The 230,686-nt window shown below is 43.3% G+C and carries 212 protein-coding genes, 4 tRNA genes and 2 pseudogenes (2 of these 218 cut by a window edge); 73 read left to right on the plus strand and 145 right to left on the minus strand.

Going from position 1 to position 230,686, the window contains the following annotated elements; genetic code table 11:
- Positions 1-22: the final stretch of a xylose isomerase gene (gene xylA, locus ACO05V_RS15620; protein WP_421853448.1), read on the plus strand. It extends 1,298 nt beyond the left edge of the window; 22 of the gene's 1,320 nt are visible here — the last part of the coding sequence; its start codon lies beyond the left edge, outside the window; it ends in the stop codon at positions 20-22.
- A gap of 106 nt (positions 23-128) precedes the next feature.
- Here xylA and ACO05V_RS15625 read toward each other — a convergent pair whose 3' ends face one another.
- From ACO05V_RS15625 to ACO05V_RS15640, 4 genes are all read right to left on the minus strand, one after another.
- Positions 129-569, minus strand: coding sequence for an RbsD/FucU family protein (locus tag ACO05V_RS15625; protein WP_219701830.1), 441 nt, complete (start codon positions 567-569; stop codon positions 129-131).
- A gap of 30 nt (positions 570-599) precedes the next feature.
- The gene (locus ACO05V_RS15630) at positions 600-1,256 is read right to left on the minus strand and encodes a substrate-binding domain-containing protein (RefSeq protein WP_421853451.1); all 657 of its coding nucleotides are present in this window, start codon (positions 1,254-1,256) and stop codon (positions 600-602) included.
- A gap of 12 nt (positions 1,257-1,268) precedes the next feature.
- Entirely contained in the window at positions 1,269-1,787 is a 519-nt protein-coding gene (locus ACO05V_RS15635; RefSeq protein ID WP_421853454.1) for a hypothetical protein, read from the minus strand.
- Positions 1,788-2,048: 261 nt separating this feature from the next.
- Complete coding sequence (locus ACO05V_RS15640; protein ID WP_421853457.1) at positions 2,049-3,155, minus strand: GGDEF domain-containing protein; 1,107 nt, start codon at positions 3,153-3,155, stop codon at positions 2,049-2,051.
- A 363-nt stretch (positions 3,156-3,518) separates the two neighbouring features.
- Here ACO05V_RS15640 and ACO05V_RS15645 point away from each other — a divergent pair, with 363 nt between their 5' ends.
- On the plus strand, positions 3,519-4,781 hold the full coding sequence (locus ACO05V_RS15645; protein ID WP_421853460.1) for a hypothetical protein: 1,263 nt from the start codon (positions 3,519-3,521) through the stop codon (positions 4,779-4,781).
- 152 nt (positions 4,782-4,933) lie between these two features.
- A complete protein-coding gene (locus tag ACO05V_RS15650) occupies positions 4,934-5,155 on the plus strand; it encodes a hypothetical protein (RefSeq protein ID WP_421853462.1) in 222 nt (73 codons plus the stop codon).
- Positions 5,156-5,177: 22 nt separating this feature from the next.
- On the opposite strand, the gene soxR is transcribed toward ACO05V_RS15650, so the two are convergent.
- Positions 5,178-5,627 carry a redox-sensitive transcriptional activator SoxR gene (soxR, locus tag ACO05V_RS15655; RefSeq protein ID WP_421853465.1) on the minus strand — a complete coding sequence of 150 codons (450 nt, stop codon included), beginning with the start codon at positions 5,625-5,627 and terminating at the stop codon, positions 5,178-5,180.
- Positions 5,628-5,759: 132 nt separating this feature from the next.
- Between soxR and ACO05V_RS15660 the strand changes: the two genes are divergently transcribed.
- Positions 5,760-6,953 carry an MFS transporter gene (locus tag ACO05V_RS15660; RefSeq protein ID WP_421853468.1) on the plus strand — a complete coding sequence of 398 codons (1,194 nt, stop codon included), beginning with the start codon at positions 5,760-5,762 and terminating at the stop codon, positions 6,951-6,953.
- 1 nt (position 6,954) lies between these two features.
- Positions 6,955-7,476, plus strand: a complete 522-nt coding sequence (locus ACO05V_RS15665; protein WP_421853471.1) for an NADPH-dependent FMN reductase — start codon at positions 6,955-6,957, stop codon at positions 7,474-7,476.
- Positions 7,477-7,687: 211 nt separating this feature from the next.
- Here ACO05V_RS15665 and ACO05V_RS15670 read toward each other — a convergent pair whose 3' ends face one another.
- The 3 genes from ACO05V_RS15670 to gcvA all read right to left on the minus strand — a co-directional run bounded on the left by ACO05V_RS15670 (position 7,688) and on the right by gcvA (position 11,203).
- Complete coding sequence (locus ACO05V_RS15670) at positions 7,688-9,031, minus strand: MmgE/PrpD family protein (RefSeq protein WP_421853474.1); 1,344 nt, start codon at positions 9,029-9,031, stop codon at positions 7,688-7,690.
- A gap of 152 nt (positions 9,032-9,183) precedes the next feature.
- Positions 9,184-10,170 (minus strand): tripartite tricarboxylate transporter substrate binding protein, encoded by a 987-nt coding sequence (locus tag ACO05V_RS15675; RefSeq protein ID WP_421853477.1) that lies wholly within the window; start codon positions 10,168-10,170, stop codon positions 9,184-9,186.
- 151 nt (positions 10,171-10,321) lie between these two features.
- A complete protein-coding gene (gene gcvA, locus ACO05V_RS15680; protein WP_421853480.1) occupies positions 10,322-11,203 on the minus strand; it encodes a transcriptional regulator GcvA in 882 nt (293 codons plus the stop codon).
- A 177-nt stretch (positions 11,204-11,380) separates the two neighbouring features.
- Between gcvA and ACO05V_RS15685 the strand changes: the two genes are divergently transcribed.
- A complete protein-coding gene (locus ACO05V_RS15685) occupies positions 11,381-11,764 on the plus strand; it encodes an acyl-CoA thioesterase (protein ID WP_421853483.1) in 384 nt (127 codons plus the stop codon).
- 106 nt (positions 11,765-11,870) lie between these two features.
- Here the strand turns inward: ACO05V_RS15685 and pcaF are convergent, their stop codons facing one another.
- From pcaF to ACO05V_RS15705, 4 genes are read right to left on the minus strand one after another with little or no spacing between them, the layout of a single operon-like run.
- Positions 11,871-13,076, minus strand: coding sequence for a 3-oxoadipyl-CoA thiolase (gene pcaF / locus ACO05V_RS15690; RefSeq protein ID WP_421853486.1), 1,206 nt, complete (start codon positions 13,074-13,076; stop codon positions 11,871-11,873).
- A gap of 23 nt (positions 13,077-13,099) precedes the next feature.
- On the minus strand, positions 13,100-15,145 hold the full coding sequence (locus ACO05V_RS15695; RefSeq protein ID WP_421853489.1) for a 3-hydroxyacyl-CoA dehydrogenase NAD-binding domain-containing protein: 2,046 nt from the start codon (positions 15,143-15,145) through the stop codon (positions 13,100-13,102).
- Positions 15,146-15,154: 9 nt separating this feature from the next.
- On the minus strand, positions 15,155-17,248 hold the full coding sequence (locus ACO05V_RS15700) for an acetate--CoA ligase family protein (RefSeq protein WP_421853492.1): 2,094 nt from the start codon (positions 17,246-17,248) through the stop codon (positions 15,155-15,157).
- Positions 17,248-18,042: an enoyl-CoA hydratase/isomerase family protein gene (locus tag ACO05V_RS15705; protein ID WP_421853495.1), complete on the minus strand. Its 795-nt coding sequence runs from the start codon at positions 18,040-18,042 to the stop codon at positions 17,248-17,250. The genes ACO05V_RS15700 and ACO05V_RS15705 overlap by 1 nt, the downstream gene beginning before the upstream one ends.
- A gap of 688 nt (positions 18,043-18,730) precedes the next feature.
- On the opposite strand from ACO05V_RS15705, the gene ACO05V_RS15710 reads away from it, so the two are divergent.
- Positions 18,731-19,219 carry a tripartite tricarboxylate transporter TctB family protein gene (locus ACO05V_RS15710; RefSeq protein ID WP_421853498.1) on the plus strand — a complete coding sequence of 163 codons (489 nt, stop codon included), beginning with the start codon at positions 18,731-18,733 and terminating at the stop codon, positions 19,217-19,219.
- A 9-nt stretch (positions 19,220-19,228) separates the two neighbouring features.
- Positions 19,229-20,704 (plus strand): tripartite tricarboxylate transporter permease, encoded by a 1,476-nt coding sequence (locus tag ACO05V_RS15715; RefSeq protein WP_421853501.1) that lies wholly within the window; start codon positions 19,229-19,231, stop codon positions 20,702-20,704.
- Between the two features lie 190 nt (positions 20,705-20,894).
- Here the strand turns inward: ACO05V_RS15715 and ACO05V_RS15720 are convergent, their stop codons facing one another.
- On the minus strand, positions 20,895-21,587 hold the full coding sequence (locus tag ACO05V_RS15720) for a substrate-binding domain-containing protein (RefSeq protein WP_421856990.1): 693 nt from the start codon (positions 21,585-21,587) through the stop codon (positions 20,895-20,897).
- On the minus strand, positions 21,587-22,312 hold the full coding sequence (locus ACO05V_RS15725; protein WP_421853504.1) for an alpha/beta fold hydrolase: 726 nt from the start codon (positions 22,310-22,312) through the stop codon (positions 21,587-21,589). Before ACO05V_RS15725 ends, ACO05V_RS15720 begins: the two co-directional genes overlap by 1 nt.
- A gap of 265 nt (positions 22,313-22,577) precedes the next feature.
- Here ACO05V_RS15725 and ACO05V_RS15730 point away from each other — a divergent pair, with 265 nt between their 5' ends.
- Positions 22,578-23,282 (plus strand): alpha/beta fold hydrolase, encoded by a 705-nt coding sequence (locus ACO05V_RS15730; RefSeq protein WP_421853507.1) that lies wholly within the window; start codon positions 22,578-22,580, stop codon positions 23,280-23,282.
- A 116-nt stretch (positions 23,283-23,398) separates the two neighbouring features.
- On the opposite strand, the gene ACO05V_RS15735 is transcribed toward ACO05V_RS15730, so the two are convergent.
- The 4 genes from ACO05V_RS15735 to ACO05V_RS15750 form a co-directional block, all read right to left on the minus strand.
- Positions 23,399-24,484 carry an ABC transporter ATP-binding protein gene (locus ACO05V_RS15735; RefSeq protein WP_421853510.1) on the minus strand — a complete coding sequence of 362 codons (1,086 nt, stop codon included), beginning with the start codon at positions 24,482-24,484 and terminating at the stop codon, positions 23,399-23,401.
- A gap of 4 nt (positions 24,485-24,488) precedes the next feature.
- On the minus strand, positions 24,489-25,406 hold the full coding sequence (locus tag ACO05V_RS15740; RefSeq protein WP_421853514.1) for a carbohydrate ABC transporter permease: 918 nt from the start codon (positions 25,404-25,406) through the stop codon (positions 24,489-24,491).
- Complete coding sequence (locus tag ACO05V_RS15745; RefSeq protein ID WP_421853517.1) at positions 25,399-26,292, minus strand: carbohydrate ABC transporter permease; 894 nt, start codon at positions 26,290-26,292, stop codon at positions 25,399-25,401. The genes ACO05V_RS15740 and ACO05V_RS15745 overlap by 8 nt, the downstream gene beginning before the upstream one ends.
- A 68-nt stretch (positions 26,293-26,360) precedes the next feature.
- On the minus strand, positions 26,361-27,593 hold the full coding sequence (locus tag ACO05V_RS15750) for an ABC transporter substrate-binding protein (RefSeq protein ID WP_421853520.1): 1,233 nt from the start codon (positions 27,591-27,593) through the stop codon (positions 26,361-26,363).
- A gap of 451 nt (positions 27,594-28,044) precedes the next feature.
- On the opposite strand from ACO05V_RS15750, the gene ACO05V_RS15755 reads away from it, so the two are divergent.
- The gene (locus tag ACO05V_RS15755; RefSeq protein WP_421853523.1) at positions 28,045-29,745 is read left to right on the plus strand and encodes a glycoside hydrolase family 3 protein; all 1,701 of its coding nucleotides are present in this window, start codon (positions 28,045-28,047) and stop codon (positions 29,743-29,745) included.
- Between the two features lie 42 nt (positions 29,746-29,787).
- Here ACO05V_RS15755 and ACO05V_RS15760 read toward each other — a convergent pair whose 3' ends face one another.
- Positions 29,788-29,946, minus strand: coding sequence for a hypothetical protein (locus tag ACO05V_RS15760; protein ID WP_421853526.1), 159 nt, complete (start codon positions 29,944-29,946; stop codon positions 29,788-29,790).
- A 79-nt stretch (positions 29,947-30,025) separates the two neighbouring features.
- Between ACO05V_RS15760 and ACO05V_RS15765 the strand changes: the two genes are divergently transcribed.
- The 3 genes from ACO05V_RS15765 (at position 30,026) to ACO05V_RS15775 (ending at position 33,037) form a co-directional block, all read left to right on the plus strand.
- Entirely contained in the window at positions 30,026-31,024 is a 999-nt protein-coding gene (locus tag ACO05V_RS15765; RefSeq protein WP_421853529.1) for a Bug family tripartite tricarboxylate transporter substrate binding protein, read from the plus strand.
- Positions 31,025-31,146: 122 nt separating this feature from the next.
- The gene (locus tag ACO05V_RS15770) at positions 31,147-32,340 is read left to right on the plus strand and encodes a CaiB/BaiF CoA transferase family protein (RefSeq protein ID WP_421853532.1); all 1,194 of its coding nucleotides are present in this window, start codon (positions 31,147-31,149) and stop codon (positions 32,338-32,340) included.
- Positions 32,341-32,518: 178 nt separating this feature from the next.
- The gene (locus ACO05V_RS15775; RefSeq protein WP_421853534.1) at positions 32,519-33,037 is read left to right on the plus strand and encodes a hypothetical protein; all 519 of its coding nucleotides are present in this window, start codon (positions 32,519-32,521) and stop codon (positions 33,035-33,037) included.
- A gap of 6 nt (positions 33,038-33,043) precedes the next feature.
- Here ACO05V_RS15775 and ACO05V_RS15780 read toward each other — a convergent pair whose 3' ends face one another.
- The 11 genes and pseudogenes from ACO05V_RS15780 to ACO05V_RS15830 all read right to left on the minus strand — a co-directional run bounded on the left by ACO05V_RS15780 (position 33,044) and on the right by ACO05V_RS15830 (position 44,520).
- Positions 33,044-34,291: a methyl-accepting chemotaxis protein gene (locus ACO05V_RS15780; RefSeq protein ID WP_421853537.1), complete on the minus strand. Its 1,248-nt coding sequence runs from the start codon at positions 34,289-34,291 to the stop codon at positions 33,044-33,046.
- A 2-nt stretch (positions 34,292-34,293) separates the two neighbouring features.
- Positions 34,294-36,363, minus strand: a complete 2,070-nt coding sequence (locus tag ACO05V_RS15785) for a methylmalonyl-CoA mutase family protein (RefSeq protein WP_421853540.1) — start codon at positions 36,361-36,363, stop codon at positions 34,294-34,296.
- Positions 36,360-37,325, minus strand: a complete 966-nt coding sequence (locus ACO05V_RS15790; RefSeq protein WP_421853543.1) for a Pnap_2097 family protein — start codon at positions 37,323-37,325, stop codon at positions 36,360-36,362. Before ACO05V_RS15790 ends, ACO05V_RS15785 begins: the two co-directional genes overlap by 4 nt.
- A 1-nt stretch (position 37,326) precedes the next feature.
- Entirely contained in the window at positions 37,327-38,613 is a 1,287-nt protein-coding gene (locus ACO05V_RS15795) for an MSMEG_0569 family flavin-dependent oxidoreductase (protein ID WP_421853546.1), read from the minus strand.
- 11 nt (positions 38,614-38,624) lie between these two features.
- Entirely contained in the window at positions 38,625-38,912 is a 288-nt protein-coding gene (locus tag ACO05V_RS15800; RefSeq protein ID WP_421853550.1) for an MSMEG_0570 family nitrogen starvation response protein, read from the minus strand.
- Positions 38,903-39,895, minus strand: a complete 993-nt coding sequence (locus tag ACO05V_RS15805; RefSeq protein ID WP_421853553.1) for a sll0787 family AIR synthase-like protein — start codon at positions 39,893-39,895, stop codon at positions 38,903-38,905. Before ACO05V_RS15805 ends, ACO05V_RS15800 begins: the two co-directional genes overlap by 10 nt.
- Positions 39,876-40,508, minus strand: a complete 633-nt coding sequence (locus ACO05V_RS15810; RefSeq protein WP_421853556.1) for an MSMEG_0567/Sll0786 family nitrogen starvation N-acetyltransferase — start codon at positions 40,506-40,508, stop codon at positions 39,876-39,878. Before ACO05V_RS15810 ends, ACO05V_RS15805 begins: the two co-directional genes overlap by 20 nt.
- A complete protein-coding gene (locus tag ACO05V_RS15815) occupies positions 40,495-41,664 on the minus strand; it encodes an MSMEG_0568 family radical SAM protein (RefSeq protein ID WP_421853559.1) in 1,170 nt (389 codons plus the stop codon). The genes ACO05V_RS15810 and ACO05V_RS15815 overlap by 14 nt, the downstream gene beginning before the upstream one ends.
- Positions 41,621-42,661 (minus strand): annotated as a pseudogene (locus tag ACO05V_RS15820) (Nit6803 family nitrilase). The gene ACO05V_RS15815 and the pseudogene ACO05V_RS15820 overlap by 44 nt, the downstream one beginning before the upstream one ends.
- Positions 42,662-42,675: 14 nt before the next feature.
- Complete coding sequence (locus tag ACO05V_RS15825) at positions 42,676-43,158, minus strand: MSMEG_0572/Sll0783 family nitrogen starvation response protein (RefSeq protein ID WP_100188205.1); 483 nt, start codon at positions 43,156-43,158, stop codon at positions 42,676-42,678.
- Between the two features lie 438 nt (positions 43,159-43,596).
- Entirely contained in the window at positions 43,597-44,520 is a 924-nt protein-coding gene (locus ACO05V_RS15830) for a carbon-nitrogen hydrolase family protein (RefSeq protein ID WP_421853563.1), read from the minus strand.
- A gap of 111 nt (positions 44,521-44,631) precedes the next feature.
- Between ACO05V_RS15830 and ACO05V_RS15835 the strand changes: the two genes are divergently transcribed.
- A complete protein-coding gene (locus ACO05V_RS15835; protein WP_421853566.1) occupies positions 44,632-45,549 on the plus strand; it encodes a LysR substrate-binding domain-containing protein in 918 nt (305 codons plus the stop codon).
- Between the two features lie 86 nt (positions 45,550-45,635).
- Positions 45,636-47,036 carry a PLP-dependent aminotransferase family protein gene (locus ACO05V_RS15840; protein ID WP_421853568.1) on the plus strand — a complete coding sequence of 467 codons (1,401 nt, stop codon included), beginning with the start codon at positions 45,636-45,638 and terminating at the stop codon, positions 47,034-47,036.
- Between the two features lie 61 nt (positions 47,037-47,097).
- Here the strand turns inward: ACO05V_RS15840 and ACO05V_RS15845 are convergent, their stop codons facing one another.
- From ACO05V_RS15845 to ACO05V_RS15855, 3 genes are all read right to left on the minus strand, one after another.
- Entirely contained in the window at positions 47,098-47,223 is a 126-nt protein-coding gene (locus ACO05V_RS15845; protein WP_083766349.1) for a DUF2474 family protein, read from the minus strand.
- A 72-nt stretch (positions 47,224-47,295) separates the two neighbouring features.
- Entirely contained in the window at positions 47,296-48,303 is a 1,008-nt protein-coding gene (gene cydB, locus ACO05V_RS15850) for a cytochrome d ubiquinol oxidase subunit II (protein WP_421853571.1), read from the minus strand.
- Between the two features lie 11 nt (positions 48,304-48,314).
- Complete coding sequence (locus tag ACO05V_RS15855; RefSeq protein ID WP_421853575.1) at positions 48,315-49,715, minus strand: cytochrome ubiquinol oxidase subunit I; 1,401 nt, start codon at positions 49,713-49,715, stop codon at positions 48,315-48,317.
- 135 nt (positions 49,716-49,850) lie between these two features.
- On the opposite strand from ACO05V_RS15855, the gene ACO05V_RS15860 reads away from it, so the two are divergent.
- Positions 49,851-51,260 (plus strand): PLP-dependent aminotransferase family protein, encoded by a 1,410-nt coding sequence (locus ACO05V_RS15860; RefSeq protein WP_421853577.1) that lies wholly within the window; start codon positions 49,851-49,853, stop codon positions 51,258-51,260.
- An 18-nt stretch (positions 51,261-51,278) separates the two neighbouring features.
- Here the strand turns inward: ACO05V_RS15860 and ACO05V_RS15865 are convergent, their stop codons facing one another.
- From ACO05V_RS15865 to ACO05V_RS15890, 6 genes are all read right to left on the minus strand, one after another.
- Positions 51,279-51,776, minus strand: coding sequence for a DUF934 domain-containing protein (locus tag ACO05V_RS15865; RefSeq protein ID WP_421853580.1), 498 nt, complete (start codon positions 51,774-51,776; stop codon positions 51,279-51,281).
- Position 51,777: 1 nt separating this feature from the next.
- Positions 51,778-53,436 (minus strand): nitrite/sulfite reductase, encoded by a 1,659-nt coding sequence (locus tag ACO05V_RS15870; protein ID WP_421856993.1) that lies wholly within the window; start codon positions 53,434-53,436, stop codon positions 51,778-51,780.
- 310 nt (positions 53,437-53,746) lie between these two features.
- A tRNA-Met gene (locus tag ACO05V_RS15875) sits at positions 53,747-53,823 on the minus strand.
- A gap of 49 nt (positions 53,824-53,872) precedes the next feature.
- Positions 53,873-53,949: transfer RNA gene (locus ACO05V_RS15880), tRNA-Met, on the minus strand.
- 107 nt (positions 53,950-54,056) lie between these two features.
- Positions 54,057-54,133, minus strand: a tRNA-Met gene (locus ACO05V_RS15885).
- Positions 54,134-54,286: 153 nt separating this feature from the next.
- Positions 54,287-54,363, minus strand: a tRNA-Met gene (locus ACO05V_RS15890).
- A gap of 288 nt (positions 54,364-54,651) precedes the next feature.
- Here ACO05V_RS15890 and msrA point away from each other — a divergent pair.
- Positions 54,652-55,311, plus strand: coding sequence for a peptide-methionine (S)-S-oxide reductase MsrA (gene msrA, locus ACO05V_RS15895; RefSeq protein WP_421853583.1), 660 nt, complete (start codon positions 54,652-54,654; stop codon positions 55,309-55,311).
- 112 nt (positions 55,312-55,423) lie between these two features.
- Here the strand turns inward: msrA and ACO05V_RS15900 are convergent, their stop codons facing one another.
- Positions 55,424-62,542 carry a retention module-containing protein gene (locus ACO05V_RS15900; RefSeq protein ID WP_421853586.1) on the minus strand — a complete coding sequence of 2,373 codons (7,119 nt, stop codon included), beginning with the start codon at positions 62,540-62,542 and terminating at the stop codon, positions 55,424-55,426.
- Between the two features lie 465 nt (positions 62,543-63,007).
- On the opposite strand from ACO05V_RS15900, the gene ACO05V_RS15905 reads away from it, so the two are divergent.
- From ACO05V_RS15905 to arsJ, 5 genes are all read left to right on the plus strand, one after another.
- Entirely contained in the window at positions 63,008-64,498 is a 1,491-nt protein-coding gene (locus tag ACO05V_RS15905) for a SulP family inorganic anion transporter (protein WP_421853589.1), read from the plus strand.
- A 33-nt stretch (positions 64,499-64,531) separates the two neighbouring features.
- Positions 64,532-65,383, plus strand: coding sequence for a universal stress protein (locus ACO05V_RS15910; protein ID WP_421853592.1), 852 nt, complete (start codon positions 64,532-64,534; stop codon positions 65,381-65,383).
- Between the two features lie 216 nt (positions 65,384-65,599).
- Positions 65,600-65,944 (plus strand): metalloregulator ArsR/SmtB family transcription factor, encoded by a 345-nt coding sequence (locus tag ACO05V_RS15915; RefSeq protein ID WP_421853595.1) that lies wholly within the window; start codon positions 65,600-65,602, stop codon positions 65,942-65,944.
- 35 nt (positions 65,945-65,979) lie between these two features.
- Positions 65,980-66,993 carry an ArsJ-associated glyceraldehyde-3-phosphate dehydrogenase gene (locus ACO05V_RS15920; protein WP_421853599.1) on the plus strand — a complete coding sequence of 338 codons (1,014 nt, stop codon included), beginning with the start codon at positions 65,980-65,982 and terminating at the stop codon, positions 66,991-66,993.
- A gap of 31 nt (positions 66,994-67,024) precedes the next feature.
- The gene (arsJ, locus tag ACO05V_RS15925; protein WP_421853601.1) at positions 67,025-68,251 is read left to right on the plus strand and encodes an organoarsenical effux MFS transporter ArsJ; all 1,227 of its coding nucleotides are present in this window, start codon (positions 67,025-67,027) and stop codon (positions 68,249-68,251) included.
- On the opposite strand, the gene ACO05V_RS15930 is transcribed toward arsJ, so the two are convergent.
- The 4 genes from ACO05V_RS15930 to ACO05V_RS15945 form a co-directional block, all read right to left on the minus strand.
- Positions 68,248-68,541 carry a type II toxin-antitoxin system RelE/ParE family toxin gene (locus tag ACO05V_RS15930; RefSeq protein ID WP_421853604.1) on the minus strand — a complete coding sequence of 98 codons (294 nt, stop codon included), beginning with the start codon at positions 68,539-68,541 and terminating at the stop codon, positions 68,248-68,250. The two genes, arsJ and ACO05V_RS15930, sit on opposite strands and share 4 nt — an antisense overlap.
- Before the next feature lies 1 nt (position 68,542).
- Positions 68,543-68,764, minus strand: coding sequence for an addiction module protein (locus ACO05V_RS15935; RefSeq protein ID WP_421853607.1), 222 nt, complete (start codon positions 68,762-68,764; stop codon positions 68,543-68,545).
- A gap of 145 nt (positions 68,765-68,909) precedes the next feature.
- The gene (locus ACO05V_RS15940) at positions 68,910-69,371 is read right to left on the minus strand and encodes an NfeD family protein (protein WP_421853610.1); all 462 of its coding nucleotides are present in this window, start codon (positions 69,369-69,371) and stop codon (positions 68,910-68,912) included.
- A gap of 2 nt (positions 69,372-69,373) precedes the next feature.
- On the minus strand, positions 69,374-70,312 hold the full coding sequence (locus ACO05V_RS15945; RefSeq protein ID WP_169460147.1) for an SPFH domain-containing protein: 939 nt from the start codon (positions 70,310-70,312) through the stop codon (positions 69,374-69,376).
- Between the two features lie 184 nt (positions 70,313-70,496).
- Here ACO05V_RS15945 and ACO05V_RS15950 point away from each other — a divergent pair, with 184 nt between their 5' ends.
- The gene (locus ACO05V_RS15950) at positions 70,497-71,318 is read left to right on the plus strand and encodes a helix-turn-helix domain-containing protein (protein WP_421853615.1); all 822 of its coding nucleotides are present in this window, start codon (positions 70,497-70,499) and stop codon (positions 71,316-71,318) included.
- Between the two features lie 5 nt (positions 71,319-71,323).
- Here the strand turns inward: ACO05V_RS15950 and ACO05V_RS15955 are convergent, their stop codons facing one another.
- Together ACO05V_RS15955 and ACO05V_RS15960 are read right to left on the minus strand one after the other, a co-directional pair.
- Positions 71,324-72,391 carry a threonine aldolase family protein gene (locus tag ACO05V_RS15955; protein ID WP_421853618.1) on the minus strand — a complete coding sequence of 356 codons (1,068 nt, stop codon included), beginning with the start codon at positions 72,389-72,391 and terminating at the stop codon, positions 71,324-71,326.
- Between the two features lie 177 nt (positions 72,392-72,568).
- Positions 72,569-73,720, minus strand: a complete 1,152-nt coding sequence (locus ACO05V_RS15960) for a peptidase C39 family protein (protein ID WP_421853621.1) — start codon at positions 73,718-73,720, stop codon at positions 72,569-72,571.
- Positions 73,721-74,171: 451 nt separating this feature from the next.
- Between ACO05V_RS15960 and ACO05V_RS15965 the strand changes: the two genes are divergently transcribed.
- Positions 74,172-75,650, plus strand: coding sequence for a RimK family protein (locus tag ACO05V_RS15965; protein WP_421853624.1), 1,479 nt, complete (start codon positions 74,172-74,174; stop codon positions 75,648-75,650).
- Between the two features lie 591 nt (positions 75,651-76,241).
- On the opposite strand, the gene ACO05V_RS15970 is transcribed toward ACO05V_RS15965, so the two are convergent.
- Both ACO05V_RS15970 and ACO05V_RS15975 read right to left on the minus strand, forming a co-directional pair.
- Entirely contained in the window at positions 76,242-76,517 is a 276-nt protein-coding gene (locus ACO05V_RS15970; protein ID WP_421853627.1) for a hypothetical protein, read from the minus strand.
- A 152-nt stretch (positions 76,518-76,669) separates the two neighbouring features.
- Positions 76,670-77,101, minus strand: a complete 432-nt coding sequence (locus tag ACO05V_RS15975) for a hypothetical protein (protein WP_421853629.1) — start codon at positions 77,099-77,101, stop codon at positions 76,670-76,672.
- A 203-nt stretch (positions 77,102-77,304) separates the two neighbouring features.
- Here ACO05V_RS15975 and ACO05V_RS15980 point away from each other — a divergent pair, with 203 nt between their 5' ends.
- Complete coding sequence (locus ACO05V_RS15980; RefSeq protein WP_212918542.1) at positions 77,305-77,535, plus strand: TA system antitoxin ParD family protein; 231 nt, start codon at positions 77,305-77,307, stop codon at positions 77,533-77,535.
- Entirely contained in the window at positions 77,510-77,839 is a 330-nt protein-coding gene (locus tag ACO05V_RS15985) for a type II toxin-antitoxin system RelE/ParE family toxin (protein WP_421853632.1), read from the plus strand. The genes ACO05V_RS15980 and ACO05V_RS15985 overlap by 26 nt, the downstream gene beginning before the upstream one ends.
- 26 nt (positions 77,840-77,865) lie before the next feature.
- Here ACO05V_RS15985 and ACO05V_RS15990 read toward each other — a convergent pair whose 3' ends face one another.
- The 7 genes from ACO05V_RS15990 to ACO05V_RS16020 all read right to left on the minus strand — a co-directional run bounded on the left by ACO05V_RS15990 (position 77,866) and on the right by ACO05V_RS16020 (position 82,274).
- The gene (locus ACO05V_RS15990; protein WP_421853635.1) at positions 77,866-78,207 is read right to left on the minus strand and encodes a carboxymuconolactone decarboxylase family protein; all 342 of its coding nucleotides are present in this window, start codon (positions 78,205-78,207) and stop codon (positions 77,866-77,868) included.
- A gap of 123 nt (positions 78,208-78,330) precedes the next feature.
- Entirely contained in the window at positions 78,331-78,729 is a 399-nt protein-coding gene (locus ACO05V_RS15995; protein WP_421853639.1) for a VOC family protein, read from the minus strand.
- Positions 78,730-78,898: 169 nt separating this feature from the next.
- The gene (locus tag ACO05V_RS16000) at positions 78,899-79,129 is read right to left on the minus strand and encodes a thioredoxin family protein (protein ID WP_421853642.1); all 231 of its coding nucleotides are present in this window, start codon (positions 79,127-79,129) and stop codon (positions 78,899-78,901) included.
- Between the two features lie 15 nt (positions 79,130-79,144).
- Positions 79,145-80,131, minus strand: coding sequence for a permease (locus tag ACO05V_RS16005; protein WP_421853645.1), 987 nt, complete (start codon positions 80,129-80,131; stop codon positions 79,145-79,147).
- 190 nt (positions 80,132-80,321) lie between these two features.
- Positions 80,322-80,753: a group I truncated hemoglobin gene (locus ACO05V_RS16010; RefSeq protein ID WP_421853648.1), complete on the minus strand. Its 432-nt coding sequence runs from the start codon at positions 80,751-80,753 to the stop codon at positions 80,322-80,324.
- Entirely contained in the window at positions 80,747-81,613 is an 867-nt protein-coding gene (locus tag ACO05V_RS16015) for a DUF3034 family protein (RefSeq protein WP_421853651.1), read from the minus strand. The genes ACO05V_RS16010 and ACO05V_RS16015 overlap by 7 nt, the downstream gene beginning before the upstream one ends.
- Before the next feature lie 28 nt (positions 81,614-81,641).
- Positions 81,642-82,274, minus strand: a complete 633-nt coding sequence (locus ACO05V_RS16020) for a methylamine utilization protein (protein WP_421853654.1) — start codon at positions 82,272-82,274, stop codon at positions 81,642-81,644.
- A gap of 140 nt (positions 82,275-82,414) precedes the next feature.
- Here ACO05V_RS16020 and ACO05V_RS16025 point away from each other — a divergent pair, with 140 nt between their 5' ends.
- Positions 82,415-83,137, plus strand: coding sequence for a helix-turn-helix domain-containing protein (locus ACO05V_RS16025; RefSeq protein WP_421853657.1), 723 nt, complete (start codon positions 82,415-82,417; stop codon positions 83,135-83,137).
- Here ACO05V_RS16025 and ACO05V_RS16030 read toward each other — a convergent pair.
- The 6 genes from ACO05V_RS16030 to ACO05V_RS16055 form a co-directional block, all read right to left on the minus strand.
- Positions 83,121-84,182: an ABC transporter substrate-binding protein gene (locus ACO05V_RS16030; RefSeq protein ID WP_421853660.1), complete on the minus strand. Its 1,062-nt coding sequence runs from the start codon at positions 84,180-84,182 to the stop codon at positions 83,121-83,123. The two genes, ACO05V_RS16025 and ACO05V_RS16030, sit on opposite strands and share 17 nt — an antisense overlap.
- Positions 84,179-85,651, minus strand: a complete 1,473-nt coding sequence (locus ACO05V_RS16035; protein ID WP_421853663.1) for a sensor histidine kinase N-terminal domain-containing protein — start codon at positions 85,649-85,651, stop codon at positions 84,179-84,181. The genes ACO05V_RS16030 and ACO05V_RS16035 overlap by 4 nt, the downstream gene beginning before the upstream one ends.
- Positions 85,617-86,297, minus strand: a complete 681-nt coding sequence (locus tag ACO05V_RS16040) for a response regulator transcription factor (protein WP_421853666.1) — start codon at positions 86,295-86,297, stop codon at positions 85,617-85,619. Before ACO05V_RS16040 ends, ACO05V_RS16035 begins: the two co-directional genes overlap by 35 nt.
- A 105-nt stretch (positions 86,298-86,402) precedes the next feature.
- On the minus strand, positions 86,403-87,923 hold the full coding sequence (locus tag ACO05V_RS16045) for a tripartite tricarboxylate transporter permease (RefSeq protein ID WP_421853669.1): 1,521 nt from the start codon (positions 87,921-87,923) through the stop codon (positions 86,403-86,405).
- A gap of 1 nt (position 87,924) precedes the next feature.
- Positions 87,925-88,365: a tripartite tricarboxylate transporter TctB family protein gene (locus ACO05V_RS16050; protein ID WP_421853672.1), complete on the minus strand. Its 441-nt coding sequence runs from the start codon at positions 88,363-88,365 to the stop codon at positions 87,925-87,927.
- Between the two features lie 99 nt (positions 88,366-88,464).
- Positions 88,465-89,457, minus strand: coding sequence for a Bug family tripartite tricarboxylate transporter substrate binding protein (locus ACO05V_RS16055; protein ID WP_421853675.1), 993 nt, complete (start codon positions 89,455-89,457; stop codon positions 88,465-88,467).
- Between the two features lie 256 nt (positions 89,458-89,713).
- On the opposite strand from ACO05V_RS16055, the gene ACO05V_RS16060 reads away from it, so the two are divergent.
- Positions 89,714-90,643 (plus strand): DMT family transporter, encoded by a 930-nt coding sequence (locus ACO05V_RS16060; protein WP_421853678.1) that lies wholly within the window; start codon positions 89,714-89,716, stop codon positions 90,641-90,643.
- A gap of 64 nt (positions 90,644-90,707) precedes the next feature.
- Here ACO05V_RS16060 and ACO05V_RS16065 read toward each other — a convergent pair whose 3' ends face one another.
- On the minus strand, positions 90,708-91,940 hold the full coding sequence (locus ACO05V_RS16065) for a pyridoxal-phosphate-dependent aminotransferase family protein (protein ID WP_421853681.1): 1,233 nt from the start codon (positions 91,938-91,940) through the stop codon (positions 90,708-90,710).
- 335 nt (positions 91,941-92,275) lie between these two features.
- Here ACO05V_RS16065 and ACO05V_RS16070 point away from each other — a divergent pair, with 335 nt between their 5' ends.
- Entirely contained in the window at positions 92,276-92,713 is a 438-nt protein-coding gene (locus ACO05V_RS16070) for a DUF3010 family protein (RefSeq protein WP_421853684.1), read from the plus strand.
- Positions 92,714-92,814: 101 nt separating this feature from the next.
- Here ACO05V_RS16070 and ACO05V_RS16075 read toward each other — a convergent pair whose 3' ends face one another.
- From ACO05V_RS16075 to ACO05V_RS16100, 6 genes are all read right to left on the minus strand, one after another.
- Complete coding sequence (locus tag ACO05V_RS16075; RefSeq protein WP_421853687.1) at positions 92,815-93,222, minus strand: GFA family protein; 408 nt, start codon at positions 93,220-93,222, stop codon at positions 92,815-92,817.
- A 192-nt stretch (positions 93,223-93,414) separates the two neighbouring features.
- Positions 93,415-93,948 (minus strand): DUF6985 domain-containing protein, encoded by a 534-nt coding sequence (locus tag ACO05V_RS16080; protein ID WP_421853690.1) that lies wholly within the window; start codon positions 93,946-93,948, stop codon positions 93,415-93,417.
- 116 nt (positions 93,949-94,064) lie between these two features.
- Positions 94,065-94,445: a nuclear transport factor 2 family protein gene (locus ACO05V_RS16085; RefSeq protein ID WP_421853693.1), complete on the minus strand. Its 381-nt coding sequence runs from the start codon at positions 94,443-94,445 to the stop codon at positions 94,065-94,067.
- 31 nt (positions 94,446-94,476) lie between these two features.
- Positions 94,477-94,932 carry a GNAT family N-acetyltransferase gene (locus tag ACO05V_RS16090; protein WP_421853696.1) on the minus strand — a complete coding sequence of 152 codons (456 nt, stop codon included), beginning with the start codon at positions 94,930-94,932 and terminating at the stop codon, positions 94,477-94,479.
- Between the two features lie 112 nt (positions 94,933-95,044).
- The gene (locus ACO05V_RS16095) at positions 95,045-95,590 is read right to left on the minus strand and encodes a hypothetical protein (protein ID WP_421853699.1); all 546 of its coding nucleotides are present in this window, start codon (positions 95,588-95,590) and stop codon (positions 95,045-95,047) included.
- 96 nt (positions 95,591-95,686) lie between these two features.
- Positions 95,687-95,929, minus strand: coding sequence for a hypothetical protein (locus ACO05V_RS16100; RefSeq protein WP_421853702.1), 243 nt, complete (start codon positions 95,927-95,929; stop codon positions 95,687-95,689).
- A gap of 356 nt (positions 95,930-96,285) precedes the next feature.
- Between ACO05V_RS16100 and ACO05V_RS16105 the strand changes: the two genes are divergently transcribed.
- Complete coding sequence (locus ACO05V_RS16105; RefSeq protein WP_421853705.1) at positions 96,286-97,248, plus strand: integron integrase; 963 nt, start codon at positions 96,286-96,288, stop codon at positions 97,246-97,248.
- Between the two features lie 179 nt (positions 97,249-97,427).
- On the opposite strand, the gene ACO05V_RS16110 is transcribed toward ACO05V_RS16105, so the two are convergent.
- The gene (locus ACO05V_RS16110; protein WP_421853714.1) at positions 97,428-98,321 is read right to left on the minus strand and encodes a DMT family transporter; all 894 of its coding nucleotides are present in this window, start codon (positions 98,319-98,321) and stop codon (positions 97,428-97,430) included.
- Between the two features lie 137 nt (positions 98,322-98,458).
- On the opposite strand from ACO05V_RS16110, the gene ACO05V_RS16115 reads away from it, so the two are divergent.
- The 4 genes from ACO05V_RS16115 (at position 98,459) to ACO05V_RS16130 (ending at position 103,416) form a co-directional block, all read left to right on the plus strand.
- On the plus strand, positions 98,459-99,280 hold the full coding sequence (locus ACO05V_RS16115) for an HAD-IIB family hydrolase (RefSeq protein WP_421853717.1): 822 nt from the start codon (positions 98,459-98,461) through the stop codon (positions 99,278-99,280).
- A 52-nt stretch (positions 99,281-99,332) separates the two neighbouring features.
- A complete protein-coding gene (locus tag ACO05V_RS16120) occupies positions 99,333-100,562 on the plus strand; it encodes a glycosyl transferase (RefSeq protein WP_421853720.1) in 1,230 nt (409 codons plus the stop codon).
- 95 nt (positions 100,563-100,657) lie between these two features.
- Positions 100,658-102,415, plus strand: coding sequence for an alpha-amylase family glycosyl hydrolase (locus ACO05V_RS16125; protein WP_421853723.1), 1,758 nt, complete (start codon positions 100,658-100,660; stop codon positions 102,413-102,415).
- 134 nt (positions 102,416-102,549) lie between these two features.
- Complete coding sequence (locus tag ACO05V_RS16130) at positions 102,550-103,416, plus strand: ABC transporter substrate-binding protein (protein ID WP_421853726.1); 867 nt, start codon at positions 102,550-102,552, stop codon at positions 103,414-103,416.
- An 87-nt stretch (positions 103,417-103,503) separates the two neighbouring features.
- Here the strand turns inward: ACO05V_RS16130 and ACO05V_RS16135 are convergent, their stop codons facing one another.
- Positions 103,504-103,833, minus strand: coding sequence for a DMT family transporter (locus ACO05V_RS16135; RefSeq protein WP_421853729.1), 330 nt, complete (start codon positions 103,831-103,833; stop codon positions 103,504-103,506).
- A 36-nt stretch (positions 103,834-103,869) separates the two neighbouring features.
- Positions 103,870-105,771 carry an ABC transporter ATP-binding protein gene (locus ACO05V_RS16140; RefSeq protein WP_421853732.1) on the minus strand — a complete coding sequence of 634 codons (1,902 nt, stop codon included), beginning with the start codon at positions 105,769-105,771 and terminating at the stop codon, positions 103,870-103,872.
- Positions 105,772-106,078: 307 nt separating this feature from the next.
- Here ACO05V_RS16140 and ACO05V_RS16145 point away from each other — a divergent pair, with 307 nt between their 5' ends.
- The 4 genes from ACO05V_RS16145 (at position 106,079) to ACO05V_RS16160 (ending at position 108,964) form a co-directional block, all read left to right on the plus strand.
- Positions 106,079-107,272: a Bcr/CflA family multidrug efflux MFS transporter gene (locus tag ACO05V_RS16145; RefSeq protein WP_421853735.1), complete on the plus strand. Its 1,194-nt coding sequence runs from the start codon at positions 106,079-106,081 to the stop codon at positions 107,270-107,272.
- A 53-nt stretch (positions 107,273-107,325) separates the two neighbouring features.
- A complete protein-coding gene (locus ACO05V_RS16150) occupies positions 107,326-107,676 on the plus strand; it encodes a HopJ type III effector protein (protein ID WP_421853738.1) in 351 nt (116 codons plus the stop codon).
- A gap of 179 nt (positions 107,677-107,855) precedes the next feature.
- Positions 107,856-108,677 (plus strand): HAD-IIB family hydrolase, encoded by an 822-nt coding sequence (locus tag ACO05V_RS16155; protein ID WP_421853741.1) that lies wholly within the window; start codon positions 107,856-107,858, stop codon positions 108,675-108,677.
- Between the two features lie 125 nt (positions 108,678-108,802).
- Entirely contained in the window at positions 108,803-108,964 is a 162-nt protein-coding gene (locus ACO05V_RS16160) for a hypothetical protein (protein ID WP_421853744.1), read from the plus strand.
- Positions 108,965-109,020: 56 nt separating this feature from the next.
- Here the strand turns inward: ACO05V_RS16160 and ACO05V_RS16165 are convergent, their stop codons facing one another.
- Both ACO05V_RS16165 and ACO05V_RS16170 read right to left on the minus strand, forming a co-directional pair.
- Positions 109,021-110,517, minus strand: coding sequence for a TyrR/PhhR family helix-turn-helix DNA-binding protein (locus ACO05V_RS16165; protein ID WP_421853747.1), 1,497 nt, complete (start codon positions 110,515-110,517; stop codon positions 109,021-109,023).
- Between the two features lie 23 nt (positions 110,518-110,540).
- Positions 110,541-111,746, minus strand: coding sequence for an ROK family transcriptional regulator (locus ACO05V_RS16170; protein WP_421853750.1), 1,206 nt, complete (start codon positions 111,744-111,746; stop codon positions 110,541-110,543).
- A 152-nt stretch (positions 111,747-111,898) separates the two neighbouring features.
- Between ACO05V_RS16170 and ACO05V_RS16175 the strand changes: the two genes are divergently transcribed.
- From ACO05V_RS16175 to gloA, 5 genes are all read left to right on the plus strand, one after another.
- On the plus strand, positions 111,899-113,089 hold the full coding sequence (locus ACO05V_RS16175; RefSeq protein WP_421853753.1) for an AGE family epimerase/isomerase: 1,191 nt from the start codon (positions 111,899-111,901) through the stop codon (positions 113,087-113,089).
- 108 nt (positions 113,090-113,197) lie between these two features.
- Complete coding sequence (locus ACO05V_RS16180; protein ID WP_421853756.1) at positions 113,198-114,229, plus strand: M48 family metalloprotease; 1,032 nt, start codon at positions 113,198-113,200, stop codon at positions 114,227-114,229.
- A gap of 427 nt (positions 114,230-114,656) precedes the next feature.
- The gene (locus ACO05V_RS16185; protein ID WP_421853759.1) at positions 114,657-117,548 is read left to right on the plus strand and encodes a two-component regulator propeller domain-containing protein; all 2,892 of its coding nucleotides are present in this window, start codon (positions 114,657-114,659) and stop codon (positions 117,546-117,548) included.
- 183 nt (positions 117,549-117,731) lie between these two features.
- Complete coding sequence (locus ACO05V_RS16190; RefSeq protein WP_421853762.1) at positions 117,732-118,607, plus strand: MYG1 family protein; 876 nt, start codon at positions 117,732-117,734, stop codon at positions 118,605-118,607.
- Between the two features lie 86 nt (positions 118,608-118,693).
- The gene (gene gloA, locus ACO05V_RS16195; protein ID WP_421853765.1) at positions 118,694-119,218 is read left to right on the plus strand and encodes a lactoylglutathione lyase; all 525 of its coding nucleotides are present in this window, start codon (positions 118,694-118,696) and stop codon (positions 119,216-119,218) included.
- Between the two features lie 128 nt (positions 119,219-119,346).
- Here the strand turns inward: gloA and ACO05V_RS16200 are convergent, their stop codons facing one another.
- Positions 119,347-119,499 carry a hypothetical protein gene (locus ACO05V_RS16200; protein WP_341584184.1) on the minus strand — a complete coding sequence of 51 codons (153 nt, stop codon included), beginning with the start codon at positions 119,497-119,499 and terminating at the stop codon, positions 119,347-119,349.
- A 206-nt stretch (positions 119,500-119,705) separates the two neighbouring features.
- Here ACO05V_RS16200 and ACO05V_RS16205 point away from each other — a divergent pair, with 206 nt between their 5' ends.
- A complete protein-coding gene (locus ACO05V_RS16205) occupies positions 119,706-120,662 on the plus strand; it encodes a ribonuclease Z (protein WP_421853769.1) in 957 nt (318 codons plus the stop codon).
- Between the two features lie 154 nt (positions 120,663-120,816).
- Here ACO05V_RS16205 and ACO05V_RS16210 read toward each other — a convergent pair whose 3' ends face one another.
- From ACO05V_RS16210 to ACO05V_RS16235, 6 genes are all read right to left on the minus strand, one after another.
- Positions 120,817-121,254, minus strand: coding sequence for a GNAT family N-acetyltransferase (locus ACO05V_RS16210; protein WP_421853772.1), 438 nt, complete (start codon positions 121,252-121,254; stop codon positions 120,817-120,819).
- A 124-nt stretch (positions 121,255-121,378) separates the two neighbouring features.
- Positions 121,379-123,100, minus strand: coding sequence for a DUF2326 domain-containing protein (locus ACO05V_RS16215; RefSeq protein ID WP_421853775.1), 1,722 nt, complete (start codon positions 123,098-123,100; stop codon positions 121,379-121,381).
- Positions 123,091-123,324 (minus strand): ABC-three component system middle component 6, encoded by a 234-nt coding sequence (locus ACO05V_RS16220; protein WP_421853779.1) that lies wholly within the window; start codon positions 123,322-123,324, stop codon positions 123,091-123,093. The genes ACO05V_RS16215 and ACO05V_RS16220 overlap by 10 nt, the downstream gene beginning before the upstream one ends.
- The gene (locus ACO05V_RS16225) at positions 123,317-124,309 is read right to left on the minus strand and encodes an ABC-three component system protein (protein ID WP_421853782.1); all 993 of its coding nucleotides are present in this window, start codon (positions 124,307-124,309) and stop codon (positions 123,317-123,319) included. Before ACO05V_RS16225 ends, ACO05V_RS16220 begins: the two co-directional genes overlap by 8 nt.
- Positions 124,310-124,512: 203 nt before the next feature.
- Positions 124,513-125,826 (minus strand): deoxyguanosinetriphosphate triphosphohydrolase, encoded by a 1,314-nt coding sequence (locus ACO05V_RS16230; RefSeq protein ID WP_421853785.1) that lies wholly within the window; start codon positions 125,824-125,826, stop codon positions 124,513-124,515.
- Positions 125,827-126,767: 941 nt separating this feature from the next.
- Positions 126,768-128,276 (minus strand): carboxypeptidase M32, encoded by a 1,509-nt coding sequence (locus ACO05V_RS16235; protein WP_421853788.1) that lies wholly within the window; start codon positions 128,274-128,276, stop codon positions 126,768-126,770.
- A 141-nt stretch (positions 128,277-128,417) separates the two neighbouring features.
- Here ACO05V_RS16235 and ACO05V_RS16240 point away from each other — a divergent pair, with 141 nt between their 5' ends.
- Together ACO05V_RS16240 and ACO05V_RS16245 are read left to right on the plus strand one after the other, a co-directional pair.
- A complete protein-coding gene (locus tag ACO05V_RS16240) occupies positions 128,418-128,627 on the plus strand; it encodes an addiction module protein (RefSeq protein WP_421853791.1) in 210 nt (69 codons plus the stop codon).
- Positions 128,618-128,752 (plus strand): hypothetical protein, encoded by a 135-nt coding sequence (locus tag ACO05V_RS16245; protein WP_421853795.1) that lies wholly within the window; start codon positions 128,618-128,620, stop codon positions 128,750-128,752. The genes ACO05V_RS16240 and ACO05V_RS16245 overlap by 10 nt, the downstream gene beginning before the upstream one ends.
- Before the next feature lie 215 nt (positions 128,753-128,967).
- Here the strand turns inward: ACO05V_RS16245 and ACO05V_RS16250 are convergent, their stop codons facing one another.
- Positions 128,968-129,972 carry an AraC family transcriptional regulator ligand-binding domain-containing protein gene (locus ACO05V_RS16250; protein WP_421853798.1) on the minus strand — a complete coding sequence of 335 codons (1,005 nt, stop codon included), beginning with the start codon at positions 129,970-129,972 and terminating at the stop codon, positions 128,968-128,970.
- Positions 129,973-130,104: 132 nt separating this feature from the next.
- Here ACO05V_RS16250 and ACO05V_RS16255 point away from each other — a divergent pair, with 132 nt between their 5' ends.
- Both ACO05V_RS16255 and ACO05V_RS16260 read left to right on the plus strand, forming a co-directional pair.
- On the plus strand, positions 130,105-130,635 hold the full coding sequence (locus ACO05V_RS16255) for a hypothetical protein (RefSeq protein WP_421853801.1): 531 nt from the start codon (positions 130,105-130,107) through the stop codon (positions 130,633-130,635).
- 317 nt (positions 130,636-130,952) lie between these two features.
- Entirely contained in the window at positions 130,953-131,438 is a 486-nt protein-coding gene (locus tag ACO05V_RS16260; RefSeq protein ID WP_421853804.1) for a putative 4-hydroxy-4-methyl-2-oxoglutarate aldolase, read from the plus strand.
- A gap of 35 nt (positions 131,439-131,473) precedes the next feature.
- Here ACO05V_RS16260 and ACO05V_RS16265 read toward each other — a convergent pair whose 3' ends face one another.
- Complete coding sequence (locus tag ACO05V_RS16265) at positions 131,474-131,704, minus strand: DUF2789 family protein (RefSeq protein WP_421853807.1); 231 nt, start codon at positions 131,702-131,704, stop codon at positions 131,474-131,476.
- Positions 131,705-132,053: 349 nt separating this feature from the next.
- Positions 132,054-132,506 carry a GyrI-like domain-containing protein gene (locus tag ACO05V_RS16270; RefSeq protein ID WP_421853810.1) on the minus strand — a complete coding sequence of 151 codons (453 nt, stop codon included), beginning with the start codon at positions 132,504-132,506 and terminating at the stop codon, positions 132,054-132,056.
- 80 nt (positions 132,507-132,586) lie between these two features.
- On the opposite strand from ACO05V_RS16270, the gene ACO05V_RS16275 reads away from it, so the two are divergent.
- On the plus strand, positions 132,587-133,333 hold the full coding sequence (locus ACO05V_RS16275) for a helix-turn-helix transcriptional regulator (RefSeq protein ID WP_421853813.1): 747 nt from the start codon (positions 132,587-132,589) through the stop codon (positions 133,331-133,333).
- On the opposite strand, the gene ACO05V_RS16280 is transcribed toward ACO05V_RS16275, so the two are convergent.
- On the minus strand, positions 133,330-134,220 hold the full coding sequence (locus tag ACO05V_RS16280; RefSeq protein WP_421853816.1) for an alpha/beta hydrolase: 891 nt from the start codon (positions 134,218-134,220) through the stop codon (positions 133,330-133,332). The two genes, ACO05V_RS16275 and ACO05V_RS16280, sit on opposite strands and share 4 nt — an antisense overlap.
- Before the next feature lie 228 nt (positions 134,221-134,448).
- Positions 134,449-135,075 (minus strand): LysE family translocator, encoded by a 627-nt coding sequence (locus ACO05V_RS16285; protein ID WP_421853818.1) that lies wholly within the window; start codon positions 135,073-135,075, stop codon positions 134,449-134,451.
- Positions 135,076-135,208: 133 nt separating this feature from the next.
- Between ACO05V_RS16285 and ACO05V_RS16290 the strand changes: the two genes are divergently transcribed.
- Positions 135,209-136,114, plus strand: a complete 906-nt coding sequence (locus tag ACO05V_RS16290) for a LysR family transcriptional regulator (protein ID WP_212915689.1) — start codon at positions 135,209-135,211, stop codon at positions 136,112-136,114.
- Between the two features lie 119 nt (positions 136,115-136,233).
- Here ACO05V_RS16290 and purU read toward each other — a convergent pair whose 3' ends face one another.
- From purU to ACO05V_RS16315, 5 genes are all read right to left on the minus strand, one after another.
- Positions 136,234-137,100, minus strand: coding sequence for a formyltetrahydrofolate deformylase (gene purU, locus ACO05V_RS16295; protein WP_421853821.1), 867 nt, complete (start codon positions 137,098-137,100; stop codon positions 136,234-136,236).
- Positions 137,101-137,209: 109 nt separating this feature from the next.
- Complete coding sequence (locus tag ACO05V_RS16300) at positions 137,210-137,899, minus strand: sarcosine oxidase subunit gamma (protein WP_421853824.1); 690 nt, start codon at positions 137,897-137,899, stop codon at positions 137,210-137,212.
- Positions 137,892-140,924, minus strand: coding sequence for a sarcosine oxidase subunit alpha (locus ACO05V_RS16305; protein WP_421853827.1), 3,033 nt, complete (start codon positions 140,922-140,924; stop codon positions 137,892-137,894). The genes ACO05V_RS16300 and ACO05V_RS16305 overlap by 8 nt, the downstream gene beginning before the upstream one ends.
- A gap of 12 nt (positions 140,925-140,936) precedes the next feature.
- Positions 140,937-141,230 carry a sarcosine oxidase subunit delta gene (locus ACO05V_RS16310; protein ID WP_123095565.1) on the minus strand — a complete coding sequence of 98 codons (294 nt, stop codon included), beginning with the start codon at positions 141,228-141,230 and terminating at the stop codon, positions 140,937-140,939.
- A gap of 32 nt (positions 141,231-141,262) precedes the next feature.
- On the minus strand, positions 141,263-142,516 hold the full coding sequence (locus ACO05V_RS16315; RefSeq protein WP_421853830.1) for a sarcosine oxidase subunit beta family protein: 1,254 nt from the start codon (positions 142,514-142,516) through the stop codon (positions 141,263-141,265).
- 391 nt (positions 142,517-142,907) lie between these two features.
- Between ACO05V_RS16315 and ACO05V_RS16320 the strand changes: the two genes are divergently transcribed.
- Positions 142,908-143,705, plus strand: a complete 798-nt coding sequence (locus ACO05V_RS16320; RefSeq protein WP_421853833.1) for a hypothetical protein — start codon at positions 142,908-142,910, stop codon at positions 143,703-143,705.
- Positions 143,706-144,177: 472 nt separating this feature from the next.
- On the opposite strand, the gene ACO05V_RS16325 is transcribed toward ACO05V_RS16320, so the two are convergent.
- Positions 144,178-144,600, minus strand: coding sequence for a gamma-glutamylcyclotransferase family protein (locus tag ACO05V_RS16325; RefSeq protein ID WP_421853836.1), 423 nt, complete (start codon positions 144,598-144,600; stop codon positions 144,178-144,180).
- A 73-nt stretch (positions 144,601-144,673) separates the two neighbouring features.
- A complete protein-coding gene (locus tag ACO05V_RS16330) occupies positions 144,674-145,567 on the minus strand; it encodes a LysR substrate-binding domain-containing protein (protein ID WP_421853839.1) in 894 nt (297 codons plus the stop codon).
- Positions 145,568-145,648: 81 nt separating this feature from the next.
- On the opposite strand from ACO05V_RS16330, the gene ACO05V_RS16335 reads away from it, so the two are divergent.
- Complete coding sequence (locus ACO05V_RS16335) at positions 145,649-146,314, plus strand: LysE family translocator (protein WP_421853842.1); 666 nt, start codon at positions 145,649-145,651, stop codon at positions 146,312-146,314.
- A gap of 70 nt (positions 146,315-146,384) precedes the next feature.
- On the opposite strand, the gene ACO05V_RS16340 is transcribed toward ACO05V_RS16335, so the two are convergent.
- Positions 146,385-147,590 carry an MFS transporter gene (locus ACO05V_RS16340; protein ID WP_421853845.1) on the minus strand — a complete coding sequence of 402 codons (1,206 nt, stop codon included), beginning with the start codon at positions 147,588-147,590 and terminating at the stop codon, positions 146,385-146,387.
- Between the two features lie 161 nt (positions 147,591-147,751).
- On the opposite strand from ACO05V_RS16340, the gene ACO05V_RS16345 reads away from it, so the two are divergent.
- The 3 genes from ACO05V_RS16345 (at position 147,752) to ACO05V_RS16355 (ending at position 151,695) form a co-directional block, all read left to right on the plus strand.
- A complete protein-coding gene (locus ACO05V_RS16345) occupies positions 147,752-148,687 on the plus strand; it encodes an AraC family transcriptional regulator (RefSeq protein WP_421856996.1) in 936 nt (311 codons plus the stop codon).
- Between the two features lie 144 nt (positions 148,688-148,831).
- The gene (locus ACO05V_RS16350) at positions 148,832-149,896 is read left to right on the plus strand and encodes an FAD:protein FMN transferase (RefSeq protein WP_421853848.1); all 1,065 of its coding nucleotides are present in this window, start codon (positions 148,832-148,834) and stop codon (positions 149,894-149,896) included.
- A 239-nt stretch (positions 149,897-150,135) separates the two neighbouring features.
- Complete coding sequence (locus ACO05V_RS16355; protein WP_421853851.1) at positions 150,136-151,695, plus strand: ATP-binding cassette domain-containing protein; 1,560 nt, start codon at positions 150,136-150,138, stop codon at positions 151,693-151,695.
- Positions 151,696-151,751: 56 nt separating this feature from the next.
- Here the strand turns inward: ACO05V_RS16355 and ACO05V_RS16360 are convergent, their stop codons facing one another.
- The 7 genes from ACO05V_RS16360 to ACO05V_RS16390 form a co-directional block, all read right to left on the minus strand.
- A complete protein-coding gene (locus tag ACO05V_RS16360; protein WP_421853855.1) occupies positions 151,752-153,326 on the minus strand; it encodes a methyl-accepting chemotaxis protein in 1,575 nt (524 codons plus the stop codon).
- A 640-nt stretch (positions 153,327-153,966) separates the two neighbouring features.
- Positions 153,967-155,142 (minus strand): mannonate dehydratase, encoded by a 1,176-nt coding sequence (gene uxuA, locus ACO05V_RS16365; RefSeq protein WP_421853858.1) that lies wholly within the window; start codon positions 155,140-155,142, stop codon positions 153,967-153,969.
- Between the two features lies 1 nt (position 155,143).
- Entirely contained in the window at positions 155,144-156,637 is a 1,494-nt protein-coding gene (locus tag ACO05V_RS16370; RefSeq protein ID WP_421853861.1) for a mannitol dehydrogenase family protein, read from the minus strand.
- Positions 156,638-156,669: 32 nt separating this feature from the next.
- Positions 156,670-158,076 (minus strand): glucuronate isomerase, encoded by a 1,407-nt coding sequence (gene uxaC / locus ACO05V_RS16375; RefSeq protein WP_421853864.1) that lies wholly within the window; start codon positions 158,074-158,076, stop codon positions 156,670-156,672.
- 14 nt (positions 158,077-158,090) lie between these two features.
- A complete protein-coding gene (locus ACO05V_RS16380) occupies positions 158,091-160,490 on the minus strand; it encodes a TIM-barrel domain-containing protein (protein WP_421853867.1) in 2,400 nt (799 codons plus the stop codon).
- 44 nt (positions 160,491-160,534) lie between these two features.
- Positions 160,535-161,833, minus strand: coding sequence for a TRAP transporter large permease (locus tag ACO05V_RS16385; protein ID WP_421853870.1), 1,299 nt, complete (start codon positions 161,831-161,833; stop codon positions 160,535-160,537).
- Positions 161,834-161,914: 81 nt separating this feature from the next.
- On the minus strand, positions 161,915-162,385 hold the full coding sequence (locus ACO05V_RS16390; protein WP_421853873.1) for a TRAP transporter small permease: 471 nt from the start codon (positions 162,383-162,385) through the stop codon (positions 161,915-161,917).
- A 198-nt stretch (positions 162,386-162,583) separates the two neighbouring features.
- Between ACO05V_RS16390 and ACO05V_RS16395 the strand changes: the two genes are divergently transcribed.
- The 8 genes from ACO05V_RS16395 to ACO05V_RS16430 all read left to right on the plus strand — a co-directional run bounded on the left by ACO05V_RS16395 (position 162,584) and on the right by ACO05V_RS16430 (position 172,368).
- Entirely contained in the window at positions 162,584-163,576 is a 993-nt protein-coding gene (locus ACO05V_RS16395; RefSeq protein ID WP_421853876.1) for a TRAP transporter substrate-binding protein, read from the plus strand.
- Between the two features lie 131 nt (positions 163,577-163,707).
- Complete coding sequence (locus ACO05V_RS16400) at positions 163,708-164,484, plus strand: FCD domain-containing protein (protein ID WP_421853879.1); 777 nt, start codon at positions 163,708-163,710, stop codon at positions 164,482-164,484.
- A gap of 251 nt (positions 164,485-164,735) precedes the next feature.
- Positions 164,736-166,214, plus strand: a complete 1,479-nt coding sequence (locus tag ACO05V_RS16405) for a sensor histidine kinase (protein WP_421853882.1) — start codon at positions 164,736-164,738, stop codon at positions 166,212-166,214.
- Positions 166,207-166,632 (plus strand): response regulator, encoded by a 426-nt coding sequence (locus ACO05V_RS16410; RefSeq protein WP_421853885.1) that lies wholly within the window; start codon positions 166,207-166,209, stop codon positions 166,630-166,632. The genes ACO05V_RS16405 and ACO05V_RS16410 overlap by 8 nt, the downstream gene beginning before the upstream one ends.
- 26 nt (positions 166,633-166,658) lie before the next feature.
- Positions 166,659-168,374 (plus strand): EAL domain-containing protein, encoded by a 1,716-nt coding sequence (locus ACO05V_RS16415; RefSeq protein ID WP_421853888.1) that lies wholly within the window; start codon positions 166,659-166,661, stop codon positions 168,372-168,374.
- 295 nt (positions 168,375-168,669) lie between these two features.
- Entirely contained in the window at positions 168,670-169,953 is a 1,284-nt protein-coding gene (locus ACO05V_RS16420) for a 2-hydroxycarboxylate transporter family protein (RefSeq protein WP_421853891.1), read from the plus strand.
- Positions 169,954-170,089: 136 nt separating this feature from the next.
- Positions 170,090-171,688 carry an ATP-binding protein gene (locus ACO05V_RS16425; protein WP_421853894.1) on the plus strand — a complete coding sequence of 533 codons (1,599 nt, stop codon included), beginning with the start codon at positions 170,090-170,092 and terminating at the stop codon, positions 171,686-171,688.
- The gene (locus ACO05V_RS16430) at positions 171,685-172,368 is read left to right on the plus strand and encodes a response regulator (protein WP_421853897.1); all 684 of its coding nucleotides are present in this window, start codon (positions 171,685-171,687) and stop codon (positions 172,366-172,368) included. Before ACO05V_RS16425 ends, ACO05V_RS16430 begins: the two co-directional genes overlap by 4 nt.
- A gap of 499 nt (positions 172,369-172,867) precedes the next feature.
- Here the strand turns inward: ACO05V_RS16430 and ACO05V_RS16435 are convergent, their stop codons facing one another.
- The 11 genes from ACO05V_RS16435 to sdhC all read right to left on the minus strand — a co-directional run bounded on the left by ACO05V_RS16435 (position 172,868) and on the right by sdhC (position 185,473).
- Complete coding sequence (locus tag ACO05V_RS16435) at positions 172,868-173,338, minus strand: hypothetical protein (RefSeq protein WP_421853900.1); 471 nt, start codon at positions 173,336-173,338, stop codon at positions 172,868-172,870.
- A gap of 198 nt (positions 173,339-173,536) precedes the next feature.
- On the minus strand, positions 173,537-173,743 hold the full coding sequence (locus ACO05V_RS16440; RefSeq protein WP_421853903.1) for a cysteine-rich CWC family protein: 207 nt from the start codon (positions 173,741-173,743) through the stop codon (positions 173,537-173,539).
- Positions 173,744-173,830: 87 nt separating this feature from the next.
- Positions 173,831-174,703: a succinate--CoA ligase subunit alpha gene (gene sucD / locus ACO05V_RS16445; RefSeq protein ID WP_421853906.1), complete on the minus strand. Its 873-nt coding sequence runs from the start codon at positions 174,701-174,703 to the stop codon at positions 173,831-173,833.
- Positions 174,704-174,705: 2 nt separating this feature from the next.
- Positions 174,706-175,872 carry an ADP-forming succinate--CoA ligase subunit beta gene (gene sucC, locus ACO05V_RS16450; RefSeq protein ID WP_212915728.1) on the minus strand — a complete coding sequence of 389 codons (1,167 nt, stop codon included), beginning with the start codon at positions 175,870-175,872 and terminating at the stop codon, positions 174,706-174,708.
- An 87-nt stretch (positions 175,873-175,959) separates the two neighbouring features.
- The gene (gene lpdA / locus ACO05V_RS16455; RefSeq protein WP_421853909.1) at positions 175,960-177,399 is read right to left on the minus strand and encodes a dihydrolipoyl dehydrogenase; all 1,440 of its coding nucleotides are present in this window, start codon (positions 177,397-177,399) and stop codon (positions 175,960-175,962) included.
- An 85-nt stretch (positions 177,400-177,484) separates the two neighbouring features.
- The gene (gene odhB, locus ACO05V_RS16460; protein ID WP_421853912.1) at positions 177,485-179,014 is read right to left on the minus strand and encodes a 2-oxoglutarate dehydrogenase complex dihydrolipoyllysine-residue succinyltransferase; all 1,530 of its coding nucleotides are present in this window, start codon (positions 179,012-179,014) and stop codon (positions 177,485-177,487) included.
- A gap of 33 nt (positions 179,015-179,047) precedes the next feature.
- Positions 179,048-181,885 (minus strand): 2-oxoglutarate dehydrogenase E1 component, encoded by a 2,838-nt coding sequence (locus ACO05V_RS16465; RefSeq protein WP_421853915.1) that lies wholly within the window; start codon positions 181,883-181,885, stop codon positions 179,048-179,050.
- Between the two features lie 376 nt (positions 181,886-182,261).
- On the minus strand, positions 182,262-182,966 hold the full coding sequence (locus ACO05V_RS16470) for a succinate dehydrogenase iron-sulfur subunit (protein WP_421853918.1): 705 nt from the start codon (positions 182,964-182,966) through the stop codon (positions 182,262-182,264).
- A 12-nt stretch (positions 182,967-182,978) separates the two neighbouring features.
- Positions 182,979-184,751, minus strand: a complete 1,773-nt coding sequence (sdhA, locus tag ACO05V_RS16475; RefSeq protein ID WP_421853921.1) for a succinate dehydrogenase flavoprotein subunit — start codon at positions 184,749-184,751, stop codon at positions 182,979-182,981.
- 3 nt (positions 184,752-184,754) lie between these two features.
- Positions 184,755-185,102 (minus strand): succinate dehydrogenase, hydrophobic membrane anchor protein, encoded by a 348-nt coding sequence (sdhD, locus tag ACO05V_RS16480; protein ID WP_111606188.1) that lies wholly within the window; start codon positions 185,100-185,102, stop codon positions 184,755-184,757.
- On the minus strand, positions 185,096-185,473 hold the full coding sequence (gene sdhC, locus ACO05V_RS16485) for a succinate dehydrogenase, cytochrome b556 subunit (RefSeq protein WP_421853925.1): 378 nt from the start codon (positions 185,471-185,473) through the stop codon (positions 185,096-185,098). Before sdhC ends, sdhD begins: the two co-directional genes overlap by 7 nt.
- Before the next feature lie 570 nt (positions 185,474-186,043).
- Here sdhC and gltA point away from each other — a divergent pair.
- A complete protein-coding gene (gene gltA, locus ACO05V_RS16490) occupies positions 186,044-187,327 on the plus strand; it encodes a citrate synthase (RefSeq protein WP_421853928.1) in 1,284 nt (427 codons plus the stop codon).
- A gap of 82 nt (positions 187,328-187,409) precedes the next feature.
- Here gltA and ACO05V_RS16495 read toward each other — a convergent pair whose 3' ends face one another.
- Positions 187,410-187,640: a hypothetical protein gene (locus ACO05V_RS16495; RefSeq protein ID WP_421853931.1), complete on the minus strand. Its 231-nt coding sequence runs from the start codon at positions 187,638-187,640 to the stop codon at positions 187,410-187,412.
- The gene (locus tag ACO05V_RS16500) at positions 187,641-188,726 is read right to left on the minus strand and encodes a DUF2066 domain-containing protein (RefSeq protein ID WP_421853934.1); all 1,086 of its coding nucleotides are present in this window, start codon (positions 188,724-188,726) and stop codon (positions 187,641-187,643) included.
- Positions 188,727-188,842: 116 nt separating this feature from the next.
- Here ACO05V_RS16500 and purM point away from each other — a divergent pair, with 116 nt between their 5' ends.
- The 3 genes from purM to ACO05V_RS16515 are packed head-to-tail and all read left to right on the plus strand — an operon-like array spanning position 188,843 to position 191,299.
- Positions 188,843-189,901 (plus strand): phosphoribosylformylglycinamidine cyclo-ligase, encoded by a 1,059-nt coding sequence (gene purM, locus ACO05V_RS16505; RefSeq protein WP_421853937.1) that lies wholly within the window; start codon positions 188,843-188,845, stop codon positions 189,899-189,901.
- The gene (gene purN / locus ACO05V_RS16510; RefSeq protein ID WP_421853940.1) at positions 189,898-190,551 is read left to right on the plus strand and encodes a phosphoribosylglycinamide formyltransferase; all 654 of its coding nucleotides are present in this window, start codon (positions 189,898-189,900) and stop codon (positions 190,549-190,551) included. The genes purM and purN overlap by 4 nt, the downstream gene beginning before the upstream one ends.
- 13 nt (positions 190,552-190,564) lie before the next feature.
- Positions 190,565-191,299, plus strand: coding sequence for a DUF3108 domain-containing protein (locus tag ACO05V_RS16515; RefSeq protein ID WP_421853943.1), 735 nt, complete (start codon positions 190,565-190,567; stop codon positions 191,297-191,299).
- 19 nt (positions 191,300-191,318) lie between these two features.
- Here ACO05V_RS16515 and mobA read toward each other — a convergent pair whose 3' ends face one another.
- From mobA to ACO05V_RS16585, 14 genes and pseudogenes are all read right to left on the minus strand, one after another.
- The gene (mobA, locus tag ACO05V_RS16520) at positions 191,319-191,894 is read right to left on the minus strand and encodes a molybdenum cofactor guanylyltransferase (RefSeq protein ID WP_421853945.1); all 576 of its coding nucleotides are present in this window, start codon (positions 191,892-191,894) and stop codon (positions 191,319-191,321) included.
- Between the two features lie 14 nt (positions 191,895-191,908).
- Positions 191,909-192,955: a glycosyl transferase family protein gene (locus ACO05V_RS16525; protein WP_421853948.1), complete on the minus strand. Its 1,047-nt coding sequence runs from the start codon at positions 192,953-192,955 to the stop codon at positions 191,909-191,911.
- On the minus strand, positions 192,952-195,651 hold the full coding sequence (locus tag ACO05V_RS16530; protein ID WP_421853951.1) for a molybdopterin-dependent oxidoreductase: 2,700 nt from the start codon (positions 195,649-195,651) through the stop codon (positions 192,952-192,954). Before ACO05V_RS16530 ends, ACO05V_RS16525 begins: the two co-directional genes overlap by 4 nt.
- A 300-nt stretch (positions 195,652-195,951) precedes the next feature.
- Entirely contained in the window at positions 195,952-196,284 is a 333-nt protein-coding gene (gene nirD, locus ACO05V_RS16535) for a nitrite reductase small subunit NirD (RefSeq protein ID WP_421853954.1), read from the minus strand.
- 4 nt (positions 196,285-196,288) lie between these two features.
- Complete coding sequence (gene nirB / locus ACO05V_RS16540; protein WP_421853957.1) at positions 196,289-198,847, minus strand: nitrite reductase large subunit NirB; 2,559 nt, start codon at positions 198,845-198,847, stop codon at positions 196,289-196,291.
- Positions 198,848-198,918: 71 nt separating this feature from the next.
- Positions 198,919-200,160 (minus strand): NAD(P)/FAD-dependent oxidoreductase, encoded by a 1,242-nt coding sequence (locus ACO05V_RS16545; protein ID WP_421853960.1) that lies wholly within the window; start codon positions 200,158-200,160, stop codon positions 198,919-198,921.
- The gene (locus ACO05V_RS16550; RefSeq protein WP_421853963.1) at positions 200,153-201,001 is read right to left on the minus strand and encodes an ABC transporter ATP-binding protein; all 849 of its coding nucleotides are present in this window, start codon (positions 200,999-201,001) and stop codon (positions 200,153-200,155) included. Before ACO05V_RS16550 ends, ACO05V_RS16545 begins: the two co-directional genes overlap by 8 nt.
- Positions 201,002-201,040: 39 nt before the next feature.
- Complete coding sequence (locus ACO05V_RS16555) at positions 201,041-202,012, minus strand: ABC transporter permease (RefSeq protein WP_421853966.1); 972 nt, start codon at positions 202,010-202,012, stop codon at positions 201,041-201,043.
- Between the two features lie 63 nt (positions 202,013-202,075).
- The gene (locus tag ACO05V_RS16560; protein WP_421853969.1) at positions 202,076-203,485 is read right to left on the minus strand and encodes a CmpA/NrtA family ABC transporter substrate-binding protein; all 1,410 of its coding nucleotides are present in this window, start codon (positions 203,483-203,485) and stop codon (positions 202,076-202,078) included.
- 345 nt (positions 203,486-203,830) lie between these two features.
- Positions 203,831-205,024 carry a CmpA/NrtA family ABC transporter substrate-binding protein gene (locus ACO05V_RS16565; RefSeq protein WP_421853972.1) on the minus strand — a complete coding sequence of 398 codons (1,194 nt, stop codon included), beginning with the start codon at positions 205,022-205,024 and terminating at the stop codon, positions 203,831-203,833.
- Positions 205,021-205,626 (minus strand): ANTAR domain-containing response regulator, encoded by a 606-nt coding sequence (locus ACO05V_RS16570; RefSeq protein WP_421853975.1) that lies wholly within the window; start codon positions 205,624-205,626, stop codon positions 205,021-205,023. The genes ACO05V_RS16565 and ACO05V_RS16570 overlap by 4 nt, the downstream gene beginning before the upstream one ends.
- Before the next feature lie 198 nt (positions 205,627-205,824).
- Positions 205,825-206,460 (minus strand): helix-turn-helix domain-containing protein, encoded by a 636-nt coding sequence (locus ACO05V_RS16575; protein ID WP_421853978.1) that lies wholly within the window; start codon positions 206,458-206,460, stop codon positions 205,825-205,827.
- 105 nt (positions 206,461-206,565) lie between these two features.
- The gene (locus tag ACO05V_RS16580; protein WP_421853981.1) at positions 206,566-207,897 is read right to left on the minus strand and encodes an HlyD family type I secretion periplasmic adaptor subunit; all 1,332 of its coding nucleotides are present in this window, start codon (positions 207,895-207,897) and stop codon (positions 206,566-206,568) included.
- A gap of 2 nt (positions 207,898-207,899) precedes the next feature.
- Positions 207,900-209,978: pseudogene (locus ACO05V_RS16585) on the minus strand (type I secretion system permease/ATPase); the annotation flags it as partial.
- A gap of 75 nt (positions 209,979-210,053) precedes the next feature.
- Here ACO05V_RS16585 and ACO05V_RS16590 point away from each other — a divergent pair.
- Positions 210,054-211,265: an IS256 family transposase gene (locus tag ACO05V_RS16590; RefSeq protein ID WP_338269659.1), complete on the plus strand. Its 1,212-nt coding sequence runs from the start codon at positions 210,054-210,056 to the stop codon at positions 211,263-211,265.
- Between the two features lie 7 nt (positions 211,266-211,272).
- On the opposite strand, the gene ACO05V_RS16595 is transcribed toward ACO05V_RS16590, so the two are convergent.
- Complete coding sequence (locus tag ACO05V_RS16595; RefSeq protein ID WP_421853984.1) at positions 211,273-211,512, minus strand: hypothetical protein; 240 nt, start codon at positions 211,510-211,512, stop codon at positions 211,273-211,275.
- Positions 211,513-211,657: 145 nt separating this feature from the next.
- On the opposite strand from ACO05V_RS16595, the gene ACO05V_RS16600 reads away from it, so the two are divergent.
- Positions 211,658-212,029 (plus strand): hypothetical protein, encoded by a 372-nt coding sequence (locus ACO05V_RS16600; RefSeq protein WP_421853987.1) that lies wholly within the window; start codon positions 211,658-211,660, stop codon positions 212,027-212,029.
- Between the two features lie 57 nt (positions 212,030-212,086).
- Here ACO05V_RS16600 and ACO05V_RS16605 read toward each other — a convergent pair whose 3' ends face one another.
- The 5 genes from ACO05V_RS16605 to ACO05V_RS16625 are packed head-to-tail and all read right to left on the minus strand — an operon-like array spanning position 212,087 to position 216,435.
- Entirely contained in the window at positions 212,087-214,036 is a 1,950-nt protein-coding gene (locus ACO05V_RS16605) for a bifunctional diguanylate cyclase/phosphodiesterase (RefSeq protein WP_421853990.1), read from the minus strand.
- Between the two features lie 10 nt (positions 214,037-214,046).
- Positions 214,047-214,736: a transglutaminase-like cysteine peptidase gene (locus tag ACO05V_RS16610; protein WP_421853993.1), complete on the minus strand. Its 690-nt coding sequence runs from the start codon at positions 214,734-214,736 to the stop codon at positions 214,047-214,049.
- 7 nt (positions 214,737-214,743) lie between these two features.
- The gene (locus ACO05V_RS16615) at positions 214,744-215,037 is read right to left on the minus strand and encodes a DUF1244 domain-containing protein (protein ID WP_421853996.1); all 294 of its coding nucleotides are present in this window, start codon (positions 215,035-215,037) and stop codon (positions 214,744-214,746) included.
- 42 nt (positions 215,038-215,079) lie between these two features.
- Positions 215,080-215,679 carry a tRNA-uridine aminocarboxypropyltransferase gene (locus ACO05V_RS16620; RefSeq protein WP_421853999.1) on the minus strand — a complete coding sequence of 200 codons (600 nt, stop codon included), beginning with the start codon at positions 215,677-215,679 and terminating at the stop codon, positions 215,080-215,082.
- Between the two features lie 30 nt (positions 215,680-215,709).
- On the minus strand, positions 215,710-216,435 hold the full coding sequence (locus ACO05V_RS16625) for a pyridoxine 5'-phosphate synthase (RefSeq protein WP_421854002.1): 726 nt from the start codon (positions 216,433-216,435) through the stop codon (positions 215,710-215,712).
- A 411-nt stretch (positions 216,436-216,846) separates the two neighbouring features.
- Here ACO05V_RS16625 and ACO05V_RS16630 point away from each other — a divergent pair, with 411 nt between their 5' ends.
- The 3 genes from ACO05V_RS16630 (at position 216,847) to ACO05V_RS16640 (ending at position 218,578) form a co-directional block, all read left to right on the plus strand.
- A complete protein-coding gene (locus ACO05V_RS16630) occupies positions 216,847-217,521 on the plus strand; it encodes a DNA-3-methyladenine glycosylase I (protein ID WP_421854005.1) in 675 nt (224 codons plus the stop codon).
- Between the two features lie 34 nt (positions 217,522-217,555).
- On the plus strand, positions 217,556-218,197 hold the full coding sequence (locus ACO05V_RS16635) for a DsbA family oxidoreductase (protein WP_421854008.1): 642 nt from the start codon (positions 217,556-217,558) through the stop codon (positions 218,195-218,197).
- 186 nt (positions 218,198-218,383) lie between these two features.
- Positions 218,384-218,578 carry a (2Fe-2S)-binding protein gene (locus ACO05V_RS16640; RefSeq protein ID WP_421854011.1) on the plus strand — a complete coding sequence of 65 codons (195 nt, stop codon included), beginning with the start codon at positions 218,384-218,386 and terminating at the stop codon, positions 218,576-218,578.
- A 13-nt stretch (positions 218,579-218,591) separates the two neighbouring features.
- Here ACO05V_RS16640 and bfr (ACO05V_RS16645) read toward each other — a convergent pair whose 3' ends face one another.
- The 3 genes from bfr (ACO05V_RS16645) to parC form a co-directional block, all read right to left on the minus strand.
- Positions 218,592-219,056, minus strand: a complete 465-nt coding sequence (gene bfr / locus ACO05V_RS16645) for a bacterioferritin (protein WP_421854014.1) — start codon at positions 219,054-219,056, stop codon at positions 218,592-218,594.
- Between the two features lie 11 nt (positions 219,057-219,067).
- On the minus strand, positions 219,068-219,541 hold the full coding sequence (gene bfr / locus ACO05V_RS16650) for a bacterioferritin (protein WP_421854017.1): 474 nt from the start codon (positions 219,539-219,541) through the stop codon (positions 219,068-219,070).
- A gap of 122 nt (positions 219,542-219,663) precedes the next feature.
- Positions 219,664-221,961, minus strand: a complete 2,298-nt coding sequence (parC, locus tag ACO05V_RS16655) for a DNA topoisomerase IV subunit A (RefSeq protein WP_421854020.1) — start codon at positions 221,959-221,961, stop codon at positions 219,664-219,666.
- Positions 221,962-222,145: 184 nt separating this feature from the next.
- On the opposite strand from parC, the gene ACO05V_RS16660 reads away from it, so the two are divergent.
- Positions 222,146-222,883, plus strand: coding sequence for a hypothetical protein (locus ACO05V_RS16660; RefSeq protein ID WP_421854023.1), 738 nt, complete (start codon positions 222,146-222,148; stop codon positions 222,881-222,883).
- Between the two features lie 6 nt (positions 222,884-222,889).
- On the opposite strand, the gene ACO05V_RS16665 is transcribed toward ACO05V_RS16660, so the two are convergent.
- From ACO05V_RS16665 to ACO05V_RS16705, 9 genes are all read right to left on the minus strand, one after another.
- On the minus strand, positions 222,890-223,072 hold the full coding sequence (locus ACO05V_RS16665) for a GNAT family N-acetyltransferase (RefSeq protein WP_421856999.1): 183 nt from the start codon (positions 223,070-223,072) through the stop codon (positions 222,890-222,892).
- Positions 223,073-223,078: 6 nt separating this feature from the next.
- Positions 223,079-223,777 (minus strand): ribosomal-protein-alanine acetyltransferase, encoded by a 699-nt coding sequence (locus ACO05V_RS16670; protein WP_421854026.1) that lies wholly within the window; start codon positions 223,775-223,777, stop codon positions 223,079-223,081.
- A gap of 355 nt (positions 223,778-224,132) precedes the next feature.
- The gene (aguB, locus tag ACO05V_RS16675; protein ID WP_421854029.1) at positions 224,133-225,011 is read right to left on the minus strand and encodes an N-carbamoylputrescine amidase; all 879 of its coding nucleotides are present in this window, start codon (positions 225,009-225,011) and stop codon (positions 224,133-224,135) included.
- Between the two features lie 48 nt (positions 225,012-225,059).
- On the minus strand, positions 225,060-226,964 hold the full coding sequence (gene speA / locus ACO05V_RS16680) for a biosynthetic arginine decarboxylase (protein WP_421854032.1): 1,905 nt from the start codon (positions 226,962-226,964) through the stop codon (positions 225,060-225,062).
- Positions 226,965-227,118: 154 nt separating this feature from the next.
- Positions 227,119-228,078 carry a lipoyl synthase gene (gene lipA / locus ACO05V_RS16685; RefSeq protein ID WP_421854035.1) on the minus strand — a complete coding sequence of 320 codons (960 nt, stop codon included), beginning with the start codon at positions 228,076-228,078 and terminating at the stop codon, positions 227,119-227,121.
- Between the two features lies 1 nt (position 228,079).
- A complete protein-coding gene (gene lipB / locus ACO05V_RS16690; RefSeq protein ID WP_421854038.1) occupies positions 228,080-228,724 on the minus strand; it encodes a lipoyl(octanoyl) transferase LipB in 645 nt (214 codons plus the stop codon).
- Positions 228,725-229,030, minus strand: coding sequence for a YbeD family protein (locus tag ACO05V_RS16695; RefSeq protein WP_421854041.1), 306 nt, complete (start codon positions 229,028-229,030; stop codon positions 228,725-228,727).
- 25 nt (positions 229,031-229,055) lie between these two features.
- Positions 229,056-230,204 (minus strand): D-alanyl-D-alanine carboxypeptidase family protein, encoded by a 1,149-nt coding sequence (locus ACO05V_RS16700; protein ID WP_421854044.1) that lies wholly within the window; start codon positions 230,202-230,204, stop codon positions 229,056-229,058.
- 82 nt (positions 230,205-230,286) lie between these two features.
- A protein-coding gene (locus ACO05V_RS16705; protein ID WP_421854047.1) for a septal ring lytic transglycosylase RlpA family protein crosses the window boundary here: on the minus strand, positions 230,287-230,686 show its 3' portion. 536 nt of this gene lie beyond the right edge of the window; the window shows 400 of its 936 coding nt (coding positions 537-936); its start codon lies off the right edge, out of view; it ends in the stop codon at positions 230,287-230,289.

The raw sequence follows: 230,686 nt of genomic DNA on the forward strand, positions 1-230,686 counted from the left end.
GAATGGCTACATCTTTAAATAAGAGTTCAAATAAGCCGTTAGATAAAAGTTAAACAGCTTAAAACTAAAAAACACAGGCCAACGAAAGCTGACCTGTGTTTTTTTACTACTTCGTTTTACGAAAAATATTAAGAAAAAATCACACCTTTCTTCAATAAAAAGCAGCCGTAACCTCGGCCTTCGCCAGTCACAACAAAAGCGTAGGCTTGTTTAGCCGCTTCGTAAAAAGCAAAGCGCTCTAACGAGCCCATTTCAGCGTTATCACTGTCAGCGGTTTTTAGTACAGCAGCGAACTCTTGCTGTACTTCTGGCATCACAGATTTGTCTTCGCCAACCACTTGCATACGCGTCACTGGTTGATCAACGAAAGTATCTAATGGCAATACCGATAAAATCGCCTTGGCAGCTTGAATGACATTCACGCCATCTAAGCGAATAACGGGTTTTCCAGCCGCCATAGAAGCCGCAGGAAAATTACGATCAACCAGTACAATGTCATCACCGTGTCCCATTGTGCGTAGCACGTTCAGTAATTCACCACTTAGCAAAGGATCTATATTTTTTAGCATTTCGCCCTCCCGTACTGTCTCATAAACACTTTAGTGTTGATTTTCTTTATTAAGCCGCGATGACACTCGATATTCCCCTGGCGTCATACTTAAGTTTTTGCGTGACACTGTGTACATGTATTGCACCGATGGATAACCACAGGTTCGGGCTATTTCATCGAACGGTAAATCTGTAGAAGTGATCAATTCACAGGCTCGATAAAATTTGGTCATGTGCAGTTGTTCGTGCATTGAGCAGCCAATTTCGTCGATAAAGCGGGTTTCTAGGTTAGTTCTTGATATTCCGATATAATCCACTACTTGCGCAACTTTCACTCCTCGACAGGCATTGTGACGAATAAAATGCATGGCTTGAATGACATAAGGATCGTTCAAAGCACGATAATCAGACGACTGTCTTTCGGTAATGCCAATTGGATCTACCACTACCAGTGAGTCTTCAACTGAATAACCTAATAGCATGCGATGCAGCATTTTTGCCGCTTCATAACCCATTTGCTTGCTGCCCTGCTCAACAGAAGACAAGGCGGTTCGGTTTAAGTACCTCGCCATGCTTTCGTTATCGATCCCAACAATGGCAACCTGTTCCGGCACGAGGATATTCAAATGATCACAGACTTGTAATAAATGACGTGCGCGGGAATCCGTGACGGCAATAATGCCAATGGGTTTAGGAAGATCAGTCAACCATGTTTCTAGCTAGTGTTGAGCAGTTTCCCAGATTTCAGCCGATGTGCAGAAACCTTGATGAACATGAGGTTCAAATCCGTCAGAGCGAACTTGCTCCACAAACGCATGCTCTCGCTCACTGGCCCAACGGCTGTAAACCGTACTTGGTAAGCCATAAAAAGCAAACTGAGGCAGCCCTTTGCGTTTCAAATGCTGAAACGCACAACGCACTAATGCCGCGTTATCCGTCGCCACATAAGGCAAACGAGGGTAATCTTTTTTATGATGATAAGAACCACCAACTGCCACGGTTGGAATACTGGTATCTTTTAAGATTTCTTCGACTTCTGGATTATCAAAATCGGCAATAATGCCGTCCCCTTTCCAATGCTTTAGCGCATCAAGGCGAGAGCGGAAATCATCTTCAAAGTAAACGTCCCAGTCACATTGCGCGGCTTGTAAATATTCGCCAATCCCCTCAATGACTTGTCGGTCGTAAACCTTATTAGCATTGAACACTAGATTAAGTCGATAGCGTTTCTCAAACATACAAAAGCGTCTCTAATTTTTATTATTTTTATCGGCTCAATCTTAACCTTAGAAGGCAAAATAGTACTAGGAAATGATAAAAATTAGCTGCGGTGGTTTCATGAGTCATTCCTTGTTATTTTTATTAAGTGAACGATCTCCTGATGGAGTGAGACGAATGTAAATCGATGGTTTGCTAAGCGGTATTATCTTTTTTTGTTTGTATGTAGCGTTTTTTATAAAACACCTTACTAAGAATCAAATAGAGAAAACAAAAAGGCTTTAGAGCTCAGGCGTATAAGCAAAAACCGTATTCCGTCCAGCCTGTTTGGCTTGATATAAACTGATATCAGAAAACCTAATCGCGTCATTAAAATCGACTTCAGGTGAGGTTTCACACAACCCAACACTTAGAGTAATAGAAATACTAATAGTGTTATGTTCGAACGGTGTTTTTTCTACGCGCTCACGAATCGATTCCAACAATTCGATAGCGTCTGCCTCACGAGTATCGGGAAGCAAAAGTAGAAACTCCTCACCTCCCCAACGTGCTAACGAGTCTTGTGAACGGATACAATCACTCAGGACTTTACTCGTATGTTTGAGTACCATATCTCCCACTTCATGACCAAATTCATCATTGATAACTTTAAATCTATCAATATCCAAAGTGGCAATCGTTGAAACATGATGAGTAAGTTTTATTTGCTGGTACTCTTTATTAAGTATTTTTTGGATTCCTCGACGATTAGGTAAGAGTGTCAAATAATCAAACTGAGCTTGGTGCTCATACTTCTCTTTCATAAACTTCAGACGCATAAATGAGTAATGACGCGCTGCTTCATAAAATCCAGAAAGTGCAACAATCGTTAAAAACACATAAATCAAACGTGTTTTAAATTCATACGAATATGTCGTTGCCAAAAACAGGTCATTTGGATAAAAAAGCATAAGCGACGCAATAACACTAAATGTAGCATTGGCGATAATGCCTTGCTTCAAACCTAAAAAAGCAAATGTTACTGAAGGAATAATATATATCCATAAAGGCCCGCTATTTTTTATTCCTCCGGCATAAATCAAATAAAAACCTAAAATATATAGAGCAATGATAGCCATACAGCGGGAAAAATTATGGTAATGACTGTAAAGAGAGGATTTTAAAATATAAAAGGTCAGCAGCAGCAAACCACTTACTAAAAATAGGCTAATCGCTAAACTATAAAGCTGGATAAAAAGACTGTTTATTGCTGTAAAAAAGGTAATAAGAGAGCCTATAAAACTAAAAAAACCGGCTAAAAAACTTTGCTGGTAGGCTTCTTCTATATTCAGATTTTTATCAATACTATATCTATAATAACGAATCAATTTTCTAAAAAAAAACGACATGCCTTAGCCTTTTCCTTGCTTAATGGTAGTAACACAGTAAACACCATGAACCAACAACACGACATCTTATAAATCATGGAAGATATCCATAAAAAATAAATCGAATAAGTCCGATTGTCTATACAATACTGATACTCTAAAAATATCTAATAATCAAATATTTAGTATAAAAAATCAGCTAACACCTGCTAGAAATCAAATAAAATACCCATTCATAAAAAGAGCATCCTGAGACATGGAATAGATAACACGACCTATTGCTGATTGCTTATAGATGCATCATTATTTAGCCCTAGCTGAGTATTGCTTTACATCACTCGCGTTTCGCAAAGACACCTAAAGGGCAAGGACAGTTCACACCTAATGAATCTACTCAAAAAATACACAGGCTGGTTTGTACTTGGCACATTAGTTTTTTACCTGTTGTCAGTTGCTCATTTCATCCCTTTACTCTTACCGACTCTACTGGCGTGGGGCGCGAATATCGCCATGTGGAACACTCTATCGAGAAGCGCAAGGCGCCAGATATCTTGGCTAATGGCAATTGGCATAGGGGCTTTGCTTTTTGCAGGATCACAAGGCACTTGGATGACTTGGCAACAAATTTTCGCGGTTAACCTGCCAATGTTAGCTATGTTTGTGGCGGTGTCTTTTTTAGATCTAACCAGCTCGACAGACGAAAAACGCCCCTTGCCAAAAGGTCTTAGTGCTATTTTTAATACCTCTGTAGGCGTGCAAGTTTTAGGCGCTGTGATTAACCTTTCGGTCATTATGGTGTTTGCGGACCGCATGAAAGGCGCAATCAAACTAACGCCTGTTCAGCAATTCATTTTGACCCGTAACTTTTCCGCTGCTGCTTGGTGGTCGCCCTTCTTCGTGGCAACAGGTGTGGCGATCATTTATGCGCCGGGAATGCAGTGGCAAAAAACCCTTATCCCCGGTGTTTTCATGGCTATAATCGCTATTATTTTCTCAACTATAGACGCTTACCGAAAAACAAAAGGCGCATTTTCTGGCTATCCGATTCGTAAGGAAAGCCTTTTCATTCCTATGTTTCTAGCATCCTGCGTCATACTGTTTCATTTTATCTGGCCAACAATCAGCATTTTGGTTCTTATTTGTCTTTTAGCTCCAACAGCCACGCTTTTGCTGATGCGCACAAACTCCAGACGAAAAAGCTTGTTCCATTTTGTAAACCACAAGCTGGCACAAATCGGCAGTCAATTTGCACTATTCCTAGCCGCTGGTATTTTCTCAAATGGCATTAGCGCGGTTATCTTGAGTTATCCGCAGCTCTTTAATTTAAAAAGCTTTACGTTTAGCCCGCTGCTTTTTTCCTTCGTCCTCGCTGCTATGATTACCGTTGGTTTAATCGGCATTCACCCAGTGGTGAGTATCGCCATTGTCAGCCCGATGTTATTGCCACTCAATCCCGATCCGACACAACTTGGCTTTTTGTTTTTAAGTGCTTGGGCTATCTCTGCCGGCAGTAGCGGATTAACAGGATTGGGACTATTAATGACCAGCCGCTATCAAATCCCCACCAAAACCATTGTTACTAATAGCGCGCACTATGCTGTTTTCATGTGGTTACTTTGCTCGCTTGTGAATGGGATTTTCTTGTAAATAAGATCATATTTACAATCCGATAACGGGCTTGCATACGCCTTCTATTAGTATGTTGACGGACAAAAAAAGAGAATGGGTTGAATTCTAAGTACTCCATCCGCATGGTAAGAAGCAAGACGCTAAACCTTTAGTTTAACGAAAGAGGAAGCATGAAAATGGAAGCTGACAATACTCACAAGCACAATCAAAGCATCGCCAACTTTGTCGCGATTAAAACCGCCATTGCCAATAATGAAGAAGCACGACTCAAAGAGTTACTTGCAGATCAAGCCATACCAGAACTTGAAAAAAGCTATCTCATCGACTTTGCCGAACTTAGCAATGATCCTGCAATCTTGAAAATAATCAAAGACATTCCAGTAGAGAAATAAGCGTTAACAAGTCGAATGGGGGCTATTCGGTCATCAGTCGTGGGCCGGTGCCTTTTTCGCCCAGCTCATCGTATGGGTTGAGAAGTCGGCACCTTTCAAGGGACAGACAACCACAGCCAATGCAATCGGCCATCATATTTTTCAGCTCGGTTAATTGAGTAATCTTTCTATCAAGCTCGCTTTGCCACCGAGAACCCAACGCCTCCCAATCTTCTAGAGTGACTCGGGTGCGATTTGGCAATCCTTCAAGCTCCAATAAAATGTCTTCCAAAGAAAATCCTGTCCGCTGAGCGACCTGAATAATAGAAACAACCCGAATGACATGCTTTGGATACTGCCTATGGTTAGATGTATTTCTTTGGCTCTTGATTAACCCTTTCCTTTCATAGAAATGCAAAGCCGACACCGATACGCCCGTCCTTTCACTTAACACGCCCACAGAAATCCACTCAGGAATAAGTTTTTTTTGCATTTTATGCTTGACCTCAACTTAAGTTAAGGTGTCAGAATAGCTATAAATCCAAGCTAGCTCAAGCCCAGTACTTAATAAACAGCTGAGAAAGCACTTGAGAAAATACCATCTACATTCAGAAAGAGAGCCTTAATGAAAACTAATCGATTAGAATCCAGAGCACTTTGCCTGCTGCTGATTTCCACACTGACTGTCATGTCCAATGCCACTATTGCTCCGGCGTTACCTGGTTTAGCGAATGAATTCTCAGGAACACCCTCAGCCGATTTTTGGGTAAAAATGCTATTACCAATCCCAGCTTTGTTTGTGGTGATTTTTGCGCCGATCTTAGGCTGGACAGCGGATAAGTTTGGTCGCCGAAATCAAATAATCATTGCGACTACCGTCTTTGCCATCGCCGGTGCTGCTGGTGCACAGCTGCAAGACTTAGAAGCCATTATTATCAGCCGAGCCATTCTGGGCATATGTGTCGCTGGACTTATGACCGCCGTAACGGCGTTAATAACCGATTATTATTCTGGTCCGAAAAGAAGCCAATTTATGGGACTGCAACAAGCTTTCTCTAATATTGGCGGTATTCTTTTTATCGTTACAGCGGGCTATTTAGCAGGCATCAGCGCTCGACTGCCTTTTTATATCTACGCCATTGCTATTCTATTGCTTCCGCTCATATTCCTTTCTATTCGTGACAGCAAGCAAACCAATCAGCCAAGCGATAACCAACAAGTCGATACTAATACCAACTGGAAACTACCGCTCATTGGCTGTTCTATTCTCGTTTTTTGCCACTTAGTCGTGTTTTATATCCTACCAACACAAATTCCATTTTTTATGGCAGATATTGGTATCACTGATCCAAGTAAATCAGGCTTTGCAATCGGAATGGGGACATTGATCGCCGCGATAACCGGCGTATTCTTTGGCAAGTTGGTCGCCAAAATCCAAAGCTATGGCGTCGCACTCATCGGCTTTATTGCCATGAGTATTGGCATGCTCGTGCTATCACAAGCCACATCGTTCAGCTTGGTGATTCTCGGTTGCGGCCTCATGGGCGCTTGCATGGGATTGGTGATGCCAAATTTCATGGTAAAAGGCATGGAACTTGTGCCAAGCCACAAACGCGGACTCGCATCTGGCGTACTGACCAGCAGCATCTTCATTGGGCAATTTGTTTCACCTTTTGTCACCTCAGCTCTTATCGCCAAATTGGGATACAGCGATTTTTACTTATTAGCAGGGGCTTTTACTTTGGTTCTGGCCATTGCAGGCGCAGCCACTCTGAAAAAACAATCTACTCTCACGACAAACGTCAATAAAGGAAACTAAAATGAAAGTACTGGCCTTCGGCACAAGCAACAGCAAAAACTCTATCAACAAGAAACTGGCTTTTTATGCTGCCCAGCAAATCAACAACGCAGACGTGTCGCTAATCGACATTCATGATTTTGAAATGCCCATTTACAGCGAGGACAGAGAAAAAGAGTCAGGCATTCCACAATTAGCGCACGACTTTTATAACGCCATTGGTTCGGCCGATAGCATCGTTATGTCATTCGCTGAATACAACGGTTCTTATACTTCGGCCTATAAAAACCTGTTTGATTGGACATCCCGAATAGACATGAAAGTATTTCAAAACAAACCCGTTCTCATGCTGTCCACTTCACCCGGCCCAAGTGGAGCACAAAGCGTTTTAGCCGCCGCACAAGCTTCAGCGCCCTACTTCGCTGCCAGCGTAATCGGCGCGATCTCGTTACCGAGCTTCTATGATAACTTTGGTGCAGAGAAAGGTACTGTCATCAATGAAACATTCAATCAGAACCTACTCGAGGCAATCAGTAAGCTTTAATCTTATTTAGCTTAATCAGAGTATATTTTCTCTGTTATTTGGACCACACAAAAACAAAAACGCTACGCATATTCAGTTAATTTAAAACATGCGTGGCGTTTGATGTTTAAGATAGATACTCATCCTCAGAAAACCTGACTGCTCTCTTTAAGCCTCTGAATGATGATTCAGAGGCTTTGATAAGATTGCCACCTATTCACTGCAACTAAGACTAACGTTTCTGTAGGCGAACGCTGTTCGGGACAACATTTTCTCGTAGTATCAAGTGCTCAAGGCGTGTTTTTTCTGAGTCATCCAAAATCCCCATGGTGAGTTCGTTAAACTTCTGAACCAGCTCATCGTCTGTTAAAGGATCTTCCGGATCCCCTTTACGGGTTTTCTGATGAAAGGAAAGTTCCTCGCCATTGGTAAGTTTGATAATGACGCGAGCTGAGCGAACGCCGGGATAAAGCTTGCTAAGCTCCTCGTCTCTATGAACAGAAACACGCTTGGCAAACTCTCGAATATCTTGTCGAGCCAAGGTTTCGTCATTAAAGGCTTCTAAGCGGACTTTTCCGGTCAAGCAATGGGCAGCGATACAGTATTGCAGACTAAAACGCGCTTGTTGTGCGTCTTGCGGGTTGGTTCTATCACACATTTTTTTCGTGGCATCGTAACCATAAACATCAATAGATTCGATGTCTTGATATCCAATATTGTGTGTTTTTAATAAGTTACCCACGCCATCTATTGCAGGGAAAATATGTCCGCAACAACCATGGTTTTTAATCGTCATACGAGTTATTGGTGTCCACTCATAGGAGCCAGCAAACGCTTTTTCCCAATTAACTGTGGCATCGGTTGTCGCATTCGCCCAACCAAACGGGCCACTTAAGCTGTCTATTGATGCCTTAACGCCAGCCAAGGCTGAATTACCAGCCAAAATGCCAGCCTGAGCAGCATGACCGGCATGAAGCGCTTTTGCTCCGCCCTCTCCTTGCAGGTTAGCCTGATGTCCGCCTGCAAAACTACTGGCAATACCAATGGCGTGCATCACTTGCTCCTGCGTGCCTTTTGCTAACAGCACACACGCCACGGCGGCGCCAATGGTGCCAACCGTTGACGTGGTATGCCAATACTTATAATGGGCAGGCTGAATAGCAAGAGACAAGCGGCAACCTACCTCGTAAGCACCAATAATAGCGCGATGTAAAACATCCAAAGACACATTGTTATGCTGGGCAATGGCTAAGGCAGCCGAAATGGTTGGGCTGCCGGGATGGTAACCGCCATCTTTAAAAATATCATCGAATTCAACAGTATGACTGGCGACACCATTCATAAAAGCAGAATAGCTAATCGATCTTGGCTCGCCATCAACATAAGAAAAGGCGTTTCCACTTGCTGATTCAATAAAGTGTTTGAGCTCTGTTGATGGAGAACAGACCGTGCCCGGCAAAGTGGTTGCGTACCAATCTAATATCGCTCTGCGAGTAGCCCAAGAAACGTCTTCAGAAAGTGGACATGTCAACCAATGGACAGCCAAATTAGATAATTGAATAATTGGATTTTCCACGAATACTCCAAAAAAATAGACATGTGAAATGTTTAGAGACCTTTGTACTAAGTCACAAAGATATAGGAAAAATTAATGCCTGCCTCATAATCATGAAGCAGGCATTAATAGCAGTAAGAATTACTGTGGTATCGAGAGGAAGTTACGCAACCTTATTTAATTACGCCAGCACGTTTCAAGTTGTATTCGGCAAGATCCGAAATACGCTTAGCCGCCGCTGTATATTCATCAGGTCCTAACCAAGAATCAATGACACCTGAGTTACGTGCGTATTCTTGGTAATCTTTATCTAGCATCGCTTTATGGAACGCATCAGAGATTTGTTCTTGGATGTCTTTTGGAATACCTTTTGGCCCAAATACACCACGTAATTGCACCCAGCTATTGTCGACTTTATAATCTTGATCAGAGAAGGTTTGAATATTGTCATAGCCATCTAGCTTAGTCATACCATGAACGCCCAAGCCTTTAATACGACCAGCATCAAAGAATGATTTAGCACCACCCAAACTAGACATACCTACATCAATATGACCACCTAGCAAGGCTGCGATGATATCTGGAGTCGAGTTAAACGCTACCCAGTTTAAATCAATACCTGCGGCTTGAGCGTACATGCTCATACTTATAAACTGTGTAGAACCGATTGGTCCAAAACCACCAACGTTAATAGTACGTTTTTTCGCAGCACCTTCGAGTTCTTTCAAATTGTTGATATCAGAATCGGCACGCACAAACATTAAGTTTTGATCTTCTTGAGTTGTGGCAATCCAAGAGAAATCATCTAAAGCAAATGTCCCTTTTAAGTTATCAACCATACCGGTAAAAGCCGTTAAGGTATTAATGCCTAATGTTTGCCCATCTGGTTTCGCTGAACGAACACGTGACATTTGAGCAGCGCCACCGCCACCAGGAGAGTTAACAACAATGATATTTTGCTTAATTTGAGGCTCTAAGGCTTTTGCTAGAGTTCGAATAAAGATATCGGATGAACCGCCTGCTTTAGTGTGCATATAAATGGTAACTGGCCCTGTCGGCCATTTATCTGCTGCTAATGCGCTAACGCTTATTACTGCAGCACACATTGTGACGGTAATTTTTTTGGTTAGTGATTTAAGATTGTTCGTTTTCAAGATCATAATCTTTCCTTCTTTCTTTCTTTTTATTAGGGATATGAAGAACAATGGAACTATCTCACTATAGTATGGTCTATAAAACTGAATATATGTAATGGCCGTCCTAACATTTTAGCATTGCTTAGATTTACTATTCGTTATTCACAATGGAGAGCTATTTCTCCATAGACTCCCTCATCCATTTAAGAAAAGTTAACAGTGTGTCGCTGGGCGCCACTTTATTCGACCAAATCAAATAGTAACTCTCTCCTGTTGTATGCGATTCAGGAAAAGGCGAAACCAGCTTACCCTTTGCTAGCATGCCTTCCACGAAAACTTTCACCGCTAACGCTACACCCATTCCCATCGCAGCCGCTTCATAAGCAGAGGAAGAATTATCAAAACGAATGCCTTTATGACTGTCTACTTTTACGTCACGAGACTTTAGCCAACCTTCCCAATCATGGTTTCGTGCCATTGAGTGTAATAAGGTGACGTTTTGTAAATCTTGTGGTGTCTGCAATGGATTGTTCGCTAAAAACTCTGGCGTACAAACAGGAATCAATTCAATATCTACTAATTTTTCTGCATGCAGTTCAGGCCATTTCCCATAACCAGACCGAATCGCAGCATCGATATTTTGTGTTTCGAAATCGACAGGAGCAAGAGAAGAAGATAAACGCACTTCTGTGGCCTCAAAACGCTTATGAAAGTCTGCCAATCTTGGGATCAACCAACGTTGCGAAAAAGTGGTATAAGATTGAATCGATAAAACATCTCGACGCCCTCTTCGAGATACTTTTCTTGCGGCATCAGCGATATCTTGAAAAGCACTGCTAATTCCCTCATACAACTCCTTTCCCTCATCCGTTAATTCAATTCCACGGTGCAAACGCTTAAATAACGCAACGCCAAAATAATCTTCTAGCACCTTAACCTGTCGACTCACCGCCACTTGCGATACATTTAAATCTTCGGCCGCTGCGGTAAGACTGAGTAACCTTGCGGCAGATTCAAATGCCTTAAGAGGATTTAGAGGAGGGAGAGGATACTTCATAATAGGTACCTTAAAGCCTGAGTAGAGAACAGAATATAACAATATTAGCTGCCATCATTAGCTATAACATTTTGTTAGTCAATAGAATTATTGTAAGGCTAACAGGCAAGCACTAAAAAACTTTTTACTCTAGAATAAATTTACTACAACCAACGCCTCACTCTACAGAGATCGACTATGTTTCATACCACAATAATAAAACCAAGATTTTCTGAAACAGATAAACTAGGACATATAAGTAATACGGTTTTTCCTGTTTGGATGGCGGAATCACGCTCTGACTTCTGCCGCTCTGCTCTTCAAATAACACAACCTTGGGTGGTTGCTAATATTTCTATCGATTTTAAAAATGAAGTACTTCATGGTGATGATGTTGTCGTCAAAACTTGCGTAGAACGCATCGGCGGTAAGTCAGTGACTTTTTACCAGGAAATGTTTCAATATGAAAAACGTTGTGTCGTCGGACGTACAACCGTTGTATGCATAGACAAAGCGACAAAGCAATCTTGTTCGTTAAACAACAGCGACAAGGAAAAACTCCAACCCTATCTAGTCATGTAAACCTATTAGTTGTGTAAACCTATTTTAGAAAGGAACACTTAGACTAAAAAAGCCAGCCCAAAGGGCTGGCAAACTTAGTTCTAACCACGACTGAGCAGCGTGGTTATTACACTCGTTCTATAATCAGAGCAATACCTTGACCAACACCAACACACATACTGATCAATGCATAACGTCCAGATGTCTTTTCTAGCTGATTAATAGCTGTCGTTACTAAGCGAGCGCCTGATGCGCCCAGTGGATGCCCGATGGCAATCGCACCACCATTTGGGTTCACTCGAGCGTCATCGTCTTTTAAACCAAGCTGACGTGTTACGCCAAGTGCTTGTGCGGCAAACGCTTCATTCAGCTCAATCACATCCATTTGCTCAAGAGTAAGATTGGTTTGCGTCAATACTTTCTTAATGGCTGGAACGGGTCCCATGCCCATCACTCTTGGCGGTACACCCGCGACAGACATGCCAACTACTTTAGCTCTTGGCGTAAGATTGTAGTCTTTCACCGCTTGCTCATTCGCCATCAACAAAGCACAAGCACCGTCATTAATACCGGATGCATTGCCCGCCGTAACTGAGCCATCAGACTTAGTCACACTGCGCAATTTCGTTAACGCTTCTAACGTCGTCTGTGGACGAGGATGTTCATCTTTAGCAACGGTCACATTTTCTTTTTTAGGGACAGAAATAGTGACAGGAAACACTTCATTTTCGAAGAAGTTTGCTTCACTAGCCGCAGCCCAGCGCTGCTGACTACGCAATGCAAAAGCATCTTGATCTTCTCTGGAAACAACTTCTTCTTCGGCAACGTTTTCTGCTGTCTGCGGCAATGCATCCACACCATAAAGTGCTTCCATTGCTGGATTCACTAAACGCCAGCCAATGGTCGTATCTTCTAGAGCTTGGCCTCTATCGAATGGTGTCATGGCCTTTTTCATCACATAAGGTGAACGACTCATACTTTCGACACCACCAGCGATAATCAAACTTGCTTCGCCAAGGCGCAAAGTACGAGCCGCGGAACCTACCGCATCAAGTCCTGAACCACATAGACGATTTACCGTTAAGCCCGGAACAGTCTCCGGCAAACCAGCTAAAAGGCCAGACATACGGGCGACATTGCGATTGTCTTCACCCGCTTGGTTAGCACAACCGTAAACAACATCATCGACTTTCGACCAATCGACCGAAGGATTGCGTTTCATTAATTCTTTGATCGGTAAAGCACCAAGATCATCAGTACGAATAGACGACAAACCGCCCATAAAACGACCAAACGGAGTACGTATCGCATCACAAATGTAAGCTTCTGACATATTTCTCACCATTAATTTTGTTGTTATTTCTTTAGTGTCTGTAACTTGCCCGCTTGGTGTCCCTTACCATTTACGTCAGCAAGATGAGCCATTAACGCTGCCAACTCATCGGTAGGCATGTGACGAGCAATAAAGACTGGGCCGCCTTTCCAGCGAGGGAAGCCGTAACCATTAGTCAAAGCAATATCAATCTCTTCTGGGGTTTCGCACACTTGCTCTTCAAGAAGCAATAAAGATTCGTTGATCAAGCTGCCAATCACACGCTGCTGAATTTCTTCATCTGTAAACGCTTTAGCAACGATGCCTTTTTCTCGACGATAAGCAGTTAGCAGCTCTGCAATAAAAGTATCGGATTCTGGTTTACCATTGTCGCCATATTGATAATAACCACTGCCCGTTTTGCGGCCCAAGCGCCCGGCTTCACAGATTCGGTCTGGAATTTCAACATAGCGAGACAAATGACGCGTGTCTTTCGTCTGTTCGCGCATGCGCCAAGCAATGTCCAAGCCAGACATATCAGCCACTTTAAACACGCCCATGGCAAAACCATAAGATTCTATTGCTTGATCTATTTGCTCTGGGCTAGCGCCCTCTTCCATTAGGAACTCGCACTGGCGTCGGTAAGCCGCATACAAACGGTTACCCACAAAGCCCCATGCATTTTTTGTCGTAATGGCTTTTTTGCCAAGCTTTTTCGCAAAAACCATCGCTTTATTAAAGGTTTCTTGACTGGTTGAAGCGATTTTCACCACTTCCAATAACGACATGATATGAGCTGGACTGAAGAAATGCAGACCCAAAACCCGTTCGGGATGTTGAATATCAGCAAAAATCTCATCCACATCAAGGTATGACGTATTTGTTGCCAACAAAGCATCAGCACGAACGATATTTGCTAAATTACTAAACAAGGATTTTTTCGCGTCTAAACTTTCAATAATCGCTTCAACGGCAAGATCCACATCTTTAAGAAGATTCAGATCCGACGAAGTATGAAGTTTATTCAAACACTGAGCTTTTTTATCTTCTGTTAGTTTGCCGCGCTTAACCGCACCATCCAACTCAGACAAAATTCTTGCTTTGCCTGCTTCAAGCGCTTGCTCATTGATCTCAACCAGAAAGACTTCATAGCCAGACATAAGCGCATTCAAACAAATACCGCTGCCCATTGTGCCAGCGCCGATGACACCAACTCGTTCAATGGGCGAGTCTGTTGCTGTTTTTTTGCCTAAGCCATTTTCGACGAAAAACAAATAACGCAAAGCCTGAGCTGGCAGGCTACCACGAAGCTTTAAGAAAGTTTCACGTTCCAACGCCACACCATCAGCAAAACTCAAGCTGGATGTTTTGGCTAGTAAATTTGCCGCGGCGTGAGCCGATGGCAAGCCTCTTGAACGTTTTAGTAAGCCTTTTGATTGAGTTGCAAAGTCATCATGGTCGTAACCAGGAATATTGCGCTCACTAAGGCGTTGCTTAGACACAGGTGTCTCTAAAGCAGAAAGAAGCTGAATCACCTCATCGATCGAATCCTGGCTGATAAGTGTGTGAATAAGACCACGGTTTAGGGCCTCTTCTGCACTAATTGGCTTACCTGAAACAACCATATCCAAAGCGTGTAACATACCAATAGCACGAGGCAAGCGTTGCGTGCCACCTGCGCCCGGCACTATGCCAACAGACACTTCGGGAAGCCCCAATTTCGCCCCTTTAACGGCGATTCGATAGTCACTTGCCAATGCCAATTCAAGGCCACCGCCAAGGGTAAAACCCTTGACGATAGCAACAACTGGTAACGGAAACTGTTCAATAGCCTGAGTCACTTGAGGCAAGGTTGGCTCAGTCGGCTCGTTTTCCAATTCATTCAAATCGGCGCCAGCCATCAAGCAACGGCCTTCACCTTGCAGAATGACCCCATCAACAGCGTCAACATTGACTTGTGCCAAACGCGCCAAAATGCCTTTTCGCACAGCATCCGTACTGGCGTTGACGGGTGGATTATTAATGGTCACCACGGCAAAATTTTGAACTATTTGCAGTGATACAGGATACTGATCGATAAGTTGCGTCATAGCCCCTCCTTATTTGTTCTCTTCAAGAACAATAACTGCGTCTGCTGCGACAACACCTGATCCCGCTTTCAACACAAACAATGGGTTGATTTCAGCCGTCACAAGTCGATCACCTAAGCTGGCAATAAAGTTGGAGAAGTTTACGATCACTTCTGCAAGCGCTTTCGTATCTCGCAATGCGGCACCACGATAACCATCTAGAAGTGGCCACGAAGTAAGATCTCGCATCATACTTTCTGCTTGTTTCAGGCTTAGCCCTTTGCCTTTTTCTAGCAAACGAATCGTCGTATCTTTATACAATTCAGCCGCAACACCACCAGCACCCAATAAAATTGAAACACCAAGTGCGTCTCGGTTTGCGCCGAGAATCAACTCGTAGCCACCAGATACCATTTCTTCAATCAGGAATGTTTCAGGCTCATTGCCAGTATGTTTAGCAACCGCTTGCTTCATTGCAGTTAGCGCATTGGCGATGGTCGTTTCATCTTGGAACAAAGCTACGCCGCCGATATCACTCTTGTGCATTAGATTGGCATCAAGCACTTTTAAAACAACAGGTGCTTTCAATGCTTTCACGGCTGCCAAGGCATCGGCTTCATTTTTAACCACTCGGCTCTTCGGTACACTAATACCTGCGCTGCTAAAAAGTGCTTTTGCCTGAACTTCGTCAAAACTACTGTCACTAAAAGCAGGGGCCGCAGAAACCACTGCTGCCGCTTTATCGTCTAATGCCGCCAATGCTTCTGGACGAACACGATACAAAGCTTCCAATCCCGCACTGCAACTTTCAGGAGAAGTAAAACTTGGAATCCCGGCTTTATTAAGACGCTGCAAAGTATCAGGTGCATTTGGACTAACATAAGTAATAACAGGTTTATCGCTGCAAGGTAGGCAATCCTGAATCGCACTTACCACAAGATCTGGCATCGCCAAACCGGAAGAACCAATAATCACCACCAATGCATCGTAGCTTTTACTTTCTAACAAGATAGTAATGGCTTTACGCAGCAAGTCTGGCTGTAGGCCCGCCAAGGTTACGTCAATTGGGTTACGGTCAAGAACGGTTGGCGTATCGCCTTGAATAGCACGCAAGCGCTCAGCGGTATCTTCATCAGGTACAGGCGTTTCAAAATCCACCATACCCAAGGCATCTGATACCAATGTACCGGCACCACCAGTCGAAGTAAGAATAGCCACTCGACGGCCATGCATAATGCGGTCATTGGTTAAAGCTGCTGGGATATCAATCAGCTCGTCAAATGTATTAGCACGAATCACACCTAGTTGTTTAAAGAAGGCGTCATAAACGTTGTCTTCACCGGCAAGCGCACCAGTATGAGAACTCGCAGCACGAGCACCCGCTTCAGAACGGCCAATTTTAAAAGCAACAATAGGTTTACCAGCACGGCTCGCCTTTAATGCTGCTTCGCGGAAACGATCTGGATTACGAATGGTTTCAAGGTATAAAGCGATGACTTTAGTATGTTCATCGTCTACCAAGTATTCCACAAAGTCAGACACTTCTAGGTCCACTTCGTTACTGGTTGATACCAAAGAAGATAAACCAATGCCTTTGCCTGCGGCACGAGACAATAAAGCCCCTAATACACCACCACTTTGAGAAACAACGGCAATGTTACCCACTGGCAAATCAGCCACTTCTAGTGCCCCACTGGCAGACAGAGGAATTTTGTTCGTTAGGTTAATAAGACCAATCGTGTTTGGCCCAAGAATGCGCATATCACCAGCAGCATCAAGCAACTCTTGTTGCATATTCAGGCCATCGTCACCAGCTTCGGCAAAACCACTCGCCAAAACAACCGCGGCTTTACAACCTAGCTTGCTTAAAGAGCGAACGGCATCAATGCTTCTTTTCGCGCCCAACAATACCAAAGCAACATCCGGTGCCGCTGGAATATCATCAATGGATTGGTAACATTTCAGCCCTTGAATTTCAGTGGCTTTTGGATTCACTGGGTAAATGTCCCCTGTAAAGCCATGTTTTAGTAAATAAGAAACTGGGCGACCAGAGGTTTTACTTGGATCAGCAGAAGCACCAATTACCGCGACACTTTTTGGGTTTAACAAGGCGTCCATATGCATTATTTATCTCCTGCTGCGCGATCAAGAAAAGCTTGAACAGACTGACGATGCTCAAAAGAGGTATAACAAATACCTTGAGCTTTACTACCTTCAGCGAACACTTGGTGCTCCGACATCTCGTAGCTTTTATTCAGAATGGATTTAGTTAACGCAATAGCCGTTCTTGAACCACTGCTCATTTCTTCGGTCATTTCAATTGCCTTATCAAGCAGCTCATCAGATTCACAAATTCGATCTGCAATACCTAATTCCAAAGCTTCTGTCTGCGCCACTTTACGGCCACTGAAAATCAAATCTTTGGCTTTACTTAAACCAACGCGACGCGGTAGGAAGTATAAACCGCCGCCATCAGGAACAAGACCACGGGCGATATAAGCCCATGTAAAACTGGCGTAAGGTGCAGCAACAATAAAGTCACAAGACAAAGCAAAGTCAGCACCAAGCCCCGCTGCCGCGCCGTTTACCGCGGCAACAGTAGGAATAGGTAAATTAAGCAGTAAGCTGGCAGCATAATGAACGCCTTGCTGACGATCCCAACCATTAAAACCTACCGTCGATAAATCTGCTTCCATTCTAACTTTCATGCCCGCAATGTCACCGCCAGCACAAAAACCTTTACCTTCACCTGTTACCACTAAGGCTTTGATATTTTTATCTGAACGGATATTAAGAAGATGCTGCACAAGCTCCGCGCGCATCGCATCGCTCATGGCGTTGCGTTTTTCTGGACGGTTGAGTGTAAGTATTGCAATGTTATTCTTGGTTTCAAACTTAACCAGAGGTGACTGACTCATAAATAGCCTCGTTTATTTTAAAATTATTTATTTTTGAGGAAGGCCAGAACAAAGTCTGACCAAAGAACCATTCAATTGTTGATTGAAACACGCACAAGTCGCAATTGAGCATCCATTAACACAAACCTAACTAAATGTTAGTCAAAAAAAGTATTCGAAATGACTCTTTAAAATAAAAACAAATCCTCCTAAGATCCCTCCCAACAAAAGCTGTGGCCTAACCTAATAAATAGTTAGTTTTGTCCTTTAACCTCTTGAGTCATAGTAATTGAGTACTTATGGCAAGAACTAGGGAAGGTGCGAACAAGTCCTCTTGCCTCAGCATGTAGATAAAAGCCTGTTATTCGAGGCGAGTGCCGAATGTGAATAGTGGTTCTATTTTCGAGGTGCTCAACAAAGAATACAGGCTTTTAGACCATGCCCTGCGGGTCTTTCAGAGAAAACGCCACATGTCGTTGCGACTCTTTGAAAGGTACCTACATTCCTTCAGAGTCGCGCCTTATTTGACGATTTCTCTGAAAGACTGAGGCTTAGTAGACTTATTCGCACCTTCCCTAGAACAACGGAATGACCCTAATTCCATAGCCATTTGAAAAACAATAATAATTCGATTGTCTGTTACCCAAGTCGCCTTTTCAGATTACATGCTGAATAGACAAAGATGGGTTAGGAGATAAAGAGGACTAAAATGAAAAAAATAAATGACACACACACCTCAGACCATCAATTTAGGCTGCCTTTCAGTGTATTAGAGGTCATTATCAGTGTCGCTGTACTGATTATTGGCATCTTTTATCTAATTGAAACATTACCTTTAGCATCTATGGCATCTGGCTCTCAAGTGGGACCTGGAGGCTTTCCTTTAGGAATTGCCATCATCACGGTAACACTTACCTCTCTGCTGCTTATAAGCAGTGTGATTAAGCTTATAAAACAAACTGATTCACATCATGTGACTTTCCACCGTTTTATCTATGTGCTGATTAGTACTGGCATCATTGTATTAATCGGTGGCAATTTAGAATCACTCGGGGCATTTTTCGGCACATGGATAATGGCCACAGGCATCATGTTTTGCTGCGGAGAAAGAGGTCTACGACTGTTTATTCTCCCACCTTGCATTGGCGCAGCTATTTACGTCATTTTTGTCATCGCCCTTGGCGTTTACTTTCCATAGGATGTAATCATGTTTGATAATTTAGTAATGGGGTTTCATGCGTTTGCTGATCCCTATGTTTTTCTAGGGCTATTAGTCGGTGCATTTTTAGGTTATCTAATTGGTGCTATTCCAGGCTTAGGACCAACTTTAGGTGTCTCACTTCTTATTCCGTTCACCTACAGCGTAGACCCTCTTGTCGCTGTGGTAACACTCGTATCACTTTACGCAGCAGCGGAATACGGCGGCGCAATCTCCGCCATACTAATTAACTCTCCTGGTACAGCGGCAGCGGTTGCTACCTCCTGGGATGGTTACCCTCTTACTCAAAAAGGGAAAGCTGGGGTTGCTCTTAATATTTCCATTATCTCGTCTGGTATTGGTATTTTAGTAAGCACCATTTTGCTTTTCTTCACAGCAGTGCCATTGTCTGAGTTTGCCTTAAACTTTGGTCCCGAGGCTTACTTCTCTCTTGCATTAATGGGACTGAGTTTAGTATCTATTTTTGCTTCAGGTTCGCTTTTAAAAGGCGGCATTGCGATGATGATAGGTTTAGGCTTAGCAACCATTGGCTTAGATGCACAAACTGGCGTGCCACGCTTTGCTTTTAATCCTGAATTCTTTGAAGGCTTACCTTTAGTACCTGCTTTACTAGGTCTATTCGCCTTGTCTGAAGTGTTGTTCATGATTGAACAATCCCGTCAGGCACCGCATAAGAGCAGCACCATGAGTGGAATTTTTGTTGTGCCATTCAGCGTCTACTACAAGTTAAGATATACTTTGTTGCGCAGCTCTCTTATTGGCTACATCATCGGTATCATTCCTGGTGCAGGTGCTTCTATTGCTTCATTCTTATCTTATGGTGTCGCAAAGCGCGTATCAAAAACACCTGACGAATTTGGCAAAGGCAGTGTAGAAGGTATTTCAGCGTCTGAGTCAGCGAATAATGCTGCCGTTTCTGGTGCGCTTGCCCCTCTGCTTGCTTTAGGTATCCCCGGCTCACCAACCACAGCGATTATTATTGGCGCCTTGATGATTCATGGCATTCAACCAGGGCCATTATTGTTCACAATGAACCCTGAAGTGCCATTCACCATCTTTGCTTCACTATGGATTAGTGTGCCAATCATGATACTAATCGGTCTTCTCGGGGCAAAATATTGGGCAAAAGTCGCAGATGTACCGCGTTCCATTCTAGCGGCTATCGTGACTTGCATTTGTTTAATGGGCGCTTATTCTTCCGAAAACTCCATGTTCCCTGTCTATATTACGATTGCGTTCGGCTTGCTTGGTTATATTTTCCGCAAAGCGGATATTCCACTAGCACCTATCGTATTGGCATTGGTATTGGGTGAAATGCTTGAAACGAACTTCCGTCGTGCTGTGGTTATCTCTGGTGGAGACTATTGGGTCTTCTTCCAAAAACCACTGTCACTAATCTTACTTTCTGTGGCTATTATTTCTTTCCTAATACCTTTTGTTAAATGGATTAGAAGCAAAATTTAACCCTTTAATTCAGGTCATCTTCTACCAAAGATGACCTGAATTTTTCCTTCTTGTGCCCTTTCCGTCTCATCCAATCTATTATTTTTCTTTCCCTAAATCTCACACTGATTTAAATCCACAACAAAAATCTACCAAACCTTTTTTAAAAAGATTCGGTTGATCATTGCGAAATACTTGAAATGATAGGAAATTAACAGATTGGAGTTAATCCATGAGCGCGTAAAATAGACGAACTTGATACAGAACAAATTTCATCTGCGAGCGAATTTAAAGAGATTGAAGTTTGAGAATGCGGAACAGCAACCAGTGTGAGCCATGTGTCATTGCGTGCTAAATCGGTCAGCTTGTCAATAATCTTGATTCCCTGCACATCTAACAATTCGGCTTTTTGCTGAAAACCAATATCAACAAGCCCTTCAGCCACAGCAGCTCCAACCGAACGATCCGAGAACTCCACCACCTTATCTACTGAACCACCTTTCCGTAGAAGCTTAGGCAGCAATTCATCACGAAAAAAACGTCCACTACCAGCCGTGGAAATACCAATGGAAGAAGCCTTTAACAAGGCCTGCCATAAATTCTCATCCGATGATAAATCTGGCAATTGAGATGCTTGAGAAACGCAAAAAGCAACTGTAGAGGCAAAAATTGGAACAGCCACCCCCTTCAAGTGACCTGCTACAATTGCCTTGTGCGCCAAAGCCATAGGGAGAATAACAAAGTCAGCAGAATAATCTTGCTCGATTCGACTGGTGATACTGGTAGACGATACGCCCGTAGCCGGCCCATACTCGAACACGTACTGTCCTTCCATTCTCTTGGCAAATTCATCTAACGCAGAAGAGAATGCCGCTGGCGCTAAAATACGCGCCGGGCTATTCATCACAACATTCGCTCAAGTAAGGCAACAACAGCATCTGGATCATCAATCATAGGATCATGGCCGCAATTTTCCATTACCAGCGTTTCCCAAGTTGGATCTTTTTGGCAACGCTCAAGTGCCGCATCAAAACGTGGCTGCGGAAACAACGGAGCACGAACATAAAGTTTTTTCGCGACTCTTTCACGTGCACCAGTCAGCTCAAGTACTTGAAAAGACACACCTATTGGTTGTTGTGTAATTTTAGAATCAACCCATTTGGCATCTTCTGGAGACTGAATTTTAAGCGCGGCTGAGGTTGGACCTGGACGGGAAACATCGCCTCGTTGGTGAGCCTCTTCAAAGGCCACCATCTGCTGTTCGTTCAGAAAGTCCATACCGCGTTGACCATTATCAGGAAGAAATGCATCCAAATAGACAATAGCAGACACACGACCCTCAAGTTTTTCAATTGCACCACTCACCACCCAGCCAGAGTAAGAATGACCCACAAGAACTACGTCCGTTAAACCTTCCCACTTCACCACGTTGACTACATCGTCTATGTGAGTTTGTAGGCTGATATCAGCACTCATTAAATGTGAACGCTCGCCTAACCCCGTCAATGTAGGTGTAAAAACCCGGTGACCCTTAGCGTGTAACTGGTCTCTAACCCTTTTCCACATCCATCCACCATGACCTGCACCATGAACCAAAACAAAATCACGCCCATTATTTGCACTTACCATTTCAACTCCTTGTTGTTTTTATATTGGTGCCAACCTTAATTAAAAAGGTTCACACTGAGAGCGACGGCATTCAAGTAAACCTATAAACACCGTCAAGGTTGATAAATCAGTTTAAAATGATGATTTGCAGGTAACAACAAATGATAGAGTGGCTAACCCATCAATTTGTTTGCCTGAACCCAACAATTGATCAGGTCATAAAGCAAAGAAAGATTGTTACTCTTGAAGAAGTTTTTTTAAGACAGTCAACAATTAGGATAATCATATGACGACACTTATTACGGTTCCCGGCATCATGTCAGACTCACGCACATGGGCTCCTGTCGCCGACGCCCTTAAAAGCTATGTGGAGCATGTTCATACGGCAGAAACAACCATAGACGACACGCTTGAAGCGATGGCTGCCCGAGCACTAAGTGACACTCAAGGTGACTTAATCGTTATCGCTCATTCCATGGGCGGTCGTGTTGCAATGGAAATGGGCAAACAAGCACCAGAACGAATTAAAGCCATGGTGCTGTCCAGCACAGGGGCTGAAGGTCCTGGCGCAAATGAAAAAGCTCACCGTGAAACTCGTATTGCCGAAGCCAATGCAGACATGAAAGCTTACGCACGTAATTGGGCACCAAAAGTATTGTCTAGCGACAACGCAAAAAATGAAGAACTGATTGCCAGTGTACGAGCCATGGTGGAAGACTGTTCGGCTGAGGCTCACGAACGCCAAAACCTTGCACTACTTCATCGTCCAGATGCGACCCAATACATCGGCAAATTTTCATTTCCTGTGCTTTTAATCACCGGCGCAGAAGATCACCTTTCTACTGAAGCCGTTCACAGTGCTATTGCCGCACAAATCCCAGGTGCTAAATCCTTGGTATTGGCTAATTCAGGTCATCTACTTCCATTTGAGCAACCTGTCGTTGTTTCTCAAACAATCCAAGAGTGGCTAAAAGAAAAAGCAGTTATATAAAATACATAGGCGAACCTTTACGCTAACAAAAAAATACCGCGTCTATCGCGGTATTTTTTTGTTATAAAAAGCCAGCGCCACAAATATGGCGCTGGCTTTTTGTGTTACGCGATCACTTACACTCGCAATTCTTCTACTTTATCGAAAAGCGAAGCACGGGCTGGATCAAAACCAATACGGATTAAGTCATTACTGGCAACAGGAACCTGTCCCTCAACACGGAAGCGAATCGGAGTTCCATCCAATGAAGACCAAACCAGTGTTTCAGATCCCATTGGCTCAACCAATTCGGCACGAACTTCAAAACTAACAGGAGACGCATCAGCTGCTTCACCAATAACGATATGTTCTGGTCGAATCCCAAACCAAACCTCACCGCTAAAGCCAGAGCGCGCAAACTCATATTCCGCCAGTGAAATGGACTTCCCTGCGATGGTAACCGAAGGGCTGGCGGTATTCTCCAACTTAGTATCAAAAAAATTCATCGAAGGCGAACCGATAAAGTCCGCGACGTATTTGTTAGCTGGCTTATTGTATATCACGCTTGGTGTATCCAATTGCATCACCACACCACCTTTCATAATGGCGATCCTATCGGCTAAAGTCATTGCTTCAACCTGATCGTGTGTCACATAAATCATTGTGTTCTGCAGCGTCTGATGAAGACGCTTAATCTCAACACGCAAATCAGCACGTAATTTTGCATCAAGATTTGAAAGCGGCTCATCGAATAGAAACACATCAACATCACGAACCAAAGCACGACCAATCGCTACACGTTGGCGCTGACCACCAGAAAGTGCAGCAGGTTTACGTTTTAACAAAGGCTCTAACTGCAGAACTTCCGCCGCTCTTGCCACACGTTTTTTGATTTCGTCCTTTGGCATTTTGGCATTTTTCAGACCAAAGGTAAGATTCCCTTCAACGGTCATTTGTGGATAAAGGGCATACGACTGAAACACCATACCGATACCACGATCTGAAGGTTCTGCCCATGTCACATTGTGACCATTAATATGAATGCTGCCTTCTGTTGGCTCTAAAAGACCAGCAATACAATTTAGTAAAGTCGACTTACCACAACCCGACGACCCGAGAAGTACAAGAAATTCGCCTTGGCCGATGTCTAAATTAAGTTCACGTAACACAGACACATTGCCGAAATCTAACTTAAGATTCTGAATAGATACACTTGGTTGCATAATGTTATCCTTTCACCGCGCCAGCAGCGATGCCGCGCACAAATAGCTTACCAGAGAGAAAATAGATAGTGAGCGGAACAATGCCTGACAAAAGTGTTGCTGCCATGTTTACATTGTACTCTTTCACACCTGTCACAGAGTTAACGATGTTATTGAGTTGGACTGTCATTGGGTAATTGTCCGGTCTAGTAAAGATCACCCCAAAAAGGAAGTCATTCCAAATTGCCGTTGTTTGAAGAATCACCGCCACAACAAAAATAGGCATGGACATGGGCGCCATGATTTTAAAGAAAATCGTCCAAAATTTTGCGCCATCAACACGAGCCGCTTTAAACAGTTCTTCTGGAACAGAAGAAAAATAGTTGCGAAATAACAATGTTAAAATAGGCATACCAAAAATAGTATGGACAAGAATCAAGCCACCAAGCTCACCGTAAAGACCCACTTCACGCAATAAAACTACGATTGGATAAATCATCACTTGATAAGGAATGAACGCACCAATCACCAAAATAGTGAAGAATACGTTTGCACCTTTAAAACGCCACATAGAAAGGGCATAACCATTAACAGACGCCACAGCAATCGAAAGCAGAACAGACGGCACAGTGATCATGACCGAGTTCCAAAAGCCACGAGACATCCCTTCACAGTTCAAGCCCGTACACACCGTTGACCAAGCTTTCACCCAAGGCTCGAACGTAATGTCCATCGGCGGTGCAAAAATGCTGCCCATTTGAATTTCTGGCAAGCCTTTTAATGACGTCATCAACATCACGTAAACCGGCAACAAATAATAAATAGCAAGCACAACTAATACGCTATAAATCATAATGTTACGATTAGAAAATATCGGGCGAGGTTTCGCGCCTGAAGCATGTGCTGGACTTGGGCGTTGCATATTTTTCGTTGCATCAACCATTTTTCTTTCCTCCAAATTCAAGGTAGGCCCAAGGGATAATGACAAAAACGACCGCGACGAGCATCATGGTTGATGCAGCGAAACCTTGTGCAAGGTTTTGCGATACAAACATAGCGTCAAAGACAAATTTTGCGGGCACTTCAGAAGCCAAGCCTGGACCACCACCCGTTTGGGCAATAACCAAGTCATACAATTTAATAATGGCAGAGGTAACAAGAACCAATGTTGTGACAAAAACTGGGCGCATCATCGGAATAACGACTACAAGATAGGTTTTCCAAGCTGGAATACCATCAACCTTTGTCGCTTTCCAAATATCTTCGTCAATACCACGAAGTCCAGCCAGCATGAGACACATTACCAACCCGCTGGTATGCCACAAACCAGCAATCAGAACGCCATACAACACCGTATTCGGATTATATAAAGGGTCAAAAGTGAAATTTTCAAAGCCTAAACCGCGTACCGCATTCTGTATTCCATACTCAGGGTTCAGAATCCATTGCCAAACCAAACCGGTCACAATGAAACTTAGAGCGTAGGGGTAAAGAAAAATGGTACGAAAACCATCTTCGAATCGAATCTTTTGATCAATCAAGGCAGCAAGTAAAAAGCCAATAACTAACGCAAGAATCAACATAAGAATCCCGTAAACCGCTAGGTTTTCGATAGATATTATCCACCGACGAGATTCCCAAAGTCGTTCATATTGCGCGAGGCCAACCCACTTACTAGAAGGCAAAAGACGCGAATTAGTAAAAGAATATACAACTGTCCAGACAGAGCATCCTAAAAAAATCACAAGCGCAGTGAGCACCATCGGAATGGCTGCTATTTTTGCGCTAAGATTCTTAAATAACCCTGACGGTTTTCCGCTTTGCAGCATTGGAAACCCTCCAAATTAAATAGTGAGAATAAGCGCGAACACCATACAAAGCCTTCGCGCTTCAGGACCTAGTCAGCCGAGCTAATAATGCTGGCAAACTCTTTTTGAGCTTGTTCTGGGGTAAAACTAGGATCTGCAAAGAATTCGACCATCAAGTCGGTAACCCGACCCACAGTGTCTGGAGAAACCATAGTATTAATAGATTCGACAATATGGCCTTGTTTGAGGATTTCTATGCCTTTTTTCATGCAAGGAGTAGCGTCAGATAAATCGACATCTCGGCGTATAGGGAGTGCGCCTTTAGCCTTAGTAAATGCGGCTTGTGTTTCTGGATTAACAATGACGCTCGCGAGAGCATTTTGTGCCTTAATCGTTTCAGCATCATCGACTTTAGGGAAGTAGAATGCATCGCCAGCAGCGGTAATATACTCATTCACACCAAGACCCGCGACACAGGTAAAATCATCGCCTGCTTTTAAGCCGGCTTGAGTAAATTCACCTTGCACCCAATCGCCCATAATTTGACCACCAGCACGACCATCAATAACAAGACGTGTGGCTTCGTTCCAAGCTTGCACATTGGAACCTTTCATCAAATCACGTGCTTCGTCAGCCGCTTTAAACACTTTAGCAACGTCTTTACCAGCAGCATAGTCGGCATCAAGCTTGCCATACACACGCTCAAACAACTCAGGCCCACCAATGGAAACCATCAGCACATTGAACATAAGTTGCTTCTGCCAAGACTGCTGGCCTTGAGCCAAAGGAATGATGCCTTTCTCACGCAGCTTAGGTGCAGAGGCGACAAACTCACTCCAGTTTTGTGGAATAGCAAGACCGTTATCGGTATAAACCGAATTATTCAGCCAAAGCCATTGTTGAGAATGAATATTGGAGGGCACACAATACAACTTACCTTCGAAAGTACAGCTTTCTAACAAAGACTGAGGATAGATTTTCGTTTTCCATCCTTCTGCATCTGCGACCTCAGTAATGTCGCGCATTAAGCCCGCTTCAATAAGTTCTCGCATCGCCTGACTATGTGTAAATTGCGTAGCACCCATTGGGTCACCACCAATAATACGACTAGTAATAAGCGGACGTGCAATACCACCAGCTCCGGCGATGGCACCGTCTGTCCATGTATTACCTGTTTTTTTATAGGCATCTGCAATGACGCGAATGGCTGCTGCTTCTGATCCAGAGGTCCACCAATGAGTAACCTCTAAATTCGCAGCAGAAGAGAATTGGGAAAATGCGGCCGTCAACAACCCTAGTGAAATTGCTTTTGAAACGTTCATTATAATCCTTAATTATTATTTTTCGGTAATGATGTGGCTCTCTATATCTAAGCTAATCAGCGTCAATATTTATTCCTGAGAACCTCACTAACTTTTCGTTTTCAATGAAGATCACCAATCATACTAACGAGGTGCAAAAACTTTGCTAGCAACCAAAAATCAGTCTAGATCAAACATTTTGTAATACTAAGCATCTATTTTTCCACAGTACCTTCATAATCCCTTCGTAATACGTGCACAAGAGCTAAAAACTTAACCATTGTTAGCACAATAAAACGGCAGTCCTGTCTATATATCAAAACGATATGTCTTTATGCGTATTGAGAATCGCCAACGAATCAAAAGATTACCAACATAAAATGTTTGTCTAGACCTAACTTATAGGTTGCCCATAAGTGGATTTGTTACGTTATCCTCACAATAAATAAGAATTCTGACGAGCCCTAACAATATGAATAAAAACAGCCTTCCGTTAACAGATACGCAACTTAGCTCTGCTCCCTTTTATCTTGATACAGCTGCAATAAAATGGGTAAAAGAGAGTTTCAACCAGCTTGAAATAGATGAAAAGATCGCTCAAATCATTCTTCCGATGTGTCGTGATTTATCCGAGGAAGGCATTAGTGCCATGATGGCTTTACGGACTGGCGGCGTGCACCGCTTTCCTAGCTATAGCGAAGAAGAGTTACGTCGTTCAGCGCAGCAACTTATAGAACACAGTCCTATTCCACCACTGTTAACAGCTGATATAGAAATGTCTGAAAAAGCCAGTATCAAAGTCGGCACTTCTTTCCCAAATCAGATGACAGTTGCGGCAACAGGAGACCCACAAAGTGCTTATAGAATGGGCGCCATAGCAGCTCGTGAAGCTCGATATATGGGCTTTGGAATCAGCTGGACGCCAGTGGCTGATCTTGCATTAAACTTTCGTTCTAACGCAGTTAACACTAGAAGTTTTTCTGACAACATTGAAATGACTAATGCCTTCGTGTCTGCTTATATAGATGGCATGCACGACAATAACCTCGTGGCTTGTGTTAAACATTTCCCTGGTGATGGGTTAGATGAACGCGACCAACACTACGTCACCACTCACAACACCATGTCTATGAAAGATTGGCGCGCTAGCTTTGGAAAAATCTACAACACAACCATCTCTAAAGATGTCCGCATTATCATGGCGGGTCACGTCACCCTACCTGATTATTACTCTGAATTAGGAGAAGCCACGCTTAGCAAAGCTCATATTCCAGCCTCATTAAATGGCGATCTTCTTCATAACTTGCTCCGCAAAGAACTTGGCTACAATGGCGTTGTCGTTTCAGATGCGACGGGGATGGCTGGTTTTACCTCTTGTGGTGATAGAAAAGACATTGTGCCGCTTTGCATAGAAAACGGTTGTGACATTTTGCTATTCCCCCGTGATATCAAAGAAGACATGGGATTTCTAAAAGCAGGACTTGCCAACGGAACCTTATCTGAAGACCGTTTAAATGCCGCCGTACTCAGAATATTGGCATTAAAAGCGTCGATGGGATTGCACTTAAAAGAACCTGCCGTACCAGATACTAGCCGACGTAATGAACTTTTAGGTACAGAAGAGCATAGAGAATGGACAACAGAGGTCGCACAAGGCGCTGTTACCTTGGTTAAAGACACTCAAAACCTGCTGCCTATTTCTCCAAAAACGCATAAACGAATTTTACTCGCAGAGAGTCGTAACAGACGTAGCCCTTCTGCGTCCATGCCGGATTTAGAAATTCCCGCCATGCTTGAAGCGCTTGGATTCGAAATTACACGAGTGACACTAGGAGAACCTTTCGACACCACAAATCAAGACATTGGCCTTTATCTCATGGCGGAAGAGGGTTTATCTGGCAAAGAGGTTCTTGGGCCACAATGGGAACGAATGCACGGCGCATTTCCTTTAACCATGCAAAGAATGTGGCAACACATACCGACACTTTATGTATCTCTTGGCTCACCGTTTCTCACTTTCCATATGCCGGATTGCCCCACTTATATAAACGCTTACAGCGCCGTACTGCCGATGCAAAAGGCCGTGGTTGATGCGTTAACAGGTGTCATTCCTTTTCGGGGTGTCAGTCCAGTGGACGTGAGCTGCCAACTGCCTTTCTTCAAAACCTGTTAGAAAAAAATGAATTAGTCACCAATTAAAACGGCCGATTTGTTATTAGGTAAAACTGCCGCTGCCTAATAATAAATCGGCAGAAAGTTGAGGCGAAATGAAAATGATGGCGTTCCAAAGCTCTTTTAAGACTTTTATCAAGCCAAAAATCAGGTCCCCTAACCTTTGGTAACCCAAGCCATTACTTATGGTCAGTAGCTCCATCTCTTACCTTCTGCGACTCTTTCTATGGGGAACACACCCTTCTCTTCCAACAAAAATAAACAATAAGGGAGATCATCGAATGATGGTTCATAAGATATTTAAAAATACCGGTAAATTTCTAAGTATTGCGACTATTGCGCTCTCCGCTACCGTTGCGACAAGCTCAGCTTACGCAGAAAGTGATTGGCCCACGGGTCCTGTAAAAATGATTATGCACACCAAAGCAGGCGGTTCTGCTGATGTGTTTATTCGCACTCTGGCGAAAAGCCTAGAACCACAAATTGGGCAAGAAATTATTGTCATCAACTCCCCGGGCGGCGGTGGTGCCAGCCAAATGGGACGAATTCGTCCAGCAGATCCAGATGGCCTGACTCTGGGTATCAACACTCTTACTCACTTCACTGGCATGCTAACCAATCTAAAAGGCACCTTTGCTTTAGATGATTTTTCATGGATCGCTTCCACTCAGGAAGACGCTATCATTTTCTTTGTTAAAGAAAATTCTGACATCAAGAACATTGATGATTTGATTACTAAAGCACGCAGCAATAATGGCAGCATCAGCATAGGTGGTTTTGGCCCAATTGGGTCCATGCAAAATATTGGCATGTCTATGTTGGCAAAATCAGCTGGTGTCGATCTTAAATGGGTCGGTTTCAATGCCACACCAGATATTATCTCTGCGTTATTGGGAGGACATGTAGATGTCGGTATTTCAAACTTGGGCGCCCTAAAATCATTTTTTGATGCCGACCGAATCAAAGGCTTAGGCGTGCTTGGCGAAAAACGTTTATCCAGCTTACCTGACGTAGCGACCATTACCGAACAAGGATATGACGTTGATAATAGTTGGTTGCAGGTTCGAGGCGTCTTTGGTCCCGCTAACATTCCGATGGAAACACAGCAAAAAATCGCCGATGCCTTCCATAAAGCCATGCAATCAGATTACTACCAACAATACGCTCGCGCGGCTGGCGTAGAAGATTCATTAATGGGACCCGAAGCTTACACCGCCTTTGTAAAAAATATCTCAAAGGTTGCGAAAGTTCAGCTAGAAGAAGCTGGTGTCTTAAAATAAATGCTACAGGTTAGCTGGATCGCTCACCATCCTTAAACACCGAAAACACAGACAAGGATGTCTTTGGACAATAACAACATCAGGCTTATCTGAGACCTGATTACTAAGAGGTCAACATCCCCATGCCAAAAGCATTTGATAAAATCCGCGTAATAGACACAACCCATGTTCTTGCTGGTCCGTTTGCCAGCTATCAGCTTGCTGTTCTTGGCGCTGAAGTCATTAAAGTAGAATCGCCTGATGATCCAGACCAAGCTCGCCTACAAGGCTCAGACAGAGCATTAAACGATATCGGCATGGGGACGGCATTTATGTCACAAGCGTCCAATAAAAAAACGCTTGCTCTGGACCTAAAAACCGAAGCCGGAAAAGAAGCCATGAAGCGCCTTATTAGTACCGCCGATGTCTTTGTTGAAAACTATCGTCCAGGTGCCTTTGAAGCCCTTGGTTTAGGCTATGAAGAAATGTCTAAACTAAATCCAAAACTCATTTACTGCTCTATTTCAGCGTTTGGATCCACAGGGCCACGCCGTGAGCTAACCGCTTATGACAATATCATTCAAGGTTTTTCCGGCATGATGGCAATGACAGGCCATGGCGACGGCAGACCACTAAAAAGCGGCGCACCAGTCGTAGACTATGCCACTGGCACCACCGCCGCTTTTGCTATTTCAACTGCTCTTTTTCAAAGAGAAAGAGAGGGTGGCAAAGGCCAATTTATCGACGTATCCATGCTGGATGTCGCCATGGTTCTCTACAGTTCTCACATAACCAGCTATATGTGGAATGGCAAACACCCTGAGGCAAAGGGCAACGTCTATCCTTTCGCTACTATTGGTTGTTATGAAGCATCGGACGTTCCTATGATGATTGCAGCATCGAACTTGGCTCAACAAAAAGCCTTATGGACCGCGCTCGAACGTGAAGACATGATCAAAACCAACAATAACCAGCGCTTAGACGGCCATGCCGAAGAAGCCGCCGTGTTAGCCAGTATTATCAAAACGCAAACGGCCGATTACTGGGAAGCATTTCTAAATGAAAGACGTATTCCTGCTGCTCGTATTCGCCGTATGGAAGAAGTCATGGCCGATCCGCAAATCGCCGCTCGTAATGCAATACAAACACTGAATGATCCAGACAGCCAAGTAAATGGCTTAAAGGTGCCAGTGTCTGCGTTTAATTTATCCAGCAGCCCAGCACAAGTGAACAAAGCCCCTCAGCCAGTCGGAGCGCAAAGCGCAGAACTACTCAAAGAGCTTGGCTACTCCGAACAAGACATCGCCAAGATGCGAGAACAAGGCGCCACAAACTAGGTATCTAGCGAAATACCATCGTATTTTTCCAAAGGGCGAACTCATTCCAGATAATTCGCCCTTTTTACCGTATAAAATACATTCAAGATAAGCATAAATTTTATCGTGACGAGGAACTTAACTCAGCGCTAGAATTCCGTTTGACAGTACTTTTTCTTTTCCATCAAAGGCCACAACAATGATCTACACAGTGGAATGCTCATTCAATGATCCAGCTAAAGAAGCAGAATGGAATAAGTTTTATAGTAACGACAAACTGCCCGCACTTATTTCTGTCAACGGTTTCTTCACCTCTCAACGCTTCATTGCATTAACCAAAGACTGCCCGCGTTATCTCGCCATACACAGCATAGACGAAGCAGACGTACTAACCAGTCAACATTACAAACAAGCTGGCGGCGGTAACTTTGCTAAATGGCAAGAACACATCACAGATTGGCACCGCAATATTTACGATATGCCCAAACGAGCACAAGCCGTGAATGACGATGAATACTTACTTTGTAGCGAAGAATCGCCGCAAGCTTTGCTAGACCTTGGGTTGGAACCCACTAGGTTAAACGCCATTGCATTAGATAAACATCCTGCAAAGCGTTGGTTGGCGGTAGCTAGCCATCTCTCATTAGATGAAATCAAAGCTGGCTCAGCAAAAATCCATATCTACCAAGCCATGGGAAAACAACTTAAAAGTTTTTAATAGCTTTTAAGAGCGCTGCAATAACTGATTAATAAAGAAAGTAGACTTTTCCCTTAACATCTTCGCTTGGCCATTTAGTGATTCTACCGATTGGCTCATCTGTAACGCTTCATCGTTGACGCTTTGCGCTTGATGATAAATTTCACTAGATGACTGTTGAGCATCCTCTGCTTGATGAACCAAGGCGTTAAGCCTTTCCCGAATGTCATGGGTTGACGTTCGTTGAAGCTGAACACTGTCGGCTACTTCTTGGGAGATATTATTAATCTGATTAATAATCACTGACGTGCTTTCTAATCCTTTAATGGTTTGTTCTATGGTGGTTCGCACCAATTCAATTTGATCCGAAATACTGTCAGTGGCTTGGGAGGTTTGCGAAGCAAGGTTTTTCACCTCCGATGCGACCACCGCAAAGCCTCGCCCAGCTTCGCCTGCTCGGGCCGCTTCAATCGCTGCGTTCAAGGCCAAGAGATTGGTTTGATCCGCGATGGATTTTATTAACCCGATGACTTCGCCAATATTCACCGCCGCAGACGACATTTTCTGAATCAGAGCATCCGAACGCTGCGCCTCTTCAACACCACTTAAAGAAGCATCCGTTGCTTGAGAAATCTTTTCGGAGATCACTTTTGACCCTTCCCATAACTCTCCCACAGAGGTCGAAAGCGTTTGCATATTTTGCGCAGAAGCGTCGGTTATTTCCGAGGTTCGTTGTGCTTCTTTTAGTGTCGTTTGAATCGCTGTTACCAAATGCCCAGACGACGTATTAAGGCTTACTGCCGAATCATTAATATCATTAGCAACACTTTCTACATCGTCTTTAAATTGATTGGTAAAGCCTTCTAACAGCTCTTTATTTTCCAAAATTGAAATCGTGTATGCCGTCTTTCCGACCACACTCAAGGTCACAATAGCAGAGGTGGTAAAGTTGCCCCCATCGGCTTTTTTATAGGTTAAACCACCACGCCAATATTGATACTTTTTTAGCTGGACTTTACCTTCATCCATCATCTCATCACGGGTTCTGCCACCTGGCTGAACCTCATTTAAAATCGTATTAAGGTGCTTCCCTTTTAACTGAGACAGGGATTTATAGCCCAGCGCCTTCAACATGGCGCTGTTCACAAAAGCCAAGCCTTTGTTTCGGCCTGAACCCAAGCAATTAATAAAAGCGGGAGACGATAAATTTTCAATCACTTTATGCCCAAGAGCTTGCTGACCAATGAATTGACTAAATAAAGTCGTTATTTTCATCTCTAACATCCTTTCATAATTCGGTGGCGTTCAAACAGACTATTGTTGTCCTTTGACGATGCAAGCAGAATGCCATACAAGCTCAAAGCGATATCATTAAGACTATTTTTTGCGGTAAAAACAGCATCGATCCCCATCTGTTCTAACGTATGTTTGTCTGACGCAGGAATCACGCCACCTATGAAAATAGGGCAATCAGTACGGATTTTTTGAGTAAGTTGTGTAACAAAAGGAATATGCGCTCCCGATAAAATCGATAAGCCAATGCCATCGTATTGATACATCCCATCTTGCTGGATAATGTCGTCAAGGCTAGAAAAAATCGGTAAGTAATCCACTTCGATACCAAGGTCTCGAAGTAAAGAAACAATCACTTTCGCACCTCGGTCGTGGCCGTCCAAGCCTACCTTAGCGACCAATAAGCGCAGTGGCCGACCTAACTGGCTAGACAATGCTTGATAACGCTTCACTGTATCCGCCTCAAGATGGGCATTAAATGGCGCCGATTCTATGTGTTCCGGTTTCAGATAACGCGAGTGTTCATCCGTCAGCGCCTTGATGCATTCCCCAACCGTGGCTCTGGCTCGGATCGCCTCAATGGTAAAAGGCATAAGGTTTTGCTGATTCCTTGCCGCCACTCGCAACGCCTGTAAAGCACGCTTAACAGCGGCATCGTCTCGTTTTAATTTTAACTGGGCGAGCTTTTTTGATTGTTGCAACAGCGTTTTATCCGAGGCGATTACGCGCTCATTTTGAGGGCTCGATGACACACTTTGATAGCAGTTTTTACCCACGATTTTTTTGTTTAGTGCTTCTTCATCCATGGCAGTTTGTAACGCTTGCTGATGAATAAAAGCCGTTAATTGACCCGAGGCTACCAGCGCTAACACTCCTCCCTCGGCCTCTATATTGCTTTGCATGGTTTGCACATACTCGATCATAGTTTGGGTCGCGCTTTCCATCATGTAAGAGCCGCCCCACGGATCCACCACGTCGCCGATGCCGGTTTCATGTTGTAGAATAAGCTGTGTTTCCAACGCTACTTTGCTGGCCTGATCCGAAGGCAAAGAAATCGCTTCATCATAAGAGTTGGTATGCAGAGATTGCGTACCACCGAACCCCCCCGCCATGGCTTCGATTGTCGTACGCACAATGTTATTAAGGGGTGAACCCTCCGTCAGTGACACACCCGAGGTTTGGCAATGCATTTTCAGGCGCTTGGCACTCTCGGAACGAATGCCAAATTCGTCTAATAATTCACTCCATAAAAAACGCGCGGCTCTTAGCTTTGCCACTTCTTTATAGAAACTCATGCCAAGACCAAAGAAAAAACTTAAGCGTTTAGCGACGAATTCTAGGTCGATGCCTTGCTGTTGAAAATGAGTTAAATACGCTCGTGCATTGGCCATGGTTAGGGCAAGCTCAAGTTCTGGGGATGCTCCCGCTTCTTGGAAGTGATAACCCGAAATCGACATACTATTAAAGCGTGGCATGTGTGCAGAACAATAGGCCACCACATCGGACACCACACCCATGGAAAACGCTGGTGAATGAATATAGGTATTGCGGGCAATGTACTCTTTGAGAATATCGTTTTGAATCGTGCCGCTCAGCTTATCAGGCGCGACGCCCTGCTCTTCGGCAGCCACAATAAAACACGCCATAATGGGCAATACAGCGCCATTCATCGTCATGGACACACTGACATTGCCAAGATCAATGCCATCAAACAACACCGCCATATCTTCAACAGAATCAATGGCAACGCCCGTTCGCCCCACATCGGCGGCCGCCAGATCATGGTCTGAGTCAAAGCCTAAATGCGTGGGCAAATCAAACGCCACCGATAAACCCGTTTGCCCTTGCGACAAGGCGCGCTTAAAAAACGCATTGGTTTCCAGTGCTCCTTCAAAACCAGCGTATTGACGAATCGTCCAAGGCTTTTGCTGATACATTTTTTCATATGGGCCACGCACAAAAGGCGCCGTTCCATGGGCATCACGCCAAGAGTCAGCCGTTTCTGGCACCATCGAATACACGCCTTCGATCTTGGCTAAAGAAGGCGCTTTCATGATTCGCCCCCTACATCTGTTGAATTTTTTAAACCAGCTTGCTTCTCTTGAAATCGGACAAGTGAATGATCCAGATAGCGTTTTCGAGTGATGACATTGGCAATAAGAGCGTGATCCGATTGACGATAAAGGCGCCCGCAATGGCTCAGCAATGATGAGTCTTGATCAGCAGATGGCATGACGTACAGGTCAGCTTCTAATCCATCGTCTAGATTGATATTGCCATAGTAGCAAATAGTACGTTCAACGGTTTGCCACAAGGCCATACTGTTTCGCTCAGAAGTGTGATTGAGCGCTTGTAAATCTGATTGAAAAAAGCGTTCAGCGCGATCTATCACGGCTTGAAATTGCGCGAAATATAAGAAATCCGCCCCATTAAAATCCGCATAAGGACAAGGCTGATACAAAAAAGGCCGCTCACTGACAGACAGTGCCACATCGGACAAGGTTCGCCCTACTTTGTGTTGTGCCATCATTTGGCTTGCCGCCTCGCAAGCGAACCAATCACCCTTCGCCATTTCACCACGAGCAACACTTTGGTTATTACCAAGTTCGGATCGGCTGACAAAGCTGGATAACAATGCCACTTGAGCGATAGGCTGCCTAGCCATCCCAACGCTATCCATATCGCCTTCTTCGAGATAAAGATCATGACAGCTATATGAACGAGATGGTGAGACACGCGTCAGCTGCGTCTCTATCCATAATCGGCTGTTTTCAGTCACTTGGTGCAATGCCGCGTAACTGATTTTCACCACAAGAAACGCGGCGTACATATGTCGACCTTGTTGATCGACAAAGTTTGGAGTAGGTAAATCAAGGCGTTTTGCTAACGCAAGCCAATGTTGATGACCGCATTCCTTGAGTAGCCAGTTTTCACTCAAACCGCCCAAGGCTAACTGTGGCATTCCAATAAAATAGTCTTGCGAGACAGAAACGTAATCCATTGATTTTTCTGCCATATTAAGACGCCTCAGACAAAGATTCAGTCGATTCTTTTTCTTCTACAGCCTGACGAATCACATTGCTAAGATACGCCGCATCAGCCGCCACGCCAGAGAATCGACCGGATCCCCAAGTGTACAACCAAGGCAAACCAATAAAATACACGCCTTTTTCATTCGCCACACCACGACGGTGAACCGGCGCGCCCATACCGTTGAAAACAGGTAAATCCAGCCACGAAAAGTCAGGCGTAAAACCAATACACCAAATGATGCTGGTAATGCCAGACGCGGCTAAATCCAAGTTTTCACGTTCTTCTTTTGGCTCCCACACTGGCTGATAAGGCGGTTCAACGGGGGCATCAATACCATTTTTTTCGATATAAGCATCGATGCGCGCATTGATGTTTTTGTAAGTATCGTCAGCGGCGTCTAAATTCGCGGCTAAGTTGGGTTTGAAAATAAATTGGCCATCTTGGTAATTTTCCATCAAACCAAACAGCTCCATGCCTTCCAAGGCAAATTTACGCAGATCAATTTCTCGACCGCCGTCGCGCCCTGTCACATAGTGGTTGGTGTTATCACGAACCCCTTCACGCAATGGATGTTCATCCACAGACTTTTGGTAATAGCCCATGTCATCCAGCCATTCCACCACATCTTTACCGCGATATAGGCGAGCAACACGCGGTGCATTGCCAGTCGCCAGAAAGACTTTTTTACCATCAATATGCAGATCTTCGGCGATTTGCGCACCGGATTGACCCGACCCCACCACCAGCACTGCACCATCAGGCAATTGCTGTGAGTTTTTATATTGATTAGAGTGAATCTGAAGTACGCTTTCTGGAATGCGCTCAGCCATACGAGGAATAATCGGCTTCAAGTAGCCACCAGAGGCAATCACCACTTGGTCGCCCGTAAATTCCCCTTTTGTGGTAACTACATGGAATTGACCGTTATCCAGTTTGCTAACTTTTTCAACGCTCACGCCTTCTAAAATTGGCGGTTTAACTTTGGCCGCGAAACGATCCAGATAACCAATGATCTCTTCTCGCTTCATAAAGCCTTTTGGATCATTTCCATCATAAGGATGGTTTGGCAGTTCACATTGCCAATTAGGTGTCACCAAGGTGAAGGAATCCCAGCGTTGGGTTTTCCAGCTGTGCATCATGGTGTTTTTTTCAAAAATCAGATGGTCAATATCTTGCTCTTGCAAGCAAGCACTCATGGACAAACCGGCTTGACCACCGCCGACAATTAATACGGAATAATGAGTTGGTTGGCTGTTTTGTGCAGTAGGCATAATGGTTTCCTCTAATCGATAAATCGTGTGACTTTCACAGATGCATTAGGTGTTGTTTCATAACTGGCGCAGCGTGTCTTGATGACACCGAGCTGATCCATGGCACTAGAACAGGCATAGCCGAAACGCTCACGAACACGATTGCTCGCCGCGTTAAGTGCCGTTTCACTGGTCGCCAAAAATTCGTTTAAGGGATACTCTTTTCCCGCACTAAAGTGATCTTTAATGACACTGGATGGGTAATAACAGGCTTCGGTTTTACCATCAGGCCAAACCACTTCAAATTGCACTACAGGCATAACATCCTCTCTTTTTCGCGCGAATCTTGCTTATCTTGTCGAAAGCCTAAAAAGGCCGCTTGTTCAAAGTCCCAAAAGGTGACGTTTTGACCTTCGTCTATCACCTCAATGGAAGGTCGTTCTGTCACATGTCCCATCGCGGCGGCATGAATGTCTCGGCTTTGAAAAAGCGCCACCACATCATCCACCTTGTCGACTGGACAAGTCATGACAAAACCAAAACTTGGGAAAGCGCACAGCCAATCTGACCAACTCACTTGATCGGGTTTTGGGATCTGCTGCAAAAACACATCCGCACCTTTTTGCGAGCAATCCATAAACATGGCTAAGGTGCCCAACAGCCCTGCTTGGCTGATGTCTTTACAGCCTGTCAGCCAGCCTTTTTCAGCCAATAACGGCAGCAACTCTAGGTCGCCTCGCAACCGTTCAGCGGGGGCGTTCGTCGTGGCATTCCAATTAAGATACGGCAGACGAAACGCGCCTCGCTGATCCATGGCAACCACAATGGCGTCGCCAGTATTGGCATCGAAACTGGTTAACACTTCATTGGCATGACCCAAAATTGAAACAGCTAACTGTGTGGTCTTGCTGTTATGGCTGGTATGACCACCGACAACAGGCACGCCATAAGTCGAAGAAGCCGCTTTCATACCGGCAAAAATTTGCGCACTGACGTCGTCCTGTGCACTCCACAAAGCATTTACCACGGCTTTTGCTCGACCGCCCATGGCGGCAATATCACTGAGGTTGACCATGACGCCACACCAACCTGCAAACCAAGGATCCTGTGCGACAAAATCGGGCAGAAAACCTTCTATCGCAAACAAGTCATAGCCGTTGGCGTTTTTCAGCACCGCAGTATCATCGCCATTTGAAAAACCCGACTGATTACGTTTTTCAAATGAAGATATAACCGGCGCTAACGCCACTTTTGATGCCACTCCGGGGTAATGGCGAACGGTCTCAATGAGTTGTTGAAGCATAGGACACCTCCCCAACACCATGCGCGAAATCGGATTTGATCAGATTGGGTTCCAAACCCAACAAATATGGGCTGATTTCTGTGTCTTTCACCGGACGACCAGAAACCCAAAAGCCTAAAGATGGCTGGCTCAATGGTGGATAATGCTCAAGATCGGCCTGCATTTTGGCGTGCTTCATGCCATGAATATCTTGATACCCTGTCGTTGCCCAATGCAGCCGCTTAAACAGCACTTCGTTCTGCTCTTGCACCGTGGCTAAAAAGGTATGACAACCTAAGGTATTGGCGCTGGACACGGCGAGGCGAATCAAACTCGCGCCCAATACGCCTTGGCGACGAAAGGTCTTTTTCACCGCCAAACGAGAGCCCCACCATAAACCGGGTTCTGGTTGGTGAATTCGCACTGTGCCGACCACTTCTTCTGGCATCCCTAAGATGGACGTGGTGACAATTAATGGCTGCGCGATCAGATCAATGTCGTCTCTATCATGTTCTTGGAACAAGCCTTGCTCTTCGCAGAACACTTCACGGCGAATGCGATTGGCTTGCTCAATTTCCCATGCATTCGTCGCCCATTTCACTTGAAATACACGACCTTGTTTAGACAGTGACATCGGCAGCTTCCTTTTCAAATCGAGACAGAGACGAGCAAGCACCACAGCGTGCGCAACCAGCTTTCACTTTGTCGGAAGTCATATGGAGATTCACCAATTCTTGCGCCAAAGGACGCAATACCGCCTCCATAAAAGACGCCGTTGGCGCAGGACGATCTTCTAACGGGGTACCAGAAATCGGCACAAAAGGCACCACGAAGGGATAAACGCCCATGGCAACCAGCTTGCGACAGGTGTCGATAATGGTTTCTTCTGTGTCACCAAGGCCTGCCAGAATATAAGTGCTCACTTGGCCTCGCCCAAACACCGCTACGGCGTCTTCAAAGGCTTGAAAATACTCATCCAAAGACACTTCCGATTTGCCCGGTGTAATAGTGTTGCGTAGCTCAGGGGTAATCACTTCTAAATGCATGCCTAACGAGTCAATGCCCGCGTCTTTCATGCGTTGATACCAAATCGGGTCTTTTGGTGGCTCACATTGACCTTGAATCGGCACATCCACCACCGCTTTGATGCCCTTGGCGCTTTCGCACATGACTTTCGCCCCGCGATCCGCGCCAGCGGGCGTGCCTGTGGTCATGACAATGTGCTTAATGCCATCCAATTCCACCGCGGCTTTTGCCACTTCCGCTAATTGTTCCGGTGTTTTATGAGCAATGGTGCGCCCTGCTCGTAGCGATTGCCCGATGGAGCAAAACTGACACGCTTTACGACGGCTTTCGTAACGAATACAGGTTTGTAATACCGTGGTAGCAAGCACATCGGTGCTGTGCAAGGTGGCGATGTGTGAATAGGGAATGCCATCTGCGGTGGTTAATTTGTAAAATTCAGGGTCTTTAGCAAAAGTCACATCCGCCAGTGGAATACTGTTCGATAACAATTGAGAGACTGGCTTATTTTGTGCCGTATCGTCTGTATTATGAATACCTTCATCTGACATCTCTTCATTCGAAAGCGTAAACGGCGATGCCCATGCGGTTTGGGTATAAATCGGCACCATTAACGTGGTGCCATCCACTGTGATCGCTTGATGATCGGATGGACCCGCGCCACCACGGCGACTCACGTGCTCCTGATCCAACGAGGTCAGACGCAAGCCTTTGGTTTGTAACTCAGTTAGGAATTGAGATGCTTTCATTTTGAGTTGTGTCGTCATGTGACTCTCCTCCATTGAATGATTCAGGTAACACTGAGGTACGAAAAGTGTCTGGCTCAGACTCGGGTAAGCCTGCAACGTATTGGGATACTTGAGCATTCATTTGTAAGCTCAAAAGCTCAGGGCGTGCGTAATGTCCAACGGAATCCATCATGCGTTTGCGCTTATCGATCAAACGGAAATCCAAATCCGCGTAGATAAAACCTTCGCCTTCAGTCATCGATGGAACAAGGTGTTTGCCCTCTGGCGAAATGATCGCGGTATTGCAGCCATTTCTTAGGGCTTTTTGCATGGCTGGATCGGGCGTGATGCTTTGAATTTGAGCCTCGGTGAGCCAGCCGGTGGAATTAATCACGAAACAACCCGACTCTAAAGCATGATGACGAATAGTGACGTCCATTTGCTCGCCAAAGATCGGCCCCACTAACGACCCAGGAAATTGCGCGCAATGAATTTGCTCGTGTTGCGCCATTAATGAATAACGAGCCAATGGGTTGTAATGCTCCCAACACGCCAACGCGCCAATTCACCCTACTGCAGAATCAACCACTTTTAGACCCGAGGCATCACCTTGCCCCCAAATCATGCGCTCATGATAAGTCGGTGTGATTTTGCGACGCTTCAGAATCAGCTCGCCGGTTTTATCGAACACCAATTGGGTGTTGTATAAGCTGCCGTTATCGCGCTCATTCACGCCGACCACGACGACCATTTGACGCTCTTTGGCTTTGTGACCAATAGCTTCTGTCGTGGCACTCGGCACAACAACGGCTTCTTGGTACAAACGAAGATGCTCAGGGCCTTGACTAACAGGTGGCAGCACAAACGAAAAATAAGGGTAATAAGGCATGAAGGTTTCAGGAAAAACGATGAGCTCTACACCGCTCTCAGCCGCTTCATCAATCATATTCAGTACTTCGCGCAGCGTACCGGCCAAACTCTCCAAATCAGGAGAGATCTGGACGGCCGCGGCGCGAACGATTGGGTAATCACTCATCGCCGCGGCTCCTATTACATTGTCCAGGTATCAATGATCAACGCATTATCACGACGATGTAGAAGTTTAAGATCCAATACATCCAATGGATTAATCGGTCTGATTCCTTCGATCAAAGAACGTTCGCCGTGGCCATAAAGCGCTTGTAGGGCAAAACGACACGCGTAAACTTTCCCGCCTTCTGCCATGAATTTTTTCAACTGATTGTTGAAGTTCATGTGGCCTGGGAACGCTTCATCACCCAAAGTAGGAAAACCACGTTGTACCCCCAAATTCACCCCAGGGCCGTAAAGTAGAATACTGGTTTCGTAGCCTTTACGAAGAAGACGAGTGGCTTGCAGCATGTTCACAAAGCCAATGGAACCTTCAAAGGCAACCGTGTGAAAAGTCACTAAGGCTTTTTCTCCGGCTTCTGCTTTCACGTCTTCAAAGACTTTTTCTTCGTAATCAACTAGGAAATCACCATCTTTGTTCAGTGTGTGTGTTACTTCTGGCATGTTTTATCTCCGATCAAGTTGTTGTGTAAGAAACCGATGTGTTCAATTTCAACTTGAGTATTGCAACCGGAGTGCCAATGATCGTATGAAAAAAAGCAATCAATATGCGATAAAGCAAAACATGATTGAAAAAATTCACGAGAAATTTTTTAAAAAATAGATAAAACAGGTTTTAACCAAGATCTAGCCTAACTTCTTCTTCGCACTATAAAGTTTCATTATGTTTAGACAATCACCAATTGAGTGCAAAAAAAAGCCATAAACAACAATCAATTCATAAAAAAGCGAAGCACTCGTAGAGGCACTTATAGAGGCCTTTGCAAAAAAGATGGCTTTTAAAAGAAGTCATAAAGACTTGGAAAGGAGAATTAGAAAGACCTGAAAAGAAAAAAAGGCAGATTCACAGAACCCACCTCTCAATGAACATTGTTGATTAGACTATTTCTGAAACACAACGCCGGACTTTGGGCGCTCGTCCACCGTAAGTTCAAAAATGTCTGGACGCGAATAATGACCACATACATCCAAGTCATAACGAGCTTTAGGAATATCCGCAAGATCAATCGACGCGCTAAGTAAACCTTCTCTATCTTGCAATGGTCCAGCAAGCACATTGCCCATAGGATCGACAATAATACTGCCTCCACGGATCAAACGGCGTTGATTATCCCAATGAGGAATATCAATACCAAGTACTTCTGGCGAAGGCTGAATCTGACACGCGCTCACCACAAAGCAGCGGCCTTCGTGACCAATATGACGCATGGTGCTTTGCCAAATATCCCGCTCATCCACCGTTGGCGCACACCAAATATCCACGCCTTTGGCATACATGGCGGCACGTAATAACGGCATATGGTTTTCCCAACAGATAGCGCCGCCCAATCGCCCTGCTTGGCTTTCTACCACAGGTAAGGTCGAACCATCACCCAGCCCCCAAATAAGACGCTCCGTTCCGGTGGGCATGAGTTTACGATGTTTCGCTTCAAGGCCATTCTCTGGGGTAAAGTACAAAGACGTACAGTAGAGCGTGCTACCACTGCGTTCAATCACACCAATAACAATCGCCGCTTTGGTTCTTACTGATAACTCAGCCAAAGCATCGGTTTCCTCACCTGGGACCGTCACAGCGTTATCGAAATAAGCGGCAAATGTCTCGCGGCCTTCATCGATTCGATAACCTAGGTAAGTACCAAAGGTTTCTCCTTTAGGATAACCACCCAGCAAGGCTTCCGGCATCACCACCAGCTTGGATTGAGAGGCAATGATTTGCTCTTCAAAAGATAAGATATGCTCTAAAGTGCGAGCTTTGCCCTCAGGATGAGAGCCAATTTGTAATGCACAGACGATAAACGCTGACATAAATACTACCTCGTTAACGATGTTTTCTTGATGAAAGTATTGGTCACAAAACCTCTATTCAGAGTAAAGTCTTTTGATAAACTCCAACATCCCAATCCATGACTAAGCATTATGAATGACATCAATATTTCATCGACTGACATGAATTTGTTAAAAGTATTTGAAGCCCTGTACATAGAAGGCAGCGCCAGTCGGGCAGCGCAGACTCTTGGCCTCACTCAATCAACGGTGAGTGCCTCTTTGCGTCGACTGAGAACACTTTATAACGATCGTTTGTTTGTAAGAGAAGGCAAGGGATTAGCTCCAACGACCACAGCACATCAGCTAAAACCACTGATTTTTGATGCTCTCGATAAAATTCGTGAAACCCTACAATTGGTTAATCACAACACCACCAACTATCAAAACCGTACCATAGTAATCGGCTTATCCGATGATTTTGAAATTGCGCTAGCCGGTAAATTGATTGAAAAATTAGCCTTAGATGCGCCGCATTTACGTCCTATTTTTCGCCAAGCCTATAGCGTCATTGTGCCGGACTTATTACAAGACAACGTTATTGATGTTGCCATCACTTCTGGCACAGGAAATAGCCGCTTTATTCGCCGCCAATTATTGGGAAAAAGCCATTACAGTTGCATTATTAACCGTCGTTACACCCAAAAACTTCCATTACTGACCTTAGAAGAATTCATTAGCTTTGATCATGTTTTGGTGTCGTCCGCGGGTTATGTAGGCATTGTCGATAATGCCCTAGCAAGAAATCATTTGAAGCGTCATATCATTGCTTCAACCACACATTTCGCTGCTTTACCCTTTTTTTTGCAACAAGAAAATCGTATCGCAACTATTCCAGCCCACGCTGCAAACGCCCTAGCACAACTAGACGATCTTACAGTTCTGCCATGTCCTCTTGAGCTAGAAAGTTACCCCGTTGAAGCGGCTTGGCGAGCAAAAGACGACCAAAGTCCGCTCATTCAAACAGTTGTGGCTTCGATCAAAACTGTGCTTGAAAGCATTTTGTCTTAACAAAGAAAGTAGTAACTACTTGCGACATTTATAAAATTGATTGCATAATAAAATACAATCAATTTATCTAACTGAAAGAGCCAACTATGTCGACATCACTTCTGGCCACTTGGAAAAAAGAACTCGATAACAAAGGCAAATATCCTGCCTACAAACGTATTGCCGAACTGATAAACGAAAACATCGAGTCAGGGAAACTGCAACCGCAAGATAAGCTGCCGCCGATGCGTGATCTTGCGGAAGCCTTAGGGATTAATTACTCAACCGCTTCTCGTGCCTATAGCGAAGCGAAAAAGCGTGGACTCATCGACACCACCACAGGCGCGGGCAGTTTTATTAAAGGCAAAGTACCCGCGGTAAAACCGAGTCTAGCGCCCTATGAAATGACCATGAATTTGGTGATCGAACCATCGATTCCAACGCTATTAGAAGAGCTAAAAGACGGTGCGTTAAGTAGCATTGCCTCGGCAGACTTATTAAGCAGTATTCGCTACCAAGATTTTGGCGGTAGCCCAGAAACCAAACAATGCTTTTTAGGATTAATAAAACGACGCGTGATGAATGCCACCTTAGATAGAGTGGTTTCTTGCCCCGGCATCCACAGTGGCTTGGTCGCTTTGGTCACTCAGTTATGCAGTAATCAGCAAATTATCTGTGTCGATAGCCTTACTTATCCGGGCATTAAAACCATTGCCGCTCAACTTGGCAAAACCCTATTTTCCCTGGAAAGAGACAGTGACGGCCCATTGGTGAATGCCTTCGAAGACGCTTGCAAAACCCACGATGTCGCCGCGCTGTACATCAACCCAACCATGCAAAATCCAACCTCAGCCAGTATTTCAAAAAGTCGTCGAGAAGCGTTAGCAGACGTCGCATTGCTCTTTAGTATTCCAATAATCGAAGACGATGCCTATGGTTTAATCAGCCATGATTCGGCTCCCACCTTTGCGACGCTTGCACCAGAATTAACTTATTACATCAATGGCTTATCTAAGTGCTTTGGCCCCGGAATGCGCACCGGTTTTATATTGTGCCCAACGCATCGTAAAGCCGAATACACAGCCGGCGCATTACGCTCCTTGAATGTGATGGAAAATCCGATTATGCATACCATTGTCTGTCGCTGGATAAACGAAGGGACGTTAGATCACATGATCCAAGCGATTAAAAGAGAAGCCAATGCGCGGCAAGTAATGATCAAAGAAACGTTAAAAATACACAGTGTGTCGATGGAAGAAAACGCCTTTCATTTTTGGATAAAACTGCCTAAACACCTAGGTTGGAATCCATCAGATTTGGCTACAAAGCTTCGTTCATTAGGGGTTAATGCGGTTTCTAGCGCGGCATTTGCCACGGACAACAATCCGCCACAAGCATTAAGAATTTGCTTTGGTGGTCCATCTTCAAGACAACATTGCCAAGAACAAATGACTATTTTATCTGAACTACTCAACCAGCCTGCGCACCTAGCCAGAGTCATGTATTAAAAAGGGAGCGCGTAGAGCGCCCCCTTTTTAAGATCTAAAGGCATTTATTTGAAACAGAACGTTATTTAGATTCCATTCCAGCCAAAGTCATACCAAAGCGTATAATCGTCGCGACCACTAAAAGTGAGCCAACGCCAAGCGCCCAAAAAATTAGTAACCATTTAAATTGATGAAGACTTTTTTTCATCGTATTTTCCTCCAAACTAACTTCAGAAAAGGCTGGCTCGCTTTAAACACCAGCCCTTTTGTTATCTACTTTCTAGTGATAACCGTCGGTATCTACCACTTTCCCACGAAACACTCGATAAGACCAAAAGGTATAAATCAAGATGACAGGCACAATAAACACCACGCCAACTAAGGTAAATTTAAGGCTAGATGTTGGTGCTGCGGCCTGATAAATCGTAATACTCGGTGGAATAATGTTTGGCCAAAGGCTGACACATAAACCCAAATAACCCAGAAACAACATACATAAAGCGCAAATGAAAGCGCGATATTCTTCTTTGGAATGCGCCGCCCCCATCAGCAAAAGAGCAAATGTAGCTGTGAAAATCGGCAAAGGTGCCAAATACATAATGTTCGACAAGTTAAACCATAAGTCACGCACGCTTTCGTTAATCATTGGCGTATAAATACTGATAATAAACATACAAGCTGCGAGCAACAGAGTTAATGGCTTAATAAGTGCGCGCATTTTTTTCTGCAAGCCGTGCTCAGTTTTAATGACCAACCAGGTTACACCGAGCAATCCATAAGCAAACAACAAACTAAAACCGGTGAACAGGCTAAATGGGCTCAACCAATCCAATCCACCACCAGCGAACTCGCCATTTTCTACTTGAAAACCAAGGATTACAGCGCCCATTGCCACACCCTGAGCAAAGGTGGCCATTAAGGAACCAACAAAGAATAACTTGTCCCACATTGGGCGATGAGACTCCGTGGCTTTAAAACGAAACTCAAAGGCAACACCGCGTAAAATCAAACCAAATAGCATTAGTAAAATCGGCCCATACAAGGCAGACAAAATCACCGAATACGCCATAGGAAACGCGGCCAATAAGCCTGCGCCACCCAATACAAGCCAAGTTTCGTTGCCATCCCAAACGGGCGCAACCGAGTTCACCATAATATCTCGTTCATGTTTGTCTTTAATAAAAGGAAACAGCAAGCCAATCCCTAAATCAAAGCCATCTAAGAACACATACATCATCAAGCCAAAGCCGATGACAAAGGCCCAAATAGTCGGTAAATCAAAATGCATGACACTGTCTCCTAAATTTCTACGCCATCAGCGGCGGATAGCGGACGGGCTGGGCGTTTATTCAAATGCTCATCGTCTTCAAGTGAATAATCGTCTGCTGGGCCTTTGGTAATCAGCGCCAACATGTAACGCACGCCTACACCAAAAACACAGAGATACACCAACACAAAAATCAGCAACGACAAACTCATGGCAGTAACGCTATTGGGCGAGCCGGCATCCACTGTACGTTGCAAACCATAAACCACCCAAGGCTGACGGCCTGTTTCTGTGACAAACCAGCCTGTAAGCATGGCAATTAGACCGGATGGCCCCATGGCAACACAGAAGCGCAGAAACCATTTTTTCTCGTAGATTTTGCCTTTTTTACGCAGCATCAATGCCGTAACGGCCAGCACAATCATCAAGATGCCAAGCGCCACCATAATGCGAAAACTAAAGAAGACCACTGGTACATAAGGACGATCTTCCGGTGCGACAGAAGTCAGCGGTGGAATATCCCCATCCAAAGAGTGAGTCAAAATCAAACTGGCAAGATTCGGAATCTCAATCGCAAAATCATTTCTTTCCTTTTCCATATTCGGCCAACCAAACAAAACCAACGGAACGCCTTCACCTTTTTCGGTTTGATGCCAATGTCCTTCCATGGCTGCGACTTTAATTGGCTGATGCTCTAAAGTATTTAAGCCATGTTGATCACCGACCATCACTTGCAATGGTGCCGAAATAAGCAGCATCCACATTGCCATGGACAACATTTTTTTCGCGACTGTTACATGAGAGCCTTTCAGCAAATGCCAGGCGCCGGAAGCACCGACCAACAATGCGGTTGCCAAGAAAGCAGCCAAGCCCATGTGCACTAAACGATAAGGAAAAGAAGGGTTAAAAATGATCTCGAACCAATCGACAGGTACAACGCGACCATCAACGATGTCGTAACCTTGAGGAGTTTGCATCCAACTGTTAGACGCCAAAATCCAAGTCATCGAGATCAAGGTTCCAATAGCAACCAAAATAGTGGAAGCAAAATGTAGCTTTTCGCCGACTTTTTTCCAGCCAAACAACATAACACCCAAAAAGCCAGCTTCAAGGAAGAAAGCGGTCATCACTTCATAACTCAGTAGTGGACCGGTAATCGCCCCTGCGAAGTTAGAAAACTGGCTCCAGTTGGTGCCAAATTGATACGCCATGACAATGCCGGAAACAACGCCCATGGCGAAGTTAACCGCGAATATTTTCATCCAAAATCGGCATAAGGTCATGTAAATCGGCTTTCTGGTGTACAACCACAAGCCTTCTAATACCGCCAAATAACTGGCAAGACCAATCGTAATAGCGGGAAAAATAATATGGAACGAGACGGTGAACGCGAATTGTACTCGCGCCAAATCAATAGCATTTAAATCAATCATTGTGCCCTGCCTACCCTCTACACTGTCAGAAAGCAAAAAATAATTACTTTGTTGAGTGTAAGGCTTAAAAAAATACAGAACAGGCACAATAAATTAATTTAGAATAGGCACAGATTCATTATTAAAGGTGCGATCATGAGTCAGTTTAAATACCTAGAACTGGAACACTTGTTACGCAAAGACATAAAAGCCAATCACTTTTTACCTAGCGGAAAGCTGCCTTCTGTCCGAGAAATGTGCCAGAGCTTGGGCTTTTCTAAAGCCACGGTGTTACATGCCTTGCATCGACTCGAAGCAGAAGGACTGATCTTTTCTAAACCAAAATCAGGTTACTTTGTAAAAGCAGCGACACCAAATGACCGACTCTCGCCAAAGCGCATTAATCCACCCGCCGCTCCCAGAGACGTAACCGTTCCAGCCATCTTAAAAGACATCATGACGCGCAGTGCCGCCTTTGATATTTTGCCAACGGCTGGCGCTACCAATGATGCGAATCACCTCATCACTTTAAACCGACACTTAAACAAAGCGCTTCGCTCCAGACCCACTCAAAAAGCCCTTTACTACAACGACTCAAGCGGCGATATGCGTTTAAAAGACGCCATTGTGACTCACTATCGCTATCGTGGTTTGAACCAAGATCCATCACAAGTTTGCATTACCGGTGGTTGCCAACACGCCTTATTCATTTCTCTCATGGCGACGTGCTCACCCGGCGATACTGTGGCCGTGGAATCTCCCGCGTTTTATGGCGTGTTGCAAATCATGGAACAACTCAAACTGAAAATCATCGAGGTCGCTGCTGACCCTGAAGAGGGTTTGAGCGTTGAAGATTTGACCGAAAAAATATCAGAGTGGCCAATCAAAGCCTGCATTGTGTCCCCAAATTACGCCACGCCTACCGGGGCATTTATGCCAGAAAAAGCCCGCCGAGCGCTCATCAATCTAGCGGTCGAAAAAGATTTTTGCATCATAGAGGACGATATTTATGGGGATTTGGCTTTTCCGCCTTTTACTGCAGAACCATTGAAAAAATTCGATCCTAACGGACAAGTTATTCTGTGCAGCTCTTTCTCGAAAAGTTTATCGCGAGACTTAAGAATTGGTTGGGTGTTTGGAGGCAAATGGCACGACAAGATTACTCAATTGAAACTGGTTACTCAGCTGTCCTCTAGTGAATCCATTCAGCAAGGGCTGGCGACATTTTTAGAAGAAGGTCATTACCGTCGCTACCTTGCTCAACAGGTCAATACGCTAAAGCAACAACAAAGGGAGCTGATGACTTTATTAGATGCCCATTGGAGTGACAACATTCGCTATACCCACGCCCAAGGCGGCATTTCTATGTGGGTAGAATTAGACGAATCCATCAATACACAACGCAGTTATAACAAAGTATTAGAGCAAGGCGTGATCATGACACCCGGCTCACTTTTCTCGGCATCGGGTCAATATAAAAACTTTTTACGTTTAAGTTATATCCACCCGTTAACCGAACAAAGGCAAGCCGCTGTCAAAAAGCTGTTTAGCGTACTACTTGAATAGGCTTTTAACACGTTAAGTCTAGCGACGAACCCGTTTATAAAGCGGGTTCGGTTGCGATACACTGCCACTATAAGTGACAGACAAGCCTTTGATGCCTTTCGCCGCATCATGGGGATCTTTGCCTTCTTTAATAGCAAAACTGTCGAAACCACATTGGCGCATTAGGCTCAGTTGATCTCTTAGTACATCACCAAAGGCACGTAAATCACCTTGATAATTTAACCGCTTACGCAGTAAATACGCCGTCGAGTAGCCACGTCCATCTTTGAAATCAGCAAAGAAAACACAGATAAACGATAACTTATCGATATCGCCTTTTAATTCCATTGGATCATCATCAACATCAATCCAAACAGCCGTTGGCGCGTTGTCACCTCGCTCAACTCGCGCTAACCAAGCCCTCATCGGTAAGATTTGATGGGGCTCAAGTGAGTCACAATCCTCTTCTAAAATAATCCAATCATCGGCTTTGCTGATCGTCATATCATTAGACTGAATATGGATAATATTCTTCATACTAAACTCCTACCGACTCATAAGCAGCCAACTTGAATGGTTCCAAACCTATGCGTAAAAAGGTTTCATGAAACGTTTCGCTGTCATCTCGATTCGCTAGATACGCATTGGTAATGTTTTTAACCACTCTTGGCAGCGCATCTTCACTCACCGCAGGGCCAATCACTTTGCCGATTTGACTGTCTTTGCCTTGAGCTCCGCCAATGGTAATTTGGTAATAATCTTCGCCTGATTTATTCAGCCCTAGAATACCGATATTGCCAATATGATGATGAGCACAAGCATTAATACAACCAGATAAGTTAATACTGATATCACCGACTTCTAGCTGCTCTTCAATGCTGTAAACCTCAGCCACTTTTTTAGCAACAGGAAAAGAATGTGCCGTCGCCAAATTGCAATAACTCGCCCCAGGACAAACAATCATATCGCTCACTAAACCCACATTAGGTAAAGCCAAACCCACTTCACATAAACTTGACCAGACACTAAAAAGATACTTTTTCGGGATATCCGGAAGCACTATATTTTGTTCGTGAGCAATGCGAATCACGCCAAATCCATAAAGATCAGCAAGATCGGCTATACGCTGCATTTGCTCAGCATTTAAGTCTCCCGGCGTGTTGGTTGGGAACTTGGTAGAAATCGCCACCGACGCATAACCGCTGACTTTATGAGGTTTCACGCTGCGTGATACCCACGAAGCAAACTCGTCGTTACTTGCTATATGATTGCCGTATTTAAGATCAGTATCATCTAAGGTTTTGTAGAGTGGCGCCAAGAACTGAGAAGCTACACGGCTTAATTCATCATCGGTAAGCGTAGAAAAGCCCTCACGGATTTGCAGCCATTCGGCTTCTACTTCTTCACGAAAAGCGTCTACACCTAATGAATTCACAAGAATTTTAATACGTGCTTTGTATTTATTGTCGCGTCGCCCATAACGGTTAAAGACGCGAAGAACCGCTTCAATATATGACAATACTTCCGACCAATGTAGATCATCTTTCACGGCTTTATTCAAGAAAGGCGTACGACCTAATCCACCGCCAACCATAACCTGAAAACGCAATATTTCTTCTTCGTCACGATACAAATACAAACCAATATCGTGCATACGCACCGCCGCTCGGTCTTCTTTGCTGGAGCTAACTGCAATTTTGAATTTACGAGGCAAGAACAAAAACTCAGGGTTTACCGTCGCCCATTGACGAATAATCTCGGCAAAAATACGCGGGTCATATTCTTCATCGGGAGCAACGCCCGCATAAGCTTCGGTAGTGACATTGCGTACACAATTACCCGATGTCTGAATAGCATGCATATCAATGGACGCCAAATGCGCCAAAATATCTGGCGTGTCAGCTAACTCAATCCAGTTGAACTGAATATTTTGACGAGTGGTAAAATGCCCATAACCACGATCAAATTCATTGGCAATGACCGCCAAACCACGCATTTGATCACTGGATAACGCACCATATGGAATAGCGACCCGCATCATATAAGCGTGTTTTTGCAAATACAGCCCGTTTTGCAAACGCAACGGTAAAAACTCGTCTTCCGTTAATTCGTCATTCATCCGACGCGCTACTTGATCGCGAAACTCTTCTACCCGCTCGTTAACCAAGGCTCTATCGTATTCATCGTATCGATACATTTTTGTCATTCTCCCCTAAACCCGAAATATGCAGAGAAAATATCAACAAGACAGTGTCTCTAATAGGACAAGAAAAAAGAAAAATGATAGGCACAGATTAAGATAAACAAAAAACACAATGACAAATCTAGGGAGAGAACGACAACTAAGTCGAAGGAAACTATAAACTTTTTAAGGATAATTTCGGAAGGATTTTTTTGAACTTTATCGAATCGATTATGGGAACACTTTCTTTAGCTTAAAAGTGAATTTTCCAATTTTGAAATGTTGTTTGAAAATGATTGCGGGGGTACTTGCTTGAGCTTAAAAGTGGTTGCGGGAGCAGGATTCGAACCTACGACCTTCGGGTTATGAGCCCGACGAGCTACCAGACTGCTCCATCCCGCGACAAGTTAAACTATATACATAGCTTACTTTTTAATGACTTACTTGAATATGGTTGCGGGAGCTGGATTCGAACCAACGACCTTCGGGTTATGAGCCCGACGAGCTACCAGACTGCTCCATCCCGCGACAAGTTAAACTATAATACATAGCTTACTTTTTAATGACTTACTTGAAATATGGTTGCGGGAGCCACTTTTCTTAATTAAAAAGTGAACCAACGACCTTTTTTAATATGGTTGCGGGAGCCGGATTCGAACCAACGACCTTCGGGTTATGAGCCCGACGAGCTACCAGACTGCTCCATCCCGCGACAAATTAATTCTTTCAAGAATCACTAACAATTTCGTTTGATTAGTTTTGTTGGAGCCCTTTTCTTATTTAAAAAGTGAACCAACGACCATTACATAAAGTTTTGTGGGAGCCCTTTTCTTAATTAAAAAGTGAACCAACGATTTTATTAAAATGGTTGCGGGAGCCGGATTCGAACCAACGACCTTCGGGTTATGAGCCCGACGAGCTACCAGACTGCTCCATCCCGCGACAAATCATCGTTAGCAACAAACACTCTGTAATGCTTGTTGGTTAAGCCATTTCGCTCAACCCTTGCCAACGAGGTGCGTATTATAGGTAGATTGACGTAGGAGTCAAGCCTACTTGGGAATATATCTACGAATAGTTGAAATAAAACATTTCTCCCTCATTATCTGTCTTTATAAGCACATCAACCTTTTATTAGATCTAAGAGAACCTTAATTACTTGTATCCTCCGCTACAGCAAGGTAAAAGGTAGCCATCCGATATTTTCGACCAACAGGTTAGGAGACAAACATGCCCAGTAATATTGAAGCCATTTTGAAAAAATCAGCGATTCCAAATGAAGCCGATGCCCTTCCAGGCAGAAGTACACCTCTAAAAATCTCAGGCATACACGCAGTCAACAAAGAACCGTTTATCCGCACTAAAAACCCTAACGAAGCCGAAATCATTCTTGGAATGGGATGCTTTTGGGGCGCCGAGCGCAAGCTGTGGAATACTCCCGGTGTTATCGTCACGTCTGTTGGCTATGCTGGCGGCTTTACGCCCAACCCAACCTATGAAGAAGTTTGCTCAGGGCAAACAGGCCACAGTGAAGTCGTACAGGTAATTTTTGATACCTCTATTATCTCGCTAGAAGGCGTGCTTAAGGTTTTCTGGGAAAACCATGACCCAACCCAAGGCATGCGCCAAGGCAACGACATAGGCAGCCAATATCGCTCTGTTATCTATACAACCAATGATAAAGATATGGCAATCGTGGAAGCCAGCAAAGCAGCGTTTCAAAAAGAACTACTCGGCGCAGGCCACGGCATGATCACCACCGAGATTGAACCACTCGATACCTACTACTTTGCTGAAGAATATCACCAGCAATATCTTCACAAAAACCCGAACGGTTACTGCGGACTAGCTGGAACCGGCGTGAGCTGCCCTATCGGCTTAGCCGTGTAGAGTTTTTAAGTAATTGGGATAATCACTTTCTAAACTGAACAAGCTACAGAAACGAAAAGGCCGAATCGCAAAACGATTCGGCCTTTTTAGTGATATCTATGTCAGAGCAAGATTAGCCATCAATATTGATGTTGTACTCTTGGTCGTTGTAGATGACTTTGATGGAGTCTGCGGTTGTAACACCATCAACGCCATTTGAATCGAAGTTAGATTTCTCTCCAAAAGTAGCGACATCATGCCCATTTATTTTCACATGGCCATCCTGTGCACTAACATGAGCGGTTAAGAAGTCTGCAATAGCATCCGTTTCTGCACCTTTGCCTGGATCACCATCTAGGCCAGTTAACAAGTCGGTTAAATCTAAAGCGTCATCCTTAGCATTAAAGTCTGTAATCAAATCATTATGCTCTAAACTCCAACCATAAGCTTGGCCGTGATCTTGGAGAATAAAGGTGTCTTTTCCTTCCCCACCCGTTAAGGTGTCGACATCCCAATCCTCGGTGCCGATCATCCCTCCAAGTAACGTATCGTTACCAGCACCGCCATTTAGTGTGTCAGCACCATCCCCACCGATAAGAACATCATCACCGCCTTCACCAAATAGCTTGTCCTTGCTTGACCAATTGTCTGATCCATTGCCTCTTATATCGTTGGCTTGGCTGTCACCATGAGCCTCCCCATCCCATGACTGAACCCTATCAGTGTCGTGAATATGGGCAATTTTATCAGCTAGAGATTCGGTATCTCCAATATAAGTCGCACGATCATCAATATTGGCGGCAGTATGACTTGTTGGATAATCATCACTTCCTATTGGTGAATAATGGCTACCATCTTTGGATAGAGACACATCCAAAGCGTATTCACCGCCCTTATCCCAATAAATAATTTGGATATTATGATTACCATCACCACTTACGGTAAAAGTCTCCGTTCTTTCCTGAATTGTTTGATTCCAATCATAATGGGCAACGACCTTGCCATCGATGGAAATTTCATACCCATCATCTGCATTCACTTTAATGTAATAAGTCCCAGCAGCTAGAGCAACATAACCAGAAAGCCTTAGCACTGACCCATCTGAATTCGTGGAAGGATGTGAACTAAGAGAGCCGCTATCATCTCCAAGGAAAGACTCAAGGTTATTACCTTTCCCTAAATCTCCCGATCCATGATTATAAGACAACTCTTTCGATGTAAAAGTGGCATCTGCTTTACCAGATTCAATTACATCCTTAGCATCACTTAAACCATTAATATACTTATAACCACCATTATTCGCGTAAGCGTCAGTAGCAAAGAACTCACCATACAAGCCGCCCAAGCTAGAGCTGTCCACATGAACAGTTTCTGAAACAGCAGTAGAAACAGACTCTCCATCTTTCGATGTAACTGAAACACTGACATCAAAAGCTGGTGTGCCATATTCAACACGTAGCTGAACACCGGTAACCTGTGATTCGGTTAGATTGTAACTACCATCTGGGTTTTCAGTAAGCGAATTTCCATTCGCATCAACTAACGTAACGCCGTCAGGTAAGTCAGAGACAACATAAGATAATACCTCACTACCATCGACATCCTGCTCCACACCATTAATAGTGAATGGATACAACAACGCCTCATGACTAGAGCTTAATGTTGCTTTTATATCAGACACGTCAACCACTTCAGTATTTGCGGTACTTGCGACAACAAAGTCAACTGACACCTTACCCTGACTATCTAAAGTAACTTGATAAGAATTCGTTTGAGTGGACTGATGGCCTTCACCATTATTGGAGTAATTATAATTAAAGCTCTGTAGTGTCTCACCATTTGCTTTAATAGAATAAGTGTCTGGAGTGTATACATTATCCCAACTACCAGACACATCAGTTTTAAACGACAAAATGATCGTTTTGCCAGCATTTTCGATCCCAAAGTCAAACTCTCGTGTCTCGGTGTCTTGAACTGCAGGGCCATTAATGTAGCCCGTTCCGATATTACCTAACTGGGAAATAGAGGATGCACTACGAGTAATAGACGAATCTTCATAAGTACCAGCACCAACACTGACACTTAAAGTAGGAGTATCCGCTACAGGAGTAACAGTCAGAGCTAATGTGCCACTTGCACCTGTATTCGTCTGATATTGTATTTCCGGTACAGAACCAGACCAATCCTTCACAGGAGTAAATACATAAGACCCATCGGCATTGACAACCAAACTACCAACACCGACTATCACCAATGTCCCGCCAGCATTAACAGTATTATTTCCAACAGAGAACGAAGAAACTGTTAGTGCAGTACCATCAAGATCAACATCGTTGGCCAATACGCCTTCTGCAGCAGACGCGCTAATTACCTGGTCTTCTACATCAGCATTAGAGTCATTCACAGCTAACGTATCTTTATTAGCGACGGTAATATTAAGAGTATTTTCCGACACATCACCATCTCCATCCACCACTTTGTAAGTGTATGTGAGGACCTTAGACTCCGCTGCTCCTAACGAATTAACAAGGCTTGCACTTGGCGTGAATGTATAAGTTCCGTCACTTTTAAGAACAAGGGTTCCATTAGCATCTTCCACCGTATCTTTAACAATATGATCTAAACCATCCGCACCTGCATCAACGGTTACTGATCCATTTAATGATTGATTAGCCTCTGGGACATTAATTACTTCAACGTGAGCTTGCAGAGAACGAGTACTACTTTCACCTTCAGGAGTAGAAATCACTGTCGGATTTGCACCACTAAAGCCATCTAAGACAACTTTATAAGTCACACCATTCACAGTAATTTCGGTAGATGGCAACTTACCTAAGGTAACAATATCGTCTCCACCGTCGTTGTTATTGGTGGTCTCATTGTGCGTAATAGGCACATCAAACTCTATCGTTTGACTTGTTCCATCAATAGTCAAACTAAAAGTAACCTTCATAGTTGTTGACTTCAACGTCCCATAGTCAGACCACATAGTACTGTTATTATGAACAAATTCACCGATAGAGAATTTACCATCCATAGAGACAGTAGATTGAGTCGTTGGATCATTTAGACTATAAGCACTAGGTCCACCATTGCTAGAATCCCAATCATCCCAAGTTAGTTTGTCTTTATAAGCGTCGGCATCATTGTCTTCAGTTTGAGTATTTTGGTAGTGAGCGCTAGTAAATTTTGAATTAACAAAACCATTCGCAAATGACCCAACCGTAAAGCTATCTGCGGCTGCAGGACCATTAGTGATAAATAAAGTATCAGAGGTTGTTACTGAATTTGGCACGTCATCTTGAATATCAACATTCACAGTAAATGTACGGCCATCAGCAAGGGTTACGGTCACACTATCTTGATCTGAATGAGAGTCACTATGATCACGAACAGGCGCTTGATACACATATTGGCCGTTATCATTCAGCGTAATTGTTCCACCAAAATCGGTCGTTACCTGATTAGTTCCAGCAGGGAAAGAGAAGCCAACAGGAAGATCCGTCAATACATGAGATTCACCTTCAATAAGTGAGTAAGTAACCGATGCTGAAAGATCGACTGAGTGACTAGAAACTCCAACACTTTCTACAGTATTGCCAACATCATCCCTTGAGGTAACAACCACCTGAAACTCCGAATCAGCAGCCAAATCACTGCCTGCAACATCAACAGCCCAACCACCACTTCCATCAACTGTCGCGGTATATTCCTTACCGTTAATCGTCATCTTGACCACATCACCAACAGAAATATCACCACCAGTTGCGGTACCAGAAACAGTCACTGTTTGACCTAACTCAATACCATCAATTTTGTCATCTGAAGTAATTGGATTTATTGTCACAGTACCCGCTTCAGCAGAAAGATTCATAATCGCGCTAGCTGAACCATTTTCTGAAGTATTACCAAATTGATCTGTTAAGGTAGCGGTAACCTTAATCGTCTCACCATCACCAGGATTTGCAAAAGCAGCATAGGCAAAGCCACTAGAAAGCATACTAGAACTAACAACGATATTAGACGTAGTGGAACCATCTGTAACCGAAATGGTATCACCCTCAACAGTACCCGATGGCAACTTGATTTTTACATCAATATCACCATCAAGTTCACGGCTGCTGATAATCCCATCAGGTCGCGACCCAGTCATTATACCTTCATAGTCTTCTGTAATAGTCACTCTAGGCGCGCTACCAGTATCACCCGCTAGCGTATCAACAGTATGAGTCGAAGAGCCTGTACTCGTAACATTGTTACCAACAGCATCCGTAGATTCTACCTTCACATCAAATGCAGTATCCGCTGCCAAATCAGAACCAGCAACATCTACCGACCAAGTGCCATCAGAACCAACTTTAGTAGTATATTCATGACCATTAATTGTCATAGTCACAACATCGTTTTCGCTAATATCGCCGCCAGTAGCTTTACCGGAAATAGATACCGTACTAGCGGCTTCACTCGCATTGATCACGTCATCGGACGTTATTGGGTCAATTGTTACCATACCCGCTGTAGCAAAAAGGTCGACTGAATAATTAAGACCACCACCCGTTTCGACAGCAATAACATTACCAGCATCATCTTCAAATTCTGCTTTTACTTGCAATTTATGATCAGAATCTCCTGCTAAATCAGCACCGTTAACTTCCAACGAGAAGCCTCCCTCACTCTGAATGTCTCCAGCATTAACCATATATTCATGACCATTGATAGTAACCACAATATTCTTAGCATTAGTGTCATTATCAACAATAAAGGTACCAGTTAAAGTGACCGTTCCCTGTGACTCAAGAGCATTGACAACATCATCCTCTGTAACATCATCAAAATACAAAGCCGCAGTGATAGTCGTATCTAAAGTCGCGGTATTAGTAACATTGCCTTCATTACCCGCTGCATCAACAACAGACATGGAAACAGTTAATGAACCATCAACCAAACCAGCTAAATCAAGCCCTTCAACAGACACATTACCTTCACTATCTACTGATATAGCAGAGACAGGAACAGATAATGTATTAGCTGGATTCGCGCTATCCGTAATCACAATACCAACTACGGAAGCTCCTGACTCAACCTTACCAGTCAAATCCGTAGAACCACTTTCAGCTTTGTTTAAATAGATATCACCATTAGTCTCAAATGAAATTGTATTAACACCATCTCCATCTTCTGGCGCAGTGGTGTCCGCCGCCATCGTCAACGCGCCTGAAGCACCCTTGTTGCCCGCAACGTCTGTGTAGCTTTCATTGGTCACCGCCACGCTCGGCGTGTCTGTGCCACTTTGCGTGAACGTCGCTGTCCAGGTGTCTCCATCCACTTGCGTTAGGCCGCTTAACGTACCGCCTGCCACGCTGATGTCATCGACACTGAACCCTTCTACCGTTTCACTGAACTGGAACGTAATCGTCGTCGCTTCACCCGCTGACAGATTGCTGTCTGCAGCCGTGATCGTCACGGTTGGACCAGTGGTGTCCGCCGCCATCGTCAACGCGCCTGAAGCACCCTTGTTGCCCGCAACGTCTGTGTAGCTTTCATTGGTCACCGCCACGCTCGGCGTGTCTGTGCCACTTTGCGTGAACGTCGCTGTCCAGGTGTCTCCATCCACTTGCGTTAGGCCGCTTAACGTACCGCCTGCCACGCTGATGTCATCGACACTGAACCCTTCTACCGTTTCACTGAACTGGAACGTAATCGTCGTCGCTTCACCCGCTGACAGATTGCTGTCTGCAGCCGTGATCGTCACGGTTGGACCAGTGGTGTCCGCCGCCATCGTCAACGCGCCTGAAGCACCCTTGTTGCCCGCAACGTCTGTGTAGCTTTCATTGGTCACCGCCACGCTCGGCGTGTCTGTGCCACTTTGCGTGAACGTCGCTGTCCAGGTGTCTCCATCCACTTGCGTTAGGCCGCTTAACGTACCGCCTGCCACGCTGATGTCATCGACACTGAACCCTTCTACCGTTTCACTGAACTGGAACGTAATCGTCGTCGCTTCACCCGCTGACAGATTGCTGTCTGCAGCCGTGATCGTCACGGTTGGACCAGTGGTGTCAACTTGGTAATTTGAGTTAGCCGTCACAACAAGAGTGTTGCCGGCATTGTCAGTCAAAGTGATTGTTGCATCTATACGTCTATCTGGATCTTGAGCAAGATCACTACCAGCAACATCTATGCTAAAGGTGCGATTAGTAACCGTACCAGCATATTCTTTACCATTTACGGTAAGCGTAACTACATCACCATTTTTTACATCACCAGAAACAATCCCAGTAATTGTTACAGTTTCTTCAGCTTCAGCTGCAGAAACAATATCGTCCGATGTAACATCTGATATGGACATCCGCCCCTGAATAACAACATCAACCGCATGTGTCGATGAACCTATGCTCTCAACTGTATTTCCAGAACTATTACTGGATGTTACAACAGCATCAAATGCGGTATCTGCCGCTAAATCTGGACCAGCAACACCAACAGACCAAGTGCCAGTTGAGCTAACTGTGGTTGTATAGGTTGTTCCATTAATGACCAAGACGACTTGATCACCTTGAGTAATGTCTCCGCCTACTGCAGAACCAGATACGGTTATTGTACTTGCAGCTTCAGTAGCATTAACCACATCATCGGAGGTTATAGAGTTTACCGTCACAGTCCCTGCAATAGCTGGATCCTTAGTAACTGTAGTCTCGGAAACAGTAGCTCTTGCTGAACTATTAGAAGGTGTTATGAACGAGGCTTGCTGAACTCGGCTAGCATTGTTTATATCTGTATCATTACCAAACGTCGGTAATGCGTTGAATGAATCAGCTCCAAAGGTAGGCTGAGCACTGTTATCATTTCTATCAATATCAACATCGACGCGCTGTTGTTCTAGTTGAGCTTCACCCGCAGCAGGTGCATCTTGAACTAAGGTTGGATCATCACCAGCGAGAATTGCATTTTGTAGTGCTTCAGTATCAGTAGAAGAATCAGCAACAAGGTCAGCATTATCACCAGTGTTGTAGATTTCGTCCGTCATTTCGACAACAGACTCTCTACCGATTTCGACTTCCGTTCCATCAACAAAGGAAATCACTACACTGCCATTGGGGCCAGTCAGGACAGTCTCGCCAAAGAAAATCGGGTCGCCGATTTTCACCACACGCTCTTGGCCATCAATGGATTGGATCGTCACTGAACCTGATAACTTAGTGATAAAGCCTATCGCGTTGCCTAGTGTTGCAAATGGTACTTGACTGTCGCTCATGATAATTACCTTAAAAGTGAAACCTGATAAACGGGAATAGTCCTAAATTACTCTTAAGATAAGGCAGAAAAGACAAGGTAGCTATTGTACCTTGGTACAGTCAGTCCACTTTTTTAACGTTTTTCGTCCTTTTTTAATTCTTTTTTGCCTTCCGCCTTTAATACTGCAGATCTTCTGCCCTGTTGTCATTGCCATGCATAAGTCAACTCTTTATAATTTCCGCACTTTCGGGCACAGATCTTAAGCACTTAAGAATCAAACGCTGCGCGATGTCTCTTTCTGAGTCTCTCGACTCACTCAATGCTCAATGCGCCTTTGAGGAATGTTTTGCACAGTCCTTGTCATGGCACAATATTCAGAACATATTTTTATAAAACGGCTAACAAGATAAAAAGCCTATAAAGCAAACCGTCAATAAGAATTAGCGTCTGCTTAATTTACTCTTATTTATTCAGAAGGTAATACATGATCGATACGATAAAACGAGACTGGTTCTCAAACATTAAAAGCGACACACTCGCTGGCACTGTGGTTGCCCTTGCTTTGATTCCTGAAGCCATTGCCTTTTCCATCATTGCAGGCGTCGACCCTAAAGTAGGCTTATATGCCTCTTTTTGTATTGCTGTTGTAATCTCATTCCTAGGCGGTCGTCCCGGCATGATTTCTGCCGCAACAGGCGCCATGGCTTTGCTGGTCACTGATTTAGTAGCGCAACATGGATTGCAGTACTTACTTGCTGCCAGCTTACTGACTGGCATTTTTCAAATTATCGCGGGGTATTTAAAACTCGGCTTATTAATGCGATTTGTGTCCAAGTCGGTGGTCACAGGCTTTGTGAACGCTTTAGCCATTTCAATTTTCGTGGCACAATTACCTGAACTGACTAATGTAACCTGGCACGTTTATGCAATGACAGCCGTAGGTCTTGGCATCATCTACTTATTCCCATTACTTCCTGCCATTGGCAAATCCATTCCATCACCAATGGTGTGTATTGTTTTACTAACGGTCTTTTGTACAACCTATGGCTTAGACATACGTACTGTTTCTGATATGGGTGAGTTACCCAATTCACTACCCATTTTCCTATGGCCTGACATTCCATTAAATTTAGAAACTTTGATGATCATCTTGCCTTACTCTCTCAGCCTTACAGCAGTAGGTTTAATGGAATCTATGATGACCGCGACTATTATCGATGAATTTACTGATACAAGTAGTGATAAAAACCGCGAATGTAAAGGTCAAGGTATTGCCAACATTACTTCTAGTTTACTTGGAGGAATGGCTGGTTGCGCCATGATTGGTCAATCAGTTATTAACGTCAAATCAGGTGGACGAGGTCGCCTTTCTACTTTTCTTGCTGGCTTTTTACTGTTGATTATGGTGGTTTTCTTGGATGATCTCATCGGACAAATCCCAATGGCTGCTTTGGTAGCGGTAATGATCATGGTGTCAATTGGTACATTCTCCTGGGAATCCGTTATCAACCTGAAAAAACACCCACTCTCTACTAATATTGTGATGTTAGCGACTGTCATTACTGTATTAGCAACTCACGACCTTTCAAAAGGTGTCTTAGTCGGCGTCCTGATCGCAGCAATGTTTTTTGCGCATAAAATTAGTCGATTCATGGTTGTGAAAAAAGAGCAAGATGAGCAAAATGGAATTCGGACTTATAAAGTCATTGGTCAAGTATTTTTTGCATCGACAACTAAATTTATTGCATCTTTTGATTTTAAAGAAGCAGTGGAAAGCGTTACGATTGATTTAACCGATGCGCATTTTTGGGATATCACAGCCGTGTCAGCTTTGGACAAGGTGGTTATCAAATTCCGACGTGAAGGTGCCGAGGTTGAACTGGTCGGTATGAACGAAGCCAGTGCTACGATTGTCGATAAATTTGGGGTGCATAATAGCCCTGAAGAAGTCGAAAAAGTAATGGGCGGTCATTAAGTCCACCCTTCGAAAAAGAAAAAGGAGTGCAACATGACTAATATAATTGCCTGTATTGATGGATCTTCTCTATCTGAGTGCGTCACCACAGCATCCGTGTGGGCGGCCAAGCAAATGGGCTCGCCACTAACCTTGATGCACTCCTTAGAAAAAGAAGCCTCGAGAACCGATGAAGATCTTTCTGGCTCAATCGGCTTAGGCAGTCGAGAACACTTGCTAGAAGAGCTTGTCGCCTTGGATGCAAAGCGTGCCAAATTGGCCTTAGAGCATGGCAAACTGGCACTCGAAAATGCCAAAGATTTTGCGCATAAAGCTGGTGCTAAGCAAATCGAGCTATTGCAAAGACACGGCGACCTAGTCGACAACCTCCTCGACCTTGAGGAAGAAACTCGCCTTATCGTCGTAGGTCGTTGCGGCAGCGGCCATACGCAAAGCGCCCACACCATTGGCTCTCACATTGAACGCGTCGCTCGAACACTGCATCGTCCAATTTTAATCAGTGTTGGACAGTTTAAAATACCCACCAACTTTATGATTGCTTACGATGGTCGAGAAGCCGCAGACAATGCCATCGAACGTATTGCACAAAGCCCACTATTACTTGGCCTGCCTTGCCATCTGGTTATGGCTGGCGAAGCAACATCAGAAAAACGTGCCAAGCTCGAAGAGGCACATCGAATTCTTGAAGAAGAAGGCTTCGACGTCACAGCATCCATCATTCCGGGTAAGATCTATCCAGTACTGACTCAATACCGTGAAGAAAATGGCATCGAACTCATGGCAATGGGAGCGTATGCTCACTCTAAAGTTCGTCAATTCTTCGTTGGCAGCAACACCAGCAAGATGATAATCGAGAGTGATATTCCACTTCTGATTCTGCGTTAAAGCATTCAATTTCTATCAAACAATACTCATCAAGCAATATCCATCAAGGGCGACTTCTTCGGAACTCGCCCTTTTTATTGCCTTCGACTTTTCTATTTTCAGCCCAAACCATAGATGAACTTTTTGTTAAATGTTTAACAATTAGAATATATGGTTTTGCATATATACGTTTTTCCATATACACTTCGATCAACATTAACTGATGTGTTTTTTACAATGAAGCCCGATAATTTCTACAAAGCGCTCGCCGATGACACCAGATTGCGAAGCCTATTACTCATTACTCAATATCAAGAACTGTGCGTTTGCGAACTCACCGAAGCACTAAATGAAACGCAACCTAAAATATCTCGCCACCTTGCTCAGCTACGAAAAAATGGTGTTCTGAGTGATCGAAGACAAGGACAATGGGTGTTTTATCAATTACACCCTGAACTGCCTAATTGGGCGAAGAGTGTCTTACAAACCACATTAGACAACCAAATTTTGTGGCTAAAAGACAACATAAATCAGCTCGAAACCATGGGCGGCAGGCCAAAACGTACTGGAACTTGCTGCTAAACATCCAATTTTCATCATGCATTTGAGACAACACAATGACTATTAAAGTAGGAATAAACGGCTTTGGCCGTATGGGACGACTTTCTTTTCGCGCAGCTTTTGACTGGGACGATGTGGAGTTTGTGCAAATCAACGATCTAAAAGGCGATGCAGCCACACTTGCTCACTTGGTTAACTTCGACTCGGTTCATGGTCTCTGGCACAACGAGGCAAGCAGCGAAAGCAACAATATCATTGTGAATGGCAAAACCATTACTTGTACACAAAATCGTACGATTGCAGAAACGGACTGGTCGCAGTGCGACGTGGTGATTGAAGCAACTGGCGCAATGAAAACCAAAGCCGCGCTGCAAGCTTATTTGAATCAAGGCGTGAAGCGTGTTGTCGTTACCGCCCCAGTCAAAGAAGATGGCGTTCTGAATATCGTCATGGGCGTTAACGATGACGACTACGATCCAAGCTTACATCCTATTGTCACCGCAGCGTCTTGCACCACCAATTCACTCGCCCCAGTGGTTAAAGTATTGCAAGATGCTATAGGCATAAAGCATGGCTCTATGACAACAATTCATAGCATCACCAACACACAAACCATCATTGACGCGCCGCACAAAGATTTACGTCGAGCTCGTTCTTGTGGCAGCAGTTTGATTCCAACCACCACAGGCTCAGCCACCGCCATTACGCATATCTTTCCAGCACTAAAAGGCAAACTAAACGGCCATGCTGTGCGCGTGCCTTTGACCAACGCGTCTTTAACCGATTGCGTGTTTGAAATGAAACGCCCGACGTCAGAAGAAGAAATCAATCAACTACTCAAAACCGCCAGCGAAGGCGAATTAAAAAACATCCTTGGCTACGAAGTTCGCCCATTAGTATCGATTGATTACCGTACCGATCCACGCTCTTGCATCATCGATGCACTCAGCACCATGGTGATTAATGGGACACAAGTAAAACTCTACGTTTGGTACGACAATGAATGGGGCTACGCAAATCGTACAGCCGAATTGGTGCGCAAAGTCGGTACGCTAGATAAAGCGATCTAATACAAACAACAGAGCAAAGCGAAAATAACCCATGCTGTCACAATTACCAAAAAGCGTTCGTCAGTACCTTATCGTCACCGGCAATTACTGGAGCTTCACTCTGACCGACGGCGCGTTGCGCATGTTGGTCGTGTTGTATTTTTATCAGCTGGGTTATGGCGCACTGGACATCGCTTTGCTCTTCTTGTTTTACGAATTCTTTGGCGTCATTACCAACTTATTTGGTGGCTGGCTTGGTGCGAAATGGGGACTCAACCGCACCATGAACATTGGCCTCGCCATGCAAGTTGTCGCCTTGTCTATGCTGTTATTACCCGCCAGTTTTCTCACCATTCCTTTGGTCATGGCGGCACAAGCTTTATCCGGCATCGCCAAAGATCTCAACAAGATGAGCGCCAAAAGCGCCATCAAAACCCTAGTACCCAAAAACGCCAGCGGCACTTTATACAAATGGGTCGCTCTACTAACCGGCTCGAAAAATGCCCTCAAAGGCGTGGGTTTTTTTCTCGGTGGTTTTCTACTCAGCACTATTGGTTTTCATAATGCCATCTTAGCCATGGCGATTGCCCTTGCTATCGTTTGGCTTGCCAGTTTGTATCTACTTCGAGAAGATTTAGGCAAGGCGAAGAACAAACCGAAGTTCTCACAAATGTTTTCCAAGAGCGCTGAAATCAATATTCTGTCTGCCGCTCGCCTCTTTCTGTTCGGCGCTCGGGATGTATGGTTTGTGATTGCTGTTCCGGTGTATTTATCCAGCCAGTTTGACTGGGATCACTGGCGCGTCGGCAGCTTCCTCGCCTTGTGGGTCATCGGCTACGGCATAGTCCAAAGCCTTGCACCACACATCACAGGAAAAACCAAACAACAAACACCAACCGGCACACAAGCCAGATTCTGGGCCATATTACTAACAGCCATTCCTGCGGCCATCGCGATTGGCTTAGAAAGCGCCGATCAGGCGTTATGGATACTGTTGAGTGGGCTTATCGTGTTCGGTGTGGTGTTTGCTATCAACTCTTCGCTACACAGCTACTTAATCGTTCACTATGCCAGTGAAGATGGCGTGTCATTAGATGTGGGCTTTTACTACATGGCCAATGCCATGGGACGGCTCATTGGCACGATTTTGTCAGGCTGGATTTACCAAGACTTTGGATTAATTGCCTGCCTTTGGGTGTCTTGCGGGTTTCTTGTTCTCACCAGTGTTATTTCGTTTTGGTTGCCGCAGAAAATCACCAGTGCAGAAAGCACCAATTAACCTCTTTTCAACCAATAGCCCGGATTTTTACTGTTATGCATGATGGCAACCATATAAAGGTTATCTGAATGCACTTGATAAATGACAGAGAAAGGAAAACGAGATAATAAAAATCTATGATGATTTGCACCGAACTTGGGCCAAGTTCGAGGAAGCGCCAGAATTGTTTTGAATGCAGATTCAAGCTCTTTAATAAAATCATCACCAAGCCCTTTGGCTTGAAGTTGATACCAATCATAGGAGGATTTAATTTCCTGACTGACATCAGGGTGAAAGGTTAAATTCAACATATTATTTTATAACTTGAGCCTTAATCTCCTCCCAATGTACTGCCTTTACATCACCAGATAACAAAGCATTGCTGCGATCTTCTGCTAATGCCAACCAAGCCGACTCGACATCATTACTTGGCTCACCTTCAAGAGAAGACAAAAGACAATGAGCTGCCAAAGCTTTTTCACTAGGCGTTAATAGCTCCATATTATCCAGTACGGTTTTTAATGCGTCAGACATATGCATCACTCCTATCCACGTTACAAGCAAGTCTATCACTGAATGCTGGCTTTTGCCTCCCACCCAAAGCCATAAAAAAACACCAAGCATGTTCGGCGCTACAACCGACACACTTGGCGTTTCTTTTATCAGGATCTAAAGCCGTTTACTTAGTGCTAATCGCTTTGATGTGCAATTTGCCTACTTCGGCCTCAGTCACTTCTACTTTCGTTCCAGCTTCAATGGGCTCTTCACTTACCAAAGACCATTCAATACCAGAATAGTGGTACTTAGGAGACTGAGTTGGCGTTACAGCTTCTTTCAAAAAGAACTGATGATCGGTAAATTCGCTTTTAGTTTTTTTGGTGCTCACCTTAGATTGCATGCGTTTAAGCGGCTTCCACAATACTAACGTGGCCAATATGGTCATCACGCCAGTGCTTAAAGAAGCGCTCAACAAACTATTCGGCAATACCCCAACATAAACTAAAGCACCGGTCGCCATCGCAGCCAAGCCAACAAAGAACAGCACAAAGGTAGAAAAACCTAGTACCGCCACTTCGATGACCAATAGAATCAAACCAACAATAAACAAGCTTTGGGCCAGATTATTGGCAATGATATCCATACCTAGCTCCCTTTCGTCATTTTCTGAATAATCGTCATCGCTTGAGCAACCACAGCAGACGCTTCAGTTGCGCCATCTGGCAACAAGACAACAGACGATTCTTTGGCAATCGCGCGCTTAGCTTCGATTGCCTTGCTTGCAAGATCAAGCTGAATGGCTTTTTGACCTTCTTCGGTCGCCGCAGCTTCACCAACCTGACGAAGGGCTTCTGCTTGTGCGGATGCAACAGCAACGATAGCTTTCGCCTCACCTTCTGCGCGCAATACTTGCTCTTCTTTATCTGCTTCTGCCGCCAAAACCACAGACGCTTTTTGACCTTCGGCACGGTTAATCGCAGCTTGACGATCCCCTTCCGATTCCAAAATCTGCGCACGCTTAACACGCTCTGCTTTCATTTGTGCTTCCATTGCTTCCATCACAGATTGGGGTGGAACAATGTCTTTTATTTCATAACGCAACACCTGAATACCCCAAGGACCTGCTGCATCATTGATCGACGCCACAATATTGGTGTTGAGCACATCACGCTCTTCAAATGTTTTATCCAATTCCATTTTACCTAACTCAGAACGCATAGTAGTTTGCGCTAACTGAGTCACCGCGAAGACATAATTCTCCACACCATAAGTTGCTTTATAAGGATCTAATACACGGAAATACAATACGCCATCGACACGCAAAGAAATATTATCCTTGGTGATAGCGCTTTGCTCAGGCACATCAACGGCCTGCTCTTTTAACGTGCGATCGGCAGAAATACGATCAATAAAAGGAAAGATGAAATTCAACCCGGCCTCTTTTGTGGATTGGTACTTACCGAAACGCTCAATAACGTATGCCTGATTTTGTGGCACAAACTTGATCGAGGTTTTTAGCAGCACAACCACCAGTACAAGCACCAGAGTCTGAACGCTCAATATATAGCTAAGTAACTCTTCCATAACAATGAATCCTTAAATTTTCAAAACACAACAGACTTATATTCTTAACACGATGTTATGAATCACCACGCACAAAAATACAAGCAGAACGACTATTTTTATTGCTACCATAGTAAGCACTGTTAAGGTGCAAAAGTCACCAATAAAACCAGATTAATTGAAGAAGCAATGAGATCTTTACACGATGTCGAGCACTGAATCCTTTCACTACCAACACATTGAAGAACTACCCGGCGTGGTTATTAGTGAAGCAAGACTCACAGAGTTTCATTTTCAGCCACACTACCATTTGGATTACCATATAGGGCTTGTTACTCAAGGCTCTCAACACCAGAAAGTTCAACATAAAACTCTGGACTTAGTTCCTAAGCAAATTTGCCTGATGCCACCTAGCGAAGTTCACGATGGTTCAGGGCGAGATAATACAACACGCCACTTAAAAACCTTTCGCATTCCAGCAGAATTAATACAAGCCGCGCTGCTCGACAGCCAAGCTCGAGACACCAACCTACAGCTTGCCCCGTCGATAATCGATCAGCCCGCACACAACCGTTCGTTTTTACAACTTGCTCAAGCTTTTGATCCAAGCCAATACGCCAGCCAACTCCACAAAGATACGTTATGGGCGAACGCGCTTTCAAACTTACTGTTTGCGGCAGAGAAAAAACCACTGATCCAAGAAAACGCAGGTCTAACGAATCAACAAATACAAAGTGTTCGAGATTACTGCGAAGCCAACTTATCCAGCAAAATCTCTTTGAATAACCTAGCAGAATTATGCGGACTAACGCGCTTTCAATTTATTCGACGTTTCCAAAAGCAAACCGGACTCGCGCCACATGCATGGCTAATGCGCTTAAGACTAGAACGAGCTTGCGCACAATTAGCCAAAACCAATGCCATGATCACCGACATCGCTGCCGATGTCGGTTTTTATGACCAAAGCCACTTTAATCGGGCCTTCAAACAAGCCTTCGGGGTTGCGCCATCTGGTTATCGCTCTTAGCAAAATTATTGCCCAACAAACGCCTTCGCTGACGCAATAAACGCCTCAACCCCTTCTTTTGGTGTTCTAAAAGACGTCACCAATCGAATCACACCTTCTTCCCAACGACCACCGTAAAAACCAAAACCTTCAGTTTGCAGGTGGTCAATCATTGGCAAGGGCAAGGTACAAAACAACATATTCGCCTGAGCTGGTGTATTAATTTTTACACCCGGAACGGTTTTCAAACCATCTTGTAACAGCGCCATCATAGCGTTGGCATGAGTCGCATTGGTACGCCACAAATCATCCGTTAAGTAAGCAATCATCTGAGAAGACAGCAAACGCATTTTGGAATGCAAATGACCACCACGTTTGCGACGATAACCCAACTCTTTCGCTACCTTTTCGCTAGAAATCCCTTTGTCTTCCAAAGCTTGTTTGAACACAACAATGGCTTCTGCCGCCATCACACCATTTTTCGTTGCACCAAAAGACAAAATATCGATACCTGCTTTCCACGTCATTTCCGCGGGTGTACAACCCAAAGCAAGCAAAGCATTGGCAAAACGCGCCCCATCCATATGAACAGGTAAATTAACCGATTTCGCCACGCTCGTAATGGCGCGTATTTCTTCTAACGAATACACACTGCCCACTTCGGTGACTTGTGACAAACTGATCGCCGAAGGCTGGCAAGAATGCACATCACCGATTTTTTGATTGACCAATTTTTGCAGCTGAACGGGATCCATCTTGGCATCCACACCACCGATACCAACAAAACGCGCGCCATTGGTATAAAACTCCGGCGCGGTACACTCATCATTCAGCAAATGGCTTTCAGAGTGACACAACACACTACCCCATGGCGGCGTTAGCGCACTGATGCTTAATACATTCGCTGCCGTGCCAGTAGAGACCAAAAAGACATCCACATCGCACTCGAAAAGCTCCGACAACATACCCGTGACTTGCGCCGTGCCATCATCATTACCGTACGGCATGGCATCGCCTTGCGCGGCTTCCAACATGGCTTTAAATACGGAATCTGACGCACCGACAATATTGTCACTAGTAAACGCAACCTTCATTGAATACTCCTTAAATCAATTTATTTCATTTCAATGAGTAACATCATGCCAGCCTTTAAAAACCAGCGCTTGGATTTTTGTGCAGAAGGTAACAATAAGAAAGATGTATCTTCTTCTACCATGTCGAAAAGAAGATACAAGGAAGATGTGAGCCAAGTGAAATTGTGAAAAATGAGCTTATTGTGCCTTTAGCACCACTGTCGCTTGCAAGCGACTTTGCCCAAAACGCGACATTTTTTCAAACTCATCACGGGCTATCGGCACATATTGGCAATCCAACGGACTTGGTGGATCGTCAGGCAACTTTTTATCGTCGTCTAAGTCTGGATCATGCACAAGAATGCAATGTTCGTCGTAGCCGGACATCACCACCCAATGGGGGGATTTTTTTCCGTCCATGCGAAAGGTGCTGATCAAGATAATCGCCAAAGCGCCCTCATCAAAGGCTTCGATCAATTGTTCTAACGGCATCGCTGTATAGTGCAAGGGAACATCGGCTTCCTCGCATTGTTGAGCAAAGCTTTCATGCACGCGCGTGATAACATTTTTCTTCAGCTCGTTTCGCACACTGTCGACAAACAATGGGCCTTCTTCGCTCAACCAAACATCCGCAGACAAGCCACGTTTCTTCGCCGCCAAAGCCAAGCCCATCGGATGACAACCGCCATGACCAGACGTCATAAAAATCGTCGTCGCTTCACGCCAAATTTCTAACTCATCGTTAGGCGTCGCTTGATAATCTGGATGCATAGACGACAACACCATTTGCAGCGACGCAGGGCCGCACGTGAATGGCGTGCCTTGTGCTAACCAAGGAATCGCGCGCGTGGTTTGTTCATCACCCGCATGACGCAAACGTTTCTGCATACGAATCGCATCGGTTTGATCTTCGTAATAAGCATCATAATGACCAAATTCCTTGTAACCCATTTTTTGATATAACGCGATGGCATTGTGATTCACATCACTGACTTCCAAACGCAGCAACATCTTGCCTTTTTTAAGGGCTTTTTTCTCACAGGCTTGGATCAACAATTTTCCAATACCAAGGCCACGCGCTTCAGGCGAAACCGCAAGCGAATACAAACGCGCCAAGTGAGTACCTTGGCGAAGGTGTAGCAAAGCATAACCCAGCAGCTCACCGTCTTCCTTCATTGCGACAAATAAAGCCGAGCCAGAACTCGTAATGGCATGACGAAAGCTACGACGACTCAAACGGTCACCAGTAAAAGCTTTGCCTTCCAAAACGAGCAAGGCTTTTAAATCGTCTACACTGGCTAAACGGATATCAATATTTGCAGAAGGACTGGTGACCGGGCTTGTGATCATTACATCGCCTCTAAAGGGCAAAAGGTCGCTAGGATCGTCGAACCGTCATCTTTTTAATCCCTACAAAAGAGAGTGAAAAAGCCACAATTTAACGATGAAAATTTTCGCGCATTCTAGGGCGAAACTTACCTAAAAGATAGTCTATTTTTTCATCAAAAAAACATTTTATTTTTTCATGCAAAAAACTTATTCACGATGTCACGAGCGAAGTTAAGACGAGGCAAAAATAGACGAGAAAACGGAGTTTATGTTTTATAAATGAGCATTTTCGAGTCTATTTTTAACAAAGTATTAGCAAGCGCAGTAGTCGCGAAAAGTTTTTTTTAGACTATTGTTAAATTTGTAAAACAAGCGCACTATCCGCACAAATTGAGGGTACTTTTTAACCTCCTTTTTAAAGCAACTTTTACAAACTCATAGTGTTTTTTAAGCAAAAGGAAAAGCATACCCAATGTCACAGACTTACATTGTTGTTGATCAGGCCAAAGATTGGTCCGCGTTTTTACCGAGTGATCGAGTGATCACTTTTACTCAATACCTAAACTTGGCCGCGACAAAAAGCCAAGGACGCACACGAATCATCAACCTATGTAAAAGCAGCAAATATCTGTCTGATGGATATTACTGCTCGCTGTTGGCAGAAAGCCGTGGTCATCACGTTATGCCTTCCGTGCGCGTGCTTAATGACCTAAGCAAAAAAGACCTTTATGAGTTAGAGATCTCTCAATGGTTACCATTGCTGGCAAAAAAACTCGCTAAACCAGAAGCACCGATGGAAATGAAATTCCACTGCGTATTCGGCAAAACGATTCATCCAGAAATGAAGGAATTCGCACGCAAACTCTTCGAAAGTTTTCCTAGCCCTGTATTGGAAGTAACTTTGAAATTCCGCAAAGAATGGCAAGTCACCGCCCTCTTCTCTACCTCACAAAGTAAACTGAACGACGTAGAAGAGACCCTATTCGCCGAATCTTTGGAAGCTTTTAGCAACAAGGTATGGAGCAAAGGCCGTATTCAACGTGCCGCGAAATTCGATATGGCAATTTTGGTTAACCCAGAAGAAGCCATGCCGCCAAGTGACGACCAAGCGATTAAAAAGTTTATCCAAGCGGGTAAACAACTTGGCATACACGTTGACACCATTGGTCCAAAAGACATTATGCGTCTGCCAGAATACGATGGCTTGTTTATTCGTGAAACCACCAACATCGACCACCACACCTACCGCTTTGCCAAAAAAGCCGAAGGCTTGGGATTAGTTGTTATGGACGACCCACAATCCATCATGCGCTGTACCAATAAAGTGTACTTAGCAGATTTGTTCAACACTCACAAAGTACCTTGCCCAAAAACACGCATCGTGCACAAGGGTGAAGACAACGTAGAAGACGCATTGGAAGCCGTGATCAGCTACCCAATGGTGGTAAAAATTCCAGACGGCGCGTTTTCTAAAGGCGTGATCAAGGCAGAAAACCGCGAAGCTTTGACCGAAAGTTTGAATACTTTGTTTAAAAAATCGTCTTTGCTATTGGTGCAAGAATACCTTTACACCGAATTCGACTGGCGTATCGGCGTCCTGAACAACAAACCGATCTTTGCTTGTCGCTACTACATGGTGAAAAACCACTGGCAGATTTACCAACATACAGGTAGCAAAAGCCAAAGCGGTGGATTTGATACGTTACCAACTTTCGAAGTGCCACGACGCGTGCTACAAGCCGCCATCGCTGCTACCAAACCGATTGGTGAAGGTTTATACGGTGTCGACGTTAAAGAAATCAGCGGCCGTGGTTACGTTATCGAAGTTAACGACAACCCAAGTATCGACCGCGGCGTAGAAGACAAATACCTAGGCGATGAACTCTACATGCACATCATGTCGGAGTTCTTGCGTCGCATGCAGGTGAAACGAGGCGATATTCACGCTTGATAAGCAAGTACTCTAGATATGCGAAAGGCGACTGATGAGTCGCCTTTTTTGTTTAGTACCTTCCCCTTTTTTCAAGGGGACAAAAGCTTTTTTCCCTCCCCTTATGTCTTCCAAGGGGAGGGCTAGGGAGGGGTTATTATCTTATTTGAGTACCATTCAAACACTTTGTATACATGACCTTTATTACGCCCTGCTGGGCGTGTAACTTTTGCCCAGATCCGCAAAAGTAACCAAAAAGTCTCTTTAAGATCTTTAATGCCTGATTTTCTTCATAAGTACATTATTGCTGCCTACGCTCGTTATACCGTAAGGCATAGATTGTTTTTGATGTGACTAGAAAGGATATTTTTAACTGACCCTGAAACTCCATAAAGTCGCGCAATCAGGATTGCGTCGAACTGATTTCTTAGGGGGTTCAGGGATGGAAAGACAAAGACCGCAGTCTACTGAAAGGTACGACCACTTTCTGGAATTAATAACGGCCGATAAAGCGAAGCTTTCATTCTCGCGTAAGTCGCGCCTTTAGGCCGACAAGGGACTTAATTTCAATTACAGCACTTTGTATTCATGACTTTTGACAAATAACACCTGTCACTTTAAAAGCACAAACATTGCAAAAACAGCCACTGAAATAACAAGCATACAAAGCGCTCTTAATAAAAAGCGTTTAAAAGTGTTTTGCGTGTATTTCAGGAAAAACTTGTCCACCAAAAAGAATCCTAAAGCACTCAAGATGCCAGATGGCGCACCAAAATAGACAGCAATAACCGGCCAACCGGTATACCAATAGGCAATCGTCATTCCTAGAATAATGGCAACGACTAACCAAGCTAGGTGTTGAGCACTGATAGACAAGGTGACTTTCAAAATATTACTCTTTCTAGGAATTTATTTATAAATATTGAAACCAAGAACAAGGTACCACTTATCTAGGGCAATATAACGATTCTTTTTAGTTGCCCGTAAAAAACCTAATATTGGGCGATCTCTGGCACAACTCAATCAAACAAGCAATGTGGTTATAGCAGTGAGAATGAAAGAGCGCCACCAGCCAGAGCTAACAAGTGATAACCCCAAACAAAGCGAGCAAGTGGCTCATGTCGAAATAATTTGCCCTCAACGTATTTTTCTACTTTAGACACTCCCAAAATTAGAAGAGCGCCAAATCCTAGAAAGAATATAAAAGGGACTATCTCACCTTCGATGTTGAAACAAGAAAGTATGGCGATAGGGGCGGAAAATCCGAATGGTAGCCATACAAAAAACGATAGCGGACATTTTGCCCAATAGGGTTGGATAAAATACACGCGCGCTATTTTGCGTTTTAATTCATAACATCGCGTTGATCTTTCTTCATGCTGTACTTCAGCCAAGTTAGCATTGCGTAGTCTTCTCTTTTGACGATGCTTTCTATTTTTTCGAGTAGAAGTGTTCGAGTCTTTCCCTGACATTTTCCTGATCTCTCCTCTCAGTAATTTGGTTACAAACAATAATTATAAACAGCATTTTTAAGGTATTGCACAATATGCATATTCTCCAATGAACTATTATTAGAAAGATATTAGGAAATCAATTCATAACCAACCATTGCATTACGCGACAATTTGTCGCAAGCTAAAGAACGTAAATCCTCCATAAAATTAAGGTGTAGAATATGGCTACCAGCGTAAGATTAGACGATACCTTTGTCGCTAACGCCAAAGTTTATGCAGAGGCTGAGCACCGCTCATTGCCAAAGCAAATAGAATATTGGGCAAAGATAGGTCAAATCATGATAGACAACCCAGATTTATCCTATGAATTTGTCCGTGAGTCTCTATTAGCAACAGAAGAAGTAAACCAAGGATTGGTGAAACCTTATGTCAGAAGAACAAAACGAACTTAAAGTTTACGAATCAAAGCGGTTTGAGAAGGCATTAAGTAAGCTCTCTGAAGTGCATCTGAAACTAGTAGAGAATGAAATAGATAAAATCGTCGCTCATCCAGAGATTGGAGAGCAAAAGAAAGGTGATCTTGCCCATCTAAGAGTTCATAAATTTAAACTGGAAAAACAGCAAGTTTTACTTGGTTATTCATGGATTGAACAACGACTTGATATCTACTTGTTACAATTTGGATCACACGAAAATTTCTATCAAAAAGTAAAAAACCAACGTAAAGCAGATTTGAAGAAAATGAAACCAGCATAAGGCTTTCATTTTCTTCCTACATAACCTCACCCAGCCAAAAACTCATCCACTGCTGCCAATGCTTGTGTACCGTAGATAACTGCTGGACCGCCACCCATCATGAGTGCAACGTTGATGGTTTCGATCAGTTCTTCTCGAGTCGCACCAGCGCGAAGTGCGGCTTTGGCGTGGGAAGCAATACAACCGTCACAGCGTGAAGCAATGCCGATACTTAGCGCCATCATTTCTTTTATCTTGACGGCCAAAACACCCTCTTCCATGGCGGCTTTGTGCATAGCCATGAATCCATCTAGTATTTCGGGAGAGGACTTACGGTACTCACGGGCAAAGGCATTCTGGTCTTTGTTGATTTCTTTATAGCTTTTCATGGTTCACCTTAATTAGACTTAATATTAGATAAACCTAATTTAAAGTGAAATATAAATAGAAGATAGCATAGGTTAATAAAAGACTGACCTACCGCAAGATAAAAAGCACCGACTCTATAGCGATTAAGCCGTCCATTCTCGATTTTGTAATACCACTCGATAACCGTCCACGTCTTCAAAGGTTTTGCCGACGTCGTCCCAGTAATCATTGTAGGATGGCACATGAACAAAGCCTGCTGTTTGCATTTGTTCACAGCATTCTTCCCATATTTGCGCATCGGTAAAATAGAAGATGAGCAGGTTATCTTGCGTCGGCGCTTTACCGACGGTTGTGCCTTTATGATGGGTAAATTCTAAGTGGTAGTTATGCTGTTCATGACCGACGATAGAACCATCGAAGCCATTATGACCTTCGAAGCTACCAAGCTGCTTAAAGCCTAGGCCATTAACATACATATCTGTGATTTTAGCTAGGTTGTCAGTTGGTCTTGCGACACGCATTTTTGCTGTCTTCGGGATCATAAAATGCTCCATATTCTTGGTTGGTTTAAAGTTTAGCGCCAAGAAATTCAGGAGAAATCCAATTCACCACGCAACACGCCTTCCTTGACTAGCCAATGAGCCTACTACAAGACTTTTATGAAAATCCATAATCGTCACGCTATATTCAATATACCAATCAATTCGCCGATTAAAACCAGCTTTGTATTTTTTTCTTATCAGGAATCGAACCGTAATGCACAACAACTTCGTCAATCACTACCGCTGGCGTGCTCATGACACCATAACCCATGATGACTTCAGCACTGGTTTCTTTCACTATGTTCACCGGAACTTCATTTTCAGCGGCGATAGTTTTAATGAGTTCGGCCGTTTTCACACACTTACTGCATCCGCTACCTAATACTTTGACTTGTTTCACTTGATTGTTCCTTTTTTAATTAACAAAGTTCAAAATCCACCCGACTAGGGTGAAGGAAAACAGCAACATAACCAAAATGATGGCGAGCAATTTCCACGTCATCACCTGCTTAAGTAGGATAAATTCTGGAAAACTGGCCGCAACGGTACTCATACAAAATGCCATGGTGGTGCCGATTGGCAGACCTTTGGTGATTAAGCTTTCCATAATCGGGATCACGCCAGTGGCGTTTGAATAAAGTGGAATACCAAGCAACACAGCCAAAGGCACAGACCACCATTGGCCGTCGCCAAGGTTACCTTCTAGCCAAGATACAGGTACATAACCATGCAACGCGGCACCAAGACCAACACCGATGAAAACCCACTTCCACACGCGTGAGAAAATATCCCACAACTCATTCTTAGCAAAGTCGTGTCGTTCGCGAAAAGACAGGGTTGGTTTTGTACTCACTTCATTGGCATTTATCGTTGCTGGCGTTGCCGATTGATAGGCTTTTAAAGCAAAGGGCTGTAGCATTTTTTCGGCTCGAATGAGGTCAAGAAACACGCCGCCCAAGATACCAACGGCCATGCCAACCAAAACGTACATCAAGGTAATTTGCCAACCAACCAAACTCAGTAGTAACAAGACAGCGACTTCGTTAATCAGCGGCGAGGTCAGTAAAAACGACATGGTAATGCCGACAGGAATGCCCGCCGAGGTAAAACCAAGAAACACCGGAATGCTTGAACAGGAGCAAAATGGCGTGATGGCACCGAAGACAGATCCGGTTAAATAGCCAATAAAACGATTTTTCTTAGCAAGATAATCGCGCACTCTTTCAATATTGAGCGAGGCGCGTAACAGCGCAATAAAGTAGATCATGATGACCAAGAGGAAAAATATCTTGGTGGTGTCTTCAATGAAGAAATGAACCGCATCACCGAGCTTCGAATTCGGTGACAAGCCAAATAATATGAAGGTGAGCCAATCTGCTAAATCAGTAAAAATAGCCAGCATCGTATTTCTCTTATATGACGTTACCTTGTTGTGAATTCACAAAGGTTACCTTTCACCCTACTCCGATGCTTGGGACAAGACTATGAATGCTTTGCTATTAGCTGACCGAGATCAAATAAAAAAAACGACCCTGAGGTCGCTTTCGGATGGATGATTTTAATAATTCACTTTCTTGAGACGATTTACTTGTTTACTTGTAAAGCATCTCCCCACGCATCGGCGCGAGCACTTTAAGCACTTGGTTCTGCTGCGGATAGGTTAAGCCTGCTTTTTTCATAGCGTTAACCAATAAATCGACGGTGGTGTTGAAGTCGGTTTCATTGATGTTTTGACCTTGGTGCACTTTCAGCATGGTGTCGCCAGTGTAAGTACATGGACCGCCGGTGTTCACACAAAGATGCTCGATGAACTTTTCACGAAATCGCGTGATATTGGTTTTTTCGAAGTACTGATAGATGTCTTTATTAAAACTAATTTCGTCAATGAAGTTATCGGCAATGGCTTCGACAGTTGGCTTTCCACCAATTCCGTCATATAGACTTTGCGGTGCTTTACTTGGCGCCGCGCAGGCGACCAAAAATACACTAAGTGCAATGAATGATGCTTTTACTAGGTTTACCATAAGTACCCCGTCATGGATAAATAAATGCCTGTTTGATCTTTCTTAGTAGCAACCGTACCTAGGTCAACATAAGCCGCGGTAAAGTTAACGTTTTTGTTCGGCATATAACTGACAAAGACATCTTTCCAATCATCTTCTTCTACGCTGGATAGATTGCTTGGTTTCTGACGATATTCCATACCTACCACCCAGTTAGGCGATAGCAGCAAACCAACGCTGCCTTCCATCATTACTTGGTAATCCTTGTTGTCTGGTCCGCCGTAGCCTAACAAGCCCATTTCATTGGCTTTGGTGGCGCGAGCGGTGACGTTCCAAACTAGGTTATAACCCGCAACCGCACCCAAATGCACTTTAGTCGCAGCAACATAAAAATCTGTACCAGTGTCGTCTTTTGCGCCAAGATACGAAGCTACGAAGTCACTGTCTAATTGCTTATGCTGCAAACCAACACTGACTTGAGGATAAGCGGAATACACAGCATCTCCATATAAACGCACTTTTAAGCCAAAGATATCTTGTTTTATTTCACCAACACTTAGCGCTTTCACTAAATCAACTGGTAAATCAAACGTCTGTTGGGCATAACTTAGCTCGACTCTGTCGTAGAAGCTGGTCGCCGCACCGATGGAAGACAAACGGTAATCGCTGACATTTACGTCGGTGATAAAAAACGACGCGGCTGTTTCATCACGGCTATCGTAGCCAGCCAAAGTCGCCCATGGAACAAGGCCACCGCCGCCGCTACCTTCGACTTGAGAAAGTCCGGCCGTCGCCAGGATTTTGCCATCGGCTGCCATACTAGTGGAAGCCCATAAGGCAAGGCTGCCGACAGCCATTAATTTCAACGTATTTTTATTCATTACATTCCTGCCGTGCTTTTAATCTGGATCAATTTGACCATTTCTTTTTACCAAATCCTTTATTCATACTACTGTGATCCATCGTATCAATAGGAGGTAAAAGCTCTAGCGAGACAGCCTGCTCTGTATTACTCGTAATTTTGATGTTCTTTACAGCATTAACACCTTCAATAAATCGTTCACTCCACAAAGATACTGAATCACCGCTTTTAGCAGGAATGCGCACTTTACCGTCTTTGTCTGTTTTCAGGGCAAAGGCATTATCAGCAACGATAATGTAGCCAATCATGTCGTCATGTATGTTACATCCGAGCACCACAAGGCCTGGCTTATCAAACAAGATCGGGGCAATTTCAGTACCTTTATAGAGCTTAATTTCAAAGGTTTTTGGCTGAGAAAAGCTATATACGTGATGACGAATATCATCACTGTTAGGAAAGCTAACATACTGACCTTTTTGCACGACCAACACTCGCGGTACAAAAGATTCATCAATTTGATCCATCACAGCAACCGCACTTGGCGTGCTTACCGCTTTGTTGGATACAACAACAACCGCATCAGAGACAGGAAGGTTATCCTGATCCAAAATGGTCAGCGTCATTTCAGCCCATGCACTTGGCAGGGAAAATAAAAACACTAAAGCAAAAAAATGACGCATATTATTTCCTTTTAATTAATTGGCTTTTGATCTGGCCGCTTACTTTTAAATATAATTACAGCAAATTAAAGATAGATCATTATACTTTCTGTAACACACAGTAAAAATTAGAGCATAAGCGGTCATAAGGAATGAAAACCATGCGAGATCTCATAGAAGTTATTTCCTATAAAGACACGGCAAATAGCCATTCGCATGCCCATACTCAAATCGTACTGCCGCTTTCTGGCCACCTAATTTTAGACGTAGAAAACCGCCAGCAAGCGGTGAAATTTGGACAGGCTTGCATGATTTCTTCCAGTCAAAATCACACACACTTGGCAAGACAAGACAATCACTGCTTGGTGCTCAACTCGCTTCCTGTCTGGGACAGTCAGATCGAAAGCAAAAATAATTTTATTGAACTAAACGCACAAGCCAAGGCGTATTTACCCTTTCTATCTAGCTTAATTGGTGAATCTCATAACCCACTTAAAACTCAACAGGCTTTAAATTTACTGGAACATTTATTGCCTATTCCACAAGCCAAGATACTGCAAGCCGACACGCGTTTAGCCAAAGCCAAACAGCGGCTGGATCATAATTTCCAAGAGCCTTGGAGCTTATCTGAGCTTGCTAGTGACGTACATTTAAGCCCCAGCCAGTTAACCGTCTTGTTCAAGCGTTATCTCGGCATGACACCGAAACAATACTTGCAACAACGGCGCCTAACCGAGGTAAAAATGTGGTTAACATCAAGCAATAAAAGCTTGGATTTTATCGCCCATAAAGTAGGAATAAGCGACGCCAGTGCCCTTGTCCGATTATTCACAAAACACTATCGGGTTACGCCAGGTTCCTATCGCGCTAATCCTCTTCACTAATCTCCAACGCCATTTCCCAGTTACGAATAAAGCGCTTTTGTTTGGCATAATCTCTGCCAACCAATAATTGCTGATCTAGTTCAATCACGCCCGTAGGTCCCGGCGCGTTGACCACATAAGGATCGTTTGGATTATTGATATCAGGTCGAATCGGAAATAATAAGCCTTGTGTTTGCATCATCTTTTGCGCCTGATCAGACAGCAAAAAATCTAAGAAAATGCCAGCGTCTTCTATGTTTGGCGCACCTTTAGGGATCAAGGCGGCACGCATTAACATGAGCGTATAATCTTTCGGCAGGATCATTTTCAATCTATCGTCATCTTGGGCTCTTTGAGAGGCGTAAGAGCCTAACAAGTTATAACCCAATACCAATTTACCTGATGCGACATCGTCAATAATATCGTGCGTACAACAATAGGTTTGCACATCATGACTACCAAACGCCTCTAACAAGCGGCCCCATGTAACATCCGCTTGGCGTGCATCTTGGCTTGCTAATAAGTAACCAACTCCACTTTTTCGAATGTCGTAGGTGCCAATACGCTTGGTCATTGCCTTTTCATTCTGGCGAATAGTTTGCAATAAAGACTGTCGATCTTCTGGTAAATCTCCAGGAAATTGCTTTTTATTCACCAGCATAACAATCGGTTCAAGCGAAAACGCAAACAACTGATTTCGCCATTTGAAGTTACTAGGCAAGCGCTCGGTAAAACTCGACTGATACGTTTGAGCATAACCATCGTTCACTAATTTAAGGTGCAAATCCATGGCGCTGCTTATAACCAAACTAGCCTCTGGCTTTTTTTGTTCCTTGATAGTGAGATAATACAGTTCAAGCGTATTCACATCGCGATAGGCAACACGAACATCAGGATGTAGCTCTACAAATTTTTTCAAAATAGGCTCAAACGAGGCCAAATCCATGGCTGAGTTAATGATTAACATACGTTGCGCATTTTCATTGCCAAACCAGACTGGCTCAGCCGCCCACAATCTTGTTGCATTAAAAGTGACAAGAACTAGCCAGAAGAAAACCCGTTTCATACCGTATCCTCAAATCTAAGCTTGGCAAAATCCACTTGAAAAGTCGTGCCTTTCGGCTCGGTATCCAATATTTGAATTCTTGCCGCATGATGATCGACAATGTCTTTTACCATCGCCAAACCAACGCCACTTCCAGCAATATCATAGCGACCTCGATAAAAACGCTCGAACACGCGCTCTTTTTCTATGTCAGGAATGCCATCACCATAATCAATCACCTTGATACGATAGAAGCGTTCAAACTCTTCTACTTGCACAATGACTTCTGTGGCGTGAGCAACATCTGCTCGACTATACCGTACCGCGTTTTCGATGAGGTTTTGCATCATTTGCTGAATCGAAAAGGCATCCCCTAAAATCATGGTTTCTTTCAGCTCACAATCTAGAGAAAGCTGAATCCCTTGATGAAGTGCTGTGACAGCCTGCTCCCGACAAGATGCAGTAATCGGCGCCAACAAATCTATAGGTTCTAATCTGTGAGTTTGCAAACGATGAGAAACAACCGCCTGATTAAGTAACAAGGTGACGGTTTGGCTCAGGGTGTCGCATTGTTTAACAATATTTTCCAAGGCCTGATGCTGCCTTTCTGGCGAATTACCTACAGAAGAAATATCACGAGCATTTTCTGCCAGCGCCCTTAGACTCGCCAATGGCGTACGTAACTGATGAGCCGCATCCGCTGTATAGTTTTCCAGCTGCTCAAGGTTGGTTTGTAAACGCGCCATAAAATGGTTAATGGCCACTTTTAAATGATGCGTTTCCTTCGGTGTATTGATATCAATTGGTGTGAGGTCACCCATGGCACGCTCTTCCAAGGCTCGCTCAATTCGATGCAGAGGTCTTAAGACAAGATGACTACCAATGATGATTAGAGTGATAGCAACCAAAGCAATAAGCACCACCACTTCGACGGCTTTTTGGGTCACCGCGGAGGCCATTTGCTCTCTTGATAATCGAGTCTGACCTAAAATAATACGAACGGTTTGCGCAGTTTCTGGGTCGGTAATATGCCGCTGGACCCAAGCAAAGCGCACCATTTCACCAGAATATTCTTGGTTGTAAAATTGTATTTTGTCTAAAACAGGAGGTTGTGGTGGCTGGCTATCTAGATCTTGATAACCAGTAATAAAGCCTTGCTCCAAGCTCTCGACTTTATAAAAAACACGATCTTCTTCCGCTTGCGCCAAGGTGGCAAAGGCAGACCATGGAATGTCGATGCTAACTTCATTACGCATCAAGCCAACGTTTTCGTCCATTTGCAGTAAAGCACTACGCAATAAACGGTCGTAGGATAAATCAGCGAGCTTCTGGCTATAATCAAAAATCAGATTAATCGCTAAGCTCGCGATGATACCGATAACCAAAACACCCGCGAGAATAAAGCGAAAGCGCAACGAGGGCGCGTTATCTAAGGCCTTCTTTTCCTCGTCTTCACTAAGGGTTCGATGGTTTGGCGATTTCTGCCACATAACCAATTCCTCTTAGGGTACTAATCACCAAATCCCCCTCACCCATTTTCTTCCTTAAACGCCCTACATAGAGTTCAATCGCGTTAGGACCCGGCGTTTCATTGAAATTAAATAAATGGTCGGTAATTTCGTCTTTGCTTAACACACGGCCCAAATGACCAAGGAATATTTCCAGCAGGCGAAACTCTCGGTTGGTGATTGCCGTTAGCTCTCCGTCAATAAAGACCTGACGACTGTCTCGGTTCACCACTATGTTGCCGTGTTCAGTAACATTAGCAGCGTAACCCTGCTTGCGACGCAGTAAAGCTCTACAACGAGCTTCTAGCTCACCAAAATCGAATGGTTTAGTAAGATAATCATCCGCTCCGGCATCGAGCAAGCGTATACGATCTTCTATCTGATCCCGCGCGGTTAAGATTAATACTGGCGTATCATCATCTCGCTGACGCAGCTTTTGCAGCAATTGCAATCCAGATAAGCCAGGTAAATTAAGGTCGAGCAGTATCAAATCGACAGGCTGATACTTCAATAACTCGTCAGCTCGCTTACCATCTCCAATTAAATCAACGCCATGTCCTAGGCTTGTTAATCGCTCACAGATCGCTTGCCCTAAGACCTGAGTATCCTCTACCACCAGAATTCGCATAACCTTTAGCCATCATGTTTTTTATTTTTCGATCTAAAAACAAGAAAAATCGAGCAACCTAAGTTGCTCGATTTTTTTGTCACAATGCCTCTAGTATTACAGGGCTTACACGTCTTTAACAGCGTCTTTTGATTTCTTCATTTTAGCGCGAACAATCGGACCTACTACCATAGGTAGAACCAAACCTAGTATCGCAACCGTCCAAAGACCAATACTTAATCCACTGTTGAAAAGCACACTCCAATCACCATCAGATAGTACCAATGCATGACGAAGACTTTTCTCCATTTCTGGCCCAAGCAACATACCCAAAATGATCGGTACTAGTGGGATATCAATCTTACGGAAGATATAACCCAATACACCAAAGCCAATCATGAAGTACAAATCAAGTGCACTGTGGCTGACAGAATAAATACCCACAGATGCAATCAAAGTAACAATCGGCATTAAATATTTAGGTGGAATGCTCAGCAGTTTAACGAAGATGCCTACCATTGGAATGTTTAATAGTAGCAACACAAGGTTACCCACAAACATTGCCGCAATAACACCCCAAACTAGATCCGCATTTTGCTGGAACAACATTGGACCAGGAGAGATGTTCAAAGAAATCAACATCGCTAATAGCACTGCTGTCGTACCACTACCAGGAACACCCAGCGTTAACATTGGTACAAGCGCACCAGATGCCGCACCGTTGTTACCCGCTTCAGGAGCAGCAACACCGCGAGGGTCGCCTTTACCAAATTCGCCTTTATCCGAGACGCGTTTTTCCAAGGTGTAACTGATAAAGCTACCCAAAGATGCGCCTGCACCCGGCAATACACCCGCAACAAAACCAAGTACCGCACCACGGAAAGAAGCAGGTAACACCTTGATAATGTCTTTTGCAGATAATTTAAGTTTGTTAATAGCAACTTGTTTTAGTCCGTCACCTGCATGACGCTCTAAGAAGAACAACAACTCACTGATCGCAAACAAACCAACGATCGCGATAATAAAATCAACACCTTCGAACAATTCAAGCGTGTTAAACGTAAAACGCTGAACCCCCGTTGAAATATCGATACCAACCGTAGCGATCATTAGACCAATAGCTGCTGCCATCAAGGTTTTAAATTGATTTTTACCTGTAATACCACCCAAAGTTGCAAAGGCTAAAGCAAACAAAGCAAAGTATTCAGAAGGACCAAATCTCAAGGCAAATTTCGCTAAGATTGGCGCTAGAATAACCAGACCAATTGTCGCAATGAAACTACCAATAAAAGAGGCAATCGCAGAAATCGCTAATGCTTCCGCCGCCTTGCCTTTTAATGCCATTGGATAACCATCTAAACAGGTCATCATGGCTGGCTCGTCACCTGGAATATTCAACAGAATTGACGAAATACGACCACCGTACATGGCACCCGCATAAACAGAGGTTAGCAAGATAAGAGATGATGTTGGCGATAAACCTAAGCTGAACGCCAACGGAATCAAAATAGCCACACCATTTGCAGGACCAAGACCCGGCAATGCGCCAATCAAGGTACCTAAAATGGCACCAATAACCGCAAACATAATACTTTCAGGCGTTAACGCAACCGCAAAGCCTTGCATTAATAAGCTCATAGTATCCATATTAAAACTCCAATAGACCTAGAGGCAGTGCTAATTCAAGCACATTATTGAAAAGGAAAAAGATAACTACAGAACTTGTCACACCCGTGATAAGACTCTTAGCAATGCTTGCTCCCATACGCCAACTTAAAAAAGTCACAACCAATGCAGCTGCAGGCATAAACCCAATTGGTTCAATTGCCCACGCAAAAGCAAGCATAGAAAGAACCACAACACTAAGTTCAATCAACATGGCAACGGGCGCCCATTTCTCGTCTTGGTCAGGACGAACAATCATATAAATTGAACTAATACCTAAAATGATGGCTAGCATGATAGGAAAAGTTTCAGGACCGACACTTTCTTGTCCGCCAAAAGGAATGGGGAATTGCGTTGCTTCCCAGCCGTAACCTACGGCAAGAATAAGCATTAGCATGCCAAACACACGATCATTAATACGCATGTCTCTGCTCCATGTTAATAAATCAAAGGATGAAAAATAGTCGAAAACAGGAGAGGGCTATTTGTAATAACAAACGCCCCTCCAAATAGCGGTCTGAGGTTATTTAATTAGACCGATGTCTTGCGATAAGATTTTGATGTCTAGAGTTTGGTTTTTTACGAATTGAGTAAAGTCAGCACCAGACTTGTGGAATGGCATCAAACCATTTTTAGTCATGACGTCTTTCCATTCTTGAGTTTGGTATAACTCATCAATGGTTTTTACCCACCAATCGTAAGAGTCTGCACTTGCGTTACCTGGTACGTAAAATCCACGCCAGTTTGGTGCAACGGAATCAATACCTTGCTCCATTGCTGTTGGGATAGAATCAAATGGTGCTGGTAAACGTTCTTCAGAAAGAACCGCTAGCACACGTAAATCACCAGAATCCATGAAGCCTTTTACTTCAGAAATATCACCAGTGAACGCATCAATGTGACCACCAACAACCTGAACCAGAGCTTCAGAACCACCGCTAAACGCTAGGTAGCGAATTTTCGGAAGTTTTTCTACGTTCGCTTTTTGTGCCGTCATCAGAACTTTTAAATGATCCCAACCACCAGAAGCACTACCACCTGCGAATTTTACTGCGCCTGGATCTTTTTTAAGTGCATCAAGAATTTGAGTTAAAGAAGTGTATTTTGAATCTTTACCTACAGCGATAATGCCGTAGTCAGCGCCTAATGTACCAACCCACTTAACTTGGTCAGCATTCATGCCTGGGAATTGGCCTTGAGCTAGGCGAGTTGTTGTTGCAGTACTAGCCGCAACAATAAGGTTTTCATCTGTATCACGTTTACTAATCGTATGCGCAAAAGCTACACCGCCACCAGCACCCGTCATGTTAACTGTCTGAACGTTACCTTTGAAGTAACCTTGGTCTACTAATACTTTACCAACGCTACGGCAAGTAAAGTCCCATCCACCACCTGGGTTAGCTGGAGCAATACATTCACCACTGCGAGCTGGTTCGAAGGCGTAAGCCTGTCCAGCCATAGTTAGCGCTACTGCACCTGAAATTAGAACAGACTTCAAAGAAATGGTATTAAGCATGGTTATCTCCTGCTTGTTATTTTTTTTGTTGTTAGCTAATCAAGCTCTTAAAATTTGTATTTCAATTAACTTGAGTAGACAAACCTTACCTCTCAAACCTGTCACCACCCTGTCATAGATCAATATTTCTTACTTAATTGCCATAAAAAGCGCATTTTTGACAAGACAAATCACGCATTTCTGACAATGTTATTCCCCCTTAATCAAGATAACATCTTACGTAATCAGACTAGATCAGGATTCAGGAAACAACAAGATGACAGCACATTCACCACAAGCCACCCTCATTGGCAGCATCGCTATTTTACTTTGGAGTACCCTTGCACTGTTTACCACGCAAGCCAATTTAGTACCGCCATTACTCTTGCTCACACTCACCTTTGGAGTAGCCAGCCTATTATTTTTTATCGTTTATTTAGTGAAAGGCGAACTAAAGTCGTCTTGGGAAAAAACCCCCAAAAGCGCCATCATCATGGGTGGACTAGGTTTTTACTTTTATCACTTTTGCTATTTTTATGCCTTCCAACATGCCCCCCCCGTCGAAGCGGGGTTAATCGCCTACCTTTGGCCTTTGCTCATTGTATTAATGGCAGGCATGACAAAAGGCAATTATCTATCGTGGACACATTTGGTGGGCGCAGTGATTGCGTTTATCGGTACCGGCATAATGCTGCAATCAAAAGGGCAAGTATTAGAAGTGGAAAGTAACACCGCCTACCATTGGACAGGCTACGCAGCGGCTTTTGCTTGCGCATTCATTTGGTCGAGCTATTCCGTAGCGAATCGACGCTTTCAAAGCGTTCCGTCTAGTGCTGTGCTTTGGTATTGTCTAATCACCACACTTCTAGCGGGCGTTTCACACCTAGTGATCGAAGCGCAAAGCTCGGCATCTTCGACAGACTTTCCAGCAAGCACCTGGATCGCCATTTTAGGGCTAGGCTTTGGCCCAGTAGGCATCGCTTTTTTCTGTTGGGACTTTGGCGTAAAAAAAGGCAACTTGTCGCTGCTTGGGGTACTGTCTTATACCGCACCCGCACTATCGACAGCGTGGCTAGGACTGTTTACCGATGCACAACTTAGCACAGGGCAAATCATTGCTTGCTTACTCATTACCGCAGGCGCCCTGTTCGCCAGCTTAATGCCGAGCAAAAAAATGCCTTCTACTTATGAAGCAGAAGGCATTTAATTCATACAAGCAATTATTAGACAACGAGGCGCTTTAGTAAAAGCGCCTCGCTTATTTATACTTATTAAGCCACTTGATAAAGCGTACGAGGCACACTTTGCAAGTAGGCTTCCATTTCAGCCATGCCGTTTGGTTGATCGACTTTCACACCCAAGTCGCGCATGGTGCTGCCAAAGGCATGTAGAGTACGGAACAAGTTATGTTCGCGGCATTGCTCGCCCATTTGGCCAATGCGTACGATTGGCTGACCAAATGATCCAGCGATCTCAACTCGGTACATTTCCGAAATATGTCGACAGATCTGCCCCGCTGTTAAACCTTCTGGAATGTTAATACCAACCACTGAGTTCAAACGCGAAGCCGGTGGAATAAACAACTCTAAGCCCATTCCTTCAATACCCGATTGCAACGCTTTAGAACAACGCAAATGACGAGCAAAACGATTTTCTAACGTCTCATCACATACCAGCTTCAATGCTTCATGTAACGCCATGATGCCAGAAACAGGCGCTGTATAATGATAGCCATCATTGTGCCAAAAGTTCTCTGCCAGCTGAGCATCAAAACACCATTGGGCGGTAGGCTTGGTGCGGCTTTTAACTGCGGCCCAAGCTTCATTGGAAAACACCAAAAGCGATACACCCGGAATAGATGACAAGCCTTTTTGACCACCCGTGATCACCACGTCAACTTGCCAAGCATCCATTTTCAGCGGCATAGTACTTAACGTACAAACCGCATCCACAACCACCAAACAACCATAAGATTTAGCGATCTTGGTGATTTCTTCTAAAGAGTGGTTAAACACGGTATTCGACGTTTCGCCTTGTACCAGCGTTAACACTTTTGGACGCGTTTCTTCGATGGCTTTACGAACACGCTCTGGATCTGCTGCTTCATGAACACCAACGTGCAACTCATGAACATCGGCGCCAATACGCATCGCCATTTCCGCCATACGATGACTAAAGAAGCCATTGTTAATACATAAAATACGCTCACCCGGTTGCAACAAATTGGCTACCGCCATTTCCATCGCGGCTGACGCTGGCCCTGCTACGCCAAGTACCCATTTAGACTCTGTTTGAAACACATAACGCGCCATTGTTTTTACTTGTCCAATAACCTGCGCCATCACACTACCAAGGTGGTTAATCACCACAGAATTGGCCTTGGCGACACGCTCAGGAATAGGAACAGGGCCCGCGCCCATCATTAGCAAAGGTTCGTGAGGAAGGATTTCGTCTAAAGATTTCACCTGGGGACGAGGAATCCCCATTGGCGATGAAGCAGTCATTTTATGCAGCCCTATGTTAGTTAAAATTAAGAAGCGGTTAAAATTAAAAAAAATGGTCAATATTGAAAAAACATCTCTAGAGTAAAAAGCAGTTATTTACATTTTCACAGTAGAAAATATCGTGATTTTCGTTTTAACAAAATAATATTTGGCAATAGTACAATATCCCTGCGAATAATAAGAGACAGCAAACTGAAAAGAGTGTAATAAACTGGCTGCTTTCACTTTCGCCTTACATCTGACTGGTTTCCATTTCAACAAGCAGTATTTTTTACTCTGCGAAATACCTATTAACTGTGCGATAATGCGCGAAATTCCCTATTCAGGATCTCGTTATGATTACTTGTGGTATCGAAATTAAAGGCAGCGAAGTGATTCTTTGCCTTCTGTCTAAGCAAGACGGACTATTCCAAATCGCAGATTGTCGCCAAACTCGACACACACTTAGCAACCCAAACGACAGCGAAAGCGTTCGTAAATTTCAGTTCATGCTGAAAAAACTCTTTGAAGATTACAAAGTGAAAAGAGCCGTTATTCGTGAACGCCCTACAAAAGGCAAATTCGCTGGCGGCGCGGTAGGCTTTAAAATTGAAGCGGCGATCCAATTGATCGATACGGTTGAAGTCGACTTGTTCAGTGGCGCAAAAGTAAAAGACATCCTTCAGCACAACCCAATGCCGATTCCCTTCAAAGCCACAGGCTTACGTGCATTCCAAGAAGGCGCCTTCACCGTGGCGTATGCCGCGCTTTCTGAATACATTCCTGAAGCGTAAGTAGTAAGATTTCGCAATAAAAAAACGGACTCCATTGAATGGAGTCCGTTTTTTTATGCTCTTTATTGGATACAAACGACGGAAATGATAAATAACACCGACTATTTTCTCGATGGCTCGCGCCTTTCATATCTGGGTAAATCTATGTCTAACTCTTCCCAGTTGCCTTTTGAGGTGATGAAGTTATGAGAGATTGGACGTTCAACGATATCACTGTCGATTACCCCTAAACGGATTCTTAACTTGTCCGGCTTTGCTGAGTTTGAACTATAGATTGGCACACCGCATGACGAACAAAAGTATTTCCGCTTACCCTCACTACTTTCGTAATACGTAAGAGTGCCTTTTGCGTCGTTAAGCTTGAGATCTGACTTGTTCACATAACCATTTGTTGCAAACGCACTGCCACTCGCTTTTCGACACAGTGAGCAGTGACAATAAATAGGATCAGTAATTCCACCATGAAGCTCAAACTGGATAGAGCCACACAAACAACTGCCTTTGTACATTTCGCCTCCGAGGGAAGAAATAGATATTTTCTTAACGCTTGTTGGTTGAGGAAAGGTCACGTAATTTATAATTTAGAGTCTTTTGGGGTCAGGTGAAAATTAAGACTATTTTTCATCTGCCCCCAATTATTCCAGCGGAACACCGAAGGTGTGTAGCGATGTTTGACAAACTTGTTAGATTTGCTTGGGATTCTATTCAAAATCAAAGGCATCTGAGCCATGACCGCTTTCAATTATTTTTAAACCGTTAAAACTTGCACCAGCTCCGTGCTCATCTTCCCAAGAGCAGCCAAACTCTATACCAAATCTAGGTTCAGCATCAGTTCCACTTCCTTTAACATGCACTGCTACGATGCCGCAGAGCTTCTTTAGATCTTTAGAAGATGATATTTCAGGAACAACTTCATCTGGGTCTTCATCAATGAGGCTTTCAATAACTAAGTCACGCATTTCCCAAAATTGCTCTACGAAGGACTCTAATGAAAGATCAAGTAATTCCTCTCCATACTCTTCTATCCAATTTACAATGCTGAGAAATACTTGTGTATCCAAGTCTCTGTCACAACAGAAATGCACTTCTCCGTCTGAAGCTTCAGGACTTGAAACGGCCCCATAAGCACCATTTCTAATTTGAAGACCTGCGAATCCCTCCACTTTCTTAGAAGTGTACTTGAAATATTCATCCACGATTGTCTCAGGATATTTTGGTGGATTTACGCTATACATTTGTTCCTCTGAGAAAATCTAACGCTAAGCTCAATGGAGCACCCACTGAACTTTCAACAAATTCATCACCTTATACCAAAAACTGCGGACCGTAATGCTTCCATTGCAGCGCCTTGTTAAACAGTAATTAAACTCGAATGGGCAGCTATTACTTCCCAGTGATTACCTTCTGTATTTTGCCAAACTCGGGTGAACCTAAATGTTCCATTCGTTGGATTACCATCATAGTTACCATTGATTGTTACCTTGGCAAATACAACTGCTGTATCCTGTTGCAATTTTATCTGCTGGTCTTCGACTGCAATATTAGATATATGCAACAAACCTGATTTATGTGCTTCTAAATCATCTTTTTTGCCAAGGATTTGACCTAAATGATTCGTAAAAATTAGATTGGAAGACAATAGCTTGTCTAAGCTAACGGTGTCAGACTCAAGCATTGCTTTACACAATAATTCTTCAGCTTCCAGAATTTGAACTTCTCTATTATTTTCCACCGTAGCTCCTTTTTACTGTTTAACGCCGCAATCACGCGCTTGTCGCGTGCATTACCTTGTTAATTTTGATTGCCATAGGCTGATAAACGAGACCAGCCGACTCACTTGCTTCACCTTTGCACTCGAACCCGTACTTTTCATACGCGGATACTGAAGACAGGGACGCACTAACTGTAATAGTTTCAACCTTCGCATAATTTATGGCTGATGAAAGCAGTTTCCTCCCAATACCTTCTTTCTGACGGTCAGGACTTATAAAAAGCATTGCAACATGACGGCCTTCCTTAAGTTCGATGACGCCCTCAATTTGTCCATTGTCTTCTGCGACTAGCATCAAGTTGTCGCCCTTCATTCTTTCAAGAAAGGAATCACTCGCAGCAATTTTCGAAAAGGTTGCAACCCCTTCCTCTGACAATGTATATGCAACTGATTGCAAAAACGAAGCCATGCAAGTTGCGCTTACGGCTTCAAGATCTTTCTCTTCCATTTTCCTGACAATCACCAATATCCTCCTAGAAATTAACGCCGCTATAAAAGGCGCGCGTTAGCGCGTCCAGTGGAGGCCGTTTTTTTGGCCGGAACGATTTTTGATAGCCTTGTTATGTTTTTGATTGAAGGCGCATACCATTGCCTTGTTTAAAATTACCTTCATGTATTAACCCAGTTTCATCTGGAAAGCCATATTGAGCAGCCTCGTTAGCTAGCACTGTTTCTAACTCTGCTAGTTCAACAGGGTTGGAAGGCATTTTTATCCAGATGTGACCGATATTGAATGCACTTTCTTTATCTAGACGATAGCAGCACTCAAAGGGCGCCAAAGCTTCAATTAGGTTGGTGCGGCCACCCATTGTAGAGTTAAGAGCTGAGTTTGCTAAGGCAACTTCAAAAGTTATAGCAAACGCAAAATTCGAATACTCGATTTCATCAGCATCATCTTCCGCTTCTTCGTACTCTACTAAGTATTGACCTTCTCCTAGAAAAGACGAATCAATTTGGCTGATGCGTTCCAGTGCTCTAGGATGAACTGTAGAGTAAGTAATATCTGAAACACCGCCAACAAGTGTGATTGATACAATCACAGCCTTAGTCAATGATTTAAGCCATTCTAGAAATGACTTTTTATTCTTAAATTGTTTCTTGCTCATAGTTTGTAAACATAACGCCTTTAGCAGCGGTGAGCGTAGCGGGTCCAGCCCACGGGACTTTTCCGTGGGCGATGCTGGCTAAACTTGTTATGAGTCTTAGCTCCAGACAGAGATTTGTACATTGTACTCTTGGTTTGGTGCTGGATAGTTTTTCATTTCAAGCTGGCAGTTGGGATAAATCTTGCCTAACTCTTCCAATAAAAATGGGGCGGCAGCTTCAAGAACATTTGCAATTTCATCGTGCTCGCACCAAGAGTAATGGATTACTTTTCCAAAATCGCCTTCTGCGCGAAATTCATTTTCTTCAATTTCTTTTCTTACATACTCTTCAACAGTCATAGCTGATTCCCTTTTCTTTGGACTCATAACAGTTTAATAGTGCGCATGCGCGTTTACACATTTCAGAAACTTTCTTTGTATCACTATAAATCACTGACTCTAAAGCCATTAATAGAAATATCAACAAAAGTTAAAACTGGAAAAGCGAGCGTGCGTGTTATTTCATTTATCCACAGCGCGTTATTTCTGCTCTGTAAATCCTTATTCATTGATACTAAAAGACTTTCTAACCAGCCACCAGTAAAAACACGCATTTTTTTGATTATTTTTCAGACAAAACACGCCAAAAATTGGCAACCCAAAAAATAAACTGTATATTTGTACAGTTCTTATCAATTATCCACAAGGAATGTGCGATGTCTTCCAGCCCTTTTCTCAATTTTATCCGCCATGAACTACGTCTTCGTGGCTATAGCTTAAAAACAGAAAAATCATATCTATATTGGATCAAATATTTTATTCGATTCCATAAGCTACAGCATCCTCAAAACATGGGCGCGGAAGAAGTAAGAACGTTTTTATCGTTTTTGGCGGTTGAGAAAAATGTTGCAATTAATACACAAAAATCGGCCCTCAATGCCCTCGCCTTTTTATATAACAAATTGCTAAATCAACCATTGGGTGATTTAGGGTTCCAGCATGCTAAACAAGGACGGCGTTTGCCTATTGTTTTAGCTGCCAATGAAATTCAAAACATACTAGGCTGTATGAATGAACGAGACCACTTAATATTTTCGTTGCTGTATGGTTCTGGCCTTAGAATTAGCGAATGCTTACGCATTCGAATTCAAGATATTAATTTGGATCAGGGCAGTTTGGCGGTACGATGCAGCAAAGGCAATAAAGATAGAACCACGATTCTTAGCCGTAAATTAGCTGAATCTTTAAACAAACAAAAATCCTATGCTCAAAAAATCCAACAAGACGACAATACAAAGGGATACGGCCCTTCTTTGCCCTTCGCGCTGTCTAGAAAGTATCCAAACGCATTTCGTCAATTAAGCTGGATGTTTTTATTTCCCTCTACATCAATCAGCCCGCATCCTTTGACTGGCGAATTATGCCGGCATCATTTACATGATTCAGTACCTCGTAAAGCATTAAAAACAGCAGTTCATGAAGCAGGAATTAATGAAAAAAGAGTAAATTGTCACACCTTCCGCCATTCTTTTGCGACTCACTTATTGATGGCCGGACGAGATATAAGAACTGTTCAAGAGCTGCTAGGACATAATGATGTATCCACAACACAAATTTATACCCATGTTATAGGTCAACATTTTGCTGGAACAAATAGCCCTCTCGATCAGATCTTGTAAAACATAAGAGAATTATTACGTTGTCGGCCTAAAGTTGTGAGGTGCCACCTTGTTAGGAGGGAATAAATACAGTGTCGGGCTAAAGCCGCGATCTACCCTATATATTGGACAAAACAACGACCAATTTTCAATCAAAAAACCTGTCGATTATGGCGCATTAGGACATAAACGCACCAAAACTAGGCGTTTTTAGAGGTTCGTTTTCTTGCAAGAATAACGAGTAGTACGCCACCTAGGACGCTTAGCGTTGCGATAACGAGGTGTAAGGTGATGGATTCATTGGCAAAAACTAAACCTCCTATTGTGGCAATGATAGGAACCAGTAGCTGTAACACAGCAGCCATGGAAGCACTAAGATAAGGCAAGACAGCGTACCAGATGGCGTAGCCAAGACCAGACATAATAGCGCCAGAAGTGACCGCTAGAATAATGCCTTCAAGTTGTGCGTTCTGTGGTTCATCGCTGTAAAAATAAATAACCACTAGTGAAATCAGTAGCATGGGAATGGTTCTGACGAAGTTAGACGTTGTGGCAAACAAAGGCTTAGCCGAGATTTTGCCTCGCCATGTGTACAAGCCCCATGCCACGCCTGCTAACGTCATTAAGACGAAGCCCAATAAAGAAGGTGACGATAAAGTCGGAAGCACTAAATAAACAAAGCCAGCGAAGGCTATCGCCAGTCCCAGCCATTCCAACCAAACCAGCTTCTGCCCTGCCCACACGGCGAATAAGATCAAGGTCAGTTGCACGGCACCAAAGAGTATTAAAGCGCCTATTCCTGTTTCTAATGTGACGTAGGCATAAGAAAAGCCCAAGGCATAAACAAACAGCGCAAGCGCCGATAACCAACTACCTTCTAACCAGGCGGCTTTTAAATCAATCTGTTGCTGCTTTAAAGACTGGAATACACATAGTAAAACCAAGGTCACAGCGCCACTGAGCAAGCACCACGTGGTAAATTGAGCTGGATCAATAAGACCATCGCTAAGCGCCAGACGACACAAAACAGAGTTCGCCGCGAATGCCAACAAAGCAAGAATCACAAAGACACATAAACGTAGCAAACTTGTCATCAATTTGTTCAACAGCCTAGCTAATCTTAGGACTGTCCTCATAAGGAAAACGCCACTTTTACGCACTGGCACCAGATTTGCAAGTCTCATACTAACGTCCACCAGCGGTATTTTGATGGGCCCAAAAAGGAATCGACATGACAACACTTTTAATTTTTACAGATTTGGATGGCACATTACTCGATCATCATACCTACAGTTTCAAACCTGCGCAGGCGACATTACAGTCGCTGAAGACTTTTTCTATCCCTTGCGTCATCAACACCAGCAAGACATTTGTGGAGCTTATGTCTCTTAGACAGGAGCTCAATCATCAAGATGCTTTCATCGTGGAAAATGGCTCTGCCGTTTATATTCCTAAGCACTTGCGCCTTTTTGTCGACGAAACGCTCGAAGATTGTGGAGATTATTGGCGCAAGTCATTTGGCCCGAAACGAGACGAGCTAATCGAACTCACCAATGACAAACAAGAGCAATACACATTTAAACGCTTCAGTGAGATGACTTGGCAAGAACTGGTTTCAATCACTGGCTTAAGTGAAGAAAACGCCAGACAAGCCATGCAACGAGAATTTACCGAACCGATGCTTTGGACAGATTCCAACCTTGCTCTTAATGCATTGCGTGACGACCTTGCGCCATTTGGCGTGCAAATTCAAAAAGGCGGCCGTTTCGCTCACCTAATGGGCGAGCACTGCGACAAAGCAAACGCTATGTTATGGCTCAAGACGCTGTATGAACAGCAAAGTGATGAAGACGTTACCACCATGGCATTAGGCGATGGCGAAAACGATGTAGGCATGTTGAGCAAAGCCGACATTCCAGTAGTAATTCGCTCTCCTGTCCACGCGCCACCAGAAATCCCCAACCGTTGCGACGCTTGGCTAACCGATGCGTATGGTCCAGAAGGTTGGGCTCAGGCGGTTAATTTGCAACTCACTAAGCAGGGTATTTTGTAATCAACGGACAGAACAATAAACAAACCATTATTACGACTTTAGGAGAATTATCATGGGCGACTTTCATCAAAACGGTAACATCACCACACTACATAATTTGGCACACCGCCCGTTAGAAGAAATGGAAAAAGAACTGTGTGAGTTTGCTAAAACGCGCCCAATGTCTCTTATCCTGCCTTGCCTGTATTCCGAGTTGGAAACAGATGCCATGCCGAATATCCTTAAGCATTTGCAGCAAGTGCCCTACTTGTCTGAAATTGTTATTGGCTTAAACAGAGCAACAGAAGACCAATACCGACACGCATTAGAGTTTTTCAGCGTATTACCGCAAAACGTCAAAGTACTTTGGAACGATGGCCCTCGCCTACGAGAAATCGACAGCGTGTTAAAGGGCGAGCATCTTTCGCCATCCGATCCAGGCAAAGGCCGAAATGTGTGGTTCTGCATGGGTTACAACCTAGCCGCTGGCAAAGCCGAATCCATCGCCATGCACGATTGCGATATCGTCACTTATGACAGAGAACTTCTGGCACGCCTTATTTATCCGGTTGCTAACCCCAACTTTAACTACGAATTCTGTAAGGGTTATTACGCTCGTGCAGCCAACGGAAAAATGAATGGTCGTGTCAGCCGTTTATTGGTCACGCCTTTATTGTGTTCGCTCAAAAAAGTCTTTGGGCATCTAGATTATTTGGATTACCTAGACAGCTATCGTTATCCATTAGCAGGCGAGTTTTCTTTCCGTCGCGATGTGATGACCGATTTGCGTATCCCGAGCGATTGGGGATTGGAGATTGGCGTACTGAGTGAAATGTACCGTAATTACTCGACCAACCGTTTATGTCAGGTGGATATCGCCGACATTTACGATCACAAACACCAAGACTTGTCTGCGGATAATGACGATGGCGGCTTATCTAAAATGTCCATCGACATTACCAAAGCGATTTTCAGAAAATTGGCAACAAACGGCACTATTTTCAACCAAGAAACTTTTCGCACCATAAAAGCCACCTACTATCGTGTTGCGCTAGACTTCATTGAAACTTACCGCAACGATGCGGAAATCAATGGTCTAAAATTAGACGTTCATACGGAAGAACAAACGGTCGAATTGTTCGCCAGCAACATCATGAAAGCTGGCAATCAATATTTAGACAACCCAATGGAAACGCCTTTCATACCTAGTTGGAACCGTGTCGTAAGTGCTTTCCCTGGCGTGATGAATCAGCTTGCTCAAGCTGTCGAATTGGATATGAAAGAATTCGGACCCCAAAAATAGCAGTCAAAAAAAGAACTGGCCTTAAAAGCAATCTTTTTGCTAAGTTGAATGTTACTAGGTTGCTTTTCAATCACTAAAAAGACAGGTAGATAAACATGGAAAACGCCCCTTTGTCGCATCTAGAACAGCGCTTAATCGCTCATTTGCAAGTCATTTACCCAAGCTTGGACAATAAGGATTTGGCAGCAAAGTGTTTAACCACGTTTAATCTAGACCCGTCAACGGAGTCTCCTCGTCCTCATAGAAATCTATGGGATCAATCTGACATTATGCTGATTACTTATGCAGACACCTTGCGCAGAAAAGAAGAAGCGCCGTTGGAAACACTGCACAAGTTTGTTAAAAGCAAATTGTCCGATTGTATTTCCGCTATTCACTTGCTGCCGTTTTTTCCTTACAGCTCAGACGATGGTTTTAGTGTGATGGATTACACTACTGTTAATCCATCTTGCGGACGTTGGGCTGACGTGGTGAACCTGTCGAAAGATTTTAAAGTCATGGGCGACTTGGTGATTAACCATTGCTCAAGCCGAAGCATGTGGTTCGAAAATTATAAAGCTGGCGTTGAACCGGGTGCGAGTTTCTTTTATGAAGCCGATCCTAATGCTGATTTAAGTGCTGTGGTTCGCCCTAGAACATCGCCATTATTACGTGAAATACAAACCAAAAATGGCGAAAAACACGTTTGGTGTACTTTTAGTCACGATCAAATCGATTTGAATTTTGAAAACCCAGTCGTTCTATTAGAGTTCCTACGCATTATTCGCTTGTACCTTGAAAAAGGCATTCGCTGGTTTCGCTTAGATGATGTGGCGTTTCTATGGAAAACCCCCGGCACCTCTTGCATTAACTTGCCACAAACCCATGAAGTCATCCGTTTGTTAAGATTAATGATTGAGCACTACGCACCAGAATCAGTGATTATCACTGAAACCAATATCCCCAATCAGGAGAACTTAACCTACTTCGGGAATGCCAACGAGGCGCATTTAATTTATAACTTCTCTTTGCCGCCTTTGCTTATCAACAGCTTGGTAACCGGAAACAGCAGTCACTTAAAACAGTGGTTAATGAGCATGACACCTGCTCAGCAAGGCACAACCTATCTTAACTTTATCGCGTCCCATGACGGCATTGGATTGCGCCCGACGGAAGGCTTACTGTCTGAATGGGAACTGGAAACATTGATCAATACTATGAAACGCTTTGGCGGCAAAATCAGCTCACGCACTACGCCGCAAGGCGAAGCCAAGCCTTATGAAATCAACATCAGCCTTTGGAATGCCTTATCAGGATCCGCGCTGCACGGACCGGACAAATGGCAGTTTGCTCGTTTCCTTTGCGCTGCTGGCGTGATGATGGCGCTAGAGGGCGTACCTGCCTTTTATATCCATAGCTTGTTTGGTACAGAAAACGATTTAGAGCGTGTGGACAATACCGGTCAATTTCGCTCAATAAACCGCCATATATGGGATATGGAAGATTTAGATCATGTTTTGAATACGCCAACTCATCATCAAAAAGTCTTCCAAAGTTTCACCAAACTAACACAAATCCGTCGTGCTCAACCCGCCTTTCACCCAAATGCTACTCAGTATGTGTTACACATGGGTGAAAACCTATTTGCCTTCTGGCGTCAAAGTTTAGACAGACGCCAAAGTCTATTTGCGGTGTACAACATGACGGATCAACCGCAGAGCTTTAACTTATCCGAGCTAAATTTAATCGCCACAGACGATTGGACAGACTTAGTTTCCGAACAAGTTTATGAAGATCACTTGGGCAAGGTCACCTTAATGCCGTATCAATTTGTTTGGCTGGCCAATAAGAAGGGGAAGATTAAAGGCAGCTAAAACTTGTTTCATGTTTAGCAACGCATCGTGCCGCCGATTTCTGTAATATCTGAGAGCAAAAGTGAGACAATGATAACCATTATCAAAAAAGATAATATCTAATTTTCACTTCAAACTCTCAGGTATTTGTGAACATGATGAACCTACGAAAAATAATCGCCATTGGCGCATTAGCCGCCATTAGCCAACTTTCTGCAGCAGAAACCCAATTACCAACCACTGCCATTTATGACCTCGGCAGCTTAGATACCATGACAGCCCTTGGTCTTGAAAACCATGTGGTGGGAGTGCCAAAGCAAGGCTTACCAGACTATTTACAGCAATTTAACGATGCTCGTTATACAGACGTTGGTGGGCTAAAAACACCAGACTTAGCCGCTCTCAAAGCAGTTCATCCTGATCTTATTATCATCACTGGTCGCCAAGCCGGAAAAAGAGATGAGCTTGCCGCCATCAGCGCTGTAAAACAAGCTGGGATTTCTGGTGATGATTATTGGCATGGCTTGAGTGAAAATGTCATCTCTATTGCAACGATCTATAACGCGCAAGACGCATCTAAAAAAGCACTGTCTGACTTAGAAGCCGACATAGAAGCCACCAAAAAACATATCAATCATAACGCAACCGTATTGGTTGTTACCCACAACAATGGCTCGTTAGGCTTGCGTGAAGACGCCATCAGCAGCCAGCTTTTAGGGTTAAAAACAGCACAAATCCCAGCCCATGTTGAATCACATAAACGCGGCACCCGTACGTTCACGCCGCTTACTATTAAGGACATCGCTGAAACCAACCCAACAACCTTGTTTATCGTTGACCGAAGTGCCGCGATTGGCGACACCAAAAACGCTCTAAACTTGACCAAGTTAAAAGCAGAATTGGCAGCACAAGGTGCTGGCACCATCAAAGTCGCTTATTTATCACCTAAGCTTTGGTACTTATCTGGCAATGGTTTACAAAGTGTACGTATGCAAGTAAAAGAAATCGCCGACGCTCTTTAATTCAATAAGCGCTTTAAAAATCACAAAAAATCCCTCGTCGATGTCTATCAGCGAGGGATTATTGGTCAATTCTAATATTGGTCGATTTTAGTGATTTACTGTTTTGGAAAAAACGTTAATCACTACGACTCCAATCACAATCAAAGACATTCCAATACAAGCCGCCAAATCCAGCTTTTCATTGTTGAATAGATAGCCAAACACCGAAATCAAAACAATACCTAAGCCAGCCCAAATTGCGTAAGTCACGCCTGTCGGCATAGAACGCATCACAATCGACAAAAGATAAAACGACATAGCGTAACCAACCACCAGCCCAATACTTGGGCCCAATTTAGTGAAGGAATCTGACGCTTTTAACGCTGTGGTCGCAATGACTTCAGCCAATATGGCGAGAAACAAAATAAAATACGTCATAAGCCCTTCTCCACATTAAACATTCAATAATAAATACTAGCTGGTGGATTTCTCTTGCTGAATACCGTCAAGTTCAACGTCATCAAGCACAGCATCTTCTAAGTCAATGTCTTCTGCCAAGAATCCTCCGGTTTGATGCGCCCAAAGTGAGGCATAAATACCCGCGTGTTGGATCAACTCTTCATGACTGCCCTGCTCAACAATGTTGCCTTTATCCAATACAATCAAACGATCCATTGCCGCAATGGTCGACAAGCGGTGAGCAATCGCGATAACGGTTTTGCCTTGCATCAGTTTGTATAAGCTCTCTTGAATCGCCGCTTCGACTTCAGAATCCAATGCCGACGTTGCTTCATCTAGAATCAATAAAGGCGCATCTTTTAACAAGACTCGCGCAATGGCAATACGCTGACGCTGACCACCGGAAAGCTTGATACCGCGTTCACCAACCATGGCATCGTAACCGGCATTACCAAACGGATCGGTTAAATCTTGAATAAAGTCATGGGCTTCGGCCTGTTTTGCAGCTGCAATCATTTCTTCTTCCGTTGCATCAGGACGACCATAAAGCAAGTTTTCACGGACTGTTCTATGCAGCAAAGAGGTATCCTGAGTCACCATACCAATTTGACCACGTAGTGAATCTTGCTGAACGCTGCTAATGTCTTGTCCATCAATGCGAATTTGACCCGATTCAATATCATGAAAACGCATCAGTAGATTCACAATCGTTGACTTACCAGCACCAGAGCGACCCACAAGGCCGACTTTTTCACCCGCTTTGATCGACAACACAAGGTTTTCAATCACCTTACTGTCTTGCTTTCCATAATGGAAATTCACTGCATCGTATTCAATAAGACCATGAGGAACCGTAAGCGCTGGCGCATTTGGTTTGTCCTCTATTTCGATAGGTCGAGACAGTGTTTTCATGCCATCGTTTACCATACCGATGTTTTCAAATAACGCGCTGATTTCCCACATAATCCACTGGGACATACCGTTAAGTCTAAGCGCCAAACTCACCGCAATCGCGATAGCGCCGACACTAATAATACTGCCCGTCCACAACCAAATAGACAAAGCCGCTACCGAAAACGCCAACACATAGTTACAAGTTTGCACACCGACACTTAGCATAGTGACCAAGCGCATTTGCTTATAAACAGTCTGCAAGAAACCATCCATGCCATCTTTTGCATAATCCGCTTCACGCTGATGATGAGAGAAAAGCTTCACAGTTGAAATATTACTGTAGCTGTCGACAACTCGCCCAGTCATAGTCGAGCGCGCATCAGCTTGATCTGCTGAGACCTTTTTCAGCTTAGGAACAAAGTACATTTGCAGCAAAACATAACAAACCAACCAACCTAACATTGGAATCATCAAGCGATAATCTGCTTTGGCAATCAGCACCACCATAGAGATAAAATACACACCGATGTACACCAATACATCAAGCAGTTTCATCACAGTCTCACGTACTGCCAGTGAAGTTTGCATCACCTTGGTGGAAATGCGCCCAGCAAACTCATCCTGAAAAAAAGACATGCTTTGACGTAAAATATAATGATGGGACAACCAACGGATACGCATTGGGTAATTCCCTAAAAGCGTCTGATGAATAATCGCCGAATGCACAAAAGTTACCAATGGCATAACCACAACAATCATCAAAGACATCCACATTAAATGTGCGCCTTCTTCAGCAAAAAAGGTGTCTGGATCTTTATTGATTAACCAATCCACCAACTGCCCCATAAAGCTAAACAAAGTCACCTCTAATATGGCAATAGCGGCGGTCAAAAGAGACATTAACAACAGCGGAAGCTCTACTCCTCTGGAGTAGTAACGACAAAACGCAAACAAGGTTTTTGGAGCTTGTACAGCTTCTATATCAGGATACGCAGGCACCCATTTTTCAAAAAAACGTAACATAATTTACCTTCATTAAACCTTTTAACAGCGACACCACTGGAAAAACAAAATAGAACAACAATGGGTGCAAGACAGGACAAAAACAAAGTGTCTTTGCCGTATAGAAATGGATTTGAAATTGAACCACGTTCCCAATTTGAAAACCAGAAAATATGGCCCTTTCAAATTGCGGTTTATAAGGTTTTACTTAGTGTTTGCACAATTAAACTAAAAGACTCGGTGTAAACCGATTATAATTCATCGGGCCTTTTTAGGTGTATTACTTCTGCCCAATAAAAACCGATTCATTCAACCATTAAGCTGATATATGAAACTCACATTTCCCATTGTTTTAGTTCTCGGTCTTTTGTCTGGGCTTACGCCGTTGGCGATTGATGCCTACCTTCCCAGTATTCCCACCATTTCAAAAAGCCTAAATACTGATATTGGTCTTATCCAGATGACCTTGAGTATTTATTTGCTGGTTTTCGCTTTCATGCAAATTCTCTTTGGCCCAATTTCAGATGCAGTGGGACGACGTAAAGTTGTCGTCGGTGGATTAACGGTTTTTGCTATTGGTAGTTTTATTTGTGCATTAACGCAAAGCTACGAACTCCTACTTGCCGGTCGAGCTATTCAAGCCTTAGGCGGGGCGGCCGTTGCCGTGTGTGTGCCAGCCTTGGTCAAAGATAGTATGTCCATTAACCAATTCGCCAAAGCCATGTCGATGATTATGCTGGTAATGGCATTGGCACCTTTGGCTGCCCCCATTATCGGTGGTGCGATTCTTACTATTCTAAATTGGCACTACATTTTTGTTTTATTAGGCATTTTAGCCATTCTCTCTATTGTGCTTTTTTTACGCACTATTCCTGAAACCTTGCCCGAGGAAAAACGTACTCCCTTTTCCTTTGGCAACGCCACTCGAAACTATATTATTTTGCTCAAAAATCGTTCGGTAATGGGATACATTGCGGCATCGGCTTTTTATTTTGGCGGCATGATGAGCTTTATTACCGGTTGCTCGTTTGTGTATATTGAAATTTATGACGTGGATCCAGCAAACTTTGGTTTTCTACTGGGTTTAAATGTCATAACTATGATGTTTGCCTCGACCATTAATGGCCGCTATGTTGAAAAGCTAGGCACAGAAATATTAACCAAATATGCTATTTATATCCCTCTCGTGGCATCTGGCCTAATGATTATCCTCAGCTTTTTTAATCATCCACCAATGTGGCTTATTATTATGTCTAGTATGTTGTTTATTGGACCGATGGGGGTTTTAGGCAGCGGATTTATGGCGGGCGCACTGAAGTATGCCGGCAATCATAATGGCAGCGTAACAGCACTGGCTGGAACGTCCCGCTTTGCGTTTGGTGCTCTTGGGGGCGCAGTAATTAGTGTGCTCCACAATGGCACCTTCGTACCAATGCTTGGCACAATTGCCGCGTGTGGCATTATTGCTTTCACATTTTTGAAAGTTACCGTTCGTTATGCGAAACCTGTCAGCGAACAGTAATCTTAATCCGTAATTTTAAAAACTTTATAACAAACCAATAAAATGGAGCCACAATGTTAAGTACTCAAACGCTCATAGAAAAAATCAAAAGCACACCTGAGCAAGTACAATTCAAAGAAGTCATTGATGTGATTGAGCGTGAATACGAATTCACGCCAGCTGCGTTTTCTAACGGCAAACAGGCTAATGGCATTAATGAAAACAATGGCTCTTGTAAGATTTTTTCTTTCGGGTCTATTCACCAACTAACTGAAGCTGAAACCCTGAATTTATTTGGTGATTTTTACCGTGTCGATGTTTTAGAAAAACCTGAGGCAACAGACCACCAAAACATTCGCCAATTCATCGAAAATGGCTGGAGCGGGATCACTTTCACCGCTACAGCATTGGTTCAAAAAGCTTAATTAGAGAACAAACCTAATAAGAGCAAAAACTTACGCTCGAAGCTTCGCTAAAGGGTCGTTATGCACTCGCACAACGCCCCTTTATCATTTTACCTAGCTCATCAATTAAACATCCGAAAGAGTTGAAATTCCCTCTCATAAAATGCGATAGTGCGTAACCCTGAATGAAAGAGGTGGTTATGGAGTTAGTGGCATTTGATCTAGATGGAACCCTTCTGAATCGGCATCAACGCCTTTCTGAATACACGCTCGAAACCCTAGAACGCCTAAAATCCGCGGGCATTTTTTACACGGTTGCGACAGGCCGCACGCATTTTACAGCTATGCCTTGCATCGAAGGCCATGCTTTTCCAAATTGGCAAATCTTCAAAAATGGCGTCGAATGGTGGGAACCTCAACAAAATCTTTACCGTCATCGCAACCTTCTGTCTCAAAGCCATATTTCAGAGTTGCTAACCTCGTTTGAAGAAAACCAAGTCACGCCTTTTATTTTCTGCCTTGAAGACGATGGTTCACACCGAGTTTACCATTCGCCATTGTCAGGCCATTTGAGCGATCACATCGCCAATGAGCTGGGTAATCATAAAAATATGAGCCTTCACCCAATAGCCGAGCTATCTCATAGCGCAAGAATCACCAACATCAGCGCCATGGGTCGACCTGAGTTTATTGAAAGGATTGTCCTAGATAGTCAAAAACACAGCCACTTAACGGCCTACTCAGGCGGCGGCATTTATAACCCTGACGCGTTCTGGTTGGATATCCATCACAGCAACGTGTGTAAAGGTTCTGCCTTGATGGAACTTAAAGCAGAAGTGGGTGCCGAAAGGTTAGTTGTTTTTGGTGATGGGGATAACGATCTTTCTATGTTCTCGGCATCAGACGAAGCCTTTGCAACCGATAACGCATTGCTTCATGTGAAAGATGCTGCGACGGATGTGATTGGTCATCATGATGAAGATGGTGTAGCAAGATACCTAAGAAAAAGGTACAACTTGTAATCTTCAATTCAAGGGTTGATTTACAAATTTTCCCCTCCATTTACTTAAAGACAACATAAATGCCTTTACCCAACGATCATTTTGAACCATGATTGTTAAAAGAATAATTAGTTTGGAGAAATGCCATGTTTGAATTTTTGTTATTCGTCGCTGCCTGCGCAGCAATTGCTTTCTTGGTAGCCAATATCCAGAAACACACAGCACAACCGAAAACAAAGCTACAACCAATTAAAATTGAGCGCGAAGAAGCACGTCGTCCCGTACCACGTCATAGACGCCCATACTAAATAACCTTTTCTCCATTCTAGGTAAACGCCAGACTGAAACCTTTTCAATCTGGCGTTTATGTATTTATCCCATACTCTTTCAGCTTATTCGCTATCGCGCTGTGGCTCATACTTACGGCTTTCGCAAGCTTTCTTGTACTAGGAAAGCTTGGGTAAAGTCGCTTCAATAGTTCAGCCTCCCATTGCTTCACTGTTACTTCTAACGAATCATTAATCAACGCCATATTTGCCAAGCTCTGGTTTTCTGGTAACTCAATATCCTCTGCTTGCCACTCTTTCTCTTTAACCGTTAGCAAAGTTTGTAGACAAATATTTTGTAATTCTTTCAAATTACCGGGCCATGAATACAAGGCAAACTTGGTATATACACTTTTAGAAATAGCAGGCACAGACAAGCGATAACGCTCAGCCTGTTCCAATACAATTTGCTGCACCAAGCCCGCCAAATCTTCTTTTCGCTCTCTTAAAGTTGGCATAGAGAGCACTAAAGTCGCTAAGGTGAAATACAAGTTTTTGTTTAAGTTCTTACTGTTCGCAAGATCAGCGGTACGTAAAGAGGACAAACTCACCAAGCGCACATTAGTATCAAGACTCGTGCTGGCGCCTGTTTGTCGAGTTAGCCAACTCATCAAGCCCATTTGCACTCGCTCATCAAGATACTCAATATCGTCAATCACAAACCAGCCTGACAGTTTATCTAACTCCGTAATGTCTTCTTTCACCATTTCTCTGGCATGGCGAATGACCAACTGGGCGTCTTTATCACCTTGAAGATTTTTCCAGTATTGAAAGAGTGCATCAATTAATCCTCGTTTGCCGGTTCCAACCTCACCTCGCACCAGCAAAGGCATAGTTACTTCTGTAAAGGCTTTCGCCTGAATCAAGGTTCTTTTCATCGCGTCACTTTGGATGACAGCTGATTGAAAATAGGTGTCTAAATGATTTTCCGCATCAGGCGCTTGTTTTAGCCTCGCCGTTTGTCGATCTAAACGCGTTTGAGACTTCAGATAAATCACGGTGCCGGCAGGAATTTTGACCCCGCTATCATCGCTCACAAAAAATGGCTTCATTTCTAACAACAAAGTTTTGCTGCGAATACGAATACGCTTACTCATACTATCGCGTGGATTTGCCCATGCCTCTTTAGAAAAAGAAATGCCCTTGATGAATTGCTGTACTGGTTTATGCAAAAGATTCACGATGGGAACGTTCAAATCTTCCGCTGCTAGCTCAGTTACCATGGTGATATGACCTTTTAGGTCGACAGAAATCACACCATCTGGCAAGGCTTCTAATAGGGTATAAAGGGCGTTGTGCTCTCTTTCAGATGGCGTAAACATCACGGTTTTGACATCTTCCACACTGTCTAACCGACGAATATCCGCCAATAGCTGCTGCAGTTTTGAAAAAGGAATATCGGAAAAGCCACAGTAAATACAACGTCGTTTGGTATCCACTTCCACTAAGCGCATATCGATACCATGAGGAATAAATAGATCAAGAGCTTCTCGCACCATACCGATTCGATCTTCACATTGTATTTCTAATCTCATGGCTATTCTCTTGTTTTAGATGATTATAAAGCGGTTTTGGAACTCAATAGCAACAGATTTTGCTGCGGTGCAAAGCTTCCATAAAGTGGTAATACAGCCGCCCCTAACACGCCAGCGGTATGACTGGTTTGAGCAATGCGAATTGCGGGCAACGGCAACATACTGTGCGACGTTAACGTATTTTCGATACAAGCAATTAACGCGGTTAACACGGGTGGCGGCAAACGACCACCAATCAGAATGGCCTCTGGATCATATAAGGCAACAACCGACGCCAAAGCTGGCGCTACTTCAAACGCGACTTCCCTCGCCCATTGTTCAATAAGTGTCGCGTATTGATCGGCTAACCACATTTCATCCGAAGTCGGCCACAGAACTTGTTTATCAGCAAAAAACCGACGCAAAGACGATAATGACAAAGCTTCAAGAATCCATTTACCATGCTTGCCCGTTGCCGTAGGAATTAAACCAAAGCTACCGGCTTTTCCGTGCGCTCCAAAATAACACTCACCGTTGGCCACAAAACTGCCGCCACAAGCAGTACTGACAAAGAGGTAAAAGAAGTCCCGTTGTGGTGCAACCGATGCCAGCAACAACTCGCTGGTCGCCGCGGCAACAGCGTCGTTCTCGCAAAAGCATGGCACGCCCGTTAAGTCCGCCAACCAAGTTTCAAACGCATCCGATTGCCAATAAGCCAAAGCAGCTTTTAAATTTTCCAAATCTGTTCTTTGATCCGAATCCGTCACCAAGGTTTCTAACCAAGAATCCATATAATCTGGTCTTGCCAAACCAATCCCTTGAATCTTGCTCCAATCAGCACCAAGAGTGGCTTTTACTTCTTCAATTAACTCTTTCGCAATGGCTTTTGCTAGATTTTCAGTGGGAAAAGACACCATTCGTTCTAACAGCAAAACACATTCGCCACTAAAATCTAGCAAGGCCGCGCTGATATGATCGCGATCGACATTAATGCCTAAGCCATAAGCACCTTTTTTGTTGATACTAAGTTTTATTGAAGGCTGACCACGACGGCCTTTTACTTTGCCATCGATTTGCAATAACTGACGCTCTAACAAAGACGAGGTAATCACGGAAATTGTCTGTGCACTCAATCCGGTTTGCTCGGCGATCTTTACTCGGGAGATTTCCGGATGCTGCCGAACCAAATGTAAAATAATACGTTCATTATAAATGCGGCTTTGTTCTGAGGTACTACCTGATGATTTCATATAATCCTATTCTCATATTGAGCCAGTAAACTAATTATTGCCATTTAATAAATCTAGTTGATTTAATAACACAACTCATTAAGATGAGAAATCAGTATTACAAAAATAACAAGCTCGCATTATACAGCAGAGCCAAAACAAAGGACGAAGTCATGCCTTCTTTTCCAGAGTTTACATCTAGCACTTTTTTGAAAGAACATATCCAATCAACAATGAATTTCTATCACCCAAGCTGCATTGACCCAGCAGGTGGTTTTTTTCAATTTTTCAAAGACAATGGCGACATTTACGATACTGATACGCGCCATTTAGTCAGCAGTACACGATTTATTTTTAATTACGCAAAAGCGTATCAAGCAGAAGGCAAAGCCGACTATTTAGACGCAACACGTCACGGCTTACACTATTTGAGAAATCGTCATCGCCGAGAAAATGGTGGTTATGTTTGGCTGCTAAGCAAGGAGCAAAACCTTGATGAAACCAACCATTGTTACGGCTTCGCCTTTGTCATGCTCGCTTATGCAACCGCCTATAAAGCCGGTGTAGAAGAAGCAAAACCATGGATTCAAGAAACCTTTGATGTCATGGAGAAACATTTTTGGGACGCTGAGTTTGGTTTATACAAGGACGAAATATCCAGCGACTGGCAAGATGTTTCGCCTTATCGTGGACAAAATGCCAACATGCACAGCTGCGAAGCACTGCTTGCTGCTTACGACGCCACACAAGAGCCTAAATATCTTGAGCGCGCCACATTGCTAGCCAATAACATTTGTTTGCGCCAAGCGGCGCTTGCTGGCGGGGAAATTTGGGAACATTACACAATTGATTGGCAAATTGATTGGGACTACAACAAAGCCGATCCAAAACATTTGTTTCGCCCTTGGGGATTCCAACCAGGCCACCAAACCGAATGGGCCAAACTGCTACTCTTGATCAACCAACGTTCGTCTCTAGACTGGTTAGTTCCCACCGCTAAAAAGCTTTTTGATTCAGCCTGGGAAAAATCCTGGGATGAAACCAACGGCGGCCTTTGTTATGGTTACGATCCTGAGGGAAATATTTGCGACGGCGACAAATATTTTTGGGTTCAAGCCGAATCCTTTGCGGCCGCTGCGATGTTAGCCCTCGCCACCAAAGAAGAGCATTATTGGGACAAATACCAGCAACTTTGGCAATACAGCTGGTCACATATGATCGACCATCAATACGGCGCTTGGTTTAGAATTCTAACTCAAGACAATAAGGCTTTCGATGACTGCAAGAGCCCAGCAGGCAAAACCGACTATCACACCATGGGCGCTTGCTATGAAGTCATTGAACAACTCGCCAAGCAATCTTAATAACCTTATTGCGTAATCTCTCTACTGAGTGGGGGCTAACATTCTATTCATTGCTAAAATGGAGTATGATGCAGCCCCTACGATTAGTGGACACGGGCCTCTTCCCTTATGCAGTTAGACAAAATAGATCTTAACTTACTTCGTTATTTAGACTCCTTACTTCGGGAGCAAAATGTCACTCACGCCGCCAACCAGCTAGGTATCACACAACCAGCGATGAGTAACGGGTTAAGACGTTTAAGAGATCTATTTCATGACCCACTATTAGTCAGAACCAGCGATGGCATGATGCCAACTGCTCTGGCAATTCAACTGCAACCACGTGTTCAAAGCATCTTACAATCAGTTGATGAAGTTCTGCACCTAGGACAAAGCTTTGAAGCGGAATCCAGCTCGCGCGTTTTTCGCATTATGGCCAGCGACTACGCAGAAGCAACCCTAATTCCACCACTGATGAAAAAGCTCCAAGCCGAAGCGCCAAATGTCATTTTAGATGTCATGAATCCAAGTGATGTGAGCTTTCACGATGTTGAAAAAGGCAAAGTCGATTTGGTCATCAACCGTTTCGATGTATTACCACAATCCTTCCACCAGAAATCGGTTTGGGTTGACGATGAGCAGGTAAATGCCTTTGCTCTGCCGGGTTATAAAGTGGGTGTTTATACTGGCTTGTTGAAAGTGGCGGACAATCAATCCCAGTTAGCGGCGGTGGTCGGTCATGAGTTAGCCCATGTGATTGCGCGACACGGTAATGAACGTGTTTCGACTCAGTTGGCGACGAGCCAAGCTTTGGCATTGGGTTATCAATTAAGTGGTGAGGAATCACCAGAGAAAGTCGCGATTTTCCAAGCATTGGGGCTTGGTGCTCAAATCGGGATTATTTTACCTTTTAGCCGTACTCATGAATCGGAGGCAGATTTACTCGGCCAAGAATACATGGCAAAAGCAGGATTTGACCCAAGAGAAAGTGTGCAGCTATGGCGAAATATGAGCGCCAATGGCGGTAGTAAAACACCGGAATTATTGTCAACCCATCCAGCCAACTCAACTCGAATTGAAGGCTTACAAAATGCCATGCCACCTAACCTCGCCACTTACGAGACATTGGTTGCTCAAAACAGACAAGCTCAGTGTTATTAGTTATTCAATCAACCATTCCCCAAAGCGCAGATTAAAACATTATTAGCCATTTAGTTTGCGCTTTATTCTTTTCATGATGGCTTTTAAGCCGAATTTATTACAAAAATATTACTGCGCAACCCAAATACCTATAATAAACATTTCCATCTAAAAATTTAAAACACCTTTTCTAAAATATAAGAGTCAATTAAATGTCTTATCCCGACATTTAAAGCGTTTGTGGTCTTTTTGTTAACATTTAGACACATTGTTTTAACATCAATATGCTATTATTTTGCACAATTTTGGGGGTCACTGGCCTTTTTCGGATTTAATTTACATTAGCGCGTTATTAACGAATAGGCTGCCATTCTCGTCGCTTCACATGGCGGTTTAGCGAAATATCATCAGGCTCGATGTTAGTAATTTGTATAAGTATGAGGGAAAAATGACGCTTATCAATCAGCAAAAAATGATGACATCATTGTTAGGGATAATGCTGATATTAACGGCAAGTGTTGCACAAGCAAAAACACTACTGACAGATTATTTCAGAGACACTTGGTCCACTCAAGAAGGTCTACCTCACAACAGCATCAACGCCATTGCGCAAACTTCGGATGGCTATTTATGGTTCGCCACCTGGGAAGGCGTGGCACGTTACAATGGTCGCGAATTTCGTTTTTACGAACGTTCTAAACAAACTGGCATTCTAGATTCTGGAACACGCGCACTGGTCTCTGATGATCAAAATGGTTTATGGGTTGCTGGCGTAAGAGGCAGCATCACTTATCGCCAAAATACGGACTGGAAACCACAGTTGCCAGCGCAAAGTATGGTGAATCATTTACTCATAGATAAAGCTGGTAATACTTGGATTGCTGTTGAAGGTTTAGGCGTATATTTGCGTCCTAAAACTGAAACAAATAACACCGAGAAAAAAGAGCAATGGGTTCTACCTAATATCAGTACATCTCGATTATTAGAAGACAGTCAAGGACGAATTTGGGCAGCAACGAATAACGGCTTATATGAAGTTAATGGCCAAGATAAACAAGAAGTACTCGCTCAATATAACTTACTCAATCTACATGTTTATACTCTGATTGAAACCCATGATAAACAACTTGTGATAGCGACAAACAGAGGTGCCTACCTCCTAGAAAAAGACAAAGCTCTATTGCTACATCCAAATTTGGCGGGGGAAGCGATCACTTCGTTAATGGAAGACGACGAAAACAATCTATGGTTAGGCACAACCAAAAAAGGCCTTTTTCGGCTGAGTAATAACCAGCTAGAGCGTTTTGATACTCAATCTGGCTTACCAAATAATCGTGTTCTGTCGATTTTACAAGATCTAGAAGGCAGCATTTGGGTTGGCACTAATGGCGGCCTGATGCGACTGCGAAAAGCGCCATTTACCACTTGGACAAATAAGCGAATGTTAGTGGGCAATTATGTGCGCAGCGTCATCGACCTTGATGACGGCTCAGTGTTGGTCGGTTCCAGTGAAGGACTAAGCCTTATTCGTAATAATATTGCCAGTGCCGCGCAAAACAATAATTATCCCGTTTCAGTTCTCAGTTTTGCTAAACGTCGCGAAGGTGGCATTTGGGTCGGTACCTATCTTAATGGTTTAATGCTCTGGCAAGATGGGCAATTATCGTCTCAGCTTACTCATAATAATGGCTTACCAAGTGATGAAGTAAGAGCCATTTTAGAAGACAGTCAGGGAAATTTATGGGTCGGCACAACCAATGGATTGGTTCGAAAAGATCCTACCGGACACCAGCAAATATTCACCCGTGAATACGGCCTACCTGACAATTATATTTTGGCGTTGGCTGAAGATGACCAAGGCCAGATCTGGGTTGGAACTGGCCTTGGCGTTGCCAAAATAAGCGCCAGTGGCATTGAGATTATCCCTATCCACAGCCAAGAAGAGGCAGAATACGCATTTGGTTTTTGGGTGGAGCCTGGCTTTGTTTGGATTGCATCTGACCGAGGCTTGATTCGTTATAAACAACAAGACGGCACCTTAGGCTTAATTGGCCGACGAACTGGCTTGCCTATCGATAAACTTTTTCAAGTCGTTTACGACAACGTTAATGGCCTTTGGCTCACCAGTAACCGCGGCATTTGGCGCATTGATTACCACGTCGCTCATGCTGTGGTAGAAGGTCGTCAAAGCCAAATAGCGTTCGAGCATTTTTCAGAAAGCGATGGCATGGCAAGTGCGCAGGCAAATGGCGGCTCAAACCCAGCCGCTATTGCGATGCCCGATGGTAAATTATGGTTCGCGACCGCTAAAGGGGTCACCATGATAAACAGCTCGACCATTTCTCAAAAAAACACTGCCCGTTTGCCTCTCGCAATTGAATCCATCTCAGCCGACGGGAACGATTTGTCACCCAATAAAAACAATGTCTTACCAGCGGGTACAAACCGAATCGTGTTTCATTACGCTGGTTTAGGCTACGTGATGTCTTCGCGAATAGAGTATCGAACTTACCTCATTGGCTTTGAAAAGGATTGGGCATTACGGGGCAAAAACACCATCGCAGAATACACAAATCTTGCCCCTGGTCTTTACCAATTTCTGGTCAGCGCTCGCTACCCTTACAGCGATTGGCAAAATGCGAATCAAGTTTATACTTTCACTATTTTGCCTCACTTCTGGCAGCGCTTAGAGGTGCAAATCAGCTTAGCATTCTTAGTGTTAGTCATTTTAGCGGGCGGGTTACGTTGGCGCTTACAACGCCTAAGAAAAAGTGAGTTACGCCTAAAGGCGCTCGTTGAAAAACAAACCTACGCCTTGCGTCGACAATCGGAAGATTTTCAACGCCAAGCTAACGAAGATCAACTAACTGGACTACCAAATCGTCGCGCCTTTGATCGTTGGCTGAGCGAAAAATTCATTCAGGCCAAGCAACAAGAATCGTCATTGGTGTTGATCATTATGGACATAGATCACTTCAAAAAAATCAATGACCATTACTCTCACCTTATTGGAGACACCGCAATAAAAGCCCTAGCGACTCAGCTTCAACAGCTTGCGGGCGATCAGGTTCATGCGGCTCGTTGGGGCGGTGAAGAATTCACCTTAGTGGTAGAAAACTTAATTGTTGAAGATACCGCCGCGTATTGCGAAAATATCCGCCATTGCATTGAAGACTTCGACTACAGCGATATTGCTGACGACTTCAAAATGACCGTCAGCATGGGCGTGGCCTTTGCCCATCAAGTTGAAAACTATCCTGATTTACTCCGACTCGCCGACCAAGCTTTATATCGAGCCAAGGAGCAAGGCCGTAACCGAGTTGAAATTTGGCAGGAATAAGATTTAGTCGATAAAAAACAAAAGCCGAGACAACACTTCCACTGCCATCTCGGCTATTACGAATACCAATCCTCGATACTGTTGAAACGAAGGGTGTCACCCTCCATTAAAACCCCGTAAAATGCCGTTCTTTAGTACGTGTGTGCTGTTAAGTGAAATGATATCAATCAAAGAGACTATAGAATGAACAAACAAACTCAAGTAATCGCAACGCACAATGGAAACTTTCATGCAGACGACGTATTTGCTGTAGCCGCACTTAAAAGCATTTTTCCGTCTGTAGAATTAATTCGTACACGTGACTTAGAAATCATAGCCAAAGCCGACATTGTGGTCGACGTAGGCGGCATTTACGACGCAGACAAAGGTCGTTTTGATCATCACCAAAAAGGCGGCGCCGGCGCACGAGAAAACGGCATCCCGTTTTCATCATTTGGGTTGATTTGGCAAAAGTACGGCCTAGAAATATGTGCAGGCGATCAAGAAGTCGCTAACTCACTGGATAAAAATTTAGTATCTACCATCGACGCCATCGATTGCGGACACGTAGAAGGTGTACAAACAGGCATTAGTCTGAGCCAAACCATCTCAATGTTTAATCCTACATGGCAAGAAGAAGGCGATTTTGATGCCTGTTTCGATGAAGCGGTTGCCTTTGCATCTCGCATATTAACTCGATTCATCGCCGCAGCAAGCGGTGGCGTGAACGCAAAAACCATCGTCGCCAACGCAATCGAAAAAGCCGAAGATCCAAGAGTCATCGTGTTAGAACAATACACACCATGGAAAACCACCGTGCTTAAGTTGTCGCAAGATGCCTTGTTTATGGTTTATCCGTCCCAAACAGGAGAGTGGCGCATACAAACCGTGCCAGTCGAACTAGGCTCGTTTGAAGACCGTAAAAAACTACCCGCTCCATGGGCAGGATTGTCTGATAAAGAACTACAAGACGTCACCGGTTTAGACGATGCCATGTTCTGTCATAACGGCTTATTTATCGCAGGCTGTGCGTCATTTGAAAATACCATGAAAATGGCTGAAATGGCGCTGGCATATTAAGCCATTCACGCCATACAGGGGTTGGAATTTCGCAGCCAGCCCCCAGCTCCTAAGTTATACATTCATTACCACACGGGAGTACAAATATGAGTCGTCATTTTGAACAAGCCGAGGGCTTGTGTGAAGAAAAAGACCCTGCAACGAACGGGGTTGTATTCAACCAAACCATGTTGCGCATTGCCGATCCTGTGCGCACACTCGATTTTTATACCCGAGTGATGGGTATGACGCTATTAAAGAAACTCGATTTTCCCGACATGAAATTCAGTTTGTATTTTCTGACTCACGGTGAAGATTTCTCTGATATCAGTCACGATGATTCAGAACGAACGGCGCAAACCTTTGGTCGCCCTGCCATGTTAGAACTGACCCATAACTGGGACGATACCCCAGACAATACGCAATATCATAATGGTAACAGTGATCCTCGTGGTTTTGGTCACATAGGTTTTCATGTGCCCGATCTAGAAGGCGCGTGTCAGCGTTTTGAAGCCTTAGGTGTGCCATTCCAGAAAAAACTAAGCGATGGCAAAATGAATAACATTGCCTTTATTAAAGATCCAGACGGTTATTGGATTGAAATTTTCAATGCTAGCCGTATGGCAAGTTAAACGACATTAAGCAAAAGGTCCCTTTGCAACATGACAAAGGGGCCTTTTTCTACTGTGTCATTTCGCCAAGAATGTACTAAGACACAACGTCGAAACCGCGTTTTTACAAAGTGTTATATGCCGTATTGCTAGCCCTTGTTTGCACCGCCTTTATTTGATCTTTCATTTCTCTTCTGTTTCTTACGGTTATTTTTCTCAGTTACAATTTTGATAGCTTCGTCTTTGGTTAAATGGGGATGCTTAGCAATCAGCTCTTCCACTTTTGTATCAAATGCGGTCATTTATAAATCTCATGTATTGAAGTATGAATCAGGCCAGTATTTTAGCTCAGGAAGAGTTTAGAAGATAACAATTCTTAGCAGCGACTGATGTGTGTTTTTTGAATCTAAGCAAACAATAAGCCGTGTATACAACCCGAGATTGCCGCTTGGTCATGAAAGCATTAGGCTTAGGCAAGATAAACCGTCTTTATGTATCAAGGTAAAAAATGAATATTGTCTTTCTCGGAACGTCGGCAGGCGTTCCCACCAAAACTCGTAATGTAACCGGCCTCGCGGTACGCGAAGAAAGAGGCAATGGCTGGTACCTTGTTGATTGTGGTGAGGGAACGCAACATCAGATACTTCATACCAATTTATCGATCAATGCCTTACAAGCCATCTTCATCACTCACATTCATGGCGATCATTGTTATGGCTTGCCAGGCATATTGGCAAGCGCCGCCATGAATGGCCGCAAGGCGCCATTGAAAATTATGGCACCAAGTGGTGTAAGAGAATGGGTGGAAGCGACTCAGCAACATACACAATTGTATCTACCCTATGAAATTGAGTTTGTCTGTACTGATGACCTGCCATCTGTCGAGTTCAGGAAGATTCGTGTGGAAACGGTCGCCCTATCTCACCGAGTCCCTTCTTATGCCTACTGTTTTACCGAAAAAGACATCAACCCGCGCTTGGATGTGGAAAAACTGGAACGGCACAACATCCCCAGAGGCCCACATTGGGGGCAGTTACAAAAGGGGCAAGATGTTGAACTAAACGGCAAACTAATCCATTGTGAAGACTATTTACTATACGATAAAAACCCGCAAAAAATCATTGTAGCAGGCGACAATGACCAGCCAGAACTCTTGTCTCAAATAAGCCATGGAGCCAGTGCACTGGTTCATGAAGCCACGTACACCAAAGACATCGTTGAGAAGTCTGGGAACAGCTACGGCCACAGTTACGCCGAGCTTGTGGCGACCTTTGCCGAGCAAGCTAACATCCCCAACTTAGTGTTAACACACTTTAGCCCTCGCTACCAAGCCAACCCGAATCTATCCCCTTCCATCGCCGACATTTATCAAGAAGCCAAAGCCCATTATTCGGGCAATCTGTTTCTCGCCAACGACCTTGACGAATATCAGTTGAACAAAAGCAATAAATTAAAAAAGCTTTAAAGAGGATTTATAGACTTGGGCTTTAAGTGCCCAAACGAAAGGCATCAACCGCGGAATTTAGGGCCAGGTGAAAAGGGCTATTTTTTATCTGGATCTAATATTCGTCCCTTATCCGTCCTTTGTTAGTCCCTGCTTGAAACGTTAACTATGTCTGTTAGTTTAACTGTTTGATAAACTTAATTTTACTACTGGCAATACAACCATTATCTTCGTAACCTGATATTTGATAACCACTGGAAATTAGCAACTGTAACATCGCTTGGTACTGATTCATCGATTTTACACTAATGGCACTATAGCCATGATTAAGAGCCCATAATTCTTGCTGCTCTCGTAACTTAGTGGCAACACCTTGTTTTCTATAATTTGGATCAACTCCGCCAAGCCAGCTATAAAACTCAGCATTAGAAACCTCATAACCAATTTTGTATGCTATTGGCTTTTTATTATGACTTGCGATGAGAATTAAGTGCACTTTACCTGTTAATTTAGCCATTAATTTATTTGCTGTTGTTCTACCATCAAATTCAGGTATTTGAGTATCAACCTCTAAAACGTCATCTATCGTTCCCAAGTGGAAATCAAACTTCATACACATTTACCTTTTGAATGTAGAGTCAGATAAAAAACGCTCTAATATCTTAATTTTTCATCTGACCCTAAATACTCTCTGACCCTGATTGCCCGTAATTGACCGTATCATTATCTACAAACTGTTAGTCTTTTTCGTATTGCATATCGATCTGAACACCAAGCAACTTAGATTCCGGAGAATCGTCTTTTAACTCTAGCGTTACCGTGCCAAGTATCTCCTCAAATTCCTCTTCTTCAAGAACATCTTTTAAAGATGTCAATTGATCTTCGTTAATAGTCGCTATATATTGTTTTCCATATTCTTTAGTTAATTTGTGGGCAAGCTTTAACAATATAGCCCTTTGTCTAGGATCAATATCACTAAACATCCTACTATCATGGAAAACACTTTGAAAATAATGAACTCTGGAATTAATTAAGTTATTCAAGTCATAGCAAAAGATTTTAACTTCGTTAATTCCATCAGAAGCGTCATTTTGAATTTTCGCACTTATTTTAAATCGTTCTTGGTTATTACCCTCGTTATTTTTAATTGAAATACCAGCAGGTACTTCAGGATAAAACTCATTTGCAAGGTCGCTAAATCCTAGATAGACCGAATGCTCTTGCTCTTTATAAGCTTCCAAATACTCGATTGTAGTTACTTCTTGGCTTGATAATTCCTTTTGCGCCTCTGCCATTTCCTTTTTAGAATGGGACGAAATATTCTTGTAGTCTTGCAGCTTTGAAAGCTTACTCTTTAGTTCAGTTAATTGGGCATTGATTGCAGCAAAAAAGTCTAACGCTCGACTTTTTGCCAGCAACTTCATTTTCTGATCAAAAGCTATCTGCAGTTCATTCTTGCTTTTTTCTTCTTCCAAACGTGTAGCAGATAACGTCTTAAGCTCTTTAGCTAATCGTTCACTTCGTTTAATATGAATACTTTTATGGAATGCAGTGACATTTTCGAGCGTTTGTAGCGTGCCTTCTTTAAATAGCTCAGTAATTTCACCATAAAGATCATAAACTTTCTCTAAGTCCATATCCTGATATAAGCTCATACTGTGCTTAATATTTTTGATACTAGTGTTTAAGTAATAAAGCCTGTTTTTTATTTGTGACAGTGTTTCAGCCATACCATCCGCTTCCGCTTGGATCGACGCGTAGTTTGCTGCCACGTTATAGTTTTTAATATCAGATTCTAGTTTCTTTACATCTTGTGTTAATCGAGAAATCTCAAATTCAACATCCAAATCGCCAGCATAGTATTCCCTTATTACTGGGTCATTTTTGAACGACTTTTCGAACTTTTCTAAATCTTGGTAACGCTTCCGCGTGTTTCGTTTTTGATAGGCATAAGCAAGGTCTAATTCAAGTAAGAAGGCATTATTTACCAAGGATGAAAATGGCTGCTCTTTCGCAGTTGTGAGGCTTGATACATAACTTCCCCGGCCTGTACGATAAAAACGTGAAAGAACAGTCCTAAAAGTAAGATATGGAGAGTTTTCAGGTATATCTACAAGCATCCGCTCCATTTCAGCATTGAAAGCAGTTTGCCCTAACTCTTTATCATTTAGATAAATCTTATTCTGATTTTTTGCAGCACGGTTTGCGGTAAACCTTTTATCACCAATATTGAAGCTAAGAGTAAACTCCCATCCCGACAAATACTGTTCAAATGCTGGGATTTTGTTGGAACCAAGGCAAAAATTTACGATCTGGAGTAACAATGACTTCCCAACACCATTGTATGTATTATTTTTATCAGTTGATGTGCTTTTCCCAATAATTAGGGTTAAACCCTTGGGGTTAAAATGAACTGTGTTAAAAGATGGCTTATTCGCTTCTAGAGAAATTAATTGCATTTGACTATTTTTCCTTGTTCATTCAACTCAATCGCTCCACATGCATATAAAAAATCTAACGCTAAAATGATGTGTTCAAAATCATGACTAATGAGCAAATTGAGATTCTTCAACTTGTCATAGATTTGTTCAGGGGTCTGTGGACGAGACAATAAATTTAGAATATTTGCGCCCAATCCCAAAAGTGACTCAGACAATCGTATGTGCTTTTGTGGACTAAGCATTTTCAATCACCTTCGGGTCATAACCTTCAGGTGGCTCCTCAAAGATGTCACATGCCTCAAAAAAGAAAGCCATAACAGCGATTACATTTCTTTCGTAATCACGCCTCTGCATATTAGACAAGTTTGCAGGCAACATTTCATCAACCATGTTTTTAAACACTATATCGGACTCAGGCAAACCTGTAGCTATCGCAGCTCCCGCATTGTCAGTATTTAAGTGGTGTTGATACATTTCGTTCAACGAGTCTCTAGACTGCTGGCGGGAAAACTTACTATTGCTCCGAAAATAGTCATCAACATAGCCTACTTGATATGCCCCGACATTAAGGTGCATCGCAGTACTTTTACCCAGTTTATTAAAGTGTATCTTATTATAAAAATCAGGTCGTTCATTAGTTTGAGAGTCAGAAAAACCACTGTAGTTCTTAGATACATAACCTACAATTTCTGCAACGATTGAATTATCGATAAACCCGATATCTTCTGGCTTTGGATAATAACCACATATTGAAGCAATATTGTCCTCTGGCAACTCCATGAAGATGTCTTCTAAATCAGAAGAAAGAAACACATCACAAACCTCCAGACTATACTTATTCTTAACGTTATTTAGTGTTGTATAAATTTCTGGGTAGGCACCATGATATTTATCGTTGAACACAAAGTAGAAGTGTCTAATATCATACTTATGCTCATTCCTCCAATACGCAATTAGTCCGTCTAAATCTTCTTCGATTTTTGAAGTAGCGGAAGTGGGATTGCCAGTCGGAGATTGAGGAGAATAAACTTGAAAATATTTTCCCTCTAATGGGATGAATCCATCATTTTTTCTATCACCAATGCGTCCTTGTGGTTTTACTTTTTTAAAGCCTTTATTTGATGCACGCATCACATCGCAAAACAAATCTTCGAATGCATTTCCATTTGACTCATGTATACGCAATTTAAAGGCTTTACGTACATCTAATTTTTGTTGAATATTCATTGACGAATTCCTTTCACTGCATCCCCGATTTTTTTATAGCCTTGATTAGTTTAGGGCTCTCAGCTTTAAAAAATTAACTATAAATATTCACTGACTGAAGGCACTACACTTCCATTAGAAATTAACGCTAGCCAGCATGCGCGGCTTTGTTATGAAGGTAAAGCCGCAACGAAAAAAGCGTCGCGGTGCCTAGCCTGTTACATTCACAACGCTCGACCAAGCAACTGATTGGCTACATGTGTTGCATGATTATCTGTCATACCTGAGACCATATCAGTTATACGTAGGTAACATTCATGATAACTCATACTATCCGTAAATTTGTTTACACCCATTAAATCCATAACTCTTTGGGATTTAAATGATACCTGGCCTCTCTTGACTTCATTAGCTGCACAAACAAAGGCTGACAGTATTCTATCTAAAGTTTCATATGACCCAAGCTCAAGTTCAATCTTCCTTCTGTGCAGGAATATATTACTGTTAGTTATTCTTTTAGCTTCGTCTATTCCTCGTTTTTCAATCCCTTCCATTCTAGAAATTAGATCACCACTAAAATTCCCAGACATTATATCTTCGTAATTTGACTTGAAAATATTCGTTACTTTTTTAATTAGATTATCTATCGCTTTTGACCGTATTGTTGAAACTCGGCGGCGAGAGCTAAATTCATCGCCAATGTCCGAATAGTAATCATTTTCAATACCAGCTAAGTTATTAAAAATAATCGAAACGTCTTCAAATTTAAGTATGTTTAGTTCCAAGGCATCTTCAATATCTAAAATCTTATAACAAATGTCATCAGCCGCTTCCATCAAGTATGACAGTGGGTGGCGCAAGTACTGCTGATTATTTGAACATTCAAGGCCTAATTCTCTCATTAAATCTTGAACAATCGTCTTTTCTGACTGAAAGAAATTGAATTTCCCTTTGCTCTCAGCTAGCGCATTATCAGAAAACCAAGGATATTTAATAAGCGTACCTAGTGTTGCAAACGTGAGCCTCAAGCCACCATTCCCATAGTTGTTCTCTATATTAGTTACGACTCTTAGTCCCTGTGCATTGCCCTCAAATATTTCAAAGTCATTCCTTTCACATTTTGATTGCAATGCTAACTTATCTCCATTTTCTTTGAACCAATGCCGTATAGCAAACTCTCCTGCATGACCAAATGGTGGATTTCCAATGTCATGAGCTAAGCAGGCTGCTTGTACAATCGCGCCTATTTCTTGAGCTTGGATGCCCTGAGGCAGTTTAGAGGTTTCTTCAAGAAAAGAACCTACATTGTGCCCAAGACTCCTTCCGACACTACCAACTTCGATTGAGTGCGTTAAACGAGTATGAATATGGTCATTGTTTGAAAGGGGGTGTACCTGAGTTTTTCGTCCCAATCTTCTGAACGCTGAAGAAAATACAATTCGATCATAATCTTTATGAAATTCACTTCGAATATCACATTCATTTGACGCATTTGATTTGTTCAATCTTCTTTTTGATAGGAGCTTTTCCCAATCCATAAAACCTCTTCCTTAATAATGTACCAATTAAGGGTTATAAAGCTGCATAAATGCAGCTTTCACCCACTGTTGAAAGGCAGCGTTGTCTATATAGGGAATTTGCTTTTTTCATAGAGGGACTTCCCTGTTATATAACTCGCTAAATACCAACGTATGTCTGGACTATGCCGCTTCAGATCTAAACGAAACGATGTCTATCCCAGAACTTTCAAGTCACGGTCTTATCTATCTTGCCATCACTCTTTTTTACTCAGCAAAACGTGGTGTATCACTCTTTTAAATTTAGATCGTTTGAGCCTGATGTTTTTGATTTCGTATCAATATCAGCCAAGCAATCCATACCAATTAATCCATTACGATAAACTGACAATACTATGAAAATCCCAGTTAAACCATAAGACTTTTGGGGGATTTCACTAACAAGATAAACGCCAGAGGGATGTATCCCCGCCTTCGCGGGGATGACGATGTTTATTCGCGGGGGGGTGACGGTTTATGGCGATGTTTGGTTTGCCTAATGATTGATGAGGTTGGAGGCTCTGAACCCCATCTTCCGTCTTCCCCTTGAAGAAAGGGGAAGAGACTTGGCAGCTGTGTTGAATGAGTTATGCGTTTACGAACAACGGCAGATCACGCTTCGCTCATCGTGCCCTACGCTTTGGTAATTTATGAGCTAAACAGGCTCGGAGCTATGTAACCCCATCCTAGCCCCCCCTTGGTAAGGGGAGAGAACTTGGCAGTAGTATTGAGCGGGTTATGCGTGTACGAACAATGGCAGATCACGCTTCGCTCATCGCGTCCTACGTTTCGGGGTGTTTATGTGCAGTAGCGAGGAGCAAGGCGAAAGCCTAGAGCGAGGTCAAACGATAGTGTCGAGCGGTGGAGTTTGCTTTTTTCCAAGCCAAATCACTAAAGTCTGCCCTACTTTCAAGGCTTGCTAACTACAAGTACCGCCCTTCTAGATGCTTTCTAAAGTGCACGGCATTTAGCGTTTCACCTGTCGCCCTCTTCACTAGTTCATCTGTGGTATGAAGCGAGGCTTGTGACCAAATGTTGTCGCTTAGCCATTGGAAAATTGGGCTTAGGTCGCCACTTTGGATGGCCATATCGAAATCAAAGCCGAAGTCGACGTTTTGTATCATGGTGGCTTTGTATTGAGCAGCGTACATGGCACCAAGTGTGTAGGAAGGAAAATATCCAAATGCGCCATCTGTCCAATGGATGTCTTGCATGCAGCCGTTTTTGTAGTTGTCTTTGGTGGAGATGCCAAGGGAGGCTTTCATTTTCTTGTCCCAAAGTGCTGGCACGTCTGTGTGTTCTATCACTCCGTTGATCAAGTCACGTTCGATCTCGTAACGCATGATCACGTGAGCGGGATACGTGAGTTCATCGGCGTCGACACGAATAAAGCCTTTTTCCACTTGGGTGTAGATTTTGTAGAGGTTGTCTTCGGCAAACACGGGGTCATTGTGTGCGTTAAAAGCGTCGGCTGACAGTCGTGACAAGTGAGAGATAAACGGCTTGCTACGGCCCATTTGCATCTCGAAAAAGAGCGACTGAGATTCATCAATCCCCATAGAACGCGGTTCACCCACTGGCAAGCCCGCAAAGGCTTTTGGTAAACCTTGTTCATAGCGCGCGTGTCCTGTTTCGTGCACTATGCCCATTAACGCTTGCACGAAATCATTCTCATCATAACGAGTGGTAATGCGTACATCGGTTGGTACACCGCCACAAAAAGGATGCACACTCTGGTCTAAGCGACCGTGATCAAAGTCAAATTTCAGCAGCTTCATCACTTCTAAACCAAGGGCTTTTTGGGTTGCGGTTGAAAAAGTGCCAGATGGCAAAATGATGGATTCAGAGCGCTGCTTTTCCAATACGTTTTCAATCAGTTCTGGCAACCAGGTTTTCACATCAGTAAATAAGGCATTCAGCGACGCCGTTGTGGTGCCCGGCTCGTATTTGTCGAGCATGGCGTCATAAGGCGTAAGACCTAATGCAGCGCCACGAATTTTCGCTTCTTCGCGAGACAAAGCGACGACTTCTTTCCAGTTCTTCTCAAAGCCAGTCCAGTCGTTTGCTTGGCGCTGCGAGCGCCACGCATGTTCACATTTTGAACCTGCGATAGATTGCGCTTTTACCAAGTCTTCTGGAACAATGGTCGCTTGCTGCCATTGGCGTTTCATTTCACGAAGGCTGGCTTTTTGTTCAGTGGCTTTTTGTTCTGTGTTGAAGGATTCTTGCTCAGCGTTACCAAACCACTCTTCTAGCTGAGGTTGCGTCGATAAACGGTGAATGTGAACCGATAACTCAGCCATGGCATTTGAACGGGCTTCGCTACCGCCAGATGGCATATTCACCGCAGCATCCCAACTAAGCATGGCTTGAGCATGATTAAAGTGACTGAGTGTTTGGTAATGTGACGTTAACTTGTCATAGTTGGACATTGTCGTTTTTATCCTATGTAAGAGTTGTTCTGCTTGTCAGATTGATATAAATGAGTGATAGCAGGATAGAATTGTCATCAGTTATATTTAGTCTAAATCGTTTTATACTTCTTAGACATGAAATATTGCTAGGTGACGACAATGAAACTAAATGATTTAACTGCGAGCGAAAAAGTAACGTTAGCTCAGCAGCTTTGGGACTCTGTCGCAAGTGATCAAGATGCCATAACGCTCACTACAGCCCAAAAAAATGAATTAGACAATAGACTGGCACAATTTGAATCAGATCAAAATGTCGGCTCAGATTGGAAAACGATAAAATCTAAAATATTAGGTTCATCATGCGATTAGAGACCTTTGCACGGAGTCGCGAGCAAAGCCAAGACGAGGCAAAAACAGGCGAACAAGCGGATACCTACATGGATGTAGGCGGTAAGGCGACGCAGGACGCCAAAGCCATACTCATTGGGTTATAAATGAGCATTTTGAGTCTATTTTTAACACTGTATTGACGCGCACAGCAGTAGTACAATGGTCTCTATTAAAGTATGGATATAACCAGAGGTCGAGGATGACCTGAAAGAAGCTTACTCATACTTCGAACACTGTAGGGCACTGAGTTTATGCTGTGTATTGAAGATACGTTGTTAAAAATTTTAACCCATCCAAAATATAGTCATCTAAAATAAAGTCATTCAGATGAGTGCCATTTCTTTTTTGCCTTGTAATAAGCACTCTCATCGGCAAAGCCCAATTTATCAATTATCTGTTTTGTGGGTAAGTGAGCATTCTCAATAGCAAGTTGTTGTCGGGCTGTGTTGAGTATGTTGGTAAAATGGGTGCCTTCATTTTTCAGCTTACGGCTTAAGGTGGATCGGCTCATACAAAGTTCATTGGCGGTAACAGCTTGCGAGCTGAAACAAATCAAATTCTGCTTTAGTAACGTCCGAACAACATCACTTATTGGCTGCTCAGATGCGTTTGACTCGATCAGTTTTTTCACTCTTGCCTGTAATATTTTTTTCAAATAAGGCTGGTTGCTTTTTAAACTGATGCTCAACACGGATTGTGGTAGAACAAGTTGATTATCAGGCATTCCATATTTTATTGAACATTGAAGCTGTTTTTGTATTGCTTGTGCGTATTCTGGTGCTGCAAAGGTAAATTGAGCAGACAACAAAGGCAGTGATTGATCCGTGTAATAACAGGCCCAGCGATAAAGCGAGATCATGCTTCGCTCAATGGCACATCTAGGATAAATAAAGTCGGACAAGAAACTAAATGTTAATGAGACCTGATTGTTGGCTTGCTTAACTTGCCATGTATCTGCAGGATTAACCAAGGAGGAACTGTTTAAATAAACCTCCAGTACTTCTTGTAAATTGATACAATTTTGCATGAGGTGGTTGATTATACCACTGGCTTTATGCGAAACAGTCGCACCAATATCCACACCTATAGAAGAATGTGGGTTGCGTTTGTCCGCCATGTGCCACAAAGACACCAACCAGACTTCTGGATATTGACGTTCAATCAGCTGACTCAAATCTTGCTGCTCTATGAGAGCCTGCACCTGAACAAACAAATTAGCATCAACGGACTGAATATCCCTCTCGCTAACGATACCGCGTTGATATAACTCGCGAGCAAGATCCACTACGGCCATAGCAGATACCGATCGATTAGAGCCCAGCATTTCTCGTCTTCCTTTTTAGAGTGGGTTTGTAAACAATTGCAACAAATGGCCACAATCATGCGACATTTTGCCATTCTAGTTAATACTAAATCATCAATACTTAAGGCTTAAAACATAATTGAAGGAATACTTATGCTGCGCATATATTTTTTGATCTTGAGCTTAATTCTAGTCTCCGCCTGTTCAACACAAAAGCCTAGCCAAGTGATTGGTAGTTTCCCCGAAAAAAAACCGCCAATGTTGCTATTTTATGAAGGCAATCCCTTGCCCAGAGAGCAAACTTCTATGCTTGTCACGGCACACTATGGAGATCAAACAGACCTTTATATTACCGCTGTAGACGACATTCGCAAAGAGAGCAAAGGCCTAATAGGTGGAGCTCTTGCCGCCATTGTTTTACCCGGTACTCATGATGTTTCTTTACAATTTTACGATCGAGGCCGTATGACCATACCACTAAAACTAGAAGATTTAACGGTGCAAGCCAATATAGGATATTTGATAAACTTTAACGCAAACTTCCCTCCTAATTATGACAAAAACCCCTATGGTTCAAATGATGCCGTTAAGATTCAAATTACCGTCAGTAATCTAGACACTGACGAAGTGGTGCATGACGTCACCTTTAATGGATGGGGGCAAAAAACCGTCTCAGCTGAATAAACTCAAGCTATTTGTCTTATCTCGTTTCTATAATGAATACGAGCCAAGCTATCTATTCCCCTGTTTCTCGTGGGAATAGATAGCAAACTTTAAACACCTACAAACCAAAAAAGATCAACAAACCAGAAATGATCAATAAATCACTCCCACCATTTAAATTTCAACAAAAAAAGCATCGTCAACAACAGTAAAGATGCATCAGACTTTTGAATACTGGACATTGGCTAAAAAACTGGCCTTTCAGAGGCGACCTATCTAGAGTCTTAAATTATCTCTCTTACACCACGAACTAAAACTCACTCTATCAAGGTACCAAGATGAAAGACCTGCTCCCAGATCTATGCGACTTATACCCAGAACAACTGCAATTTGCAGACGCTATTTTTACCTCCTACGGTAAACGTAGTCATTTCTATGGCGAAGTGGTCACCGTATCCTGCTTTGAAGACAACAGCCGAGTACGAGAACTTGTCGGAGAAAATGGCAAAGGAAAAGTCATGGTCGTAGATGGTGGCGGCAGCAAACGACGTGCTCTTCTTGGCGATATGCTGGCCGAGAAAGCCGTCAATAATGGTTGGGAAGGCTTTGTGATAAATGGCGCGATTCGTGATGTGGCCGCCCAATCACAACTCAATATTGGCATTCACGCTTTATGCGCACACCCAATGCCAACGGAAAAACGCGGTTTAGGCGACTTAGGTAAAACGGTTACTTTTGCCGGCATCACGATTGCTCAAGGTGATTATATTTATTGCGACTTAAACGGTATTGCCGTAGCTAAGCAACCGCTAGCCCTTCCCTAAGGGCAAATCACTAACAAGCAATAAACGCAGATCATTTAATGTAACAACACATTTAACTCATCAATCGCCGCAGCCCACTCTGAATCATTATGCCATTCTTGTTTGAGAAAGGTTTGTTGCGATTCACTGAAAAAATCCGCCTCGGTAATCTTAGTTGATGAAGATAAGCCACCATGTTTTGCAACAAATGCATCTACGTCTTGTTGTCTTTCTCCAATGCCTAATTGAGCAAATAGCCCTAATACGGTATGTGCAGATGTATCCATTTTATGTCTCCTTTGATTAATAAAAAAACGCCCTATTCACCTATATCTCAGTAAATAGAGCGGGTGATAATCATTTCTGCATTAAGTATAGGATACATACCTTCAAGTATTTTATCGACTTACCTTATTAATCCGCGTACTTAATAAGTGCTCAGTTAAAAGTCTTATGACATGTTTCGGTTCCACATTAGATGAACTCTATTGCCGCCTGAAACACTTTGCCTCTAAGCAATAATCTAAGCAAATGTGATCTGAATATGGCGACATATTTCACAGACTGATCAAGAAAGTCATCAGTGTCAAATGAAAAATCATTCTATTTTTCAGCTGAACCCAAACTGCATTCCTTTCAAGGCTTAACCGCTATATAAACATCGACACTGTTTTCACTGGTATAACATTCAAAGTCAACAGTGTAAGCACGACGATGAACGCAATCATCACTGCTAAAATAACGCCAGATCTCTTGCCACACATCGATCACTACTTGCGGCATTTCTCCTTCGCCCGAGAATACTAAATAGTCTCCAGCAGGCAGAACGACGTGTTCTAGCTCTGTGTTTGACTCCACCATGTCTGGCTCAGCGCCCACTAAAACACTGAAATCACCGGTGTAGTCAGATTCATATTGATAATACGCGCCATATAAACAGGCCCCCTTTTCATAACTCACTGTGGCTTGCTGTGCAAAGGTTTGATGTAAAACGCCTATCTTAGCGGTCTCTTGATTCATCTCACTGGCGTTATTGGTACGCACACTTAAACCAGCTACGCGTTTTTCTTCTAGGGTTATTTGCTTCATATTTTATCTCCAGAAATCTATATGTTTAGGAATAGATTCACTATATCGACATCTATGACACTTTATGTCACATTAAAATTATGAGTAGAGCCAATGCCACAAAACATTTAGATAGATTAGAACAATTAACCGCCATTCTAAAATCAGAAGAAGCCCTTACAAGCAAAATTATCGCAGCAGAACTGAATATTAGTGAACGCACCCTCTTTCGTGATATTGGCATTTTGCGAGAACGAGGGTTGCCAATTGAAGCGAACAAAGGCCGTGGCGGTGGTATCAAGCTTCATCGTAATTGGGGCGTTGGACGGCTATCGTTAGAAAGCCAAGAAATGATCGATTTGCTAATCAGCCTTGCCATTGCAGAAAGCATGGGACCGACCTTGTTTATGGGGAATATTAATACAGTTCGTCATAAGCTTATGGCGTCTTTTTCACCAAAGCAAAAAGAAAAGATCCACCAGCTACGTCAGCGAATCCATATTGGCGAACAAGTATCACCAGACGTTTTGCAGTCTTTCACTACCAAAAAACACCAAACTCAAGCCACGATTGAAACCCTACATCGCGCTTTTCTGTTCAATAAGCGTATCGCTATTGTCTACCAAGATTTTCATGACCAAGAAACTCAGCGCGACATTGAAGCCCATTATTTGTATCTTGGTTTTCCGGTTTGGTATCTCTTAGCGTGGGACCATCTTAGAAACGACGTACGTATTTTTCGTTATGACCGCATCAAGAAAGCAGACATTTTGCCGCAAGAATTCACGGTAAGACCATTAAAAGATTTCAACGCCATCCTCACCAAGCAAAATGTCAGTACACTTTAATCTTTCACTTTTACGGCATTTGCCCCATGGCGCTGAAAGAAGTCATTAACATCATCTAGTATCGGCGCTTTGCTTTTCAAAAACCAAACAAGGCTAGACACCATGTCGGCATGCCCAACGCCTTGGTAAACTTTGCTTTCAACTGCGCCCTGCTCAATATTAATTTTCGCAATCAATTTATCCATATTACTTTTGCCAACAATGGTATCGTCAGCGCCCCAAAGCAGTAACATTGGCGGCTCTTTGCCATCAATAAACGTCGTTACCTGCATATTTGGGTAGTTTTCTGGTGGGCCAAACATATCCTTATAATCTTCTTCATAAGGCACAAAATCATACGGGCCAGATAAGCCTGCAAAGGCGTTTATAATGGATGGCGTTAAGCCTTCGGCTTGCAAGTAATGTTTATCCGCCGTCACCATGGCGCCAATATGAGCGCCAATATGAGCGCCTGCTGAGTGTCCAGCAATAAACAAGCGCTCAGGGTCGCCTTGGTATTGGGCAATATTACGATAGATCCAAGCAATCGCTTTGGCACCATCCTCAACAAAGGTCGGAAATTTTACCTGTGGATATTTGCTGTAATCGGCAATGACCGTGATATAACCCTGTTTTGCAAAGGCTTCCCCCACGAAAGGGCACATATCTTTTGAACCATCTTTCCAGCTGCCGCCGTAAAAGAAGACAACAACCGGAAGTGATTGACCAGAAGAGTGAGGCGGAACATAAATATCTAGCTTTTGCCAAGGCTCAGCGCCATAAATAATGTTTTTTGTCGTTTCGGTATCACTGAAAGTATTGGGTAAATTGGCAACGCCTAACCCAACCTTAGTACAGGCAACGAGTAATAAAGAACTCAGCGCCACACACACTTTTGCTATCCTCAAAATTGACCTCTTGAATGTCTAAAAATTGATCCATCAAGAAGTCATACGCAGTAGATAGCAAAATAGACCAATGTTTATTCTAAGAAGGCTAAAAACGCTTACAAGTGATGAGTTCACACTTAAATTCAGGGACTACTAAAATTAATAATCCAATACACATTAATACTCATTTCTGCACCCGGCTCAACTCTTAGAAGAAACACTAACCTAATTTTTCACCTATTTAAACTAATCAAGACCAACCATCTCATAGAGATTATATATCACCCCTAAAACCGCTATAACTAAAAGAAATAAAGACGACAAGATCTCCATCCCCTTATTATGCTTATTCGGAAGCCACCGTTTCACAATCAGAATATAAAGAGAGAGCACCGTAATATCAAAAATCATCCAAACAATAGAAAGAGTAAAAATACTTGTACTAAAATCATTTGTAATGGCAATGAATTGGGGAAACAGCGAAACGAAAAACAGAATATCTTTAGGGTTCGATATACCTGTTATGAAGCCTTGAAGCATTCCACTCTTACTTGAACCCGCATTTTTTTCGTCATTTTTAGCTACAGTGGATATGGTTTGTAAGCTTTGAATAGCCATATAACCAATAAAGCATGAGCCTATAATCCCCAATACTCGCAGATAAAAAATATCTAATGACACCACTCCAATTAACATCAGAGCTGCAAAAAAAATCAACACAAATGAGGCTAAGTTCGTCCCTACCACAGTAGCAAAGGCTCTTCGGTATCCAAAACGAATTGCCGTACCCGTAACAAGAGCAACAACCGGACCGGGTGTTAGAAGCAATATTAGAATTGCAAATATGTATGCCATTAATAGTGCTAAGTTCATAAAGTGATTCCGTATCAATATTCAAAAGCCAACTTAAGAGCAACGTCAGCCCATTATCCAAATTAAAAATGCTGTTGAAAAACGGAAAAAAATAAAGCTTAATGTGAATTAAACTCAATATAGATTGATACTTATGTCACTACCACCTCTATATGCACTTCGCGCCTTCGAAGCCGCGGCTCGATATGGCTCATTTACTAGGGCTGCGGACCACCTAAATCTAACAACGGGAGCCATTAGCAAGCACATTCGCACGCTAGAAGTATGGTTTGGATGTGAACTATTTAAACGGAAAGGCCCTAAAGTTGAAGTAACAAGTGCTGGTAGCTCACTCGCTGGGCAGATTAGTGAAGGATTCAATTATCTAGAAAGAGCGTGCTCAGAATTTCGCAGTAGCCATAATGAAATTCGACTAAAAGCACCTTCTACTATTACGATGCGCTGGTTGCTAGATAACTTACATACCTTTCATGAAGATAATTCAACACATAAGATCGAAACCACCAGCGTTTGGATGGATATTGATACTGTTAATTTTAGTAAAGAACCCTACGACTGTGCGATTCTTTTAGGGAATGGGGTGTTTGGTCAGGACACAGAATGCGCACTGCTTTTTCTAGAATGGCTAATACCAATATGCGCTCCAAACATGAAAGAGATTGCTCACAACAACCTAGAGAACTGCTCTCTGATTCACCCATCACCAGATAAGAGAGATTGGAGACGATGGCTCAAAGGCACTCAAAAACACCCCGATTTACATCTTGCACAAGGCAAAATATTTGACACCTTAGAACAAGGCAATATGGCTGCTATGTGTGGACATGGTGTTTCAATAGGAGACTTACTGTTAAGCGCTGATACGATTAATAATGGATTATTAGCAACACCGTTTAATGAAGCTATCGCAACCGGAGATGGCTACTATTTAGTTTGGCCAAAAGGAACAACTAAGAAAAAGCTGATCGATCAATTATTTATTTACCTAAAGCAGCGAACACCAAATACCCCTTCTGGCGACATTGTTTTTCTTATATAACAAACCATCCTAAGCAACATGCCACACTAAAGAACAATTTTTAACACTGAATTTTAAACAAAAAAGCCGCTCCCCGGAGCAGCTTTTTACTTGCTCTAATCTGCTGCTAGATAAGCAGACTACCCACCAAACACGACGGTACGTTTACCGTTCAAGAACACACGTTTTTCCACGTGGCATTTCACGGCGTTAAACAAGGTGACACGTTCGATGTCTTGGCCCTTGGCGATTAGGTCTTCCGCATAGTGGGCGTGGTTCACCACTTGAATGCCTTGGGAAATAATCGGGCCTTCGTCGAGGTCGTTGTTCACATAATGTGCCGTCGCACCGACCATTTTCACGCCTTTTTCCCATGCTTGATGATAAGGTCGAGCGCCTTTAAATCCTGGTAATAAAGAGTGATGAATATTAATCGCGCGACCATCTAGGTATTCACACATGCTTGGAGAAAGCACTTGCATGTAACGCGCTAGCACGACTAATTCGGTATCGTATTGCTCAATCAGTTCTCGCACTTGCGCTTCTTGTTCTAACTTGGTGTCGGCGGTGATTGGCAAGTGGTAATACGGAATACCGTGCCATTTCGCTAGGTCTTCTAAATCAGGGTGATTGGAGATAATGACCGTGACGTCGATGTTCAATTGCCCAGTACGAAAGCGATACAACAAGTCATTCAAACAATGGTCGTATTTCGACACCATGATCGCCACTTTTGGCTTGTGATTTGGTGCAGTTAACGACCAATCCATATCAAACTCTGCGGCACGTTCGGCAAATTCTGTTTTAAAAACGTCGGCATTGAAATCGGCATCTTGTGGCAAAAATTCTATGCGGATAAAAAAACGACCAGATTCTCGGTCATCAAAGGAGTGAATTTCATCAACATAGTTACCGGCTTGCGCCATGTATCGAGTCACTACGTCGACCGTTCCGATGATGCTTGGGCAGCTAGCGGTAAAAATCCAAGGCGCGGTTTTTGATTTCATAAAATAGTCTCTTATTGTCTTAAGCTTTTTACGTCACGAAAAAGGCCGACCACCCAAAAAGTGGCCAACCAAAACCGTGAAATAACACAAGTGAGTACGTGAGAAGTAATTAGGCCTTTACGACCAAACCGTATTCTCGACTGGCGTCTTGAATCCATAACCAGAGATAATCTGCGAAGCTACGACGTACCACCAATTCAAATTTGTCATCTGCTAGACGACAAATGGTCGCACCACTTTTAGCAAATACCGTAGACACGACTTTACCGACTGGGAACTCGCTTGCGTGCAAATCCACCGGCGTAGACTTTTTCAGCATCTCGACCACATTACTGCCAGACACTTCAAAGATAGTGGTGCCACCGCTGATGTTCACTAATGAGTAATGCCCCATCAGCTTGTCATGAAAGCTACTTTCTATTTCGAATGCCTTATCACCTTCAACAATAATCAGCCATTCATCAGGCGATACCCAACGTACAGAGACCTTTCCTATCGTAGATTCGTCTTTGCTGACAGACGTTAGCGGCTGCATTGGCAACGCCACACCCAATAAGGATTTGATTACTTTTTGCTGCTCTGCAGATGGCAGGCAACGCAAGGTTAATAATCCCATCTGCTTGCGTTCATGAAAATGCACACCACCTTCCTGCGGGCCGTGTTCTGCAATACTGGCGAGATCCGCATGATGCAAAGGGCTTTCACCCATTTCGCTTAATTCTGCTGATAAAGGCACTTGGTTCATCAACAATTTGTCAGTTGCTTCTAACTCAACAGCTTCTACTTTGACATCAGACATTTTGACGTTCCCCTTTTGGATCTAAGAATACTGGGCTACAAATTTCCGCTTCGATAACACGACCATCCGCCAATGGGTAAAAGACTTTTTCACCCATTTTTTCCAGTCCGCCTTTAACAAAGCCCATTGCCACAGAACGCTTCAAGTTCGCACTCCAATAGCTAGACGTTACATGCCCAACCATCGGCATTGGAATCGGAGCTTTCGGATCTAATACGCCTTGTGCGCCTTCTGGCAAGACAACATTTGGATCAATGGTTTTCAAACCCACCAGCTGCTTACGATCTGCTCGAACGCAATCTTCGCGCTGCATCCCGCGCTTACCGATAAAGCTAAATGGTTTTTGCATAGAAACAGCCCAAGACATACCCAAGTCAAACGGATGCACAGAACCATCAGTATCTTGACCCGCAATAATGAAGCCTTTCTCAGCTCGCAATATGTGCATGGTTTCCGTGCCATATGGCGTTAAGTCAAATTCAGCACCTTTTTCAAACAACTCTTTCCATACATGCAAACCATAGTTAGCTTGTACGTTGATCTCAAAAGATAGCTCACCAGTAAAGGAAATACGGAACACGCGGGCTGGTACGCCAGCCACCGTCATAGTCTTCCAATCCATAAAGGCCATATTGTCTTTTGAAACATCGTAATCAGTGAGTTTTTCTAACAATTTACGGCTATTTGGGCCAGAAATTGTCATAGTTGACCAATGATCCGTCACACTATTGAAATACACTTCCAATTCAGGCCATTCGGTTTGGTGATAAATTTCTAACCAAGACAGAACGCGCGCAGCACCGCCAGACGTGGTCGTCATTAAGAAATGATTCTCCGCTAAGCATGACGTTACACCGTCATCAAATACCATGCCGTCTTCACCACACATCAAACCATAACGACACTTGCCTACTGCTAGTTTCGCCCATGCATTGGAGTAAACACGACCTAAGAATTCACGGGCGTCTTTGCCTTGAATATCGATCTTACCCAATGTAGACGCATCCAAAATTCCCACCGAGTTACGCGTCGCTAGACATTCGCGGTCCAATGATTCTTGCATGGTTTCATTGCCTTGCGGGTAATACCAAGCGCGTTTCCATTGACCGACATCTTCAAATTTCGCGCCACGTTCCACATGCCAAGCATGCATCGCTGTATAACGTTTTGGGTCAAACAATTCACCACAATCACGTCCAGCAATCGCGCCAAACGTCACCGGCGTGTAGTTCGGACGAAAAATTGTCGTGCCGGTTTCAGGGATGGTTTGCTTAAGCATTTTCGCCGCAATTGCCATGCCGTTAATGTTACCTAGCTTGCCTTGGTCAGTACCAAAGCCCATCGCGGTATAACGCTTAACATGTTCAATAGATTCAAAGCCTTCACGACACGCCAACTCTATCCCTGCTGCAGTTACATCGTTTTGATAATCGACAAACTGCTTAGGCGCTTTTGATGTAGGTTTAGTGTGTGGAATATGGAACAAAGCCATGGCTTTGCCCTCTTCGATCACATCCGCTTCTGGCAAGGCAACATCAGGCTTATCTAAGCCTAAATGAGCCAAAGCATCACAAGCCGCACTCAAGCCTTCTTCTAACACTTGTACTGTGCTGAACACACCATTAATCGCACCAGCGGTGAGTTGTTTCTGAACCGTTGCCCCCGGCGTAAAACCAACAATGTCGTCGTTCCAAACAGGACGAGCGCCCGTATGACAAGACAAGTGAATAACCGGACTCCAGCCACCAGATGTGGCAACGGTATCCGCCGCCATTTTCACAACGGAACCAACAATCGCATCGCCAATTTCATTTAATGGCGCAATGGAAACATCGGTGACACGTTTGCTGCCATGGGCTTCAATCACACCAGAGCTAACTAGAATGCTAATACCGCGTTCGCGGGCTGCTTCCACAAAAGTACCTTGTGGATTCTTACGAGAATCAACAATCGCCACCACGTTGCGTCCCGCATCGTGCCAATCCAGCGCAGTTCGATAAGCATTGTCATTGGATGTCATCAAGACTAAATCTTTGCCTGGCGCGACGCCGTAGCGATTGATATAAGTCGACACCGCATTGGCGACCATGCAACCCGGTAAATCGTTATTGCCATAAACCAAAGGACGCTCATGAGCGCCCGTTGCCAAGATCACCCATTTGGCACGCACACGGTGCAAGCGCTGAGCGATTTGACCATTAGGCGCGCGATCCGCAAATTGATCCGTACAATGTTGTTGAATAGTTAAGAAGTTATGATCGTGGTAGCCGTTTACCTGAGAGTTTGGCAACATTAAGACATCGTCAAAGCCTGACAATTCTTTCACGACTTCAGCGATCCATTCGGCTGCTGGTTTGCCATTCAGCGTTTCTGTGCTGCTTAGCAAACTTCCGCCAAACTCGTTTTGCTCGTCGGCAATAATCACTCGTGCGCCAGCGCGTGCTGCGGTTAGAGCCGCCATTAGACCCGCTGGGCCTGCGCCAACAATCATAACGTCGCAATGTTGATTCATCTTGTCGTAGATGTCTGGGTCATTTTCTTTTGGTGCGCGACCAAGACCGGCGGCTTTACGAATATAAGATTCGTAGGTTTCCCACATGGATTTTGGGTACATGAAAGTTTTGTAATAAAAGCCCGGCGGCATCATTTTCCCACCGATCTTGCCAACCCAGCTCATCAAATCTGTATCGACATTCGGCCAACCGTTTGTCGTACTGGCAACCAAACCATTATAAAGAGACTGCTGAGTGGCACGCACGTTTGGAATTTGTGTTGCTTCAGTCGAGCCAATTTGCATGATGGCGTTTGGCTCTTCCGCACCCGCTGCGACAATACCGCGCGGACGACTGTATTTAAAACTGCGACCAACAATATCAACACCGTTCGCCAACAAAGCTGACGCTAAGGTATCGCCTTCGAAGCCTTTATATTGTTTGCCGTTATAGGTAAAAGTCAGCGGTTTGGAGCGATCAATTCGTCCACCATCTTGGAGACGATTAGACTGCTTACTCAAATCTTGTGTCATTGTATCGCTCCTCTATTTCGCTTCGTTGGCCACAACAGATGGCTTTTCGCCAACCTTGTAGACTTCTAGAATTTCGTAAGTGTGGGTATTACGAGTAATGTTGAAATACTTACGACAACCCGCTCCATGAACCCAAAGCTCATGATGTATTCCGCGTGGATTGGCACGAAAATACATGAATTCGCCCCACTCTTTATCGGTGCAAGCATCTGGGTCTAATGGACGCGGAATATGCGCCTGACCAGACGCATGAAACTCTTCTTCCTCGCGGTATTCACAACAATGCGGGCAATAAATATGAAACATGGTACTTCTCTCCTTATTCGGTCTTAGCCCGCTTAATGTGCTACGCCAGCTGCGCCGTGTTCATCCACCAGCGCGCCGTTATGGAAACGAAACATAGAAAAAGGTTTCGCCAATGGGTGCATTTCACCCTTCGCCAAAGACGCGGCAAATACATGGCCTGAGCCTGGTGTCGCTTTAAAACCGCCTGTTCCCCAACCACAGTTGAAGTACAAGTTTTTCACTGGCGTTTCACTGATAATCGGACACGCATCTGGACACGTATCAACGATACCGCCCCACTGACGGTTCATGCGCACACGGCTAAACACTGGGAACATTTCTACAATCGCCTGAATCGTATGCTCGATAGTGGAATAAGAACCACGCTGGCCATAGCCGTTGTAGCCATCAATACCCGCACCAATAACCAAATCGCCTTTGTCAGATTGCGATGCGTAACCATGTACTTGGTTAGACATAACAACCGTATCCAGAATCGGCTTGATCGGTTCAGACACCAAGGCTTGTAACGGATGAGACTCTAATGGCAGCTCAAAGCCTCCCATCTTCGCTAAGACGCTAGAGTTACCTGCCACCACACAACCCACTCGATCTGCTCGTATATCGCCATAACGTGCAGTACGTACGCCGACGACAGTGCCATCTTCGATGATTAAGTCTTCCACTTCGGTTTGCTGAATCAGATCCACACCACGAGTATCGGCACCACGGGCAAAGCCCCACGCAACGGCATCGTGACGAGCAACACCAGCACGAGGCTGCCATGACGCCCCCATCACTGGGTAGCGTGCACGGTCGGAACAATCCAACACTGGGACAATTTCTTTCACTTGCTGAGCGTCTAAGACTTCGCCATCAATGCCATTTAAACGGTTGGCATTCACGCGGCGCTCAATGTCGCGCATGTCTTGTAAGGTGTGACCAAGGTTCAAACAGCCACGCTGGGAAAACATCACGTTGTAATTCAAATCCTGCGACAGACCTTCCCACAGTTTCATCGAATGTTCGTAAAGATGAGCGGCCTCATCCCACAAGTAATTGGAACGGACAATCGTGGTATTTCGAGCCGTGTTACCACCACCCAAAAAACCTTTTTCAATTACCGCGACATTGGTGACACCAAATTCTTTCGCCAAGTAGTAGGCCGTCGCCAAACCATGACCACCACCGCCGACAATGATCACATCGTATTTCTTTTTCGGGGTTGGATTACGCCACACCCGCTGCCAATTCTCGTGATGGCTAAAACTGTGCTTTAACAACCCAAAGCCGGAATAATGCTGCATCAGATCAGCTCCTTAGATAAATAATCGTTTCAACGATCATCGTGACATGGTTAAAAAAGGTTGCAGCGTCTTAGTCAGCTAAGATGTCCGCCAAGACGCCATAGACTAAGCGTTCACCGTGATAATAGAGATAAAGATTTCTACCCTAATGCTTGGAAGCGTCCAGCGAATGACAATTTACGACAGAGGAGATGACGGCTTTGGATATGGCTATTAGAAATTTTCATCCCTTCTTATTTAGTTAAGGTATGTACCGTCTTACAATAGGTCATCTCTTGCACTGCAACTTGATTGCATCAACACTGCTTTATCAAGTATTTTTAGTACACAGAAAGAAAATTTGTTGGAAGATTTTTATAGAAATAAGAATAATGACTCATTAAGGATTGAGATGAAAAAAAATAAAATAGCAGTAATAAATACAGAGATGTTGCCTCCAATCTGCTACTTCACAACGTCATTTAACCGAGTATTATTCTGTTTTATTACCTATATTTTCAAACATTTTGCTTTTATCTTAGGCGTTTATATTTTCACCGTAATTTTGGTAAATATTCCATGGATTAATATTAACTCAATCTACATTATATTGGTGAGTTTTTCGCCAATATTACTCCCCTGTGCGTTACTAGTAGGCTATGTAGGTATGGGGCTGATATTACTCGCCCTATTTGCTAAAGACCCCAGAACACGTATTGGTTGTGCAGTCATTATCGAAACTATATTTATCGTCCCATGGCTCTTAATTACGTTATTAGACACCCGTTTATTCTTGATTCTGGGGGATTTTTTTGCGTTTTCACTCCTAATTGGCAATATTCTGCTAATGACTTGGCTTGGTATGCGCTATAAAAAGGACCTTTATAAAGAGACTTGGGTACATAAAGCACATTTTTGCCCGCACCTTCTGACGATAATGCTTATTTTCACTGGGTTTGAATCGTCTCAAGGGTTCTCTTATACCCAAATCAATCAAGAGCATTTTACAACCCACAACTTTCAGCTAGTCGTACCAAAAGATAAAAATGGCCATCCTAGGGGAAAACCTTACTATGTATGCGATGTATTACTTGACTACAATGGCTACACTCATACTTTCCGAAGTATGAAAATACCTAACGGACTAAAACCATCCATTCAATATCTAGAACTACGACAGGCGTTTTTCCAACATTTCAACTTGCGCTGAAGGTCTGTTTTCTGTGTCTCCTTTACCTCAGCGGATAATTTAATTACTCGATAGTTAAAAACAATATGCACAAAACCAAATAAGACAGGGAGTGTTAAAAGGCTAAAAAGCATAACAGCGTATACACGATTACCCTTTGAGAGCAGTATTTCAACGTGTTCTAACCACATAAATACTGTGAATACGAAAGCTGACACAATACCTAAAATAAGAAAAAGTATCCGTATTGACGGCCTTAATTTCATATCAAATGTTACTGCTGATAATCCCCAAAAACCTAGTAAACCAAGTTTCATTATGAGAATGAAAGTTACTAGCTGGAATAATTCCGCATATCTAGCAGACAATAGATAATCAACGAAGCTAGGAAGTGTGCCAATAAGCATTGCTCCGCAACTCACAGCAAAGACGAATGCTGGAAGCCAAGCAAAGATAAATGTCAGAATTATTAAGCACTTTGATGGCTTTTCAGTCATAGAACATCCCGACTACGATACAAGGCCGCATGCTCAAGGCCATACTCGCCTGCTAGTTCTTGCATAACCTCAACACCTTGTAGCATTTCGGGTAGTTTGCCATAGGCTAAGACGTTAATCTCGTCACCGGATTCCAAGCAAATAACAGGAAGACTAACCTTACGATAACCATCTACAGCGGTGATTCTTTCCAGTACATCCATTTCTGCTAAGACATCATCTGACACTTCAAACACCTGCCCTTTCACAGGACACCCTTCGCCTGACTGTAAAACCAGCCAAGGTGAAAATCGTTCGCCAACTAGGTATAGCGGATAACGTTGTTTGGTTTCAAAATCCCCTCGAAAACGAATGCCTTTATTCGTTTTAAAATTCGGAAAGCCTTCTTTTAGCGTCCCAAAGACAAAAATCTTGTGCACCCAATATTCTCCTATAAAAAGACAGTGCTCGATGTGAAATTATTTAGAATATACTCCAAGGTTTCCATTCATTTTAACCCGCAATTTGCCCTATCAACCAATTACAAAAAGCTGCAATTCTTGGATCTTGATTCGGCTCACCCAATGTTAATAAAGCGTAGTCATATCCTGTGGGCTGAACACCTAATGGCGCAATTAGGCGCTGCATTGTTAAGTCATCAGAAACTAAGGGAATAGAACCAATTGCGATACCAAGCTGATCTTGAGCAGCCTGCAAGGTGTAAAAGAAGTGATCAAAGTGCTGCTCACTCTTTGGAGCGATTTTTTCCATGCCATCAGCGTTTTGCCAGTCATCCCATGCATTGGGTCGAGTTCGGCTATGTAACCAATTGGCTCCGCTTAAATCTTGGTTAATATGTTTTTCCCAGTAGTCTTCTGTGCATACAGGACCAGCCAGTTCAGAACAGAGTGTGGTTATTTGATAATCCTCGTGGACACCAAAATCCATGCGGCGAATGGCAATGTCACAATTCTCTGACAATAAATCAATCGGGCCACCCGCCATCCGTAGGTCTATATTCAATTCTGGACACAATTCCCGAAAAGTCCCCAAACGTGGCATTAACCAACGCATCGCTAAACTGGGTTCGCACGACACAGTAAGAAATGGCGATGAGCTATCATGACGATGGATTTCTTCCACTGTATGACTCAGTTCATCTAACGTTTCAGATGTGGTTTTTAACAATCTTTGCCCAGCTGACGTGAGATATACTCGTCGATTGCGCCGAACAAATAACTGTACACCAATACGGTCTTCTATTTGTGCAACCGCTCGACTAATCGCACCGTGAGTTAAATGAAGCTCTTGCGCCGCTCGTGAAAAACTCTGGTGCCTTGCCGCTGCTTCAAAAGCCGTTAAGGCTCCCAATGGGGGAAGTCGTCTTTTTATGTGATTATTACTCACAATATTCACCATTAATTATCGATTTTATTTACTTCAGCTTCTACTCATAATCTTATTATTCACAGATAAGAGTATCTTACCATGTTAAATATCGATCAATTTGAATTGTATTCTGTTGCTATTATCACGTTATTGGCTGTCATGAGTCCGGGGCCAGACTTTGCGATGGTGTCGAAGGTCTCGTTACTAAAAGGACGACGAGATGGCATTTTGTGCTCTATCGGGATAAGCGCCGCCATCAGTGTGCATTTGGCTTATACGCTCTTGGGACTGGGAGTTGTGTTTGCAAACAATATTTGGGTTCTGAATACCTTACGCTATCTCGGCGCCATGTACCTTATTTGGCTGGGCATTTCCGCCTTATGGCCGGATATCAAGAGAATCGTTTTTAGAACACGACCTAGCCAGACACAAGAGCCATTAAAAGATCAAAGCTCACCTCAAAACAAAGTAACAAACAGCGGCTCAGCTTTTTGGTCTGGTTTTGCCTGTAACGCACTTAACCCGAAAACCATGCTGTTTATCGTGTCTTTGTTTAGCCAAGTCATTTCAACAGATACCTCTTTACTGATGGAGCTTGGCTATGGTGTTTATATTGCTTTAGCACATTTTGTTTGGTTTGCACTTGTTGCATGCTTGCTCACGTCTGCAAGAATTCAACAGAAAGTATTGGTCTTCAAAATATGGATCGAACGCATTACCGGCTTACTGATGACATCACTCGGGGTGCGGTTATTAATGAGCTGACTATTAATAGCAAATAGATAAAAAAACGCCCTGAGTCTTACACAAGAATCAGGGCGCTTAGAGACAATATTTAAGCGCTTTGTGGGACTTTTACTGGATCAGCTCGCAAACCAAACGTGACAATAATGGCTGCTGCCAGAAGAATCAAAGCGGCGATTGTAAAGACGCCAAGCGCACCACTAGCATCAAAAACGAGCCCGCCTGCTGCTGCACCGGTAGCAATACCAACCTGAATAGCTGCAACCAGAAGCCCACCACCACTTTCGGCTTCATCAGGAACGCTGCGCGTAATCCAAGTCGACCAAGCAACTGGCACACCACCAAACGCCATCCCCCAGATAGCCACCAATACTGCCGTTGGTGTAACAGCGCCCTGAATACCGACCATACCGATTCCAACCAAACCAATGATCAGCGGCATAAGCGTAAGGGTTAGGCGCAGTGATCGCGCAATCAAGGCTCCAGCTATATAAGTACCAATGAAATTAGCAACACCAAAACCCAATAAAATACCCGAAATACCCGCAGTTGTGACGCCTGTCACGTTCTCAAGGAATGGCCGAACATAGGTAAATAAGGCAAAGTGACCTGTAAAAATAAGCACCAGCATTAGCAGGCCGAATTTCATTCGAGGGCGATTTATCACCGCGATCAGGGTACCTAATGTAGCTCGACCACGCGGTTGCATTTTCGGCAAAGTGACAAACTGGACAGCAAGAACCAGAACACCAAGCAAGGCGACAAGCAAGAAAACATTACGCCAGCCGATAATACCACCAAGGTAACTGCCAAGCGGAGCAGCAAAAATAGTCGCCGCCGAAACGCCACTAAATAAAATAGCCAACGCACGCGGAATGTCTTTATCAGGTACCAACCGCATAACAATGGCAGCAGCCATGGTCCAAAAACCACCAAGAGCAATACCAAGTAGAACGCGCCCAATTAGCAGTAAGAAGAAGTTCGGTGCAAGCGCAACCAAAACATTCGAAATAATTAACAGTACTGAAAACCCCAGCAAGACATAACGGCGATCCATTCTGCGGGTCACAGTAGCCGTCAGAAGACTGGCAAACACGGCAAGAATAGCGGTAGCCGAAACCGCTTGACCCGCCATGCCTTCGGTAATGGAAAGATCTGAAGCCATTGGTGTAAGAAGGCTAGCAGGCAAAAATTCTGCCGTAACCAACCCAAAAACACCTAACGTCATGGCTATTACTGCTCCCCAAGCAGGTACGTCTTGTGCCAGCGGCGGAGACACATTTACTGTATTCGTCATAGAAAGTCCTCTTGAAATGAATATTTGCATATTGCGTACAGAATAATATGGACAACCCAGACGATATATACCAATATATCTTAAATTCATACCATTTCGTCCGGAGAGCTATGCAACCGTCCTCGACAATCAAGATCACCAATGAAGCCCGACACGATATGATGAACGAACTTTTGTCCGGCGTACGCCTTAAAGGTCTAGAGTACAGGCGGGTCGAAATTTCCACACCATTTGGCTTGCGATTCGGCGAAGGGGTGGATAAAAGACTGGCGTACTTTCATTTCATCGGACAAGGATCAGCATTTCTACGCACTCGAAGTGGAACAATCCAGCAACTTGCCTGTGGAGATGCGGTACTGATACCTTGCGCTGGCGTCCATGACCTTTATAGCGAAAACGGTGCGCCCTTGATCAGCATTGATGCTTTTGACAAAGTGCCATTATGTGATGCCACCTCAGAAATCAGCGCTTGTGATACAGAAAAATGTCGATCCAATGACAACTTTATTTTCAGTTGCGCCATGGAATTTGACTTGGGCTGGCTTCATCCCTTGGCGCACTTGAAGCCAGAAGTTATGCATATTGAAACAGTGCCTGATCATGACCCTCAAATCCCCGCCATCCTTGATGTTATGACCAAAGAATTAAAGGCTAAACGACCAGGGTATGCGGTAATCTTGACACGACTTGCCGATGTAGTGGCCGCGGCCATTTTACGTCGTTGGGTAGAGACCGGATGCAACGTGTGCGGCTGGGTTGAAGCCATGCGCGACCCAAAACTGGCACAGGTATTATCTGCACTGCATCGTGACCCAGGACGACACTGGTCCGTGGCGGATATGGCCTCCGAAATGGGAACATCACGATCTGTCTTTGCAGAACGCTTTACCGAATTAACCCATTCCACACCACAGCAATATCTGGGCAATCTGCGCATGCGGCTAGCAAGCCAATGGATCAGCCAAGACAACCTGCCACTTGACGATATCGCAGATCGCCTTGGCTATAGTTCAACGGCGTCTTTTAGTCGAGCTTTCAAACGCATGACGGGGATATCACCCGGGGCAGTAAGAGGCGGCCTTCTTCCAGAACTTTGAAGGCCACAAGAAAAATATCCAATTAAAACAAAGCCGAGAAACAAGCCAAAATGCACATTAATGTGGATGACAAACGCTTCGATAGAGTTGCTTATAAACGACTGCTAGAATGGCTGAATTTACTATTCATAAGGCTTAAATAACATGTCTACTTCGATAAAATCTGGTTTTCAAACCACCAAGTTATTGGGTTTTAGCACCCTTCTGATGACGACTTTTTTAGTGGGTTGCAGTGAACCCCCAAAACTTGAAACCGTTGAAGGTTATGCCCAAGGCACCACGTATCAAATCAGCTTTTGGTCAGAAGATGCGGTGCCAATCACTGAGGTACAAACAGCGTTTAACGATACGCTTGCCCAAATAGACAAAGAACTTTCTACCTATCGTCCAGATTCCTTCATTTCCGAATTTAACCGTAGCCCTTCTGTGGCTTGGCAACCGGTCTCTCAGGATTTTGTAGAGCTTGTTCAAATCGCCCAAGATATACACGCAAAATCAGAAGGTTGTTATGATCCGACTATTGGGCCTTTGTTCGATTTATGGGGCTTTAAAACTGACAAACTTCACGTACCAACACCAGAAGAATTAACCGCCCTAAAATCTGAGCTTGGAATCAATAAGATCGAGGTAGACGAAGAGAATTTACGTGTTCGTAAAACTCGCCCTTTTTTACAGCTTGATTTCTCCTCTATGGGCGAAGGCTACACCATTGGCAAGTTAAGTCATGTACTGGAATCCAAAGGCTACAATAATTACATGGTGCAATTTGGTGGCGATATGAAGATCAAAGGACACAAGCCAAATGGCGACAAATGGCGAGTCGCCATTCAAAGTCCAGTCCCTTCTACTGAAGGCGGCCCAAAAGTCTATAAAGTCATTACCATTGAAAATGAAGATGGCGTTACGCTTGATACCTCAGGCACTTATAACCGCCACTTCGACGATAACGGCGTGGAATATTCTCACATCATCAACCCAAGCACTGGTAAGCCTATCACTCACGACCTTGTCTCAGCGTCGGTATTTGGAACCGACGGAAGAGTCAGCGACGCATGGGCAACGACTATGTTGTGCCTTGGTCCAGTGGAAGGCGCAAAAATCGCCAAAGAGGAAAACCTAGAAGTATTCTTCATCGAAAGGAAAAACGACAAACTGGTTAACTCTAGCAGCGCAGCCTTGCTTAAAACAAACAGTGTGAAATTTGACTAATAAGTCATTTGGCTGAAATAAAAAACGAGTAACAGTGCTGTTACTCGTTTTTTATTAAAAACGAGCCCATAGCGATATACGTCACAAACTTGTCTTTCTCGCCTTCGCATTCTAATATTGTTTTATCTTATCACTTGCAGAGGAGCATAACGCGCCGTGAACAACTAAGCCTTTTTTTCATAGATATTTTATATGTTGAATTAAGGTGAGGAAGTCGTCGACTTCCCTGTGAGCGTGTTATGTTGGTTGTTTCTGATCTATCTTTTATATTGCCTAATGGCGATGCCCTCTTCTCCCATTTGTCTTTTTCGTGTGCTGGCGGTATCTCCGCAATCATAGGTCGTAACGGTGTGGGTAAATCGACTCTCTTAGAATGTATTGCCCAGCAGCAGCTAGGCGTTGCTATCTCGGGCACATACAGTCTCTTTCGCCAATCCTCCAGTGATAATAACTCTGACAAGTTACGAGTTATCGATGCTTTGCGCTTAGGGAATTATTACGATGCGCTCAGACGCGTAGAGCATGGCGAGCCTCTAGACACAGATGTTGATTTACTTGAGCAGCACTGGGATGTGGTCGAACGCGCCCAAGCATGGCTAATGGAAGCCAATCTACCACTGGAATTAGAGCTGCCTATGCAGTCACTGAGTGGTGGCCAACGCACCAAGGTACAGCTGATTGGTCTGCTGCAACAATCACCCGATGTATTGCTATTGGATGAGCCAAGTAACCACCTAGATAAACAAAGCACCCAGTGGTTAATTCGGCAACTAAAAGAAACGCCTAGCACGGTTCTGTTAGTCAGCCATGATGTCTCCCTACTAAACAGCATAAAAAAATTCTTGGTGCTGGATGAAACAGGCATCCACCCCTTTCATATGGATTTTATCAACCTTCGCACTCAACTTGAAAAGCACCACCACGACAGCATAAAAGCCATCAGCCAAGTTAAAGCTCAACTCAAAAAAGAACAACGTGAGCAACAAGCTCGTGAACAAAAAGCTCAACAGCGCCTGCGCCAAGGTGAAGCAGAGCGAGCCTCTGGCAACCAATCGAAATTGCTTCTAGATCGTAGGAAGAACAAAGCCCAAGCAAAACGTGGTGCGCAAGCTAGAATGGCGGAACAACGCAGTCTTGCTTTGAAAAAAGATCTCCAGCAACAGCAAGGCCAGCAAATAAAAACGTCGACGCTCAATTTGCATCTGTCTAGCCAAAATAAAGGCCAACGTCGGGTACTTGACCTCATTGATGCGGTACTACCCTTTGGAGATAAAACCCCATTAAGCATCTTCTTAGATCGTGGAGAACGCTTACGCATAGATGGCCCTAACGGTAGTGGCAAATCTACTTTAATTCAATGTGTTCAAGGTCTGCAAACTTTGAAATCTGGCGAGCTCTCTCGTCATGTCGATACCTTATATCTTGACCAGCATTTGAGCCTACTGGATCAATTCACTTCACCTTTTGCACTCTTAAAAGACCGAGCCACGCATCTTGATGACAGTACAATTCGAACTTTCCTTGGCAGTATAGGATTACGCGGCGATCATGCTTTCTTACCTTGTTCAGCTCTAAGCGGCGGCGAGCGTATGAAAGTCGCGTTACTACTGATCAGCCAAATACCCAGCGAAGGAATATTGATTCTCGACGAAACAGACAACCACCTAGATCTCGATAGCCAAGACCAACTCGCGGCAACCCTAGACAATTATCAAGGTGCGCTGATCTTCGTAACACATCAGGATAAATGGATCAGAGCAGATAAAATCGTAGCACTCAAAAACAAAAAGACCGAGTAGCGCCTGCTACTCGGTCTTTTATCGCCTGTTTAAATCACTACTTAATGACTAAAACTTTATAGCTTAAAGCGATTCGTTAAACCACTGAGGTTCTCTGCAAGTCGGGCAAGATCCAAACTCGCCGCACTAGATTGATTCGCTCCAGCAACTGTTTCATTCGCAATATCACGAATAGTTAGCAAGTTTTTATCTACTTCGCGTGCAACAAGTGCTTGCTCTTCGGCTGAACTTGCAATGGCAATGTTTTGCTCATTAATACGAGAAACAGACTCTCCAATAGATTTAAGCGCTTCCCCAGATAAATTCGCTATATCCAATGTGGCGTTGGCTTTTTCATGGCTGCGCTGCATTGAACTTACAGTAAGATCCGTTCCGCTTTGCACAGATTGAATCATTGCTTCAATATCTTTTGTCGACTCTTGAGTACGATGTGCCAATGCACGTACTTCATCTGCGACCACAGCAAAACCTCGCCCCGTTTCACCCGCTCGAGCCGCTTCAATTGCTGCGTTTAGTGCCAACAAGTTCGTTTGATCTGCGATACCACGGATTACATCTAACACTGAACCAATGCTGCTCACCTGTCCTGCTAGATCATTAACACCCTGAGTGGTAGTCTTCAACTCAGTCAATAGAGACTGAATAGTTTTTATGGTTTGTTGAACCTGATCACGACCTAATTCAGCTCGATCATCTGCTAAATCAGAGTCTTTAGATGTAGCCACCGCATTACGTGCAACATCTTCAACGGCTGACGTCATTTCAGTAACGGCGGAAACAGCTAACTCTAATTGTTCGTTTTGCTGATGCATGTCTTGAGTCGATTTTTCCGTAACAACACTTAGTTCTTCTGATGTGGAAGCAAGTTGAGTCGCAGCATCTTGAATTTCATTTATCGTCGTAGAAAGCTGCTCAACGGTTTTATTAAAGTGACCAGCCAAAATACCCAACTCATTGCGGGAAACATTTTCTAAACGAAAACTCAAATCACCACCGGACAAACGCGTCATGGCATTTTGAATATAGCCGACCTGCTGAGTTAATGTTCGTATGATGTAAAAAGCAACAATACAGATCATTACGACAATGACAGCCGAAATTATACTAAGAATAGAAACAGACTTTTGATAAACTATGTCACCATTCTCACTTGCTAATTGAGCACCCTTCTCATTTACTTCAGCAAGCTCTAATAGTACATCTGAATACTCAGTATATTTTTTAAGTGACTCAGTGAGAAAAATAGTTCGCGCTTCATCATCTTCTTCTTGCCTTGATAGGGTAATCACTTTATTTTCAATATTCAGATAATCATTATAGCTCGCTTCAAATTTTTTTAATAACTTTGCTTCGTCCTCACTAGACACTAAGGCTTTATATGCTCTGATTGTCTGTTCAATTTTTACTTTTCCATCTTCAATAACTTTTTCTATCCTAGCTTTCTCTTCTGTCTTCTCATAAAAAATATGAACGGCTTCGGCATTACGTAAATCTGCAGTCTGAGTGTTAATACTTTCAACCAGCTTAATCGATGGAAGCCAATTATTTGAAATAACAGTAGATTGATTATTAATAACACTCATATTAATAAAAGAAAATATTATTATAATAATTAGACCTAAAACCACCAACCCATAACTAAAAAAAGCAATATACTTAATTTGATATTTTTCATAAATTCAATCGCCCACCATTACAGTTATTTATATTGTCATATAAAAATTATAATAATAAATATAAAACAAAAACATAATGCTCTTAATTAAGATATGAATATATAGACAATTACAAATAAATACTAAATAAGAATTTACGGAAAAATACTAAATATAAAACTACAAAAAACTACAACCTTAAAAATCATCACAGTGAATTCTCCGAAAATACCAAATACTAGGACAGATACTTTAAAAGCACCAAAACCCTGACTCTGTAAGCGATATAAATGCTATTTAGTAAATTGAATTTAGGATATTGACCATAAAAATTAGATAATAAAAATGGCACCCCATGAGGCATGTTTTCTCTTGGATTACCAATAAAAGGCAATAATCGCTTTGGCTGCCTTTGCACTTTGGCTGAGTCCACATGTTTTTTTTGAGACTGGTAAAATCGGCTTCCTCTGGCGTATCACTTATCTTGGCTCGTAAAGGGTTAAGGTCCAGAGGTGGATGGCTTAGGAAAAAGAAAAATGCCTCCTGTCCTATATCAGCACAAAAGGCATTTTTGTATTCAAGCTTGGTAACTCTCTAAATTTAGTAATTCGCTAGCTTACAGCGTACTTTTAAGGCCCAACTCTAAACCACGAACTTCAGCCAAGCCTTTCATGCGGCCTAGTTTCGAGTAACCCGGTTTGGAGTTTTTATCTAGGTCATTCAGGATTTGATGGCCGTGGTCTGGTCGCATTGGGATCAGGCTTGGAGCGTTGTTATCATTACGCTTTTTCTCTTCTACAAGAAGCGCGCGAACCACACCGACCATATCGACATCACCGCCAAGATGGGACGCCTCATGGAAGCTGCCTGCCACTTCTTCACGTTTAGTAGAGCGTAAATGCGTGAAGAAGATGTTAGAACCAAAGCGTTGCACCATGTCGACCAAGTCGTTGTCTGCGCGAACACCATAAGAACCAGTACAAAGAGTAATACCGTTTACTGGGCTTGGTACCGCACCTAGCAACCATTCGATATCGTCTTTGACAGAGACAACGCGTGGTAAACCAAGAATTGGGCGTGGTGGATCATCTGGGTGAATCGCTAGACGCAAGCCGCCTTGCTCAGCCGCTGGCACAATCTCTTCTAGGAAAAGCTTCAGGTGCTCACGAAGTTTGTCTTTGTCGATGCCAGCGTATTCGTCTAATTTTTCGCGGAATTGTTCTATGGTGTAGCTTTCTTCGGACCCAGGAAGACCTGCGATGATGTTCGCAACCAAGCGGTCTTTGTCTTCTGATTTTAGGTTCTCTAAGAAGACTTTTGCTTGGGCTTTTTCGTCATCGCTGTAATCAGATTCTGCGCCTTTACGTTCTAATATATACAATTCAAACGCAGCAAAAGCCGTTTGGTCAAAACGCAACGCACGAGAGCCATCTGGCAACTCATAATCCAAATCTGTACGCGTCCAATCTAATACCGGCATGAAGTTGTAGCACACCGTATCTATGCCACATTCCGCCAAGTTAAGCAGGGTTTGCTTGTAGTTTTGAATGTACTCTTGGTAATTACCAGTGCGCTTTTTAATATCTTCGTGTACTGGCACACTTTCTACCACAGACCAACGCAGTGAATGCGATTCGATCATGGCTTTGCGTGCTTTAATTGCCTCTACTGGCCACACTTCACCATTAGGAATCTCATGTAAAGCCGTGACGACACCCGTTGCACCTGTTTGACGAATATCCGTCAAAGTTGTTTCATCATTTGGTCCAAACCAACGCCAAGTATGTTCCATTTTATCCTCCGAAATTCGCAGTGTTGTTATTTAAAAGTCTGTTATTGAATGACAAACATTCTGCAACACCGCTTGAAATAATTGTTTGATAAGCGCTCAGCACAGCGTGAGAAAATGCCTCGCTTTGGCTGAGTTTTGTAGAAAAAATATCGTTCAGCTTTAAGGCTTCACAGACCAAGCTTTCAGAGTCAGAACAACGGTCATGAAGTTCTCTTAACGTCTGCGCCATTGGGTCATCAACCTTGTGTTGATTGCCTTCAAGATCTTCACCGCGCACATAAAATAGCCATGCCGCTACACCTAACGCTGTCGCATTTAGGTCGCCCTGTTTTGCATCGTTCGCCAAACGTTCTTCCGCACCATTTAACCAGCGCTGAGGAATTTTCTGAGAGCCATCCATCGCAATTTGCGACAATTGATGCTGCAAACTGTCGTTTGCAAAACGACTAACTAAACTTTCGATATAGGTTTGAACTTGTACTTCTCGTGGCAAATCCAAGGTCGGTGCGGCTTCAAGACTCATATAGTGACGAATCAAGTTGGCGAATTTTTCATCCGCCACCGCTTGCGCCACTGTCTGGTGTTTAGCCGCTAAGCCAACATACGCCAACAATGAATGACTGCCGTTTAGTAAGCGCAGCTTCATAGTTTCAAATGGATGAACATCTTCCACCATTTGCACGCCGTCGTGCTCCCAATCTGGTCGACCTTGCGGGAAGTTATCTTCCACAACCCATTGGCTAAAGGCTTCACACATCACAGCATTTTGATCGTGACAATTAAGCTCCTTTTGCAATCGCTCGCGGGAATCATCCGACATTGCTGGCACAATTCTGTCCACCATGGAACTTGGAAATGCCACGGTGTCTTCAATCCATTGAACAAACTCTACTGAACGATGCGCTGCCAACTCACATACCGCTCGACGCGTTAAACTGCCGTTATTCGGCATATTGTCACAAGACAAGATAGTAAACGGCGGTAGACCCAAGTCTTTTCTGCGGTACAAGGCTTCAACAAGAATCCCTGGCGCGGTTTTAGGCGCCGTAGGATTTTCAATATCGTGCTGGATACTTGGATCATCTTGGCGCAATGTCTTATCAACCGGTGCTAGGTAGTAGCCTTTTTCAGTAACGGTTAAAGTCACGATCTTGGTCTTTGGTGACACAAGCTTGGTAAACAAAGGCTCTTTGTCAGCGCCAGCAAATAGAGCATCACGAATCGCGTTGATCTCACGCAGTTCGACGTTCTGACTGTCTTGGTATTCGGCAATATGATAGCGGCAACCATTGCTTTTTAACTCGTCGACAAGTTGCGTGTTTGAACGAATGTTTACCGCGCATATCCCCCAATTGCCACCTTGATGGCGATTAAGGTTTTTTTCGATATAAACAGCTTGATGCGCCCGATGAAAAGCGCCCAATCCAATATGAACAATGCCAACATCCACCTTTTCTGGTGCGTATAAGGTATTTGTTGTTTTTATGCTAATCATGATGATTCCTTATATTTTTAGAGACCAGTACCTTAAAAACCAAAGTACTTCTTGGCATTTTCCGAACAAATCCCTTTTACCATCTCGCCTAATAACGCCATGTCTGCTGGCGCCTCACCTCGTTCAACCCAACCACCAATCATCTCGCACAACAAACGGCGGAAATATTCATGACGGGTGTAAGATAGGAAGCTACGGGAGTCCGTTAACATGCCGACAAATTGGCTTAACAAGCCCATTTGCGCCACGCTAGTAAGCTGGCGCTGCATGCCGTCTAGTTGGTCGTTAAACCACCAACCAGAGCCGAATTGCACCTTGCCTGCTACGCCGCCGCCTTGGAAGTTACCCGCCATGGTTGCCAACATTTCGTTATGCATTGGGTTTAAGCAGTAAAGGATGGTTTTCGGTAGCTCGTCACTTTGATCCAAGGCATTCAAGAAACCCGACAAAGGTTCCGCAAAGGCACGATCATCCATGGAGTCAAAACCAGAATCACCACCAATCAGTTTGAACATTCTGGAAGAGTTATTACGGCGCGCACCAATGTGCAGCTGCATCACCCAGCCTTTTTTAGCGTATTGCTTGCCTAACCACACTTGAACGGCGCTGGAAAATTGCGCTATTTCAAGTTCGGTCAGCGGTTGCTCATTAATACGTTTCGATAAAATAGCGTCTAATTCTGCTTCGCTAGGCTCGTTAGCAAAACGCATGATTTCAATGCCGTGGTCGGCACTGCGGCAGCCATGAGCATCGAATACTTCAAGACGTTGCGCTAAGGCATCAATCAAATCACTAAAACGTTCGATGTTTTTATCCGCCGCTTTACCGAGTTTATTTAAGTAATCTTTGAAGCCAACATGATCGACTTTAAAAGCACGATCAGGGCGCCAACTTGGCGTAACATCAATGTCGAAGCTGCTGTCATTGGCAGTAAACTTATGATGTTCGAGGCTATCAGCAGGATCGTCTGTAGTGCCGACCATTTTCACGTTCATTTGCTGCATGATGCCACGTGCGGAAAACTCAGGTTGCTGCAACATTTCATTACATTGATCCCAAATAGCGTCGGCTGTTTTCGGAGAAAACAATACATCCGTAATACCAAAAGGACGACGCAATTCTAAATGCGTCCAATGGTAAATTGGGTTACCAATACACTGAGGCACGGTTTTAGACCATGCTTGGTATTTATCTTTGAAACTCGCATCACCCGTAATCAAACGCTCTTCAATACCTGCGGCACGCATAGCGCGCCACTTGTAATGATCACCTTCCAGCCAGATCTCACCAAGGTCGGTAAAACGACGATTCTCGGCGATTTCTTGAGGGCTTAAATGGCAATGGTAGTCATAAATTGGCTGATCAGCCGCGTACTCATGGTACAAGCGCTTCGCCGTTTCCGTTGTTAGTAAAAAATCTTCTGTCATAAAGTTTTTCATGTCATTTCCTCGGCTTATATAAGGCTGCTAAGAGCGACAGTTTGAGAGCGCTCTATTTGCTTACCATTGACATAGAAAGGACGTTGCTCGCTTGCTGGCAAGACAAAGCTCATCTCTTTGTAAGCTGGCTGCCATTCACCTTCTCGTGAAATATTCAGATCAATTCTTTCAAGGTCGCATTTCAACGTCATGTTTAGTTGTAGGTAGTGACCGTCTAAATAGCCAGTAGAAAGTCCATCGTCATCAAACACGGACAAGTCACGTTGCCCTGCTCCTTTGAATGGGAAAACAAGCAACTGACGTTGGGTATCTTTTTGTGCGTCGACATGAGCAATGCGATTACTAGTAGGAATCACGCTACCAGCACGAGCAAGCAAAGGGATCTCTTCTAGCGCGGCTGGCAGGATGATGTCTTGTCCACCGGCATACCAAGTCTTACGATGGAAGTCATACCAGCCATCGCCATTGTCAGGCAAATACACAGGGCGAGTTCGTTGGCCTTGCTCTACGACAGACGCCACCAATAGGTCTTTACCTAGCAAGAAGTCATCGCTTTCTTCATAGGTACGAGCATCGGCCTCGTGGTCTAAGAAGGTTGCACGCAGCATAGGCTCATGATGTTTATGCGCTTGCCAAAGTAGGTTGTACAAATACGGCATCAAACGGTAACGAAGCGTCATGGCTTCACGAATGATAGGCGTCACTTCTGGGTACATCCAAGGCTCGTTAACCGTTTTATCATCGTTCCAAGAGTGAATGGTAAAACGCGGATGCATGACACCGTTTTGAACCCAACGCACAAACAATTCCGGATCTGGACGATCACCCGAGAAGCCACCCACGTCGTGACCCATGTTGTACAAACCAGAAAGGTTCATACCAACGCCCATGAGTGTGTTGTAACGCAAAGTTTGCCAGTTAGTACGGTTGTCACCACTCCATGTTTGCACATAGCGCTGCATGCCTGGACAACCAGAACGGGAGATCAAATACGGGCGCAAGCTTGGTGCAAATTCCGTTTGCGCTTCAAAAGACGCACGCATCATTAGCAATGGCTGCAATGGGCGAATCAGCTTGATTGGCGTCTGCTTACCAAAGCCTACGCATCGAGCATTACTGTCCCAGACTTCGTATTCGTTGTTGTCATTCCAAGTAGAGTCAATGCCCTTTTCAAGCAATTGCTCAGTGACATTCTTTTTCCACCATTGAATAGTGTTTGGATTAGTAAAATCCAAATGTGAGCCAGAATCATCCCAAAACTGAGATGACTCAGGTGCATCATATTCAGAGTCTTGAATAAATAAATTCTGCGACGCCACTTCTTCGAATCGTGGATGATCTTGCAACAAACAAGGCTTGATGTTCGCCGCTAATTTAAGGCCAGCCTGATGAAAGTCTGCGCTCAATTTAAGTGGATTTGGCACCTTACTGGTGTTCCAGTTAAAGACATAACGCTTATTACCAATCGAGGTATAACCAGAAGAAAGCTGGAAAGAGTCGCAAGGCATGCTGTGATTGTCGCAGTGCTTAATAAAGTCACCAAGCTGCTCTTGAGCATTCTCGGCATCCGTATAAAGCATAGTAGAACCGCTGTAACCAAGACTCCATTTCGGCCCAAAAATAGTACGACCGGTTAAGTTCACATAGGTTTTAGTCACATCAACGACTTTTTCACCGTACATGAAGTAAAAATCCAGATCGCCTTCATCTGCATGGTAACTACGATAATAGCCATGGTAGTTATCTAGCTCATTGCCCAAATCAAACCAACTGGTTGACAAGTTATCGTAAAAAATACCGAAACTCGCTTGTTCGGTTTTGGTGATGTAAAAAGGAATATGCTTGTAAAGCGGATCGGTATTTTTGGCGTCGTAACCCATGGCATCAATATTACGCATTTGGTAACGCGAGCCATGACGATTAAGGTCACCAGTTTTTTCCCCCAAACCATAATATTTTTCAGACAAATCACGCGCCATATAATGGTGAATATCGTTGCTTTGCACACCCAACATATAAGCGCCGCTGTGACGGTCTGCAGCAAGGTAATGCCAGTTACCAGCAGCGTCGGCGTATTCCCAGGTTAATTTTAACGGCGTCGATAAGGTGACACGAAGCGATGCTGAAGCAATGCTTAGCTGGTCACCTCGTTCAGACACGTTAAACTCTGGACAAGTAAAGCCTTCCGTACTCATACGGTCACGACCTTCCCAACCCATTTCACTGCCATTAGGACTGTCATTAGGGGAAATGCACCAGCTATTTTCGAGTTGTAGCTTACCGTTCTTTTTCAGTAAAACACGAATCACGTTGGATTCTAGAACGAAAAAATGCAGCACGTGACGATCATCACACTGAACGTCTACGCGATTGTCTTCAACTCCTAGAAGCTTCCAATTAATAATCGGCTTCATAAATACATATCTCCAAATATCGTTAAAATTCGCACGCTTCTAAACTAGTACCCGAGTAAAAGAGACGGTAAAAACAAGGTAATTTCTGGAATGAAGGTCACCGCCAACAAAGCCAGCAACAGCAGGCCAAAGATAGGTAACAATGGCTTAATGACTTGGTCAATTTTCACTCCGCTCACAGAACAACCAACAAATAAGGCGCTGCCAACTGGCGGTGTACAAATACCGATACATAAGTTGAAGGTAATAATGATGCCGAAGTGAACTGGATCGATACCAAGTTCCAATGCAATCGGTAGGAAAATAGGTGTGAAGATTAGCAACGCTGGCGTCATATCCATAAAGATACCGACAACAAGCAGAATTAAGTTAATAATCAATAAGATGATAATTGGATTATCAGACAAGGCGAGTAACGCATCACTCACAGCATAAGGAATATCAGCATTCGCCATTGCCCATGCCATGGACATAGACGCACCAATCAACAACATGATCATGGAAGCCGTCATGATGGAGCCAAGAATGATACTAGGCATGTCCTTAAGTGATACTTCCCGGTAAATAAGAGCAAGAAAGAACGAATAGACAACCGCAATGGCCGACGCTTCCGTTGCAGTAAAAATACCACCAATGATGCCGCCCATAATAACAACGATCAGCCCCAAACTCGGTAAGGCTCTAAAGGTTATTTGCCCCGCTTCTCCCAAAGATACTTTGTCAGAGACTGGGTAATTTTTCTTCTTCGCCACCACGGCGACGGCCACCATTACACAGGCCCCCATTAATAAACCTGGTAAATAACCTCCGAGGAATAACGCGCTAATAGAGGTGCCACCCGAAATCAAAGAGTAAACAATTAATGCATTGCTAGGTGGAATCAATAAACCAGCAGGACTTGACGTAATGTTAACGGCCGTTGAAAAAACCGGATCGTAGCCGCTCTTTTTCTGCAATGGCGCCATGGTACCGCCAACTGCAGCCGCTGCTGCCACGGCTGAACCAGAAATAGAACCAAAAAGCATATTAGCGATGACATTCACATGGCCCAATGAACCCGGTAAACGACCTGCTAACAACTTAGAAAACTCAATTAACCTTAATGCCAATCCGCCCCGATTCATTATATTCCCAGCTAGAATAAAAAACGGAATCGCCAGCAAGGTAAAGCTGTCCATGCCTGAGGCAAGTTTTTGTGAGACAACAGAAAGGGAGGCATCAAAAGGCAGCGACACCATGATAGACAAAAGTGAAGCGACAGCAATAGAGAAGGAAATTGGTACACCAAGTACCAACATAGTGAAAAAACTACCAAAGAGAACGAGTGCAACTAACCATTCCACGTTTTTATCCTTATTATCAGAATCTTTTTAAACCGCCAAAAAGGTTACAAAAAGGCGGCATTTTTAAACATGTAAATCATTTTAGTCTTGGGTCGGCGCAAACAAATCCCGCAACAAATACAAAATCATGCAACCGCCACTAATAGGAATCGCAGCGTAAACCCAGCCCATTTGCAGCCCTAATACAGGAGAAAGTTGACCAACATTAAGTGTTTTTAGGACCAAAGAGCCGCCACCAAACACCATAATGACTACAGCAAAGAACAAACCGATAAGCGTAATGACTAACTGCAATGTGGCCTTCTTTTTCCCTTCCAACATCAGCAACATAAAGTCCATTGCCAAATGTTTTTTCTGCCCTAATGTGAACGCAACCCCCAATAAACCGACCCAAATAAATAAGAATCGAGCCATTTCATCGGTTGATGTACTCGGTGCACCAAGAACATAACGAGAGAACACTTGCCAAACCACGCACGCAACGAGCGCCACCATTAAAGTGACACAAATAGTAGATAAGATGCGGTCTACCACATGAATGAATTTCGTCATTTACTTCCCCTTGAAGAGACTAAAAGCTCAAAATAGCGTCTATTAACCGGCGACATATTGAACCAAACATTAGTTTTGGTCAACTAACTAGATTAGATTGGTTGACCAAAATCAACCTGCGTGTAATTATGCCAACTCGACACGGCACACTTTGATAATCTAAAGCATTATAAAAATATCAAAACGGAGATTTACAAAATGTTAAATATGAAAAAAGCTAAGCTACATTTTGCCTCAGCATTGTTACTGGGTGGTTTAATGGGTGCTTCATCAATGAGTTTTGCTGAAACACTAAAGCTTAGCCATAATGGCGACACCAAATCACCAGTTCATAAAGCACTTAAATTCTTTGCTGACGAAGTCAAAGAAAAATCCGACGGCGAAATCAAGGTTCGCATCTATCCAAATGGCCAATTAGGTACTCAGCGCGAATCCTTAGAATTGCTTCAAAGCGGTGCTTTGGACATGGCCAAATCTAACGCCAGTGAGCTTGAGTCATTCGATCCTGCTTATGGTGCTTTCAACATTCCTTATATCTTTAGAGACCGCGAGCATTTTTATCGCGCACTAGCGAGTGAAGATGTTGGACAGAAAATTCTAAGTTCTTCTGCAAAATACGGCTTTGTGGGCGTGGCGTATTTTGATGCCGGTTCACGTAATTTTTACACATCTAAGCCAGTTCACTCTCCTGCCGATCTGAAAGGCATGAAGATTCGCGTTCAGCCAAGCCCAAGTGCGATCAAAATGATGGAATTAATGGGGGCTTCTCCTACGCCACTTCCATTTGGTGAGTTGTATACCGCTCTTCAACAACGTGTTGTTGATGGCGCAGAAAATAACATTGGCGCTGTAACGACTTATCGCCATGGTGAAGTAGCAAAATACTACACTCGTGATGGTCACGCGATGATTCCAGACGTATTAGTAATTAGCACCAAAACTTGGGAAAAACTATCCGATAAGAACAAAGCTTTAATTTTAGCTGCGGGCAAAGACGCCACAGCTTATATGAAAAAGATTTGGGGTGAATACACCGAGCAAGAATTGCAAAAAGCAACGAAAATGGGCGTTGAAATCATTGATGTTGATAAAGACCCCTTCATTAAAGCGGTTGAGCCAATGTTTCAAGAAGCAGAGCAAAACCCTGTTATCGCTCCTTATGTAGAAGCAATAAAAGCACTCGACAAATAAACTGAATCAAGCGACTCTTATTGGTATATTAGTAATATATACCGATAAGAGGTCTTTGCTTATAGTCATCCCTCTTCTGTAAATACCTCACCTTTAATTTTTCACCCATTGGCTAAACAAAGTAGAAAGCTATGATAAACACACTCGTAAAACCAAAGCGTCTATATCAGGAGGTTGGGCTTAAACTTTACGAAGAACTTCGGCAGGGAAAATATCAAGTTGGCGACCGTCTTCCACCAGAGCGTGATATCGCAGAGCAGCTAGGTGTTAGCAGAACCTTGCTTCGCGAAGCCTTGATTATGCTTGAATTGATGGAAATCGTTGAAGTGCGAAAAGGCAGTGGCATTTATCTACTCAAACAACCAACTAACATCAAATCATCCGATAGATTTGAAGACTCCCTAGACAAAGACGACGTCGGTCCTTTTGAAATGATGCAAGCAAGGCAATTGCTTGAAAGCCACGTAGCAGAATTTGCAGCGACTCAAGCCACCAAAAAAGACATTCTCAATATGCGCGACGCGCTAGAGCTAGAAAAGCAAAACATTGATGCGGCTGACCAAAACCATGCGGCCGACAAACTGTTTCATTTGGCTATTGCCGACGCGACTCAAAACAGCGTCTTAGTCGATCTCGTTGAAAACCTATGGGAACGACGTGAAAACAGTCCCATGTGGAAACAGTTGCATTCTCACATTACAGATCAAACCTATCGAAAAAAATGGCTGTTCGATCACGAAAAGATTTTATTAGCTATCCAGCAAAAAAAACCAGATGCGGCACGCATGGCAATGTGGCGACACTTAGAAAATGTGAAAGACACTCTTATGTTATTGTCTGAACATCAAGACCCTAATTTTGACGGTTATTTGTTCAGCACCAACCCTGTACAAATTCAGGAAAATTAACACAGCCCTCTTCTGATAAAGATTGATTTTATGGATAGCCATTAAAATACAATCACACACCTTTATTTTTTAGCCGTTCCCATAATCAAATTGTGCTGAGGGAGCGGAAAAAGATAACGTTCAAACAATCCCTGTAATAAAGAACCAGATACCATTCTTAACAAATCTTATTGCATCCTTATTTGCCGCTTTGTGTTAACTAACCTACGCTATAAGATATTCTTATATAAGGAATTTAAAGATGAATAGCAATGCCACCTGTAAAAATACGCACTATGAATAACCAGCCTGCGGATGACATCTTTTTTCAGCAACTCGTTACTTGTCTCCCTATGGGAGCAATGGTCGTTAATACCAAGGCAGAAGTCCTGTTTGCCAATGATACCTTGGCTGAAATATTAGGCTATAAAACAGAAGAGCTTATTGGCTTAGATGTTGATTTGCTTTTACCTCAGCAGTTTCGTGCTAATCATAAATCGCTCATGAAAGGCTTTTTTAGCCAGCCACGTAAACGCCAATTTGGCGTTGAACAGGCTCTTCGAGCTTGTCGAAAAGATGGTAAACACATTCCTATTGAAATTGGCTTGAATCCTATTCAACAGGATGGCGAAACCTTTGTTTTGGCCACCTTAATTGATTTAACTTCTAGACTACGCGCCAACAACATGTTCCAGCGTTCGATACAAGACGCTCCTCACGGCGTTCTCGTGGTCGACTCAGACGGTATAATTAAATTAAGCAACGATGCGCTCTGTCAATCTTTCGGCTATTCCTCTGATGAGCTATTAAATCAAAAGATGAATATGCTTTTACCCCAGCGATATCGACATCATCATGATCATTTACGTCAAACCTTTCATCAAGACCCCACGCCAAGAATGATGGGAGTGGGCCGTGATCTTACGGCTCTGCATAAAGATGGTCGAGAGTTTCCGGTCGAAATAGGTCTTAGCCCATTTGAAGATGAAGAAGGAAGCAGCATGGTGCTGATCTCCCTCTTGGATATTACTCATCGAAAACGCATGGAACTGGAGCTTCGTGAAACCAATACTAATTTAGAAGAGTTTACTTACGTCGCTTCCCATGATTTGCGCTCTCCACTTCGCGGCATCGCCGATTTATTAGAATGGATTCAAGAAGACTTAGGTCCTGATACGCTCCCAGATGTCACTCGAAACCTTGGTCGTATTGATATTAGAATTCAGCGCATGGAGCAATTAATTGATAATTTATTAACCTATGCAAGAGCGGGAAAATCAGAATCCAACACCCAAGAAATAAATGCAAACACACTTCTAGACAATATAGCTGAGCTCATTGTTATACCTGAAGGGTTTACTATCACAAGAGACATCCAACTAGAAAATTTCACCTCCGTTTGGACTCCCCTCGAAACCGTTATACGCAATCTCATCAGCAATGCAATTAAACACCATGACCAAGAGCTTGGGTCGATAACCATTGCCTGTAAAGCTGAAAATAACTTTTGTCATTTTACTATTTGCGATGACGGCCCAGGCATTCCGGAGTCAGCGTTCACACGAATTTTTCGTTTATTCCAAACCGTCACTTCCAGTGAGCAAAGCGGCACAGGGATTGGCTTGTCTGTGAGTCGCCGCTTAGTCGAAACCTACGGTGGACGCATTAGCGTTGAAACAAATAAACATCAACGAGGTGTTACTTTCCATGTTTGGTGGCCTCGTTTTTTAAGGAAAGATAACCATGATTAAAAACTTAAGTGTGCTTGTCGTTGAAGATGACGATGTAGCTGCAGAATCCATTACCCGTAGCCTGAATAAATTCGCACCCGATATCAATCTGGTTTTTGCAGACCATGGTAAAGAAGCAATAGAAATACTCGAAAATAATCACGCGACGATAACACTAAAACCTCCTTTTCTCGTGTTATTAGATTTAAACATGCCAGTCATGAATGGCTTCGAGTTTTTAGAATATATCCGTAACAATGACACTCTAAAAGATACGGTTATCTTTATCCTCACAACATCGAATGATGACAGCGATAGATCACGAGCTTACGCGAATAACGTTGCTGGCTATATGGTCAAATCCGCTGTTGGACCACAGTTTGCGAAGCTATCAAGTCTTTTAGTCGCCTATAAAAATGCCGTTGAGCTGAGCGAATAAGCTGAATGAATGAGCTTGGAGACATCATGGAAGTATTAGAAAACACTAAAAGTAACGCTTTAAAACTTCTTATCGTTGATGACGATGATGTCGATCGCGAGCGCTTACGTCGAATGTTGTCCAAATCAGACATCGAGACCAATATTTCCGAAGCGTCATCTGTTGAAGATTCCATGCTACATCTAAACAGTGGCGAGTATGACTGTGTCATCGTCGACTATCGTTTAGGCCTAAACTCTGGGCTCACTCTACTAAATAACATACGCACAACAATGGATAGCCATTGTGCCGTGATCATGGTGACTGGTTTAGGTGATGAAGAAGTTGCTGCCGAAGCTATGCGATTAGGTGCAAGTGATTATCTAGTCAAAAACCAGTTACAAAGCCCGCAATTAATACGCGCCATTATCAGCTCAGTACATCGCGCTGAAATGGAGAAAAAACTCCATGATATGGCGCATTATGACAGCTTAACAGGTTTAGCCAGCCGACCGTTATTGCTTGAACACCTCCAAGTGAGCATTGCGAATGAAGAATCCGCCGCTGTTGCTTTTCTGGACTTAGATAATTTCAAGCCAGTGAATGACAATTACGGTCATGATACTGGCGACTACGTTTTGGTCACCATTGCCAACCGTCTAAAACAAATTACTCGTAAAAATGATGTTTTAGCACGCATTGGTGGCGATGAATTTGTACTGTTATTGCACGATGTGGAAAGCCAAGAAGAATGCTCAAAATTCCTCAATCGACTTATAGAGTTAGTCAATACGCCTATTGAGTTAGCAGCATTCGATTGCCATGTGCAGGTTTCTGCTAGTATCGGTGTTGCTTTGGTTTCCAATGATAAATTAGATGCCGACACTATCTTACGGCGAGCAGACCAAACCATGTACCAAGCGAAAAACATGGGGCGCAACAACATCATTTTCTTTGACCCTGAAGAGGAAAGACGTTTATACGCTCGTCGAGCCATGCTGCAGGCAGCGGAACGGGGCATCGCGCTCAATGAGTTCGAGTTGCATTTTCAGCCACAGGTCGACATGGTTAAGCAACGATTGATCGGCGTAGAAGCCCTGATTCGCTGGAATCATCCTACTCTGGGATTTCTATATCCAGGTGATTTTACCGAAGTGCTAGAGCACCCAACCACAGGGATTTTAATCGGTGAATGGGTCCTGAAAGAAGCCTTACGCCAGCACACTATATGGCATCAAAAAGACTTAGTCGTCAGTGTTAATATTGCTCCTGCCCACTTACTCAGCAAAGACTTTGTGCAACGACTCAATGATTTACTTAACAGCATGCCTGACTTCAACCCTAAACTACTGGAAATTGAAATATTAGAAACTGTATCAATTTCCGATATTCAACATGCTGTGGATGTGGTGCAAGCCTGTTGCAAGCTTGGTGTTCAGGTTGCACTTGATGATTTTGGTACAGGATACTCTTCTCTAAACTACTTGAAAAAACTGCCTTTAAATACATTAAAAATTGATAAAAGTTTTATTCAAAATGTTTTATCCAATAAGGAAGACAGCGCCATTGTTATATGTGTTGTGGCTCTTAGTAAGGCATTCAAATACAAGCTCATTGCAGAAGGTATTGAGTCATTAGAACACCAGCAAGCGCTGATCAAGCTGGGCTGTCACTTTGGACAAGGTTACTTTATTGCCAGACCTATGCAACCACATAAGATGACCTCTTGGATTGAGTCATACAACAACCACACTCTACATTAATTTCTAGAAACACTTTTTCTCTTCTAAATGACTCGACAAAACTAGGCGAAAAATGTCCTTTATCAGGACTTTTTTAGCCTAGTTTAGCTATTTCATTATCGTCTTGAGTCCCCCATTTTTAACAACAAAATAGAAGAAATCACTCTCTATTGTGCAAAACCTTTATAAAAATCACATTACAAAAGTTTCAAAACTACTTTTTAGTTTCATTAAATGAAAAGTAACTTCCGCTTAGAACGAAGGTTGGTAGACTGCGGCGAATAATCAAAACAAGCAGAAAAAAAGAGAGTTTATAATGATCATTAATGATGTCATGACGGCGCGAGATCAACGCACCAGTAAAATCATATTAGCCATTGCCGCTACCACTATTTTATTAGCCACTTTCGCGGGCAAAATGCCAAGCGGCATGATTGGCGCTTTAGGCATTATGGTTATTGTTGGCTTTATCCTTAATTATATTGGAGATAGAACACCAATTATCAACCAATTTTTTGGTGGTGGTGCCATCGTGGTTATCTTTGGTTCAGCTTACCTATTTCACAGCGGCCTATTCCCTTCCAGCGCTGAAAGCAATGTCACAACATTCATGAAAAGTGGCGGCTTCTTATCTTTTTATGTTGCCAGTTTAGTGACCGGCTCTATATTCGGCATGGACACTCAGACACTGAAAAAAGCCGCCTTAAAATATATCCCAGTGATTCTTGGCTCCGCTTTCTTTGCGTGCATTTTTACCGGTTTAGTCGGTATGTTGGTTAGTAAAAGTTTCTACGATTCCGTTATGCTAATTGCTCTACCTATTATGGGTGGCGGCATGGGCGCAGGCGCTGTACCACTTGTTGAGATTATGTCTGGAAAAACTGGCATGAGTGCGGAATCCTTAATGTCTCAAATGGTTCCAGCACTGGCAATTGGTAATGCGATTGCTATTGTTATGGCCGGTTTGCTACATAAGCTTGGTCAAATCGCACCAAGCCTTACTGGCAACGGACAGCTAATTCGTGGTCAAAAATCAGTTGAGGAAGAAGATCAAAAAACGTCACCACTGAATGTAACGACATTAGGCGTTGGCGCTCTACTTGCGGTTAGTATGTATTTCCTTGGTACTTTGCTGTCTAACTACATCAGCATGCACACTTATGCACTAATGATCCTATCTATCGCGATCATCAAAGTATCTGGCATCATGCCAAAAGCATTAGAACAAGCAGCATTCTCTTGGTATAAGTTTGTGGTTGGCAACTTAACGCCTGCTTTGCTAGTTGGTATCGGTGTGGCTTATACAGATCTAAACCAAATCCTAGATGCATTGTCTCCTATGTACTTCTTGCTTGTATTAATTACAGTACTTGGCGCAGTGTTTGGCGCTGGCTTAATTGGCTGGTTGATGGGCTTCTACCCTATCGAAGCCGCTATCACTGGCGGTCTTTGCATGGCAAACATGGGTGGTACGGGCGACGTAGCGGTTCTTGCGGCAAGTAAACGTATGGAACTAATGCCTTTCGCGCAAATCTCTTCTCGAATTGGCGGCGCTTTCATGCTGATTCTTGCGACACTTGTTGTTCAAGCAATCGCCTAACTCAAACAATAAATTATCGTACGGTCAATTATCAAACAAAAGGGAAAAGTCCATTATGGCTTTTCCCTTTTGTTTAGCACTTCCTCGGTATACTGTATAATCGCGACTCTTATTTCTCATTAGTAATGACGCGCAAATGACACTCAAGTCCTACCTCGCTTTAATCACGATTTCGACAATTACCATTATTGTTGTCGCTGTCGCGTTAGTATTTGGCTACTCATTACAAAACGCTTATTTAGAAGGCATTAGCAAGCGTGGATTAGAGTTAGCTCGTGTTGTCGCCCATGACGAAAAAGTCATAAAATCAGTACAAGCAAGTAATAGCGGACAATCGACTTCTCTCGAACAGCATATCGAAAACCTTCGCAGCCAAACTGACGCATCTTATATTGTCGTTGTCGACAAGCAATCCATACGCCTTAGCCACCCTACCGAGTCACTCGTCGGCAAAGCCTTTATAGGTGATGATATTTATCCGACTTTACAACAAGGTATTGATTTAACTAATGTCGCCAGCGGCTCTTTAGGAGAAGCGATTCGAAACTTCACGCCAATACAAGACGATACTGGAATTATTGGCGCAGTCAGCGTGGGATATTTATCGCAAACAACCAGCAACCTTATCTATCAGCATCTTAGAGAAGCGGGATTATTAGTCGCTTTCGTTTATTTACTTGGCGTCGTTATTGCCATTATCTTAATTGCCAAATTAAAACGAACCTTTTTATATCTCGAACCTGAAGAGATTGTACAAAGATTCAAAGAGCATGAATTAATTTTAGACAGTATTCGTGATGGTATTGTGGCTATCGACCATGAACAAAACATCACCGCCATTAATAGTATGGCGATTGAATGGCTAACGATGAACGTACTCAGTACATCTCAGGTAGTAAACAAACCGTTGAGCGAACAATCACAAAGCCTTTCCCATTTTGCACTAGAAGCCAAAGGGCAAATAACACAAAACCGGTTTAATTTAGGCAAGCTAGAATTCATTGCAACTTTGTACCCGATAAAAGGTAAAAAGGGTGAAATAGGTTACGTTATTGTATTTTTCCCCGATCATGGGGAAAAATCGTTGGAACAAGAACTCACGGCGACGAAAAACTATGCCGACTTATTACGCGCCAAAACCCACGAATACTCTAATCACTTAAACGTGCTATCAGGCATGTTACAGGCTGAACGCTATGAGGATGCCATCGAGTTTCTTCAGCAAGAAAGTGACGGCGATCAAGTCGTACTAAGACGTATTATTAAAACTATTGAAAACAGCTCTGTTGCAGGGCTGATTTTTGCTAAGCACAATAAAGCCAAAGACCTAAAAGTCGATACGCTGATTGAAAGCGATTGCCAGCTTGGTCGGTACCCTTCCAAAACCAACGAGGCACTGGTCACATTAGTCGGAAATTTATTCGACAATGCCTTACTCGCCGCTTGGTCCAACAGATTACTTATACCGCCTTTTGTTAAGTTGTATATTAGTGACAGAAATGCTCACATCATGATTCAAATCGAAGACAGTGGTGCTGGTGTGGATGAAAAACTAGAAAGCCGAATATTAGACTTTGGCGTCAGCAGCAAACACAACACAGAACAACATGGTATCGGGCTCTATTTGGTCAAAAAAGTCGTTGATCAATACCATGGTAGCCTTGATTGGGAACGCAGTGAGTTTAATACCACTGTTTTTAGTATTTACTTAGATAAACGAGCGCTAACAAGATGAATCGCATTCCGGTCATGATAGTGGAAGATGATCTACGTGCTAGCTACGTATTAGAAAGCACCATCAACCAACACACAGATTTTTATGTTGTCGCCGCCTGCGAAAGCTTATTAGAAGCAGAGCTAAAAGCAGAGGCATTTGCCCCCGAGCTCATTATGGTGGACATTTCGCTACCCGATGGCAGCGGCATTGATCTGATAAAATTATTAAAAGGCAAAGGCGTGAAAGCCGCCTTCATTATGACCACCGCCGAACGAGAAACCTCCACTATTGAAAAGGCCATCCAGCTTGGTGTAATGGACTATCTTGTAAAACCCATTCGAATGTCCCGAGTCTTACAAGCGCTTGACGATTATATGGACTTTAGAAAACGCCTCACCAAAAACGATAAAATTGATCAGCAAGACATAGACGCTCTATTTAGAAAAAGCACAACACTAGATGGCAGCAGAAAAACACCAAAAGGCATTGATGAAAACACCTTGGACAAACTCACTCAGTACCTTAATACCATGGATGACACTCCATTTACCGCTGAAGAGATAGGCGAAGCCATCAATCTTAGCCGCATTACCGCCAGACGCTACCTTGAATATTTAGAAGCCCAAGGCCAAGTCAGCATGACGCTAGACTATAAAACGGGTGGCAGGCCAAAGCAACGATATACCAAAACGGTTTAATCAAAGATGATTCCACTAACGCATTGTCTCAGGCAACTTTTTCGACGCAAAACGCCCCCAAAAAAAGTCGTCTTTATTGGTATAGATTACCTGTGTTTTTCCTTGTCAAAATCCCTGCTCGACAACAATAAATATGCGCAACAACCTATCGAGATTTCTGCGTTTATTGATGATGAACCTTGGAATAATCGCACTCAGGTTAATGGTGCTACTGTATTTTCACCCAGTGAAATAATCGCCCTCGTTCGAAAGCACAACGTCGACTTGATAATACAAATTAAAGGAGAATCTATCAGCATTGCTGACAATATTTGGGAGGGGTCTTAAAAACAAACGCAAAGCTTGTCACCTTACAACAAAACCAAGACCTGACAACAATGCAAAAAACTATTTACCAAGCATGTCTAAAAGATAATTTTGAACGCAAAACTAAAGAATCCATCCCTTAGTTTAAGAGTCAAATCGCTTATAAATCCACCTACTCTTTTAGTTGAATTACTTAATAAGCCGGAGCAGAAGCAACTCGCTCGTTAGACATATTCATTGCCGTTTTAAGAGACTGAGTTGATGACATCGCCATTATGTTTAATTGATCCGTATAAGCGTCTTTTGGCAGTTTAATATCGCTACGCTGGGCCATAACAGCTTTAAACTTCTCAATATCTATTGAGTCTGGGCCATTTTTAATCGAATTCAGTTCATCCTCAGTTAAGCTTGCCAAACCACCACCCGGTAAATAAATAGCGCCGGTAATGAAATCCACACCAAACGCGACAACACCAGGAACAAAGAAGAACAATAAACCAATAGCATCTAACGCTGCCACACCCACATCGATTTGGCCATTGGTTTGGCCACGACGCTCCGGATAAAGCAAAGTACCGCATGCCGTCACCTGAGTAATAAGTAGCGCAGCTGCAATGCCTCGCGCTAAATGAGTAAAGCTTAGATTTTTCTTTAAACCCGTCATACTTATTCCTTATTAGTGATTGATGTGGATACCACTCTATATCGAAACACTTACAAGTCACAGGGCTAACCACCTTTATTCCACAATGCTTTCGCACTAAAGAGACGTAAATTGATAATTAAGCTTGTCGATAACATAGCTGCTGGTTGGAACGGTACTGGGAGCTGCAGGTGAAGGCGTATTATGAGCATCTAATGCCTAAGTTCTTTGAGCAAATGCCTTTAAAAAGCCTAGTTTATCGCTGCAATAAAATTCAATACACTGCTGACAAACACAAACACCGCCTTTTTGTTGTGATGGAATAAGCGCCAGCATATCTTCAGGCACTACGACACTAAAACACCAACAAGTCTGGCTCTCATCAAGCGCACAACCATTATCAGTCAAACAAAAAGGACACAGCATTCTCTCACCCATTTATGTATCAATAGCGCAAAAAAAATCCCTGCCGAAGCAGGGATTTTATGATCAGTCACACTTTAAAATACTCGCTTACCAGCCAGTGATTTCTTTAAGTGCAGCACCGATGTCCGCTAAAGAGCGAACAGTTTTAACACCAGCGTCTTGTAGAGCTGCGAATTTCTCATCAGCTGTACCTTTACCGCCAGAGATGATCGCGCCAGCATGACCCATACGCTTACCAGCAGGTGCAGTAACACCAGCAATGTAAGAAACAACAGGTTTAGTCACGTTTGCTTTGATGTAAGCAGCCGCTTCTTCTTCAGCAGTACCACCAATTTCACCGATCATAACGATCGCTTCTGTTTGCGGATCGTTTTGGAACATTTCCAATACGTCGATGAAGTTAGTACCTGGGATTGGGTCACCACCGATACCTACGCAAGTAGATTGACCGAAGCCAGCATCAGTAGTTTGCTTAACTGCTTCATAAGTCAAGGTACCAGAACGAGATACGATACCTACTTTACCTGGCATATGAATGTGACCAGGCATGATACCGATCTTACATTCACCAGGAGTGATAACACCTGGACAGTTAGGACCGATTAGACGTACGCCTAGCTCGTCACATTTAACTTTACAGTCAAGCATGTCAAGAGTTGGAACGCCTTCAGTGATACAAACGATTAGTTTGATACCAGAGTTAGCCGCTTCAAGAATAGAATCCTTGCAGAAAGGAGCTGGAACGTAGATAACAGAAGCTTCCGCACCTGTTTGTTCAACCGCTTCTTTAACTGTGTTGAAAACGGGTAGACCTAGGTGAGTTTGACCACCTTTACCAGGAGTAACACCGCCAACCATTTTCGTTCCGTAAGCAATCGCTTGCTCTGAGTGGAACGTACCTTGTCCGCCAGTGAAACCCTGACAGATTACTTTAGTATCTTTATTAATTAAAACAGACATTATTATTTGCCCTCCGCAGCTTTAACAACTTGTTCAGCCGCGTCTTTTAGACTTGTTGCAGCGATGATGTCTAGACCAGAGTTCGCTAGAACTTCACGGCCTTTCTCTGCGTTAGTACCTTCAAGACGAACAACAACAGGCACGTTAACACCTACTTGTTCAACAGCACCGATAATACCTTCAGCGATCATATCGCAACGAACGATACCACCGAAGATGTTAACCAATACGGCTTTAACATTGCTGTCAGAAAGGATGATTTTGAATGCTTCAGCAACACGTTCTTTAGTTGCACCACCACCTACGTCTAGGAAGTTAGCAGGTTTGCCGCCGTGCAGGTTAACGATATCCATAGTACCCATTGCTAGGCCGGCACCGTTTACCATGCAGCCAACGTTACCGTCTAGAGCTACGTAGTTAAGTTCCCATTTAGCTGCATGTGCTTCACGCTCATCTTCTTGAGATGGATCGTGGAACTCTTGCATTTTCTTTTGACGGTAAACAGCGTTGCTGTCGATACCGATCTTGCCATCTAGACAATGAAGGTTACCTTCATCAGTAATAACAAGAGGGTTGATTTCAAGAAGTGCGAAATCGTAGTCGTGGAACATTTGCGACAAACCAAGGAAAACTTTAGTGAACTGCTTGATTTGAGTTGGGTTAAGACCCAATTTAAATGCTAATTCACGAGCTTGGTAAGGCTGAGCACCCACTAAAGGATCAATGATCGCTTTGTGAATAAGTTCTGGAGTTTCTTCCGCAACTTTCTCAATCTCAACACCGCCTTCTGTAGATGCCATGAAAACAACACGACGAGTAGAACGGTCAACAACTGCACCTAGGTACAATTCGTTTGCAATGTCAGTGCATGATTCAACAAGAATTTTAGCAACAGGCTGGCCATTCGCATCTGTTTGATAAGTAACTAGGTTTTTACCCAACCAATTTTGTGTAAAAGCTGCAACTTCTTCATAAGAATCAACAAGCTTTACACCGCCCGCTTTACCGCGACCACCAGCGTGAACCTGAGCTTTAACAACCCACTTATCACCACCAATTTTTTTCGCTGCTTCAACTGCCGCTTCAGGCGTGTCTACTGCGTACCCTGTAGATACTGGCAGGCCGTATTCAGCAAAAAGCTGTTTAGCCTGATATTCATGTAAGTTCATTTGATTCTTCCGCTCATCTGAATGATTGACATAAGCTCTGTCCGTTAAGACAGAAATTGCCGGCTCGAAGCCGGCAAATCTAATTTATTAACGCTTTTTACGGTTTGCGATATGGATCGCGTGGTTATCTACCGCTAGCGCTGCTTCATGAACTGCTTCACTTACTGTTGGGTGAGCAAAGACAGTCAAAGCAATATCTTCTGCTGTAGAACCGAATTCCATTGCAATAACCGCTTGCGCGATCAAATCAGCCGCATGACCACCAATAATATGGCAACCTAAAATACGGTCAGTTTCTTCACAAGCAATCATCTTAACGAAACCATCAGTGTCATTAGCCGCCATAGCACGGCCAGACGCTGCAAATGGGAATTTACCCACTTTATACTTTACACCTTCTGCCTTTAGCTCTTGCTCATTTTTACCAACCCAAGCGAGTTCTGGGTGAGTATAAATAACAGACGGAATGCAGTCATAATTCATTTGTGCTTTATGGCCAGCGATAATATCAGCAACCATCACACCTTCTTCTGACGCTTTGTGAGCCAACATAGGACCACGAACGATATCACCAATTGCGTATACGCCTGGAACAGAAGTACGGCACTGCTCGTCTACAAAGACAAAACCACGCTCATCCAGTTTCACACCAGAGTCTTCAGAGAAACAACCTTGAGTAAATGGCTTACGACCAACAGCAACAATTAACTTATCAAATGTTTGCTTCTGCTCTTCACCTTTCGCATCAAGGTAAGTGACTTCAACTTCTTCACCATTAATTTGGCTACCAGTAACACGAGCGCCAAGACGAATATCCAGATCTTGTTTCTTGAAGATTTTAGCCGCTTCTTTAGCAAGGTCTTGGTCACAAAGGCTTAGGAAAGAGTCTTGTGCTTCAAGCACAACAACTTCAGAACCTAGACGGGCCCAGACAGAACCAAGCTCTAGACCGATAACGCCAGCACCGATAACGCCAAGACGTTTTGGTACTGCGCGGAAATCAAGAGCACCTTCGTTATCAACTATGATATCGCCAGTACGAGGAGCCGGTGGAATGTTAACTGGCACAGAACCCGTCGCTAGAATAACGTTTTCAGTTTCAATAACAGTCACAGTGCCGTCATGCGCAGTAAATTCTACTTTTTTGTTCGCTAGAACTTTACCAAAACCTTCAAAGCTGGTTACGCCATTTGCTTTGAAAAGACCAGTGATACCACTTGTCAATTGATCTACGATTTTGTCTTTACGATCAACCATAGTATCAACATTCATAGCGACATCTTTCATACTAATACCATGTATGCCAAAAGCGTCTTTTGCATCATGGTATTTTTGTGAAGAATCTAACAGTGCTTTAGAAGGAATACAGCCAACGTTCAAACAAGTTCCGCCAAGGCGAGGCTTGCTATCTTTGTCTAACCATTTTTCGATACAGGCTGTTTTCAAACCTAACTGAGCAGCTCGGATAGCAGCGACATAACCGCCAGGGCCGCCACCAATTACAACAACATCAAATTTATCAGACATAAGAGGTCCCATTTTTCAGTCAAGCTGAGCAGCACATACAGTGCCCCTCAGCATTCAATTCATACAAAATAGTTGGTACGAATACTTAGATTTCAAGTAAAAGACGTGCTGGGTCTTCAAGCAAGTCTTTGATCGTTACCAAGAATTGTACGGCTTCTTTGCCGTCAATCATACGGTGATCATAAGACAAGGCCAAATACATCATTGGCTGAATCACAACTTGACCATTAACAGCCATTGGGCGTTCTTGGATTTTATGCATACCCAAGATACCCGTTTGCGGTGGATTAATGATTGGTGTAGATAGCAAAGAACCGAAAGTACCACCATTAGTAATAGTGAAAGTACCACCTTGCATGTCATCCATACCTAGTTTGCCATCTCGGCCACGAAGTGCGAAGTCCATGATTGCTGACTCGATATCCGCAAGTCCCATCGCCTCAGTATTACGAAGAACTGGAACCATCAAACCACGATCAGTAGAAACAGCAACACCGATATCTTGGTAACCATGGTAAACCATGTCATTGCCATCAATAGATGCGTTTACAGCAGGGAAACGCTTAAGAGCTTCAGTCGCCGCTTTCACGAAGAAAGACATGAAACCAAGCTTAGTACCGTTATGAGCCTTGATAAACTCATCTTTGTACTTTTTACGAAGTTCCATGATTGGACCCATGTTCACTTCGTTGTAAGTCGTCAATAGAGCGGCTGTTTGCTGAGCTTCAACCAAACGCTTAGCAATCGTCGCGCGAAGACGCGTCATAGGAACACGTTTTTCGATGCGACCTTCAGCGCCTAGTGCAGCCATTGGTGCAGCGGCAGCTTTAGGAGCTGGTGCAGAAGTGGCTTTTGCAGGAGCGGCAGCAGGAGAAGATGATTTTGCTTTAACAGCAGCGTCAACATCTTCTTTAGTAATACGACCGCCTTTGCCTGTGCCCTTAACTTGAGCAACAGTTAGACCAGCTTCAGAAAGTGCTTTGCGAGCAGCAGGACCGGCAACACCGTCTTCCTCTGCGTCAGAAGCAGAAGTAGACGCTGCTGGAGCAGATGCCGCTTCAGAGCCAGATGCTCCTACCAAGAAGTTAGCAAGAACTTCATCGCTAAGAACAGTATCGCCTTCGTTTTTCAAGATTTCGCCGATCACGCCATCAGCAGGCGCCACAACTTCTAGAACAACTTTATCGGTTTCGATATCAACAATATGATCATCACGTGTACAAGCTTCGCCTGGTTGTTTGTACCAAGTAGCAACCGTACCATCAGCAACAGATTCAGGGAAAGTTGGCGCTTTAATTTGAACGGTTTCTTTTGAAGAAGAAGCAGCTGCAGGGGCTGCTGCTTTTTCAGCTGGAGCTGGAGCAGCAGAAGCGGCTGCACCAGATTCAAAAATAGCCAAAACCTCATCGCTCAATACGATGTCGCCTTCCGCTTTTAAAATTTCTTTTAGCACACCATCTGCAGGTGCAACGACTTCTAAGACAACTTTATCTGTCTCGATATCTACAATGTGCTCATCACGTGCACAGGCTTCGCCTGGCTGTTTGTACCAAGTAGCAACGGTGCCGTCTGCTACAGATTCTGGAAAAGTAGGTGCTTTAATTTCAATGCTCATTTTATACCCTTATCTCTCTGACAGGCTATGGTACTAACCAACTAATGCGTCGTTGACCAGCGCTTCTTGTTCTTCAACATGGATAGACATGTAACCAGCCGCTGGTGCAGCAGACGAAATTCGACCTGCAAAGCGGATTTTCAACTCTGGATACAATTTTTCCAATACTCGATTCATACGGTGACGATTGGCATGCCAAGCACCTTGGTTTTTCGGCTCTTCTTGACACCAAACCAAACTCTCAACATTTTTGTACTGTTCTAACTCAGACTCAAGGTCAGCGTATGGGAACGGATACAATTGCTCCAAACGAATCACAGCAACATCATCTTTTTGTAGCTCTTCACGACGATTAATCAAGTCGAAATAAACCTTACCGCTACATAGGACAATACGTTTCACTTTATCCGCAGTAACTGTTTCAGATGATTCTGGTAGGACCGTTTTAAAGCTTCCTTCCGCCAAGTCTTCTAGTGTCGAAATCGCTTGTTTATGACGCAACAAACTCTTAGGAGACATGATGATAAGCGGACGACGCATTGGACGAATCGCTTGACGACGAATGATATGGAAAATTTGTGACGGTGTAGTCGGCACACAAACCTGAATATTATATTCAGCACAAAGCTGCAAGAAGCGCTCTAGTCGTGCTGATGAATGCTCAGGACCTTGACCTTCATAACCGTGTGGCAACAACATAGTCAAACCACATAAGCGACCCCATTTGTGCTCGCCACTGGTGATAAATTGGTCAATAACAACCTGTGCACCGTTGGCAAAGTCACCAAACTGCGCCTCCCAAATAACCAAACCTTTCGGTGAAGTACTTGCGTAACCATATTCAAAGGCCAATACCGCTTCTTCTGAAAGGTAAGAGTCATAAAGATCTAGTGTAGGCTGATCTTCAGACAAATGTTTCAGTGGAATATAAGTACTACCATCTTTTTGACTATGAATGACCGCATGACGATGCGAGAAAGTACCGCGACCAGAATCCTGACCCGTAATACGAATCGGATAACCCTGCTCAAGCAAAGTTGCAAACGCCAATGTTTCTGCGTAACCCCAGTTTAGAGGCAAAGCACCTGCTGTCATTTTGTCACGATCTTGATAAATCTTTTGAACTTGACGCTGAACAACCACACCATCAGGAATACTCGTTAATTTCTTAGCGACTTCCTGTAATTTAGCCAATGGATATGTCGTATCACCTGCATCAGTCCATTCAACACCAAGATAAGGCTTCCAATCGACAAATGAGCCAGTTTGGGATTCAAGAACAAGGCTTTTCGCAACATGGCGAGCATTGTCTAAATCCTCACGGTTCTCACTGACCATTTGGTCTGATTTTTCTTGCGTAACAACAGACTCTGCAACCAAACGCTCTGAGTAAAGAGTACGAGTCGTTTTTAAGTTATTAATAACGCTGTACATCAATGGCTGAGTACCAGAAGGCTCATCCGTTTCGTTATGACCACGACGACGGTAACAAACCATGTCAATCACAACATCACGGCCGAATTCATAACGGTAGTCTAATGCCAGCTGAGTAACAAACAATACCGCTTCTGGATCATCACCATTAACATGGAAGATAGGCGCTTGAATGATTTTAGCAACATCTGTCGCATATTCAGTAGAACGCGAGTCTTCTTGACGGTTGGTAGTAAAGCCAACTTGGTTGTTGATAACGATATGAACCGTACCACCAGTGCGATAAGCGCGAGCTTGGGACATCTGAAATGTCTCCATAACCACACCTTGACCAGCAAAAGCAGCATCACCATGAATCGAGATAGGAACAACGGTTTTACCTGTTGTGTCTTTACGACGATCTTGGCGAGCTCGAACAGACCCTTCAACTACAGGAGAAACGATTTCTAAGTGAGACGGGTTGAAAGAAAGGGCAATATGAACTTCGCCACCCGCCGTCATCACATTAGAAGAGAAACCTTGGTGATATTTAACGTCACCTGAAGTGTTAACTAGTTTTTTACCTTCAAACTCATCAAATAAGTCTTTCGGGTTTTTGCCTAGCGTATTAACCAATACGTTTAAACGGCCACGGTGAGCCATACCGATCACAACTTCTTTCGCACCAAGTGCGCCAGAACGTTGAATCAATTCATTCACCATAGGTATCAAACTCTCGCCACCCTCAAGACCAAAACGTTTAGCACCTGGGTAACGGCTAGCAAGATATTTCTCTAAGCCTTCTGCCGCAGTCAAACGCTCAAGTAGGTTTTCGCGAGTTTCTTGTGAATATTCTGGATGAGATCGAACTGATTCTACACGCTGTTGAAGCCACGCTTTTTCCTGCGTATCAACAATGTGCATAAATTCATAACCTATGCTTCCGCAATAAGTTTTTTCAAGCTCAGATACAATCTCACTTAATTTCAAAGAGTCTTTATTAAAGAACAAAGAACCTACATTGAATTTTGTATCTAAATCAGCACCTGTTAATTGATGGTAACCAATATCTAGGTCGGCAACTTTTTCTCGTTTTTGCAATCCAAGCGGATCAAGTGTCGCATGTTGATGCCCGCGTACGCGATAGGCATTAATCAGCTGTAACACATTAATTTGTTTCTGCTCATGTTGAGAACTAGCCACTTGGCCTGTAGAAACAGGCATAGAGCGAAACTTATTCTTACCAATCTGCAAAAACTGCTCTTGAATCACCGAATGAGGAAGATCAGTTGATTGCGCTTCACTTACGCGAGGCAATTGATCAAAACATTTACGCCATTCTTCCGATACTGAGTTCGGATCGACGAGGTAGCTTTCAAACAACCCTTCAACATATTCCAAGTTTCCACCTGAAAAATGAGAGGTGCTCCACAGCAACTCCATTAAACTTTCGTGCATTCTCGATCACCCTTATGTTCGAGCCAGCTACCGGGGTCCCGGTATCAATCTATGATTAAGATTGATCATTTTATCAGGCCCGTAAGGCTATTAAAGCCTCGATTTTTTGTTTATTTCCAGCTACTTTTCGCCCTTTTACGTTCAATACTAAACCACTAAAAGAATTTCAATTAGCTAAACAAAATTCTTTGAATCCATAATCACTGAGTTAGTGGTTTTTCTTAGTGCATCCTTGCTCGTAAAGATCGAATTTTAAATTCTTTTTGTTACATTCTCTACATTAGAATATGCAAAAACGGCGGCATTGAATCAATATTCAAGCCGCCTACTTTCGGTAGTCACATCAAAACTTCATTATGGACCACACGGAGCATTATTAAGTCGCTCTCTGCAAAAGCATAGTACGAATATTACCAATGGCCTTAGTAGGATTTAATCCCTTAGGACAAACGTTCACACAGTTCATGATACCGTGACAACGGAAAACGCTAAATGGATCATCTAGATCACTAAGACGTTCTTGGGTTGCTGTATCACGACTATCCGCCAAGAAACGATAGGCCTGCAACAAACCTGATGGCCCAACAAACTTATCTGGATTCCACCAGAAAGATGGGCAAGCTGTTGAACAGCAAGCACATAAGATACATTCGTAAAGACCGTCAAGCTTTTCACGCTCTTCAGGGCTTTGCAAGCGCTCAATTGCTGGCGAAGGCGCATCATTGATCAAAAATGGGCGAATTTTCTCATATTGCTTATAGAATTGCCCCATATCTACAACAAGATCACGAACCACAGGCAAACCAGGAAGTGGACGTAATACCAACTTACCTTTTTTAACCGCTTCAGAAACAGGCGTAATACAAGCCAAGCCATTCTTACCTGACATATTCATACCGTCAGACCCACAAACACCTTCACGGCATGAGCGACGGTAGGAGATACTAGGATCTTGAGCCTTCAACAAGTTTAAAACATCAAGCACCATTAGGTCTTTACCTTCTGGCAACTCAATTTCGTAATCCTGCATATAAGGAGCGTCGTCCTTCTCAGGATTGTAGCGATAAATACTAACTAACATTGACACAACTCCTTAGTATGAACGAATTTTAGGTGGGAAAGCTTCCATAGTTTTTGGCGCAAAATTCACATCACGCTTAGTCACTTTCTTATCAGCTGGGTGGAACAAAGAATGTTTCAACCAGTTTTCATCGTCACGTTCAGTAAAGTCATTACGAGCATGCGCACCACGACTTTCCTTACGAAATTCAGCAGGGATAGCAGTAGCCTCAGCAACTTCCAACAAGTTCTCAAGTTCAAGCGCTTCAATACGAGCCGTGTTAAATGCTTGACTCTTATCTTCAAGATACAAATTTTCAACACGAGTACGAATATCTTTAAGTTGAGCCAAACCTTTTTGCATTGCTTCACCATCACGGAATACACCGAAGTAAAGCTGCATTACACGTTGAAGATCTGCACGAACAGCAGCGACACTTTCACCACCTGTTGAGTTATTCAAGCGATTCAGACGAACCAATGCTTTCTCAACATCAGTATCTGCAGCATCTAATGACTCAAAACCTTCATCTAAAGATTTTTTAACCTGAATACCAACAGCACGCCCAAATACAACCAAATCAAGCAACGAGTTACCACCAAGGCGGTTTGCACCGTGTACAGATACACATGCAGCCTCACCACAAGCGTAAAGACCATCAATAATGGTATCTTCACCGGCTTCGTTAATTTTAATGGCTTGACCACCAATATTCGTTGGAATACCACCCATCATGTAGTGACAAGTAGGGATAACTGGAATTGGCTCTTTAACTGGATCAACGTGAGCAAAAGTACGAGAAAGCTCAAGGATACCAGGAAGACGTTTATTCAACGTTTCTTCACCTAGATGATCCAATTTAAGCAATACGTGATCGCCATCAGGACCGCAACCACGACCTTCCAAAATTTCAAGAACCATTGAGCGAGCAACCACATCACGACCAGCAAGGTCTTTCGCGTTAGGAGCATAACGCTCCATGAAGCGTTCACCGTCTTTATTAATTAGGTAACCACCTTCACCACGACAACCTTCCGTTACAAGCGTACCCGCACCGTAGATACCCGTTGGGTGAAATTGCCACATTTCCATATCTTGCATAGGGAAGCCTGCACGTAATGCCATACCCACACCGTCACCTGTATTAATGTGAGCATTGGTAGTAGATTGGTAAATACGACCTGCACCGCCAGTCGCGATAACCGTTGCCTTAGCCTTGAGGTAAACGGTTTCACCATCTTCGATACAGATTGCAATAACACCGACAACCGCACCTTCACTATTCTTCACAAGATCAGTTGCATACCATTCGTTCAAGAATGTCGTGCCGCCTTTAAGGTTACCCTGATAAAGCGTATGAAGAAGAGCATGACCTGTACGGTCAGCGGCCGCACAAGTACGAGCAGCCTGACCACCTTTACCAAAGTCTTTAGACTGACCGCCGAATGGGCGCTGGTAAATACGACCTTGCTCTGTACGAGAAAATGGAAGCCCCATGTGTTCAAGTTCAAAAACTGCCTGAGGACCAACAGAACACATGTATTCAATTGCATCTTGGTCACCTATGTAATCTGACCCCTTTACGGTGTCATACATGTGCCAGCGCCAATCATCATTTGGATCATCACTCGCAATAGCACAAGTAATACCGCCTTGAGCAGATACTGTGTGCGAACGAGTCGGAAAAACTTTTGTAACACATGCGGTATTCAAACCAGATTCAGTTAACTGAAGCGCTGCACGCATACCTGCGCCACCACCACCGATAACAATGGCATCAAAAGAAATAGTACGAATATTTGCCATTACTTATAGCCCCCAAAGAACCTGAACACCCCATACGATGTAAATAAACATTACAAGACCGCATAGAGATTGAAAAAAGAAACGAGCACCAGTTGCTTTGATATAGTCAGTAGAAATGGACCACAAACCAATCCAAGAGTGCATACCAATAGACAAAAGCACCATCAAGCTGAAAATGCGCATCCATGTCGCTTCAAACAAAGCACTCCACTGGTCATATGTAAGATCAGGATTAAGCAGCAAATAACCGATAATGAAAACTGTGTATAAAGACAATACAACAGCTGAAACTCGCTGCATCATCCAGTCATAAAGGCCTGAGCGACCAAAGCTTGTGATTTGAGTTACCATATCCATACTCCTGCTAACACAATAAGAACAGCAGCAATCGCAATGTTTGCGATAGCAGCACTACGTCCGCTTTCTAGCTCTTCAAAATACCCCATATCCATAAACAAGTGTTTAACACCTGCTACGAAGTGGTACATCAGTGCAGAAACAACTCCCCAAATAACAAACTTCACAAGAAAGTTAGTTTGTAGAGCATTAACCACCTGATCAAAACCTTCTTGAGATTCTAAGGAAAGATCGAACGCATAAAACAAGAAAGCCAATCCTACAAAAAGGATGATTCCTGTTACACGGTGAAGAATAGACACGATTGCTGTGACGGGCATCGATATCGTTGTAATATCAAGGTTGACTGGTCTTTTTTTATTCACGACTTTTTACACCATTTTATCGATTGAATGGTCAATCACGACCCAATGTCTATACGTGACGTCATATACTTTTTAAAAAGTAACGCTGTCATGTCATAGGCCTGCTTTGAAAATCGCATCGATTTGCCAACAAATGTTTAAAAGCGACTTTCTTTTATACATAAGCATCAGCAAATCAATGAAATCGTCTGAGGCGCAATTATAGACCAGCCAAAAATACTAAGACAAATAGACTGAACAAGAGGTTTTCAATGATCACCATTCAGCAAATGAATGTAACCATAAGCTGAAACAATAATGGTATAAAATTACATGAATTATCACTGTAAAAAATAACAAAAAAACCTTATATTTCAAACAGATAACCAAATAAATTCATTATCTTGACTTTATACTATATTATGTTTTTGTCAGATAATTACAAGATTACGCACCACAATGTAAATAGAGTGCAAATGAACAAGATTGACTTTTATAGTCTAGAGACAGTATTTTTTCCGCACCTTCTGGGCTAGATAGAGTCAAATAATAACTTAATAGTCCCGAATCAGAATACGAAGGAGACCATAAATGGCTGATAAAAAAGCGACACTCAAAGTGGACGGAATCGATAAAACCATCGAACTTCCAGTTCTTTCAGGTACTTTAGGTACAGACGTTATCGACGTTCGAGGCCTAGGTGCTAACGGTGTATTCACCTATGACCCAGGCTTTATGTCTACTGGCTCTTGTGAATCCTCTATTACTTTTATAGATGGCGACGCTGGAATCCTTTTGCATCGTGGCTACCCAATTGCCCAACTTGCAGAACACTCAGATTACTTGGAAACGTGCTATCTACTACTTTACGGGGAGCTTCCTGATAAAGAGCAAAAAGTAGAATTTGAAAAAACGGTTGGCAAACACACCATGGTGAACCAATCAATGCACAAATTCATTGAAGGCTTTAGAAATGACGCTCACCCTATGGCCATTATGTGCGGCCTAGTGGGTGCATTGTCAGCTTTCTATCAAGATCACATGGATATCACTAATCCTAAGCATCGTGAAATAGCGGCTTTTCGCCTAATTTCTAAAATGCCTACACTGGCATCCATCTGTTACAAGTACTCTAAAGATCAGCCAGTCATGTATCCACGTAACGACCTATCTTATGCTGAAAACTTCTTGTACATGATGTTTGCAACCCCTTGTGAAGACTATGTAGTCAACCCTGTTTTTGCCAAAGCAATGGATAAAATTTTCATCCTCCATGCTGATCACGAACAAAACGCTTCTACATCGACTGTACGTTTGGCCGGCTCTTCTGGTGCAAACCCATTTGCTTGTATTGCTGCGGGTATTGCAACGCTTTGGGGGCCTGCTCATGGTGGCGCAAACGAAGCAGTACTGACTATGCTTGAAGAGATTGGTGACGTTGAAAATATCGACGAATACATCGCAAAAGCAAAAGATAAAAACGACCCATTCAGACTGATGGGCTTCGGTCATCGCGTCTATAAAAACTTTGATCCTCGCGCAAAAGTTATGCGCGAAACTTGCGATCAAGTATTGGCTGAATTGGGACAATCCAATGATCCATTGCTAAAAATCGCAAAACGCCTTGAACAGATTGCCCTAGAAGATCCTTATTTTGTAGAGCGTAAACTTTACCCTAATGTGGACTTCTATTCCGGCATCATCATGAAGGCAATCGGCATCCCGACCAGTATGTTCACTGTAATTTTTGCTATGTCTCGTACCATTGGTTGGATTTCTCATTGGAACGAAATGATCAGCGGGCCATATAAAATTGGCCGTCCTCGCCAATTGTATGTCGGTCAACCTGAACGCGATTACCCTACTGAAAAATAATTCCTTAGGTTGATACAAAAAAACCGCGCTATATTTATATAACGCGGTTTTTTTATGGACCGATTTTTGATAACGCTCAGCGCTACTCTTCGTCATCCTCAACGATTTCAGTCACAGTTGAATTGCCACACTTTACACAATCCCCTTCTATCCACACCCTATCTTTGCTCTCAAACTCTTTAGGATTGGTCATACCTAAATCCACTTCCGTACAGTGATTACACCAAGTTTGTGCTAAAAAATCATCTTGCTCTTCCACTGGACGAGCAAAAAAATCTCGCTCTACAACTGTTTCATCCAATAGATCTGTCATTTAATTCACTCCACTATATTGGTAGGATACAACTCGGTTTGCGTCAGGGTCTAAAGCGTTTAACGGCGCACTAATTAACAAACGACTTAACGATATGCTGTTAAATAGCTTTTGCTTATCGCCGTCGATTTCAATCGAAAACTCTACTTTTTCACCGCTAACCCGAACCAATGTCACATCACGAACCACGCCAATACTTTCGAAATAAGCCTGAACCTTACTCATAATGCTGTAGTTTGTTACACCCACTACTTGTACATTCAATTTGCTAGCAGAAACACTATTGCGCACCGAAGCATAGCGAGAAGAAAATACTTTTGCCAAATCAGCGCTTGCCTGATCAATTAAGTCATTAAGCGTTTCGCCACGTAAAACAAATCTCTCTGTTTCACCATTTTTTAATAGTACCAATAAGTTACCACCAATTTGCCCCGCATAATTACTGATTCTCAACGCGGCAACGGAATCAGTCTGATAACGCTTACTAGCATTCAAAATACTGTCTTCAAAGAATCCCCAGACATCAGACGCTGCGAGACTCCTTTTATCAACATCATCAAGCAAAGGCGCGTAAATAGGCACACCAATTTTACTTGCCGATTGCGCTAATTTGTTTAATGCCTCAGATGGTTCTTTTGAACCCGACAAATCTCTAACGCCCTTATTTTCATTTACCAACCAAACCAAAACAGAGGGTCGATTATCCCCCCAAACTGGCAAGTTATTCTGCGATAAAAAACCATCAATGGATTCTTGATAGAAAGTGACTTTAACTTGCTTACCCGGAACCAACCCATCATCAGAAGGCAACAACTCACTGAGCGATGCAACAGAATGCTGTGCTACCCAAGTTGATGCTTTCTTTTTAGCTTGCTCTAACAAATCACCAGTGATGGCGTTTTTATCACCAGATACCTTTATCAGCACATCTTCAGCAGCCAAACCAAATGCCTCATTTAACATTTGTGCCTCTGATTGTGTTACTGGCAAATTAATTTCAGCACTATAAAGCCCCTGAATTGGAACTGCATTGACCGACGAAATACAAAAAACACTAATAAGTAATAAAAATATACGAGAATTCATAACCCTTCCTTCGTTTATTTGCCTATTCTACTGTCTTAATTGCAAAGAACCATAGCCCTAATGCGCCACTATGCTAAAATGCCTTTTTTTCCTCGTACCATGATAAGGCATAGGCAATGACCAAGTCGGATAAACCATCCATTAGTTATAAAGACGCAGGCGTTGATATCAACGCTGGCAATCAACTTGTTGAACGTATTAAAGGCGTAAGCAAAAAAACTCGTCGCCCTGAAGTAATGGGTGGTCTGGGTGGATTTGGTGCTTTGACACGTCTTCCAACAAAATACAAAAAACCTATTCTTGTTTCTGGCACTGATGGTGTTGGTACTAAGCTTCGTTTAGCAATGGACCTTAACCAACATGACACCATTGGTATCGACCTAGTCGCCATGTGTGTTAACGATCTAGTAGTAGCAGGCGCTGAGCCACTATTATTCCTAGATTATTACGCAACTGGCAAGCTGGATATTGATGTGGCTGCAAACGTTGTAACTGGCATTGGTGAAGGCTGTCTACAAGCAGGTTGTGCGCTTGTTGGTGGTGAAACTGCCGAAATGCCTGGCATGTACCACGACGGCGATTACGATCTAGCTGGCTTTTGTGTTGGCGTGGTTGAAGAAGAAAACATTATTGACGGCAGCAAAGTTAAAGCTGGCGACAAATTGATTGCACTAGGTTCATCTGGCCCGCATTCAAACGGCTACTCACTTATTCGCAAAATCCTTGAAGTAAGCAAAGCGGATCTTAATCAAGATATCGACGGCATTGCTTTAAAAAATGCGTTAATGGAACCAACCCGTATTTACGTCAAATCCATTCTTAAGCTAATGGAATCCATTTCTGTGAATGCTTTAGCGCACATTACTGGCGGCGGTTTACTTGAAAATATTCCTCGTGTTCTTCCTGAAGATGCAGCAGCTCGTATCGATGCAACAAGCTGGAAACGCCCAGCGGTGTTTGATTGGTTACAAGAACAAGGAAATGTTGAGCAAGAAGAGATGTACCGTGTTTTAAACTGCGGTGTCGGTATGGTACTTTCTATTGATGCGGACAAAGCAGACGAAGCACTTGCCATTCTAAAAGCAGAAGGTGAAAACGCTTGGATCATTGGTGACATTTGCCCTCGTAACAGCGGAAAAGAGGTTTTAATCTCTGATCTAGAGACGCAGGCATGAGTTTTCCGATCGTTGTCTTAATTTCTGGCAGCGGCAGTAACTTGCAAGCTTTGATTGATCAAAGCTTGCAAGGACAACTTGATGTCAAAATCTGCGCCGTAATCAGTAATAAAGCAGATGCTTATGGGTTAGAACGCGCCAAGTTAGCAGATATACCAACTCATACACTAGATCATAAGTTGTTTAATAGCAGAGAAGCGTTTGACGCTGAATTGCAAACAATCATTGATCAGTATGAACCAAAGCTGGTTGTTCTCGCAGGCTTCATGCGTATTTTAACTGAAACCTTTGCGAAACATTATGAAGGTAGAATGCTAAACATTCACCCTTCTTTGCTGCCTAAGTACAAAGGGCTAAATACGCATCAACGAGCCATCGATGCGGCAGAAAAAGAACATGGTGTATCAGTGCATTTTGTTAGCCCTGAATTGGACGCTGGCTCAGTTATTCTTCAAGCAAGCACCGAAATAGCAGAAGAAGATACAGCGGAGTCTTTAGCCAAAAAAGTTCACTCTCTAGAACATATTATTTACCCACTAGCAGTAAAATGGTTTAGTGAAGAAAGATTAACATTCCAAGAAGGAATAGCTTTGTTTGACAAGAAAGCCTTACCAGAAAGCGGCATTCTGTATAATCAAGCTCTATCATAAAGTAGGAGAAAGTATGAGAACTCGTAAAATCCAGATGTATTTAATGGTCATGTTAATGAGTCTTCCCATACTTTCTCTTTATTCGACGAAAGTAAGCGCTACATCACAGCAAGACAGTTTTTTGAAACCTTATTCAGCGGTTTACAGTACCGTTTGGAAGAAAGGCATCAGCCTAAAAGTTGAAGGTAAGCAAACTCTAACCAAACAGTCCGATAACCTATGGAAGTTTGTCTTCTCTGCCGACAGTTTAATTGCCTCCCTTGATGAATCCTCAACATTCCACGTCAAAGATCATCAAATCATTCCGTCTAAATACGAATATAGAAGCTCAGCGTTAGGTAACAAAAGAAGCGCGACATTAACCTTCGACTGGGAAAATAATCTCGTCCGCAACGACGTTAAAGACAAGCCTTGGAATCTTTCAATTCCCGTAAATACACTTGATAAGTTATCCATTCAACTCCAAGTCAGAGAAGATTTAAAGCAAGGAAAAAGTACCTTTGACTATCAAATTGCCGATGGAGGATACCTTAAAAACTGGCAGTTTAAACGCGATAAAATGGAAACTATTGATACCAAACTCGGCCGGGTTTCAGCCATTAAGGTTATTCGAACCGATAACCTAGAAGACGGCAAAAAAACCTCTTTTTGGTTTGCGCCAAAATTTGACTACCTTTTAGTCAAACTGGAACACAAAGAAGACGGTGAATCCTACCATTTAGACATAGATTCAGTAGAACCTCGCTAAACAACCTATAACTCCTGAATTAAGCCAACTGTTCAAGTGTATTTACATTAAGCAGTTCCAACTCTCCATCCCAATCTACGGACTGACAGCCAAACTTCTCATAAAATGCCATAACGCTAAAACGGTAATCACTTCCTAAAAAGAGCTTAAGTGAAGCGAAGGCTTCCGAAACTGGTAAAATGGCATGTAAAGGATGAGTCCCAAACGCATCACTTAAATAATAGATTTTCTCTGGTGACAACAAGCTGCTTTCTTTCAGTTTTGCAAAAGCCGCGCTACTAATGCGAGGCGTATCGCATGGCGAGACCAATAAATGTGAGGTTTTCGCAAAAGCTAAGCAAGTCAATAAACCAGACAAAGGCCCTTTTCCTTGATAAGCCTGCTCATCAGCAATTACGTCATAACCAAACTCTGCATAAGCTGCAAAATTTCGATTGGCATTAATAAACACCCTATCAGCCACCTGTTGCAAAGCTCGCCCTACCGACAAGGCCATTGGTTCCCCTTGAAACAACAGCAAACCTTTGTCCTGACGCGACATTCGCTCTGCTTTTCCACCCGCCAACACCGCCGCTGATAAAGATATAAACGCCATGCTATTTTCTCTTTCTACAAAACTGAATCAAAATACCATTTATCTCGTCTGGCCCAAATATCATCCGCCAAAACAAGACACTCTTCATGGGACGCCACACCATAGATAAGTCCTGCCACCGACGCAATGGTTTGTCGCACCGCTTGTTCACCAAATTGATCAAGCTGATCACCGCGCCAATGATCCGTCAATCGTGACAAGTCCAAATTGTCTTTTAAGCGTTTATGTTCTTTCTCAGCCTTTGGCCAATCTGACCAAGTCGCCATGCCATTTTGCCATTTACCCAAAGTCACATCTCGCTCAGGATTTATTTCCGCTTCACCATTACCGCCACGAAAGACCAACACAGACGTGTCACCCAACTGCTGACAAGCAGAAAGATGCAGCTGATCATAGCCACGATGAAATACACCATGAACACTATGATCGGCAAAGAATGGATTCATCACACGTACCACGGTATTCACCGGCGAACGCAAGCCCAACACATATTTAAGATCCATCATGCCACCTAAAAGTTCGTCGATTGATGTCAGAGACATATAAGCGAACTGTTTTTCATTAAGTTCTTGTTTCAGCTGATCTCTAGTATGGCAAACAACCAACCCCAATTGATTAATGGTGTGCTCCACATACATTCGATTTCCCCCCTGAAATGTATGTCCATGCATAACAATCTTCACGCCCGTATTGGCTAACGCGAGCGCAGCTAATAAAAACCAAGGCAATTCATTGCGTTTGCCAGCGTAAGCAGGCCAATCCAAATCGACTTTAATTCCTAAAGTTTCTTTGTTTGATAAGTGCTGTCTAGCCGCTTTAGTAAAACCAACCGTTTCTTCTACCGTCTCTTCACGTATTCGAATCAGCATCCAAAAAGCACCGGATTGTTCTGGCGCCACCTTACCTGACAACATCAAACTCATGGCATGCTCAGCTTCTTCCGCCGTCAAACTGCGTGCGCCTTTCTTTCCACGACCTAAGATTTTTACATATTGAGTGAAGTCATTACCCGTTCTGACTGCTGTACTAACTGCTGCGCTAATAGTCGCTCTGTCATTCATACTGATAACTCCGCCACAGTGGGAATAAATCGTTTTAATTCAGGAAGACAAGAGCCGCAGTTGGTGCCGCATTTTAGCTCGGCACCCAACGCATCAACAGAACAAACACCTGACGCAATCGCTTTTTCTATTTGCTTGCTGCCAACTTGATAACAAGAACAAATAATCTCACCTTTATCTTCAATGTTTGCTGGAGTGCTCACCAAAATAGCCAAACGATCTTGTATTGATAACAACGTATCTATCGCCAACTTAGAGATTAACCAATCAGCCATGATGGATTCAGGTTGCGGATGCATATACACAAGCAAGGTCAGTGTTTGATCAACCAACTTTGCCAATCGAATTTGCCCCGTCACTGGATTCAAATACTCCAACCACTCACCCCTTTCAGCCAAACCTTTACCCTGCTCTATATCTATTGCCTTCAAAGACGCTGGTGTTTGCCCTTTGGGCCAAACCACTTCGTAGTGATAGCCTTGCTCGGAAGGCACTTGGCACCAATATAGACAGTCAGATAATACAAGTGGTGCAGCCGAAACAATCACCCCATAACAAATATCTGTGACTGCTTCGAGCTGTACCTGGGCATGTTTCGACTCTGGCTGACCTGATAAGGGATCAACTACTTGCGGGATAAGATTCGATACCACAGACGCATTGGCAAATTGTTGAGTCCAATGAATAGGCGCAAATACATTGGCAAAGGCAACCGCTCGACTCAGTTTAGCTTTTAATAATACTTCTCCATACGGCGAAGTAAGACGTACCAAAGCTTTATCCTTGATATCAAACTGTTTCGCATCTTTGGGATGAATTTCCACATAAGGTTGTGCGGTATGCTTAGCCAAAGACGCTGCATCGCCCGTTCTTGTCATGGTGTGCCATTGATCGCGCACTCGCCCAGTATTTAAGGTAAAAGGCCATTCTTGTGAAGCTTGGTGCTTCGGCAAACTTGGCTTGATAGCAACAAATCGCGCTCGAGCATCTGGCGTGAAAAAACGCCCATCTTCGAACATGCGCTTGGTGCCTTCTGGTCGACCTTTTGGTACAGGCCATTGCACTGGCGTAAGAGCGTCATAATCTGCCTTGGTTATTTGACTAAAATGACCGATATCGAAATCACGTTTGCCATTGTTTTCAAACGCCGACAAAGCCGCATGTTCAGCAAAAATCTCATGAACATTTTGATAAGAAAACGCCGATTGAAAACCCAGATTTTTTGCGACTTCACAGATTGCCCACCAATCATGCTTGGCTTGCCCAGGTGCTGGTAATAAACCTCGCTGACGCGAAATACGTCGTTCTGAATTCGTTACCGTACCGTCTTTTTCACTCCAACCTGTGGCGGGAAATAAAACATCCGCCATAACGGTTGTATCCGTATGAGCCTTGCAATCACTAACAATCACTAACTCGCATTTTTCCAGCGCACGCCTGACTTGAGCGGTATCTGGTAAGCTCACCATAGGATTAGTCGACATAATCCAAACCACTTTGACCTTACCTTCCTCCATGGCCTGAAATAAGTCGACGGCTTTTAAACCGTCCTTTGTGGCCATATTCGGCGCTTGCCAAAAACGCTGCACCAAATCCTGTGCACCCGGTGTCGCAAAATCCATATGAGCGGCTAATTGATTGGCCAAACCGCCGACTTCTCGCCCACCCATGGCATTCGGCTGGCCCGTAATAGAAAAAGGTCCTGCTCCTTCTTTGCCAATACGCCCCGTGGCCAAATGACAATTAATAATCGCATTGCATTTATCAACACCTGACGAAGACTGATTCACCCCCTGAGAATAAAATGTGATTGTCTTTGCTGTGTCGCGCCACCAGCAGGCTAAACTTGTTAAATCTTGCTCACTAACAGCACAAAAATCAGCTGTAAAAGAGAGGCTCGGTGTCGATTCATTCGCTTGCGCTAAAGCAGCCTCAAATCCATTGGTGTGGTTCGCAATAAAGTCATCATCCAAAATGCCAGATTGAACAGAATCACTTAATAAAAAGGAAAAAATCGCCGCGTCGCTTCCTGGCTTAATCGCCAAATGCAAATCCGCAATATCGCAAGTCGCTGTTTCTCTTGGGTCAATCACCACCACTTTCATGTTAGGCCGTTGTTTTTTCGCGGCGGCAATGCGTTGATATAAAATGGGATGCGTCCAGGCTGCGTTTGACCCAACCATAATCAATAAATCACAGAGCTCTAGATCTTCATAATTACAAGGCACAGTGTCTGAGCCAAAAGCACACTTATAACCGACAACAGCAGACGCCATACACAGACGAGAATTGGTATCCACGTTGGCTGTGCCGATAAAACCTTTGGCCAGTTTATTTGCCACGTAATAATCTTCAGTGAGAATCTGACCAGAAAGATAAAAAGCGAAAGCATCGGGCCCATGATCTTTAATCACTTGAGCAATTTTCTCGCTCACTGTTTTAATAGCCGATTCCCAAGCAACAGGATGACCATCAACTATAGGTGTTATTAAGCGATCATCCGATTGAATGGTTTGCGCAAGACTGCTACCTTTCACACATAAACGACCAAAATTAGCCGGATGCTCCAAGTCACCAGACACAGGTGGAACGGCTTCACTTGCCGAATGTGGAAGAGTCAAATTTACGCCACACCCAACACCGCAATATGGACAGGTCGTTTTTACACTGGTTGCTGTCTTCATTGTTGTCGTCATGGACCTTCCTCGCGCTTTTAACTTTTTTAAAAACAAAAAAGGCCCAATCACTTTTCTAAAAAAGTGATTGGGCCTCGTTGCCTTTTGTAATACCTGTATGCTTTATGTGTAAGCCATCGTCGGTTTACGGTGCATCAGTAATCTATACAAAGCAATTAGTAAGCCAACTCTGAAAACACTTATAAAATAGATCATGCCTTGCTCCCTCTGGGTTGGCCGTTAAGTTATCCAGAAAGTGCTACCTACCAATCACCCAACAAAGCGCCTAAACAGTGCAGTCGTGCAATACTATGCACCGTTTTAATTAACGGCAATAAACACTTCACCGCCTTCAAGTTTTGCCAGCCAATGAGGTACACTAATATCTTCCTCAAGGCATTGACCCGACGCCAATACAAAATGCTGTTTGTACAAAGGGCTGGCCACCACCCATTGTTCTTGCAGGTGAGCAACCAAACCTCTGGACAAGACATTGGCCTTGCCAATGGGATCCCAATTTCCAATGGCAAATACTTTATTGTCTGACTCTGGGACGTAGAAAATCGCTACTTGCTCGCCATTTACCATAGCCGCCACACCAGCTCCTTCTATCAGATCTTCTTGTTTACAAATTAATTTCCATGGCATCGTCATCGTATTAGCCCACCTTCGCAATTAATTGCTGTTTTTCTGATTTGGTTGCTGGACGCATTTGATCGCGCTCTTCAACAAATACCACATTGCTATCACTTCCCTCATAGTTGACAAATTGACGGAAGGTTTTTAGCGCTTCTGGATCTTCCAGCGTGGTTTTCCACTCGCATTGGAAGGTATTTACAACGTGCTGCATACTGGTTTCAAGCTCACCACACAACCCTAACTTGTCGTTAATCACCACCTCTTTAAGATAATCTAAACCACCTTCTAAGCCGTCCATCCAGACGGAAGTGCGCTGCAATCGATCTGCCGTTTTGGTGTAAAACATCAATACGCGATCAATGTACTTCACCAAGGTTTCATCGTCTAAATCTTTGGCGAACAAATCACCATGACGTGGCTTCATGCCGCCATTACCACAAACGTATAAGTTCCAGCCGCCTTCCGTCGCGATCACACCAATGTCTTTGCTCTGAGCTTCTGCACATTCTCGTGTACAACCAGACACCGCAAATTTGATTTTATGAGGCGAACGCAAACCTTTGTAACGATTCTCTAGATCAATCGCCATCTTCATACTGTCATTCACGCCATAACGACACCAGGTGCTACCAACGCAGGATTTCACCGTGCGCAAAGACTTACCATAGGCTTGACCGGTTTCAAAACCCGCGGCGATTAACTTTCCCCAAATCTCAGGCAATTGCGGCAAAGTAGCACCGAATAAATCGATACGTTGGCCTCCAGTGACCTTGGTGTATAAGCCGTATTCTTTTGCCACTTCGCCCAATACGATTAATCTATCAGGGGTTATTTCACCACCGGGAATTCGTGGCACAATGGAGTAAGTCCCGTCTTTTTGCATGTTGGCAAGAAAACGATCGTTGGTGTCTTGCAAGCTGATGTGTTCTTTTTTCAACACGTAGTCGTTCCAAACACTGGCTAAAATAGAACCAACAGCGGGTTTACAAATTTCACAACCGTGACCTTTGCCATGTTGGTTTAACAATTCAGCAAAAGTTTTGATTCCACCGACTTTCACTAGGTTGTACAAATCTTGGCGCGTATAAGCAAAGTGCTCACAAATATCGGTGCTAACCTCAACACCCAAAGCTAACAATTCGTTGTCGACGACTTTTTTCAATAACGCTGCACAACCACCACAACCCGTTCCTGCTTTCGTGATGCTTTTCACATCACCAACAGACAAGGCGCCATTACAAACAGCGTCATTGATATCTTGTTTAGACACATTATGACAACTACAAATAGAAGCTGTCGCTGGCAAAGCATCCACACCTAAGCCAACTGGTGCATCGCCCATCGCAGGTAAGATAAGGGCTTGCGCTTGCTCCGGTAAATCAATGGCATTGAGGTAATATTGCAACAAGGTGTCGTAATAACTGTTATCACCAACCAAGACAGCACCTAATAGCTTTTTACCATCTTCAGAGACCACCATTTTTCGATAGCTCTGACTTATTTCATCTTGATAAACAAAAACTTTGCAGCCTTGCGACTGAGCATGCGCATCACCCACAGAGCCAACATCACAGCCCAAGAGTTTCAGTTTCGTACTCATGTCTGCGCCAGTGAAAGTCACACCCGCATCACCCATAAGATGCCCTGCGGCGGATTTCGCCATTGCGTAACCCGGTGCAACCAAGCCAAAAATACGATTATTCCACAACGCACACTCGCCTATTGCATAAATATCCTCATCACTGGTTTGGCAATGATTATTCACACTGATACCGCCACGTTCCCCAACCGTTAAACCCGACTGATGCGCTAAAGCATCCTGTGGTCGAATGCCCGCTGAGAATAAAATCAGATCCGTTTCAAGATAAGAGCCATCGGCAAAGTTCATACGATGGAAAGCGTTCTCACCATCAATAATCTCTTTCGTCGCTGTGTCGGTATATACCTTCACATCTAAACCTTCGATCATTCCTTTAAGAACGGAACCGCCCTTTTCGTCTAATTGAACCGGCATTAAACGCGGTGCGAATTCCACTACACTGGTTTCCAAGCCAAGATTTTTCAGCGCATTAGCGGCTTCCAACCCCAGTAAACCACCACCGACAACCGTGCCTCGTGTGACTTGTTTCGCACAAGCTCTGATGGCGTCTAAATCGTCAAGAGTACGATAAACAAAGGTGTTATCACGTTTATGCCCCGGAATGGGCGGAACAAAAGGATAAGAACCTGTTGCAAGAACAAGTTTCTCATAAGACAGAGAGTCACCATTTTGTAATAACAATTGCTTAGCAGCACGATCGATCTCGGTCACCAAGCTGTTAGTAAAATAGCGCACACCGTGTTCGTTATATAAAGAGCCATCGGTCATTGCCAAATCCACCGCGCCTTTGCCAGTAAAATACTCACTTAGATGTACGCGGTCATAGGCTAAATACGGCTCTTCACCAAAAACAGTAATATTAAATTCTTCATGACCACCTTGAGCGATCATTTGCTCAACAAAATGGTGACCGACCATGCCATTGCCAATGACAATGAGATGAGGTTTTGTGGTAAGAAAAGACACGGTTGACGTCATTATATTCCCCTTGCTGTAACCCTTGTTGATGTAGCATGCCTTACGGCTAGCAACGTCTAAAACGGCTTAATTCAGGCCACTTGAGGACAGCAATACGCTTCGCCAAATACCAGTAAATCAAGCAGTTCAGAGACATTGGTCTTATTTTGAATAAGCTGGAAATACCAGCTCCCATCGGCGACGTTGCCATATAGAATTGCGCCAACCAGTAAGCCATCGTTGACTACCAGTTTGCGGTAATGATTTGCGCTAACATCTTTGAAAAGGATGCAGCTGTCTTCTTCTGAGGGTTGAATCTTACCGACTGAAAAAAGGTTCACGCCTGACACTTTTAACTTGGTAGGTGTCGGCTCTATAAAAAACGCTGCCTCTTCGCCTACTAATACCTTCATCAAGACGTTAATTTGTGTCCAAATAGGGGCGACTAATCCGAAGGTCTGCTGTTCAAACTCACAACATTCACCTAATGCAAACACATCAGGGTGAGAAGTTTGCATTTGTTCATCGACTAAAATCGCTCGATTGGTTGCTAATCCTGCCGACTTAGCTAAAGCGATTTCAGGATAAATGCCAGCCGCCATAACAACCAAGTGAACCGCTAGCGGCTCGCCATTTTGGCAAATCACATGGGACACTCGACCGTCATCCGCTTGCAAAAAGGACTCAGGTGACTCGCCAAGGCGAAACTCAATGCCCATTTGCTCAAGTCTATTAAGCAAAAGCTCAGCTGATTCTTCGTCTAGCTGTCGATTTAACAACCAATTTGAACGATGAAAGACCACAACCTTATGACCGCGTTTCACCAAGCCCACTGCGGCTTCTAGACCCAACAATCCACCACCTATCACACAAACAGATCGTCGACCTTCTAATTGGGTCATGACATCCACATCTTCCCAAGTACGAAAACCCATTACATTAGAAGCCGATACACCTTTAATTGGTAATACGCTTGCCCGAGAACCAGTCGCTAGCACCAACTGGTCATAAGTAATGACTTGTCCGCTTGATAAAGTCAGGGTTTTTGCTTCTAAATCCAAACTTGTAACTGAATCATTTGAGAGGATCTGAACCCCGTCATCTTGCATTTTTTGCGTATCAACTAATGACATATCTGCGGGAGAAATATCGTTCGCTAATAAAGAAGACAGCATGATTCGGTTGTAGCCAACCTTAGACTCTTCTCCGATCAAAACGATCTGGTAAAGATGCCCATACACTTGTCGTAAATCATGCGCCAATTTACTGCCTGCCATGCCAGCACCAACAATGACGAGATGGCGTTTCTCCGATTGAGAGAGAAGACTAGGCATTAGCGACCTTGGCGTTAGCGGCCATTTTTTTACTTTTCACAGCGGGCTGAATTGGCTCTACTTTGCGCTGTTTTTCATACAAGAAGGTCAACACTTGGGTCCGATAATCCACGTACCTTGGGTCATTCGCTAAGGCCAGACGTTCACGAGGACGCTCAAGATCAACATGCAGAATTTCCCCTACTGTTGCTGCTGGGCCATTAGTCATCATCACAATACGATCCGACAACAACACAGCTTCGTCCACATCATGGGTGATCATAATCACTGTGTTGTTAAGGTCTTTTTGAATTTCCATCAAAGAGTCTTGAAGATGTGCACGAGTCAAGGCATCCAAGGCACCAAAAGGCTCATCCATCAATAACACGCTTGGTTCCATCGCCAAGGCTCTAGCAATACCGACACGCTGTTTCATACCGCCAGAGATTTCATCTGGGCGCTTATCAGCGGCATGGGTCATATGCACCAGCTCTAAGAAATGCATGATCCAGTCATGCATTTCTTTCTTTGATTTGGTTTTACGAAAAACCTGCTTTACCGCCAATTCAACATTTTGGTAAGAGGTTAACCAAGGCAGTAAAGAATGATTTTGAAAAACTACCGCACGCTCGGGACCTGGCCCTTTTACTTCTCGACCATCCAGTAAAATACCGCCTTCCGTTGCGTCGTATAAACCTGCCACTATGTTAAGAACCGTCGATTTACCGCAGCCAGAATGACCAATGAGAGAAACAAACTCACCTTTCTCAATTTTTAAACTGACGTTATCCAGTGCTTTAAACGGCCCTTTTGGCGTTGGAAACTCAATCGATATATGACTGATGTCTAAATGTGTTGCCATGTTTCTCTCCAATCCAATCTGGTTCTAATGAAAATCTACTTAGCGCAATACCTGAGTTTTATCCCAAGAAACAAAACGCTGGACGGTCAGCATGACTCTGTCTAACAAATAGCCGATGAAACCAATCATCAACACCGCCACCATGATTCGACCTAATGAATTCGAGCTACCATTCTGAAATTCATCCCAAACAAACTTTCCTAACCCTGGGTTTTGCGCCAACATTTCCGCCGCAATCAACACCATCCAAGCGATGCCCAATGACAAACGTAGACCGGTAAACATCAGAGGAATAGCTGACGGAATGACGATCTTCATGACATGTGTCACCCAACCAAGGCGCAATACTTTTGAGACATTAAGTAGGTCTTTTTCTACCGCGGCCACACCCACCGCTGTATTAACCAAGGTCGGCCACATGCAACACAAGGTGACAGTGAACATGGACGTTAAAAAGGATTTCGAAAACATTGGATCATCCGACACATAACTGGCACTCACCACCATAGTAACCAGAGGCAACCATGCTAGCGGCGAAACCGGTTTAAACACTTGAATAACCGGATTCAAGGCACTGTAAACAGAGCGATTTAGACCAATTAAAATCCCTAACGGAATGGCGATCAGGCTAGCCAAGCCAAAACCAGCCAATACGGTATAAAGACTGGTAAATATTTGATCGAAGAAAGTAGGCTTACCTGTGTAATCTCTTAACGTACCAGCATAGCTTGGATCTTTGGCTTGGCGCTCAGCAATGCGCTCTTCTTGACGCACATAAAATTTGTCTTCTTTTACACGCTCTCTCTGATGTTCTGCCACGAGACTATTCCATTGTTGATACACCACAACAGGCCCAGGAAATTCACCCAAAGAGGTATGCACTCGACTTGCTCCGGCTTGCCACAATAAGATGAAAGCTACGATTCCAAAGACAGGCAGTAAAACCCCCTTCAAAGAAAATGCACTGATCTTTTCCTTTAAAGAAGCCATAGTTATGTTTGATATCATCATCTTTTTCTCACTCAATTTAATGCTTAAAGCGACACACTATGCAGCCGCTTTATCTAGTTTGGTTTAGACCTGATCGTCGCCTTTTAGACCAATCTTAAATCGCTTCAGATAATCGTTTGGATGCTTACCGTCGTACATGACACCATCAATAAATTCACTTTGTGGCGGCTTAAAACCATCTTCTTTATCAAAATTAGGAAACTCATCTGCAGACATCACACCATCTTCAATCAGGGCGTTTGCGGCTTGCGCATAAATATCTGGGCGATAAACATCCTTCGCGGTTTTCATAAACCATTCATCGGATTTTGGCTCTGCGATTTGCCCCCAACGACGCATTTGCGTTAGGTACCAAATCGCATCGCTGTAATAGGGATAAGTTGCGTGGTGACGAAAGAAAACGTTGAAATCGGGTATTTCACGCTTATCACCTTTTTCATACTCAAATGTGCCAGTCATACTGTTAGCAATAACATCGTAATCGGCACCAACATATTGGCTACGAGAGAGTATTTTTACCGCTTCAGGACGATTAGCGTTGTTGTTTTCATCTAACCATTTCGCTGCGCGAATCATGGCTTTTACAACACGAATATGAGTATTGGGATATTCTTCCGCCCAGTCACTGCTGACACCAAAGACTTTCTCAGGGTTATTCTTCCAGATTTCATAATCTGTGATGACTGGTACTCCAATGCCTTTAAACACGGCTTGTTGATTCCAAGGTTCACCAACGCAATAGCCGGAAATCGTTCCCGCTTCCATGGTGGCTGGCATTTGTGGCGGCGGTGTCACAGACAACAAAGCATCGGCGTTAATTTGACCACTGGTGTCGCCTCGGGCTGGCGCGTAGTAACCAGGATGAATGCCACCAGCAGCAAGCCAATAACGCAGCTCGTAGTTATGTGTTGAAACAGGAAATACCATGCCCATTTTGAAGGGTTTACCTTGTGCTTTATAACCATCAATCACAGGTTTTAAAGCGCTGGCGCTGATTGGATGAACCGGCTTGCCATCTGGGCCATTGGGAATATTTTTCTTCATTTCATCCCAAACATCGTTTGAGACTGTAATGCCATTACCATTCAAATCCATACTAAAAGCCGTCACTATGTGGGCTTTCGTGCCGTATCCAATAGTTGCACCAAGTGGCTGACCCGCTAACATATGCGCGCCGTCTAACTGACCGTCAATTACTCGATCTAGTAGAACTTTCCAGTTTGCTTGCGCTTCTAAGGTGACGTACAAACCTTCGTCTTCGAAATAACCTTTCTCATAAGCAATGGCTAATGGCGCCATGTCGGTTAACTTGATAAAACCAAATTTAAGCTCTTCTTTTTCTGCATAGCCTAGCTCAGCATGAGCCGTTACAGACAAAAGTGCAGAGCCCAACAATATAGAAAGACTAACTTTTTGAGTGACATTAACGAATGTCGGCAGGGGAATTACCGTTTTCAAAAATCTTAGGTTCATAGTCACACTCCGCTTAAGGGGTTAAAAAGTACAAAAACAAAAAAGGCGCATGCGAATCACAAAAATGTGTTCGCAGGCGCCTTTGCCATTCAAAGAAAACCCTACATTGGATTATCAATAATGAGGGTGACAATTAACTATCGTTGCTAATTTCACCAATTTTTTAAAAAAATCTATGTTTTTTGTAAAGCACACAGTATGCCAACAAAACTAACCTAATGATTTAAAAGTTTTTTTACTAATCTCATTATCTAGATAAAAATAATTCAGCGCGTATAACAAATGTCTTCGCCCAATTATCAGGCAGGGCGCACTAAAATAAGACACACAAACACTTCGTACAAACTACTTAGCAAAACCGTTTAAAATACCATCTGGATGCAAGCGTATCTTTCCTGAAGCAACAGAGTCCAGCCAAGTTAACTCATCCTCAACAGACAAATGCCAATCCGTGCTTTCATTATCTTCAGGTAAACCTAATGCTTTGTTATAAAGATCCTGCCGATAAACCTGCGCCGCCACTTCATTCAACGATTTAATATCACCCAATTGCTGCCAGCGATGCATTTGCGCCATAATCCACAAAGCATAACTCGGCAAAGGTTTATTAATTTCGCGACCAGAAAAACGCTGATAAGCTTTCATTGGCCAATCAAACTGGCCTTTTGGCTTAATAGCACTGAAACCATAAACCAGCTGCTCTAAGGTGCAATTTAAATAATCTGGATGACTTAAGATACTCAACAACTCAGTTTGATTACTCGGCTCATCTACCCACAAACAGGCTTTTTCTAAGGCGCGAATAATGGATAAATACACGACTTGATTTTGTTCGGCCCATAAGGAATTCACGCCAAATACTTTTTCTGGCGTACTACCCCAAATTTCATAACCCGTAACCAACATATGCCCAATACCTTGCTCCACCGCAAGACTGTTCCATGGTTCGCCGACGCAATAACCATCGATATCACCCTGCCTTAAGCTATCAAGCATTTTTACAGGTGGAACCACGACTATTTGCACATCTTTATCGGAATCAATTCCAGCTCGGCTTAGCCAATCTCTTAGCTGATAGTTATGGGATGAGTAAGGGTAAACCATTGCAAAACGCAGCGGAGCAGCATCAACATCTCTATCATCTAGTAATTTCTTCAATGCCACACCAGTTCGAATATCTACGGAAGACTCGGCATAATGCTGTAGCTTTTCGTACAAAGCATTACCAATAGTAATGCCGTTACCATTATGACTGACGGTAAAGCTGGTTTGCATGGCCGTTTTAATGGTGCCAACCCCCAAACTGGCCGCAATCGGCATAGACGCCAACATATGAGCGCCATCAAGCAAATTGAAAGCCACTTTATCGCGAATACTTGCCCAAGATGCTTCTTTAGATAACACCACATCCACGCCTTCTTGAATAAAAAAGCCTTTTTCTTGGGCAATCACAAAAGGCGCACAATCGATCAATGGAATAAAACCAATACGAACAGGCTCGCTAGTTTGAATAACAGTGTTTTGCTGTATCAGGTTCATTTTGAACCTCCCATCAATTCCATCACTGATATGATATTTCGAGCAACATCAGTCATTCGTTGACTACGATCCATCGCTAGCTTCCGAAGCGCTTGATAGGCCGCGGGCTCATCACATTTTTGATGTTTCATTATCAAACCTTTTGCTTTATCTATCAGCTTACGATCTTCGAGCTGGCTTTTTACAGATTCTAATTCTGATCTTAACGCCTGAAACTCTCGGAACCGAGCAATGGCAACTTGCAGTAAAGCTTTCACGCTACCACTGTTAACACCATCAACCACATAGGCGCTGACACCCGCTCGAATAGCGGCTTCCACGTGTCTGGAATCATCTTCTTCGGCAAACATCACAATAGGACGAGGATTATCTTTGGTCAGTCGAGACATGTTTTCCAACATATCTCGATCTGGAGATTCGATATCAATAATGACCATATCTGGTTGAAATTCGTTTACTGCTTCCGTTAGATTCTTGGCATTTTCCAGTCGTCTAATAACGCGATAACCACTATCAATCATGGCTTGTTCTACAATGGCTGCTCGTGCGGGCTCATTATCAACAAGCATCACGGTTAATTCTTTTTCTGGGGGCGCAGGCATGGTGCATTCTCTTAAAAACGTGAAGTCATTCTCAGATAAAATGCAAGATATGCGCCATTTCGACACACTGTTTTTTAAGAGTTTAGTGACAAAAATGGCTCAAAACAGAGCCATTTAAGAATGATTAGCTAGAAAAGTGACTCTAGAATAATAGCTACAAACAGAATCAGTGCGAATGTCCAACATCTATGAGCTAGATTAACGCACGGCATATCTAGTCTGTGCAAGCAGTGCTAAAGCCAAACGGTCTTTGGTGTGAGTCTTTTTAAAAATAGACGTTAAATGAGCTTTTACAGTCCGCTCCGTAATATCCATTTCGAGTGCGATTTGCTTATTAGATAAGCCTTTTGCAACATGTTGAGCAACATTTAACTCACGCTCAGACAAGTCATCCAATTCATCGTTATGGATCTCTGCAGGTGCAGAAGATTGCATAATAAGCTGTTGAATAAAGGCTTTTCCGCCCCATATTTCGCCTGAGTCAACAACTGATAACACCAAAGAAAGTTGTTCTTTACCGATGTAAGGCGCACATTGCCCGCTCACTCCAACGGAAAATAATCGCAGTGCAGCGGCTTGGTTTGTTTGGTTAGGAAATACGATGACTTTTTGTTTTGGGAAAGCAGCACAAAGCGCAACCACTTCCTCCACCTGTTTAGAAAAAGATTTATCTTCTAAATAAATAAAGCAGTATTGGAAACCGGACTCAGTAGTTTCTAATGCTTGATACACCTCATCCAATGTTTCCACTCGAACTAATGAGGCACCCACACTGACTACTTGGTTCCAATGTTTCCATACGGCGTCATCAGCAATCCAACACAAAGTTTTCAAAATAAGTCTCGTCCTAATCAAGTGCGATGTACTATTCTAACCAGCAAATAATAATGAATTGTTAACATTTGTTACTACTCATTATGCTTGGAAAGATTTTTGTAATTACCGCTCACGAAGCGCATTTTGTTTTGCTTTTAAAATAGGTTTTAACAAGTAATCCAATAAGGTTTTCTTACCGGTAATAATATCTACTGTCGCCTGCATACCTGGAATGATTGGCAGTGGTGCCTGTTTAGTTCCTAAATAGTTTTTATCTGTTCTTACTCTAACTAGATAAAAGCTGTTTCCCTCTTCATCAAGAATGGTATCGGCACTGATATTTTCCACCACACCATGCAAACCACCAAAGATGGCAAAATCATAGGCTGACAGCTTCACCACTGCACTCAGATCAGGCTTAATAAAACCAATATTCTCAGGACGAACTTTTGCTTCAATCAACAAAGAGTCTTCTATCGGTACAATTTCAAGTAAGTTCATCCCTGGCTTAATGACACCGCCAACCGTATTAATTTGAATCTGCTTTACAATGCCTTTTACTGGTGAGCGAACTTGTGTTCTTGACACTTTATCTTCAAGGGAAACATTACTTTCACGCAACTGATCCAGCTTACTTTTTACACCGGTTAGATCTTCTTGAGCATCTGCTCGGAATTTTGCTTCGCCTTCATCTAATTTACTTTGCGCTTCTTTTAAGGCCGAGCGAGCACGAGGAATGGCTAACTGAGTTGCTTCCAAATCCCCCTGCAACTGATTCACTTGGCGCTCAAGCTGTAAAAGCTCAACCCTAGACACAGCACCTTGCTCAAATGCAGGTCGAGTCAAAGCTAGCTCTTCTTTCGAAAAAGCATAACTTTGTTTTAGATTGTCTAGCTTTGCCTGTAACTCAACGATTTCTTGTTTCTTTTGCTCTATTTGCTGCTGAAAGCCAACCTGATTAGTCCGTAAAGATTCCAATCGATTTTTGTACAAATCCAGTTCACGATTCACCACCAATGGGTAATCTTTCATAATTTCAGGGTCAAACTCGGGCTTAACACCATAAGATTCCGCCTGAAGGCGCGTTGCTCGAACTTTTAAATTAATAGACTCCGCTTGCTGCTCACGCAATGATGACAACGCCTCGGTATTTTCTATCGTCATCAACACTTGGCCGCTATCAACCACTTGACCTACTTTGGCATTAATCTCTTTTAAGATGCCGCCTTCAAGGTTTTGGATCTGTTGAACTTGGCTAGAAGGAATGACCTTCCCTTCACCAACGGTAACCTCATCTAGCTCTGTATAATTCGCCCACACCAAAGCAGCTGCAACGAAGATAAAAATTACCCATAGAATAATTCTGCCACCACGAGGTGTTTTCAACATCAAAGCAGCATTTCGGTCTGTTAGGTACTCTAAATCATGTTGTGAAATCGAATTTTTATTACTCATTATTAACTGACCTTCAACTTGCCTTGACGAAGCGCTTCATGCACTTGCGCTTTTGGACCATCAGCAATCAAGCGACCATTATCCATAACGATAATACGGTCAACCATGTCTAGCATAGAGGCCTTATGTGTAATCAGAATAAGGGTTTTGTCTTTCACCCCTTCTATTAAGCGGCGTTTCATTCGTGCTTCTGTGGTGTTGTCCATCGAAGCTGTCGGCTCATCCAAAATCAAAATAGGTGGATCAAAAAGTAGTGCCCTTGCGATAGCAATACTTTGTCGTTGGCCTCCAGATAACAAAGCACCACGTTCACCTACAATGCTGTCTAAACCACTCGGCTTACGATTGGCAAATTCAGACACACCAGACAAATCTGCCGCTCGAATAATGGCATCGTCTTCCATATAAGGAACACCCATTACGATGTTGTCTTTGATAGAGCCGTAGAATAAATTCACATCTTGCGATACTGAGCCAATGTTTCGACGCAAATCAGTTGGGTTTACTTGGCGCAGATCCACACCATCAATTCTTATTGCGCCGCTATCTGGCGTATAAAGCCCGGTCATTAATTTACCAAGGGTCGATTTACCTGAGCCAATTCGACCAATAATGGCGACTTTTTCGCCATGCTTAATATTAATATTTATAGCACTGACTGCGGCTTGTTCTTGATCAGGATAAGCGAAGTTAACCGCTTCAAATTGAAAATCACCTTTAAACACTGGGCGATGAACAAATTTAACGTCATCAGGATTTTCAACTGGCGAAGACATGATTTCGTTTAAAGAAGTAAACGCGGATTTTGCTTGGTTATAGCGCGTCGCTAAGCCAGCCACTTGCGCCATAGGGCCAAGCGCCCTTCCGGTCAACATAACAGATGCCACCAATGCGCCCATACTCATATTGCCTTCAGATATTTGATACACCCCAACAATAACAATAATAACGGTCGTTAGCTGCTGAGCCACCATTGCAAAAGAAGACGATGATTGTGACAGCTGACGAGTTTTCACTCCCCAATCAGCAATATTACCAACGGCATTTTCCCACTGTTTCTGCATCACGCCTTCGGCATTATTAAGCTTAACGCTTTCCGCGTTATACAAACTTTCAATCAAAACCGCATTTTTTTGTGATGCCGTTTTTTGCCCCTCTTCGATAGATCGACGTAATGGAATTTGAATGACGACGCTGTAAAGGATGATCAGCGCAATGGTGACAATGGGAATATAACCAACAGGACCGCCGATTAGCCAAATCACGCCAATAATCAAAAACATAAAAGGAATATCAACCAAGGTGGTGATAGACGCCGATGTGATGAAATCTCGAATACTTTCAAATTCTTGTAAGTTCTTAGCAAAAGCCCCAACAGACTTAGGTCTCGATGCCATGGTGATGTTATTTACTCTGGAAAAGATAGCCGCTGATATCAAGATATCGGATTTTTTACCAGCAATGTCGATGAAATAAGCTCGCAAGGTTCGTAATAAGAAATCGAATAAATATACAACAACTGCACCGATGGCCAACACCCAAAGCGTGTCAAAGGCGTTATTCGGCACAACCCGGTCATAAACGTTCATAACAAAAAGAGGGCTGGCGACCGCGAAAATATTAATCAATAAAGACGCAATAAATACGTCTCGATAAATTCGCCAAGAGCCCGAAATTGTCCCCCAGAACCAATGCCCTTTTTTGCCTTCTTTTTCGTCGCTTTTTTCAGAGCGTTTATCAAATTGATACAAAGGGCGAACAAAGAAACAATAGCCAGTACAAGACTCGGCAAGTTTATCGATAGAAAGCGTAATTTCCCCTTCACCCGACTCTGGTCGAAGGATTTTTGCAGTACCTTGCTTTTTATCCAATTCAAGCAAAATACAGGCTTGCTGATCTTTTAGCAGCAATACTGTAGGCATGACCATATCTGGGATTTTGGAAAGAGATCGCTTAACAAAGCGTGTACTAATACCAATACGCTTAGCTGCGCGCTGAAAAAGTTCTGGCGTCATGGCATTGTCGGTAATAGGTAAACCAGCAGCAATGCCATCAGAAGTATAAGGATTATAAAAATATTTACGAGACTGTAACTAATTTTGTGTAACTACCTATCACAACATATTCTATAGAGAATTAAGGATAGGTAGATGCAAATGAACCAAAAAGAACTGGAAGCCTTCGCAAAAGAAGCCGCCAAAGGCATTAAAACGCCTGAGGATCTTAACGAATTTAGCCAAATGCTGAAGAAGATTACCGTTGAGGCGGCCTTGAATGCAGAGATGGATGAGCATCTGGGTTACGAGAGACATCAAAAATCCTCGTCAACCAACAGTCGTAATGGTAAGAACAGTAAGCGTATTAAGACGGAAGATGGTGAGTTTGAACTGGATACGCCTCGTGACCGCGAAGGTTCTTTTGAACCAAAGCTGGTCAAAAAGCACCAATCCCGCTTTACTTCCATGGACGATAAAATCCTATGGCTCTACGCGCAAGGTATGAGCACCCGAGACATCGTCAATGCCTTCGATGAATGGTACGGTGCTGAGATATCTCCGACACTGGTATCACGTGTTACCAACGCGGTGATCGAGCAAGTAACTGAATGGCAAGCACGCCCCTTGGATGCCATCTATCCCATTGTGTATCTTGATTGTATTGTGTTGAAAATCCGCCAAGATAAGCGTGTTATCAATAAATCGATTTTCTTGGCACTCGGTATCAACACCGACGGTCATAAAGAACTCATGGGCATGTGGATTGCTGAGAACGAAGGGGCTAAGTTCTGGCTAAACGTCCTCACTGAGCTTCAGCAGCGTGGTGTAGAAGATATTCTCATCGCTTGTGTTGATGGTCTAAAAGGCTTCCCAGAAGCCATCAATGCCGTTTTCCCACAAACCAGCATTCAACTGTGTATCGTGCATATGGTACGCAACTCATTGAAGTATGTATCATGGAAAGACTACAAAGCGGTGACGGCGGACTTAAAGCAAGTTTACCGCTCTGCAACGGAAGAAGAAGCCTTGTTGGAGTTAGATCGTTTCGCAGGCGTCTGGGACGATCAATACCCGCAAATCACCAAATCGTGGCGCAATCACTGGCATAATCTTAATACACTGTTTAGTTACCCTGACGATATCCGCAAAGCGATCTACACAACGAACGCTATTGAATCACTGAACAGTGTCATCCGTAGAGCCATTAAAAAACGTAAAGTCTTCCCAAGCGACGATTCTGCGAGGAAAATGGTTTATCTTGCCATTAGAGAGGCCAGTAAAAAATGGACAATGCCCATTCAAAACTGGCGCCAAGCGATGAGTCGATTTATTATTGAGTTCGAGGAGCGACTCGAAAAGCACCTTAACTAAATGGTAGTTACACAGAATCTGTTACAGGGTCATATTTACTTAATAGCACTAAGCAATCTAACAGAGGGTTAGGATATTCTAACGAAGCACCTTGTGTATTCCACTGATCCGCATTCTCTTTAGAACTCTCTTCATTTTTTGCATCCGCCTCCCCCTCGTCTGATTCATTAGTGATTTCATTTTCTTCATACGAATCATTTTCTGAAGGTGACGAAGAGTTCTGTTCTGAACGACCAGAGTCAGACATACTCTATATTCTCCTAAAACTGCCGAAAATCTGTTTATTTACAAACAAATAACCTACTAATTATGGTCTAGAATAGTGTTTATTAAGTAATATGTGAAGCGAACTTACTGCCTTACTACAAATTGAAACACAGAAGGAAAACAACATGCTATACGCAAAAGTCAATGACAATGGTGTAATTATTGATGTCGCCACATCTCAATCAGATGAGTTCAAATTACTGGTTGCACCAAATGATCCGACGGTTGCTAGCATATTAGAAAAAAAGTTCACCACTGCCAGTACCAGCACCCAAGAAATATTGGAAAGTTCAGATGCTGAAATGATGAGGATACTTGAAGATCTTGTCGATTTATTGACAGAAAAAAGACTGATTCAATTTACCGAATTGCCATTAGCGGCACAGAAGAAATTGCTTGGTAGAAAATGGGTGCGTGGCGTACACAGTAACCATGACGAAGGCTTAATGACGGATAGCGGTATTGCCGAAGGCGACGACGAAGACGTGTTGATCTAAAAGGACGCGTTGATTTAACACTCCTCACTTTGCAAGCAAGATAAGTAGTCATAACACCTACATATCTTGCGCACGCCCAATCAGGAAGCCTTGACCACCAGAAACATCAAAACGCTTAAGCGCAATCAATTGTTTCTCGCTCTCCACACCTGTCGCAATCACTTCAATATTTAAGCTATTAAACATTTTACATAAGGTATGCATGAAGAAAGATTCAGACTCTTTACCCGCAGCCATTCGTGTATAAGAAGAATCCACTTTGACATAATCTGGCATTAACGTTTGCAGATATTGAAAAGCTGAAAATTGCTTGCCCACATTATCAATGCCAAATAAAACATGCTGCGTTTTCAACATCTGCGCCAACTCATTGGCTTGTGCTTCTTCAATCAAAACACTCTGTTCTGAGATTTCAAACATCAGCTTATTTTTTACATCTGCACTAAGATGGCTTAACGTTTTACTCAACCACTCAATAAAAGCTGGCTTGGCGTAAGAGGAAACGGACAAGTTGACAGTTAATGGTACTGTTAACTGCCTCGACTTAATGTGCTCTATCACTCGACTAATTATGACTTGGTCAATTTGACTTCCTAAATCAAACTGTTCAGCCAAGCCAATAAAATAACCAGCATGATATTCTTTACCTGCGTGCTCCAAGCCCATAAAGACTTCTTCATGAAGAACTACAGGCAACTCATCCAAGGTCGTAACTTTCTGCTTCTTGAGCTTAAAGGATCGATGATGGATAGCAGATTCTAATATGTCTTTCCAAGCCGTTCTGCTAATGGCCATATTTTGGCCCATATTCAGATCAAACACTTTGCTCGTATTGCTGCCTTCCCGTTTTGCCTCACGCAAAGCTGCATCCGCTTGGGACATGGCACTTGAACGCTCTACTGAGCCATCTATAGTCACCGCACCAACATTAGCCACAGCAACAGAATAACTAATGCTGGCCGTATTCAATTCCATTAGCTCAGTCAGAATTTCATCGACTACTTTAGTAAGCTGACTGTGATCAAAATTAGGAATAAGTAGAACAAAATCCGCCCCAGATAAACGGGCTAAAGTAGAAAAAGAAGACAGCGTCGACACTTTTTTGGTTAAAATATCAGCGGCAGATTGGATAAACATATCCGCCGATTCATAGCCACGCTCATTATTTAACTTACCCAAATCCGCTAAACTAATCAGAACCAAACCATCTACGCCACGCTCTCTTTCAGCAAAATGTGATTTCATTTGGCTCTCAAAAAAATGCCGGTTGCCTAATCCACTAACCGGATCTTTAAAGGCTTTGGCTTGCAGCCATTGAGCCGTTTCAACTTCAGAAGCGAATTCTTTTTCTAGTTTCTCAGCCATCCGGTTCATTGATAAAACAACAGACTTTAATTCTCGTGTTTTAGGCACAGCAATGGTTTTAATAAAACGACGCTGCTGAATCGATTCTGCCTGTTTTTCAAGTTCAGCCAAAGGACGGAATAAATAACGTAACGCAAAACTACCGATAATAAGAGTGATTGCACCAATCACAAAAAATGACACCAGCAAATCTCTTGAGGCCAGCCAAAGCTGATTGTAACCATAGCCAGCACTGCCCGTTATGTAGACTTGCCCAAGCTCACTCCAACCATTTGAAATGATGGCTTTGGCCACGGGTACCTTAAAGTCAATTAGATCAATAAACCAGGTCGGTACACCGTCTATTTTGGTCTCATTGGAGCGAGTGATATCCTTATCTGTATCATAAACATGAATGCGTACTTCAGAAAAATAACCACTGTCGAACACAGCGTTAATGCTACTCTCAACGGATGCATAATCTTCTAAGGCCATAAAATCAGATACCGACATACTCAAGGATGTTGCTGAGTCTTGGGTCGTCGATTCCAACTGACCGATCAAATAACCTTTCGTGGTATTAAAGTTTATGACCATCACCACGGCAAGCATCAATGAGAATATGGCAATAATCGTCATCATTAATTGGCGGAACAGTGTCATCCAAGCTCTCCTAATTTGTCATCGTATTGAAACGATTATTTAAATCTGTCCACAAGCTCAATCTTGATGAGCCACCTACCAACACACCGCGCCCTTTCTCTTTTGAAAGCCACAAATTCTCTGCGTTAAACGAATAAATAGGCAAGAGATCATTGCGCTTTGACGCGGGTTTTAATTCTTTATCAAGATTATCAAGCAAGACAGGGATGGAAGTTGGTTTATGATAATACGCCAAGACCATATGGTGTTGATTAAGCTTCAAGGCTTTTACATACACGAGCCTTAGCTTTTCATCTGGTACTCCAAGTTCTCTAAGTGTGAAATATTTAGCAATGGTAAAATCTTCACAGTCTCCAGCTTGCATACCTAAAAATTCAATAGGCGTTGCCCAGTAATCTTCCTTTCCCCATAAGGTCATGTCGTCGACAAAATCCATTTGGTTAAAGAAATTATTTACTTGGGTGAGTTGATCAACAATAGGTAAAGACCGAGAGTCATCGATCAATTTTCGCCAAGCTAGAATACGTTTTTCTGCATTTGCACCATAAACTGAGGCGGCTTGTTTCGCTAACTTTCGATATTTATCTGACACATCAGCATACAACCAAAAGTGTGGCACAAAGCACATAATAAGAAGCACACAAACAAGGCGTTTGGTGCTTCTGATATGTGAAATAAACGAATCGAATCGTTTTTTCACTATAAAGTTACTTGTCAGACTTTGACTTTGCATTAAAAGCAGCCAGCTGCTCTGCGGTGGCTTCTGGTTGATACTTGGCTTTCCAAGTGTCATAAGGTTCGCCATAGACGAACTCACGTGCCTCATCGTAATCCACTTTCACGCCTTGCTGCTCTGCCTCTGCCATATACCATTTACTTAAACAGTTACGACAAAACCCAGCTAGGTTCATCAGATCAATATTTTGCACAGACTTATTGTCATCAAGGTGCTTCAAAAGACGACGCAGCACCGCAGCTTCAATTTCAGTTTGTTTGCTCATAATAATTTCAAATCTCTCTGTTTTCTTGTTATTCGGTCGCGATTAATCAATGTGTCGGTGACTCAAAGGCTGCTTGCGCCACTGCCATTCTTGCGCGGCCATCATAAACTCTCGTAGTGGTTTCATATTTTCACCAGTCACTTGCTCTATCGCATAAGCACAGGCTTCTAGAGTAGATAATGATTCAACACTGGGTGACTTGCGAATACTGTATTGCCCTACTGGCGGCTGTGAAAAACACACTGCGTTAAAAGCATGTAGCAAGGGTTCGGTGAAATACAGTTTCTTCGCCTTCCGCCAAGTCGCATCAAGTAAAATCAAGCCTTCAATTTCAGCTGCTGAATCAGCCTCTAGCGATTCAATAGACACAGCCTCATCAGATGGAAACACCAAACGCCATTTAGCTGGGTCTATTTTTCTAAGTGTACTCATCAGCACATCTTGATTTTCTGTCGAAATACACTCCACCGACGACAAACCTAAAGACAATAATGACACGGTGTTCTTCGCGTGTTGTGCTTCTTTAGGATCTTGTAAAATCAAAATAGTTAATCGTGTAGAAAGCTCAGGTATCCACTGACAAATACACTGATCAGCTAAAAAGAGACAATCATCACAATGTGTTCTTTTTGCACTTTTCATAATCGAGCTTCTTACTTAACCACTTATTTCTCAAGCCAATTTTTCAAGATACGCTTTGACCACGTTATTCCAACCAAGATCCAGCGCTTCAACTGTCAAGGCATGGCCAATTGATACTTCTATGATTCGACCTTGCTCACACAAAGCCTGAACATTATTTAAATCCAAATCATGTCCAGCATTCACTTCCAAACCAGCATCTAACGCAGCTTGTGCAGCGAGCTGATAAGTCTCAAGAACCTCATCAAACCCCTCTTTGCCAAACGCATTGGCATAGGCTTCTGTATAAAGCTCTACACGGTCAGCACCTACCTCTTTTGCTAAGGCCATGTTTTCAGGCTCAGGGTCCATGAACAAAACAACTCGAATGCCTTTTGCTTTGAGTTTAGCAATCACTGGACGCAATGCATCTTGATCACGGGCAATATTCCAACCATGGTCAGATGTCAGCTGATTTGGATCATCAGGTACCAAAGTACATTGATCCGGCTCGACTTCCAAAACAACGTCCAAAAACTGCGCATCAGGAAAGCCTTCAACGTTTAATTCCGCACTTGGAAAACGTTTTAACAGCGCCTTCAAATCGTGGACATCTTGATAAGTCGCATGTCGCTGATCAGGTCTTGGATGAACGGTAATGCCAAACGCCCCCAGCTCCAGTGTACGCTCCGCCATATCAATCATATTTGGATAATCTCTTCCACGAGAATTTCGAAGTAAGCTAATTTTATTCAGGTTAACGCTTAAGTGTGTCATTCAACTTCTCTCGACAGGGTCATTTATTGGCATTATAGGACAAACACATAGCGTCCATCACTAAAATACCAAACAAGTTATCCGCTCAGTCATTATCTAGGGAAGGTGCGAACAAGTCCTCTTGTCTCAGCATGTGGATAAAAGCCTGTTATTCGAGGCGAGTAGCGAATGTGAATAGTGGTTCTATTTTCGAGGTGCTCAACAAAGAATACAGGCTTTTAGGACATGCCCTGCGGGTCTTTCAGAGAAAACGCCACATGTCGTTGCGACTCTTTGAAAGGTACCTACATTCCTTCAGAGTCGCGCCTTATTTGACGATTTCTCTGAAAGACTGAGGCTTAGTAGACTTATTCGCACCTTCCCTAGAGCAAGGCTTATGATAAACTGAGCGCCACAAAATAGGAGTCCAGGATGAAATACGAACTCTTTCAATCCATTTACGATCGAGCCGCCCTTCGACATGGTGGCGCAAAACACCTTGAGACTATACTTTCGGTGCCACTGAGCCCAGCACAACTTAGTCAACACAGTGACGATAGATGGCTGGCGGCGTTCTCTCAGAAAGTCTTTCAATCTGGCATTAACTGGCAAGTAGTTCGCAACAAATGGCCCGGTTTTGAAACCGTATTTTTCGGTTTTGATATCGAAAAAATGCTACTCATCCATGATGAAATGTGGGAAGAAAAAGCCAAAGACGTACGAATCATTCGTAACTTTGGCAAAGTAATGACGATTCGAGAAAATGCATTAATGATCAGTGAGTGTCAGGCAACTCATGGTTCATTCGCTAACTTTGTTGCCAAATGGCCAAATGACGACATTATTGGTTTATGGGCTTATTTAAAAAAACATGGCGCTCGTCTTGGTGGCAATACTGGTCCCTATACATTAAGAGCAATGGGCAAAGACACCTTCATGCTCACCAGAGATGTTGAAGGCTATTTACGTCAACACGAGATTATAACCACTGGAAGAAACACCCAGTCCGCATGGAAAGTGGCACAAGCAGCATTTAATCATTGGCACAAAGAAAGCGGTCGCTCTTATACAGAAATTAGCCAGTGCATTGCATTGAGCGTCAATTAAACACTTTAAACTTTATTATTCTTTAGGAGAACACATGGCAGATCTTCGTATCGACATTATTTCAGATGTCGTTTGCCCTTGGTGCTATTTAGGTTATTCACGCCTTAAACAAGCCATTGAACAATTAGGTGATGACTATAAAATCGACATTCGTTGGCAGCCCTTTGAACTACATCCTGATATGCCGTTAGAAGGCGCTGATCGAGAAACTTACCTCGGCGAGCGATTCGGCAGTCCAGAAAAACTCAATGAAGCCACACACGCGATTCAACAAGTGGGAATTGAAGCAGGTATCCAATTTAATTTCTCAGAAAAAGACCGCATCCCTAATACCAAACTTGCCCACCAATTTGTGCTTGCAGCCACTAAATCTGGATTAGCGACACCATTTGTCTTGGCTGCATTCCATGCTTATTTTACGGACGGAAAAGACATAGGATCAAAAAGTATCCTTGAAGAAGTAGCAGTGAGTATCGGTATGCAAAAAGCTGATATTGAATACGCATTAAGCACAGAAGCTAAAACGCTAACTGAGAAAAAACTACAGCATTTACGTGGTTTAGAGATTAATTCAGTGCCGACTTATGTCATCAACGACAAATATATGGTTCAAGGCGCTCATGATCCAGAATCCTTCCTAAAAGTGCTTAACGATATCGCTGAAAAAGAGTTGTAACTCCTATCACTCAATCCTGATAACGATAAGACTAAAACGGTCATTTGGTCTTATCGTTAACGCTTCGAAAAAGCTCTAAAAAAAACTATCAAACCATGAAAACAGATAAATTTTTATCTATTGATAATCATTCACATTAAAAATAGAATCTCACAATCAGAATATTGGTGAGAGTGATTTTCATTTATGTACGTTTGTATTTGTAACCGAGTATCAGACAAAGAAATCAAGGCGTCTATTCAAAAAGGTGCCACTACCATGCGCGAGCTATACAAAGAGCACAGTATTGGTAGCCAGTGCGGAAAATGCTGCCAGTGCGCAAAAAAGCTACTAAACAGTGAGTTAATCAAAATTGCTGAAACCCAAGTTCAAGTAGCTTAATTGCAGCATTGAATTACATTTGAGATTGCAGGTAATTTTCAATGCCAGAACTGGCAATCAGGTGTTGCTGAGTTTCAAGCCAGTCAATTTGCTCTTCTTGTTCTTCTAATATTTTTTCCAGCGTATCACGACTCATAAAGTCTTTTTTCTGTTCGCATAAATTGATAGCTGCTTTAAGAGCTGGCAAAGTATCTAATTCGAACTCTAAGTTAGCCGAAATCATCTCTTCACTATTTTCCCCAATACGCAGACGACCAAGGTCTTGCAGATTAGGCAGACCTTCTAAAAACAAAACTCGCTCAATCAAACGATCAGCATTTTTCATTTTTTGAATGGAAGTTTTATAGTCTGCTTTATCAAGTGCACTAAAGCCAAAGTCTTTAAACATACGCGCATGAAGAAAATATTGGTTAATACCGACCAACTCATTGGCCAATACTTTATTCAGGTTGGCAACTACGTCACGATCCCCTTTCATAAAATCTCTCCTTAGTTACCCATCTGTGACTGGTAATAGTTCTGCATGCCAATTTTATCCATTAGGCCAAGTTGTTTTTCCAACCAATAAACATGGTCTTCTTCTGTGTCAAACAACAACTTTTCAAGGGTCTCACGTGTTTGATAATCGCCTTCTGCTTCGCACACGGCAATTGCTTCACGAACACAACTCACGACTTCCAGTTCCAGTGTCAAATCGTTACTCATCATAGAATGAACATCAGAACCAATTAATAAATCGCGTCGTTTAGTCATACATGGAACACCTTCCAAGAATAAAATACGCTTGATAAGCCAATCAGAGTGCTGAGTCTCTTCTTCCATTTCATGATTAAGGCGTTCATACAATTTGCTCAAACCCCAATCTTCATACATACGTGAATGAATAAAATACTGGTCAATGGCCGCTAATTCATTCGCTAAAAGCGAGTTCAAGCTATCAATTACTTTTTTACTACCTTTCATATTCTTCTCCTCTTATTTCAAGTAAGTCCATTTCACATAGTGAATACAGCACAGAATACCTGATTCATAAAAAACTAAAGTCTAGAACATATTTCCAGACTTTAGTTTTAGTTTACTATTTTTTAAAACAAGTCTTGGCTTGGCGGCTCATCCGTTTTGGTTACCTTGCCTTCACCTACTTTCACCTCAAGACTATCGATACGCTGAAATCCTCTAGGTAGCTTCAAGCCTCTTCGACCGCGCTCACCTAGATACTCTTCTAGATCTTTTTCGGTAAAGGAGATAAACCGTTTTCCAGCATACGCCGTCAACAGATCATTTGGTTGAACGCAAGCCAAGGCTATGACTAACTCTTCTCTGTCGGCAGCACGAGCACTTGGAATGCTTAGCATCTTGTTGCCCTTGCCTTTCGCCATTTGCGGTAGAGAAGCCACATCAAACGCCAACATACGACCTTCATTAGAAATAGCAACAACACGTCCAGACGCTGGATCTTTTACTGGAACCGGCGGCATGACTTGCGCGCCTTTCGGTAATGACAATGTCGCTTTGCCTGCTTTATTTTTAGCATACAGCTCTTTTAGCTGTGCAACAAAGCCATAACCCGCGTCACTTGCAATCAAGTAATGTGCCTCTTCGTTATCCAGTACCGCAGAGACAATAGTCGCGTCTTTTTCTAGTGAAATACGCCCTGTAATAGGCTCACCTTGACCACGAGCAGATGGCAAAGTATGCGCTTTGATAGAATAAGTTCGTCCATTAGAAGCAAGCAGAACAAGCGTTTGGTTCGAACGACCTTTAGTGCTAACTAAGAACTCGTCGCCAGATTTGTAGCTCAAACCATTTACATCAATGTCATGGCCTTTTGCGGCACGAATCCAACCTTGTTTAGAGATAACGACCGTAATTGGATCATTCGACAATAGGTCTTCTTCGCTGAAAGCTTGCGCTTCTTTACGAGCAACAATCGGAGTACGGCGATCATCACCAAAATCATCAATTGCTTCTTGAATTTCTTCAGTGATGAGCTTTTTCAACTTACGATCAGAAGACAACAGTCCTTCTAATTGCTTGCGCTCTTTTTCCAACTCATCTTGCTCACCCTTGATACGCATTTCTTCAAGCTTAGCAAGGTGACGCAATTTTAACTCTAGAATCGATTCGGCTTGCGCATCACTCAACCCAAAGCGAGTCATCAACTCTACTTTTGGTTTTTCTTCTGTGCGAATAATCTCGATAACTTCGTCGATATTTAAATAGGCAATTAACAAACCTTCTAAAATATGTAAACGGTTATTCACTTTATCAAGACGGAATTGCAAACGACGACGAACCACATCAATGCGGAAGCGCAACCATTCAGACAAGAAATTCTTCAAAGGCTTAACTTGAGGCAAACCATCTAAACCAATCACATTCATGTTAACGCGATAAGACTTTTCAAGATCCGTGGTCGCAAAAAGATGCGTCATGACAGAGTCGATATCAACACGGTTTGATTTCGGTACAATCACCAATCGAGTTGGATTTTCATGATCAGATTCATCACGTAAATCCACCACCATTGGCAGTTTTTTCGCCTGCATTTGCGCGGCAATTTGCTCTAATATTTTGCTACCAGACACTTGATGAGGCAGTTCATTAACAACAATCTCACCTTCTTCAATCGTAAAACGAGCTCGGGCTTTAATCTGCCCTTTGCCAGTTTCATACAGTCGAACAATGTCACTTCTTGGCGTAATAATTTCGCCACCCGTTGGAAAATCTGGTCCTTGGACAAAGTTAAGCAGGTCGTCTAATTCGGCATTTGGGTTATTAAGCAGGTGAATACAAGCGCCACCGATTTCACGCAAGTTATGCGGTGGAATATCGGTTGCCATACCAACCGCAATACCAGTCGTACCATTAAGCAATAAGTTTGGCAGACGAGATGGCAAAACTGATGGTTCTTGTAAGGTACCATCAAAGTTAGGCGTCCAATCTACGGTGCCTTGGCTGACTTCTCTCAACAAGACATCAGCGTATTTGGACAAACGAGACTCGGTGTAACGCATAGCAGCAAATGATTTTGGATCATCTGGCGCCCCCCAGTTACCTTGTCCATCGACAAGCGGGTAACGATAAGAAAAAGGCTGGGCCATCAGCACCATGGCTTCATAACAAGCACTGTCTCCATGAGGATGGAATTTACCCAATACATCACCCACGGTACGAGCGGATTTTTTGTATTTTGCGCTGGCTTTCAGGCCTAATTCGCTCATCGCGTAAATGATACGGCGTTGAACCGGCTTTAAACCATCACCGATATGCGGCAAAGCTCGATCTAAAATAACGTACATGGAGTAATTCAAGTACGCTTTTTCTGTGTAGTCTTTTAATGAAAGGGTTTCATTCGACTCGAAATTTGACAACTCACTCAAGGAAACTTTCCTTCTATAATCGTTTGCATGGACAAATTATCGGCACATGCGGATTTCATAAACCAATATGGGCTCAACTATAAAGAAACATCCCAACTCACTGCAACACTCCCGGTAAGATTATCATGGAAAGGTCGCTATTCTCGTGTTTCAATACGTTCGATAATTAAAAAGGTGGCTGCTGGTGAACTTATCTGATCAAAATACATTCGATCCAATAAACTATGGCCTTGGGGAATCCAGCAAGCACTTTATCATCCACCAACAAGATGATCTTTTTGTTGCACATGAGCATCTGTTTCAAACAGACATCCCTGCCCGTTTTTATCACCACCAGACTGATACTTTTCTCTTTATCATTAAAGGGGAATTATACTTACAGCAAAACGCGCTACAAAATCTACAAAACAATGAACAAGAAACCGCGCTAAAACAACACCAAGGAATATGGCTAAAAGCCCACACAATCAACAGCATTACTTTATTGACACCTGCAGTGGAGCTTTGCTTAATACGGCTAAAACATACAGATCAAGCAGAGCTGAATAGCTCGTTTAAAAAGATCTCTTCTGGAACGGTGGAATCAATCTTAGGAAGAAGTCATATTAAGACATGGCCACTCTGGCAGGGAGAAGCAGGGCAAATTGCATTAAAGCTGTATCCGCCTCAATTCAAAGAAACACTTTATTATCAAAAAACGGCCACTCAATACCTTCTTCCGCTGAACGGTACTGCCTTTATTTCAAACGAGAAAAAAGCCCCTAAAGCCTGCCCTAGTTATGGCAAAATAATTGCTCACAAAGAGCCAAGAGCCATTTTAAATCCTAGCAGCGAAAGCATTACTGTGCTGTCAGTTATGACAACACAAAACACCAAGGGACGCATTTTACTTCTGACAAAACCACAGAACAAAACACTATAGCCAACATTAACGCAGTACTAAAGCAGTGAGAATATGATCTTCCCATTGCCCGTTGATTTTCAAGTAATCCCTTGCGACACCTTCTTTATCAAAACCTAGTTTTTTCAAAACCGCTGCACTGCGAGCATTTCTTGGCATATAGCTGGCCTGAATGCGGTCAATATGTTGCTCTTTATGAAGATAATCTATTCCTGCTTACAAAACTTCCTGCATAATCCCCTTACCTTGCTCACTTTCTCGCAAACTGTAACCAAGATTACAGGCCTGAAAGACTCCACGAATAATATTCGAGTAATTACTATAAGCGAGCATTCTGTCTTCATTAGGTGACAAAAAACAAAAGACAATGCCTTTATCTTCTAAAAAATCACGACGCATTTCTCGAACGCGTAATTGACAGGTTTCGAGTGAATAGTAACCATCACTTCTCAACGGCTCCCATTGAGCAAGAAAATTTTTTTCCTGATTTATATAATCGTGCAAGAGAGGCGCTTGAGCTTCATCTAATATTTTCAACACGCCGCGCTCGGTAACAATCCGTGGGAAACGTGAAGCATGCAAACCTTGGTTAGAGTACTTAAATGACATGTCCTTCACCACTTCGAACAATTTTAATGAATATTCTTCATACCAAAAATTTTCACCAATGGATAAGGTTCTACGCTGTATATCGTGACTTAACCAATCCTCTGCAGCGGCTTTTGTTTGCCAATAAGTCATCAGCAAATCCATTTCTCCCGATCCATATTCAGCACCAAGATATCCAGGTTGGTCTTGTGCTAGTTCAAGCATTTTTTCTGCCATGATGCGATAAGTTAAGTCATTCAACATAAGTTTACTAGACAACATAATCGCAAAATAAGGCAATTTATTTGGGGAACTAAATACGTTCATTGATTCTCTAAAATAAATGGATGGATCTTTTAGCTAGGCATAGAGGCAAAATTATACTCGCATCCATTTAAAATCTCAAGCTATAGTTAATACCTAGTTTTTGGACAGATCTATACTGATGAGGACACGCTTTTTATTAAGCCTTGCAACCTAAAGCTCATACTTCGCTTTACATTGCCGTCAGAGTGTTTCTAAAAAACACATACATTGCACTATTTTTATAAATTCGCTTTAGGCTTCTAAAAGCCAAGTGCAAATAGATCTTCCTTATTGATATTTCCCCCCTTTGTATCAATAAGGATAAGGAAAGCTTTGTGCCCGCTTTATGCGGGCACTTTTTTGCCTTCTATCGACTCTACTTATCCCAAGTAATGCCAGCACCAGAAGTAATCGCTCGATATTGATCAGGGCGACGATCACGAAACAAACCAAAAGAGCGACGAGCTTTGCGAATAGCATCTAAGTCATACTCAGAGTACAAAATGGTACTTTCATCACGACTTGCAACACACTTCATTGCGCCCATTTCATCTGTCATGAATGAAGAACCATAAAACTGAATAAAGCTATTTTCACCCTCTTCACGACCAACACGGTTTGCCGCAATAACAGGAACCATATTCGCCGCAGAATGCCCTTGCATAGTTCTTTGCCAATGATCTTTAGAATCCCATTCAGGATAAGGAGGCTCTGAACCAATTGCTGTCGGATAGAAAATTAGCTCTGCGCCTTTCAGCGCTAACTCACGCGCTAACTCTGGGAACCATTGATCCCAACAAATACCACAGCCAATTCGACCGAACTGAGTATCCCAAACCTTCACGCCAGTATTACCAGGTGTGAAATAGTATTTTTCTTGGTAACCAGGACCATCAGGAATATGTGTCTTGCGATACAAATCCATCACATCACCATTGGCATCAATCATCACTAATGAGTTATAAAAGACATTGCCATCACGCTCAAAAAAGCTAATTGGCAAAACCACACCTAACTCTTTAGCAAGCTTACTCATTGTCTGAATAGCCAAACAATCGTTTACTGGCTGCGCCCAATCAAAATACGCTGGCTTTTGATCGATACAAAAATATGGTCCCATAAACAATTCTTGTAAAAGAATAATATTGGCCTGATTTGCCGCCGCTTCTCTAACTTGTGCAACGGCATTGTCTAAATTCGCCTGAAAGTCTGTACTGACCGCCATTTGAACGCAGGCCACCTTTACATTACTCATACTCACTACCTCCAAAAAATAGGTTGCGCCATAAGCACAAAGCTCGGCTTATACTTGTGTCAGATACGTCGTGCCTTCTAGCACTTTTTTATAGGTTGCCATTAGTGATACTTGCTCTTCTTGGCTTAGCGGACTGGCTGCCACCTTGTCCTGATAACGCTTCATCAGCTCTTGCTCATTATAGCTAACAGACTTAAGTACATCCTGAACACTATCACCTTTCAATACGTGATCAATTCTGAAACCATCCTCTGTTAAATAAACGTCAACAGAGCAAGTATCGCCGAATAAATTATGTAAATCTCCTAAGGTTTCTTGATAAGCCCCAACCAAGAAAAACCCCATCAAATAGTCTTCACCTTTTGGTGGCGGTGGTGGCAATGGCAAAGAAGACTCAATACCTTGCCCATCAACATAGCTATACAAACAACCATCAGAGTCACAGGTAACGTCTTGGATCTTACCTCTAAAAGAAGGTGCTTGATCTAAGCCTTGTAAAGGCAGCACTGGGAACAATTGGTCGATCCCCCACGCATCAGGCATGGATTGAAACACAGATAAATTAACAAACAACTTCTCTGCCAAGCGCTCGTTTAGTTCATCAATAACCGCACGGTGTCCTCTGTTACGATTGTCCAAACGCGGCAACAAATTACGACAAGCGGAAAGGAAAAGGTTCTCTGCTTGCGCTCTTTGCGACAAATTAAGCTGACCGTGGTTATATAAAGTCAAACTGTCATTAAAGTCATCCAACAAATCATGATAAATCTCGACTAAAGAGCGACTTTCTTCTTCATTTTCGCCCTTTAAGCTTTGATAAGACGCCCAAAGTCGTTGCAACTCTAACTCGCTGCCTTCAGCTGGCTCTTCAATTGGCAAGTGCTCAGCACCATGAGAGAAAACATCCGCAATCATCATGGCATGATGAGCTGTTACGGCACGACCTGATTCAGAAATCAAATGAGGGTGAGGAAGTTCGTATTGCTCACACACATTATGGAAAGCAAACACCACATTGTTGGCATATTCACCGATACTGTAGTTCGCAGAAAAGTCATTCTGACAACGAGTACCTTCGTAATCGACACCCAAACCGCCGCCAACATCAACCCATTTAACCTTAACACCCATTTGGTGAAGTTCAGCGTAATAACGAGCACACTCTTTTAAGCTGTTTTGAATATCTCGAATACGCGTGATTTGTGAACCTAAATGGAAATGAATGAGCTCAAGACAATGCAACAAATCCAATTCACGCAAGCGATCAATAGCTCGTAGTAATTGCGATGTAGTCAAACCAAATTTAGATTTTTCACCACCGCTGTTGCCCCAATGCGTTGTGCAAGTAGATGCCAATCGAATACGAATACCAATACGAGGCTGAACCCCAATCTTGTCGGCTTCTTCTAGAATCCAATCAAGTTCGTGCATTTTTTCGACTACGATAAAGACTTGATGACCCATTTTTTCAGCCATCAAAGCAAGATGGATAAACTCACGGTCCTTATAGCCATTACAAACTATGATGCCATCGGCGTTTTTATGCATGGCCAAAACGGCCATAAGCTCAGGCTTACTGCCGGCCTCTAAGCCAACAGTGGCGGCATTATCTGGCTGACAGGCCGCGATTTCTTCAACAACACGACGTTGCTGATTGACCTTAATCGGATAAACAATGGCGTATTGTGCCTGATAATCGTAATGCTCTATTGCTTGCTGAAACGAGTTGGTAATTTTCTCGATTCGCGAATGCAAAATATTAGGAAAACGCACAAGACACGGATATGGGATGCCTTGCTGTTTAAGCGCCACAGAAAGTTCAGTCAAATCAATGCTATTTTCTCTATCGGGTAATGCAATAGCACGTCCTTTATCATTGATTGAAAAAAAGCCACTACTCCAATGACTTACATTATAAAGTTCCATCGAATCTTTGATTGACCAAGGCTTCATATCATCTCCAAAAGTCTAAATAGCTGTAAATTAGCAGCGTTTCTAATAAGGTAAGTCATAATGAAACACAGACATATCTTTTAGGTTTAGCAAAAATAAAAAAAGCGGGGCTAAGAAACATCTTAACTAAGCTTTATTCTAACGAACGAACAAATTAAGAAACGTGTTCGCCATGTGCCTGCTTATCCGCGTGATAAGACGAGCGAACCAAAGGTCCACACGCCGCATGCTTAAAGCCTAACTCTTTTGCCACTTCTTCATAACGTGCAAATTCTTCTGGCGGTACAAAACGCGCCATTGGAAAATGATGTTTAGACGGTTGTAAATATTGACCAATGGTCAACATATCAACGTTATGAGCTCGCAAGTCTTTTAGTACTTCAACAATTTCTTCAAACGTCTCGCCCATGCCAACCATCAAGCCAGATTTAGTCGGCACATCAGGGCAGCGATCTTTAAAATTTTTCAAAAGATCTAATGACCATTGATAATCTGATCCTGGCCTTACCTGACGATACAAACGTGGAATAGATTCTAAATTATGGTTAAAAACATCTGGTGGAGCGATTGAAAGCGTATCAATAGCAACTTCCATGCGACCACGGAAATCTGGCACTAATGTTTCAATTTCAATATTCGGGCTTTCTGCACGCGTTTCTCTAATGCAATCGACAAAATGTTGAGCACCACCATCACGAAGATCGTCACGATCTACAGAGGTAATAACCACATATTTCAATTTCATATCACGAATAGCAGCCGCCAATTCTTTTGGCTCATCAACACTAAGTGGATTAGGACGACCGTGTGCAACATCACAGAAAGGACAACGACGAGTGCAAATTTCCCCCATAATCATAAAGGTAGCAGTACCATTACTGAAACACTCACCTAGATTTGGACAATTAGCCTCCTCACAAACAGAAGCTAACTTGTGCTCACGCAAAGTCGCTTTGATTCGAGCAATTTCTGGTGACGCTGGCATACGAACACGAAGCCAATCAGGCTTACGCGGAATTTCGTCAGTAGGAACAATCTTAACGGGAATACGCGCCATTTTATCGGCTCCACGTAACTTTTCCCCTTGGACAACGCGTTTGCGTTCTGCTGTCATTCTATTTCCACCCTTGTTGGATAGCCGGATAACTGTATCCGAGTTGCTCAGCCAGCTGATTCGCCAACTGAACCTTTACATTCGATAAAGTAGCGCCCTGCTGAAGACGCTTCATATCAACCATTTGTAAGCCTTGATAGCCACATGGGTTAATACGGTTAAATGGGGCGAGATCCATATCAACATTCAAGGCAAGCCCATGAAACGAGCAACCTCTACGTACACGTAATCCCAGTGACGCAATTTTTTGCTCATTCACGTAAACACCTGGTGCATCTGGTTTTGGGTATGCTTCTATTGAGTTCAACGCAAGAGCGCCAACCACAGAATTTTCTAGCACATTCACCAAATCTCGAACACCTATTCCTAGACGCTTTAAATCAACCATGACGTAGGCAACCAATTGCCCCGGCCCATGATACGTGACCTGACCACCACGGTCGACCTGAATAACAGGAATATCACCTGGAGCCAAAAGATGCTCTTCTTTACCAGCTTGGCCTTGCGTAAACAAAGAGGGGTGCTCTAACAACCAAATCTCATCAGCATCGTCTTTTGAACGAACTTGAGTAAATTGCTTCATCCGCTCCCATGTTTCGGCATAGTCAACAACACCCAAATCACGGCAAATTAAATCAAGTTCCATTTACATGACCATCTTAACGGCTTCGATTGACATTAAGTCACGATGCAAAGCCGATAATTGATCTTCACTTTGAGCCACAATACGAAAACTAAAGCTAATAAAACGCCCTTTACTGGAACGATTTGTATTTTCTGCAGCGGTATTCATCTCTGGAGCATGAACAAGCAAACGCTCTGTAATTTCGGTATGAATACCATCCACATCAAGTGACACCACTTTAATAACGTAGTTCTCACAAGGAAACTCTATTTTTGGTGCATCAACCGCTTTTTCTGCCTGATCACCGTCTTTTGTAATTAGCGCCATTAATCTACCATTTGCCTACTAAGGCTTAAAACAAATTCATAAAGAAGAGTTTAATTTTATCAAACATTCGCTTGAAGAAACCACCTTCTTCTACAGCTTCTAACGCAACCACTGGGCGCTCTAATAAAACATTACCTTCAGAACCCACAACAATTTTACCTAATACATCACCTACAGCAATCGGCGCCATAATTTCTTTCTGCATATCAAGCGTTGCAGGAATAGACGCGCCCTGTTGACGAGGCATTGTCACCAAAACATCTTCGGAAAAACCTACTTTTACATTAGGCTGGCTACCACCCCAAACACGAGCATTATTCACCACTTGACCACGGTTGTATAGTTTACGAGTTTCATAATACCTAAAGCCATAATCCAATAGTTTTTGGGATTCAACTGCACGAGCTGTGTCAGATTTAGTCCCCATAACCACAGTAATCAAGCGAGTTCCATTACGAACAGCTGATGCTGCCAAACAAAATCCAGCAGCTTCAGTATGTCCAGTTTTCATACCATCGACTGTTTTATCGCGCCATAATAGCTTGTTGCGGTTAGGCTGGCGAATATTGTTGTAGGTAAAATCTTTCTCGGAGTACATGCTGTAGTTATCTGGAAATTGCAAAATAGTTGCACGGGCCAACTTCGCTATATCATGCGCACTGGAGTAATGATCTTCTGCCGGAAAACCCGTTGCATTCACAAAGTGCGAATTCTTCATTCCAAGAAGTTGAGCATGTTGATTCATCAAATCAGCAAAAGCAGATTCGCTGCCAGCAATATGCTCAGCAGCAGCAACACTTGCATCATTACCAGATTGAATAATGATACCGCGCATTAAGTCTTCTAACTTAACTTGTGTCCCTTCTCGAATAAACATACGAGAACCTTCCATTCTCCATGCCTTTTCGCTCACATTGACCATATCATCCAATGATAAATTTCCGCGAGCTAGCTCGTACTCAATAATATAAGCCGTCATCAATTTCGTTAGGCTTGCCGGAGGCAAGGCCTGATCAGCATTGTGCTCAACCAAAATGTCGCCAGTATATGCATCCATAAGAATGTAACTACTCGCTGACAATTGTGGTGGCGTTGGGATTAATGAAGGAGCAGCAAAGACAGAGCCACTGACAAAACAAAATATTAGGGATAAAGTAACTAGGAGTTTTTTCATACTCAAAAATATCGTCTTCTTAAAAAATGTTAACAAATGATACTAGAGCCCTCTACGAATCTCTAGCCCAAACAAACCGTACCTAAGGCACTAAAGCAACTCTAACTGGATTGCCAAAACCTTCTTGCTGCAATTTTTGCTGCCATACTTCCAGCTCACTAGCATCATTAAAAGGCCCGACTAAAACTTTAAACAAACCATCATCTTGTTTATTAATAACGACTTTAACACTCGTATCAAATGCCTCAAAAAGACGTTGCTTTAACTTATCAGCCGACTCTTCCGAGCCAAAAGCCCCCATTTGAAGGTGAGAGAAAACCAACTTAGACGGAGCACTTACAGTTTCAGCTAAAGGAACAGATGAAGCTTGAGCAGGCAAGGCCTCTGGCGGAGTTACTGGTTCTTTAACTACGGCCTTAGGTGGATTATAAGACTGCCCTTGTGAAGGTGTAATCGCTTCAATTCGCACCCTAGCTAAACCT

Source organism: Marinomonas sp. (assembly GCF_965225885.1).
In the GTDB taxonomy this organism is placed as follows: Bacteria; Pseudomonadota; Gammaproteobacteria; order Pseudomonadales; family Marinomonadaceae; genus Marinomonas.

Bases quoted from the DNA above. Each gene is read 5' to 3' on its own strand.
- ACO05V_RS15625 (WP_219701830.1), bottom strand. From the start codon at position 569: ATGCTAAAAAATATAGATCCTTTGCTAAGTGGTGAATTACTGAACGTG.
- ACO05V_RS15635 (WP_421853454.1), bottom strand. From the start codon at position 1,787: ATGTTTGAGAAACGCTATCGACTTAATCTAGTGTTCAATGCTAATAAG.
- ACO05V_RS15640 (WP_421853457.1), bottom strand. From the start codon at position 3,155: ATGTCGTTTTTTTTTAGAAAATTGATTCGTTATTATAGATATAGTATT.
- ACO05V_RS15645 (WP_421853460.1), top strand. From the start codon at position 3,519: ATGAATCTACTCAAAAAATACACAGGCTGGTTTGTACTTGGCACATTA.
- ACO05V_RS15650 (WP_421853462.1), top strand. From the start codon at position 4,934: ATGAAAATGGAAGCTGACAATACTCACAAGCACAATCAAAGCATCGCC.
- soxR (WP_421853465.1), bottom strand. From the start codon at position 5,627: ATGCAAAAAAAACTTATTCCTGAGTGGATTTCTGTGGGCGTGTTAAGT.
- ACO05V_RS15660 (WP_421853468.1), top strand. From the start codon at position 5,760: ATGAAAACTAATCGATTAGAATCCAGAGCACTTTGCCTGCTGCTGATT.
- ACO05V_RS15665 (WP_421853471.1), top strand. From the start codon at position 6,955: ATGAAAGTACTGGCCTTCGGCACAAGCAACAGCAAAAACTCTATCAAC.
- ACO05V_RS15675 (WP_421853477.1), bottom strand. From the start codon at position 10,170: ATGATCTTGAAAACGAACAATCTTAAATCACTAACCAAAAAAATTACC.
- gcvA (WP_421853480.1), bottom strand. From the start codon at position 11,203: ATGAAGTATCCTCTCCCTCCTCTAAATCCTCTTAAGGCATTTGAATCT.
- ACO05V_RS15685 (WP_421853483.1), top strand. From the start codon at position 11,381: ATGTTTCATACCACAATAATAAAACCAAGATTTTCTGAAACAGATAAA.
- pcaF (WP_421853486.1), bottom strand. From the start codon at position 13,076: ATGTCAGAAGCTTACATTTGTGATGCGATACGTACTCCGTTTGGTCGT.
- ACO05V_RS15695 (WP_421853489.1), bottom strand. From the start codon at position 15,145: ATGACGCAACTTATCGATCAGTATCCTGTATCACTGCAAATAGTTCAA.
- ACO05V_RS15700 (WP_421853492.1), bottom strand. From the start codon at position 17,248: ATGCATATGGACGCCTTGTTAAACCCAAAAAGTGTCGCGGTAATTGGT.
- ACO05V_RS15705 (WP_421853495.1), bottom strand. From the start codon at position 18,042: ATGAGTCAGTCACCTCTGGTTAAGTTTGAAACCAAGAATAACATTGCA.
- ACO05V_RS15710 (WP_421853498.1), top strand. From the start codon at position 18,731: ATGAAAAAAATAAATGACACACACACCTCAGACCATCAATTTAGGCTG.
- ACO05V_RS15715 (WP_421853501.1), top strand. From the start codon at position 19,229: ATGTTTGATAATTTAGTAATGGGGTTTCATGCGTTTGCTGATCCCTAT.
- ACO05V_RS15720 (WP_421856990.1), bottom strand. From the start codon at position 21,587: ATGAATAGCCCGGCGCGTATTTTAGCGCCAGCGGCATTCTCTTCTGCG.
- ACO05V_RS15725 (WP_421853504.1), bottom strand. From the start codon at position 22,312: ATGGTAAGTGCAAATAATGGGCGTGATTTTGTTTTGGTTCATGGTGCA.
- ACO05V_RS15730 (WP_421853507.1), top strand. From the start codon at position 22,578: ATGACGACACTTATTACGGTTCCCGGCATCATGTCAGACTCACGCACA.
- ACO05V_RS15735 (WP_421853510.1), bottom strand. From the start codon at position 24,484: ATGCAACCAAGTGTATCTATTCAGAATCTTAAGTTAGATTTCGGCAAT.
- ACO05V_RS15740 (WP_421853514.1), bottom strand. From the start codon at position 25,406: ATGGTTGATGCAACGAAAAATATGCAACGCCCAAGTCCAGCACATGCT.
- ACO05V_RS15745 (WP_421853517.1), bottom strand. From the start codon at position 26,292: ATGCTGCAAAGCGGAAAACCGTCAGGGTTATTTAAGAATCTTAGCGCA.
- ACO05V_RS15750 (WP_421853520.1), bottom strand. From the start codon at position 27,593: ATGAACGTTTCAAAAGCAATTTCACTAGGGTTGTTGACGGCCGCATTT.
- ACO05V_RS15755 (WP_421853523.1), top strand. From the start codon at position 28,045: ATGAATAAAAACAGCCTTCCGTTAACAGATACGCAACTTAGCTCTGCT.
- ACO05V_RS15760 (WP_421853526.1), bottom strand. From the start codon at position 29,946: ATGGAGCTACTGACCATAAGTAATGGCTTGGGTTACCAAAGGTTAGGG.
- ACO05V_RS15765 (WP_421853529.1), top strand. From the start codon at position 30,026: ATGATGGTTCATAAGATATTTAAAAATACCGGTAAATTTCTAAGTATT.
- ACO05V_RS15770 (WP_421853532.1), top strand. From the start codon at position 31,147: ATGCCAAAAGCATTTGATAAAATCCGCGTAATAGACACAACCCATGTT.
- ACO05V_RS15775 (WP_421853534.1), top strand. From the start codon at position 32,519: ATGATCTACACAGTGGAATGCTCATTCAATGATCCAGCTAAAGAAGCA.
- ACO05V_RS15780 (WP_421853537.1), bottom strand. From the start codon at position 34,291: ATGAAAATAACGACTTTATTTAGTCAATTCATTGGTCAGCAAGCTCTT.
- ACO05V_RS15785 (WP_421853540.1), bottom strand. From the start codon at position 36,363: ATGAAAGCGCCTTCTTTAGCCAAGATCGAAGGCGTGTATTCGATGGTG.
- ACO05V_RS15790 (WP_421853543.1), bottom strand. From the start codon at position 37,325: ATGGCAGAAAAATCAATGGATTACGTTTCTGTCTCGCAAGACTATTTT.
- ACO05V_RS15795 (WP_421853546.1), bottom strand. From the start codon at position 38,613: ATGCCTACTGCACAAAACAGCCAACCAACTCATTATTCCGTATTAATT.
- ACO05V_RS15800 (WP_421853550.1), bottom strand. From the start codon at position 38,912: ATGCCTGTAGTGCAATTTGAAGTGGTTTGGCCTGATGGTAAAACCGAA.
- ACO05V_RS15805 (WP_421853553.1), bottom strand. From the start codon at position 39,895: ATGCTTCAACAACTCATTGAGACCGTTCGCCATTACCCCGGAGTGGCA.
- ACO05V_RS15810 (WP_421853556.1), bottom strand. From the start codon at position 40,508: ATGTCACTGTCTAAACAAGGTCGTGTATTTCAAGTGAAATGGGCGACG.
- ACO05V_RS15815 (WP_421853559.1), bottom strand. From the start codon at position 41,664: ATGACGACACAACTCAAAATGAAAGCATCTCAATTCCTAACTGAGTTA.
- ACO05V_RS15825 (WP_100188205.1), bottom strand. From the start codon at position 43,158: ATGCCAGAAGTAACACACACACTGAACAAAGATGGTGATTTCCTAGTT.
- ACO05V_RS15830 (WP_421853563.1), bottom strand. From the start codon at position 44,520: ATGTCAGCGTTTATCGTCTGTGCATTACAAATTGGCTCTCATCCTGAG.
- ACO05V_RS15835 (WP_421853566.1), top strand. From the start codon at position 44,632: ATGAATGACATCAATATTTCATCGACTGACATGAATTTGTTAAAAGTA.
- ACO05V_RS15840 (WP_421853568.1), top strand. From the start codon at position 45,636: ATGTCGACATCACTTCTGGCCACTTGGAAAAAAGAACTCGATAACAAA.
- ACO05V_RS15845 (WP_083766349.1), bottom strand. From the start codon at position 47,223: ATGAAAAAAAGTCTTCATCAATTTAAATGGTTACTAATTTTTTGGGCG.
- cydB (WP_421853571.1), bottom strand. From the start codon at position 48,303: ATGCATTTTGATTTACCGACTATTTGGGCCTTTGTCATCGGCTTTGGC.
- ACO05V_RS15855 (WP_421853575.1), bottom strand. From the start codon at position 49,715: ATGATTGATTTAAATGCTATTGATTTGGCGCGAGTACAATTCGCGTTC.
- ACO05V_RS15860 (WP_421853577.1), top strand. From the start codon at position 49,851: ATGAGTCAGTTTAAATACCTAGAACTGGAACACTTGTTACGCAAAGAC.
- ACO05V_RS15865 (WP_421853580.1), bottom strand. From the start codon at position 51,776: ATGAAGAATATTATCCATATTCAGTCTAATGATATGACGATCAGCAAA.
- ACO05V_RS15870 (WP_421856993.1), bottom strand. From the start codon at position 53,436: ATGTATCGATACGATGAATACGATAGAGCCTTGGTTAACGAGCGGGTA.
- msrA (WP_421853583.1), top strand. From the start codon at position 54,652: ATGCCCAGTAATATTGAAGCCATTTTGAAAAAATCAGCGATTCCAAAT.
- ACO05V_RS15900 (WP_421853586.1), bottom strand. From the start codon at position 62,542: ATGAGCGACAGTCAAGTACCATTTGCAACACTAGGCAACGCGATAGGC.
- ACO05V_RS15905 (WP_421853589.1), top strand. From the start codon at position 63,008: ATGATCGATACGATAAAACGAGACTGGTTCTCAAACATTAAAAGCGAC.
- ACO05V_RS15910 (WP_421853592.1), top strand. From the start codon at position 64,532: ATGACTAATATAATTGCCTGTATTGATGGATCTTCTCTATCTGAGTGC.
- ACO05V_RS15915 (WP_421853595.1), top strand. From the start codon at position 65,600: ATGAAGCCCGATAATTTCTACAAAGCGCTCGCCGATGACACCAGATTG.
- ACO05V_RS15920 (WP_421853599.1), top strand. From the start codon at position 65,980: ATGACTATTAAAGTAGGAATAAACGGCTTTGGCCGTATGGGACGACTT.
- arsJ (WP_421853601.1), top strand. From the start codon at position 67,025: ATGCTGTCACAATTACCAAAAAGCGTTCGTCAGTACCTTATCGTCACC.
- ACO05V_RS15930 (WP_421853604.1), bottom strand. From the start codon at position 68,541: ATGTTGAATTTAACCTTTCACCCTGATGTCAGTCAGGAAATTAAATCC.
- ACO05V_RS15935 (WP_421853607.1), bottom strand. From the start codon at position 68,764: ATGTCTGACGCATTAAAAACCGTACTGGATAATATGGAGCTATTAACG.
- ACO05V_RS15940 (WP_421853610.1), bottom strand. From the start codon at position 69,371: ATGGATATCATTGCCAATAATCTGGCCCAAAGCTTGTTTATTGTTGGT.
- ACO05V_RS15945 (WP_169460147.1), bottom strand. From the start codon at position 70,312: ATGGAAGAGTTACTTAGCTATATATTGAGCGTTCAGACTCTGGTGCTT.
- ACO05V_RS15950 (WP_421853615.1), top strand. From the start codon at position 70,497: ATGTCGAGCACTGAATCCTTTCACTACCAACACATTGAAGAACTACCC.
- ACO05V_RS15955 (WP_421853618.1), bottom strand. From the start codon at position 72,391: ATGAAGGTTGCGTTTACTAGTGACAATATTGTCGGTGCGTCAGATTCC.
- ACO05V_RS15960 (WP_421853621.1), bottom strand. From the start codon at position 73,720: ATGATCACAAGCCCGGTCACCAGTCCTTCTGCAAATATTGATATCCGT.
- ACO05V_RS15965 (WP_421853624.1), top strand. From the start codon at position 74,172: ATGTCACAGACTTACATTGTTGTTGATCAGGCCAAAGATTGGTCCGCG.
- ACO05V_RS15975 (WP_421853629.1), bottom strand. From the start codon at position 77,101: ATGTCAGGGAAAGACTCGAACACTTCTACTCGAAAAAATAGAAAGCAT.
- ACO05V_RS15980 (WP_212918542.1), top strand. From the start codon at position 77,305: ATGGCTACCAGCGTAAGATTAGACGATACCTTTGTCGCTAACGCCAAA.
- ACO05V_RS15985 (WP_421853632.1), top strand. From the start codon at position 77,510: ATGTCAGAAGAACAAAACGAACTTAAAGTTTACGAATCAAAGCGGTTT.
- ACO05V_RS15990 (WP_421853635.1), bottom strand. From the start codon at position 78,207: ATGAAAAGCTATAAAGAAATCAACAAAGACCAGAATGCCTTTGCCCGT.
- ACO05V_RS15995 (WP_421853639.1), bottom strand. From the start codon at position 78,729: ATGATCCCGAAGACAGCAAAAATGCGTGTCGCAAGACCAACTGACAAC.
- ACO05V_RS16005 (WP_421853645.1), bottom strand. From the start codon at position 80,131: ATGCTGGCTATTTTTACTGATTTAGCAGATTGGCTCACCTTCATATTA.
- ACO05V_RS16010 (WP_421853648.1), bottom strand. From the start codon at position 80,753: ATGGTAAACCTAGTAAAAGCATCATTCATTGCACTTAGTGTATTTTTG.
- ACO05V_RS16015 (WP_421853651.1), bottom strand. From the start codon at position 81,613: ATGAATAAAAATACGTTGAAATTAATGGCTGTCGGCAGCCTTGCCTTA.
- ACO05V_RS16020 (WP_421853654.1), bottom strand. From the start codon at position 82,274: ATGCGTCATTTTTTTGCTTTAGTGTTTTTATTTTCCCTGCCAAGTGCA.
- ACO05V_RS16025 (WP_421853657.1), top strand. From the start codon at position 82,415: ATGCGAGATCTCATAGAAGTTATTTCCTATAAAGACACGGCAAATAGC.
- ACO05V_RS16030 (WP_421853660.1), bottom strand. From the start codon at position 84,182: ATGAAACGGGTTTTCTTCTGGCTAGTTCTTGTCACTTTTAATGCAACA.
- ACO05V_RS16035 (WP_421853663.1), bottom strand. From the start codon at position 85,651: ATGTGGCAGAAATCGCCAAACCATCGAACCCTTAGTGAAGACGAGGAA.
- ACO05V_RS16040 (WP_421853666.1), bottom strand. From the start codon at position 86,297: ATGCGAATTCTGGTGGTAGAGGATACTCAGGTCTTAGGGCAAGCGATC.
- ACO05V_RS16045 (WP_421853669.1), bottom strand. From the start codon at position 87,923: ATGGATACTATGAGCTTATTAATGCAAGGCTTTGCGGTTGCGTTAACG.
- ACO05V_RS16050 (WP_421853672.1), bottom strand. From the start codon at position 88,365: ATGCGTATTAATGATCGTGTGTTTGGCATGCTAATGCTTATTCTTGCC.
- ACO05V_RS16055 (WP_421853675.1), bottom strand. From the start codon at position 89,457: ATGCTTAATACCATTTCTTTGAAGTCTGTTCTAATTTCAGGTGCAGTA.
- ACO05V_RS16060 (WP_421853678.1), top strand. From the start codon at position 89,714: ATGACAGCACATTCACCACAAGCCACCCTCATTGGCAGCATCGCTATT.
- ACO05V_RS16065 (WP_421853681.1), bottom strand. From the start codon at position 91,940: ATGACTGCTTCATCGCCAATGGGGATTCCTCGTCCCCAGGTGAAATCT.
- ACO05V_RS16070 (WP_421853684.1), top strand. From the start codon at position 92,276: ATGATTACTTGTGGTATCGAAATTAAAGGCAGCGAAGTGATTCTTTGC.
- ACO05V_RS16075 (WP_421853687.1), bottom strand. From the start codon at position 93,222: ATGTACAAAGGCAGTTGTTTGTGTGGCTCTATCCAGTTTGAGCTTCAT.
- ACO05V_RS16080 (WP_421853690.1), bottom strand. From the start codon at position 93,948: ATGTATAGCGTAAATCCACCAAAATATCCTGAGACAATCGTGGATGAA.
- ACO05V_RS16090 (WP_421853696.1), bottom strand. From the start codon at position 94,932: ATGGAAGAGAAAGATCTTGAAGCCGTAAGCGCAACTTGCATGGCTTCG.
- ACO05V_RS16095 (WP_421853699.1), bottom strand. From the start codon at position 95,590: ATGAGCAAGAAACAATTTAAGAATAAAAAGTCATTTCTAGAATGGCTT.
- ACO05V_RS16100 (WP_421853702.1), bottom strand. From the start codon at position 95,929: ATGACTGTTGAAGAGTATGTAAGAAAAGAAATTGAAGAAAATGAATTT.
- ACO05V_RS16105 (WP_421853705.1), top strand. From the start codon at position 96,286: ATGTCTTCCAGCCCTTTTCTCAATTTTATCCGCCATGAACTACGTCTT.
- ACO05V_RS16110 (WP_421853714.1), bottom strand. From the start codon at position 98,321: ATGACAAGTTTGCTACGTTTATGTGTCTTTGTGATTCTTGCTTTGTTG.
- ACO05V_RS16115 (WP_421853717.1), top strand. From the start codon at position 98,459: ATGACAACACTTTTAATTTTTACAGATTTGGATGGCACATTACTCGAT.
- ACO05V_RS16120 (WP_421853720.1), top strand. From the start codon at position 99,333: ATGGGCGACTTTCATCAAAACGGTAACATCACCACACTACATAATTTG.
- ACO05V_RS16125 (WP_421853723.1), top strand. From the start codon at position 100,658: ATGGAAAACGCCCCTTTGTCGCATCTAGAACAGCGCTTAATCGCTCAT.
- ACO05V_RS16130 (WP_421853726.1), top strand. From the start codon at position 102,550: ATGATGAACCTACGAAAAATAATCGCCATTGGCGCATTAGCCGCCATT.
- ACO05V_RS16135 (WP_421853729.1), bottom strand. From the start codon at position 103,833: ATGACGTATTTTATTTTGTTTCTCGCCATATTGGCTGAAGTCATTGCG.
- ACO05V_RS16140 (WP_421853732.1), bottom strand. From the start codon at position 105,771: ATGTTACGTTTTTTTGAAAAATGGGTGCCTGCGTATCCTGATATAGAA.
- ACO05V_RS16145 (WP_421853735.1), top strand. From the start codon at position 106,079: ATGAAACTCACATTTCCCATTGTTTTAGTTCTCGGTCTTTTGTCTGGG.
- ACO05V_RS16150 (WP_421853738.1), top strand. From the start codon at position 107,326: ATGTTAAGTACTCAAACGCTCATAGAAAAAATCAAAAGCACACCTGAG.
- ACO05V_RS16155 (WP_421853741.1), top strand. From the start codon at position 107,856: ATGGAGTTAGTGGCATTTGATCTAGATGGAACCCTTCTGAATCGGCAT.
- ACO05V_RS16160 (WP_421853744.1), top strand. From the start codon at position 108,803: ATGTTTGAATTTTTGTTATTCGTCGCTGCCTGCGCAGCAATTGCTTTC.
- ACO05V_RS16165 (WP_421853747.1), bottom strand. From the start codon at position 110,517: ATGAGATTAGAAATACAATGTGAAGATCGAATCGGTATGGTGCGAGAA.
- ACO05V_RS16170 (WP_421853750.1), bottom strand. From the start codon at position 111,746: ATGAAATCATCAGGTAGTACCTCAGAACAAAGCCGCATTTATAATGAA.
- ACO05V_RS16175 (WP_421853753.1), top strand. From the start codon at position 111,899: ATGCCTTCTTTTCCAGAGTTTACATCTAGCACTTTTTTGAAAGAACAT.
- ACO05V_RS16180 (WP_421853756.1), top strand. From the start codon at position 113,198: ATGCAGTTAGACAAAATAGATCTTAACTTACTTCGTTATTTAGACTCC.
- ACO05V_RS16185 (WP_421853759.1), top strand. From the start codon at position 114,657: ATGACGCTTATCAATCAGCAAAAAATGATGACATCATTGTTAGGGATA.
- ACO05V_RS16190 (WP_421853762.1), top strand. From the start codon at position 117,732: ATGAACAAACAAACTCAAGTAATCGCAACGCACAATGGAAACTTTCAT.
- gloA (WP_421853765.1), top strand. From the start codon at position 118,694: ATGAGTCGTCATTTTGAACAAGCCGAGGGCTTGTGTGAAGAAAAAGAC.
- ACO05V_RS16200 (WP_341584184.1), bottom strand. From the start codon at position 119,499: ATGACCGCATTTGATACAAAAGTGGAAGAGCTGATTGCTAAGCATCCC.
- ACO05V_RS16205 (WP_421853769.1), top strand. From the start codon at position 119,706: ATGAATATTGTCTTTCTCGGAACGTCGGCAGGCGTTCCCACCAAAACT.
- ACO05V_RS16210 (WP_421853772.1), bottom strand. From the start codon at position 121,254: ATGAAGTTTGATTTCCACTTGGGAACGATAGATGACGTTTTAGAGGTT.
- ACO05V_RS16215 (WP_421853775.1), bottom strand. From the start codon at position 123,100: ATGCAATTAATTTCTCTAGAAGCGAATAAGCCATCTTTTAACACAGTT.
- ACO05V_RS16220 (WP_421853779.1), bottom strand. From the start codon at position 123,324: ATGCTTAGTCCACAAAAGCACATACGATTGTCTGAGTCACTTTTGGGA.
- ACO05V_RS16225 (WP_421853782.1), bottom strand. From the start codon at position 124,309: ATGAATATTCAACAAAAATTAGATGTACGTAAAGCCTTTAAATTGCGT.
- ACO05V_RS16230 (WP_421853785.1), bottom strand. From the start codon at position 125,826: ATGGATTGGGAAAAGCTCCTATCAAAAAGAAGATTGAACAAATCAAAT.
- ACO05V_RS16235 (WP_421853788.1), bottom strand. From the start codon at position 128,276: ATGTCCAACTATGACAAGTTAACGTCACATTACCAAACACTCAGTCAC.
- ACO05V_RS16240 (WP_421853791.1), top strand. From the start codon at position 128,418: ATGAAACTAAATGATTTAACTGCGAGCGAAAAAGTAACGTTAGCTCAG.
- ACO05V_RS16245 (WP_421853795.1), top strand. From the start codon at position 128,618: ATGCGATTAGAGACCTTTGCACGGAGTCGCGAGCAAAGCCAAGACGAG.
- ACO05V_RS16250 (WP_421853798.1), bottom strand. From the start codon at position 129,972: ATGCTGGGCTCTAATCGATCGGTATCTGCTATGGCCGTAGTGGATCTT.
- ACO05V_RS16255 (WP_421853801.1), top strand. From the start codon at position 130,105: ATGCTGCGCATATATTTTTTGATCTTGAGCTTAATTCTAGTCTCCGCC.
- ACO05V_RS16260 (WP_421853804.1), top strand. From the start codon at position 130,953: ATGAAAGACCTGCTCCCAGATCTATGCGACTTATACCCAGAACAACTG.
- ACO05V_RS16265 (WP_421853807.1), bottom strand. From the start codon at position 131,704: ATGGATACATCTGCACATACCGTATTAGGGCTATTTGCTCAATTAGGC.
- ACO05V_RS16270 (WP_421853810.1), bottom strand. From the start codon at position 132,506: ATGAAGCAAATAACCCTAGAAGAAAAACGCGTAGCTGGTTTAAGTGTG.
- ACO05V_RS16275 (WP_421853813.1), top strand. From the start codon at position 132,587: ATGAGTAGAGCCAATGCCACAAAACATTTAGATAGATTAGAACAATTA.
- ACO05V_RS16285 (WP_421853818.1), bottom strand. From the start codon at position 135,075: ATGAACTTAGCACTATTAATGGCATACATATTTGCAATTCTAATATTG.
- ACO05V_RS16290 (WP_212915689.1), top strand. From the start codon at position 135,209: ATGTCACTACCACCTCTATATGCACTTCGCGCCTTCGAAGCCGCGGCT.
- purU (WP_421853821.1), bottom strand. From the start codon at position 137,100: ATGAAATCAAAAACCGCGCCTTGGATTTTTACCGCTAGCTGCCCAAGC.
- ACO05V_RS16300 (WP_421853824.1), bottom strand. From the start codon at position 137,899: ATGTCTGATGTCAAAGTAGAAGCTGTTGAGTTAGAAGCAACTGACAAA.
- ACO05V_RS16305 (WP_421853827.1), bottom strand. From the start codon at position 140,924: ATGACACAAGATTTGAGTAAGCAGTCTAATCGTCTCCAAGATGGTGGA.
- ACO05V_RS16310 (WP_123095565.1), bottom strand. From the start codon at position 141,230: ATGTTTCATATTTATTGCCCGCATTGTTGTGAATACCGCGAGGAAGAA.
- ACO05V_RS16315 (WP_421853830.1), bottom strand. From the start codon at position 142,516: ATGCAGCATTATTCCGGCTTTGGGTTGTTAAAGCACAGTTTTAGCCAT.
- ACO05V_RS16320 (WP_421853833.1), top strand. From the start codon at position 142,908: ATGAAAAAAAATAAAATAGCAGTAATAAATACAGAGATGTTGCCTCCA.
- ACO05V_RS16335 (WP_421853842.1), top strand. From the start codon at position 145,649: ATGTTAAATATCGATCAATTTGAATTGTATTCTGTTGCTATTATCACG.
- ACO05V_RS16340 (WP_421853845.1), bottom strand. From the start codon at position 147,590: ATGACGAATACAGTAAATGTGTCTCCGCCGCTGGCACAAGACGTACCT.
- ACO05V_RS16345 (WP_421856996.1), top strand. From the start codon at position 147,752: ATGAACGAACTTTTGTCCGGCGTACGCCTTAAAGGTCTAGAGTACAGG.
- ACO05V_RS16350 (WP_421853848.1), top strand. From the start codon at position 148,832: ATGTCTACTTCGATAAAATCTGGTTTTCAAACCACCAAGTTATTGGGT.
- ACO05V_RS16355 (WP_421853851.1), top strand. From the start codon at position 150,136: ATGTTGGTTGTTTCTGATCTATCTTTTATATTGCCTAATGGCGATGCC.
- uxuA (WP_421853858.1), bottom strand. From the start codon at position 155,142: ATGGAACATACTTGGCGTTGGTTTGGACCAAATGATGAAACAACTTTG.
- ACO05V_RS16370 (WP_421853861.1), bottom strand. From the start codon at position 156,637: ATGATTAGCATAAAAACAACAAATACCTTATACGCACCAGAAAAGGTG.
- uxaC (WP_421853864.1), bottom strand. From the start codon at position 158,076: ATGAAAAACTTTATGACAGAAGATTTTTTACTAACAACGGAAACGGCG.
- ACO05V_RS16380 (WP_421853867.1), bottom strand. From the start codon at position 160,490: ATGAAGCCGATTATTAATTGGAAGCTTCTAGGAGTTGAAGACAATCGC.
- ACO05V_RS16390 (WP_421853873.1), bottom strand. From the start codon at position 162,385: ATGACGAAATTCATTCATGTGGTAGACCGCATCTTATCTACTATTTGT.
- ACO05V_RS16395 (WP_421853876.1), top strand. From the start codon at position 162,584: ATGTTAAATATGAAAAAAGCTAAGCTACATTTTGCCTCAGCATTGTTA.
- ACO05V_RS16400 (WP_421853879.1), top strand. From the start codon at position 163,708: ATGATAAACACACTCGTAAAACCAAAGCGTCTATATCAGGAGGTTGGG.
- ACO05V_RS16405 (WP_421853882.1), top strand. From the start codon at position 164,736: ATGCCACCTGTAAAAATACGCACTATGAATAACCAGCCTGCGGATGAC.
- ACO05V_RS16410 (WP_421853885.1), top strand. From the start codon at position 166,207: ATGATTAAAAACTTAAGTGTGCTTGTCGTTGAAGATGACGATGTAGCT.
- ACO05V_RS16415 (WP_421853888.1), top strand. From the start codon at position 166,659: ATGGAAGTATTAGAAAACACTAAAAGTAACGCTTTAAAACTTCTTATC.
- ACO05V_RS16420 (WP_421853891.1), top strand. From the start codon at position 168,670: ATGATCATTAATGATGTCATGACGGCGCGAGATCAACGCACCAGTAAA.
- ACO05V_RS16425 (WP_421853894.1), top strand. From the start codon at position 170,090: ATGACACTCAAGTCCTACCTCGCTTTAATCACGATTTCGACAATTACC.
- ACO05V_RS16430 (WP_421853897.1), top strand. From the start codon at position 171,685: ATGAATCGCATTCCGGTCATGATAGTGGAAGATGATCTACGTGCTAGC.
- ACO05V_RS16435 (WP_421853900.1), bottom strand. From the start codon at position 173,338: ATGACGGGTTTAAAGAAAAATCTAAGCTTTACTCATTTAGCGCGAGGC.
- ACO05V_RS16440 (WP_421853903.1), bottom strand. From the start codon at position 173,743: ATGCTGTGTCCTTTTTGTTTGACTGATAATGGTTGTGCGCTTGATGAG.
- sucD (WP_421853906.1), bottom strand. From the start codon at position 174,703: ATGTCTGTTTTAATTAATAAAGATACTAAAGTAATCTGTCAGGGTTTC.
- sucC (WP_212915728.1), bottom strand. From the start codon at position 175,872: ATGAACTTACATGAATATCAGGCTAAACAGCTTTTTGCTGAATACGGC.
- lpdA (WP_421853909.1), bottom strand. From the start codon at position 177,399: ATGTCTGATAAATTTGATGTTGTTGTAATTGGTGGCGGCCCTGGCGGT.
- odhB (WP_421853912.1), bottom strand. From the start codon at position 179,014: ATGAGCATTGAAATTAAAGCACCTACTTTTCCAGAATCTGTAGCAGAC.
- ACO05V_RS16465 (WP_421853915.1), bottom strand. From the start codon at position 181,885: ATGCACGAAAGTTTAATGGAGTTGCTGTGGAGCACCTCTCATTTTTCA.
- ACO05V_RS16470 (WP_421853918.1), bottom strand. From the start codon at position 182,966: ATGTTAGTTAGTATTTATCGCTACAATCCTGAGAAGGACGACGCTCCT.
- sdhA (WP_421853921.1), bottom strand. From the start codon at position 184,751: ATGGCAAATATTCGTACTATTTCTTTTGATGCCATTGTTATCGGTGGT.
- sdhD (WP_111606188.1), bottom strand. From the start codon at position 185,102: ATGGTAACTCAAATCACAAGCTTTGGTCGCTCAGGCCTTTATGACTGG.
- gltA (WP_421853928.1), top strand. From the start codon at position 186,044: ATGGCTGATAAAAAAGCGACACTCAAAGTGGACGGAATCGATAAAACC.
- ACO05V_RS16495 (WP_421853931.1), bottom strand. From the start codon at position 187,640: ATGACAGATCTATTGGATGAAACAGTTGTAGAGCGAGATTTTTTTGCT.
- ACO05V_RS16500 (WP_421853934.1), bottom strand. From the start codon at position 188,726: ATGAATTCTCGTATATTTTTATTACTTATTAGTGTTTTTTGTATTTCG.
- purM (WP_421853937.1), top strand. From the start codon at position 188,843: ATGACCAAGTCGGATAAACCATCCATTAGTTATAAAGACGCAGGCGTT.
- purN (WP_421853940.1), top strand. From the start codon at position 189,898: ATGAGTTTTCCGATCGTTGTCTTAATTTCTGGCAGCGGCAGTAACTTG.
- ACO05V_RS16515 (WP_421853943.1), top strand. From the start codon at position 190,565: ATGAGAACTCGTAAAATCCAGATGTATTTAATGGTCATGTTAATGAGT.
- mobA (WP_421853945.1), bottom strand. From the start codon at position 191,894: ATGGCGTTTATATCTTTATCAGCGGCGGTGTTGGCGGGTGGAAAAGCA.
- ACO05V_RS16525 (WP_421853948.1), bottom strand. From the start codon at position 192,955: ATGAATGACAGAGCGACTATTAGCGCAGCAGTTAGTACAGCAGTCAGA.
- ACO05V_RS16530 (WP_421853951.1), bottom strand. From the start codon at position 195,651: ATGACGACAACAATGAAGACAGCAACCAGTGTAAAAACGACCTGTCCA.
- nirD (WP_421853954.1), bottom strand. From the start codon at position 196,284: ATGACGATGCCATGGAAATTAATTTGTAAACAAGAAGATCTGATAGAA.
- nirB (WP_421853957.1), bottom strand. From the start codon at position 198,847: ATGACGTCAACCGTGTCTTTTCTTACCACAAAACCTCATCTCATTGTC.
- ACO05V_RS16545 (WP_421853960.1), bottom strand. From the start codon at position 200,160: ATGCCTAGTCTTCTCTCTCAATCGGAGAAACGCCATCTCGTCATTGTT.
- ACO05V_RS16550 (WP_421853963.1), bottom strand. From the start codon at position 201,001: ATGGCAACACATTTAGACATCAGTCATATATCGATTGAGTTTCCAACG.
- ACO05V_RS16555 (WP_421853966.1), bottom strand. From the start codon at position 202,012: ATGATGATATCAAACATAACTATGGCTTCTTTAAAGGAAAAGATCAGT.
- ACO05V_RS16560 (WP_421853969.1), bottom strand. From the start codon at position 203,485: ATGAACCTAAGATTTTTGAAAACGGTAATTCCCCTGCCGACATTCGTT.
- ACO05V_RS16565 (WP_421853972.1), bottom strand. From the start codon at position 205,024: ATGAACCTGATACAGCAAAACACTGTTATTCAAACTAGCGAGCCTGTT.
- ACO05V_RS16570 (WP_421853975.1), bottom strand. From the start codon at position 205,626: ATGCCTGCGCCCCCAGAAAAAGAATTAACCGTGATGCTTGTTGATAAT.
- ACO05V_RS16580 (WP_421853981.1), bottom strand. From the start codon at position 207,897: ATGAGTAATAAAAATTCGATTTCACAACATGATTTAGAGTACCTAACA.
- ACO05V_RS16590 (WP_338269659.1), top strand. From the start codon at position 210,054: ATGAACCAAAAAGAACTGGAAGCCTTCGCAAAAGAAGCCGCCAAAGGC.
- ACO05V_RS16595 (WP_421853984.1), bottom strand. From the start codon at position 211,512: ATGTCTGACTCTGGTCGTTCAGAACAGAACTCTTCGTCACCTTCAGAA.
- ACO05V_RS16600 (WP_421853987.1), top strand. From the start codon at position 211,658: ATGCTATACGCAAAAGTCAATGACAATGGTGTAATTATTGATGTCGCC.
- ACO05V_RS16605 (WP_421853990.1), bottom strand. From the start codon at position 214,036: ATGACACTGTTCCGCCAATTAATGATGACGATTATTGCCATATTCTCA.
- ACO05V_RS16615 (WP_421853996.1), bottom strand. From the start codon at position 215,037: ATGAGCAAACAAACTGAAATTGAAGCTGCGGTGCTGCGTCGTCTTTTG.
- ACO05V_RS16620 (WP_421853999.1), bottom strand. From the start codon at position 215,679: ATGAAAAGTGCAAAAAGAACACATTGTGATGATTGTCTCTTTTTAGCT.
- ACO05V_RS16625 (WP_421854002.1), bottom strand. From the start codon at position 216,435: ATGACACACTTAAGCGTTAACCTGAATAAAATTAGCTTACTTCGAAAT.
- ACO05V_RS16630 (WP_421854005.1), top strand. From the start codon at position 216,847: ATGAAATACGAACTCTTTCAATCCATTTACGATCGAGCCGCCCTTCGA.
- ACO05V_RS16635 (WP_421854008.1), top strand. From the start codon at position 217,556: ATGGCAGATCTTCGTATCGACATTATTTCAGATGTCGTTTGCCCTTGG.
- ACO05V_RS16640 (WP_421854011.1), top strand. From the start codon at position 218,384: ATGTACGTTTGTATTTGTAACCGAGTATCAGACAAAGAAATCAAGGCG.
- bfr (WP_421854014.1), bottom strand. From the start codon at position 219,056: ATGAAAGGGGATCGTGACGTAGTTGCCAACCTGAATAAAGTATTGGCC.
- bfr (WP_421854017.1), bottom strand. From the start codon at position 219,541: ATGAAAGGTAGTAAAAAAGTAATTGATAGCTTGAACTCGCTTTTAGCG.
- ACO05V_RS16670 (WP_421854026.1), bottom strand. From the start codon at position 223,777: ATGAACGTATTTAGTTCCCCAAATAAATTGCCTTATTTTGCGATTATG.
- aguB (WP_421854029.1), bottom strand. From the start codon at position 225,011: ATGAGTAATGTAAAGGTGGCCTGCGTTCAAATGGCGGTCAGTACAGAC.
- speA (WP_421854032.1), bottom strand. From the start codon at position 226,964: ATGAAGCCTTGGTCAATCAAAGATTCGATGGAACTTTATAATGTAAGT.
- lipA (WP_421854035.1), bottom strand. From the start codon at position 228,078: ATGACAGCAGAACGCAAACGCGTTGTCCAAGGGGAAAAGTTACGTGGA.
- lipB (WP_421854038.1), bottom strand. From the start codon at position 228,724: ATGGAACTTGATTTAATTTGCCGTGATTTGGGTGTTGTTGACTATGCC.
- ACO05V_RS16695 (WP_421854041.1), bottom strand. From the start codon at position 229,030: ATGGCGCTAATTACAAAAGACGGTGATCAGGCAGAAAAAGCGGTTGAT.
- ACO05V_RS16700 (WP_421854044.1), bottom strand. From the start codon at position 230,204: ATGAAAAAACTCCTAGTTACTTTATCCCTAATATTTTGTTTTGTCAGT.